Source organism: Pseudomonas sp. RSB 5.4 (assembly GCF_037126175.1).
GTDB lineage: Bacteria > Pseudomonadota > Gammaproteobacteria > Pseudomonadales > Pseudomonadaceae > Aquipseudomonas > Aquipseudomonas fluorescens_H.
In genome coordinates this window covers 5747750-5976930 of record NZ_CP146986.1, presented here as the reverse complement: position 1 = coordinate 5976930, position 229181 = coordinate 5747750, and the positions used below count along the sequence as shown (strand labels likewise).

Sequence of the window (229181 nt, the reverse complement as noted above, 5' to 3'; positions counted from 1 at the left end):
TCGATCCAGGACATGCTGCAAGCCGAACTGGGCTTTTTGAAGTCGCCGGATGGCGCCAACTATGAAGTCAGCAAGCCGGTCGACAGCGAATTGCTGCCAGCCAAAACCGCTGTCGGTATTAAGAAAGGTAACAAAGAGCTGAAGGCGCTTTTAGATAAAGGTATCAAAGCGTTACACGATGACGGCAAATACGCCGAGATTCAAAAGAAACACTTTGGCGATCTGAATCTGTACAGCGGTAAATAATGCCCTGGCGCCCATCACTCGATGGGCGCCTTTTCCATCCGCTCAGGTTGCTGATTTATGTTCGAAAACCTCTTACAAAATCTGGGGCTCTCCGCCTTCAGCCTCAAGGGTTTCGGCCCGTTGCTGTTGGAAGGCACCTGGATGACCATCAAATTGTCGGCGTTGTCGCTGCTGGTGGCCGTGTTGCTCGGCCTCTTGGGCGCCAGTGCCAAACTGTCGAAATCGAAACTGCTGCGCCTGCCTGCCCAGCTCTACACCACGCTGATTCGCGGGGTGCCGGATCTGGTGCTGATGCTGTTGATCTTCTACAGCCTGCAAACCTGGTTGACGGCCCTGACCGACGTCATGGAGTGGGACTACATCGAAATCGACTCTTTCACCGCCGGGGTGATCACCCTGGGCTTCATCTATGGCGCGTATTTCACCGAAACCTTCCGTGGGGCGATCCTCGCCGTACCACGCGGTCAGGTCGAAGCGGCCACCGCCTACGGCCTCAAGCGTGGCCAGCGTTTTCGCTTCGTGGTGTTCCCGCAAATGATGCGCTTCGCCCTGCCGGGCATCGGCAACAACTGGATGGTGATGCTCAAGGCCACCGCGCTGGTGTCGATCATCGGTCTGGCGGATCTGGTCAAAGCCGCGCAGGACGCCGGTAAAAGCACCTATCAACTGTTCTACTTCCTGGTACTCGCCGCCTTGATCTATCTGCTGATCACCAGTGCTTCGAACGTCATCCTGCGCTGGCTCGAGCGCCGTTACGCCGCCGGTGCCCGGGAGGCCGTACGATGATCGAACTCCTGCAGGAATACTGGAAACCCTTCCTTTATACCGACGGCAACAACATCACCGGGCTGGCGATGACGATGTGGCTGCTCAGCGCCTCGATCTTCATTGGCTTTCTGGTGTCGATCCCGTTGTCGATTGCCCGGGTGTCCTCGCACTTCTATGTGCGCTGGCCGGTGCAGTTCTACACCTACCTGTTCCGGGGCACGCCGCTCTACATCCAGTTGCTGATCTGCTACACCGGGATCTACAGCCTGGCCGCCGTGCGCGCGCAGCCGTTGCTCGACAGTTTCTTTCGCGATGCGATGAACTGCACGATCCTCGCGTTCGCCCTGAACACCTGCGCCTACACCACGGAGATTTTCGCCGGAGCGATCCGCAGCATGAACCATGGCGAAGTCGAAGCGGCCAAGGCCTACGGACTGACCGGCTGGAAGCTGTACGCCTACGTGATCATGCCGTCGGCGCTGCGTCGCTCGTTGCCGTATTACAGCAACGAAGTGATCCTGATGCTGCACTCGACCACCGTGGCCTTCACCGCGACTATCCCCGACATCTTGAAAGTTGCGCGGGACGCCAACTCGGCGACCTACCTGACCTTCCAGTCGTTCGGCATCGCCGCGCTGATCTACCTGACCATTACCTTTGCGCTGGTCGGCCTGTTCCGCCTCGCCGAACGCCGATGGCTGGCGTTCCTCGGGCCGACCCACTAGGAAAACCTGTAATGCGACACCAGATCCATGACCTGTTGGCCCCGGTGCCGGGGACCGCACGACAGATCCACAGCTTCCACTTCGGCCCGGAGCAGGCCCAAGGCAAGATCTACATCCAGTCCTCGCTGCATGCCGATGAAATGCCCGGCATGCTCGTCGCCTGGCATCTCAAGCAGCGCTTGGCGGAGTTGGAAGCCGCCGGGCGCCTGCGCAGCCAGATCGTGCTGGTGCCGGTAGCGAACCCGGTCGGCCTTGAACAAGTGCTGATGGACGTGCCGCTGGGCCGCTACGAACTGGAGAGCGGGCAGAACTTCAATCGCTGGTTCGTCGACCTCAGCGAAGAAATCGGCAACGACATCGAGGGCAAGCTGGGCGACGACCCGCAGCGCAACCTTGAGTTGATCCGCACCAGTCTGCGCAACGCCCTTGCCCGCCAGACCGCCGCCACGCAACTGCAGTCCCAGCGCCTGACCCTGCAACGGCTGGCCTGCGATGCCGACATGGTGCTGGACCTGCACTGCGATTTCGAATCGGTGGTTCACCTCTACACCACGCCCGAGGCGTGGCCGCAGGTCGAGCCGCTGGCGCGTTACATCGAAGCCCAGGCCAGTCTGCTGGCCACCGATTCCGGCGGCCAGTCGTTCGACGAATGCTTCACCCTGCTGTGGTGGCAACTGCAGGAACGCTTTGGCGAGCACTTTGCAATTCCGCTGGGCAGCTTTTCGGTGACCGTCGAATTGCGCGGCCAGGGTGACGTCAATCACCCGATGGCCAGCCGCGACTGCCAGGCATTGCTCGACTACCTGGTGCAATTCGGCGCGATTGTCGGCGAACCGGCAGCGCTGCCGCCGCTGCCCTTCGCCGCCACGCCACTGGCGGGTGTCGAACCGGTGGTGACGCCCGTTGGCGGCCTGCTGGTGTACGCCGCACAGGCCGGGCAATACCTCGACGCCGGGCAACAGATTGCCGAAATCATCGACCCGATCACTGATCGGGTGACCTCTATTTGCTGTACCGCTGCCGGCGTGATGTACGCCCGCTCGCTGCGGCGCATGGCCACTGCCGGAATGGTCATCGCCCACGTGGCGGGCGCCGAAGCCTATCGCAGCGGCTACCTACTTTCGCCTTGAGGATGTCTGTCCCATGTACAAATTGACTGTTGAAGGTCTGCACAAAAGCTATGGCGACCATCAGGTACTCAAAGGCGTTTCGCTCAAGGCCAAAACCGGCGACGTGATCAGCCTGATCGGCGCCAGCGGCTCGGGCAAAAGCACCTTTTTGCGCTGCATCAACTTCCTCGAACAACCCAACGATGGCGCCATGAGCCTCGATGGCCAGGCGATCCGCATGGTCACCGACCGCCACGGCATGCACGTCGCCGACCCGAATGAACTGCAACGCCTGCGCACGCGCCTGGCGATGGTGTTCCAGCATTTCAACCTGTGGAGCCACATGACCGTGCTGGAAAACATCACCATGGCCCCGCGCCGGGTGCTGGGTTGCAGCAAGCAGGAAGCCGAAGACCGCGCCCGCCGTTACCTGGACAAGGTCGGCCTGCCCGCACGGGTTGCCGATCAGTACCCGGCGTTTCTCTCCGGCGGCCAGCAACAGCGGGTGGCGATTGCCCGTGCGCTGGCGATGGAACCGGAAGTCATGCTGTTCGACGAACCGACCTCGGCGCTCGACCCGGAGCTGGTGGGTGAGGTGCTGCGAGTGATTCAGGGTCTGGCTGAAGAAGGCCGGACGATGATCATGGTCACCCACGAAATGAGCTTTGCACGCAAGGTATCGAGTCAGGTGCTGTTTCTGCATCAAGGGCTGGTGGAAGAAGAAGGTGCGCCGGAAGACGTGTTGGGCAATCCGAAGAGTGAACGGCTGAAGCAGTTCCTCAGCGGTAACCTCAAGTAACCCCATCCACAGTTCCCCTGTGGGAGCGGGCTTGCTCGCGAAAGCGGTGTGTCAGTCAAAACTGTTCTAACTGGCACACCGCTTTCGCGAGCAAGCCCGCTCCCACAGAGGTATGTGCTCGCACAAAATTAAACTTGTCCCTCAACGGCGCGGTCACTGAAGGAACACCTTCAGAGCGCAAGCCGCCGGTATGCCGACCTCCACCGACTTCGCAAAACTCTGGTTCAGCGCACGCGGCTGGAAGCCGTTCGCCTTTCAGAAAAACGTCTGGGCCGCCGTTAAAAAAGGTCAGTCAGGCCTGCTCCACGCCAGTACCGGCGCCGGTAAAACCTATGCGGTGTGGTTCGCTGCGCTCAACCGCTTCGCCCGTTTGGCCGCGCCCGCAGCCACCACCAGCAAACGCAAACCCCAGAGCGAACCACTGACCGTGCTGTGGATCACGCCGATGCGCGCCCTCGCTGCCGACACCGCCCGCGCGTTGCAAGCGCCGGTCAGCGATCTGCAGATCCCGTGGAGCATCGGCCTGCGCACCGGCGACACCAGCAGCGCCGAACGCGCACGTCAGGGCCGGCGCCTGCCGACCACGCTGATCACCACCCCGGAAAGCCTGACCCTGCTGCTCGCCCGTGCCGACGCCAAAACTGTCTTGTCGAGCCTGCGGATGATCGTCGTCGATGAATGGCACGAGCTGCTCGGCAACAAACGCGGCGTACAGCTGCAACTGGCCCTCGCCCGCCTGCGCCATTGGCAACCCGAGCTGATCGTCTGGGGCGTGTCCGCCACCCTCGGTAATCAAGCCCACGCCGAACAGGTGCTGATCCCACAGGGCGGTGGCATCAGCGTGCAAGGCCAGAGCGAAAAATCACTCACGGTCGACACCTTGATCCCACCCGCCATCGAGCGTTTTCCCTGGGCCGGGCACATCGGCCTGAAGATGCTGCCGCAGGTTGTTGCCGAACTCGACGCCTGCGCCAGCAGCCTGGTGTTCACCAACACCCGCGCGCAGTCGGAGATCTGGTATCAGGCACTGCTCGAAGCGCGGCCGGACTGGGCCGGGTTGATCGCGTTGCACCACAGCTCACTGTCCCGCGAGACCCGCGACTGGGTCGAGCAAGCGTTGAAGGACGGAAAGTTGAAAGCCGTGGTCTGCACCTCGAGCCTGGATCTGGGCGTGGACTTTTTACCGGTGGAACGGGTCCTGCAAATCGGCTCGGCCAAAGGCGTGGCGCGGCTGATGCAACGCGCCGGGCGCTCCGGTCACGCGCCGGGGCGCACCTCGCGAGTGACGCTGGTGCCGACCCACAGCCTGGAACTGATCGAAGCTGCCGCCGCAGGCGACGCGGTGGAGCAACGACACATCGAACCGCGTCTGTCGCCGCACAAACCGCTGGATGTGCTGGTGCAGCATTTGGTCAGCATGGCCCTCGGCGGTGGTTTTATTCCCGAAGAATTGTACGAAGAAGTGCGTGGTGCCTGGGCCTATCGTGACCTGACGCTGGCGGATTGGGCCTGGGCGCTGGCTTTCGTACGGCACGGCGGGCTTTCTCTGACAGCCTATCCGGATTACCGCCGGGTCGAGCCGGACGAACACGGCGTCTGGCGTGTACCCGATGCGCGGTTGGCGCGCCGTCATCGCATGAGCATCGGCACCATCGTCAGCGACGCGAGCATCCATCTGAAATTCTGGAGCAAGGGCGGTGGCGGCAAGCAGTTGGGCAGTGTCGAGGAAGGCTTTATCGCGCGCCTGAAACCGGGTGACGGCTTTCTGTTCGCCGGGCGTTTGCTGGAATTGGTACGCGTGGAAAACATGACCGCGTACGTCAAACGCAGCACCGCGAAAAAAGCCGCCGTGCCGCGCTGGAATGGTGGACGAATGCCGCTTTCCAACGAACTGGCCGCCGCCGTGGTCAGCCGCTTCACGGCGGCAGCACGCGGTGAGTTCGCCGGCCCGGAAATGCAGGCGCTGCAACCATTGCTGCAAACCCAGGCGCGCTGGTCGGGCCTGCCTACCTCCGACAGTCTGTTGGCCGAAGTGCTGAAATCCCGCGAGGGCTGGCACCTTTTCCTCTACCCGTTTGCCGGGCGTCAGGTGCATCTGGGGCTCGCCAGTCTGTTGGCGTGGCGCGTGAGTCAGCGCCAGCCGCTGACGTTTTCGATTGCAGTGAATGATTACGGGCTGGAATTGCTCAGCGCCACGCCGGTTGATTGGTCCGGGCAACTCGATGCGGCGCTGCTCAGCCCCGATCATCTGTTGCGCGACGTGCTGGCCAGCCTCAATGCCGGGGAGCTGGCGTTGCGGCGCTTCCGTGAAATCGCGCGGATCGCCGGGCTGGTGTTCGCCGGTTATCCCGGCGCGCCGAAAAGCACCCGTCAGGTGCAGGCCTCCAGCGGGTTGTTCTTTGAAGTGTTCAAGCAATACGACGCCGACAACCTGCTGCTGGCTCAGGCCGGGGAAGAAGTCCTACGCGAAGAACTGGATATTCGTCGTCTGGAACAGACACTGGAGCGGATCAACCGGATGAAACTGGACATGCACCTGATTAAACGTCCTACACCGCTGGGCTTTCCATTACTGGTCGAGCGCATGCGCGAAAGCATGAGTTCGGAAAAACTCGCCGACCGTATCCGGCGCATGGTCGGCGATCTGGAAAAATCCGCGGACAAGGGTAAAACCTCATGAGCGCAGCTTATCCCGTGCGCCTGGCCGGTGAAGAACTCTGGTTGCTGCCGGAAAAGGCCCTGTACTGGCCGGCGCAGCAAGCGCTGCTGATCGCCGATGTGCATTTCGGCAAGGCTGCGGCCTACCGCAGCCTCGGCCAGCCAGTGCCGCAGGGCACCACGGCGGCCAACATCGAAGTGCTCGACCGCTTGCTGGCGAGACTGCCCTGCCGGCAGCTGATTTTCCTCGGTGACTTTCTGCACGGCCCCGGTTCGCATGCAGCGGGCACCCTGAATGCCTTGGCCGAATGGCGTGCACGTCACGTGGATCTGCCGATGACGCTGATTCGTGGCAATCACGACAAACGCGCCGGCGATCCGCCCCAATCGTTGAACATCAGGGTAGTGCCGGAGCCGCTGCTGCTCGGGCCGTTTGCCTTGCAGCACGAACCCGACCCGCATCCCGAACGCCATGTGCTGGCCGGGCACGTGCATCCGGTCTATCGGCTCAATGGCAAGGGGCGGCAGCGTTTACGGTTGGCATGTTTCCGGCTGGGCGAACGCTTGAGTCTGCTGCCGGCGTTTGGCGCGTTTACCGGCGGCTTTGCGGTGGAGAAGGATGACGCCTGCAGGATTTTTGTCATCGGTGATGACGAAATATGGCCAGTCAGCTGAGGTCTTGGGCAAACCTCAGCTGACTGGCCATTCATGGGGCAGTGGCTCAGGCCACTGGCGCGGGTGGCGGCTCGTCCGGCAGCGTTGGCTCGCCCGGTTCGGTCGGTTGTTCGTTGGGGGTGTCGGGATCAGGCTGGCCGGGAATCCCGCCGGCCATGTTCAGCGGGTGTGCCAGCAGAGACCAGGCCAGTACGCCAACCTGATTGGGCTCAAGCCTTGCCAGTTCGGCGGTGATATGCGGATCGATCTTCATGGAACCCTCCTCGGTGAAGGCCCGCTTTGCCAGAAGCAAAAACGGGCAGTACACCCCATAGAGTGTCTGCCCGCCAAAGAATTCCCGCGAACTGCCGGATGGATCAGGTACGCGGCAGAGTCACGCCACGCTGGCCCTGATATTTACCGCCGCGATCCTTGTACGAAACTTCGCACTGCTCGTCGGATTCGAGGAACAGCATCTGCGCCACGCCTTCGTTGGCGTAGATTTTCGCCGGCAGGTTGGTGGTATTGGAGAATTCCAGCGTCACGTGACCTTCCCACTCAGGCTCGAGCGGAGTGACGTTGACGATGATGCCGCAGCGCGCGTAGGTGCTTTTACCCAGGCAGATGGTCAATACGTTGCGCGGAATGCGGAAGTATTCGACGGTGCTGGCCAGGGCGAAGGAGTTCGGCGGAATGATGCAGACGTCGCTGTGAATGTCGACGAAGCTGCCGGCGTCGAAGTTCTTCGGATCGACGATCGCCGAATTGATGTTGGTGAACACCTTGAAATGGTTGGTGCAGCGCACATCGTAGCCGTAGCTCGACACACCGTAGGAAATCACACGGCTGTCGTCGCTGCCGCGCACCTGGCGCTCGACGAAAGGCTCGATCATGCCGTGTTCCTGCGCCATGCGGCGAATCCACTTGTCCGATTTGATGCTCATGGCGGGTGTCCTGAATAGCGAGGTGGAAAAAATCTGTCCGGCATCTTACCGGGCGCGCCGCCGTGTTCAAAGTCCACACTGAAATTCTCGCCGAACACACTGGAAATACGGGTTCTGGCGACGAACTGTCACACCGCCGATCCCTAAAACAGAGAAACCTTCGCAAGAAACATTGGCACGTTCCGGAAAAAGGGTTAAGGTGGCGCCACTGTGTTGCTTGTGTCACTGAGAATCTCTACACGATATGTTGAATTTCGATCCAACCATCTACAAGAATTTTTCCTGCTCTTTGCACTCAGTCTCGGCCAGGGTTCTTCCTGAGTCGCAGTTATCTTTGTTCAAGGAGTTACACCATGTCTAATCGCCAAACCGGTACCGTTAAGTGGTTCAACGATGAAAAAGGCTTCGGCTTCATCACTCCACAATCCGGTGACGACCTGTTCGTTCACTTCAAAGCTATCCAATCCGACGGCTTCAAAAGCCTGAAAGAAGGCCAACAGGTTTCTTTCATCGCTACCCGCGGTCAGAAAGGCATGCAAGCTGAAGAAGTACAAGTTATCTAACTTGTAGCTTCTTTAGAAAAGAGCCCCGCCCTCAAAGCGGGGCTTTTTTGTGGGCGTGTGTTTTTCCACGCGCAAAAAAAGATCGCAGCCTGCGGCAGCTTCTACAGGATGAACACCATCACCTTGTAGGCGCTGCCGCAGGCTGCGATCTTTTGCTTGTGCTTTACCAGGCCACGCCAAACCCTGCGGTGTAGCGGGTCTTGTTCAAATCCGCGTCCTTGGTGCCACTGATGATGTCGCGTTCAGCCTTGAGGTTGAGCGACGCCCAGTCGGTGACCTTGTAGCGCAGACCCATCTCGGCATCCAGCGCGTAGTTGGCTACGTCAGAGAGTGGCTTGCCCAGTTCGCCATTGGTGAAGAACTCGACTTTCTTGCCGATCAGGTAGCGGTTGTAATCCCACTTCATGGCGACCGAATAGAAGTTGTCCTTGCCGCCATCGCTGTATTCGTAATCGGTGCGGTTGAGCAACGAACCGAGCGAGAACGCGCCCAGTTCGTCGTCCCAGAACTGGTAGCCCGGACCCGTACCAACGACGCGCTGACGCGACAGTTCCTCAATATAGTCACGCTTGTAGTTCAGGCGACCCTGCCAGAACCACTTGTCGGTAAGGAAGCGGTCAAGTGCGTATTCGGCGCGCCAGTTATTGGTAGTAACCTGCTCGTCCTGCACTTCGCGGTTGTATTCGCCCTCGGCGGTGTGCCGCCAGCGGCCATGACGCGCGGTGGTCTTGAAGTCAATGTCGTAGTCGTCGGTATCCTTTTCCGCACGCTGATAATCCAGGGCCAGGCCAACATTACCCTTCCACACCAGATCCTCGACCACCGGTTTCGGCTTGAGAATCTGCTGGATACTCGCCAGCTCCACGGTTTTCGGCGCCTCACCGTTGGCCAAGGTGACCTTGCCGTCATCGGCGGCGGTCAGCGACTTGGCTTTTTCACCGCTGTAGGCATCCTGCTTGACCAGCAGCTCCTGATCGCTTTGCAGGGTCTTGACCTCTTTCCAGTCGATGCTGACCGCCCCCGCATACTGGGTCTGGATCAGCAATTTGCCGCCGTCGAACAAGGAAATCTTACCGCTCAACTTGTCACCGTTCTTTAACCAGACGGTATCGGCAAGCAGCGGCGTGGAGGCACTGAAGACAGCAAGGCACAGCAAGGTTCTGGACAGCATAAGCGGATCGAGGGCTCAAGTTTGCGAAAAAAGGTCGGCATTATCCGTAGGAATAAGACCCTGACAAGGACTGACCGGGCGATTTCCATTGAGTTCATTTCTCATCTGCGCGCCGACGGATTACCCTAGATCCCATCCACCCCCTCTTGTTCAGGAACGGCGCAGGTGAAAGAGCCACCCCATCCCGACGAAAGCCCGGCGCAAATCCGACGCACGGCGCTGTATTCGACACTTGCTCAAGTACCTGAGGGCAAAGTGGTCAGCTATGGTCAGTTGGCTGAACTCGCGGGGTTGGGGCGCGCCGCCCGCTGGGTCGGCCGGACCCTGAGCCAGCTACCCGCCGATACCAGGCTGCCGTGGCACCGGGTACTGGGCGCCGGCGGTCGGATCAGCCTGCCGCCGGGCAGCCCCTCGGGGGACGAACAACGGGCACGATTGCGCTCTGAAGGCGTCACCGTCCTGAACAATCGTGTGGATATTCAGCGCCATGGCTGGCGTCCGATAGAGCACAGCGGTTAGAGTGCGCGCTTTGTTTTCGCAATCTTGAGGCAGACTTCAGCCCATGCCCCGTAAAACCTGGCGCGCCGCGCTCGCCGCCTATGCCAGTCCCTCGACGCTCGTGCTGTTGTTGCTCGGTTTTGCTGCCGGCCTGCCGTACATGCTGGTGTTTTCGACGCTTTCCGTCTGGCTGCGTGAAGCCGGTGTTGCCCGTGAAACCATCGGCTACGCCAGCCTGATCGGCCTGGCCTACGCCTTCAAATGGGTGTGGTCACCGCTGCTCGACCAATGGCGCCTGCCTTTATTGGGCAAGCTTGGCCGCCGCCGTTCGTGGCTGGTGCTCTCGCAGACCCTGGTGATTCTGGGCCTGATCGGCATGGGCTTCTGTGATCCGCAGAAACACCTGTCCTGGCTGATCGCCATTGCCGTCATCGTCGCCTTCGCCTCCGCCACCCAAGACATCGCGGTCGACGCCTATCGCCTGGAAATCGCCGATGACAGCCGCCAGGCCGCGCTGGCTGCCAGTTACATGTCCGGCTACCGCGTCGCCGCCCTGCTCGCCACGGCGGGCGCGCTGTTCTTTGCCGAAGGCTTCGGCTCCACCGGTTTCAACTATCAACACTCGGCCTGGACCGGCACCTACGCCCTGTTCGGGGTATTGATGATCCCTGCCCTGCTGACCTCGCTGCTGATGCGCGAACCGCCAGTGCCACTGCGCACGCAGTTGCAGGCCGGCCGCTACAGTTTCGGACATCAACTGGCCTCGGTATTCGTACTGATCGTGTTGCTGGTGTCGGTTCCGGCGATGTTCACCCAGCTCTACAACACCGATTTCGCCGGCGTGCTGTTCGGCAATATGAGCCCGCTCGACCTGCTGCTCGAAGACCGCGCCTTCCTGCGCGCCATCCTCTACACCCTGCTCACCGGCCTGTGCCTGTCGACCATGGGCCGTCGCGGCCTGGCGCCGGTGCTGACCCCGGTCAACGACTTCATCCTGCGCTACCGCTGGCAGGCATTGCTGTTGCTCGGGCTGATCGCCACCTACCGGATGTCCGACACGGTGATGGGCGTGATGGCCAACGTGTTCTATATCGACCAGGGCTTCACCAAGGATCAGATCGCCAGCGTCAGCAAGATCTTCGGCCTGATCATGACCCTCCTCGGCGCCGGGATGGGCGGCCTGCTGATCGTGCGCTTCGGCATCCTGCCGATCCTGTTCATTGGCGGCGCAGCTTCGGCGGCAACCAATCTGCTGTTCGTGATGCTGGCTGACATGGGCCCGAACCTGCAGATGCTGGTGGTGACCATCTCCCTCGACAACTTCAGTTCGGGGATGGCGACCTCAGCCTTCGTCGCCTACCTGTCGAGTCTGACCAACCTGAAGTTCTCGGCCACCCAGTACGCCCTGCTCAGCTCGATCATGCTCCTGCTGCCGCGCCTGATCGGCGGTTATTCCGGGGTAATGGTCGAGAAGTTCGGCTACCACAACTTCTTCATGATCACGGCGCTGCTCGGCGTGCCGACCCTGGTGCTGATCGCCCTGCACTGGTTTCAGGAAAACCGCCGCGAAGGCCCGACACCAACGCCCGAGCCTGTGCCGACCAGCGTGGTCGAAGAGTCGTAGGACATTTCAGATACGGCGGGAGGATTCCCGCCGTTGAGCCTCACCGCCGAGCGCAATCCTGTACGTCGGCAAATCTCGCCGGTACACTGCTCCGTCATTTCCAGTCATAGCAACCGACAACGGCCAACCATGCGCACCAGTCAATTTTTGCTCGCCACACAGAAAGAAACGCCTTCCGATGCGGTCGTCGTCAGCCATCAGCTGATGCTGCGCGCCGGCATGATCCGCAAACTCGCTTCGGGCCTGTACACCTGGCTGCCGATGGGCTTGCGGGTAATGCGCAAGGTTGAAGCCATCGTTCGCGAAGAAATGAACGCTGCCGGCTCTCTTGAAGTGTTGATGCCGAGCACCCAACCGGCCGAGCTGTGGCAGGAATCGGGGCGCTGGGAAGAATACGGCCCTGAGCTGCTGCGCATCAAAGACCGCCACGGTCGCGACTTCTGCGCGGGCCCGACCCACGAAGAAGTGATCACCGATCTGATGCGCAACGAGTTGAGCAGCTACAAGCAGCTGCCGATCAACCTGTACCAGATCCAGACCAAATTCCGTGACGAAATCCGCCCACGCTTCGGTTTGATGCGCGGTCGCGAATTCATCATGAAGGACGCCTACTCGTTCCACGCCGATCAGGCTTCGCTGCAGGTCACCTACGACCGCATGCATCAGGCGTACTGCAACGTGTTCACCCGTCTGGGCCTGAAATTCCGTCCAGTTGAAGCCGACAACGGCTCGATCGGTGGCGCTGGCTCCCACGAATTCCACGTACTGGCCGAGTCCGGCGAAGACGATATCGTCTTCAGCAACGGTTCCGACTACGCCGCGAACATCGAGAAGGCCGAAGCCGTGCCACGCGAAACCTCGCGTCCAGCACCGACCGAAGAGCTGCGCCTGGTCGACACCCCAGATACCAAGACCATTGCCGCCCTAGTGGAAAAATTCAATCTGCCGATTGAAAAGACCATCAAGACCCTGATCGTCCACGCCGAAGAGCCAGGCAAGCTGATTGCCCTGGTCATCCGTGGCGACCACGAGCTCAACGAAATCAAGGCTGCCAACCAGCCAGGCGTTGCCAGCCCGCTGGTCATGGCTTCCGATGCCGAACTGCGTGACGCCATTGGCGCCGGCGCCGGTTCGCTCGGCCCGCTGAACCTGCCACTGCCGATCATCATCGACCGTTCGGTCGAACTGATGAGCGACTTCGGTATCGGCGCGAACATCGACGACAAGCACTACTTCGGCGTGAACTGGGAGCGCGATCTGCCGGTTCCGACCGTCGCCGACCTGCGTAACGTCGTCGCCGGTGACCCAAGCCCGGACGGCAAAGGCACCCTGGAAATCAAGCGCGGCATCGAAGTCGGGCACATCTTCCAGCTGGGCAACAAGTACAGCAAGGCGATGAAGTGCGAAGTGCTGGGCGAGAACGGCAAGCCGGTGACCCTGGAAATGGGTTGCTACGGTATCGGCGTATCCCGCGTGGTGGCTGCTGCCATCGAGCAGAACAACGACGACAAAGGCATCATCTGGAGCGACACCCTGGCGCCGTTCCAGATCGCCCTGGTACCGCTGCGTTATGAAACCGAGCAGGTGCGCGAAGCCACTGACAAGCTGTACGCAGAACTGACTGCGGCCGGTTTCGAAGTGCTGCTGGACGATCGCGACAAGAAAACCAGCCCGGGCATCAAGTTCGCGGACATGGAGCTGATCGGCATTCCACACCGGATCGTGATCAGCGACCGCGGTCTCGCCGAAGGCAACCTGGAATACAAGAGCCGTACCGAGGCCGAAGCGCAAGCGCTGCCGGTTGCCGATGTGCTGTCCTTCCTTCAGGCCCGTATCCGCCGCTGAATCCAGATAGAGACCTCATGTTCAAGCGAAACACCCTGGGCCTCGGTGGCGCCGCCTTATGCGGCGCCCTGCTGGTCAGCGGCTGCGCCAATCACATGTCACAGCGCAGCGAGCACGAAGAGCGGGTCGAGCGTAAATTGCTCGATCACAGCCTGCAGATCGACGTCGGTGAGCCCAAGGTGCTCGAACTGCCGCAACGCCGCGTGAAGATCAGCGAACAGAAGACCTTCGAGGTCACCGAGTTCGAGGTCACGCGGCATTACGATCGCTATACGCCTTACCAGCCCTGGCGGAAAATCTACGAGATTCCGCTGGGTGCGGTTGCGCTGGTGGGGGGTATCGGCGCCAACGTGGTCAACGTCTTCGCACTCGGCAACCTGCCGGACAGCATGACCAGGGACTGGTTGAGCTACGGTCTGGACGGGCTCAACCCGGCCATGAACATGCAATCCCATGGTCGCGCGCAACAGAACCTGGCCAGTATCGATGAAGTCCAGCGCGACAAGCGCATGGAGTATTCGAGCCTGCCGTGGAGCGAGCGTCCGGTGCAGGTCAAGGCTGGCAAGCAGACATTCGACATGACCACCGACCGCAACGGTGTGCTGCGCCTGAACCTGCTGGACAGTCCGTTCGCCGAAAATGACCTGAATCATATCGGCAAGCTGCAGATCAGCGTTGAAGACGGCAAGGATGACGTGCACAGCGATTCGTCCCTGGCCATCAGCAGCCATTTGCGCAGCAAGTTGCTCGAAGCCCATGGTTTGATTTACGACGACCTGGAAGACGACGAAGTGAGCCAGTGGGTCCACCGGGTCAAGCGTCTGTCGGAGCTGGGTCTGGAAGAGGAAGCCAGCGAGCTGGAGCAAAGCCTGATCGAACTGACGCGTAACGATCCCGAGTTACAGGCCGAGTTTCTCAAGTCGCTGACCAAGGATGCCGGGCGTCTGGTGGCGGATCCGGGACCGAATTAAGCCTGAAAAGCTTCGCGAGCAAGCCCGCTCCCACAGTTGATTGCATTCCACTGAAGGAACTCGATCAAATGTGGGAGCGGGCTTGCTCGCGAAAGCGGCATCAGCAACACCGCAGCAATTAGCGCTCAAACAACTCCATCTGCTCAAACCCACCCCGCAAATCCTCCAGCCTGACCCCCACCCCCAACAACCGCACCGGTTTCCCGCCCCGGTTGAACGCCTGCGTCAGCATCAACTGATAACTGCCCAGATCGCGCCCTGCCCCGGCTTGCTCCAGTGTGGTCTGGGTAAAGTCATGAAACTTCACTTTGACGAACGGCTTGCCCGGGCGATAGCTGCTGTCGATCCGCTCCATGCGGGTTTTCAGGGTTTCCAGCAGCTCCGGCAATTTGTCCAGGCAACTGCGCAGATCGGGCAGATCAACGTCGTAGGTGTTTTCCACGCTGATTGACTGACGACGACTGTCGTTGTGCACCAACCGGTCATCGATCCCACGGGCCAGACTCCACAGTCGCTCACCGAAACTGCCGAATTCGCGCACCAGCGCCAACTTGTCCCACTCACGCAGTTGCAGGCAGTCGACGATGCCGAGCTTGCCCAGCTTGTCGGCGGTAACTTTGCCGACGCCGTGCAACTTGCTCACCGGCAGACCACTGACAAAATCCTCGACCTGATCCGGGGTAATGACGAACAACCCGTTGGGCTTCTTCCAGTCACTGGCGATTTTCGCCAGAAACTTGTTCGGCGCCACGCCCGCAGACACGGTGATGTGCAACTGATTAGAGACCCGGCGACGAATGTCCTGGGCAATTCGCGTGGCGCTGCCGCCAAAATGCGCGCTGTCGGAGACGTCGAGGTAGGCCTCGTCCAGCGACAGCGGTTCGATCAGGTCGGTGTAATCGCGAAAGATCGTATGAATTTCCTTGGAAGCTTCGCGATAGGCGTCCATGCGCGGCTTGACGATGGTCAGGTCGGGGCACAGCTTCAAGGCATGTCCGGATGACATCGCCGAACGCACGCCATACGCCCGTGCTTCATAGTTACAGGTAGCAATCACCCCGCGCCGATCCGCCGACCCGCCCACCGCCAGCGGCTTGCCTGCCAGGTTCGGGTCGTCGCGCATCTCGATGGCGGCGTAGAAACAGTCGCAGTCGACGTGGATGATTTTTCGTTGGGTCATGACAGAAAAGGAAACATGGCGAGCCGGATCCGCAGTATCTCACTGACACCTGTATATAGCACCAGTAGTGCTGAATGTTCTTTTCAGGCTGTAGGAAAACAACCATGAATTTATTTTCTCAATCGAAAATCTCCTGCCGATAGAGCTGAAAGCCTTGCCCCGCCTGCCCTGCGTGCCCTTCGCCTGCCCTGTAAAAAGCGCTAACCGATTGAACAAGAACAGATTTATCTGAATTCAAGGTTGACAGACCGGCGTTCCTCTGTAGAATGCCGACACACAGACGCGGGATGGAGCAGTCTGGTAGCTCGTCGGGCTCATAACCCGAAGGTCGTCGGTTCAAATCCGGCTCCCGCAACCAAACATCAAAAAAGGCTACTCGAAAGAGTGGCCTTTTTTGTGCCTGTCTGTTTTTCAGACCGGCCTCCACATCACGCACATCCGGGCGAACAGGAATTCGTTGCATTTCCGAAACTTACCGCACCCCTGCGACCGTTTGACGCAAATTCACACTTATTTGACCCTTTACGGGATTAGCGGTTGACACCTCGCCGTTCGCCTGTAGAATGCCGCCACACAGACGCGGGATGGAGCAGTCTGGTAGCTCGTCGGGCTCATAACCCGAAGGTCGTCGGTTCAAATCCGGCTCCCGCAACCAAACATCAAAAAAGGCTGCTCGAAAGAGTGGCCTTTTTTGTATCTGTGGAAAAAGTCCTTTCGCAACAATGATCTGTCACGCTGCAGTGAAACACTCAGGATCGTCAGACCCGCCGAGTTGCGACTATGCTTGAGTCGCAGGCAAGACGTCTGCAATCCATGACCCGCCCTCGCCGATACCCGATGAGAGGCGTAGTATTTTGTGATTATTTTTTTCTACAGGGATTGGTAACTTGGCTGGATACCTCCATCCTGTCGCGCACAATCCAAGAGGTGATTGATGCGCGCCAACTCGTCTGATCCACAAGACACCGTCACAGCAGACCATCCGATCAAGCCCGAGCGCCTGCGCTTGCTGGATCGTTTGAGCAAATACCGCCAGCCTATCGGTCTGGCGGTCACGTTGCTGTTGTTTGCCATTGCGCTGATTGCCTGTCGCCATCTGCTGAGCGAACTCGATCTCTACGCGCTGCATGACTCGATCCTGGCCGTGCCGAAACCTGCTCTGCTCGGGGCATTGGGTGCGACGGTGATCGGCTTCATTATATTGCTGGGCTATGAATGGTCAGCCAGCCGCTATGCCGGCGTGACGCTGCCACCGCGCACGCTGGCGCTGGGCGGCTTCACTGCGTTTGCAATTGGCAACGCCATTGGCCTGTCGCTGCTGTCCGGCGGCTCGGTGCGCTACCGTTTATATGCACGTCATGGTCTGGGAGCATCAGAAGTCGCCCACATGACGCTGTTCGCCAGCCTGTCGCTGGGCTGCGCCCTGCCACCGCTGGCGGCTCTCGCGACCCTCAGCGACCTGCCTTCCGCTTCCGCCGCCCTGGGCCTGTCAGAGGGCCTGCTTGGCACGATTGCCATGGTGGTGCTGGGTCTGGGCGCGATTCTGGCGATCGGCATCTACCGCCGGCGCCTGCCGGAGCAACCGTACCGCGATAACCTGTTGGTCAGGGCTGGGCGCCGGACGTTGCGCCTGCCGGGCCGCCGCCTGACCTTCCTGCAATTGATCATCACCGCCCTCGACGTCGCCGCAGCAGCCACCGTGCTTTACCTGCTGCTGCCGGAAGCCCCGCCGTTCGGCGCCTTCCTGCTGGTGTACCTGCTGGCCCTGGCCGCCGGCGTGCTCAGCCATGTGCCGGGGGGTGTCGGGGTCTTCGAGGCGATCCTGCTCGCCGCGTTCGCCGACACACTCGGTGCCGCGCCACTGGCCGCCGCCCTGCTGCTCTACCGCCTGATCTATGTCGTGCTGCCGCTGCTGGTGGCCTGCCTGTTCTTGCTGATCAACGAAGGCCAGCGCCTGTTTCAGACCCAGACCATGCGCGCTGCGTCCGGTCTGGCGGCGCCCATTCTGGCGGTGCTGGTGTTCCTGTCCGGCGTGGTGCTGCTGTTTTCCGGCGCGACCCCGGAGATCGACACCCGTCTCGAACACATCGGTTTTCTGATCCCGCATCGTCTGGTCGACGCCTCGCACTTCGGCGCCAGTCTGATCGGCGTGCTGTGCCTGTTGCTCGCCCAGGGCCTGCGTCGTCGGCTGTCTGCCGCGTGGATGCTGACCACCATTCTGTTGCTGGTCGGCGCCCTGCTCTCGCTGCTCAAAGGCTTCGACTGGGAAGAAGCCACGCTGATGACACTCACCGCTGCGTTGCTGGGGGTGTTCCGCCGTTCGTTCTATCGTCCGAGCCGCCTGACCGAGCTACCGTTCTCGCCGCTGTATCTGGTGGCCAGCCTCTGCGTGCTGGGGGCTTCGACCTGGCTGCTGCTGTTCGCCTATCAGGACGTGCCTTACAGCCATCAACTGTGGTGGCAGTTCACCCTCGACGCTGACGCGCCGCGCGGCCTGCGCTCGCTGCTCGGTGCTGCCGTACTGTTGCTGGTGATCGCCCTGACCTGGCTGCTGCGCACCGCGCGCCCGGTGATTCACCTGCCGACACCGGATGAACTGGAACGCGCCTCGAAGATCCTCATGGCCTCGTCGCAACCCGATGGCGGCCTGGCACTGACCGGTGACAAGGCACTGCTGTTTCACCCCAACGACGAGGCGTTCCTGATGTACGCCCGCCGTGGCCGCAGCCTCGTGGCGCTGTACGACCCGATCGGCCCCGGCCAGCAGCGTGCCGAAATGATCTGGCAGTTCCGCGACCTGTGCGACATCCATCACACCCGTCCGGTGTTCTATCAGGTACGTGCCGAGAACCTGCCGTACTACATGGACATCGGCCTGACCGCGATCAAGCTCGGCGAAGAAGCCCGGGTCGATCTGCATCGCTTTGACCTGGAAGCCAAGGGCAAGGAGATGAAGGACCTGCGCTACACCTGGAACCGTGGGACCCGCGACGGCCTGTCGCTGGAAATCCACGAGCCGGGCCAGGCGCCGATGGACGAGTTGAAAGTGATTTCCGATGCGTGGCTGACCGGCAAGAACGTGCGCGAGAAAGGTTTCTCCCTCGGTCGATTCAGCGACGATTACCTGAAGCATTTCCGCATTGCGGTGATTCGCTTCGAAGGCCGCCCGGTGGCGTTCGCCAACCTGCTCGAAACTTACAGCCATGACCTGGCCAGTCTCGATCTGATGCGCTCGCACCCGGACGCCCCCAAGCTGACCATGGAATTCCTGATGGTCGGTTTGATTCAACACTATAAGAGTCACGGATACGCGCGCTTCAGCCTGGGCATGGTGCCGTTGTCGGGGTTGCAACCCCGGCGTGGCGCACCGCTGACCCAGCGTCTGGGCTCGATGGTCTTCCGCCGTGGTGAGCAGCTGTACAACTTCCAAGGCTTGCGCCGCTTCAAAGACAAGTTCCAGCCTGACTGGGAACCCCGTTATATGGCAGTGCCCGCCGGACTCGATCCGCTGGTGGCGCTGGCCGATACTGCTGCCCTGATCGCGGGCGGCTTGACTGGATTGGTGAAACGCTGATGATTCAACGCTCCCTGAAGTACATCCTGGCCGCACTGATCGTGCTGGCCGTGATTGCCGGCGGCGGTTACTGGTACCTCAAACGCCCGGCACCGCAACCGACTCTGCAACCGCTGACTGCCGCCGACGGCACGGTCATGACCCGCGTCGTTCCCGGCACCCAGCCCAAGGCTCAGGTGCTGGTAGCGGTCAATGACGACCAGAAGCTGACCGACAACCAACTGAGCACCCTGAGCCGCAGCGCCTCGGCGCAAATCGTTCAGGTGATTCTGCCCAAGGACTGCCTGCAACAGAGCCGCGCGCTGCAAACCGGCCTGCGCGAACTGAATGGCCCGGCCACGCTGGTCAGCGGTATCGGCCCGGGCGCCGTACTGGCCTGGCGCTGGTTGTCCGAGCAGAAGGACGACAAGGCCCAGGCCATCTCGGTTGACCTGGCCCTGGAAAAACCCGGCTGCACCCACCTGCTGCCGAAATCCGCGGCCCACGGCCATTGGCTGGTGGCGTGGAACGACAACCCGGACGACACCAGCGCCGGTTTCGTGCGCGATCAACCGAACGCCGAGACCAGCATCAGCGACTACGACATCAACCTGCCGCAAGTGCTGAACAACGAGCTGCGCAAGATCCTCGTCGGCGGCGACAAGGCCAACGGCGGTCTGGCGATCCCGGTGGTTGAAGTGCCGGCCGGTCAGGCCAAGGACACCGTGACCCTGTTCCTTTCCGGTGATGGCGGCTGGCGCGACCTCGACCGCGATGTGGCCGGCGAGATGGCCAAGATTGGCTACCCGGTGGTCGGCATCGACACCCTGCGCTACTACTGGCAGCACAAGAGCCCGGAGCAAAGCGCCCTGGACCTGACCGAACTGATGCAGCACTACCGCCAGAAATGGGGCACCAAGCGCTTCATCCTGACCGGTTACTCGTTCGGTGCCGACGTCCTGCCGGCGATCTACAACCGCCTGCCGGACACCGAGCAGCAGCGCGTAGACGCCATCATCCTGCTGGCCTTCGCCCGCACCGGCAGCTTCGAAATCGAAGTCGAAGGCTGGCTCGGCAACGCCGGCAAAGAAGCCGCCACCGGCCCGGAAATGGCCAAGCTGCCAGCGGCCAAAGTAGTGTGCATCTACGGCGCCGAAGAAACCGACGAAAGCGGCTGCACCGACAAGACGGCAGTCGGCGAAGCGGTGAAACTGCCCGGCGGCCACCACTTCGACGAGAACTACCCGGCGCTGGCCAAGCGTCTGGTGGACCTGATCGAGAAGCGTCAGAGCAAGGATCAGCCGACAGAGTGATCTGAAGCGCTCCAACGAAAAGCCCCCGCAACCTCACGGTTGCGGGGGCTTTTTTACGCAAACTTGCAGCACTTCCTGCCAGTCGAAACTTCTATCGATACCGAGACTAAAGCTGAACATCTATCCACGTGATGTCATCTTCTACATCGATACAGCTGCCATCCGGCGCTGCTAGCAAGTAGCTTTGCTGTAACTCGGTTAGCTCCGCCCAAAAGCCATCGGTTGCAAATACCAGTCGTTCTCTTAGGGTCAATGAATGAAACACAAAGTCAGGGTTCGGTGCGCGACTCGCCTTCAAGCATCGAGTCACCCGGTTTCGAGCCGGATCTTGCGCCAGCTCGGAGTGGGAACGGTCGCGCCTCCAGTTAGCCTTACAGTGGGGCGACGTAATCCATTCGATCGCTCCTGCTGGCGTCACAACACCGCACGAACAATCACCCTCATACGCAAGCGTGAGTTTCCCATGAGCAGCGACACCCACCACATAACAAGTGGCGCCTGTGTGACTTGCAAACAAAACGGGGTGGAGGTCGGCCAGTATAGAAAGCAGTACCTGTTCAACAGCTTCGCACTCAGGAATATCGAGGCCGTGATCAAAGTGTTTTGACCAGACCTCTAAAACATCTTTCACAAAGGACTCAGCCAACTGGCCACTGCCAACCCTCGATGTACCGTCCGTGATAACAAATACGCCGTTTTCTCCATCACAGAGCGCTCCAGCAAAGTCATGGTTGGTTCTCCTGGCTCGCCCTGCTACCGATCTGACGTGGTATTTCATGCGCTGCCCAGTTCTTTCATGCGCCCATGAATGATTTGCCCTCTTCCCGGATTGGCCTGTACCGAGCCCGAGCTTTCAATCACATAGTCAATGCCACTGAGAACCCTGAGTGCTCGAACTCCATTCGTGATGAATTCTTTGAGCTCGGATTCCGCCTGCCGAACCTCTTCTAAAAGCTCTGGACGTCCATCAATCAAGATAATGATGTCTTCGACGTCTTTATGGTATGGATCGCCACCGCCACGACCACTGAAAGCTTCCAGTTTTGTCGCGAGAAAATAGGTCGGTTTGAATATCTGGATGACGGTACCGCTGGGCAACGTAAATTTATTGGCCCGCGCCAGCCCCTCTACAAACCAGCGGTTGGCATATCCGAGAACCTCGGGATCAGAAGGCATCACGTCAACGACGATGTCGTTGAAGCGGAAACGACAGTTCACTTCATCCTCGCCAGTAATCTTGAAATTCCTGGCCGCCAACCGTTCGGTAAGCTGCTGCCAGGCGCCAATGCCTGCTAGCTCGATCACCAGGTCAACATCATCGGTGAAGCGAATGTCGTCCAGCACAACAGCATCAGTTACCAGCATGGCTGTGGTGCAACCTCCGACAAAGGCAACCTCCGCGAGAAACGCCTCTCCCAAACCCTCAGCAACAAACTCTATAAGCTCGTAGTTGTGATCAGCGTTGGATGACATGTTATTTCAGTCCCATCCCTGCTTTTAGAATGTCGACCGCAACACCACACTCTCGCGGACCTCCAAGGCGGATTGCATCAGCAAGCGCAAGATAGTGGTAAAGGGTCCTGTCCCGCTTCACCGCTTCCGGCACTGTCTTGTAGAGCGGCTCTATCGCCTGTCCACGCTCCGCTCCAAGTGCATCTGGCCAAACCGGAATCAGTCCGCCAGCACTTTTGATACTTTTGGACAGTGCCGGTGCTGCAAAACCCGTCGGGATGCCGCGAACCATTGCCCCGGGCTTTACAGGGAAAAAGTATTTCAGAGCGTGCTCGGTGATGTTTAGTAACTGCCGCCGGTTAACTTTTGGAAGTCCGGTGTCATAGTCATTGGTGAGCAGCCCGGACACACGACACCTGGCGATGGAATTTGAAACTTCGCTCTTGCTTAGCCCAAGTGAAGCAGACAACGCACGCAACGAGTAACCTTCACTCCAGCTCGCCAGTGGCGGAACAGCTACCGGCTCCGACCACCCTTCCCACCCCGCCTCATCGTCCAAGGGCGAATCGAAATCCTGTCGGCGGAATACAGTATCTACACCGTCGGTGGAGTAGGTGACCAATGGTTGCCCCACCCGACCGCCCGCCGTCATTTGACTGACCACGTAGGGCTTCAACAACTCCTCGACTCTGTTCGAATTTGACTCCGACTCCATTACCCCAAGGAGGTTTTCCTCCTGAGCGTGAAGGCTGGTCATCTTGAACAAAAGCAAAATGTCTTGACTCTTCATGAAGCTTAAAACTCCACTCGTCCACATTCCATAAAACGTGGACACTTGTCTCATTCAAAATATCCGATCGTCAAGCCCTTTATACGGCCCCCTCCTGTGGCGCCAACTCGAGAATCCACCGCCCCCGAGATTGCTCGCCACCTTAATTCCGGTTACCGGAGTCGCAATATCAGATGACGTCCGCATACCTTGTAGGCAAACTCCTAATCTCGTGTTTGGGCACTTTGCCGCTCTGTTGCGCTTTTTTTCGACGGGATACTCTCCAGAGGTCGCTGACCAATTCAGTGATCGGGTGTGGTAACCCGGCTAAGCAAAGTGCAACAACGCTCCCAACACGACTCAGGTGTTTTTACGTCTGCAATTCCGAGTCATGGCGGCTGTGCGTGGGAGACCTTCGGGTCTGCCGGTTTCTTTGCTCTCCCGGTTTACCACCCTGCGTACAGCTGTCACCCATTCGTGTGGTAACGAATGCGGCAGCTCCTCGTTTTATGGAGCGAAACAATGAGCAAACAAAGTCCTTCATCACCTTCGGACCTCACAACCGTCGGCTTTACCTCTTTCCTCTACAACTCGGATCTGGCGCTATTCAACGTCCGCTCCGGTGTCCCCGTCATTGATGCACTGTCGCAAGCTTCCGATCTGCTATTCCTCGCCAAATCCTCCGCCGAGGACGCTGCCTTCATCAAAGACACCGACCGCCATGCCTGGGCTGCGCATTACCTGACGGTAATGGGCAAAGCCTTGATTGATGACGTGATCCAAGCGCTGATGCCGCGACCTGCGCGGACGAAGACCGAATCTGAAGAAGAATTGCCTGAAAGCCACTGACACCACAGAATCCTTGTGGGAGCGAGCTTGCTCGCGAATGCGGTGGATCAGCCACCACATGTCTCGACTGACACTCGGCCTTCGCGAGCAAGCTCGCTCCCACAGGGGATTTGCAGTGGGTTAGAGGTTTACGAGACAAAAAAAAGGTTCTTCACGGAATCCCGGGAAACACAGAAACAAGAACGCCGATTTGATTGATGATGTTCGTGCGAGCAAACACATCTAACAAACCGGCGTTCTTATGCGCGATATTAATACTTTCCTTCCGTTTTGGGAGGGCTTTTCTGTCGTCAACATCAAGCCTGATGGTGACGCCCTACAGATCGAACTGATTCCCCACGCCACCCGATTTCCTTCCTGTGGCGGCTGCCAGAAACCCTGTTCAACCACACATGAGTATTGCGAACGAACCGTCCGCGATTTACCGATTCTCGGCCGTGCGGTGCGCCTCAGCGTGTTGCTCAGGCGTGTTGTCTGTCGTGACTGTGGTAAACGTATGGAGGCCGTCAGTTGGCTGGACCGCTATGCCCGCATGACGCGGCGTTTGGCCGAGGCGGTCATTCAGGCCTGCGAACGCCTCCCCACACTGCACGTGGCTCAACTGTTCGGGCTGCATTGGGACACCGTACGGTTGCTGGAGCGTCGAGCCTTGCAAGCGGCGTTGAGCATTTTGCCAACGGCACAACCGCGACGTCTGGTGATGGACGAATTCGCCCTGTTCAAAGGTCATCGTTACGCCAGCGTGGTGCTGGATGCGGATACACGCCGCGTGCTGTGGATCGGTGAAGGCCGCAGCCGAGCAGCGGTCAGGCCCTTCTTCGAAGAGCTGGGGCCCGAGGGATGCGCACGCATCGAAGCGGTGGCGATGGACATGAATACCGCTTTTGACCTGGAGGTTCGCCAGCACTGTCCCAACGCGCGAGTGATCTACGACCTCTTCCATGTAGTGGCCAAATATGGCCGAGAGGTGATTGATCGGGTCCGCGTTGACGAGGCTAACCGGTTGCGTCACGACAAGCCGGCCCGCAAGGTCATCAAGCAGGCGCGATGGCTGTTGCTGCGCAATCCGCAGAACTTGAAAACGCCGGAACAACAGGTCCGCCTGGAGGATCTGCTGGCGGCCAATCAAGCGTTGATGACGGTCTACTTGATGAAGGCTGAACTCAAAACACTCTGGACCCCGAGTACTGCCTGGGGTTGGCGATCGGCCTGGAAGCAATGGCTGCGCCATGCGCATGAAAGCGAAATTCCAGCTCTGATCCAGTTCGCCACACGGCTAAAGGGTTACTGGCGGGGCATCGTGAGCCGGGTTCGCTGGCCGATGCACACCGGTCAGTTGGAAGGAATAAACAATCGAATAAAGGTCATCAAGCGGATGGCGTACGGTTACCGGGATAGCGAATTCTTTTTCATGAAGATCAAGAGCGTCTTTCCCGGTAATCCGTGATGAACCAAAAAAAAGCCCCCGCCAGCTACAAGGCTGACGGGGGCTTTTCAGTTGATGCAGGCCTACATTTCCACCTGCGTCCCCAACTCAATCACCCGGTTCAGCGGCAGATTGAAGAAGCGCAAATTGCCGTTGGCATTCTTCAACATGAATGCGAACAGCGCCTCGCGCCAGCGGGCCATGCCTTCGAGTTTCGAGGCGATCACCGTTTCGCGGCTGAGGAAGTAGGTGGTGCGCATCGGGCTGAAGTCCAGATCATCCAGATGGCACAGTTTCAGCGCCTGCGGCACGTCCGGCTCGTCGGTGAAGCCGAAGTGCAGGATCACCCGGAAGAAGCCTTCGCCGTAGGAGTCCACCTCAAAGCGGCGTGCCGGCGGCACGCGCGGGATGTCTTCGTAAACCACGGTCAGCAACACCACTTGCTCGTGCAACACCTGGTTGTGCAGCAGGTTGTGCAACAACGCGTGCGGCACAGCGTCGGAGCGCGCAGTGAGGAACACCGCGGTGCCCTGCACACGGTGCGGTGGTTGCACGCGGATGCTGCTGATGAAGATCGGCAGCGGCAACGCGCCTTCGTCCAGGCGATCGACCAACAGCTCCTTGCCGCGTTTCCAGGTGGTCATCAGGATGAACAGCACGATCCCCGCCAGCACCGGGAAGGCACCGCCCTGAATGATCTTCGGCACGTTGGCCGCGAAGAACATGCCATCGACCAGCAGGAAACCAAGCAGAATCGGCACCGCCAGCAGCGGTGGCCATTTCCACAGCAGCAGGATCACCGCCGCCACCAGAATACTGGTGATCAGCATGGTGCCAGTGACCGCCACGCCGTAGGCAGACGCCAATGCGCCGGAAGACTCGAAACCGATCACCAACAGGATCACGCCGACCATCAGCGCCCAGTTCACTGCACCGATGTAAATCTGCCCCTGTTCAGCACTGGACGTGTGCTGAATGTGCATGCGCGGGATATAACCGAGCTGGATGGCCTGCCGGGTCAACGAGAACGCGCCGGAAATCACCGCTTGCGAAGCAATCACCGTGGCCAGGGTCGCCAGCACCACCAGCGGTACCAGTGCCCAGTTCGGCGCCAGCAGGTAGAACGGGTTACGCGCCGCTTCCGGGTTTTCCAGGAGCAATGCGCCCTGACCGAAGTAGTTCAGCACCAACGCCGGCAGCACCAGTACCAGCCAGGCACGGGCAATCGGCTTGCGCCCGAAGTGGCCCATGTCGGCATACAGGGCTTCAGCACCGGTCAGCGCCAGCACCACCGCACCGAGAATCGCCACACCCATGCCCGGGTGAACCATGAAGAAACGCACGCCCCAGATCGGGTTCAGCGCATTCAAGACTTCAGGGTGCCTGACGATCCCGCTGACACCCAGCCCCCCCAGCACCAGGAACCACACGACCATCACCGGGCCAAACAGCTTGCCGATGCGATCGGTGCCGTGTTTCTGGATCAGGAACAGCGCGACCAGGACCACCAGTGCCATCGGCACCACCCAGCGCTCCAGGCCATCGAACGCCAACTCCAGACCTTCAACCGCGGACAACACGGAGATGGCCGGGGTGATCATGCTGTCGCCGTAAAACAGCGCCGCACCGATCAACCCCAGAATCACCAGCACGGCCTGCAACCTGGGATAGCGGCTGGATGCACGTCGCGCCAGGGCGGTCAGCGCCATGATCCCCCCTCACCCTGGTTGTCGGCCCGCAGGACGAACAACACGTACTTGATCGTGACGACCCAGATCAGCGACCAGAAAATCAACGCCAGAATCCCGAAGACTCCGTCGTGGTTGACCGGCACCCCATAGTGACCGGCAAAAACTTCTTTGAGGGTGTACAACGGGCTCGTGCCGATGTCGCCGTAAACCACCCCGACTGCCGCGACCAGCATGCTCAGCGGTTTTGCAGCCGAATGCTCGGCGCCCGCCGCCTGACTACTTGCCTGACCCATCCAACACTCCTACTTCTCAGAACCGGCTTCTTTGAATGAAGCACTATGCTTTGTGGTGCAGCATGCGCTGTTTTACCTGTTGTTACAGACGTTTTGTTGACTGTAAAAAATTGGTAAAGCTCAACGGCGCGAAGCATAGCGCAGCACTCGTCGTATTTCCCTGCATAAAGCTGGTCAAGTGCGTTGCTCATCGCTAGAATTGCGCACTTTTTGATCAGAGGCGCACTTCAAGCGCCCGTCCGTCAGCTTCCACACCAGGCAAGCGACGTCACAAAACACCGAGGTTAGACATGTCCACCACTCCTGCGCCGGCCAATCCAAAGGTTGGCTTCGTATCTCTGGGTTGCCCGAAAGCACTGGTCGACTCCGAGCGCATCCTGACCCAGCTGCGCATGGAAGGCTATGACGTGGTGTCCACCTATCAGGACGCCGACGTGGTGGTGGTCAACACCTGCGGCTTCATCGACTCGGCCAAGGCTGAGTCGCTGGAAGTGATCGGTGAAGCGATCAAGGAAAACGGCAAGGTGATCGTCACCGGTTGCATGGGCGTGGAAGAAGGCAATATCCGCGACGTACACCCGAGCGTGCTGGCCGTGACCGGTCCGCAGCAATACGAGCAAGTGGTCAACGCCGTGCACGAAGTAGTGCCACCGCGTCAGGATCACAACCCGCTGATCGACCTGGTGCCGCCGCAAGGCATCAAGCTGACTCCGCGTCACTACGCCTACCTGAAGATTTCCGAAGGCTGCAACCACAGCTGCAGCTTCTGCATCATCCCGTCGATGCGCGGCAAACTGGTCAGCCGTCCGGTGGGTGATGTACTCGACGAAGCCCAGCGTCTGGTCAAATCCGGCGTCAAAGAGCTGCTGGTGATCTCGCAAGACACCAGCGCCTACGGCGTCGACGTGAAATACCGCACCGGTTTCTGGAACGGCGCGCCGGTGAAAACCCGCATGACCGAACTCTGCGAAGCGCTGAGTACCTTGGGCGTGTGGGTCCGTCTGCACTACGTTTACCCGTACCCGCACGTCGACGAGCTGATCCCGCTGATGGCCGCCGGCAAGATCCTGCCGTACCTGGACATCCCGTTCCAGCACGCCAGCCCGAAAGTGCTGAAGGCGATGAAACGCCCGGCGTTCGAAGACAAGACCCTGGCGCGGATCAAGAACTGGCGCGAGATCTGCCCGGACCTGATCATCCGTTCGACCTTCATCGTCGGCTTCCCGGGCGAAACCGAGGAAGACTTCCAGTACCTGCTGAACTGGCTGACCGAAGCCCAGCTCGACCGCGTCGGCTGCTTCCAGTATTCGCCGGTCGATGGCGCGCCCGCCAATGACCTGGACCTGGAAGTGGTGCCGGACGACGTCAAACAAGACCGTTGGGAGCGCTTCATGGCGCACCAGCAGGCGATCAGCTCGGCGCGCCTGCAAATGCGCATCGGCCGCGAGATCGAAGTGCTGGTGGACGAAGTCGACGAGCAAGGCGCCGTCGGCCGCTGCTTCTTCGATGCCCCGGAAATCGACGGCAACGTATTCATCGACAACGGCAGCAACCTCAAGCCGGGCGACAAGGTCTGGTGCAAGGTGACTGACGCTGACGAATACGACCTGTGGGCTGAGCAGATCTAAGCACCACAAAATACCTGTGGGAGCGGGCTTGCTCGCGAAGGCGGTTTATCAGGCATTGGATATGTCGACCGATACACTGCTTTCGCGAGCAAGCCCGCTCCCACAGGGGATAGTCGTGTCATCAAAAGCCTCGCTCTTTTTTACGAGATGCGGGGCTTTTTTACGGCTATCGTTTACCGGGGGAAGGACTCCCTTGAAACGAACAAGAGGCCATCGGGCATGCGTCAGCATTCGGTCATTCACACGCCGAAACTCAGCGATTATCAGGAACTGACACGGGTCTGGGAGGCCTCGGTTCGCGCGACCCATGATTTTCTGCCGGACAGCTACATCGAGTTGCTGCGCAATCTGGTGCTCACCCGTTATCTGGACGCGGTGATGCTGATCTGCACCAAGGACCATCAGCAGCGCATCACCGGATTCGCCGGGGTGGCGGCGGGCAAGATCGAAATGCTGTTTATCGATCCCGCGCACCGTGGCCAGGGGCTGGGCAAGCAATTGCTGAACTACGCCATGCAGCATCTGAATGCCGATGAACTGGACGTCAACGAACAGAACCCTCAGGCGCTGGGGTTTTACTTCAAGCAGGGCTTTGAAGTGATCGGCCGATCGGAGGTAGATGGCATGGGCCAGCCGTATCCGCTGCTGCATATGCGCTTGCGGCAGAATCAGCAGCGCTCGAAGCATGCCTGACACACCGTAGAACCCTTGTAGGAGTGGGCCTGCTCGCGATAGCGCCGGACCAGCCGACATCAATGCTGAATGTTAGACGGCAATCGCGAGCAGGCTCACTCCTACAAAAAACCACCTACCGAAATGGAACCGGGCTTAACCGGCGCCAGGCAGGTACAATGCTCACCCCTTTTTTGTTACGGCCCTGTCATGACTGACCCGATTCGCCTCTCCAAACGCCTCATCGAACTGGTCGGTTGCTCCCGCCGGGAGGCCGAGCTGTTCATCGAGGGCGGCTGGGTCACCGTGGACGGCGAAGTGATCGACGAACCGCAATTCAAGGTCGGCGACCAGAAGGTCGAGCTCGACAAGGACGCCCAGGCCACCGCGCCGGAGCCGGTGACCATCCTGCTCAACGTGCCGGCCGGGATGGACGTCGACACCGCCATGCAATCGCTCAGCGCCGACACCCTCAGCGACGAGCACCGCTACGGCAAACGTCCGCTGCGCGGCCACTTCCTGCGCCTGACGGCCAGCGCCGATCTGCAGCCGAAGGCCAGCGGTCTGCTGGTGTTTACCCAAGACTGGAAAGTACTGCGCAAACTGACTGCCGACGCGGCCAAGATCGAGCAGGAATACGTGGTTGAAGTCGAAGGCGACATGGTTGCCCACGGCCTCAATCGCCTGCAGCACGGTCTCACCCACAAGGGCAAGGAGCTGCCGCCGGTCAAGGCCAGCTGGCAGAACGAAAACCGCCTGCGCTTCGCCATGAAGAACCCGCAGCCGGGGATCATCGCCCAGTTCTGTGAAGCGGTTGGCCTGAAGGTCGTCGGCATTCGTCGCATCCGCATCGGCGGCGTCTCGATCGGCAAGGTTCCGCTCGGCCAATGGCGCTACCTGTCCGGCAAAGAGAAGTTCTAAAGCCTCTGTTGCCGCCACACATTCCGGCAGCGTGTCTGCGCGTTGCCCACAACGATTATCAGGATTACCCACATGATTCATAACGACGTATTGCGCAGCGTGCGCTACATGCTCGACATCAGCGACAAGAAAGTCATCGAGATCATCAAGCTCGGCGGCCTGGACGTGGAGCTGAAAGACGTCGTCGCGTACCTCGACAAGAAAGAAGAAGACGAAGAAGGCTTCGTACGCTGCCCGGACGAAGTCATGGCGCATTTCCTCGACGGTCTGGTGGTGTTCAAGCGCGGCAAGGACGAAAGCCGTCCGCCGCAGCCGATCGAAGTGCCGGTGACCAACAACATCATCCTGAAGAAGCTGCGCGTGGCCTTCGAGCTCAAAGAGGACGACATGCACGCGATCCTCAAGGCTGCCGAGTTTCCGGTGTCCAAGCCTGAGCTGAGCGCACTGTTCCGCAAGGTCGGCCACACCAACTACCGCCCGTGCGGCGACCAGTTGCTGCGCAACTTCCTCAAGGGCCTGACCCTGCGCGTTCGCGGCTGATCTGCGCCACAAGCTCTGAATCGGCGGCGCGGCCTTCGCGAGCAAGCCCGCTCCTACAGGGTTTGTGGCTGACACAAAACCGGACTCCACCCGAGATCCCTGTGGGAGCGGGCTTGCTCGCGAAGGCGTCGGCCCGGCCACCTCGGGTTATCATCCCCACCTCGCTCCCACCTTGACTCCAGACCATGACTTACAACGTCTCCCCCATCGGCTTCGTGCGTTCCTGTTTCCAGGAAAAGTTCGCCATCCCGCGCCAGCCGCAATTGGCCCCCGCTGCCCGTGGCGTGCTGGAGCTGGTGGCGCCGTTCGATCAGGGGGACGCCGTGCAAGGGCTGGAGCAGGTCAGCCATGTCTGGCTGTTGTTCCTGTTTCATCAGGCGCTGGAAGAAAAGCCGCGCCTGAAGGTGCGGCCACCGCGTCTGGGCGGTAACAAGTCCATGGGCGTGTTCGCCACCCGTGCGACCCACCGTCCCAATGGCATCGGGCAGTCGGTGGTGAAGCTGGACAAGGTCGAGGCCCATCGGCTGTTCATCTCGGGGATCGATTTGCTCGACGGCACGCCGATTCTCGATATCAAACCCTACGTGCCTTACGCCGATATCATCGCTGACGCCTCCAACAGCATCGCCAGCGCTGCGCCACAGCTGATTGACGTGCAGTGGACGGACGTCGCGCTGCAACAGGCGCACGGCCATGCTCAGCGCCTTGGCGAGCCTCTGGTCGAGTTGATCGAGCAATGCCTGGCGCAGGATCCGCGTCCGGCGTACCAGACGCCGACACCAGAGCGCGAATACGGTGCGCAGTTCTGGGATCTGGACGTGCGCTGGCATTACCCGACGCCGGAGCAGATTTGCGTGCTGGAAGTGATCCCGGCCTCGGCGTAAACCCCGGAAACGAAAAAAGCCCGCGCTGCCTTCTCAGGCAACGCGGGCTTTTCTGTGTAGCACAAAACCATTGTGGGAGCGGGCTTGCTCGCGAAAGCGGTGCGCCATTCAACATTGACGTCGACTGACAGCCCCCCTTCGCGAGCAAGCCCGCTCCCACAGGTATTGCGGGTTACTTCTCGACGAATGCACGCTCGATCAGGTAGTCACCCGGCTCGCGCATCCGCGCCGAGATCTTCAGGCCGAAGCTGTCGAGCACTTCGCTGGTCTCGTCGAGCATGCTCGGGCTGCCGCAGATCATTGCGCGGTCGTCCTGCGGGTTGATCGGTGGCAGACCGATGTCGCTGAACAGCTTGCCGCTACGCATCAGGTCGGTCAGACGGCCCTGGTTTTCGAACGGCTCGCGGGTCACGGTCGGGTAGTAGATCAGCTTGTCACGCAGCGCTTCACCGAAGAACTCGTTCTGCGGCAGGTGCTCGGTGATGAATTCGCGGTAGGCGACTTCGTTGACGTAGCGCACGCCGTGCACCAGGATCACTTTTTCAAAGCGCTCGTAGGTTTCCGGGTCCTGGATCACGCTCATGAACGGCGCCAGACCCGTGCCGGTGCTCAGCAGATACAGGTGCTTGCCCGGGTTCAGGTCGTCCAGCACCAGGGTGCCGGTAGGCTTTTTCGAGATGATGATCTCGTCGCCTTCCTTCAGGTGCTGCAGCTGCGAGGTCAGCGGACCATCAGGCACTTTGATGCTGAAGAACTCGAGATGCTCTTCCCAGTTCGGGCTGGCGATCGAGTAAGCGCGCATAAGCGGGCGGCCGTTTGGCTGTTGCAGGCCGATCATCACGAACTGACCGTTCTCGAAGCGCAGGCCCGGATCGCGGGTGCACTTGAAGCTGAACAGAGTGTCGTTCCAGTGATGAACACTGAGGACACGCTCGTGGTTCATGTTGCTCATGTACGTGGGACTCCTGGATATTGGGTCTGCGCTCGCCTTTGCGGCCGACAGTGCGCAATTGCAACGCATTCTAATAGCGACGACAATATCTGTTAACTGGATTATTAAGATAAGGGTTATCGGTTATATCGATATGCGATTTACTCTTCGTCAACTGCAAGTCTTCGTCGCCGTCGCCCAGCAGGAAAGCGTATCCCGTGCTGCGGGTCTGCTCAACCTCTCGCAATCGGCGGCGAGCACCTCGATCACCGAACTGGAGCGCCAGTCCAGCTGCCAGCTGTTCGACCGCGCCGGCAAACGGCTGAGCCTCAACGCCCTGGGCAAACAGCTGCTGCCGCAAGCGGTGGCCCTGCTCGACCAGTCCAAGGAAATCGAAGACCTGCTCAACGGCAAATCCGGTTTCGGCTCACTGTCGGTGGGCGCCACGCTGACCATCGGCAATTACCTGGCGACCCTGTTGATCGGCGGTTTCATGCAGCGCCATCCGGAAAGCCAGGTGAAGCTGCATGTACAGAACACTGCCAATATCGTGCATCAAGTCGCCCACTACGAAATTGATCTGGGTCTAATCGAGGGCGACTGCAGCCATCCGGACATCGAAGTGCAGAGCTGGGTCGAAGATGAACTGGTAGTGTTTTGCGCACCGCAGCATCCGCTGGCCAAACGCGGCAGCGCGACCATGGAAGAGTTGACGCACGAGGCGTGGATTCTGCGCGAACAGGGTTCCGGCACGCGACTGACCTTCGACCAGGCCATGCGTCATCACCGCAGTGCGCTGAATATCCGTCTGGAGCTGGAACACACCGAAGCGATCAAACGCGCGGTGGAATCAGGGCTGGGGATTGGCTGTATATCGCGGCTGGCGCTGCGCGATGCCTTTCGGCGCGGCAGTCTGGTGGCGGTGGAAACGCCGGATCTGGATCTGTCCCGGCAGTTTTACTTCATCTGGCACAAGCAGAAATACCAGACCTCGGCCATGCGCGAGTTTCTCGAGCTGTGCCGCGCCTTCACCGCCGGGGTGCAGCGCAGCGACGAGATCGTCTTGCCGAGTATCGCTTAAAGCAGAATCACCGCCCACACCAGGGCAATCATGCTCAGGGCCACGAATTGCGCGGCGCTGCCCATGTCCTTGGCGTTCTTCGACAGTGGGTGCAGTTCCAGCGAAATGCGATCAATGGCCGCTTCCACTGCCGAATTCAGCAACTCGACGATCAGCGCCAGCAGGCAAACGGCGATCAGCAGCGCCTGTTCGACGCGACTGACATTCAGGAAGAACGTCAGCGGAATCAGCACCACATTGAGCAGGACCAGTTGGCGAAATGCCGCTTCGCCGGTGAAGGCGGCGCGCAGACCGTCCAGCGAGTAGCCGGATGCGTTGAGGATGCGTTTCAGGCCGGTCTGGCCCTTGAAAGGTGACATAAAGTAAAAACCAACCAGAAAGGAGTGGGAAAGCTAGAGCAACAAAAGTCAAAAAAGCGTGAAGACGCCAGCCTTTATTGGCTCGGAATTGACTCAAGTTGTTGCAGAAGTAATGCAGCCTGTGTCCGGGTGCGCACGTTCAACTTGCGAAAGATCGCGGTGACGTGGGCCTTGATGGTCGCCTCGGACACGTTCAACTCATAGGCAATCTGCTTGTTCAGCAAACCTTCACAGACCATGGTCAGGACGCGGAACTGTTGCGGGGTCAGGCTGGCGAGGCCGTCGCTGGCGGCTTTGGCTTCGGCGGAGACGCTGACCGCCTCGAACGCCTGTGGTGGCCAGAACACGTCGCCATCGAGCACTTTGCGCACGGCTTGCTGAATCACGCTCAGGTCGCTGGACTTGGGGATGAAGCCACTGGCGCCGAACTCGCGGGATTTGACCATCACCGAGGCTTCTTCCTGCGCCGAGACCATTACCACCGGGATCTGCGGGTACTGTCCCCGCAGCAGCACCAGTCCGGAAAATCCATAGGCACCGGGCATGTTCAGGTCCAGCAGGACCAGATCCCAGTCAGCCTTTTCGGTCAGGCGGGTTTCCAGTTCGGCGATGCTCGCCACTTCCACCAGCCTTACATCCGGGCCGAGTCCCAGGGTTACTGCTTGATGCAGCGCGCTACGAAACAGCGGGTGATCATCGGCAATCAGGATTTCGTATGTGGCCATTTTTCAAAATGATCCTGTTTTTGATGGCAGGCCCGGTGTATTCGGGCCTGGCCAAAGCAACTCAAGATGCCGCTACCAAAGCGGTATCCACAAGGGCACGTTCAACGCCAATCACAAGCAAACGGCGTTTCAAACCTTGGCCGCACCCTAATCGGCGCCAAGCATGCCCAGCGCAGCCGGGGTGGTCAAGCAGCACGGCCGGCGCTCTCTGCAGTATGGGCCACTATCGGGCCAACACCGCTTGCGGCTTTCGTATATAAGGCAACAACTCGGCGTGGGCCGGGGTCGCCTCATTGACGTCCAACTGCTGTTTGGCCCCCAGATAATGTTGGCTGAACACATCGAAATAAGCGTCAAGGGCAGAAGCGGCATCACTGTCACCTGCCAGCTCAAGACACAACGCCGCGACCTCGGCGGTGCACAGGTGCTCACTGCGGGTCGAGCGACGCAGGCGATAACGCGAAAGTTTGTCGGGCAGCAGGCTCAGGATCGGCAAGCGGTCGAAATACGGACTCTTGCGGAAGATCTTGCGCGCCTCGGTCCAGGTCGCATCCAGCAGAATGAACAGCGGGCGCTTGCTGCTATCGGGCACGACGGTGTTGGTCACCCGTGACGGCTCAACGTATTCGCCCGGAAACACCAGGTACGGCTGCCATTGCGGGTCATCGAGCAGCGCCAGCATCTGCGGGTCAGGTTCGGTGCGCGACCAGATGAATGCATGGTTGTCGCGCACCACATCGGCGATCAGCCAGCCGGTGTTGCTCGGCTTGAACACTTCCTTGCCGGTCATGATCAGGCATACGCCGGATCGCGTTTCCACCGTCGGACGCCAGGCGCACAGGCAGTGGCTGATGATCACACGACAATCGCGGCAACGCTCGGAACGGAAACCACGGGCCTGGATCGGCTTGATACCTTCATCTTCGCGCTGGTCGCGCAGGCGGGCGACGGCGTTAGGGGCATGATTCATTGCAGGCAGCGCCCGGAGGCAGAAAAACTCGACACGAACAACACTCGGCAAGGCAATAAAGGCTGGCAGTTTATCAGAGCGACGGGGACAAGCCTGTACCGTCCTGACCGGCTCCCCTATAATTCGCCGCCACTGAACGCACAGCCACGGGGCTGGTCGAACCACCAGTCACTGAATCAGGAGAGTTTCATGCTGCGCCTTATCGTTCCTACCGCGGCCATCGCCATGGCGTTGTCCTTCAGCGCACACGCTGCGTCCCTGAGTGAGCAGAATCTGAACCAAGAGCTGCGTCGTGTCGCCGAGCAAAGCAGCGTGGGTACCCCACGGGCGATCAACGAAGACATTCTCGATCAAGGCTACACCGTCGAAGGCACTACGCTGATCAACCACCTGAGTGTGCAGGCCAGCCACGCCGAGAAGATGCGCGCTGACCCAAAAGCCGTGTATTTCCAGCTGGGTGCTTCGGTGTGCAATAACCCGTCGTACCGCAAGCTGATGGCCAAGGGCGCCGTGATGCGCTACGACTTCAGCGAAGTGAAGACCAACCGCGCAATCGGTTCGGCCAGCTATCAAGAGTCGGATTGTCCGAAAGCTGTCCCGGCGAAGAAGTAATCATCGAGAATTGGCGCGCCGTTGTTCATCTTCGGCGCGCAATTCGGCCACCAGAGCCTGTAGATAACGCGAACGGCGTTCCCCGCCTGCCAACCGTCGGCAGCACTCCTCTTCGAGACTCACTTGGTTGGTCTCGGCTGATGCTTTCAACATCCGATACAGCTGCGTATCGATTTCCAGAATCACTCTGGCCATCTATCCCGCCTCCTTGCCACCACGAATCCTTGAAAAGCGCGCACCTTGCATACTCCCGTTGACGCGAAGCTGTCGTGCAGTGCCTGTAGGTTAGTAAATCAGAGCGATTGCTCTACGGTGTACGTTCGGACGAGCGGTGACTGATTACGTGAAGAGGCAATCAGCAGTTGCCAGAAAGGATTCTGCGGGGCAATGATCAAGTCAGCGCAAATCCGTGCAAAGGTCTAGATTCAAAGTGTTCCCGATCACTTGTTCACGGCAGCAAAGGAGCTGCCGATCGTGTGTGTTTTTTGCAGCGCGGCACTGACGCCGCACGTCAGGGCCACCAGCTCTGTGCAGAAGGAGACGTTGAATGCCTTACCAACCGAATGACCTGCTCAGTAGGCATTTTCAGGAACAACTCCCCGACCTCATCAGCAAGGTCGAAGAACAACTCAACCAGATTTCCCCCAACAGCCCGAACCTGCCGATTTACCGCGACATGATCCTGACCGTGCTGCGCATGGCCGAGGAAGATCACAACCGCTGGAACGCCAAGATCACCCTGCAGGCCCTGCGCGAACTGGAGCAGGCGTTCCGGGTTCTCGAGAAGTTCAAGGGACGACGCAAAGTCACGGTGTTCGGTTCGGCACGCACGCCGGTCGAGCATCCGCTGTATGCCATGGCCCGGGAACTCGGCGCGGCTCTGACACGCTCGGACATGATGGTCATCACCGGTGCCGGTGGCGGGATAATGGCCGCCGCGCACGAAGGCGCCGGGCGCGACCACAGTCTCGGGTTCAACATCACTCTGCCCTTCGAGCAACATGCGAACCCGACAGTGGACGGCACAGGCAACTTGCTGCCGTTCCATTTCTTCTTCACCCGCAAACTGTTCTTCGTCAAGGAAGCCGACGCACTGGTGCTGTGCCCTGGCGGGTTCGGCACACTGGACGAGGCACTGGAAGTACTGACACTGATCCAGACCGGCAAAAGTCCATTGGTGCCCGTGGTGCTGCTCGATGTGCCGGGCGGAACGTTCTGGCAAGGCGCACTGGATTTCATTCGCCAGCAGCTCGAAGAGAACCACTACATCCTGCCCACCGACCTGAAACTGATGCGCCTGGTCTACAGCGTCGATGAGGCGGTACAGCAGATCAATCAGTTCTACAGCAACTTCCACTCCAGCCGTTGGCTCAAGCGTCAGTTCGTGATTCGTATGAACCACAAGCTTAGCGATCAGGCCCTGGAACATATGCAAGAGGCTTTCGCTGATCTGTGCCTGAGTGACCAGTTCCATCAACACGCCTACAGCGGCGAGGAACACGACGAAGCGCAGTACAGCCATCTGGTGCGACTGGCCTTCGCGTTCAATGCCCGGAACCATGGCCGACTAAGGGAACTGGTGGACTACATCAACCTCCCGGAAAACTGGGCCCACAGCAAACCGCAGACCACCCAACGTGCGCGTGAGCCATCGAAGGTAATCTGAAGGCAAAAAAAAACGGCCCGCTATTTTCATAGCGGGCCGTTGTTGTTCAACCGTTTTAATCGTCCATCCCTCTACCGCTGAACAAGCGGTTGATCATCTCCATCGAGAAGCCCCGATAGGCAAGGAAGCGGCCCTGTTTGGCGCGCTCCTTGGCATCGATCGGCAAGTGTCCGGAAAACTTGCGTTGCCATGTCTCGCGAAGCTGCTCCTGCCAGTCGATACCGCTTTCACGCAGGGCGAGTTCGATATCGGCGCGTTGCAAACCTCGCTGGCCCAGCTCTTCGCGAATGCGCAAAGGGCCGTAGCCGGAACGGGCACGGTAGGAAACAAAGCTTTCAAGGTAACGGGCTTCGGAAAGCAGCCCCTCTTCCGTCAATCGGTCGAGGGCTGTTTCGATCATTTCCGCCTCGGCGCCGCGCTGACGCAGTTTACGCGTCAGCTCGACTCGACCGTGCTCGCGTCGAGCGAGCAGATCCATGGCGGTTCGCCGCACCGCGACGAGGGTATCGAGTACGGCGGTGGTCATCGCTGTTATCAGATATCAGCGTCGGCCAGATCGTCTTCGGTCTCTTTGACCGCAGAGGCCTTGGAGTCCGCAATCACGGCTGGCGACAGCAGTTTGTCACGCAGCTGCTTCTCGAGCTTGGCAGCGACTTCCGGGTTGTCTGCCAGGAACTTGGCCGAGTTGGCCTTGCCCTGACCGATCTTGGTGCCTTCGTAGGCATACCAGGCGCCGGACTTCTCGACGAAACCGTGCAGCACGCCCAGGTCGATCATCTCGCCGTTGAGGTAGATGCCCTTGCCGTAAAGAATCTGGAACTCGGCCTGACGGAACGGCGAAGCCACCTTGTTCTTCACAACCTTGACGCGGGTTTCGCTGCCGACCACTTCGTCGCCTTCCTTCACCGCGCCGGTACGGCGGATGTCGAGACGAACCGAGGCGTAGAACTTCAGCGCGTTACCACCGGTGGTGGTTTCCGGGCTGCCGAACATCACACCGATCTTCATGCGGATCTGGTTGATGAAGATCACCAGGCAGTTGGCGTTCTTGATGTTACCGGTGATTTTACGCAGCGCCTGGGACATCAGACGGGCTTGCAGGCCCACGTGCATGTCACCCATTTCGCCTTCGATTTCAGCCTTCGGTACCAGTGCCGCCACGGAGTCGACGATGATCACGTCAACCGCGTTGGAACGCACCAGCATGTCGGTGATTTCCAGAGCCTGTTCACCGGTGTCCGGCTGGGAAACCAGCAGGTCGTCGACGTTAACGCCCAGCTTGCCGGCGTACTCAGGGTCAAGGGCGTGTTCGGCGTCGACGAAGGCGCAGGTCGCGCCGGCTTTTTGAGCCTGGGCGATCACGGACAGCGTCAGTGTGGTTTTACCGGAAGATTCAGGACCGTAGATTTCAACAATACGGCCTTTTGGCAGACCGCCGATGCCGAGTGCGATGTCCAGACCCAGAGAGCCGGTGGAGATAGCCGGGATCGCCTGACGGTCCTGATCGCCCATACGCATCACGGCACCCTTGCCGAATTGACGTTCGATCTGACCCAGGGCCGCAGCCAAGGCTTTCTTCTTGTTGTCGTCCATTAAAGTCCTCACGTAATCAATAAGGCCTGACGGCCAACACCTGTATAAGTAGCCAGTATTATTCCACAGCGTTCGCGGATCGCCTACCCCTGATTTTCGATTTCTCGTGCCGCTAGTCGCAGCAGCCCCTCTAGCGCGGCCTTCACCGTTTGTCGGCGCACCTCGTCGCGGTTGCCCGAGAAGTGCTGAACCTCGCTGGAAACCGCATCGCCCACGCCCCAGGCCAGCCACACCGTGCCCACCGGTTTGTTCGGTGTGCCGCCGTCGGGCCCGGCCACGCCGCTGACCGCCACCGCAAACCGCGCCAGGCTGTGCTTCTGCGCGCCACGCACCATCGATTCGACCACCTCGCGACTGACTGCCCCCACGGTGTCGAACAATTCCGCAGGCACATTCAGTTGTCGGGTTTTCTGCCGGTTGGAGTACGTCACATAACCGGCCTCGAACCATGCCGAGCTGCCGGGAATCCGCGTGATCGCTTCAGCAATCCCGCCACCGGTACACGATTCGGCCGTGGTGACGTGGGCGTTGAGCAACTGCAAACGTCGGCCAAGCTCGGCAGCCAGTTGAGTGATCTCTTTCACGGTGCGCTCCGGATCGGGTGGAATGACTACCACCGTACACGACCCGGTTGCGCTTTCAATACACAGACTCATTCAAAATGTTCAGGCGCCAGCGCTCTGACATAGGCCTGACAGGCTTGCAGAGCAATCAGTCCGCGGTCACCGGTGTCGGTGATGGCGATAATTCGTTGAGCATGCGGCGGGTCAAGTCGGGCGCGTACGGCTGCATGATCCACGCCGCCGGGGCCGGTGGCGGCTGGCACCCCGCAGCCTGGGGCAGCATCGCCGGCGTCGATGAGGACTGACAGGCGCAGATCAGCAGTGGCAAGACGATCGCGCAGGCGATCCTGATCACGTTGGGCATCGCTCATGGCTCGATAGTGGGTTTGTTCACTGGCTGCGAGCCGTTGCTCCAGCGCCAGACGCTTGTCCTGCTCGGCCTGCTGTGCGGTGGCGGCGGCCGAAGTCAGTTGATTGAGGGTGTCGGCGTGCAGCCGCGCCTGCTCGGCCAGTTGTCGTCCGTAGCGCCAGTCCTGAAACTGCCAGGCCAGCGCGGCGGCCGACGCAGCCAGCAACAAAACGCCGATCAGGCGCCAGGAGATGGACATAGCACCGCCCTCGCCCGCGCCCAGATATCGAGGCGATCCTGCAAACCGTTCAACCCGCCGTTGATTCGGCGGGTGATGCTGTTGAACTGATCGCGGTCGGCCAGATCGTTCAAGCCGTTCTGTTCCCAGAACCATGCTGCGGATTCGGCCGCCCATTGCGGTTGCTCCAGCAATTCCGGCAGAGACAGCAGACGCTCATCGCCGAACAGGCCGAGACTGCACTCACGATAGTTGTTACGCCCGGTGATCTGGATCAGCCCGCGACCACGGTACTTCTGTCCGTCGCCGTCGGCCTCCGGCGTGTTGCCCAGACGTAACGCCAGCGTGCCGGTGTCGTATTTGCTCAGATACTGGTTGTTGCCCAGTTCGCGCACGTACTGCAACTGCCCCGACTCATGACCGACTTGCGCCAGGAACGCGGCCATGCGTTTTGGCGAGTCGATATGGCGCCGAGTCATTGCGTTATTAAGTGCAGAAACAAAAACGCCCGCTTGGGAGCGGGCGTTGGGCATGATGGTTTTAAGGTTGTCTTCTGTTATTTGCATGATGCGTAATCCTCCCTGGATGCTCCGATTGAATCATGGATAAGAGCGAATGCTTGCCAGCCATTTTTTTCCGGAGTTTTCAGGCAATAGTGCCTTTAATCAGTTGCTACTGTTTCATCCTGCAGCAGCCAACCAACCCGGAGCCACCGGTCGGTGCTCGCTGAACGGAAAGAAAGATCGTTGCGGCCAGTCTCGCAGTGCACGACGATAAGCCTGCAATTGAGCGTACTGCTCGGTGGTCAACGTGGTGCCGTCGCCATCTTCAAGTTCATCCCGGTCGCGCGCCACCAACCAGTCAGAGGCGACCAATTGTGCCGTGCGCCAAGAGCGCTCGGCTGCAGCGGCTTCATCCGACGAGGGCGGCGGCGGGTCAACCAGAATCGGAAAACCATTGTCGGCACGCACACCAATCATTTTTGGAGTGACTGCCAGTTGCTGCAGCAGGGAAATCCAATAGCCCTGAGGAATTTCAATAACGTCGTCAGGGATGTCCGACGAGTTGATACCCGGCACATATGCGCTGCACGTGCTGGCGCTGAACAAAACATTGAAAGTGTTCATTTAATAACCCTTTGCAAAATAGCTCACGGACCAACCCACACTCACTTGACCGGCAGAATTACGGATTTTCAGCGTGCAGCCCTGCTGGCTGAACGCGGTCACTGCGACCATCGCCGCGTCGCCCCCCGAATGGGTTGCCACAACTGAGAAGTAGCCTCGCGGAAACGGGATCGGAAATGTCACATACACATTACCGTCAGCATTCGATACTCCCGAGCCCCACTGATCGATATTCCCACTGGCGTGTTTCTGATACCCAGGGTTACTCACAAGCCCGGAGAACAGCGCGGCATATTTCAGGCTTGCCGTTCCATAAACCGTCCAGATGCCGCTCTCTTTGACAAAGTTGGCACTTTCTCCGCTGTTCATCACAATCGAAGTCAAATAGGAGCCTTGTGGACTGATCTGTGCTCCGGCTTTGCTGGCAACGGTGACCGGGGCACTGTTGCGACAGTGCAGGCCAATCGTCGCGCCATCGGGTACTGAGGCTGCGTCAGGTAAGGTAACGGTATAGGCAATTGTTCCTCCCATTCCGATCGTGCAACCGATATCAGCGACCGACAGTTGCGTTGCGGTGGATATTCCACGTGCACTTGCGTAACTGCCCAATGCCCGTTGAACAAACTCAGCAGTGGCCACTGACCGACCTTTATCAAACTGGGGGGCGGTCAAAAAAAGCGCTGGACTGCGAAGTGCGCCGAGCAGTTGATCATTAGCCGCCTCATCCGGCGTAATACCCGCTGCCTGCACGACACTCAAAATCTCCTGCGTTACTCCATTGCCCCACACGGCGGGAATCAACGAACCCGGCGCTCCGCTTGTAGGGTTTTCATCCACGAACCTGCCGTTGACCAGTCCGATATTGGGCACACTCTTTGGATAATCCATTTTTGTCTCCGGCTATTACTCAGTCGACGCCGAGTCGCGCGCACAGCCTGTCCTGTCCTGTCCCTTGAACGCCTTTGTAATAAGCAAATTTCATTGGCGACTTGCATACAGTTTCCAGACCTGACGCACTCGGCTCCTGCACAAAAGCATTCAATCAGGCTGCGGTGGCCAATCGATCGCACGAGGGAAAGTGGGCTGAGTTTCGACCCTGGAAAGCAGTACCCGGTACTTTCTCCAAAGATCCAGTTGTGCCTGAGTCGTTGGCAATTGCGTGACTTCTGCGTCCGTTGCCATGCCCAGTGCCACCGAATCCTGAAGCGTGTTCACGTCACCCTGCAACTTCGTGATCATCGACGAGGCCAATGCTGAAAGTCCGGAGGATTTCATTCGTACTGCATTTTTCAGTGACTCTTGATCAGGTTCGGCGATGTCGCCGTATTCCAGCGTAATCGCTCGTTCAAACAACTCTCGACCGTGAGTTTCAGGATCTTTCGGGGAAGCCGTAAATGGCACTTCACCCAATGAGTCCCTGGTCTCTTCGAAGGTAACTAACAGGTTTAGCGAGGTATGTTCCACGTCGTTCCAGCAAGGCTGACGTGCACTCAGAATTGTCATCATTTCAATAAACTCTCAGGCATAGAGTGGTGGAGTCCGGACTGGCACCGTCCGCGTTTCGGATAGCGCCCATAATTCGCCAAGTGCCGGCAGGTGCTCCGCCCCAGGCAGTGCCGTCGGTGGCCGTGAACCGGCAATTGACACCGGCAGCGAGCCCCCCCGTGCCTGTAGCGCCACCACCGCCAACGACCAGCAAGGCATAAGAGCCGACCACCCCGGCCTCTGCGGTCGATTGCGCGGCAACCGCTTTGGGATTACCGATGCCATCGGTCCAGATGCTACCCAGATCGGTAGCATCGACCTGTGCGCGCAGAGAAGTACCATCAGCCGCCCAGCCAATCATTACCGTATTGGTCGACTGGAAGTTTCCGCCGCCTTGGCGAACCGGCGTAAACCCCAGACGAGGTTGCAGCAGATAAACACCGTTATCGGAAGTCCGCCGCATATAGGGCTGATTCGGGTCGTTACTGGCAAACCCTGCCCAAGTAATGCCATCACTCAAAACTCGAGCATTGACTTGTCCGGTGATCTCGGCACGGGTCATGCCATCCGTGATGCCATAGCCAGCCAGTGTCGAGGCGGTTTTCGCGAGCATCACAACTTCGTTGTTGTTTTTGTTTCGCATATACGGCGAAGCGGAGCTACCACCTGCAAAACCGGCCACCGAACACGCATCCGAACCGATCTTGGCGTCCAGCAAGGCATTTGTTGCCCCCTTGCTGTAAACGTCCGACACGTTGGCCTTGGTGCCTGGATCAAAGTTGGCCGAACACCACAGGTTGCCAAAACTCGTGGCATCTACCTGGATCAGGATGTTCTTGCCATCCCAGCCAATGGAGACCGAGTTGCCAAGTTGCCCGGCACCAGTGCCTTGTTTTACAAAGGCACTATTGGCAGCCACTTTGGTATAAGCATCCGCAATTCCGTATCCATCAAGCGTGGTCGGATTAGAACCGGCAGTTACCTGCCCGCGTGCATTGACCGTGACCTTGCGGTATTCGCCGGAAGCAACCCCGGTGTAACCCGCCAGTAATTCAAACGTCAGCGCCGTGGTTCCGACCTTGATTGGACCCGGTGTAGTCAGTTGCCAAAGACGGGACTTGTTCACTACGCCGTCATCGGTCGCAATGATAAAACTGCTGGTCACTTGATAGTCTTGCGCCGCATCCACTGCACGCGACCATGAGCCGACAGCCACCACGTAAACACCGTTTTGCGACGCATTGGGCTGATCCTTGACCAGCACTCGATCGGCTACGGCAAGTTGTACTCCGTCGATGTTTTGCAAGCCGCTGAGGGCAATAGCTCCCGTTGTCGCGACCCGCACCGAGTTTTTGAAATCATGCGCAGCAAAACTCTGGATGGCCTCCAGCAACTGCGTTGAAACATCTTCCTGTGGCACCATCCCCGCCGCTTTGATCACGTTCAGGATCTCTTGCGTAACGGCATTGCCCCAGGTCGCCGGGATCAACGACCCCGGTGTTCCCGCCACCGGGTTTTCGTCCACAAACTGTCCATTCACCAGCCCGACACCGGGGGTGTTTCTTGGGTAATCCATACTTCTAACCTCTATTCATAGTTGATGTGCACGTGGGTATGCGCAGGTGCACTTCGGTGGATAAGGCATTCCAGGGCGCTTCCCGGGTTCACGCCAAAGCGCTCGCCCCAGTAACTGGCGCCAAAACGGCGGCCGATGAATTGCCGTCCGCCGGTATTGAGGGTCCACATGAACTGCGCCTGCCAACTGCCAAAGTGCCCGATACCAAAACGTGAGCGCCCCATTCGCGGAGCCCTCAACTCAGTAACACTGGCGTTGGGGTAGCCTTGACTTCGGGCAATTTCAACGAAGTAGCCAATGGTCTGGCTGCCGACTGCGAGCAATCGTCGGCGCACGGCCAGACGACGATCGTCAAACAAAGGTTTCTGTCCCAGGCAGGGGTCAGGCAAATTCATGACCCGCTCCCAGTCCGGTACCAGCTCGCTGACTCCGGCCGGATCCATTTCGTTCTGCAGGTCAACGGCGCGGGCGTCCAGGCGTGACAGCTCCTGAGAAATGCCCTCAAGCACTGCATCCAGTTCTGGTACTCGCTCTGGATCCCAGGCCGGACCACTCGGCATTAAGTTGCGCAACTGGGCCTGATATTGCGCCGGAGTTCTTATGCCTCCCATACGCAGCCCCCGAAGGTCAACAATTGGTTGGCGGTTGGCATGACGTTGCCGACGGGAGCAAACAGTTGGTGGTCGTATTCGCCGGTGGCACTGCTGATTGCTTCGCGGATGTGACTTTGCAGCAAGCTCTCGCCCAGACCGGCTTCCCGGTTGTGCAAGTCGCGTAGCTGCGCTTCCACAGCCGCGCGCACGGCGCTGGTATCCGGGTTCAAGCGCATTTTGTAGGTGACGGAGACTTGCTCCGGTGCCAGCACGTGCAACTCGGCAGTTACCGGACGCAACGGATCGATATAGGCCTGAACTTCGGCCAGTTGTTCATCCCCGGGAATCGGATGGGGATCGTCATCGCGCATGATGAACAGGCTGACAATGCCCAAACCACCATCCCCGCCACGACACCAGGCGCGTGTCACACCCGGCACTTCCAGCGCCCAGGTTTCGTAGTCGCTGGCCGCACCGCCATGGGGGATTACGCGATAAGAACGGATCACCCGCGAGCGCAGCGACTCCAGGCTTTCTCGCGCCACGCCGCCGCTGAGGCCGGGTGCGAGCACCACGAAGCTGTTGCCGACCACGCCGGCGATCGGTTGCACCGGGGTCAGTGCCAGGCCGGCGTCGGCATTGCCCAGGCTGCCGGCGTCGAGCGCGGCGATGGTAGTGCTGTTGCTGCCATTGGTGGTGTTGCGTGAAGCGGTGACTTTATAGGTACGACCATCGCTCGCTTGCAGCAGCGTATCGACGTCGAGCACAGCGCCTGCGGTCGCGGTGAAGCTGACGCTGCCGGTCGCCACTTGTGCAGGTTTGCGTGGCTGGTTCAGGCGCAGTGCGGCGATGCGCTCCAGGGTCGACTCGTCGGCCTTGTCCGGCAGGATCTGCTCGGCAATCCAGTCGAGATAACCGTACAGACCATAAGCCGCGCCACCCAAGGTGCGGGCCAGCACTTGCGCATCGGACTGGCGCAGCGAATCGCCGGCCAGGTCGCTTTGGGTGCGCTTGATCAGCACCGGCAGCGAAGGGGTTTCAAACGGCATAGATCACCTGCCAACTGTTATCGGGGTTGATGTCCAGACGTTCGCCATCGGCCAGGGTCAGAACCGTGCGCAGGTTCAGGCGCTGGGCGTCGAGGCGTTCGCTGATGATGTCGATGGCGCTGCAGTGGCCGTCATCGATCAGCCATTGCAGGGCTTCGCGGGCATAGAACTCGGCGTCCATCTGGGTCTGTCGGGTCAGCTTGACCCGACGCAACAGCCACAGCCGCGAACCGATGCGGTCGTCGGCGACAGTGGGAAAACTGTCGCCCCACCAGCCGAAGCGCTCTTCGTCGTCGAGGGCGTCGTCATCGGCGGCGCGGCGCCAGGTGAACAGGCTGATGAGCACGGCGCGGGTCAATGCGGCGTGGAGGTTCTGGCTGATAAACATCATTTGCCTCCTGCCGGCGCACCGGTCTGGCCGCTGCCGGCCTGCACGCCGACGTGCACGTGTTTGATCTGGCTGATGCCGCCGGCGAGCTGATCGCCGGTGGAGACGATCTTGCCGGTCTGGTTGATTACTGGCGTGTCGAAGTTCACCGCGCTGCTGGCGCGGATGTTCAACGTGGCGGTTTCGATGTCGATGATCCGCCCGCGCTTGAAGTGAATTTTGTCGCCCTCGTCGGTGTAGATCGCGACTTCGCCCGAGGCCAGCGCCTGCAGGCGATAGCGACGGTCGGCGACCACCAGGGCGATAGCGTGGGAACGGTCACCGCCCAGAAAAGTGACGATGCCTTCGGCGCCGGCCAGCGGGTTGCTGGTGAAACCGTAGGGTTCGAAGTGCTCCATGTCGTCGTTCACTTCGCCGGCGGTGAGGCGCATTTGCAGCGATTGCAGCTTGGATGCCGAGTTGGCGAGCACGACAGTGCCGCGCGCCAGCAGGCGTGTCAGTAGGCTCATGAATTGTCCTTAGGGAGCAGACCCGACACGGACAACAGGTGGGAGCGGGCTTGCTCGCGAAAGCGGTGGGTCAGTCAATGGGATGTTGGAGCTGCTGACGCTTTCGCGAGCAAGCCCGCTCCCACAGGGGTTCGGTGTCAGGCTCAGGTTTTTTTCGGAGGCGTGGGATCAGGATCGAAGGTATGCGGCGGCGCCACTTGCAGCGTGGTCACCGAGCCCTGCGCCGACAGTGAATAGGTGACTTTGGAAATCAACATGTCGCCGTCGAAACCGAGCACCGGATCCGTGACCTTGACCAGCGTGTTGTGGCGCCACAGGTCGCCATTGGTCTGGCGCCAGCCCTGTACCTGATAGGTCGTGGTCTGGGCCCGGCCCATGCGGGTGGCGCTTTCCCATTGTGCGCGTTGCTGGGCCAACTCGAACGTCAGTGCGGTGCCCTCGTTGATGATCGTGGTGCGGCGGCGCTTGAAGCTCAGATCAGCCGCGCTGGATTGAACCTCGCTGACGGCCGCCCCGCTCTTCTTGTCCGAGCCTTTCTGCTGACCGATCACCCGGTATTCAGAAAACACCTGGCTCTGATCCATCGGCGCGTTCGCCGACAGAATGTTCTTGCCCAACTCCAGCGCGTCGCTGGCCCGACCACCACTACCGGGCTTGGCCAGAACCAGCCGGCCCTGCTCGTCATCGGTGGAGAACACCCGAAACAGCGAGAGCAATCGGTCGATCGACTGGAACACTGTTTCGCCCGGCACGATGGTGTGTTTGGCGAGCCGCGCGGTCTCGGGAATTTCGTTGACCACGTACAGCGAGTACTCCGCCGCCAGAGCCTGGACGATGCTCAGCAGCGGTTGCTCCTGCCATTGATTCGGCCGGTTGGTGGCTGCGCAATCGACCAGATCCTGAGTCTTGGAACTGCCCTCGATACTCAAGCTGATCTGGCGTCCGTCGTAACTGATCGGGGCCTTGAACACGTAGCCGGTGAGCACCAGATCCTGGCCGATTTTCACTTCGCAAGGGTCACCCGGTTTGATCCGTTGATCTACCGTCTGCCCCGGCCACTGCCAAGTGATGTCGAGTTTGAAGGTGCGGAACTGGCGCTCCAGATCAGCGGTGATTTCCACGCTTTTCCAGCCGCCGTATTCCATGTTGTTAACGGTCAGCGTGACATGGTTATCCATCTCGCTCATGGCTCACTCCCTGGACACTTTCACGTCGTTGGGTGAAAAGCCCGGATGTTTCATCGCGTTGCTCTGCGTCACTTGAGTCACGCGTGTGGCATCGGCAAATTGCTTGTAGGCCACCACCAGCGCCGGCAGGCTTTCCTGGAACGATTTGGTGATCTGTCGCACACCGGATGACGCCACGGCCTTGAGATGCGCCATCAGCGCTTCCTTCACATCGTTGATTGCCTGGTGATGTTTGGGATCGGCCTTATCCAGCATCGGGTCAATTGCCACCCCGACCGCCTTCTGCAGCGCTTTCATTTCGTCGGTCACCGGCACTTCCTGACGGGTCACCGGTTGATCCGCCTGATGCGCCACCGAAGGTGTCGATGACAGCTTCACCGTCGGAGTCGCCACCGGCATCGACGCGACCCACTGCGCCACTTTCACCAGCATGGTGTCCTGCACCAGATCAGCCATGGCTTGCGCCGCCGCGTTGGTGTCCTTGCCGGTGGTGATCTTCGGCGCATCCAACTTGCGGATGGCTTCGAGTTGTTGGGACACGTCGGCAATCACGCCACGGTAGCCCTCCTTCGCGAACGCCTTCAGCTCCTTGATATCGCCGAGCAAGCCCTTGAACTCCGCCGCCACTTCCTTGGGCAATTCCTTCACGGCTTTGACCAGTTCAGTGATTTGCTTGTACTGCTCGATCAGCGGCTTGAGCTGCTCTTTGATCACCTCATAGACGCCGGTCAGGCTGTTGCGCAGATTGGCGATGCCGATCCGCGCAGCCTTGATCAACGTCATCGCCTGCTCGAAGCGCGCCACCGCAGAACCCAGCAGCGTGTCGGCCTTGGCCAACAGGACTTTTTGCGTACTGACCGTGGCAGTCGGAAACGGCAGCGGCCGATCGGGATAGAACTTCAGGCTGAACGTCACCAATCCGCCGTCCTGGCGGGTGTGGGTCATGTCGCATTCGCCAACCTTGACTTGCAGGCGTCCCAGCCACGGATGCACCAGTTCACCACTGCCCGCCTCCAAGGCCTTCAGCAGCTTGTCGCGCTGCTCCAGGCAATCGGCACCGATGATGAACGCCGTGATGTCGTGGGTCTTGGCCTGCTGGCCCAGATCCTCGAAATACGGCAGGTCGCGTTGCGGATACTCGTGCAACTGACCTTTGCGACCGACCGGGGTTTTCGCCTGATCGATCCAGAACCCGACACCGCGAAACGATGCCGGCAACAAACGGTCACGCCAGTTCATTGGAACCTCCTGCCGACAGCGAGCGATAGCCGATGCGCGAAGACAGCGCCAGGCCCGGTTGATTGGTTTGCGGTTGATCGGTGCGCAGCCCGGCCGGCGCATTTTCGAAGCGCACGGTCAGGCCGCCTTCGAGTTGCGTACGGTTATTGGCGGCGCTTTGCTGGATCAGTGCACTGGAGGATTGCGGCAACGTGCTGTTCAGTGCGGCGCCGCCGGCAGGTGCCGCCATGCTGGTACCGGTGAGAGTTGCGAAGATAGCGGTGAAATTGCCACCGAGCAGTTCTTTGACCTGCCCGAAGATGCCTTGCAACTTGCTCCACATCTCACCGAACCAGGTCAGCACTGGCTGCCATTTCTGCTGGATCGACTCCAGCGGCGACTGGCTGAACAGATCGCCAAAGACGCTCTTCACCACCTGCGCATCCGTGGTCAACGACGCCCACAGACCGGAGAAGTACGCGCTCACGCCATTCCACTTCGCCATGACCGCTTCCACAGGCGCGCTGCCAAACAGGTTTTGAAATTCGTCTTTCAACGGCTGGGCTCCAGCCCTGAGTACGTCCCACAGCGCGGAAAAAACCGGCGCCAAGGGTTGCCATGCCGATTCAATCAGCGCCACCGGCGATTGTATGAAGATCGATTTGACCTGTTCCCACTGCGCCGCGGCGTTATCGGCAACACCGCCGACAAGATTGCCGAACACATTGTTCAGCGAACCCCAGGCTCCAGTAATCGTCTGCACTGGCGACCAGCTGAACTGCGCCTTGAGCGCGTCCACACCGGCAGCAGCTTTGGCCTGTGCGCCAGCGAAGAAATCACTGACGACATTGCTCGCGGTAGCAAAAGCCTTGCTCATCACTTCACTCGGCGAGAAATCGAATTTCGCCCTGAGCCTGTCGATACCCGCTTGCGCATCCTCCATGGTGCTGGCGAAGAATTCACTCACAACACTGCTGGCTTTCGCCAGTGCCTTGTTCCACACCTCACGCGGTGAGAAATCGAACTTCGCACTGAGCTTGTCGATCCCTGCTTGCGCATCCGCCATGGTGCTGGCGAAGAAATCACTAACGACACCGCTGGCCTTTGCCAATGCCTTGTTCCACACCTCACGCGGTGAGAAATCGAACTTCGCCCTGAGCTTGTCGATCCCTGCTTGTGCATCCGCCATCGTGCTGGCGAAGAAATCACTGACAACGCTGCTGGCTTTCGCCAACGCCTTGTTCCACAGCTCACGCGGCGAGAAGTCGAAAGCCGCCGCGAGCTTGTCAGTGCCTGCCTGCGCTTTCGATACCAAGCCCTTGTAAATATTGACGACGCTGTCGACGCCGGCAAAAAATTCCGCGCTGATATCTCCCCACGTTTTGCTGATCGATGCGCCCATCGATTCGATTGCCTGCGTGGTCGCCGCAACTCCAGCCTTGAATTTCGTCGAAACGTAGTCCCACATCCCGCCGAAGAATCCGGAAATCGACGCCCAGTTATTGGTAATCAACCGTGCGCCAATCACGATGATGGCCACCGCTGCCGCGATAGCCGCCGCAATCAGCCCGATGGGTGAGGTCAGAATCCCCAGCACCGCGACCAGCCCCATCGCCCCAACCGTGACCACCGTAAACGCCACGGCTGCGGCCGCCAGCCCTTCGACCAGATACGGATTGTTGGCGACAAACTGGCCAATCGAAGTCATCACCGGTGTCAGCGCTGTGACGATGCCGTTAACCGCCGGCAACAACGCCTGACCGATTTTCAGCGAGATGTTATTCAGCGCCTTGTTGAATTTCTCCAGGTTGGCCGAGGTTTCCCCCTGGACCACCTTCGGCACTTTAAGACCCTTGAGTGCCCTGGCTTTCTTCGCCAGCGCATCCTGCGCTTCGATGGCTTTTTTGATGCCGTCCTGAAACGGCTTGAGCAAACCACCTTCGGCAATGAAACCGGCCACGTCCAGCGGCTCAAGGCCGCTGTCTTCCATGCTTTTCTTGAATGCTGCGACCTTGCCGCGCAGCCCCTTCATCTCGGTCTCCATTTTCTCGGCGCCCTTGAGCACCACGAGCATGTTGACCGTGACGGGAAAGTTCTGCGGGATCAGGCTCAAATTTGTATTCGCCATCACTGTACCTGCTGCATCGCATTGATCCGTTGCGCGTGCTCCAGCGATTCGCGGAGCACATCCAGTGGCCTGGCCATCATCTGTTCGGGGTCAACCTTCCAGAACCAGGCCAGGTCATAGGCGACTGCGATCAGGTCGGTGATGGCTCCGACGCCGCACTCATGAAAAAACTCGCAACGGCCCAGCTCAGCGCGTTGAGGTCAGCCAGATCGAGCTGGTTGACCGACGACGGCGGGATGCCGGCGCACACGGCGATGTATTTGGCCGCCACGTCCATGTCGAGGCTGACTTCTTCGCTCTTGTCGATCTTGTACGGCAGCGCCTTGATCGCTCGCACTTCCTGCACCGTCGGACGGCGCAGGACGAGTTCGGTCAGGGGCTCGCCGTGAGCTTCGATCGCAACCTGAAGCTTCACGGCGCCGCTCATTGCCAGGTCCCCTTGATGCCTTCGAATTTCAGTTCGATGGTGGCGTCATCGCCCTTGGAAACCGGCTCTTCGACCAGATAGGCACCGGCCAGCACGTAGACTTTGCCGTTGCTGAATTCGCAGGTGACGGTGATGTCGGTGCCTTCGATCAGCTTCTTCAGCGGAAAGTCGGCGGTGTGCAGCGCGGTCACTTTGAACGACGGCGCGACGTCGGTTTCCTTGTAGAAACCCGGTACGACGGTTTCGCGTTTGACAGCCATCAGCGGGGCTTCGCAGCCGCCATTGATAGTCAGTTGTGCACCGTCGACTTTGACGTAGCAGGTGCCTGCAATCACTTGACCCATGGTGTTACTCCCTTCAAATAAAAAAGCCCACCGAGGTGGGCTGAATGCTTACGGCCAAACGCGGCGATCAGGCCGCGTCGTCGTATTGCAGACGGAATTGGTTGAGCAGTGCGAACACGCGCAGACCGTTGATGTAATCCGGCGGGAACAGCACGTTCACGCGGCTCGGGTCCTGCACGTCGCGCTCGACGATCAGGTGCTCGGCGAACAGCTCGGCGTTCTCCACGTGGCCTTCCAGTTCCAGCTTGGCGTACTGCGCGATCAGCTCGCCGCGAATGGTCGCTGGCGTCACGATCGGCTGACCGGCGCCGAAACGGGTGCCATCGGAGGCCAGTTTGTGACGCCCGTATTTGCTGGTGATCACGCTTTGCAGACGACGCACGATGAACGCCGACTGGTGCATGGTTTCGCTGTCCAGGTAGGAGTTGTCGGCCTGACCGTAAGCGTTCTTCTGGTAGGTGGTGATCGAACGCTGGATGCGCACGTAACCGCCTTCGTAGTACGCGGTGGCGATGCCGTAATTGAGCAGCGACTGACGCTCGGTCAGGGTGAAACGTTCGCTGGCCGGCGCCGGATCAACGCCCGGCAGGCTGCCGCTTTGCGTCGGACGGCTGGCATCGGCGGAGATGAACACCGCGGTGCGCGCAGCCAGTGCGGCAGCTTGTACCCAGAACGGTTGCGGTACGCCCGGCTCCAGCGCCTGAATGGTCATGTGCTGGTCGTTGCGGCCCTGGCCTGCGGCGACCAGAGTGCCAACGGTGCCACGCTTGGCACTGTAGACGTGACCGAACAGTTGCTTGGCCCACGACCAGCGACCGGTGCTGTCATCCATCACCGCTTGCCAGGTGTTGAGGGTCGACAGATCCGACCACGGCAGTGCGATGAACTCGAACGGCTCGTCGCCCAGTGCAGCCACGGCTGCGACCTGGTCAGGCACACCGGCACCACCGGTCATGGCGGTGATCGCGGTGGTCAGGCCGGCCGGGGTTTCTTCGCCATTGCTCTTGCCCAGGCGATTGAACTGCAGGCTGATGTCGTTACCGCTGTCGCCCGTCCACTTGGCGCTCAGGGTCACTACACCTTCGGCAGCGGCAGCGCTGACCGGCAGATCGGCCGTGGCGTTGATTTTCTGTGCCAGTGCGGTGGCTGCCTGAGCAGCGGTGGCACCGTTGACCACGGTGGCCTGCACACGCACACCAGCGACGTACAGGTTGAGTACGCCAGCCTGAGTCGCGGTGCCGGTCAGGGTCAGCACGCCTTTGGCGATCGCGCCTTCAGCGTTGTGCAGCGGCAGGCACCAGATCTCGCCGATCGGGTCGGCCTTGCGGAAGGTCTCGTACATCGAGGCGAGCATCGAGCCCTGACCACCGATGCTTTTCGCCAGCGCAACGCTGGAGACCAGCACCAGTTTGCCGACTTCGCTCGGGGCAATGTTGTCGTTGACCTGAGCGACGATCAGACGACGCAGGGTCGAGCTCGCGCTATTGGCGGCCGAGTTGTCCATTTCGGCATAGAACAGCGGTACACGAATGTCCGCGGGGATGTTGCTGAATCCGATCGCCATTATTTGGCTCCCTGTGCTTTGACTTTTACGGTTTTGATTGTGATATCGCCGTCGGCCAGACGTCGGCGCCACCAGGCGCTGTCCAGCACTTCACGGCCTTCGAGGGGCAGCAGATCGCCCGCTTCCGGGTCAGGCACGGCACGGCCAGCGGCCGGCAGTACGGTGATGCGATTGCTCATGGGGTTACGTCTCCAGAGAAAGTCAGTTCCACGCGCCCGTCAGGGCCGGGGTGTTTCAGGTTGGGGTCGGCCGGGTCGATCGCATCGACCCGCACGGTGGCCCCGGTAAAGGACGACAAACCGTCCAGTTCACGTTCGTGCCAACTCTCCGCAGGCTGACTGGGCAGATTGCGGCCGAGCTGGAACTCGGCAAAAAAGCGCAGCCGATAGAAGGCCCGGCTGCTGTTGATCGAGACCATCTCGCCGCCGTCATAGACGATGGCGCTGTAGTCATTGCCCGGTTTGAACCCCACCAGCGCACGCCACAGTTCGGCGCGCAGGTCGTGCAACAGATCCAGCGCTTTTGTGGCGTCCGTTGCATCAAGCGCGAGGACGATTTCGAAGCGGTCGCGGATCGGTTGGGCGGTGAGGTTTTGCGCGGTGCTGGTGCTGGCGAGATCCGCCAGGGGCAGCACGTGGGCCGAGGGTGTCGGCAGATCGGCGTTGCCTTGCAGCAAGGCCAGATCGACACCCACCGCAATGTGATTGGCAAGCCCAGGGCATTGCCCACGCAGTTGCGTGAGGATCGGGGTGATCTTCATGGGGGATGTTCCAGAGTTGAATGAAAAGCGGTCTGCAGAACACTGCAAAACCTGTGGGAGCTGGCTTGCCAGCGATGGCGGTGGATCAACCGGCATCTCTTTTGAATGGGCTGGCCTCTTCGCGGGCAAGCCCGCTCCCACAGGGATCTTCATCGCAGTGACAAAGCGGGGAATCAGTCTTTGGCGTCCGCCTTGGGATCAAGGCACGCGGCATCGATCACGCAGCGATAGCTGTTCTCGCGATTGCCGCTGGCGGTGACTTTTTCGATCGACCAGCGACCGCGCATGAAGTCCGGCCAGGTCTCATCGAGCAGCACCAGACCTTCGGCCGCCAGCAGTGGATTGCCGGGACAAGTGATTTTCACCTTGTACTTCTGGCGGAGCATCTTGCGCACTTCGCCCTCGCCGACGGCGATTGCATCGGCTTCAGTGGGTTGCTTCTGGCGGAGGGTCTTGAACGGCGCGATTCCTGTTTCAACCCAGCGCAACACACCTGCGGCGCCATCCCAGAAACAGGTCTTGCAGCCCTTGGTCTGCTCGCGGGCAGACTCCTCCAGCGTGGCGCTGACGAACGCGTGATCGCCGGGACGGTTGTTGCTGGTCACCGACAATGTCACGTCCGCCAACACCTGGCCCGACAACGATTTGGTCTGGCCGGGACGGGCCAGCACGTACACGTCGTTGTAGGGTTTGGTCACCGCGTTGTACTTTTTCGCCAGGCGCGTCAGAAAGCTCATATCGGTTTCGTTGGACTGGTCGACGTGCTCGATCCTGATCATCGCCACCTCGGGCGCGACGCGCGGTGAAAAGCCATGGCTCGACACCAGTTCGCGAAACAGCGAACCCAGTGTTGTCGGGCCATGACTGGCCGTGCGGCGTTGCTTGAAGCCCGTCTCATCATCCTTGCTGAACGGCGCCGCCGTGGCCACCAGCGTCAGGCGAAACGGAAACAGCGTCGGCGTCAGGCGCGTCACTTTGAACTGGCCCTTGTCGACCATTCCCGACTCCAGATAACCGACCTCAAGGCCGATTTTTCCACCCAGATTCGGCAGCCCTTCGAGGCCTTCAAGATCAATCGTCAAGGTCAATTGATCGGACTCGAAACCGGCAGCGTCGATGTGCTCCCAACTGATCAGGCGCTGATTTAGCAGATCCGCGTTTGCGCCGTAAATCTTAACGACCGGCGTAAAACCCAGTGTCATGCAACCTCCTTAATCCCAGGCCGTGAGCGGTTTGATCGTGGCCGGTTTCGAATCGAGTTCCGGCAACGTGACCCAAACGCCCGCGGGCAGGATCGGGCCGTGTTCGGCCAGGGTCGGGTTGAGTTTCCACAGAGCTTCTTCGGCGGCGTCATCACTGCGCCCGGTTTCGCGGTAGAGCAGCAGATTCACCGAATCACCGGCCATGCTTCGGACCTTACGCATTGTTGAACTCCGTCAATCCGACCACCCACTTGATCACCATCGCGGTGCCGTCATCGATGACCTCGCTTTGGTTCTCGTCAATGCTGTTGATCCGCCACAGGCCCCAGTTGCGCCCGATACCGTCAATCAACGGCAGCGGCACACGCTGTGCCTGAAGTGCGCGTAATTCATCGAGTCGATCCATAGCCACGGCATACATCGAGGTACCGCTAATGGTCAGCGATTCCGCTTTCTGCCCGGTCTGACTGGACTTGGGTTTGCTGGTCAGGATCTGGATGTCGCTCCAGCCACCGTCGGACTTTCGCGCCAGCGTGCTGTAAGCGAAGTTGCGCGACAGGCCGAAGATGAAACTGCCTAGAGCCATTTGTTGTTTCATCAGTCGACTCCATCGGTCAGGGCTGCGTCACGGCGGGTGGCGAGCGGATTGTTGGTCAACAGCGGCAGGAACTGGCCGTGGAATTGCCCGCTCAGTTGTTGGCCGATGATCGTACGAATCTGCTCGGCAGTATCTGGCGCCGGGCAGGTGACCTGGATCAGTGGGGAGAAGGTGACTTGCTGGTTTTGCGTCTGCGCGGTCGGCAGTTCTTTGGCAACCTCTGCCGGCGGGGCGAGTTGGTTCGGTGCAGGCGTCGCGAGTTTTTCACCCAATGCGCTTCCCCACTGATTGCCATAGTAGGTGCCAGCTGCTCCGCCAACCCCTCCACCGACAAGTGCCCCGGCAGGACCGGCGAAAGCCCCCAGGAAGGCACCAACGCGCGCCCCCAGATAATTTCCAGCAACCCCACCCACCAGGCCGCCCGCTCCTCTAGCTGTTTGTTTGCCATCGGCATCGAGCAAGCCGTTGACCACGTCCATACCTGAGTCGAGCATCATCAACGGCATACTCAGAGGGCCAGCTACACGACCGATACGGGCACCTTGGCTGACCAGACTTCGGCCTGGACCGGATGTCAGGTATTTAGCTCGGTCAAGCGCAACGGATCCCAGAGTCTTGGCATTGTTAAGCCCAGCGGAACCCCAAGTCTTGGCATTGTTCAGCGCAACGCCCCCCCAAGCCTTCGCACCGTTAAGCGCTGCGGAACCCCAGGATATGGCAGTTGTGCCGACGAACTTGAGGTTGTCGATAGTGGTTGTCGTTCCTCTAATGCCCTTGGCCAGCATCGACCCAGCGACCTGCACGCCCTTAATACCGGCAATACTCAAAATCAACGTACGCGCGAGCTCCGGTGATTCTTCAGCCATGCTGCTCAAGCCATCAGTCGCCCAAGCCATCACCCCGGTGAGCCTGTCAAAATCAGCCAGCACAGCAGCGCCAGCGGAGCTAAAGAGACGATCTTTCTGAGCGGTGAAAATGTTCCAGCCCGTTTGCGACGTATCCGACAGCGCCCGCGCAGCCTGATTGACTGCCCCACCCTCCTCGCCTCGCGCCGAAGATGCGTACTGCTGTTTATCTTTGACGAGATCAAATGCACCTCGCACATCAGCGCTGCGCTCGAGCATTTTCACAACCGGCTGGTCGATCGAAAAAAGCGCCATCGCAACGCTGGCTTGCTGCTCGGGGGATTTTGTCTTCAGCGCCTCAAGCACCTTGAGAATCGCGCCGGGGGCGTCCCCTTGCATTTGCGCAGCGAGGGACTTTGGATCGAGGTCGAGTTGAGCGATCACCGCTTTCTGACTAACTGATGCGTTATCGCCCAACGCCAGCGTCGTGGTGATCCTCTCCAGTGCCACCCCGGCGTCAGCCCTGTTGACGTTGACATTGAGCATTGCCGCAGCAAAAGCCGCAGTCTGTTCGGGACTCAGCCCGGCACCTTTTGCTGAAGCGCCGTAGTTGCTGAGGATCGAACCAATGTCAGCCACCGTGGCACTCAATCGGCTTCCCAGCACGCTGGTGGCATCGGCGAGGTCGAGGGTCTTTGCTCGGTCGAGCCCCATTGAGGTGCGCCAGCCGATCAGCAGATCCGCAACATCCGGCGCCTTCATTTCAAAGGCTGTGGCCGTGATGCCAGTGTCTCGAGTGAAATCACTGAGGTCTTTTTGCCGGGCGGCTTCAGTCTTCTGATCGCTACCAACCCCACCCTTGACACCGGCATACATCACGCCTGCCAGATCCAGCACCGTGGTACCGCCGGCTGCCACTTTGCGCTCGGCGGCCATTTTCTCCAACGACACCCGCAACGCATCGCGTTGATCGCCCTCAACGCCTGCAACCCGTCCCAGTGGCGCCATCGCGCTATCAAGGTTGATCGCTGGCTGCAGGTATTTGAAAGGTTGCGTTGCGCCATTGACGCCTGACGGTTTCGACTCAGCTCCCACGGCCGCGCTGCCCGCTTGTGCTGGCCGGTCATTGAGAGACTGTTGCAGCGAGCGCTGTGAAATCAGCACAGCGTGTATCGACCCCAACACATCCCTGAGCTGAACCTGCTCGGCGGTCAGATTTCGCAATTCGCTGGTGGCATCGGCCAGCGCCAGGCTTAGCCCGGCGATCCCACCGTCAAGGTTCGACGCAGGTGCTGCTGCAGACATCGTCGGGACCATTAAGGCGGCTGTCTTGCTGGCCGTGCTCAATTCCCTGGTCTCTTGATTGATCTCAGCGAAGGTCAACGCATAGTTATCATCTGCCATGCCGCTCTACTCCTGTTTCACGCCAAGGCGAGTGATCGCTATGTCGTAGCGGCGCAACGCCTTTTCGGCGTCCCATTCCAGAATCTCCGCCTCACTTACCGGGTAAATGAGCGGGACGATATCGAGGATTACTTCGATGTCGCGTTCCGAAAGTAGGCCGCCGGCTGGTTTAAAAAATCGTCGATGCGCACCTGCAATTGCGTCCAGTCAGGGACGGTTAGCTGGGCCAGATCGGGGATCATCAGACCGGTGCAATGGGCAGTGATGAACTCGGCGCGTTCCTTGGCCGTTTTCAGTTTCTTCATCACTTTGGTGGCGCGCAGTGCCGGCATTTCCAGCGACAGCGAGGTCACGGTGCGACCGGTCACGGCGAGCGGTTGCAGCAGTTGCACTTCGTCAGGATCGTCGGACTTTTCCGCGTCCTCGACCTGCTCCAGAAAGTACGCCGTCGGACGGGTCGACATCTCGTGCACGTACTGGGCGATGCTCACGTAGTCCGGGCGTTTCAGCTGATCGAGTTCCTTGACCGACAGGCCGGTGGCGAGCAGCGCCAGTTCGAAGAACTGATCGTCTTCATCATCGCCGGCGCGTTCCAGCGCTTCTTTCTGTGCGGCGTAGAACAGTGGCTTGAGCTGGATCTGTTCGATCTGCGCGCCGTCGTCACCGCTGATCGGCGACAGCAGGTCATGCTTGGGTGGCATCCACGACATGTATGAATTCCTTGGTGATTCGTTTAGATCCACTGTGGGAGCGAGCTTGCTCGCGAAGGCGTCGGGTCAGTCAACATCAATGTTGAACAACAGACCGCTTTCGCGAGCAAGCTCGCTCCCACAGGGTTTTGTAATTGCCTGTAAGCCGGGGGTTACGGCATCAGCACCGCACGACGCGCATCACCGAGGATGTCGACGCCGTTGAGCACGAATTTCTGGGTGCGCACGTCGATGTCGATCACCGGCACGCCGTTTTCCAGGCGGTTGTAGGTGCGGCAGGACAGCTCCAGGTTGGTCTTGGGCTTCTCGCCCATTTTCACTGCGGTTTCTTCAAGGGATTTCAGCTTGCCGCCGACGGTGTGGTAGGTGAACCAGGTGTTGCCGTCCTGATCCTGACCGGCTTCACGCACGTTCAGCAGGATGTCGTCGCCCAGCTTCACGCCCAGTGCGAGCATGACTTCTGCGCCCATGCCTTGCAGGGTCAGCTTGGCGTTGAGCGCTTTACCGCCCTTGGCCATTTCTTCGACGATGAAGCGGCCGCCACGCATCTCTTCTACATCGAATTCAATCTTCGGCGGAGTGAACTCTTCCACGGTCGCCGACAACGGCAGGCCTTGCAGGGTGGCCGCGATGGCCTGTCTTACGCGGTTGGTAAACATTAGAGAACGTCCTCCAGGAACTGCTCGATGATTTCATCGCGGGCGTTGAGTTGATAAACCATGTGTTCGTTCGGCGCGTAGCGGCCGTAGTCGATGACCACGTACCAGGTGCCGTTCTTGTATTTCTCGACGCTGTTGAGTTCCGGGTGCAGGTACACGCTGCCGCCGGGAATGGTTTCGTCGGCGACCAGGGTTTGCAGCCAGTCGTTGATACGCTTGACCTCCTGATCCATGAACGACTTGGTCAGGTTCTTCGCCATGGCTTTCTGGCCGGCCTTGACCAGCTTGCGGCTGATCGCATCTTCGAGGCCGACGTAGCTGATGAACTTGCCGGTGATCGAGCGGTTACCCAGCAGCGAGAAGCCGCCGAGCACGGTGCGGGCGTAGTAGCTGACACCGTAGCGGTTGAGCAGATCGCCTTCGGTGGAGGTGTCGAGGATGTTGTATTCAACGACCCGGGACACGTCTTCGGCGTAGGTCACCTGGTTGCCCGGGCTTTCCCACTGCTTGACCTTGGCCAGTGCGGCAATCGCCAGACTGGACGGCGCGAGGAACACATTTTTCTTTGCCGCTTTCGAGTACACCGCCGGCATGTTGTGCACCACCAGGCAACGGTCGAAACCGAGGTCGGCGCCACCCAGTTCCTGGCTGTAAGTCACTTGATCAGCGACCGAGGCATCCTTGCCATCCAGCACCACACGGGCCTTGATGCGCTTGCCGAACGAGGCGAACTCGCTGGCTACCGCTTTGGTGCCGGTGAAGCCCGGCGCGCCGATGATGGTCAGGTCTTCCGGGACACTGCCCAGTGCCGCCAGACCGAGCTTGCGGCCGGTGGTTGGATCAACACCGCCGATCACTGCGTTAACGGTGTCGGCCGGAGTCGCGCCCGCTTCGACGATCACCACGTACACCGGCACCTTGACCACTTTGAGGATCTGGTAAACCGCGTGGTACAGCGTGCCCTCTTCAGCGCCGGTCGGATCGAGCAGCGCGTGGGTGGTGAAGCTGTTGATGCGGAACGGTGCGTTGCGCGGAATCAGCGGATCGGCTTTCGGCGCGGTGCCGACCAGACCGATGACGTTGTCACCCAGGCCACCCATGGCCTCGGGGGATTCAGTGGCATTGACGGTAATGCCGTTGTGCTCGAAGTTCAAAACCTCAGCCATGGTTAGTCAGCCTTCTTGGCAGCGGCCTTTTTGGCCTGGGTGGAGGGTGTTTTCAGTTCCAGTCGACCGGCGCTGTGCAGGGCACTGGCCTCGACGTCGAGCAGATCAAGGTCTTGACCGACGCTCGACCAGTGCCCACCGCCGGTGGGGAATGGGACGAGCACGGTGTAGGTTTGGCGAACAGACATTTGCGAGCTTCTCCAGACGCAAAACGCAAAAGCCCATGCAGGGGCTTTGTGCAGACGAAAAAAAACCGCTTTCGCGGTATCGGGTTTACTTGATGAAAGAGGGCATCTCAGGCCAGACCAGTTCAGCTGGTTGCTCCACCGTTTCAGGAATGTCGCGAAGAGCCTTTCGGTAAGCCTTGAGCTGTGCCAGTTGCTCGGCGGTAGCCGGATAATCAGGCAATTGCGTAAAGTCAGTGGCGCGCAGCAACTGATCGCGACGACTGCGAATGGCAGCCCATTCGATCTCTAGCATGGGCACTGCCAGAGGCAGATCGGCCATGATATTTTCTGATTGCTCAGTCATGCTCTCTCCTTAATTGAACAAAACGGTATCGGCCAAGGACAACTTCGTTTTCAAGTCGCCCAGGTTGAACAAACGGCCATTACCCACACGCATAGTATCGATACGAACCGTGGTGAAATAAATATTTGGAATCAGCACTCGCATAACAATATTGCCATTTGCATCCACATAAACAGCAGGCGTCATATTGCCAAAGGTAGAAACATTCTGAAGCGTGCGGGTAGGCTGGTAGCAATAACCAACTATTGTTTCCTCAATGATTTTTGCCGTGCCGTAACTATAGCCTTTTATATTGAACCAGAACATTTCGGAGTTGACATTGATATTCAATGGGATTTTGAAGTGCATGTAGACATTAAGACTGCTCGCCAGATCTGTCGACACAAAATCACCCTGCGCACCCACCCCATGCACGCCCCCCGTGCCGGTGACAAAACCTTGCAATATGTTCCGACGGATCGTACCCAGGGCCGTTGGATCACCTTCAACATCTTTTAAACTTCGCCATTCATTGAACTGATTCAACGCCGTGGCCATGGTGGTATTAATGCTGCCAATTTTCCCGTTCACGACATTGGTCAAATTATTTGCAGCCGTGACCAACGATGCAACAGTGGTTTCTAGACTCACGTTTAAGTTTCCTGTTTGATTAATAAGCCGACACAGCCATTATCGAGAGGCTCGCCTTTATCAGCTGCAACCGCGATGACTTATCTTGTTTCAAGCGCCATTACCCGTAATAGCAGTTGAACATGACGGGACATATTATCGATATCGGCACATGCCAACGCCGTAAACTCTTCACTCAACAATATATTGAGATTTTCCGTCCCTACCGTCACGGTGACGCTGTCCGCCGGCAGCGGAGAGACATCCAGCGTAAACTTCTGCAATACGCGCGCGGCACTTGCCTTGTAGGTCAGCAACTTGCCGGCTACGGAGTAAACCGCCAGGAGCGTGCCACTGGCGAGATAGAAGCCGAATTCCCCGATTTCATATTCATCCGGACCGCTGAACAGCGCTCCCATCCTGAGCTGTCCTGCACCCAGGTCTTCGTAATCGACAATCGCAACGCGCTGTCGCTCATCGCGAAGTGCGGTTTCGGCGCCGGTAGGATCGTAGCGAGCGGTGCCGGCACCGATATGCGTGATCTCGCCTTTCAAACCCTGGTTTTTTGCCTGCAACACTTCACCCAGTCCCACAGAGGTGAAGCGAACCAAGCGCGTAACGTCATCCGTCATAACTGCGCCCTTCAATCATTAATTTTTGATGCGCTGGAATTCCAGCGTTTATTGGCCGCGCTTCGCCCTTCACTCAGGCAGCGCCGAGTGGAGAGACAGCTCGCTGTCTGAGAGCGGCAGCGATGCACCTGCGCCGAACCCCAACAGAGCAGGCAAGTTGATCTGCGGCAGAGCCCCTGCCCGTTCGCTGTCATGAATACTCAGACCGGGGTCCACAGCCAAGGCAGCCTGCAAACCGGCGCGGGTGCTGTGAACGATGGTGATGGTTGCCTCATCACGCTCGCTCTTCGCTGCATTGACACGTCGTATCAGGCGGTTGTGATCGCCGCTCGACCAACGCGTACCAATCAGCGCCTGCACGTCGAAAGAATAGGGCTGACCTGCCGGTCTCTGCTGATACCAGGCCGCTATATTCGGCGTGAAACCCAACGACTCAACGGCATGACTCAGCGCCTGGCGAGTACCCGCCTGGCGTTGTATTTGCCAGGCGAGCGATACCGTCAGACGTTTTTCGGTCTCGCTGGCATCGGCATCCCACTCACTGACGCCGCGATCCGCTGCCAGATACGGCAAAAAATCCACCGGTGTTTCGCTCGGGTTCATCAGTTCGGGGAACGGCGGCGCGATGCGATCAAGCAGTGCGCCGAAGCCCAGATCCAGTCCACGTTCGAGTGCCGAGCTGTTAGCCGGCAACAAACTCGGGCTATGCATTGGCTCACTCATAACGTCAGCACCTCGACCTCGACCGCCGTGCAGTACGGCGCCTGAAACGCCGTGGTGACGATCGGCGCCAGCGGTTCAAGAATCTGCAGTTGCACGGCGCCAGCGCTGTGCAGCGTGTAGTCGATCCAGCTCGGGTCGACCCGCCCTTCCAGGCGATGACAACTGTCGGCGTAGGCCTGCAATTGCTGCTGTGCGGCGACTTTGGTCAGGCCCGAGTCGGGGCCGGAATTGATCTTGGCCACGACACGAATCTTGTAGCGTTGAATGTCCGCAGCCTTGACCGTGACCAGGTCGGTTTCCGGTCGCACATCAGGGCGGGCGAAGTGCTGACGCACGCCATCGAGCAATGCGGCGGATGGCGTGCCATCGCCGTCTCGCGACAACACCGTGACCTGCACTTCGCCCGGCGCAGTGCGCCGACCATTGCCGTCCTTGACCTGTGCCGCCAAGCCGTCCGGGTTGAAGGTGTAGGTGACGTTCACCACACCGGCATCGGTGGATTCGACCTTCACCGTTGGCCGTTCACCGAGGGTGAACACTTCGCGGCGATACTGCATTCGCGAGCCCGCTGCCGGGGCGTGCGGTGCCAGGTAATAGCGCAGCCGGGCGTCGTCGTCGCTTTCGTAAATCGCGGGTACCGGCGGGAAGGCTGCAGGGTCGCCCGCGTCGAGCAACTGCCGCTCCAGGCCCATGTCAGCCAGCCGCGCATCGAGGTTGCTGCCGGTCGCCCACCACGCCAGCATCTGCTTGATGCGAGCGTTGTATTTGCGTTCATGGGTTTGCAGGCGCACGCAGAAGGCTTCCAGCGCCAGGGTCAGCAGCTCGCTTTCGTTGTCGAGGCTGGTCTTGAGTTTTGCCGCGCTGTCCGGCGCTCGGGCGCCGACGTATTCGATGACGAAGGTCTTGAACTCGGCGAGCAGGTCTTCGAAGGCGTCGACGGTGATCAGCGCCGGTTCGGCCAACTGATTCTGGCCGGGGATCAACATGCTCATGTCACTACCTCGAAGGTCTGTTGACGGTTTTTCCAGGTGCCGGCGAAACGCAGCAGCAGACCGGCGCCCTGACGGCTGGCGACGATCACGCTCGGCTGAAAATCGCTGATCCCGTTCTGCGCGTTGTAGAACGCCTGAGCCGCGTGGCTCTGCGCCAGAAGCAGAACGTCGTCACCGAGGTTCTGCCCCAGCAGCGTAGGGATCAGCGAGCCATAAAGGGGCCTTTTTTGCCGGGTGCCCAGCGGCGTGGTCAGGGCTCGTGTCGCGCGCTGCACAAACTGCAGCCAGTCGTCGACCGTGGCCCCGGAGTCTCTATCGATTCCGATCATGGGAAGCTCTTGATTCAGGGGCTGATGACGCGGCCCTGGTGATCCACCAACGGGCCGCTGAAGTGCACGCCCGAGGCGTCGATGCTCAGGCCGACGCCGCCCAGTTGCAGGCTGATCAGCTGTGGCGTCATCGTCAGTTGCGCCGGGCCGATGCTCAGTGCAAGCGATTCGCGAGAACCACTGAATGCGGCCGGGCCGTTCTGCCAGTGCAAGGTGTGCGTGGCGTCGTCGTAGCCGCTTTCGCTGCCGTCGACATGCACCCGGCGCGTCAGCGTCGGTACCGTCGCCGTCGGCGGAAATCGGTCACTGTTGAGGCCGAACAACGCCACGCTTTGCGCGCCGCTTTCACCGCTGCCGTAGTTGAACAACAGGCACTGCTCGCCCACGCTCGGAATTCGTGACTCGCTCTGCGCCCCGGCGCTGGGGTTGAAGAACTTGATCGACGGCGTGAGCAATCCTCCGTGGCTGACTTGGCAAGTGTTGCTCGCAGCATCGACTGCCTGACAGACGCCGATGCGACAAAAACTCTCGGCACGTCGGTGCAGGTCGTCGATTTCCGCTTCCATCTCCGCCAGCCGCTCGATGATCGGCCCCAGTTGCATGCGCAGTAATGCGTCGAACATCGATCAGGCCTCCAGCGCGGTGTATTGGTCGGGGTCGTCGATGTCGCTGACTTCCCAGGTGCGAGCGAATTTCGGTGTGCCGAGCGGGTCGTCGAGCAAGGTCGGGCCGAGATAGAGGGTCTGGGTGAAGGTCAGCGTCCACGCCTTGTATGGCTGGTCGGCGCGGATCAGCACTGACGGCAGACCATCAAGGTTCATCGGCAGATCACATTGAGCACCGGGCAGTCCCCAACGATTGTCGGTGATCAGGTTTTTCAGTACGGCGATCAGATCGCAGGCGGCAAATGCGCTCGCAGAAAGTGCCGGAATGACTTGCAGCGACACCGTCATGACGTGGGCGATACGCCCGTCAGCGGCACGTGCGCCCGGTGCATTACGGTCGAAGTCGATCAACGCCCAGGCCTGAGCGCCGGGTGCCGTGAAGTCGTCGTGATTGCCGACCTGCAGGTTCAGGTCGGCGCTGTTGCGCAAGGTTGTCGCCATCGCCGTGAACAGCTGCGAAGGCTGCTGGATCGGTGCGGGCATGCATTGACCTCCTTTTCAAATGTCCACGCGCAGCCCCGCCGCATCAGTTGCAGCGAGGCAGGAAAGTGAGGTGGGGTTACTGTGGATCGCGCGGCGGGGGAACTTCGCAGACGCCGATGCGCTTGGCGGCCCAGCGTTCGTACAGACCGATGGCCACGTCGGCCCCGGCCATGGCGGTCAGGCAACCGAAAGCACCGGCCGCCCAGATCGACAGCCCGGCGGCGTACAGCAGCATGATCGCCGACACGCCGCAGATCATGCAGGCGCCGGAGCGCAGGGCCAGACGCCGCAGCAATGACCAGCCACGGGCGCCCTCCTTGTCGGCGCGCCACATTTCGCCGGACACCCCGCCCACTACAGCGAGGAGGATGACCAGCCAGATCGGCATGTCCGCCAACGCTTGTTGCTCGTTTGTCATGTCACGCCTCCTGGTTTCAGTTGATGAGTGATGTGTGTTGGGTTCAAGCGATGTCTCTTCAGGTAGGCATTCCGAAAAGCCCGGCGTTGAGGCCGGGCTTTTCAGTAATGCGCTCCAGATTTTGATAACGATGGATTTGAATCAGAAGGGGGCGACTGGCCACACGATAGTTGCGGGATAACCCGGCTGTTTATCGACGTCGCTGACGGCGATGCAATATTGTTTGTACGCCAGCAGCAGGGCTTGCTCTGTTGGAGTGGCAATGCCGGTATCAACTTTGTAATTCAGCGAGTTGAGCAGCAGCCAGCCCGCAGCGAAATTCAGCAACTGCCATTTCTGCTGTTCAGCTTCATTGCGCAGATCTTGCTCGGAGGGCGGCGTGAACGTCCAGACGCCATCGAATGTTGCGCCCCAGCCGACGCGAATCTGCGTATTACCTGTTACATCAACCCAAAACGAAGTTGGCGAAGCAGGTGCTTCCGGGCTGACTTCACTTTCCTTGAGCTGGGTAACTTTGCTGTATTCAACCAGTGCATAGAGATTCATTTAGTCTTCCTTTGTGTAGTGTTAGCGATGAACGTCGTGATGAAACCTGGCAGGCATTCCAAAAAGCCCGGCACTACGCCGGGCTTTTCAGTAATGCGCTCCTTCGCCTTCCTTCAAATCCTGTGTTCGAGAAGGAAGCTGACTTTTCGGCGCTACTGGCGCGGTACGAGTCCATTCAAATTGTTTTTCCGACCGCGGTCCCTGCCCGCCGGATAACTGCTTCTGGTGCTTTACGCTGCACACCCGGGTCAGTTGCCAACCCTCTGAACCGTTGAGGCCGGTTCATCGCTGCCTGTTCTTGTGGAACTAAAGAGCTGTCGTTGCCAGCCGCTTTGTCGAGCGGCTTGGTGGCAAGAATATGCATGGATGCATATACAGTCAATGCATAAATGCATTTATTTATGCGCAAGAAATGCATCGACGCATGAAAGCCGCATAAATCAAGGCGTTGGGGGGTTACTCGGGCGAAAAAAAACCCGCCAGGGGGCGGGTTTTCAGTGAAGGGGAAAGTCTATCGGGCGTACATGCCCCACCAGAAGACATGACCGAGGATGACGATCTGCTCTTCCTGCATGTCCTGGAAGCTATAGTCCTCGTCCGGATGCTCATCACGATTGAAACTGCGCAGACGGATGCCGGTCGGCAGGCGATAGAGCTGCTTCACGCGCAACTGACCGTTGTGATTGATTGCGTACAGGTCGCCATCGATGATGTCGCCAATCCCGCACTTGCCGGCGTTCACGCCGACCGTGGCGCCATCACGCAGCACCGGCATCATGCTGTTACCGCGCACCGTCACGCATTTGGCCTGGTCGAACTGCACACCGTTGTGCCGCAGGCTGCGCTTGCCGAAGCGCAGACTAGAGCGTTCGCTCTCTTCGATGACGAATCTTCCTGATCCAGCAGCCAATTCAACCTCGCGAAGAAAGGGCACCGACACCTCGTCATCATCGACAGGGGTATCGTCGTCCCACAGGCTTATGTCCTTGAGTTCCGCATGCACGTCATCGCGCGCGCCGCCCATCGCTGGTGCGACGTCTGCGCGACCACGCAATTGATCAGTGCTCACATTGAAGTATTCGGCGATCTTCGAAATGTGTTTATCCGAAGGATCGACGATCTTCCCGCTGAGAATCCGCGAGAGCGTTGATTGAGGCACGCCGGTGCGACGGTGGAGCTCCGTAGGGGAGATCCCGTGCTGGTCGAGCAGTGCTCTTAAGACGGAGGATACGTTGCGTTTTTGCATAACGCGCATAGTGCTTGAAGTTTTTTCCGAAGACAAATGCTGATTTGCATAAATCGTGCATATATCACAATTAAACGCAGAAAGTGCCAGCGGACTGTCATGCCTGCGTCAAGCAGACCGCCCATGGTAACCTTGCGCCCATCGCGGAAAAGCCCGGCGGTTGCCCTTGCTTTTGCCCTACATCATTTAACGAGTTACCTGACAATCCGATGAATAAAGCCGTCTCCGACCTGTCCTCCCACACCCCGATGATGCAGCAGTACTGGCGCCTGAAGAACCAGCACCCGGACCAGCTGATGTTCTATCGCATGGGCGACTTCTACGAGATCTTCTATGAAGACGCGAAGAAGGCTGCCAAGTTGCTCGACATCACCCTGACCGCGCGCGGTCAGTCGGCGGGACAGGCGATTCCGATGTGCGGGATTCCTTACCACGCGGCGGAAGGTTATCTGGCGAAACTGGTCAAGCTCGGCGAGTCGGTAGTGATCTGCGAGCAGGTCGGCGATCCCGCCACCAGCAAAGGTCCGGTAGAACGTCAGGTGGTACGGATCATTACCCCGGGCACGGTCAGTGACGAGGCGCTACTTGATGAGCGCCGCGACAATCTGATTGCGGCGGTACTGGGCGACGAGCGTCTGTTCGGTCTGGCTGTGCTGGACATCACCAGTGGCAACTTCACCGTGCTCGAGATCAAGGGCTGGGAGAACCTGCTGGCGGAACTGGAGCGGGTCAACCCGGTGGAACTGCTGATCCCGGACGATTGGCCGAAAGACCTGCCGGCGGAAAAACGCCGTGGCGTGCGTCGTCGCGCGCCGTGGGATTTCGAGCGTGATTCGGCGCTGAAAAGTCTCTGCCAGCAGTTTTCCACGCAAGACCTGAAAGGCTTCGGCTGCGAAACCCTGACCCTGGCCATCGGCGCCGCCGGTTGCTTGCTGGCCTACGCCAAGGAAACCCAGCGCACCGCCCTGCCCCATCTGCGCAGCCTGCGTCATGAGCGCCTGGATGACACTGTGGTGCTCGACGGCGCCAGCCGCCGCAACCTGGAACTCGATACCAACCTGGCCGGCGGTCGCGACAACACCCTGCAGTCGGTGGTCGATCGCTGCCAGACCGCGATGGGCAGCCGCCTGCTTACTCGTTGGCTGAACCGTCCGCTGCGTGATCTGACCGTGCTGCTGGCGCGGCAGACCTCGATCACTTGTCTGCTCGATGGCTACCGCTTCGAAAAACTCCAGCCACAGCTGAAGGAAATCGGCGACATCGAGCGGATTCTGGCGCGGATCGGCCTGCGCAATGCGCGCCCTCGCGACCTTGCTCGACTGCGTGATGCTCTCGGCGCCCTGCCACAACTGCAAGTGGCGATGACCGACCTGGAAGCGCCGCACCTGCAACGCCTGGCAACCACCACCAGCACCTACCCGGAACTGGCAGCGCTGCTGGAAAAAGCCATTATCGACAACCCGCCAGCGGTGATCCGCGACGGCGGCGTGCTGAAAACCGGTTACGACAGCGAACTCGATGAGCTGCAATCGCTGAGCGAGAACGCCGGCCAGTTCCTGATCGATCTCGAAGCCCGGGAAAAGGCGCGCACTGGCCTCGCCAACCTGAAAGTCGGCTACAACCGCATTCACGGCTACTTCATCGAGCTGCCGAGCAAGCAGGCGGAATCCGCGCCGGCCGATTACATCCGTCGCCAGACGCTCAAGGGCGCCGAGCGCTTCATCACGCCGGAGCTGAAAGAGTTCGAAGACAAGGCGCTGTCGGCCAAGAGCCGTGCCCTCGCTCGCGAGAAAATGCTCTACGAAGCGCTGCTGGAAGACCTGATCAGCCAGCTGCCACCACTGCAGGACACCGCCGGCGCACTGGCCGAACTGGATGTGCTGAGCAACCTCGCCGAACGTGCGCTGAACCTTGACCTGAACTGCCCGCGCTTCGTCAGCGAGCCGTGCATGCGCATCACCCAGGGTCGTCACCCGGTGGTCGAGCAAGTGCTGACCACGCCGTTCGTGGCTAACGACCTGAGCCTGGATGACAATACCCGGATGCTGGTGATCACCGGTCCGAACATGGGCGGTAAATCCACCTACATGCGCCAGACCGCATTGATCGTGCTGCTGGCGCATATCGGCAGCTTCGTGCCGGCGGCCAGTTGCGAGTTGTCGCTGGTGGACCGGATCTTCACCCGGATCGGCTCCAGCGATGACTTGGCCGGTGGCCGTTCGACCTTTATGGTCGAGATGAGCGAAACCGCTAACATCCTGCACAACGCTACCGAACGCAGCCTGGTGCTGATGGACGAAGTTGGGCGCGGCACCAGCACCTTCGACGGCCTGTCGTTGGCATGGGCGGCCGCCGAGCGTCTGGCCCATCTGCGTGCCTATACTCTATTTGCCACGCACTATTTCGAGCTCACCGTGTTGCCGGAAGCCGAGCCTTTGGTGGCCAACGTGCATCTGAACGCCACCGAGCACAACGAGCGCATCGTGTTCCTGCACCATGTGTTGCCGGGGCCTGCCAGCCAGAGCTACGGCCTGGCGGTAGCGCAACTGGCCGGCGTGCCGAGTGAAGTGATCGTGCGTGCCCGTGAGCACTTGAGCCGACTGGAAGACACCGCATTGCCGCATGAAGCGCCAAAGCCTGCCGTCAAAGGCAAACCGGCCGCTCCGCAGCAAAGCGATATGTTTGCCAGCCTGCCGCACCCAGTGCTCGATGAGTTGGCCAAAGTGGATCTCGATGACCTGACCCCGCGTCGAGCGCTCGAATTGTTATATGCACTCAAGAACCGGATCTAAGCACTAAAGAACCGGATATAACGCAAACGGCTTCAAGCTGTTAGAATCTCGCGCGGTTTGGGATGCTGCTGGCTAATAGCCTGGCTGGCAGACATCGCTCCCGAACCTGGCGACCCCAACCGTGAAGGGGCAACGCTGCCGCCGCCTGAGGAGAAAATTAGAAATGACCTTCGTCGTCACCGACAACTGCATCAAGTGCAAGTACACCGACTGCGTAGAAGTCTGTCCGGTGGACTGCTTTTACGAAGGCCCGAACTTCCTGGTGATTCACCCGGATGAGTGCATCGACTGCGCCCTGTGCGAACCGGAATGCCCGGCCGTCGCGATTTTCTCCGAGGACGAAGTTCCGGAAGAGATGCAGGAGTTCATTCAACTGAACGTTGAGTTGGCTGAAATCTGGCCAAACATCACCGAGAAGAAAGAATCGCTGCCGGATGCCGAAGAGTGGGATGGCGTCAAAGGCAAGATCAAAGACCTCGAACGCTGATCTGTCGCGCGTTACGAAAAGGCCCTTTGCGGGCCTTTTTGCTTTTGCGGGTTTTACTTTTCTACAGGCAAAAAAAGGGGCGGTTTGACCCGCCCACATTTTTTCCCTATTCCCTGTATTCCTTTTCATCGTCCTGATGAATCGCGTCCTGCGATGTCCATTCCCCTCTTCCTTGAAGGGCGTGTCTGTCCGTCGACACAGTGCTGATACTAAAGAGTTCCCTGCCGAGAGCAATCGGCGTTGCGAGCTGTAAAACGCTGTAATAAGCACTTCACAATAAAAAATAAACTTTTAAATCAACCAGTTAAACTCGATCACTCTGAGCAATCGACGTCTGCCGTCCTGCAAAAATAGGGAACACTTACGAAAGAGTAAGCCAAGGCTTACACCGTGAGACTACAAACGATGGAAATGCTGACCGTATGTCCGGCAATGAACTTTGTGGCGAGGGAGCTTGCTCCCGCTTGAGTGCGCAGCGCTCATGTATCTTGGGGTTGCTGCGCAATCCAGCGGGAGCAAGCGCCCTCGCCAAAGACAGTCATCAGCCAATATCCGAGCAATAAAAAGCCCCGAACCAGTCGGGGCTTTATGGGCGGTCGTTAAAGGCGCTTACTGAAACAGCGACTCGCTCGACAGGCCATTCTTCTCGAGGATTTCGCGAAGGCGCTTGAGGCCCTCCACCTGGATCTGCCGCACCCGTTCCCGGGTCAGGCCGATCTCCAGGCCTACATCTTCCAGCGTGCTGCTCTCATGCCCGCGCAGGCCGAAGCGGCGTACAACCACCTCGCGCTGCTTGTCGGTCAGTTCCGAGAGCCATTGATCGATGCTCTGCGACAGGTCGTCATCCTGCAGCAGTTCGCACGGATCGGTCGGACGGTCATCCGTCAGAGTGTCCAGCAGGGTTTTATCCGAATCCGGACCCAGCGAGACGTCGACCGAAGAAACCCGCTCGTTCAGGCCAAGCATGCGCTTGACCTCGCCCACCGGTTTTTCCAGCAGGTTGGCGATTTCTTCGGGTGAAGGTTCGTGATCGAGCTTTTGCGTCAGTTCCCGTGCCGCCCGCAGGTACACGTTGAGTTCCTTGACCACATGGATCGGCAGCCGGATGGTCCGGGTCTGATTCATGATCGCGCGCTCGATGGTCTGACGAATCCACCAGGTAGCGTAGGTCGAGAAGCGGAAGCCGCGCTCGGGATCGAACTTTTCCACCGCGCGGATCAAGCCGAGGTTGCCCTCTTCGATCAGGTCCAGCAGCGACAGCCCTCGATTGACGTAACGCCGGGCGATCTTCACGACCAGCCGCAGGTTACTTTCAATCATGCGCTTGCGCCCCGCCGGATCGCCACTTTGCGACAGACGCGCGAAGTGAACTTCTTCCTCGGGGGAGAGCAGTGGAGAAAAGCCGATTTCGTTGAGATACAGCTGCGTGGCATCGAGTGCCCGAGTGTAGTCGATGTACTTGTGTTGCTTAAGTGAAGCGGAGTGTTTGGATCTGGAACGAACGGAAGGTGGAGCAGCCCCTTCATCATTCGACATCGAATCCGAATCGATGCCGGTCTCCATAAGGAGAACCTCATCGTCGATGTCAAACTCCGGCACTTCTTTACTGAGAGCCATTGTTATAGTCCTTTGGTGAGTTCGACCCCAAGCTCAAGCGACGCCTTTATCCTTGGCAGCGCTGGAGCCTGTCCCCTCTACGCGACGGAACAGGCTGGCCTCAAATCAACGTTTGGGCAGGAACTGCAGCGGATCTACAGGTTTACCTTGTCGGCGAATCTCAAAATGCAGTTTCACCCGGTCTGTACCCGTTGACCCCATTTCGGCAATTGTCTGTCCGACCTTGACCTGCTGCCCCTCCCGTACCAACAGCCTGCGGTTATGTCCGTAGGCACTGACGTAGGTTTCGCTGTGTTTGATGATGACTAATTCGCCGTAGCCCCTTAAGCCACTCCCGGCGTAAACCACCGTCCCATCAGACGCAGCTAAAACAGGCTGTCCCAAATCTCCGGCGATATCAATTCCTTTATTCAAACTACCGTTTGAAGAGAATTTTCCAATCAGAATGCCATTAGATGGCCATCCCCAGCCGGTCGGGGCCGGACCCGGTGGAGGCAGTGGAGCAGGTGCCGATTTACTGGCGACGGACGGTGCAGCCCCCGCAGAACCAGCACCGGAGCCGGTCACCGTGGTGGTCGTCGTGCCATTCGCCTGGCGCCGGATTACCGTAGTCTTGCTCGACGATGATGGCGCGGAACCACCGTTGCTTACCACCGCCGTCGGCGTTGAACCGGTACGGCCGTCAAAGCGAATTGTCTGACCCGGGTGGATCGTATACGGCGTAGGAATATTGTTCCGGGCAGCGAGGGCTTTGTAGTCCCAGCCGTAGCGAAAAGCGATGGAAAACAGCGTATCGCCCGGACGGACTACATACTGCCCGGTCGTGACTGCCTGTCGCTGGGCCGCCGCATTGTTACGATCGACCACCCGCACGTTACTCGATTTGGTGCTGGAGCAACCGACCAGCAAGGTGCTCAAGACAAGGCCAGTCACCAGGCGCTGAAAGCTCGTGTTACCCATACGCTGCGCAATGACTGTGAGACTCACCCGCCGCTCCCTTTGTGGTGGCTGAAAAAATTTGGAATGCCCATTCAGGCATGAGGTGTCGCAAGTATAACGGGCCGCGCCGTCTTTACCTTTAATGAAGCGAAATCGCTGCACGCACACGTTTGCCGAGAACCGATCGACTGCGTTTAAACGCTCGTCGCCGCTGTAAGACCGAAGCCAACGCCAGGAATTCAGCGCCCGCAAACAAATGCTCAGGCCAGTGGGCCATTGAGCAATGGCACGAAGCGCACCGCCCCCAGAACGTGACGAGAAAAGCCGTGTTCTTCGCGCACGATCAGCATCAGTTGCTGCACTTCCCCCGAGCCGACCGGAATCACCATCCGCCCGCCCGGTGCCAGCTGATCGAGCAACGCCTGCGGCACATCGGTCGCGACCGCGGTGACGATGATGCCGTTGTACGGCGCCAGCGCCGGCCAGCCTTCCCAGCCATCGCCCCAGCGGAACACCACGTTACGCAGGTTCAGTTCGACCAGACGTTCCTTGGCCCGATCCTGCAAGACCTTGATGCGCTCGACCGAGAACACCCGTTCGACCAGTTGCGACAGCACGGCCGTCTGGTAACCCGAACCGGTGCCGATCTCCAGCACCTTGTCCAGCGGCCCCGCCTCCAGCAGCAGCTCGCTCATGCGCGCCACCATATAAGGCTGAGAGATGGTCTGGTTGTGGCCGATCGGCAGTGCGGTGTCTTCGTAGGCACGGTGCGCCAGCGCTTCATCGACAAACAGATGACGCGGCGTACGGCGGATCACTTCCAGCACCTTGGCGTTGGACAGGCCTTCTTCGTAGAGACGCTGAATCAGACGTTCGCGCGTGCGCTGCGACGTCATGCCGATGCCGCTGCGCAGTCTGTCTTCGTGTTCACGAGCCATCAGCGCAGTCCCTCCAGCCAGCCGTCGAGGCTTCTGAAGGCATCGTTGAAGGTGCGATCGAGCTGCAACGGCGTGATCGACACATAGCCCTGCATCACCGCATGAAAATCAGTGCCCGGGCCGCCGTCTTCGGCATCGCCGGCAGCAGCAATCCAGTAACCGGCCTTGCCCCGCGGATCGACCACTTTCATCGGCGCTGCCGCGCGGGCGCGATGGCCCAGACGGGTCAGCTGAATGCCCCGAATATGGTCGATCGGCAGATTGGGAATGTTCACGTTCAGCACCGTACGCGGCGGCAGGTCCAGCCCGGCATGGGCCTCGACCAGTTTGCGCGCGAAATGTGCTGCTGTCGCAAGATTGTCCACCTGTCGCGAACACAGCGAGAACGCAAATGAAGGGCGCTCGAGAAAGCGTCCTTCGAGGGCTGCCGCCACGGTGCCGGAATACAGCACGTCATCACCCAGATTGGCACCGAGGTTGATCCCGGAAACCACCATGTCCGGCTCGCGCTCCAGCAGGCCGTTGAGGCCCAGGTGCACGCAGTCGGTCGGCGTACCGTTGAGGCTGATGAAACCGTTGGCCAGGTATTGCGGGTGCAGCGGACGGTCGAGCGTCAGCGAACTGCTGGCGCCGCTTTTGTCCTGCTCCGGGGCGATAACCACGCACTCGGTGTAATCCGCCAGCGCAGCATAAAGCGCGGCGAGACCGGGTGCGGTTACCCCATCGTCGTTAGAAATCAGAATACGCATGGGCTGTCCGTCTGCCCCACCGGCACCAGATCAACGAGTTCGCGCACCAATACGGTGGCGAAGCATCCGGCCGGGAGGACGAATTCCAGTTGCAGAATGTCAGGCTGGGGATAATGCCACGACAGCCCGCCAATGGGCAGCCGCAGGATGCGACGTTCGTGGCTCATTCCGGCATTGATCAACCAATCGCGCAGATCCGCCTCGCGCTCGGCAATCCCCTGCTCCAGGTCATGGACAGCGCCGGCAGTCGGTGAGTCACCTTCGCCCCACTGCGGGCCGGTCGGGTGCAGGTCGAGAATCGCCAGGCGCGGATCGCTGCATTCGGCCTCACCGGCCGGGAAGAAACTGCGGCTGTCGGTAAACGCCAGCAGGTCGCCGACCTGCGCTTGCTGCCAGGTGCCATCGGCCACCCGGGCGGCCAGCACCTGATTGAACAGAAAACTGCGCGCCGTCGACAGCAGCCGCGAACGCACATTGCGCTGCTCCGGCAGCGCCTTGCGCGCCGCCCAGGCACGCGCATCAACGACGTTGCCGCCGTCATGGCCGAAACGCTGGGCGCCGAAATAATTGGGAATGCCTTGCCTGGCGATCAGTTGCAGACGCTGTTCGATCGCGTCCTTGTCGCCGGCAAACTGGGTCAGGCGCAAGGTGAAGCCGTTGGCCGAATGCGCGCCGCGTTGCAGCTTGCGCTTGTGGCGCGTGGTCTTGAGGATCTTCAGCGTGTCGTTTTCCGCCGCCGACAGATCCGGGTCGGCCTTGCCCGGCAGTTGCACGCTGAACCACTGACGGGTCAGTGCCTGACGATCCTTGAGCCCGGCATAACTGACGGTGCGCAATGGCACGCCGGCGGCCTTGGCAATTCGGCGTGCTGCTTCTTCGGTGTTCAGACCACGCTTTTCGACCCAGATCCACAGGTGCTCACCATCGCCGCTGAACGGGATGTCGAGCACTTCATCGACCTGGAAATCTTCGGCGATGGCTTTCAGTACCGCAGTGCCGAGTGGTTCACCATAGGCCCGCGGGCCGAGCAATTGCAGTTCGTTCATGCGCGCAGCAACAAGGCAACGGAGTGTACGGCGATGCCTTCTTCGCGACCGACAAAGCCGAGTTTTTCGGTGGTGGTAGCTTTCACGTTCACTTGATCCAGCTCAACTTGCAGATCGGCGGCGATCAACGCGCGCATCGCTTCGATATGCGGGGCCATTTTTGGCACCTGAGCGACGATGGTGTTGTCGACGTTGCCGACTTTCCAGCCCTTGGCGTGGATCAGCGCGACCACATGACGCAGCAGCACACGGCTGTCGGCGCCCTTGAATTGCGGGTCGGTGTCCGGAAAGTGCTTGCCGATATCGCCCAGCGCGGCCGCGCCGAGCAACGCATCGCTCAAGGCGTGCAGCAGGACGTCACCGTCGGAATGAGCGAGCAGCCCGAAGCTGTGTGCAATGCGCACGCCGCCCAGAGTAATGAAATCGCCTTCAGCGAAACGGTGAACATCGTAGCCGTGGCCAATACGCATAAAAAAACGCCCCGATTTTTGTCAGGGCGTGATTCTACCTGCATTAGCCGCGCAGAGCGCGTGCGTGATGCTGCAAGTGGTCGTCTATGAAGCTTGAGATGAAGAAATAGCTGTGGTCGTAGCCCGGTTGCAGGCGCAACGTCAGCGGATGACCCGCTTGTTTTGCAGCTTGTTGCAGGGCTTGCGGCTTGAGCTGATTTTCGAGGAAGTCATCGCGATCACCCTGATCGACCAGTAACGGCAGTTTTTCGCTGGCCTCGGCTATCAGTGCACAGGCATCCCATTCTTTCCACTTGGAGCGATCTTCACCCAGGTAACGGGAGAACGCCTTTTGCCCCCACGGGCAATCCATCGGGTTGTTGATCGGCGAAAACGCCGACACCGACTGGTAACGCCCCGGGTTGCGCAGCGCACAAACCAGTGCACCGTGGCCGCCCATGGAATGGCCGCTGATGCTGCGTTTATCCGACGCCGGGAAATGCGCTTCAACCAGTGAAGGCAATTCCTGCACGACATAGTCATGCATCCGATAGTGCCGCGACCACGGTTCCTGCGTGGCATTCAGGTAGAACCCGGCTCCGAGGCCGAAATCCCAGGCGCCATCCGGATCACCCGGTACATCCGGGCCACGCGGACTGGTGTCCGGCGCGACGATGATCAGACCGAGTTCAGCGGCCATGCGCATCGCACCGGCCTTTTGCATGAAGTTCTCGTCGGTGCAGGTCAGGCCGGACAGCCAATACAGCACCGGCAGCTTGCCGCCCTGCTCCGCTTGCGGCGGCAGATACACGGCAAACACCATGTCGCAGCCGAGTACGTCGGAACGGTGGCGATAGCGCTTGTGCCAGCCGCCGAAACTTTTCTGACAGGAGATGTTTTCCAGACTCATGTAAAGACTCCTACGCGGCCCCGGCTACAAACCTTCAAGGTCTGTAGCTGGGGCGTCGCGATTGATCAGAAATGAATGACGGTACGAATGCTCTTGCCTTCATGCATCAAGTCGAAGGCCTTGTTGATGTCTTCCAGACCCATGGTGTGGGTAATGAAAGTATCCAGCGGGATCTCGCCGCTCTGCGCCATGTCGACGTAGCTTGGCAACTCGGTACGACCACGCACGCCGCCGAACGCCGAACCGCGCCAGACGCGACCGGTTACCAGTTGGAACGGACGGGTCGAAATTTCCTGACCGGCACCGGCAACACCGATGATCACCGATTCGCCCCAACCCTTGTGGCAGCATTCCAGCGCGGCACGCATCAGTTGCACGTTGCCGATGCATTCGAAGGAGAAGTCGACGCCGCCATCGGTCATGTCGACGATCACTTCCTGGATCGGACGATCGAAGTCTTTCGGGTTGACGCAATCGGTGGCGCCCAGCTGCTTGGCGATTTCGAACTTGGCCGGGTTGATGTCGATGGCGATGATCCGCGCAGCCTTGGCTTTCACTGCGCCAATGACGGCCGACAGACCGATGCCGCCGAGACCGAAGATCGCCACGGTGTCACCTGGCTTGACCTTCGCAGTGTTGATCACCGCGCCGATACCAGTGGTCACGCCGCAACCGAGCAGGCAGACTTTTTCCAGCGGCGCATCCTTGGCGATTTTCGCCACGGAGATTTCCGGCAGCACGGTGTACTCGGAGAAGGTCGATGTCCCCATGTAGTGGAAAATCGTTTGGCCCTTGTAGGAAAAGCGCGAAGTGCCGTCCGGCATCAGACCTTTGCCCTGAGTAGCGCGAATCGCCTGACACAGGTTGGTCTTGCCCGACTTGCAGAATTTGCACTGACCGCATTCCGGGGTGTACAGCGGAATCACGTGGTCGCCAACCGCAACAGACGTCACGCCCTCGCCGATGGCTTCAACGATCGCACCGCCTTCGTGGCCGAGGATCGACGGGAAGATGCCTTCCGGGTCAGCACCGGACAGGGTGTAGGCGTCGGTGTGGCAAACCCCGGAAGCCACTACGCGCAGCAACACTTCACCGGCCTTGGGCATGGCCACATCGACTTCTACGATTTCCAGCGGCTTCTTGGCCTCGAAGGCAACGGCGGCGCGCGACTTGATCATGCTGACTCTCCAGTGAATCCATTGAATAAAAAAACCAGATTGGCAGTGTAGTACAGCGCGATCTGATGAATAATCCGGACAAAAGCAAAACATTATTGCCATACAGGGATAATCCCGATGTCGGAAAACCGCTGGGAAGGCATCGACGAGTTCGTCGCCGTCGCCGAATGCAGCCAGTTCACCGCCGCAGCAGAACGCCTCGGGGTTTCGTCCTCGCACATCAGCCGACAAATCGTACGACTGGAGGAGCGATTGCAGACGCGTCTGCTCTATCGCAGTACCCGTCGCGTGGCTCTGACCGAAGCCGGACAGACCTTTCTGCAGCATTGTCAGCGCCTGCAGGACGGTCGCGAAGAAGCCCTGCGCGCGGTCGGCGATCTGACCAGCGAACCCAAAGGCATGCTGCGCATGACCTGTGCCGTGGCGTATGGCGAACGGTTTATCGTGCCGCTGGTGACGCGGTTCATGGGGCATTACCCACAACTGCGGATCGATATCGAGCTGACCAACCGCCAGCTCGATCTGGTGCATGAAGGGCTGGATCTGGCGATTCGTCTGGGTCGGCTGCAGGATTCGCGGTTGGTCGCCACCCGCCTGGCGCCGCGTCGGATGTATCTGTGCGCGTCCCCGTCCTACGTTGAACGGTATGGCCGCCCACACAGTTTGTCGGAACTGAGCCGCCACAATTGCCTGATCGGCAGCTCGGATCTGTGGCAACTGGAACAGAACGGTCGGGAATTTTCCCAGCGCGTGCAGGGAAACTGGCGTTGCAACAGTGGGCAGGCGGTGCTGGATGCGGCGCTGCAAGGGGTTGGTTTATGTCAGTTGCCGGACTATTACGTGCTGGAGCATTTGCACAGCGGGGCGCTGATTTCTTTATTGGAGGCGCATCAGCCGCCGAATACGGCGGTGTGGGCGTTGTATCCGCAGCAGCGGCATTTGTCACCGAAGGTGCGCAAGCTGGTGGATTTCTTGAAGGAAGGGTTGGCCGAGCGGCCGGAGTATCGGAGCTGAGTTATGCGGTGCCTGAGCAGCCGTCTTCGCGAGCAAGCTCGCTCCCACAGGGGATCCTCAGTGGATGCAGATTGGGTGTCAGGCGCGAATCAAAGGTGGGAGCGAGCTTGCTCGCGAAGGCGGCAGAACAGGCGCCACAGCATTCAGCGGCGATTGGCCCAACGCTGACGCAACCACTCCAGGTCTTCCGGCCGGGTGACCTTGAGGTTGTCCGCACGCCCTTCGATCAGTCGTGGCGCCAGACCGGCCCACTCCATCGCCGAGGCTTCATCGGTGATAAGCGCATCGGCCACCAGGCTGTCAGCCAGCGCTCGATGCAACGCACCGAGGCGGAACATTTGCGGTGTATACGCCTGCCAGATCACGCTGCGATCAACGGTTTCGAGCACACGACCGTGCTTGTCGACCCGCTTCAGGGTGTCCCGCGCTGGCACGGCCAGTAAACCGCCAACGGCATCATCCGCCAGTTCAACCAGCAACTTGTCGAGATCGTCACGGCTCAGGTTAGGTCGGGCCGCATCGTGGACCAGCACCCAGTCATCGTCATCGGCACCCTGCGCATGCAAATGCAGCAAGGCATTGAGCACCGACCCGGAACGCTCGGAGCCGCCCTCGACACGCTGAATTCGCGAGTCGCTGGCGCAGGCGAGGTTCGGCCAATAGGGATCATCAACAGCAAGACTGACCACCAGCCCTTTGAGGCTCGGGTGATCGAGGAAACAGCCGAGGCTGTGTTCAAGAATCGTGCGCCCGCCCAGTTGCAGGTATTGCTTGGGACGGTCCGCGGCCATTCGGGCACCGACGCCCGCGGCAGGAATCACGGCCCAGAAGGCCGGCAGAGAATCGATCATTGCGCGAGCTGGTAAAGGGTTTCACCGTCCTTGACCATGCCCAGCTCATGGCGAGCCCGCTCTTCAACGGTCTCCATGCCTTTTTTCAGCTCGCTGACCTCAGCGTCCATCACCCGGTTGCGCTCCAGCAGGGCTTCGTTCTCGGCGTGTTGATCAGCAATCTGCTGATTCAGCTCGGCGACCTGCGCCAGACTGCCATTGCCCACCCACAGGCGGTACTGCAGACCGGCCAGCAGCAAGAGCAAAACGAGAAACAACCAGTAAGGACTGCGCATCGAATATCAGGTATCCAGTGAAAAAAGACAGCCACGCGAAAACTTTGAAACGTCTGATAGCACGAAGCCTGGAAGATCCAGGCTTGTGCATATAAGGCATCAGATTAGTGGCAAATCCATCGCTGTCACGACTTTTCCGACACAATCCGGTGTCTTTTTAACATCTACTGCTTAACCGCGGAACTCGGAGCGACCGTTGTACTTGGCTTTGCCATTCAACTGCTCTTCGATACGCAGCAGTTGGTTGTACTTGGAAACGCGGTCGGAACGGCACAGCGAACCGGTCTTGATCTGGCCAGCCGAGGTGCCCACAGCCAGGTCGGCGATGGTCGAATCTTCGGTTTCGCCCGAACGGTGCGAGATCACGGCGGTGTAACCGGCAGCCTTGGCCATCTGGATGGCTTCCAGGGTTTCGGTCAGGGTACCGATCTGGTTGAACTTGATCAGGATCGAGTTGGCGATCTTTTTATCGATGCCTTCTTTCAGGATCTTGGTGTTGGTCACGAACAGGTCGTCACCAACCAGTTGAGTCTTCTCGCCGATCTTGTCGGTGAGGATCTTCCAGCCAGCCCAGTCGGACTCGTCCAGACCGTCTTCGATCGAGATGATCGGATAACGTTCGGTCAGACCTTTCAGGTAGTCGGCGAAACCTTCAGCGGTGAACACCTGACCTTCGCCGGACAGGTTGTACTTGCCGTCTTCGTAGAACTCGCTGGCCGCGCAGTCCAGCGCCAGGGTCACGTCGGTGCCCAGCTTGTAACCGGCGTTGGCCACGGCTTCGGAGATCACTTTCAGCGCGTCTTCGTTGGACGCCAGGTTCGGTGCGAAACCGCCTTCGTCGCCAACGGCGGTGCTCAGGCCGCGGGCCTTCAGCACAGCTTTGAGGTGATGGAAAATCTCGGTGCCCATGCGCAGACCTTCCGAGAAGGTCTTGGCGCCAACCGGCTGCACCATGAATTCCTGGATGTCGACGTTGTTATCGGCGTGTTCGCCACCGTTGATGATGTTCATCATCGGCACCGGCATCGAGTAGACGCCCGGTGTGCCGTTCAGGTTGGCGATGTGTGCGTACAGCGGCAGATCCTGATCCTGTGCAGCCGCCTTGGCCGCAGCCAGGGACACCGCGAGGATGGCGTTGGCGCCCAGGGTTGCCTTGTTTTCGGTACCGTCGAGCTTGATCATCGCGTGGTCGAGGGCTTTCTGGTCGCTTGGGTCAGTGCCCAGCAGCAGATCGCGGATCGGACCGTTGATGTTGGCTACCGCCTTGAGCACGCCCTTGCCCAGGTAACGGCTCTTGTCGCCATCACGCAGCTCGAGCGCTTCACGCGAGCCAGTGGATGCACCGGACGGCGCGCAAGCGCTGCCGATGATGCCGTTGTCGAGAAGCACGTCCGCTTCCACGGTGGGATTGCCACGGGAGTCGAGAACTTCACGACCTTTGATGTCGACGATTTTTGCCATTGTTGTAAACACTCCAAAGTTGACGAAAACGACGCAGCTAGAGGAAATCTTTTGACCGTCGGCAAGTGGTGTGCAGCGGGCAGCTTGCAGACGACAACGCACATGCCCGAGGGCATGTGCGACAAATCGTGCGGTACTTTACCGGAGAAATGAGGTTTACGCGGTTTCTACCGTCGGAAAACTCTTCACCAGTTCGTCCAAGGCTTTGAGCTGGGCCAGAAATGGCTCCAGTTTGTCCAGACGCAAGGCGCAAGGGCCGTCGCATTTGGCGTTGTCCGGATCCGGATGCGCTTCGAGGAACAGACCGGCCAGCGCCTGGCTCATGCCGGCCTTGGCCAGATCCAGAACCTGCGCACGGCGACCGCCGGCGGAGTCGGCACGACCGCCAGGCATTTGCAGCGCGTGGGTCACGTCGAAGAATACCGGGTACTCGAACTGCTTCATGATGCCGAAGCCGAGCATGTCGACCACGAGGTTGTTATAGCCGAAGCTCGAACCACGCTCGCAGAGGATCAATTGATCGTTACCCGCTTCCACGCACTTGTTCAGGATGTGTTTCATTTCCTGAGGCGCGAGGAACTGGGCTTTCTTGATGTTGATCACTGCGTTGGTCTTGGCCATCGCGACGACCAGATCGGTCTGGCGCGACAGAAAGGCCGGCAGCTGGATGATGTCGCAGACTTCAGCGACGACCGCGGCCTGATCAGGCTCGTGGACGTCGGTGATGATCGGCACGCCGAAGGCTTGCTTGATGTCCTGGAAGATGCGCATGCCCTCTTCCAGGCCAGGACCGCGATACGAGGTCACAGAAGATCGGTTGGCCTTGTCGAAACTGGCCTTGAACACGTAAGGGATACCGAGTTTCTCGGTGACCTTCACGTACTCTTCGCAAACCTGCATGGCCATGTCACGGCTTTCCAGCACGTTCATGCCGCCGAACAGCACCATGGGCTTGTCGTTGGCGATCTCGATGTTGCCTACGCGGATGATCTTCTGTGCCATCGGGTTACGCCTTCTTCTGGTGTTGAGCCAACGCAGCTTTCACGAAACCGCTGAACAGCGGGTGACCGTCACGTGGCGTCGAGGTGAACTCCGGGTGGAACTGGCAAGCGACGAACCATGGATGATCCGGTGCTTCAACCACTTCAACCAGCGCGGCATCAGCGGAGCGACCGGAGATTTTCAGGCCGGCTTCGATGATTTGTGGCAGCAGGTTGTTGTTCACTTCGTAGCGGTGACGGTGACGTTCAACGATCACGTCCTTGCCGTAGCAATCGTGCACCTTGGAGCCGGCTTCGAGCAGGCATTCCTGAGCGCCGAGGCGCATGGTACCGCCCAGATCGGACGCTTCGGTGCGTACTTCAACGGCGCCGGTGGCATCTTCCCACTCGGTGATCAGACCCACGACCGGATGGCCGCTGGCGCGATCGAACTCGGTGGAGTTGGCGTCTTTCCAGCCCAGCACGTTACGGGCGAACTCGATGACCGCCACTTGCATGCCCAGGCAGATACCGAGGTATGGAACCTTGTTTTCACGAGCGTACTGAACGGCGGTGATCTTGCCTTCCACGCCGCGCAGACCGAAGCCGCCCGGAACGAGGATCGCGTCGACACCTTCGAGCAGCGCAGTGCCCTGGTTCTCGATGTCTTCGGAATCGATGTAACGCAGGTTGACCTTGGTACGGTTGGTGATGCCGGCGTGACTCATCGCTTCGATCAGCGACTTGTAGGCGTCCAGCAGCTCCATGTACTTGCCGACCATCGCGATGGTGACTTCATGCTCTGGGTTGAGCTTGGCATCGACGACCTTTTCCCACTCGGACAGGTCGGCGCCATTGCATTGCAGGCCGAAACGCTCGACGACGAAATCGTCCAGCCCCTGAGCGTGCAGCACGGCCGGGATCTTGTAGATGGTGTCGACGTCTTCCAGGGAGATCACCGCACGCTCTTCAACGTTGGTGAACAGGGCGATCTTGCGACGCGACGACACATCCACCGGATGGTCGGAGCGGCAGATCAGCACGTCTGGCTGCAGGCCGATCGAACGCAGCTCTTTAACCGAGTGCTGGGTTGGCTTGGTTTTGGTCTCGCCAGCGGTAGCGATGTACGGAACCAGCGTCAGGTGCATCAGCATCGCGCGCTTGGAACCGACTTCCACACGCAGTTGACGGATGGCTTCGAGGAACGGTTGCGACTCGATGTCGCCAACGGTACCGCCGATTTCCACCAGGGCCACGTCGGCATCGCCGGCACCCTTGATGATGCGACGCTTGATTTCGTCGGTGATGTGCGGAATCACCTGGATGGTTGCACCCAGGTAGTCACCACGGCGCTCTTTGCGCAGCACGTGTTCGTAGACACGGCCGGTGGTGAAGTTGTTGTTCTGGGTCATGGTCGTGCGGATGAACCGCTCGTAGTGGCCCAGGTCCAGGTCGGTCTCGGCGCCGTCGTGGGTGACGAACACTTCACCGTGCTGGAACGGGCTCATGGTGCCCGGGTCGACGTTGATGTACGGATCCAGCTTAAGCATGGTGACCTTAAGCCCCCGCGCCTCCAGGATGGCCGCCAATGAAGCCGAGGCAATGCCTTTCCCCAATGAAGAAACAACACCGCCCGTGACGAATATGTAGCGCGTCATGAAAAACCCTAGAAGTCTGCGTTAAAGCGGTACGAGCCGCCGGGGAAAGCGAAGGAAGGCCGAAGCCCCCGATCACCTGCATTAATCACAGTGCACCTTTCAAAAAAACCGCCGCGTTGGGACAGACCGGCAGATGAAACACCGGTACGTTGCTCGCTACACATTTTTTGGAATCGCCCAGCAAAGACTGCTTGGTAATCGGCAACTCCTGCAATTCAGGCGAATCCACAGAAGTTGTATCAAGAAGGGAGCGTAGTCTACCGGAATGCCCCTTTCATCTCAAACCTTGATCTTCGTCTGTTGGCTGCCAATGCAATTTCCAGCCGTCCGGCCTCTGCCCGTCAAGGCCCGGCAGGTTCGCCACGGCGAGCAATTCTGCGCCGCGAAACAGCAGCGGCAATCTGCCACGGAGGAAGCCCGGCACCGCGCGCTCATTGAGCAGGCGCTTGAGATCGCGGTGGCCGCGCTCCGCCAGATGCATCACTTCGCCGCCCTGCCGATAGCCAATGCGCAGTGGCCCGACGGGAGCCTGCCCGCTGAACATGACACGCCCGTTACTCGCCAAGTGTAGGGTTGTCGACGGTTCAGGCCATTCGGCGCCGAGCGCTGGCGCGCGCAGCCAGTCGCCGCTCAGCCACCATAGCCGGCCGGCGCTGCGCTGCAGTTCGCCATCGGCCAGACGCCAGACCGGCGATGCATCACTGGCAGCGCCGCAGAGGTTGTCCCAACCCGACCAATGGTCGGTGTCAGGTAGCCGGGTCAGCGGTTCGAGCCAGTGACTGAGTGCATTGCGTTGACGAGCGGCAGATAAACGCGCCAGCGGCGCCAGTTCCAGCGACGGCAGGCCCAGCCATGCAAACTCGCTCGGCGTGGCGGCTTGTGCCAGATCGAGCTGCGCCAACTCATCGAGCAAACCTTGCGCCTCACGCAGATGCGCCGCACTGCGGGCCATGCTCGCCTGCGCCTGCGGCCAGCGCGCCGTGAGCAACGGCAGCACCTGATGGCGCAGATAGTTGCGCGAGAATTGCCGATCTTCGTTCGACGGGTCTTCGATCCAGCGCAGCTGATGGGCGCGGGCGTAAGCCTCAAGCTCGGAGCGCGTCACGTCGAGCAATGGGCGCAGCAGCGTGCCCTGCCCCAACGGGCGCTGCGCCGGCATCGCCGAAAGTCCGCGAACGCCGGCACCGCGCATCAAGCGAAACAACAGGGTTTCGGCCTGATCATCACGGTGCTGTCCGGTCAGCAGCACCTCATCCGCCTCGGTCAGCGAGGTGAACGCCGCATACCGCGCCTCCCGCGCTGCCCGCTCCAGACTGGCGCCGGGTTGCACCGTCACCCGCACCACTTGCAACGCGACGTCCAGTGCGTCGCAGACCGACTGACAATGCGCCGGCCACGCATCAGCCGCAACCTGAAGACCGTGGTGGATATGGATGGCGCTGAGCGCCGGCAAGGAGTGGCGTTGTGCGAGATGGGCCAGCAGATGCAGAAGGACGGTGGAATCCAGACCGCCGGAGAAAGCCACGCGCCAAGTCTTGGCATTGCGCCAAGCTGCAAGATTGCGCAGAAGCCGGGAAGGCAGATCACTCACGGACTGACCCATATCTTTCTCTTGGCCCAAATCAAATGTGGGAGCGGGCTTGCTCGCGAAGGCGTTTCAACATTCAACACATCTGTCGACTGTTATACCGCTTTCGCGAGCAAGCCCGCTCCCACATTGGGTATTGCGAGATGTCTTAGAGACCGTAGCTCATCAGACGATCGTAACGACGCTTGAGCAGCGCTTCGTTGTCGAACTTCTTCAGCATCGCCAGTTGCGAGCTCAGCTCGGCACGGATCGACGCAGCGGCAGCGGCCGGATCACGATGGGCGCCGCCCAGTGGTTCGCCGATCACCTTGTCGACGATACCCAGACCTTTCAGGCGCTCGGCGGTGATGCCCATGGCTTCAGCGGCATCCGGTGCTTTTTCAGCGGTTTTCCACAGAATCGAAGCACAACCTTCCGGCGAGATCACCGCGTAGGTCGAGTATTGCAGCATGTTCAGCTGATCGCAGACACCGATCGCCAATGCACCGCCGGAACCACCTTCACCGATAACGGTGGCGATGATCGGGGTCTTCAGGCGCGACATCACGCGCAGGTTCCAGGCGATGGCTTCGCTCTGGTTGCGCTCTTCAGCGTCGATCCCAGGGTAAGCACCCGGGGTGTCGATGAAGGTCAGGATCGGCATCTTGAAACGCTCGGCCATTTCCATCAGACGGCAGGCCTTGCGGTAGCCTTCCGGACGCGGCATGCCGAAGTTGCGGCGAACTTTCTCGCGCACTTCGCGGCCCTTCTGGTGGCCGATGATCATCACCGGCTGGTCTTCCAGACGTGCCACGCCGCCCACAATGGCGGCGTCGTCGGAGAAGTGACGGTCGCCGTGCAGTTCGTCGAACTCGGTGAAGATGTGCTCGATGTAGTCGAGGGTGTACGGGCGTTTCGGGTGACGCGCCAGGCGTGCGATCTGCCAGCTGGTCAGCTTGCCGAAGATGTCTTCGGTCAGCGTGCGGCTCTTGTCCTGCAGGCGGGAGATCTCATCGCCGATATTCAGCGAATTGTCATTACCGACCAAGCGCAACTCTTCGATCTTGGCTTGCAGGTCGGCGATCGGCTGTTCGAAATCTAGAAAATTCGGGTTCATAGGCGTCCGTCTTGGGTCGTGTCCCAAATGAGCTTGGGCCGGCCGGTTGTCTATTCGCGCCTACCTTAAGGGAGAGGCGCGCTGAGGTCGAGATTAAAAATTCAGGTTGCGGGCAAGCGCAATGATGGCACTTGCCGGTCAACGGTATTGGAGGAAGACGTTGTCTCGCCCGAACTGGTCACGCAGGGCTTGAATCAACGCATCCGCCGGGTCGATTCGCCAGGTCTCGCCAAACTGCAGCAAGGTCTTCGCATCGGGACTGGTGTACTCCATGGTGATCGGGCACGCCCCGCGGTGACGCTTGAGCAGTTCACCCAACCAGCGTAGCTGATCGCCTTTCAAGTCCTGAGTGTGCAGCTTCAGGCGCAGGCTCTCGGCCAGATTGGTGCGTGCATCTTCCATGCTCATCACCCGCTTGACCCGCAGACGCAAGCCGCCGGAGAAGTCATCGTTGCTGACTTCGCCTTCGACCACCACCATCGCGTCGGTCTGCAACAGCGACTGCGCGGAGTGGAACGCATCGGCGAACAGCGACGCTTCGATCCGTCCCGAACGGTCATCGAGGGTGATGAAGCCCATCTTGTCGCCCTTCTTGTTCTTCATCACCCGCAGGGCAATGATCATCCCGGCCACGGTTTGCGTGTCACGGGCCGGCTTCAGGTCGATGATGCGCTGCCGGGCGAAACGGCGAATCTCGCCCTCGTACTCGTCGATCGGGTGACCGGTGAGGTACAGGCCCAGCGTGTCTTTCTCACCCTTGAGGCGTTCCTTGAGGGTCAGTTCCTTGGCCTTGCGATGGGTCGCGTAAACGTCGGCATCTTCCTCGACGAACAGCCCGCCGAACAGGTCGGCGTGGCCACTGTCGTGGGTGCGTGCGGTCTGTTCGGCAGACTTGATCGCCTCTTCCATCGCCGCCAGCAGCACGGCGCGGTTGCGGTCGATGTTGGCCTGATAAGCCTTTTGCTCATCGTGGAAATAAGGCCCGAGACGATCCAGTGCGCCGCTACGGATCAAGCCGTCCAGCGTACGCTTGTTGATGCGCTTGAGGTCGACCCGGGCGCAGAAGTCGAACAGATCCTTGAACGGGCCGGCCTGACGCGCTTCGGTGATCGCTTCCACCGGGCCTTCGCCGACGCCTTTGATCGCGCCCAGGCCATAGACGATGCGGCCGTCGTCGTTCACCGTGAACTTGAACTCGGAAGTGTTCACGTCCGGCGCGTCGAGGCGCAGCTTCATCGTGCGCACTTCCTCGATCAAGGTCACGACCTTGTCGGTGTTGTGCATATCCGCCGAGAGTACCGCGGCCATGAACGGCGCCGGGTAGTGCGCCTTCAACCATGCGGTCTGGTACGACACCAGGCCATAGGCGGCGGAGTGGGATTTGTTGAAGCCGTAACCGGCGAATTTTTCCACCAGATCGAAAATGTTACCGGCCAGGTCGGCATCGATATTGTTGGTCGCGCAACCCTCAATGAAACCGCCACGTTGCTTGGCCATTTCCTCGGGCTTTTTCTTACCCATGGCTCGCCGCAGCATGTCCGCACCACCGAGGGTGTAACCGGCCATGACCTGAGCGATCTGCATCACCTGTTCCTGATACAGGATGATGCCGTAAGTCGGCGCCAATACCGGCTTGAGGCCTTCGTACTGGTAGTCCGAGTGCGGGTACGCCAGTTCGGCGCGACCGTGCTTACGGTTGATGAAGTCGTCCACCATGCCGGACTGCAGCGGGCCCGGACGGAACAGGGCCACCAGTGCGATCAAGTCTTCCAGGCAGTCGGGCTTGAGCTTTTTGATCAGCTCTTTCATGCCGCGCGATTCAAGCTGGAACACCGCGGTGGTTTCGGCTTTCTGCAACAGGCTGTACGTCGGCTTGTCGTCGAGCGGGATGAACGCGATGTCCAGCGGCTCTTCGCCGACCTTGGCGCGGTCGCGGTTGATCGTTTTCAGTGCCCAGTCGATGATCGTCAGGGTTCGCAGGCCGAGGAAGTCGAACTTCACCAGACCGGCCGCCTCCACGTCGTCCTTGTCGAACTGGGTTACCAGACCGTCACCGGCCTCGTCGCAATAGATCGGCGAGAAGTCAGTCAGCTTGGTCGGGGCGATTACCACACCACCGGCGTGCTTGCCGACGTTACGCACCACGCCCTCGAGCTTGCGCGCCATCTCCCAGATTTCCGCCGCTTCTTCATCGACCTTGATGAAGTCACGCAGGATCTCTTCCTGTTCGTAGGCTTTTTCCAGGGTCATGCCGACTTCGAACGGAATCATCTTCGACAGACGATCCGCCAGACCATAGGACTTGCCCTGCACCCGCGCCACGTCACGCACCACAGCCTTCGCGGCCATGGAACCGAAAGTGATGATCTGACTTACCGCGTTGCGACCGTACTTCTCGGCCACGTAGTCGATCACCCGGTCACGACCGTCCATGCAGAAGTCGACGTCGAAGTCGGGCATCGAGACCCGTTCCGGGTTAAGGAAACGTTCGAACAGCAGGTCGTATTCCAGCGGGTCGAGGTCAGTAATCTTCTGCACGTAAGCCACCAGAGAGCCGGCACCCGACCCCCGGCCAGGACCTACCGGCACGCCGTTGTTCTTGGCCCACTGGATAAAGTCCATCACGATCAGGAAGTAACCGGGGAAGCCCATCTGGATGATGATATCCAGCTCGAAATTCAAGCGATCAACGTAGACCTGACGCTTGGCTTCGTAGTCTTCGGTGGTGTCCTTGGGCAACAGCACCGCGAGGCGTTCTTCGAGACCTTCGAAGGACACCTTGCGGAAATATTCGTCGATGGTCATGCCATCGGGAATCGGGAAGTTGGGCAGGAAGTGCGTGCCCAGTTTCACTTCGATGTTGCAGCGCTTGGCGATTTCGACGGTGTTTTCGATGGCGTCGGGAATGTCGCTGAACAGCTCGGCCATTTCCTCGGCGCTTTTGAGGTATTGCTGATCGCTGTAATTCTTCGAACGCCGCGGATCGTCGAGCGCGCGGCCCTCGCCGATGCACACGCGGGTTTCGTGAGCGGCGAAGTCTTCCTGCTTGATGAAGCGCACATCGTTGGTCGCTACCAGCGGCGCGCCGAGCTTGTCGGCCAGGGCCACCGCACCGTGCAGTTGTTCTTCGTCGTTGGGACGGTTGGTGCGCTGGATTTCCAGATAGAAACGATCCGGGAACACCGCCATCCATTCACGCGCCAGCGCTTCGGCCTCGGCCGGGTTGCCGCCGATCAGCGCCATGCCGATCTCGCCTTCTTTGGCGGCGGACAACATGATCAGGCCTTCGTTGGCCTCGGCGACCCATTCGCGCTCGATGATGATCATGCCGTTACGCTGGCCCTCGATGAAGCCACGCGAGATCAGCTCGGTGAGATTGCGATAGCCCTTGGCGTTCATTACCAACAGGCTGATCCGGCTCAATGGCGCGTCCGGATCCTTGTTCGACAGCCACAGGTCGGCACCGCAGATCGGCTTGATGCCCGCGCCCATGGCGTTTTTATAGAATTTGACCAGGGAACACATGTTGTTCTGATCGGTGACTGCCACCGCCGGCATGTTCATGCCGGTCAGCGCCTTGACCAGTGGCTTGATCCGCACCAGCCCGTCGACCAGGGAGTATTCAGTGTGCAGGCGTAGATGAACGAATGAAGCCGGCATAGTGATCCTGTCCAGTTACATAGAGACAACAAGGCCCGGATTGTACCGGGCCTCGAACAAAACATCAGCCTTGCGCCTAAACCTGCGTCAGACCTTCCAGCGCCTCGTAAGCCTGACGCACCGGGGCGAACGAGCGCCGGTGAATCGGCGTCGGGCCAAGCCGCACCAACGCTTCCAGATGAACGGGCGTCGGATAGCCTTTATGACCGCCGATGCCGTAACCCGGGTAGATCAATTCGAACGCCGACATCTCCCGGTCGCGACTGACTTTGGCCAGAATCGATGCGGCGGCAATCGCCGGCACCTTGCTGTCGCCCTTCACCACCGCTTCGGCGCGCATCGGCAGTTTCGGGCAGCGGTTACCGTCGATCATCGCCAGTTTCGGCTGAATATGCAGCCCGGCCACCGCACGCTGCATGGCGAGCATGGTCGCGTGCAGGATGTTCAGCTCGTCGATTTCTTCGACTTCGGCGCGGGCGATGCACCAGCTCAGGGATTTCTCGATGATCTCGTCGTAAAGCTTCTCGCGCCGGGCTTCGGTGAGTTTCTTCGAGTCGTTGAGACCGAGAATCGGCCGGTTCGGATCGAGAATCACCGCCGCCGTCACCACTGCCCCGCACAACGGGCCGCGACCGACCTCGTCGACACCGGCCACCAGTTCTTCGACTTCGGCGACCAGAGTGAAATCCAGGCCCATCTGCATCGTCTTGCTCATTGTTTCTGACCGATCAGGTTGAGGACGGCATCCGCCGCCTGATTGGAAGCGTCCAGCCGCAAGGTGCGGTGGATCTCGTCGAAGCCACGGGTCTGTTCTTCGCCGCCTTCGATCAGCGGCGCCAGGGTCTGCGCCAATGCCTCGACTGTCGCATCATCCTGCAACAATTCCGGTACAAGCAGACGCTGGGCCAGCAGGTTCGGCAGCGACACGTAGGGGCTCTTGACCATGCGCTTGAGAATCCAGAAGGTCAGCGGCGCCAGGCGATAAGCAACGACCATTGGCCGCTTGTACAGCAAGGCTTCAAGTGTCGCCGTGCCGGAGGCGATCAACACCGCGTTGCACGCCGCCAGGGCCAGATGCGATTTGCCGTCGAGCAGGGTTACCGGCAAGTCGCGGCCAACCAGCAACTCTTCGAGCTGAGCGCGGCGCTCGGCATTCGCGCACGGGATGACGAAGCGCAACTCCGGGCGCATGGCCCGCAGACGCTCGGCCGTATCCAGGAACAGCGCACCGAGACGACCGACTTCACCACCGCGACTGCCGGGCATCAACGCCACCAGCGGTCCGTCGGGCAAGCCGAGTTCGGCACGCGCTGCGGCGCGATCGGCCTGCAGCGGAATGGTATCGGCCAGCGTGTGACCGACGAACCGCACCGGCACGCCTTTCTCTTCGTAGAATTTTGCTTCGAACGGCAACAAGGTGAGCATCAGATCGCAACCTTCGCGAATCTTCAGCACACGCTTCTGGCGCCACGCCCACACCGAAGGGCTGACGTAATGCACGGTCTTGATCCCGGCCTGACGCAGCTTGAGCTCGATGTTGAGGTTGAAATCGGGAGCGTCGATGCCGATGAACACATCCGGTTTCTCGGCAATCAATGTGGCGATCAGGTCCTTGCGGCGCTTGAGCAACTCGCGCAGCCGCCCAAGGACTTCCACCAGCCCCATGACCGACAGACGCTCCATAGGGAAATAAGACGTCAGGCCCTCGGCCTGCATCAACGGACCGCCGACACCGATGAACTCGACTGCCGGGTGTTGAGCCTTGAGGGCGCGCATGAGCCCGGCGCCCAAAATATCACCGGAAGCCTCTCCCGCCACCAGCGCAATACGCAGACTGGCCATGATCAGCGGGTGATGCCGCGAGTCGACGACTGGATCGAGTCACGAAACACCGCGACTTCCGGGAACTGCGCAGCAGGTTCGGCCAACTCGGCCAGCGCTTGCTCCACGGTCAGGCCCTGGCGATACACCGTTTTATAGGCGCGGCGCAGCGCATGAATCGCGTCTTCGCTGAAACCACGGCGGCGCATGCCTTCGAAGTTCATGCTGCGTGCTTCGGCCGGGTTGCCGAACACAGTCACGAACGCCGGAACGTCCTTGCCGATGGCAGTGCCCATGCCGGAAAAGCTGTGAGCGCCGATGTGGCAGTACTGATGCACCAGGGTGAACCCGGAAAGGATCGCCCAATCGTCGACATGTACATGCCCGGCCAAAGCCGTGTTGTTGACCAGAATGCAGTGGTTACCGATGACGCTGTCATGTCCGATGTGGGCATAGGCCATGATCAGGTTGTGATCGCCAAGGGTGGTTTCCGAACGATCCTGAACGGTGCCACGGTGAATCGTCACGCCTTCGCGAATGACGTTGTGATCACCGATCACCAGACGGGTTTCTTCACCCTTGTACTTCAGGTCGGGAGTGTCCTCACCGACCGAGGAAAACTGGTAGATGCGATTGTGCTTGCCGATGCGGGTCGGGCCTTTGAGGACCACGTGCGGCCCGATCACAGTACCCTCGCCGATTTCCACACCTGCGCCGATGATCGACCACGGGCCGACCTCGACGCCGTCAGCCAGAACGGCCGACGGATCGATGATTGCGCGAGGGTCAATCAAACTCATAGCTTGCGTTCCGCACAGATGATTTCAGCCGAGCAGACCGGTTTGCCGTCGACCGAAGCCTGGCATTCGAATTTCCAGATCTGACGCTTGCAGCTGATGAACTTGGCTTCAAGGATCAATTGATCGCCCGGCAGCACTGGCTGACGGAAACGCAGCTTGTCGGAACCGACGAAGTAGTAAAGGGTGCCATCGGCCGGTTTCACGTCGAGCATTTTGAAACCGAGGATCCCGGCAGCCTGGGCCATCGCCTCGATGATCAGCACGCCTGGCATGATTGGATGCGCAGGGAAGTGACCATTGAAGAATGGCTCATTGATGCTGACATTCTTGTAGGCGCGAATGCGCTTGCCTTCAGTGTCCAGTTCCACCACCCGGTCCACCAGCAGGAACGGGTAACGGTGAGGCAGGTATTCGCGAATCTCGTTGATGTCCATCATTTCGGGGGGAAGCCTATGTAAAGATTGGGAGCGCGACTGACGCGCACTCCTCTAGCAAATCAAGGAGGCAGTCTAGAGGCTGTGCACACTTGATATGGAAATGGTATCAGCCATCAGATGAAGCATTACTGCCGGGGGTCACTTCCCCAACGCGCTTTTCCAACTGCTTCAAACGTCGCGCGATGTCATCGAGCTGACGGATGCGGGCCGCGCTTTTGCGCCATTCGGCCGCCGGCTGCATGGCTGTGCCGGAAGAATAGGCGCCTGGCTCGGTAATCGAGTGGGTCACCATGGTCATCCCGGTCAGGAAAACGTTGTCGCAAATATCGATGTGCCCCACCAGGCCGACGCCACCGGCGAGCATGCAGTGCTTGCCGATCTTGGTGCTGCCGGAGATACCGACACACGCGGCCATGGCGGTGTGATCACCGACCTGGACGTTGTGCGCAATCTGGATCTGGTTGTCGAGTTTCACGCCGTTGCCGATCACGGTATCCGCCAGCGCGCCACGGTCGATGGCGGTGTTCACACCGATCTCGACATCGTCACCGATGGTCACGCCGCCGATCTGGGCGATCTTCTGCCAGACACCTTTCTCATTGGCAAAACCGAAGCCTTCACCACCGAGCACGGCGCCGGACTGGATCACCACCCGCTTGCCGATGCGCACGTCGTGGTACAGCGTCACCCGCGGAGCGAGCCAGCCGCCCTCACCGATTTCACTGCGGGCACCAATGACGCAATGGGCGCCCAGGGTGACCTGTGCACCGATGCGCGCACCGGCCTCGATCACCACGAACGGGCCGATGCTGGCGCTTGGATCAACCACCGCATCCGGCGCAATCACCGCCGTGGGATGAACACCCGCGGTGGCTTTCGGTTTGGGATCGAACAGGTGAGAGATACGCGCATAAGCCAGGTAAGGATCCGGCACCACCAGCGCATTGCCGGCAAAACCTTCGACATCGGCTTCCTTGAGCAACAGCGCAGCCGCCTGGGAACTTGCCAGGTATTTGCGATATTGAGGATTTGCCAGAAAGCTCAACTGAGCTGGGCCAGCCTCCTGCAAGGTGGCTAGCCCAGTAATTTGCGTCTCGGGGTCGCCACGCAGGGTGGCGCCGAGGAACTCGGCCAACTGGCCGAGCTTGATAGTCACGGTCATGGGTTACTTCAGCTGATTCATGCGCTCGATAACCTGGCGCGTGATGTCGTACTGCGGTTTGACATCGATGACTGCGCCACGCTCGAACACCAGGTCAAAACCACCTTTCTTGATGACTTCTTCCACTGCGCTATCCAGTTTCGGCTTCAGTTGCTTGAGCATTTCGCGGTCGGCAACTGCCTTGGCTTCGTTCAGCTCCTTGGACTGGAACTGGAAGTCACGGGCCTTTTGCTTGAATTCAAGCTCCAGACGCTCACGCTCGCCCTGCTGCATCTTGTCGCCACCGGCCATCAGGCGATCCTGAATGCCCTTGGCGCTGCTTTCCAGCGTCTTGAGCTTGGTCAGTTGCGGACCGAACTTCTTCTCGGCATCCACGGCGTACTTCTTGGCCGCGTCGGATTCCAGCAGTGCCATCTGATAGTTCAGCACGGCGATTTTCATGTCGGCGAACGCCGGGCCTGCCACCAGTACGGAGGCCAGGAGAACCAATTGAGTCAACTTACGCACGATGCACTCCTACAAAATCCATTGTCGTTGTCTTGGGTCAGACGCTTAGAACGTCTGGCCGAGGGAGAATTGGAACACTTGAGTTTCAGCGTTATCCGGTTTCTTGACCGGCATCGCCAGAGCAAAACTCAGAGGACCCAGTGCGGTGACCCAGGTCACACCCACACCAACGGAACTGGCCATGTTGGTCAGGCTGATGTCATTGCACTTGGTGTTGGACTTCGAACCGTCGGCGTTCACAGTATCTTTGCACTGCGAGTCAAACACGTTACCCACATCCCAGAATACCGAGGTACGCAGGGAGCGCTGATCCTTGACGAATGGCAGCGGGAACAGAACTTCCACACCGCCCTGGATCAGGACGTTACCACCGAACGGCAGCGGATCCTGGTCCGGGTCTGCCAGCGTCCCCGGGTTGGTACCCTTACTCGGAGTACTGCGTGGGCCGAGGGTACTGTCCTTGAAGCCGCGAACCGAGTTGAAACCACCAGCATAGTAGTTTTCATAGAAAGGCAAGCCATCGGTCGAACCGTAACCGTCGCCATAACCCAGTTCGGTGTGCAGACGCAGGGTGTAGTTCTCGGTAATCGGCTGGAACAACTGGCCACGGTAGTCGAGCTTGTAGAACGACAGGTCACTGCCTGGAATGGTGGTTTCCAGGGTCAGGCTCTGCGAGCGACCACGGGTCGGCAACACGCCTTTGTTCAGGGTCGATTCGGACCAGCCGGCCGACGCCTTGAAGTTCAGGTACTGATCGCCTTCCTTTTTAACGAAGTCGAAAATCTCGTCGACGGTGTAGGTACCGGTTTTGATCTTGTCCTGCTGCGCGGACAGACCGAAGGTCAGACGCGAAGTTTCACTGATCGGGTAGCCAACGTTGACGCCTGCACCCAGGCTGTCTACCGCATAGCTCGCTACGTCGACGTCGAGGTCTTTGTAGTCGGTGGTGCGATAGAACGCGTTATAACCCAGGCTCACGCCGTCGGCGGTCCAGTAGGGGTCAACGTAGCCGAAGTTGTAGCGGCTCTGGTATTCGCTGCGGGTCAGGCCCACGCTCACACGGTTACCGGTACCCAGGAAGTTGTTCTGGGTAATCGAGCCGCCGAGGATCAGACCGGCGCTCTGGGCGAAACCGACGCTGGCGGTGATCGAGCCGGAGGCTTGTTCTTCAACGGCGTAGTTCACGTCAACCTGGTCGTCGACACCCGGAACAGCCGGTGTCTCGACGTTCACTTCCTTAAAGAAGCCCAGACGCTCAAGACGGGTCTTGGACTGGTCGATCAGGTAGGTCGAAGCCCAGCCACCTTCCATCTGACGCATTTCGCGACGCAGCACTTCGTCCTCGGACTTGGTGTTGCCACGGAAGTTGATGCGGTTGACGTAGGCGCGCTTGCCCGGATCGACGGCGAACAGGATGTCCACGGTGTGATCGTCGTCATGCGGCTGAGGTATGCCGTTGACGTTGGCGAAGGTGTAACCCTCGTTACCCAGACGGCGCGTGATCAGTTCGGAGGTGGTGGTCATCAGCTTGCGCGAGAACACCTGGCCTTTCTGCACCAGCAACAAGGACTTGACCTGGTCTTCAGGCACCTTCAGGTCACCGCTGAGCTTGACGTCACGAACGGTGTACTTCTCGCCTTCAGTGATGTTGACGGTGATGTAGACGTGTTTCTTGTCCGGGGTGATGGACACCTGGGTCGAAGCGATATCCATGTTGATATAGCCGCGGTCCAGGTAGTAGGAACGCAGACGCTCCAGGTCACCGGAGAGTTTTTCACGGGCGTACTTGTCGTCGTTCTTGAAGAACGACAGCCAGTTGGTGGTTTTCAGCTCGAACAGGTCGATCAGGTCGTCGTCAGGGAAAACCGTGTTGCCCACCACGTTGATGTGCTGGATGGCAGCCACAGTGCCTTCGTTGATCTTCACTTTCAGGGCTACGCGGTTACGCGGCTGCGAGACCACTTCGGTATCAACCGTGGCCGAATAGCGGCCCTGCGCAACGTACTGGCGCTGCAGCTCGTTACGCACACCTTCGAGGGTGGCGCGCTGGAAGATCTCGCCTTCCGAGAGTCCGGACTGCTTGAGGCCTTTCATCAGGTCTTCGGTAGAGATCGCCTTGTTACCTTCGATCTCGATACTCGCGACCGACGGACGTTCGACGACCGTGATCACCAGAACGTTGCCTTCGCGGCCCAGCTGGATATCTTGAAAGAAACCGGTTTTGAACAACGCACGAGTGGATTCCACCAGGCGACGATCATCCGCCTGCTCGCCGACGTTCAACGGCAAGGCACCAAAGACGCTACCCGCGGAGACCCGCTGGAGGCCATTGACGCGAATATCAGAGATAGTGAAGGACTCGGCGTGAACTTCGGCGATCATCAATACGGTGAGAACCGCAGTTAGCAGCAGACGTTTCATGAAGTCCTTTCTTATTCCAACTGGCAATAAACAAACTGCCGCAAAATGCGGCAGATTCGCAATTCAGCGAAGCTTTACAGACGGCCCAGATCATTGACCAGAGCAAGCAACATCACTCCGACCACCAAACTGATACCGATCTGCACCCCCCAACCTTGCACCCGATCCGACAAGGGGCGACCACGCACCCACTCAATCAGATAAAACAACAAATGCCCCCCATCCAGTACAGGGATGGGCAGCAAATTCAGAACTCCCAGGCTAATACTCAGATAAGCAAGGAAATTCAGGAAATCAGCAACGCCCGACTGGGCAGAAGCGCCCGCCACTTTAGCAATGGTTATCGGCCCACTCAAGTTTTTTACCGAGAGCTCGCCAAACAGCATTTTCTTCAGTGAGTCCAGCGTCAGGATGCTCATGGTCCAGGTACGTCGGGCACCCTCGCCAATCGCGGCCAACGGGCCATAACTGACCTCGCGGATCATTTCCGGCGGCCAGTCCACGGCTTTTACGCCGGCCCCGAGATAACCGCTCGGCGCTTTGCTTTCGCCGCGCGCCGCCAGGGTCACCGGGACGTCGATTTGAGCACCGTCACGCTCGACGCGCAGCAAGATTTTGGTATCAGGACGCGTACGAACGGTATCGACCACTTGCTGCCAGTCACCCAGCGCCTGACCATCGAGCGACAGCAGACGGTCGCCGGTTTTCAGACCAGCGGCCTGCGCCGGACCTTTTGGATCGAGCTCGGCCAGCACTGGCGGCAGAGCCGGGCGCCATGGGCGAATCCCCAGCGAGCGAATCGGATCGGGCTCGTCCGCCCCTTTGAGCCAATGATCGAGCGCCAGTTCGCGCGGCGTATCCGCTGTAGAGCCCTGCTCACGCACGAGCAATTGCAGGGCCCCGCTTTCCCCAAGACGACGGACCAACTGCAAATTGACCGCCGCCCAGCCAGAAGTGGGCTCGCCATCAATGGCGACGATTTCCTGACCGGCACTCAAGCCAGCCCTGGCCGCAATGCTCCCGGACTCGACAGCACCGATGACCGGACGGATCTGCTCGCTGCCGAGCATGGCCAGCACCCAGAAAAACACCAGGGCCAACAGGAAGTTGGCGATCGGCCCCGCTGCAACAATAGCGATACGCTGGCGAACCGATTTGCGATTGAAGGATTGATGAAGCTGATCGGCCGGGACTTCGCCCTCACGCTCATCGAGCATTTTGACGTAGCCACCCAGCGGAATCGCGGCGACGACAAACTCGGTACCCTGCTTGTCGTGCCAGCGCAGCAAGGGCATGCCGAAGCCCACGGAGAAACGCAAAACCTTGACGCCACAGCGACGCGCGACCCAGAAATGGCCGAATTCGTGAAAGGTGACCAGCACACCCAAAGCGATCAGGGTGCCGGCAATCATATAGAGCGCGCTCATCTACTTTCTCCGCAATCCTGTTCAGTGCCGCGTGAAGCCATGGTCCTGCAACGGCTATCGGCCGTGACGATCAAGCCATTGTTCGGCCAGAATCCGCGCTTTCGCGTCAGCGGTAAACACCGCGTCCAGATCCTCAAGCGCAACCACTGGCTCGAGATTCAGCACATCCTCGATGATACTCGCGATTTCCAGATAACCAACGCGTCCGTCGAGAAACGCCGCGACCGCCACTTCGTTGGCCGCATTGAGCATGGCCGGCGCGCTGTTGCCAGCCTCTGCCGCCTGTCGCGCCAGGCGCAGGCAAGGGAAGCGCTGCTCGTCCGGTGCTTCGAAATCCAGGCGGGCAATGGCAAACAGATCCAGCGGCGCCACACCCGAGTCGATCCGCTCGGGCCAGGCCAATGCGTTGGCAATCGGCGTGCGCATGTCAGGGTTGCCCAACTGCGCCAATACCGAGCCATCCACATAGTCGACCAGCGAGTGAATCACACTCTGCGGATGAATCACCACCTCGACCTGCGACGGCTTGGCGTCGAACAGCCAGCAAGCCTCGATCAACTCCAGGCCCTTGTTCATCATGCTGGCCGAATCCACCGAGATCTTGCGACCCATGGACCAGTTCGGGTGAGCACATGCCTGATCAGGCGAAACATGCGCCAGTTCGCTCATCGGCGTCTGACGGAAAGGACCGCCCGAAGCCGTCAGCAAAATCCGCCGCACGCCAACAGCGCCCAGACCACGGGAAAAATCCTGCGGCATGCACTGGAAGATCGCGTTGTGTTCGCTGTCGATCGGCAGCAATACCGAACCGCTCTTGTGCACGGCCTGCATGAACAGCGCGCCGGACATCACCAACGCTTCTTTGTTGGCCAGAAGGATTTTCTTCCCGGCCTGCACCGCTGCCAGGGTCGGACGCAGACCCGCGGCGCCAACGATGGCGGCCATCACGGCATCGACTTCGGGCGCGGAGGCGACCTGGCACAGGCCCTCCTCCCCGACCAATACGCGAGTGGATAAACCGGCAGCACGCAGGTCGTCCTGCAAACCACGCGCCGCCGCCACTTCCGGCACGACTGCGAATTGCGGCACATGGCGCACGCACAAGGCCAGCAACTCGCTCAGGCGCGTGAAGCCGCTCAGCGCGAAAACCTGATAACGCTCAGGATGACGAGCGATGACGTCGAGGGTGCTCAGACCGATCGAGCCGGTAGCCCCCAGAACGGTAATCTGTTGAGGGCGGCTCACGGCGCAGCCATCCACAGCAATACAGCGAAAATCGGGATCGCGGCGGTCAGACTGTCGATGCGATCAAGCACACCGCCATGACCGGGCAGCAGGTTGCTGCTGTCCTTGATGCCGGATTGACGTTTGAACATGCTCTCGGTGAGGTCGCCCACCACCGAAATGAATACGATCAACGCAGCGCCGATCAGGCCCTTGAGCAGCTCGCCAACGGTCCAGTCACGCACCAGGCCGACGATCGCGGTAATCACCAGGCTCAGCGCCAGACCACCGTAAACGCCTTCCCAGCTTTTGCCAGGGCTGACTTGCGGCGCCAGTTTGCGCTTGCCAAAGGCACGGCCGGAGAAATAGGCACCGATATCGGCCCCCCAGACCAGCACCATCACCGCCATGATCAACCAGTTACCCAGCGAGTACTGCTTGATCTGCACCAGCCCTTGCCAGGCCGGCAGCAGGATCAGCAAGCCGATCACCAGTTTGGTGGCCGCCGTGGACCAGTACTCGCTCGAACGCGGATAGGTCAGCACCAGATAGGTCGCCACCGCCCACCACAACACCGAGGCGCCCAACACCCAAGGGGCAAGGCCCGGCAGGACATACATGACGAACAGCATCAGCGCGACGACAGCGGCAAAGCCGACACGGAACGACTGCGCGGTAAAGCCAGCCAGACGCGCCCATTCCCAGGCGCCAAGGCTCACGACCAGGCCGATGAACAGCGCAAAACCAGATCCTTCGAGCAGGAAAAACCCGCACAGAGCGATCGGCAGCAGGATCAGCGCAGTGATGATTCGTTGTTTAAGCATTAAACCCGGGCTCCAGCTTCGACCTGTTCGCTCGTTTTACCGAAGCGACGCTGGCGCGAAGCGAAATCGGCCAGCGCGGCGCGCATGGCTTCGTGTTTGAAGTCCGGCCAGAACAGGTCGGAGAAGTACAACTCGGCGTACGCCAGTTGCCACAGCAGGAAGTTGCTGATGCGGTGCTCGCCACCGGTGCGGATGCACAGATCCGGCAACGGCAGGTCGCCGGTGGCCAGACAGGTCTGCAGCAGATCCGGAGTGATATCTTCCGGACGCAGATGCCCGGCCTGGACTTCACGCGCCAGACGCTGCGCCGCTTGGGCAATATCCCACTGACCGCCGTAGTTGGCGGCGATCTGCAGGATAAAGCGGTTGGCACCGGCCGTCATGGCTTCCGCCTCGCGCATCGCCGCCTGAAGCTCAGGATGGAAGCGCGAGCGATCACCGATGATGCGCAAGCTGATGTTGTTGTCGTTGAGGCGCTTGGCCTCACGACGCAACGCCTTGAAGAACAGATCCATCAAGGCACTGACTTCATCGGCCGGGCGCTGCCAGTTTTCACTGGAAAAGGCGAACAGGGTGAGCACTTCGACCTTGGCCTCGGCGCACACCTCGATTACCGCCCGCACAGCATCGACGCCGGCTTTATGCCCGGCAACACCCGGCATAAAGCGTTTTTTCGCCCAGCGATTGTTGCCATCCATGATGATCGCGACATGGCGCGGCACCGCGGACGGCGCAGACTGCTTGGTCTTGTCCATTTAAAACTCGACCCTTATACGGCCATCAGGTCTTTTTCTTTCTCGTCCGTGGCCTTGGTGATCTGGGCCTCGAAGTCTTTGGTCAGCTTGTCGATATCAGCGGTGGCACGACGCTCTTCGTCTTCGCTGATCTCTTTGTCCTTGACCAGCTTTTTCAGATCGCCCAGCGCATCACGACGGATATTGCGCACAGCAACACGCGCATCTTCGGCTGCTGCACGCGCCTGCTTGGTGAAGCCTTTACGGGTTTCTTCGGTCAGGGCAGGCATGGAGATCAGCAGCAGTTCACCCAGGTTGGTCGGGTTCAGGTTCAGACCGGCGCTCTGGATCGCTTTGTCGACGGCCGCCAGCATGTTGCGCTCGAAAGCGACGACTTGCAGGGTGCGGGAGTCTTTTACAGTGATGTTGGCCACTTGAGTGATGGAAGTGTCTGCGCCGTAGTACGGCACCATCACGCTGCCCAGGATGCTTGGGTGAGCCTTGCCGGTACGAATCTGGCCGAATGCATGGGCCAGAGAGTCCAGGGATTTCTGCATGCGCTCTTGAGCGTCTTTCTTGATTTCGTTGATCATTGTTGACCTTCCTCGATCAGAGTGCCTTCAGCGCCGCCATGCACGATGTTCAGCAGGGCGCCGGGCTTGTTCATGTTGAATACGCGCAGCGGCATTTTGTGGTCGCGGCACAGGCAAATCGCTGTCAGATCCATTACACCCAGCTTGCGATCCAGTACTTCATCATAAGTCAGATGATCGAACTTCTCGGCATGCGGGTCTTTGAACGGGTCAGCGGTATAGACGCCATCGACCTTGGTCGCCTTCAGCACGACGTCAGCGTCGATCTCGATGGCGCGCAGGCAGGCTGCCGAATCCGTGGTGAAGAACGGATTACCGGTACCGGCGGCGAAAATCACCACGTCCTTGGAGTTCAGGTGGCGCATGGCTTTGCGGCGATCATAGTGATCGGTCACGCCAACCATGGAAATGGCCGACATCACGATGGCCGAGATATTGGCACGTTCCAGCGCATCACGCATGGCCAGGGCGTTCATCACAGTGGCCAGCATGCCCATGTGGTCGCCTGTCACCCGATCCATGCCAGCCTTGCTCAAGGCCTCGCCACGGAACAGGTTGCCACCGCCGATCACCAGACCGACCTGTACGCCGATGCCGACCAGTTGGCCGACTTCCAGCGCCATCCGATCCAGCACTTTTGGATCGATCCCGAACTCTTCCGAGCCCATCAGGGCCTCGCCGCTAAGCTTGAGTAGAATGCGTTTATAGCGAGCCTGATAACCACTGCCCTGCTGAGCCATTGCGAATCTCTCCTGCGGCGTATTTAAAAAATTCTTTGCAAGCTGTTTTACAGCTGGCGTTCACTCTAGCTTGGCGCTGCTTCAGCGCCATCGGAACCTGGCTTTGTAAGTCAGTTCCCAGTGGAAACCAATAAAAAATTGGTAACCCCATCTGAAAAGAGGCTGCGCGCGTGAGCGGGCAGCCTCTTTCGGGCGACAGTTGAAAAACCGTCTTATTGCTTGGCGGCAGCCAGCTGGGCAGCAACTTCTTCAGCGAAGTTGTCGACCGGCTTCTCGATGCCTTCGCCTACTTTGAAGTAGGTGAAGGAAACGATTTCTGCGCCGCCTTTCTTGGCCAGCTCGCCAACCTTGATTTCAGGGTTCTTGACGAACGCCTGCTCAACCAGGCTCGCTTCTGCCAGGAACTTGCTGATACGGCCTTTGACCATGTTCTCAACAATGTTTTCTGGCTTGCCTTTGATCTTCTCTTCGTTCAGCTGCAGGAACACAGCTTTTTCACGCTCGATCGCTTCAGCCGAAACTTGCGAAGGCAGCAGGAACTCAGGGTTGCTCGCAGCGACGTGCATCGCGATGTCTTTGGCCAGCTCGACGTCACCGCCTTTCAGAGCCACAACAACACCGATCTTGTTGCCGTGCAGGTAAGAACCTACAACGTCACCTTCGATACGGGCCAGACGACGGATGTTGACGTTCTCGCCTACTTTGGCAACCAGTGCTTCGCGAGCAGCTTCTTGCGAAGCGATCAGCGGAGCAGCGTCGGTCAGCTTGTCAGCGAAAGCTTTTTCAACGCTGGCAGCGACGAAGTTTTTGAAGTCGTCTTGCAGAGCCAGGAAGTCGGTCTGCGAGTTCACTTCCAGGATAACGGCAGCTTTACCGTCGTCCTTGATTGCGATTGCGCCTTCAGCGGCAACGTTGCCAGCCTTTTTCGCAGCCTTGATCGCGCCCGAAGCACGCATGTCATCAATGGCTTTTTCGATGTCGCCGTCAGCCTTTTCCAGGGCTTTCTTGCAGTCCATCATGCCTTCGCCGGTACGCTCGCGCAGTTCTTTAACCAACGCTGCAGTAATTGCTGCCATTTTCAAATTCCTCTTGGATAGGTTTTCAACCATTCCACCCGATCGAACGGGCGTTCAATTCTTCCCGAATCACCTTGTACCCGCCGCACGTTACAGATGCAGGGGCTGCGCCACCAGACACGGGCGCCAACAAACGGTTTTCGAGGTGGCAAAAAGGGGGCCAAGCCCCCTTTTTGCTTACTGAGTCAACGCCAGGGCGTCAATTACTCAGCTGCAGCCTGAGTTTCTTCAGCTGCGAACTCAACAGTGCCGCCAGCAACATTGTTGCGACCACGGATCACTGCGTCAGCCATCGAACCCATGTACAGCTGGATAGCGCGGATTGCGTCATCGTTGCCTGGGATGATGTAGTCAACGCCTTCCGGGCTGCTGTTGGTATCGACAACGCCGATGACCGGGATGCCCAGCTTGTTGGCTTCGGTGATCGCGATGCGCTCGTGGTCAACGTCGATCACGAACAGTGCGTCTGGCAGACCGCCCATGTCCTTGATGCCGCCCAGGGAGCGATCCAGCTTTTCCAGGTCACGGGAGCGCATCAGCGCTTCTTTCTTGGTCAGCTTGGCGAAAGTACCGTCTTCGGCTTGAACTTCAAGGTCACGCAGACGCTTGATGGAAGCACGAATGGTTTTGAAGTTGGTCAGCATGCCGCCCAACCAGCGGTGATCGACGTACGGCGAACCGCAACGTGCTGCTTCTTCAGCAACGATCTTGCCAGCGGAACGCTTGGTGCCGACGAACAGAATCTTGTTTTTGCCCTGGGCCAGACGCTCTACGAAAGTCAGAGCTTCGTTGAACATTGGCAGGGTTTTTTCAAGGTTGATGATGTGAATCTTGTTACGCGCGCCGAAAATGTACTTACCCATTTTCGGATTCCAGTAACGGGTTTGGTGACCGAAGTGCACACCGGCCTTCAGCATATCGCGCATGTTGACTTGGGACATGATAGTTCCTTAATAAGTCGGGTTTGGCCTCCACGTATCCCAATGACCAACCAGTGGCATAAAGCCAAAAGCACCCAGGTCATCGTGTCGACACGTGTGTGGATTTAAGCTTTTCGGGGTATCCCCGGAAAGCGGCGCATTTTATACCACAGGGTGCGCAGAAACGGAACCCGGAATCTGTAATCGCACCAAGGACATGGGCGCAGCCCCCTTGGAATCGCCTTCAGGCGCACCATTGTATAGACAGACGCGATGCACGCAGGCGCGGATTTGCTCCTTCCGTCTGATAGAATCGCGTTTTTCAGGGTCGCAAATCCAACACTTGCCACCCTCTCCGTATCAGTAAGCGCCGCCGAGCGCAGAGAGAGCCTGTATGACCGTCAACCTCAAAACCCCCGAGGACATCGCTGGCATGCGAGTCGCCGGCAAACTGGCCGCCGATGTGCTGGAAATGATTGCCGAACATGTCAAACCGGGTGTTACCACCGATCAACTGAACCAGATCTGCCACGACTACATCGTCAACGTGCAGCAGGCCATCCCTGCCCCGCTCAACTACAAGGGTTATCCGAAGTCGATCTGCACCTCGATCAACCACGTGGTCTGCCACGGCATCCCGAATGACAAGCCGCTGAAGAATGGCGACACCCTGAATATCGACGTCACCGTGATCAAGGATGGCTACCACGGCGACACCAGCCGCATGTTCCACGTCGGTGAAGTGCCGGTCTGGGCCGAACGCCTGTCGCAGGTCACCCAGGAATGCATGTACAAGGCGATTGAAATCGTCAAACCTGGCTGCCGCCTCGGCGACATCGGTGAAATCATCCAGAAGCACGCGGAAAAGAACGGCTTCTCGGTGGTTCGCGAATTCTGCGGCCACGGCATCGGCAAGGTGTTCCACGAAGAACCGCAGATCCTGCACTACGGCCGCGCCGGTACCGGCATGGAACTGAAGGCCGGCATGACCTTCACCATCGAGCCGATGATCAACCAGGGCAAGGCCGACACCAAGGTGCTGGGTGACGGCTGGACCGCGATCACCAAAGACCGCAAGCTCTCGGCACAGTGGGAACACACCCTGCTGGTGACCGACACTGGCTACGAGATCTTCACCCTGCGCGCTGACGACACCATCCCGCGCGTCTCGGCCTGATCCCAAGAACGCTCCCAGCCCTATAGAAGGAAAGCCAATCGATGCCGCAGGTGGATCCCGAACTCTTCGACCGCGGCCAGTTCCAGGCTGAACTGGCCCTGAAAGCGAGTCCCATCGCGGCGTTCAAAAAGGCGATCCGCCAGGCTCGCGAGGTCCTCGACACGCGTTTTCGCAGCGGCCGCGACATCCGCCGGCTGATCGAAGACCGTGCCTGGTTCGTCGACAACATCCTGCAAAAGGCCTGGGAGCAGTTCAACTGGAGCGAAGACGCCGACATCGCGCTGGTCGCGGTCGGCGGCTACGGCCGTGGTGAGTTGCACCCCTATTCCGACATCGACCTGCTGATCCTGCTGGACAGCGCCGACCACGAAGTTTTCCGCGATTCCATCGAGCGTTTTCTGACGCTGCTGTGGGACATCGGTCTGGAGGTCGGGCAGAGCGTGCGTTCGGTCGACGAATGCGCCGAAGAGGCCCGCGCCGACCTGACCGTGGTCACCAACCTCATGGAAAGCCGCACCATTTGCGGCCCCGAGCGTCTGCGCCAGCGCATGCTCGATGTCACCAGCACCGCACACATGTGGCCGGCCAAGGAGTTCTTCCTGGCCAAGCGCGCCGAGCAGAAGGCCCGCCACCACAAGTACAACGACACCGAATACAACCTGGAACCCAACGTCAAAGGTTCGCCCGGCGGCCTGCGGGATATCCAGACCATTCTATGGGTGGCCCGCCGTCAGTACGGCACCCTGAACCTGCGCGCGCTCGCCGGCGAGGGTTTTCTGGTCGAGAGCGAAAACGCCCTGTTGGCGTCCTCCCAGGAATTCCTCTGGAAAGTGCGTTACGCCCTGCACATGCTCGCCGGACGCTCCGAAGATCGCCTGCTGTTCGACCATCAACGAACCATCGCCGGCCTGCTGGGCTTTGAAGGTGACGACGCCAAACAGGCCGTCGAAAACTTCATGCAGCAATACTTCCGCGTGGTGATGAGCATCGCCCAGCTCAGCGACCTGATCATCCAGCACTTCGAGGAAGTGATCCTCGCCCCGGAAGACGAAGCACCACCGCAGCCGATCAACTCGCGTTTCCAACTGCACGACGGCTACATCGAAGCGCGCAACGACAACGTGTTCCGCCGCACGCCGTTCGCCATGCTCGAGATCTTCGTGCTGATGGCCCAGCAGCCGGAAATCAAAGGCGTGCGCGCCGACACCATTCGTCTGCTGCGGGAAAACCGGCACCTGATCGACGACAACTTCCGCAACGACATCCGCAATACCAGCCTGTTCATCGAGCTGTTCAAGTGCAAGATCGGCATCCATCGCAACCTGCGGCGGATGAACCGTTACGGCATCCTCGGGCGCTACCTGCCGGAGTTCGGCTTTATCGTCGGGCAGATGCAGCACGACCTGTTCCACATCTATACGGTCGATGCGCACACCCTGAACCTGATCAAGCACCTGCGTAAATTGCAGTACACCCAGGTGTCGGAAAAATTCCCGCTGGCGGCCAAACTCATGGCCAAACTGCCCAAGCCCGAACTCATCTACATGGCCGGTCTGTACCACGACATCGGCAAGGGCCGGCATGGCGATCATTCGGACATCGGCGCGGTCGATGCCGAAGCGTTCTGCCAGCGTCATCAACTGCCGGTGTGGGACAGCCGCCTGATCGTCTGGCTGGTGCAAAACCATCTGGTGATGTCGACCACCGCACAGCGCAAGGATCTGTCCGACCCGCAGGTGATCCACGATTTCGCCCAGATCGTGGGTGACGAAACCCGTCTGGACTATCTGTATGTGCTGACCGTAGCCGACATCAACGCGACCAACCCGACCCTGTGGAACTCCTGGCGCGCCAGCCTGTTGCGCCAGCTCTACACCGAGACCAAACGCGCCCTGCGCCGTGGCCTGGAAAACCCGGTGGATCGCGAAGAGCAGATCCGCCAGACCCAGAGCGCTGCACTGGACATTCTGGTGCGCGGCGGCACCGATCCGGACGACGTCGAGCAGTTGTGGGCGCAGTTGGGCGATGACTATTTCCTCCGTCATACCGCCGGCGACGTGGCCTGGCACAGTGACGCGATCCTGCAGCAGCCGGCCGATGGCGGCCCGCTGGTGCTGATCAAGGAAACCACCCAACGCGAATTCGAGGGTGGCACGCAGATCTTCATCTACGCCCCGGATCAGCACGATTTCTTCGCCGTGACCGTGGCCGCGATGGACCAGCTCAACCTGAACATTCACGACGCCCGGGTCATCACCTCGAGCAGCCAGTTCACCCTCGACACCTACATCGTGCTCGACACCGACGGCGACTCGATCGGCGACAACCCGGCGCGGGTCAAACAGATTCGCGACGGTCTGACTGAAGCCCTGCGCAACCCCGACGACTACCCGACGATCATCCAGCGCCGGGTGCCGCGCCAGCTCAAGCACTTCGCCTTTGCGCCGCAGGTGACGATCCACAACGACGCCCAGCGTCCGGTGACGGTGCTGGAACTCACCGCTCCTGACCGCCCGGGCCTGCTGGCGCGGATCGGCGGGATCTTCCTCGAGTTCGACCTGTCGCTGCAGAACGCCAAGATTGCGACCCTGGGCGAACGCGTGGAAGACGTGTTCTTCATCACCGACGCCCACAACCAGCCGCTCTCCGACCCGCTGCTGTGCAGCCGCTTGCAGGACGCAATCGTCGAGCAACTGAGCGTCAATCAGGAACCGGATATCAAGCTTTCGCGCATCAGTATTTGATCCAGCAACTTCCCCCCTGTGGGAGCGGGCTTGCTCGCGAAAGCGGTGTGTCAGGCAACACATCATTCAATGACACACCGCTTTCGCGAGCAAGCCCGCTCCCACATTGAACGAGGCCCCCATGAACAACGCTCTGAACCAGCTCCAGCCCTACCCGTTCGAAAAGCTCCGCGCCCTGCTTCGCACGGTCACGCCGAACCCGGACAAACGCCCGATCGCCCTGTCGATCGGCGAGCCGAAACACCGCTCGCCAAGCTTTGTCGCCGAAGCGCTGGCGAACAATCTGGATCAGATGGCGGTGTATCCGACCACCCTTGGCATCCCGGCCTTGCGCGAAGCCATCGCCGGCTGGTGCGAACGTCGCTTCGGCGTGCCAAGCGGCTGGATTGATCCGGCGCGCAACGTGCTGCCAGTCAACGGTACCCGCGAAGCGCTGTTCGCCTTCACCCAGACCGTGGTCAACCGTGGCGACGATGCGCTGGTGGTCAGCCCGAACCCGTTCTATCAGATCTACGAAGGCGCAGCGTTCCTCGCCGGGGCCAAGCCGCACTACCTGCCATGCCTGGACGAAAACGGCTTCAACCCGGATTTCGATGCGGTCTCGCCGGACATCTGGAAACGCTGCCAGATCCTGTTCCTGTGCTCGCCGGGCAACCCGACCGGCGCACTGATCCCGGTCGACGTGCTGAAAAAACTCATCGCCCTGGCCGACGAATACGACTTCGTGATCGCCGCCGACGAGTGCTACAGCGAACTGTACTTCGACGAACAGACCCCGCCGCCAGGCCTGCTCAGTGCCTGCGTCGAACTGGGCCGCAAGGACTTCAAGCGTTGCGTGGTGTTCCACAGCCTGTCCAAGCGCTCCAACCTGCCGGGCCTGCGCTCCGGGTTCGTCGCCGGTGATGCCGATATCCTCAAGGGCTTCCTCCTGTACCGCACCTACCACGGTTGTGCGATGCCGGTGCAAACCCAACTGGCCAGCGTTGCCGCGTGGAATGACGAAGTGCATGTACGCGCCAACCGTGCGCTGTACCGCGAGAAGTTCGATGCAGTCCTGGCAATTCTCAGCCCGGTGATGGATGTGCAGCGTCCGGACGGCAGCTTCTACCTGTGGCCGAACGTGGCCGGTGACGATGCCGCATTCTGTCGCGACTTGTTCGAACAGGAACACGTGACCGTGGTGCCAGGCTCGTATCTGTCGCGCGAAGCAGACGGTGTCAATCCAGGCGCAGGCCGAGTGCGGATGGCGCTGGTTGCACCGTTGGCTGAATGTGTTGAAGCAGCAGAACGGATTCGCGACTTCATTACCCGCCAACACTAACTTTCTAATATCCGTGCCAGTCATCTGGCACGGATACATCCCCAAGTTACATTTAAAACCACTTTACGACTATTCCAGACACTGCCCAAAGCTTAATCTTGTGCAGTGATCTTTTGCATGCGCAAAAAACAACTAAAACAAATCAAGGAAGAAAACAAAATATGGATAGCTTTCAATACTGCACACTTCAGGAACCGCCTAAAGAGGCAAAAGCCAAGAGTCTCGGAAACAGCCGAAAAAAACGTGCTTTAGTGCACTACTCCAAAACCTGGCCAAGCCGATCCACCCTGAAAATAGCGTTCATGGACAATCCAACACCGGAACACAAAAAGAAAATCATTGCCGCCGCCGAACGCTGGCTTCCTTATATCAGTTTGAAATTTGAGTTCGTCGAGGGCGTAGAGGGTCACATCCGAATTTCCACAGAGGGCGATGTGAACAGTTCATTTCTGGGCACCGACGCACTGGAGATGTTTCCTGACACGCCAACCATGTGGCTTGGCATCGACCCCGAACACGAAGACTTCGAGACCGTCGTCACGCATGAGTTTGGCCACGCACTGGGCGCAATGCACGAACACCAGCATCCCAAGGCGCAAATCCCCTGGAACAAAGAAAATGTTTACCACTACTACCAAAACAGACCGTTAAATCCCCTATCGCCAGGCCAAGTTGACGACAACATATTTACGCCTTTTAACGATGCCGACGCGCTTTACTTGCCGTACGATCGAAAATCCATCATGCACCATCCGATTTCCAACAATTTGACACTTGGCAATTGGGCAAACCCGATAAACCGCGAAATCAGTGAGAAAGACAAAGAGCTCATGCGCTTGATTTACCCACGTTGAATCGGGACTTTCCGAACCAGTGCTGCTGGCACGTAATCCGTCATAAAAACCTTACACACTATCAATTCACCGACTCAAGCTCTATTACTACCCCACTCAAATGACTTATCGAAAACAGCAACACAACTCGAATAGTCAAACTTCAACATTGAAAACATGGATGTTCAGCTATGTACCTGACACGGCTTCAGCCAAGCAAAAAACCCGAACACGCGCCTAACTCCCGCAACATCAAGTGCACGCGGGAGATTCAATAAAAATGTGGGCTAAAAACAATCCGGCAAAATTCTGGACACCTGGCAGCACACTTCGCATCGCCTTCCTCAACGGCACGCAGGCATTCAAGGATGCGACCATCGCCGCTGCCAGCAACTGGTTGCCGCACATCAACTTGAAGTTCGATTTCGTCGAAGGTGAAGTGGGCGATATCCGCATACTCAGTGAGGAAGGAACGTTTTCCTCTCGGATAGGGACGGATGCTCTGTTATGTGCCGATGAGCCGACCATGACACTCTGGCCCCACCCACCCAGTCAGGCACGCTACTTCGCCGCCAATGTCATGCATGAGTTCGGTCACATGCTGGGCGCGGAGCATGAACAGACCAATCCCACGGCAAACATTCCCTGGGACAAGCCAGCCATCTATGCTCAATTTGGGATCACCCCAAACCCGGAAGATGATGACTCTGAAGGCAGAGAGACGCGTGAAAGACTGCACCAATGGTATCTGGATCGCGCAGATCCCAACGCAAGCATTTATTCGGAGTACGACCGAAAATCGATCATGCACTACGTTATTTATCAGTCCTGGACACAGGGCGACTTCCAGAACCTTTTAAATTTCAGTTTGAGCGATAAGGATAAAGCCTTCATGGCGGAGGCCTATCCCTATCCCGCGGAAACGAGCCAGTAAGGTCATCCGACAGCGAACAGCTATTTGACCTGACCCAGATTCGCCTCGCTCAAATCGAGTTCGCCCAATACTTCACGCAACACGTCGTCGCCGATCTGATGATGGCGGCTGAGGCTATACAACTCCAGGCGCTGCGCGCGCAGTGCCTTCAAACGCAAACGGCGTTCCAGCAGATCCATCTGGAACGCCAGCGCCTGGGCTTCGGCGGAGTCGTTGAAGACGTCGAGCTGATGGCGATACTCGGACATGATTCGCGCCTTGAGTTCCGCCGAGAGCGCGGCCTGCGCAGCATCCTGCGGGCCGACCTCTTCGGTTTCCAGCGCATGGATCGCCGCCTCGGCGGTCTTGCGCCAGGCATCGCGCACTTCCTGGCGACGCTTGTCGTCCGGGCTTTTCTCGATGCCACGCAGCAGCAACGGCAAGGCAATGCAGGCGCAAATCAGCGACAACAGAATCACCCCGGCGGCGATGAAGATCAGCAGATCACGCTCGGGAAACGCCTCAGCCCCCATCAGCATCGGCACCGACATCACACCGGCCAGCGTCACCGCGCCGCGCACACCGCCAACGGTCAGCAACCAGCAGGAGCGCGCCGTGGGTACTTGCGTCAGATCACCCTTGCCGCGCAACCGCCGCAGCAGCACCGACAAACGCCAGATGCTCTGCACCCAGATAAAACGCAGCAGCACCAGCGCGAGGAAAATCGCCACCACGTCGAGGCCGCGATACATCAGGGTCGGCCACAACGTCGGTTCGTGGCTGACCACGGCTTTGATGATGTCCGGCAATTGCAGGCCCAGCAGCAGGAAGATCAAACCGTTGAAGGCGAACTCCAGCAATGACCAGACGCTACGGTTGAGCAGACGGGTGCTGGTCTGCCGTGGCAACAGATCGAGCCAGCTCTGCATCATCCCCGCCGCGACGGCCGAAAGAATCCCCGATGCACCCAGTCGCTCGGCCAGTACATAAGCGGCGAACGGCAACAGCAACATGAACACCACATGGGTGGCCGGATCGTCCCAGCCACGGGCAATCATCCATGCGCGCAAACGCCCGACCAACCAGCTCAGCGCAACACCGACCGCCAGCCCGCCGACCGCCACCAGCACGAAGGTCAGGCTGGCATTGGCCAGCGAGAACACCCCGGTCACTGCCGCGACGAGGGCAAACTTGAACGTCACCAGACCCGACGCGTCGTTCATCAGCGCCTCGCCCTGCAGCATGTGCATCAGCGGCGTCGGCAAACGGTTTTGCGAGATGGCCGAGACGGCCACGGCGTCGGTCGGCGACAGCACGGCGGCCAGAGCAAAGGCTACCGGCAGCGGAATGCTCGGCAGCAGCCAGTGAATGAAGTACCCGGCGCCAACCACGGTGAACAGCACCAGGCCCACCGCCAGCGTCAGGATCGGCCCACGCAAATGCCAGAACTCGCGTTTGGGCATGCGCCAGCCGTCGGAAAACAGCAGCGGCGGCAGGAACAGAAACAGGAACAGTTCCGGATCCAGCGCCACGTGCAGGCCCAGTGTCGGCCAGGCCAGTAAGGCACCGGCGGCGATTTGCACGAGGGGTAGCGGCAGCGGGATGACCCGTCCTACCAGACGCGAAACGCTGACCAGCATCAGCAGGATAAGGACGGTGTAAGCGGTTTGCATAAAGCGGATATCTCAGACAATCGACAGCGTTGAACTGCCATATTAGCCGCTTAGGATGCGTCTGGCGTTTGCACCTATGTCGCAGCCCTGTCGCAACTCCCCTTGTGGGAGCGGGCTTGCTCGCGAATGCGGTGGGTCATTGAGCAATGATTTCGACTGACACGGCCCTTTCGCGAGCAAGCCCGCTCCCACAGGGTAATTTGCAAGCAGATAAACCTCGGCGCCGCGAAACCGTTTGGTCATGGCATAATCCGACACCATTTTTTCCCAGCACCTGTAAAGGGGGCGATTCCTTGACCGTTTCAAGTAAAACGTTGCACCTTTTCGGCATCAAAGCCTGCGACACCATGAAGAAGGCGCGCACCTGGCTCGATGAACACGCTGTCAGCTACGACTTCCACGATTACAAAACCGCCGGTATCGACCGTGAGCACCTGACCCAATGGTGTGACGAGCACGGCTGGCAAACGGTGTTGAACCGTGCAGGCACGACCTTTCGCAAACTCGACGACGAACGTAAAGCCGATCTCGACCAGTCGAAAGCCATCGAACTGATGCTCGCTCAACCCTCGATGATCAAGCGCCCGGTGCTCGATCTCGGTGACCGAACCCTGATTGGCTTCAAGCCAGACATCTACGCGGCCGCACTCAAGTAAGCAGCCCGTCACTTATTGCTAGAGGTATTCACATGTCCAACTCTCTGTTCAGCATCGCCTTTGGTGTCGGCACTCAGAACCGTCAAGGCGCGTGGCTGGAAGTGTTCTACGCTCAGCCACTGCTCAACCCGTCGGCCGAACTGGTCGCCGCCGTGGCGCCGATCCTCGGTTACACCGAAGGCAACCAGGCCATCACCTTCACCACTGCACAGGCTGCGCAACTGGCTGAAGCGGTCAAAGGCATCGACGCCGTTCAAGGCAAGCTGCTGACCCGTCTGGCCGAGAGCCACAAGCCACTGGTCGCCACCCTGCTGGCCGAAGACACACAACTGACCTCGACGCCTGAGGCGTACCTCAAGCTGCACCTGCTGTCGCATCGTCTGGTCAAACCACACGGCGTAAGCCTGGCCGGGATCTTCCCGCTGCTGCCGAACGTGGCCTGGACCAGCCAGGGTGCAATCGACCTGAGCGAACTGGCCGAACTGCAACTGGAAGCGCGTCTGCGCGGCGAGCTGCTGGAGGTGTTCTCGGTGGACAAGTTCCCGAAAATGACCGACTACGTGGTTCCGGCCGGCGTGCGTATCGCTGACGCGGCACGTCTGCGTCTGGGCGCTTACGTGGGCGAAGGCACCACCGTAATGCACGAAGGCTTCATCAACTTCAATGCCGGCACCGAAGGCCCGGGCATGATCGAAGGCCGCGTTTCCGCTGGCGTATTCGTCGGCAAGGGTTCGGACCTGGGCGGCGGCTGCTCGACCATGGGCACCCTGTCGGGCGGCGGCAACATCGTGATCAAGGTGGGTGAAGGCTGCCTGATCGGCGCCAACGCCGGTATCGGTATCCCGTTGGGCGACCGCAACACCGTCGAGTCGGGCCTGTACGTGACCGCCGGCACCAAGGTGGCGCTGCTGGACGAGCACAACAACCTGGTCAAGGTGGTGAAGGCGCGTGAACTGGCCGGTCAGACCGACCTGCTGTTCCGTCGCAACTCGGAAACCGGTGCCGTGGAGTGCAAAACCCACAAATCGGCGATCGAACTGAACGAAGCGCTGCACGCTCACAACTAAGCAGCCACCCAATCCCCTGTGGGAGCGGGCTTGCTCGCGAAAGCGGTGCGTCAGTCACCATTGATTTCGACTGACACGCCGCTTTCGCGAGCAAGCCCGCTCCCACAAGGTTCGGTGTACACCCGCCCAAGTTCACAGGGCTGAACCTATGATGATTCCCTCCCCCTGGCGCGCCGATTTTCCGGCCATCGCCGCCCTGCAACGGCAAGACCAGACCTATCTGGACAATGCCGCCACCACGCAAAAACCCCAGGCCCTGCTCGACGCGCTGGCGCACTACTACGCCAACGGCGCGGCCAATGTGCATCGTGCGCAGCATCTGCCCGGCGCCCACGCGACGCAGGCGTTCGAAGACAGTCGGCTGAAAGTTGCCCAGTGGCTGAATGCCGGTGACAGCGGGCAGATCATCTTCACCCACGGCGCCACCAGCGCGCTGAATCTCCTGGCCTATGGCCTTGAGCATCTTTTCCATCCGGGCGATGAAATTGTCATCAGCGCCCTGGAGCATCACGCCAACCTGCTGCCGTGGCAGCAACTGGCACAGCGTCGCGAGCTGAAACTGGTGATCCTGCCGCTGGACGCCGACGGCGTGATCGACCTCGGCACCGCTGTGCGTCTGATCACCCCGCGCACTCGCTTGCTGGCGGTCAGTCAGCTGTCCAACGTGCTCGGCGCCTGGCAACCGCTTCCGGCGCTGCTGGCGATGGCCAAGGCGCAGAACGCGCTGACCGTGGTCGATGGCGCCCAAGGTGTGGTGCATGGTCGCCACGACGTGCAAGCGCTGGGTTGCGACTTCTACGTGTTTTCCAGCCACAAACTGTACGGCCCCGATGGTCTCGGCGTGCTGTTCGGGCGCAACAAGTCCCTTGAGCAACTGCAGCCGTGGCAGTTCGGCGGCGAAATGGTGCTGGAAGCCAATTATCACGATTCACGCTTCCGCCCTGCCCCGCTGGGTTTCGAGGCGGGCACGCCGCCGATTGCCAGCGTGATCGGCCTCGGCGCGACCCTCGATTATCTGGCCGGCCTGGATCAGGACGCGGTGTCGGCCCACGAAGCGGCGCTGCACGCCTACCTGCTGCAAGGCCTGGCCGCGCGCAACGGCATTCGTCTGCTCGGCAAGCCGCAACTGGCGCTGGCGAGTTTCGTCGTCGAGGGCGTGCATAACGCCGATCTGGCGCACCTGCTCACCGAGCAAGGCATCGCCGTGCGCGCCGGGCATCACTGCGCCATGCCGTTGCTGAAAAGCTTTGAGCTGGCCGGTGCTATTCGTGTGTCGCTGGCGCTGTACAACGACTCCGAGGATCTGGAGCGTTTCTTCGAAGCGCTGGATCAGGCCCTGGAGTTGCTGCGATGAGCCTGCCGCTCGCCGCTGCCGAAGCGCTGCAGACCTTTCAGAATGCTGCCGGTTGGGAACAGCGCGCACGGTTGCTGATGCAGTTTGGCGATCGTCTGCCGCCGCTGGATGACGCGGACAAATGCGAGGCCAACCGCGTGCATGGCTGTGAAAGTCAGATGTGGCTGGTGGGGGAATTGCAGGACGGCCACTGGCAATTCAGCGCTGCCAGCGATGCGCGGATGATTCGCGGGTTGGTGGCGTTGCTGCTGTTGCGGGTCAACGGTTTGAGCGCTGCCGAGTTGCAGCAGGTGGATTTGCCCGACTGGTTCAATCAACTGGGGCTGTCGCGGCAATTGTCGCCGTCGCGCAGTAATGGCTTGAATGCCGTGCTCAAGCGCATGAATGAGTTGGCAGGCTGATCGCCTTCGCGAGCAAGCCCGCTCCCACAGGGGATTTGTGAACGCCACAGATCCAACGTGGGAGCGGGCTTGCTCGCGAAGAGGCCATCACTGACAACCTCAGACCTGAGGTTTGATGCGATCCGCCGGCCGCCGCACACCCGCCACAATCTTGTCCACAGCCTTGGTCGCCGCGACCATGCCGAACGTCGCCGTGACCATCATCACTGCGCCAAACCCGCCGGCGCAGTCGAGCTTCACGCCATCGCCGACAAAACTCTTCTGCAAGCAGATGCTGCCGTCCGGTTTCGGATAGCGCAGCTGTTCAGTGGAGAACACGCACGGCACGCTGTAATGGCGGGTCACGGTGCGCGAGAAGCCGTAGTCGCGGCGCAGGGTCGAGCGCACTTTCGAAGCCAGCGGATCGTTGAAGGTCCGGTTAAGGTCGCAGACCTGAATCAGCGTCGGATCGATCTGCCCACCCGCGCCGCCAGTGGTGATGATCTGGATCTTGCGGCGTTTGCACCAGGCGATCAGTGCAGCCTTGGCGTTGACCGCGTCGATGCAGTCGATCACGCAGTCGATGTTCGGCGTGATGTACTCGGCCATGGTGTCGCGCGTCACGAAGTCCGCCACCGCATGCACCGTACAATCCGGATTGATCCCGCGCAGGCGCTCGGCCATCACTTCGACCTTGGGTTTGCCGACGGTGCTGTCCAGCGCATGCAACTGGCGGTTGGCGTTGCTGACGCAGACGTCGTCGAGGTCGAACAGCGAAATCTCGCCCACGCCACAGCGGGCCATGGCTTCCGCCGCCCAGGAACCGACGCCACCGACGCCGACAATCGCAACATGGGCCGCACGCAGGCGCTCAAGGCCCTCGATGCCATACAAACGGGCGATGCCTGCAAACCGCGGATCTTCTGTACTCATGACCATTACCCCAAAAACCGGCGCGCATTATAGGGCCGTCGGCGGCCAAGAGCATCTTTGACGCTATGAACGGTGCACGCAGCCGTTTTCACACAACCTTTGTGGCGAGGGAGCTTGCTCCCGCTGGGTCGCGAAGCGGCCCTCAAAAAGCGGCCTGCTTCGCAGACCCAGCGGGAGCAAGCTCCCTCGCCACGGGAATTGCTATAACTGAATAACAAAGTTTTCTCTTACAAGCTGTTACTAAAGAACTTAAATCAGGTTGGACTGCCCAATGTCGGGCATTTTCCTGCCCGGTGTACGAGCAGTGAACTGCCGGTGTAGGATTCGCGCCCTTTTGGCGTAAGCCGATCCGTTCCTTCGTTCCACAGCCTTTGGAACCCGAAATAGCTATGTCATCGCGTAAATTTGGTCTCAACCTGGTGGTGGTTCTGGCAATCGCCGCCCTGTTCACCGGTTTCTGGGCGCTGATCAACCGCCCGGTCTCCGCGCCCAACTGGCCGGAACAGATCTCCGGTTTTTCCTATTCGCCATTCCAGCAGGGCCAGTTCCCACAGAAGGATCAGTATCCGACTGACGACGAAATGCGCCGCGACCTGGAGATCATGAGCAAGCTGACGGACAACATCCGCATCTACTCGGTCGACGGTTCGCTGCAGGACATCCCGAAACTGGCGGAAGAGTTCGGTCTGCGCGTGACCCTCGGGATCTGGATCAGCCCCGACCAGGAACGCAACGAGCGGGAAATCCAGCGCGCCATCGAACTGGCCAATACCTCGCGCAGCGTGGTTCGCGTGGTGGTCGGTAACGAGGCGATATTCCGCAAGGAAATCACTGCCGAGCAACTGAGCGTGCTCCTGGATCGGGTGCGCGCGGCGGTGAAAGTGCCGGTGACCACCTCCGAGCAGTGGCACGTCTGGGAAGAACACCCGGAACTGGCCAGGCACGTTGACTTGATCGCTGCGCACGTGCTGCCTTACTGGGAATTCATCCCCGTCGACAAGGCCGGGCAGTTCGTCTTCGACCGTGCCCGTGACCTGAAAAAGCTGTTCCCGAAAAAGCCGCTGCTGCTGTCCGAAGTCGGCTGGCCGAGCAACGGTCGCATGCGCGGTGGCGCCGATGCGTCGCCGGCGGATCAGGCGATCTACCTGCGCACGCTGGTCAACAAGCTCAACCGCCAAGGCTTCAACTACTTCGTGATCGAAGCGTTCGACCAGCCGTGGAAGGCCAGTGACGAAGGTTCGGTGGGCGCCTACTGGGGCGTGTTCAACGCCGCCCGCCAGCAGAAATTCAACTTCGAAGGCCCGGTCGTCGCCATCCCGCAATGGCGCGTGCTGGCCATCGGTTCGGTGGTGCTGGCGCTGCTGTCGCTGACCCTGCTGATGATCGACGGCTCGGCCCTGCGCCAGCGTGGCCGCACCTTCCTGACCTTTATTGCGTTCCTCTGCGGTTCGGTGCTGGTGTGGATCGGTTACGACTACAGCCAGCAATACAGCACGTGGTTCAGCCTGACGGTGGGTTTCCTGCTGGCGCTGGGTGCGCTCGGGGTGTTTATCGTGTTGCTGACCGAGGCGCATGAACTGGCCGAGGCGGTCTGGACCCACAAGCGCCGGCGTGAATTCCTGCCGGTGGTGGGCGACTCGGACTACAGACCGAAAGTCTCGATCCACGTACCGTGCTACAACGAGCCGCCGGAGATGGTCAAACAGACCCTCGACGCCCTGGCCGCCCTCGATTACCCGGACTATGAAGTCCTGATCATCGACAACAACACCAAAGACCCAGCCGTCTGGGAACCGGTGCGCGACTACTGCGCAACCCTCGGCCCGCGTTTCAAGTTCTTCCACGTCTCGCCCCTGGCCGGTTTCAAGGGCGGCGCGCTGAACTACCTGATTCCGCATACCGCCAAGGACGCCGAAGTGATCGCGGTGATCGACTCCGACTACTGCGTGCATCCGAACTGGCTCAAGCACATGGTGCCGCACTTCGCCGATCCGAAAATCGCCGTGGTGCAGTCGCCGCAGGACTATCGCGACCAGAACGAAAGCACCTTCAAGAAGCTCTGCTACGCCGAATACAAAGGTTTCTTCCACATCGGCATGGTCACCCGCAACGACCGCGACGCGATCATCCAGCACGGCACCATGACCATGACCCGCCGTTCGGTTCTGGAAGAGCTGGGCTGGGCCGACTGGTGCATCTGTGAAGACGCCGAGCTGGGTCTGCGCGTGTTCGAGAAAGGCCTGTCGGCGGCGTATTACCACGACAGTTACGGCAAGGGTCTGATGCCGGACACCTTCATCGACTTCAAGAAGCAGCGTTTCCGTTGGGCCTACGGCGCGATCCAGATCATCAAGCGCCACACCGGCAGCCTGCTGCGCGGCAAGGACACCGAGCTGACCCGTGGCCAGCGTTACCACTTCCTCGCGGGCTGGTTGCCTTGGGTCGCGGACGGCATGAACATTTTCTTCACCGTCGGCGCCCTGCTGTGGTCGGCGGCGATGATCATCGTGCCGCAACGGGTCGATCCGCCGCTGCTGATTTTCGCAATCCCGCCACTGGCGCTGTTCGTGTTCAAGGTCGGCAAGATCATCTTCCTCTACCGTCGCGCCGTGGGCGTGAACCTCAAGGATGCGTTCTGCGCCGCACTGGCTGGCCTGGCGTTGTCGCACACCATCGCCAAAGCGGTGCTGTACGGTTTCTTCACCAGCAGCATCCCGTTCTTCCGCACGCCGAAAAACGCCGACAACCATGGTTTCTGGGTGGCGATTTCCGAAGCGCGCGAAGAGCTGTTCATCATGCTGCTGTTGTGGGGCGCGGCGCTGGGGATCTACCTGGTGCAGGGCATTCCGAGCAACGACATGCGCTTCTGGGTCGCAATGCTGCTGGTGCAGTCGCTGCCGTACCTGGCCGCGCTGATCATGGCGTTCCTCTCGTCGCTGCCAAAACCTGCGACAGCGCCTGAACCGGCGCCTGTCGTCTAATTCCTCTTTGATCCACTAAACGGCGGCCAATGGTCGCCGTTTTGCTTTAAGATAACCGCCATTTTGCGGGGCTTGGCGTGATACGCGGTGTAACCGACCGAACCCAATCCCTGTGGGAGCGAGCTTGCTCGCGAAGGCTTTGTAACATTCAACCCTTAAGTTGCCTGATACACCGCTTTCGCGAGCAAGCTCGCTCCCACAGTGGCCCCAGCCCAATTTCAAGCTCCCGGAGTTTTCCATGACGGCCCACGCCGACCTTTCGCCGACCCTCCAACTCGCCATCGACCTGATCCGCCGTCCGTCCGTGACGCCGGTCGACGCCGATTGCCAGAAGCAGATGATGCAGCGCCTGGGCGATGCCGGTTTCACCCTCGAGCCGATGCGCATCGAGGACGTGGACAACTTCTGGGCCACCCACGGCAATGACGACGGCCCGGTGCTGTGCTTCGCCGGCCACACCGACGTGGTGCCGACCGGTCCGGTGACCGCCTGGCAGATCGAACCGTTCAACGCCGTGATCGATGAACACGGCATGCTCTGCGGTCGCGGCGCGGCCGACATGAAAGGCAGCCTGGCGTCGATGACCGTCGCCGCCGAGCGCTTTGTCGCCGACTACCCGAACCACAAGGGCAAGGTCGCGTTCCTGATCACCAGTGACGAAGAAGGCCCGGCGCACCACGGCACCAAGGCGGTGGTGGAACGTCTGGTGGCGCGCAAAGAGCGTCTGGACTGGTGCATCGTCGGCGAACCGTCGAGCACCACGCTGGTCGGTGACGTGGTGAAAAACGGCCGTCGCGGCTCGCTCGGCGCCAAGCTCACCGTGCGCGGCGTGCAGGGCCACGTGGCCTACCCGCATCTGGCGAAGAACCCGATCCACCTCGCCGCACCGGCCTTGGCCGAACTGGCCGCCGAGCACTGGGACCACGGCAACGATTTCTTCCCGCCGACCAGTTTCCAGATTTCCAACCTCAACTCCGGTACCGGCGCGACCAACGTGATCCCGGGTGATCTGGTGGCGGTGTTCAACTTCCGCTTCTCCACCGAATCCACCGTCGAAGGCCTGCAGAAACGCGTGGCCGACATCCTCGACAAACACGATCTGGACTGGGACATCGACTGGGCGCTGTCCGGTCTGCCGTTCCTCACCGAGCCGGGCGCGCTGCTCGACGCGGTGTCGTCGAGCATCAAGGACATCACCGGCCGCGAGACCAAGGCGTCGACCAGCGGCGGCACTTCCGATGGCCGCTTCATCGCGACCATGGGCACGCAGGTTGTTGAACTGGGCCCGGTCAACGCGACCATTCACCAGGTCAACGAGCGTGTGCTGGCGGCCGATCTCGACGTGCTGACCGAGATCTACTACCAGACCCTGATCAAGTTGCTCGCCTGATGCTCGCGTGCCCGATCTGCAGTGAACCGCTGAACAGCGTCGACAACGGCGTGGTCTGCCCCGCCGGCCACCGCTTCGACCGTGCGCGTCAGGGCTACCTGAACCTGTTGCCGGTGCAGCACAAGAACAGCCGTGATCCTGGCGACAATCAGGCGATGGTCGAGGCGCGCCGCGACTTCCTGAACGCCGGGCATTACGCGCCGGTGGCCAAGCGTCTGGCCGAGCTGGCGGCGAGTTATGCACCGGCACGCTGGGTCGATATCGGTTGCGGTGAGGGTTACTACACCGCGCAGATCGCCGAGGCCCTGCCGGAAGCCGATGGCTACGCGCTGGACATCTCGCGCGAGGCGGTGAAACGTGCCTGCAAACGTAATCCGGCGCTTACCTGGTTGATTGCCAGCATGGCCCGCGTGCCGTTGGCGTCGGGCAGTTGCCAGTTTCTCGCCAGCGTTTTCAGTCCGCTGGACTGGGCAGAAGCCAAGCGCCTGCTCAGCGTCGGCGGCGGCCTGATGAAGGTCGGCCCGACCAGCGGCCACCTGATGGAACTGCGCGAACGCCTGTACGACGAAGTGCGCGAATACACCGACGACAAGCATCTGGCCCTGGTGCCGGAAGGCATGGCGCTGGCGCACAGCGAAACCCTGGAATTCAAACTGACGCTGGACAAGCCCGAGGATCGCGCCAACCTGTTGGCGATGACACCCCACGGCTGGCGCGCCAGTGCCGAACGCCGCGCCGCAGTGATCGAACAGCCCGAGCCGTTCGTGACCACCGTGTCGATGCGCTACGATTATTTCGTTCTTCAATAACTTTTGGTCTCGGGCGAGTGCCCGGGGCCGGCTAAATCCGCGAATGGATTTTTCAGACCCGCAGTGAGGACATCCATGCGCCAACCGGATATCGAGATTTACCTGAAAGACGCCGACGTCGACCACAAGGCGATTTCCGCCTGGCTCGGCGCAGCCCTGGGCCCGTGCAGCGACTGGGTACAGAAAGGCCAGACCTACAAATGCAAGGCTGGCAATGTGCCGGTGACCTGGCTGCCGAAAGCCGTGGGCAAGTGGAACAGCCTGTACCTGGAAAGCGATGCGACCCCATGGGACGACGACATCGCCTGCGCCCGCGCAGCCTTTGCTGCGCTGAACGTCGAAGTGCGTTGCGCACCGGGCACGTGGGTCGAGGAAGAAGGCGAGGAGACGGCGGATCGCTGGATTCGCATCAGCGAAGACGGTGAAGAAGAGATCACCTGGAAAACCGCTTAATCGCAGTCAACACAGATCCAAATGTGGGAGCGGGCTTGCTCCGGGCGGCGTTCCGACGAATGCGGTGTATCAGCTACAGATATGCTGAATGACACGACGCATTCGCGAGCAAGCCCGCTCCCACATTTGGTTTTGGGGTGTTTTGGAGCGTTGTATTACAGACCTACCACATCCTCAGCCTGCAACCCCTTCTCCCCCGTCACCACCGCATATTCAACCTGCTGACCTTCAGTCAGCGAGCGATGCCCTTCACCGCGAATCGCGCGGTAGTGCACGAACACGTCCACGCCGTCGTCGCGCTGAATGAAGCCGTAGCCCTTGGCGTCGTTGAACCACTTCACATTGCCGGTTTCACGTGTTGCCATCTGTTCATACTCCTTTTTTATTATTGAACAGGCTTTTCGCAGGAAAGCCTTTGCGGAACGTCAGACTGCGCCCGACGTCCATAAAGGGCCCCGGCGACAGATTGCCGAGTATATGACAGGCGCAAAAAGTCTCAACAGGAGATTACTTCGCCGCTTTTTTGCCGATTTTCGGCGAATACGGCAAACTGTCGACCGCCCGAGCAGTTGCTCGGTTTTATTCACTCACGCAGAAGCCGTATGACCCGTTCCCCGTTCCGCCGTCTTGTGTTTGGCACCTTGCGCCGACTGTTGTATCTCTGGGTTCGCTCGGAGACGATCAACCAGTCGTCGTTCACCCTCAACCTCGACCGCAGTCGTCCGGTGTTCTACGTCCTGCAAAATCCCTCGCTCACCGATCTGGCAGTAGTCGACACCGAGTGCACCAAGGCCGGCCTGCCGCGTCCGGTGCTGCCGGTGTCCGTCGGGCCGTTGATCGAACCGGCAGCGTTTTTCTACCTGACGCCGGACCCGGACTGGCTCGGCCGTCAGGACAAGCGCGGCGCACCGCCGACCCTGACCCGCCTGGTCAGCGCCCTGACCCAGAACGCCGCCGAAGACGCGCAGATCATTCCGGTCAGCGTATTCTGGGGCCAGTCGCCGGACAGCGAAAACAGTCCGTGGAAGCTGCTGTTCGCCGACAGCTGGGCAGTCACCGGGCGTTTGCGCCGGCTGCTGAGCATCATCGTTCTGGGGCGCAAGACTCGCGTGCAGTTCTCCGCGCCGATCCACCTGCGCGAACTGATCGACCACAACAAGGGCCACGAGCGCACCGTGCGCATGGCCCAGCGCATCCTGCGCGTGCATTTCCGCAACCTCAAAGCCGCGGTGATCGGCCCTGACATTTCCCACCGGCGCAATCTGGTCAAGGGCCTGCTCAACCAGCCACTGGTCAAGCAAGCGATCGTTGAAGAGGCCGAGCGCGAGAACATCTCTCTGGAAAAAGCCAAGGCCCAGGCGTTGCGCTACGGCAACGAAATCGCCTCGGACTACACCTACACCGCGATCCGCTTCCTCGAAGTGGTGCTGAGCTGGTTCTGGAACAAGATCTACGACGGGATCAAGGTCAACCACATCGAAGGCGTGCAGAAGGTCGCTCAGGGTCACGAAGTGATCTACGTGCCGTGCCACCGCAGCCACATCGACTACCTGCTGCTCTCGTACCTGCTGTTCCGCAACGGTCTGACCCCGCCGCACATCGCCGCCGGGATCAACCTCAACATGCCGGTGATCGGCAGCCTGCTGCGGCGTGGTGGCGCGTTCTTCATGCGCCGCACGTTCAAGGGCAATCCGCTGTACACCTCGGTGTTCAACGAATACCTGCACACCCTGTTCACCAAAGGCTTCCCGGTCGAATACTTCGTCGAGGGCGGCCGCTCGCGCACCGGGCGCATGCTGCAACCGAAAACCGGGATGCTCGCGATCACGATGCGCAGCTTCCTGCGCTCGTCGCGCATGCCGATTGTCTTCGTGCCGGTGTACATCGGTTACGAGCGCGTGCTTGAAGGTCGTACTTACCTTGGCGAACTGCGTGGCGCGAGCAAGAAGAAAGAGTCGATTTTCGACATCTTCAAAGTCATCGGCGCGCTCAAGCAACGCTTCGGTCAGGTCGCGGTGAACTTCGGCGAGCCGATCAAACTCGCGGAGTTCCTCGACAGCGAACAGCCGGATTGGCGCCAACAGGAACTCGGCCCGCAGTACAAACCGGCGTGGCTCAACGAAGCCACCAATCGCCTCGGCGAGAAAGTCGCACAGCACCTGAACGAAGCGGCGGCGATCAACCCGGTCAATCTGGTGGCGCTGGCGCTGCTCTCGACCACTCGCCTGGCGCTGGACGATCGGGCCATGGCGCGGGTGCTGGATCTGTATCTGGCGCTGCTGCGCAAAGTCCCGTACTCGCCACACACGACCCTGCCGGAAGGCGATGGCCGTGCGCTGATCGAACACGTGAAGGACATGGATCTGCTGTCCGAGCAGAACGATGCGCTGGGCAAGATTCTCTATCTGGACGAGCAGAACGCCGTCCTGATGACCTACTACCGCAACAACGTGCTGCACATCTTCGCCCTGCCGGCGCTGCTGGCGAGCTTCTTCCAGAGCACCTCGCGCATGAGCCGCGAACAGATCCTGCGCTACACCCGCGCGCTGTATCCGTACCTGCAGGCGGAGCTGTTCATTCGCTGGAGCCTGGACGAACTCGACACCGTGGTCGATCAATGGCTGGAAGCCTTCGTCGAGCAAGGCCTGCTGCGCTTCGAGAAGGATGTGTATATGCGTCCGGCGCCAAGTTCGCGGCACTTTGTGCTGCTGACCCTGCTGTCGAAAAGCATCGCGCAGACCTTGCAGCGCTTCTACATGACCGTGTCTCTGCTGCTCAACAGCGGCCAGCACAGCATCAGCGCCGAAGAGCTGGAAGACCTGTGCACGGTCATGGCCCAGCGCCTGTCGATCCTCCACGGCTTGAACGCCCCGGAGTTCTTCGACAAGAGCCTGTTCCGTCACTTCATCCAGACCCTGCTCGACCTCGACGTGCTGCGTCGCGACGAAGCCGGCAAGCTGAGCTACCACGAACTGCTCGGCGAACTGGCCGAAGGCGCGGCCAAACGCGTACTGCCGGCGGAGATTCGTCTGTCGATTCGTCAGGTAGCCCTGCATCGCAGTGAAGATGCCGCCGAAACAGCGGATGCACCGCAAGTCTGAAACTTGCCGACAACTAACGGGGACGCCCTGCAATGGCCCCGTTAGTTGATTCATGAATTAATAGGCGCCATCAACCAATCACGATACGGATATCGAGATGAGCCTGTTCAATCAACACCCCCCCAGCGTCACTTTGAACTTCAGTCTGCCAGCGGACTTTGTTGCCCCACAGGGCGGCATCAGCGAAACGCGGGTCAGCGTCAAACGCCTCAACTCTGCAGCGCCCGTCACGATCAAGGACTGGCGCCATGCTTCGCTCTATGACGCCGGATGGAAGTTTGACTTTCCCCACCCTTACAGCGATGTGGGCGTGAAGTATCAGGTCAATGTCCAGATGCTCCACAACCGCCAACCGTTGCTGATCGAGCTGGACTACTTCGTCACCGTCAACAAGGCGCCGCATCGCCAGACCTTGCACTTGAGCCCGATCGGGCAACTTTATGTCGAAGTACAGGAACCCACGACGGTCCCGGCTGAAGAAGCCGTGACCATCAGATTGCATCAACTCGAGCAGCCGCAAGTTGAACTGGTACGCGTCAACCATGACGAACAGACCGCCACTTCGTTTTATCTGAAATACGATCCGGACAGTGTCATCCCTGGCAAACGTTATGTGCTGAGCGCCGTTGAAAACCGCTACCACCAAGCGGTTCCGGTTTCACCGGGATCGATTGAACTGTCCCCTGTCACACGCGAACAACAGGCGTGGTCATTTCAGGCCCTGATGCATTGGCTGGAAAAACCCTTACGTTTGTTCACTGACGCTGACGCCAAAATCCGCTAGATTTCCTTCGGCGCCGGGATTCTTCCGGCGCAACCGTCTCAGAGGTCCCGATGAAAAAACTCACCCTTCTCGCCGCAGCCACCCTGTTGAGCGCCTGCCAGTCGACCACCCCCGCCGGCAAGGTCGGCCTCGATGGCGAAGTGTTCTACCTGCAACGCATCGCCCTGCCACCGAGCGCGACCCTGAGCGTGAGCCTGCAGGACGTATCGCTGGCCGACGCCCCGGCGGTGGTCCTCGACGAACAGAAAGGCCCGGTCAAAGGCCAGGTGCCGCTGCCGTTCCACTTGAGTTACGATCCGGCCCAGGTCAAACCCGGCCACCGTTACTCGGTCAGCGCGCGCATCGAAGTCAACGGCGAGCTGATGTTCATCACCACCGAGAACCACGCCGTGCAACTGGACGGCAACGATCCGCAGCCGCTGAAAATCCGCGTCGACGCCATTCGCTAATTGTCTTTCAAGGAAGCTGCCATGCTCCGCCCTACCCTTCGCTTCGCCGGCCTGTGCGCGGGCCTGATGATCTCTGCCAGCGCCCTGGCACTGTCGCTCAGCGACCTCTCGCAACAAGACGCCACCGGCGGCCTCAAGGATGCCCTGACCCAAGGCGCGCAAATTGCCGTCAAACAACTCGGCACCCCGGGCGGCTTCAGCAACAACCCGGAAGTGAAAATCGAACTGCCGGGCAAACTCGGTAAAGTCGCCGGCAAGATGAAAGCCTTCGGCATGGGCGCCCAGGTCGACGAACTCGAAACCGCGATGAACAAGGCTGCGGAAACCGCTGTGACCCAGGCCCAGCCGATCCTCGTCGACGCCGTGAAGAAAATGACCGTGGCCGACGCCAAGGGCATCCTCAGCGGCGGCACCGACTCGGCCACCCAATACCTGGACAAAACCAGCCGCGAACAAATCCGCGCCAAGTTCCTGCCAATCGTCAAACAAGCCACCGACAAAGTCGGTGTAGCACAAAAGTACAACGCCTTCGCCGGCCAGGCCGCGACCCTGGGCGTAGTGGATGCGAAAAGCGCCAACGTCGAAAACTACGTCACCGAACAAGCGCTGAACGGCCTGTTCGAAATGATCGGCAAACAGGAAGAAACCATTCGCAAGAATCCCGCCGCTGCAGCGACGGGTCTGGCGAAGAAGGTGTTCGGCACCTTGTAATTTTTGCCGCGGCACGCAAAAGCCCGCTGAACCTGTGAAGGTCGGCGGGCTTTTTATTGTGGGTCAGCCTTGCGGATCGACTTGATCGAGGACGCGGTTAACCGAGAGCTCAGCGAGCGATTTTTAAACAGACCAAAGAGGTTGGGTGGCTGGGCGGGCCTCTTCGCGAGCAAGCCCGCTCCCACAGTGGGATTGGGTGCAGGCAGTTGGAGATTGGTCGGCTCATAGGCCGCCATCGCTGGCAAGCCAGCTCCCACATTTTGGATTGGGTGCAGGTAGTTGGAGATTGGTCGGCTCATAGGCCGCCATCGCTGGCAGGCCAGCTCCCACATTTTGGATTGGGTGCAGGTAGTTGGAGATTGGTCGGCTCATAGGCCGCTGTCGCTGGCAAGCCAGCTCCCACAGTTGGATTGGGTGCAGTGTAGTTGGAGATTGGTCAGCTCATAGGCCGCCATCGCTGGCAAGCCAGCTCCCACATTTTGGGTTGGGTGCAGGCAGTTGGAGATTGGTCGGCTGTCAGGCCGCCATCGCGAGCAGGCTCACTCCTACAGTGGGATTGGGTGCAGGCAGTTGGAGATTGGTCGGCTCGTAGGCCGCCATCGCTGGCAAGCCAGCTCCCACATTTTGGATTGGGTGCAGGTAGTTGGAGATTGGTCGGCTCGTAGGCCGTTATCGCGAGCAGGCTCACTCCTACAGTTGGATTGGGCGCGGTCAGTTGGGGATTGGTCGGCTGTCAGGCCGCCTTCGCGAGCAGGCTCGCTCCTACAGTTGGATTGTGGGCGGTCAGTTGGGGATTGGTCGGCTGTCAGGCCGCCTTCGCGAGCAGGCTCGCTCCTACAGTTGGATTGGGGGCGGTCAGTTGGAGATCGGTCGGCTGTCAGGCCGCCATCGCGAGCAGGCTCGCTCCTACAGAAAAGCAAAAGCCGACCGCACGCTTTTCACCACTCAACAGGATGAGCGCAAGCTCGGCTGCAGCTCTTGATCTTGCCGTGCCGGCCCCATCGGCAGGCTGAGTGGAGGGGTTCATCCGGGGGTGGGAGCGCAGCGACCGTTCGACGAAGTCGAACACATCGAGAGGAGGTGCAGCGAAGCAAACCGGAGGCGATGCCCCCGGATGAACCCCGCAACGAAGGAACCCGAGCCCAAGCGAGGGCCGTACGCCGGGGCCAAGCCTTTTGGTTACTTTTCGGCGTCTGGAAAAGTGACTCGCCGTAAGGGCGAAACCGCCAGCCGCCACACCCCAAAAAACGGATAAACCCCCAAAACCCCAGGAACCTGGTCGGCCCAAAGGCCGCCACGTCCAAAACCATCAAGCGTCGCGACGAACCCTGAACCAAGCCGCATACAAAGCAGGCAAAAACAAAAGCGTCAAAGCCGTAGCCACAATCAACCCCCCCATAATCGCCACCGCCATCGGCCCGAAAAACACACTGCGCGACAACGGAATCATCGCCAACACCGCCGCCAAAGCAGTCAAAACGATCGGCCGAAACCGCCGCACCGTCGCCTCGATAATCGCCTGCCAAGGCTTGAGACCAGAGGCAATATCCTGCTCGATCTGATCCACCAGAATCACCGAGTTACGCATGATCATCCCCGACAGCGCGATCGTCCCCAGCATCGCCACAAACCCGAACGGCTGGCGGAACACCATCAGAAACAACACCACCCCGATCAACCCCAGCGGCGCCGTCAGAAACACCATCGCCGTGCGCGAGAAACTGCGCAGTTGCACCATCAGCAACGTCAGCACCACCACAATGAACATCGGCACCCCGGCATTCACCGACTTCTGCCCACGCTCCGAGTCCTCCACCGTACCGCCAACATCCAGCAGATACCCGTCAGGCAATTCGGCGCGAATCGGATCCAGCGTCGGCTGAATCTGCTGCACCAGCGTCGCCGGTTGCTCCTTGCCGTAAATGTCCGCGCGCACCGTCACCGTTGGCAACCGATTGCGATGCCAGATAACGCCTTCCTCAAACCCATATTCCAGCGTGGCAATCTGCGACAACGCCACACTGCGCCCGTTATCGGTCGGCACCGCCAGGCTCGGCAACAGCGACAACTCGGTGCGCTCATGCACAGTGCCGCGCAGCAGAATCTCGATCAGTTCGTTGTCCTCGCGGTACTGGCTGACACTCGACCCGGTCAGCGAACTCTGGAGGAATTTCGCCAGATTGGCCGTGCTCACACCGAGCGCCCGGGCTCGGTCCTGATCGATGTTCAGGTACACCACCTTGCTCGGTTCTTCCCAATCCAGGTGCACGTTGACCACGTGCGGGTTTTCGCGCACCTTGGCCGCCACTTTGCGCGCCAAGGCGCGGACCTCTTCGATGTGCTCACCGGTGACGCGGAACTGCACCGGATAGCCAACCGGCGGGCCGTTTTCCAGACGCGTGACCCGCGAACGCAAGGCCGGGAATTGCTCGTTCAACGTGTTGATCAACCAGGTACGCAGGTTCTCGCGCTCCTCGATGTTTTTCGCCAACACCACAAACTGGGCGAAGCTCGCCGCCGGCAGTTGTTGATCCAGCGGCAGGTAGAAACGCGGCGAACCGGTGCCGACATACGCCACATAGTTGTCGATGCCGGCGTGATCCTTGAGCATCGCCTCCAACCGTTTGACCTCGGCCGTGGTGTTGGCCAGCGACGCCCCTTCAGCCAGTTTCAGATCGACCATCAATTCGAGCCGGTTGGAGGCCGGGAAGAACTGCTGCGGCACGAAACGGAACAGCATCACCGACGCAATAAACAGCCCCACCGTCAGCACAATCACGGTTTTACGGTGCGCGACGCACCACTCCACCAGACGTCGAACCCGCTGATAGAACGGCGTGCCATACGGGTCGGCCTGACCGTCAGTCGTACCGTGTTTGGCGGCATGAATCTTCGCCAGATCCGGCAAGAGTTTTTCCCCCAGATACGGCACGAACATCACCGCCGCCACCCATGACGCGAGCAACGCGATGGTCACCACCTGGAAGATCGAACGGGTGTATTCGCCGGTGCCGGACTGTGCGGTGGCAATCGGCAGGAAGCCTGCGGCGGTGATCAGCGTGCCGGTGAGCATCGGGAACGCGGTACTGGTCCAGGCGTAACTGGCGGCCTTGATCCGGTCGAAGCCCTGCTCCATTTTGATCGCCATCATTTCCACGGCGATGATCGCGTCGTCCACCAGCAAGCCCAACGCCAGCACCAGCGCGCCGAGGGAGATCTTGTGCAGTCCGATGCCGAGGTAATACATGCAAGCGAAGGTCATCGCCAGCACCAGCGGAATGGTCAGCGCGACGACCATTCCGGTGCGCACACCGAGGGAGAAGAAGCTCACCAGCAACACGATCGCCAGCGCCTCGACCAACACCTGGACGAATTCGCCGACACCGGTTTTCACCGCTGCCGGTTGGTCGGACACCTTGCGCAGCTGCATGCCGGCCGGGAGGTTCTTTTGCAGGCGCGAGAATTCGCTCTCCAGCGCTTTACCCAGCACCAGAATGTCGCCGCCGTCCTTCATCGCTACCGCAAGACCGATGGCGTCTTCGCCCATGAAGCGCATGCGGGGCGCTGGTGGATCGTTGAAACCGCGACGTACGTCGGCGACATCGGAGATGCGGAACGTCCGATCACCGACCCGGATCGGGAAGTTCTTGATCTCGTCGACCGTCTGAAAATTCCCCGAGACCCGTAGCTGCACACGCTCGCTGCCGGTCTCGAAGAAGCCGGCGGTGGACACCGCGTTCTGTTCTTCCAGCGCCTGCTGTACCACCGCCAGTGGCAAGCCAAGGGTGGCGAGTTTGACGTTGGACAGCTCGACCCAGATCTTCTCGTCCTGCAAACCGAGCAGATCGACCTTGCCGACATCCTTGACCCGTTGCAGTTGGATCTGGATACGGTCGGCGTAATCCTTGAGCACCGCGTAGTCAAAACCGTCACCGGTCAGCGCGTAGATATTGCCGAAGGTGGTGCCGAATTCATCGTTGAAAAACGGCCCTTGAATCCCCGGCGGTAAGGTCTGGCGAATGTCGCTGACCTTCTTGCGCACCTGATACCAGAGGTCGGGAATGTCCACCGAATGCATGGAGTCGCGGGCAATAAAGGTGACCTGCGACTCGCCCGGGCGGGAGAACGACACGATGCGCTCGTACTCGCCGGTTTCCATCAGTTTCTTTTCGATGCGTTCAGTGACCTGACGCGAGACTTCCTGCGCGGTCGCCCCCGGCCAACGGGTCTGGATGACCATGGCCTTGAAGGTGAACGGCGGGTCTTCGCTCTGGCCGAGTTTGGTGTAGGACAAGGCGCCGACGATGGCCAGCAAAAGCATCAGGAACAGTACGATCTGGCGATTACGCAACGCCCATTCGGAAAGGTTGAAGCGCATCGGGACTTACTCCTTGTCCGCCAGATTGACCACACGGTTGGAGCGATCCACAGGCCGCACCTGCTGACCTTCGAGCAATACGTGAACGCCGGCGGCAACCACCCAGTCACTGGCGTTGAGGCCTTCGAGCACCGGCACGCTTTTCTCGCCGAACGGGCCGATGCGCACCGGGGTCTTTTTCAGGGTGTTGTTGGCGCTGACGACCCAGACGTAGGTCGCGCCGTTCTCCGCGGTGAGCGCCGAGAGCGGCACCGACAGCGGCACGGCATCCGCCGATTGCACAAACACCCGGGCGCTCTGCCCGAGTTCCGCCGGGACCTTACCACTGGTGAACGAGATGCGTGCAGCGAAGGTACGGGACTTCGGGTCGGCTGCCGGCGACAGTTCACGAATCTGCCCGGCGAAGCGCTGGTTCTGCTGGGTCCACAGTTCAACGGTCACTGGCTGGCCGACTTTGAACCGTCCGAAGCTCTGCTCCGGCAGGCTGATCGACACTTCGCGCTCGCCATCGGTGGCGAGGGTGAACACGGTTTGCCCGGCGGCGACCACTTGCCCGACTTCCACCGAACGCTTGGCCACCACGCCGTCCTGCGGCGCACGCAACACGGCGTAACTGGCCTGGTTGGTCGAGACGTTGAATTCGGCTTTGATCTGCTTGAGACGGGCTTCGCCGGAGCGGTAGAGGTTTTCCGCATTGTCGTAGGCGGAACGACTGACCATCTGCCGCTCCATCAGCGTCTTGTAGCGGTCACGCTCGGCGCGCACCAGATTCAGATTGGCTTCAGCGGCGGCGACCTGTGCGTGGGTGGCTTCCAGCTGCAGGCGCACATCCTGTGGATCGAGTTCAGCCAGTGGCTGATCGGCTTTGACCCGCTGACCTTCTTCGACCAGTCGTCGGCTGACTTTGCCGCCAATGCGGAACGCCAGATCGGGTTCGTAGCGAGCGCGCACTTCGCCCGGATAACTTTCCATCGCCTGCGCCGAAGGCTCTGGCTGCACCACCATGGCCGGTCGAACGCTGGCTTGCGTCGCCTCTTCCTGACCGCACGCGGACAATAAAAAAGCCAGACTGACTGGCACGGCAAACGACAACGCATGGCGGAACATGGTGACGGACCTTTCCCTAATGGTGCTTGGAATATTTATACTGGCCGGTATGGTATTAATAGCAAACTCACCAGTCCAGTATTAAAAGCGAAGAATGTCGAACAATCTTTCAGCTCCAAACGGCCCGGGCCGTCCGAAGGACCCGGCCAAGCGCCGGGCGATCCTCGATGCGGCGAAAACCCTGTTTCTGAGTCACGGCTACGCCAACACCAGCATGGACGCGGTGGCCGCCGAGGCTGGCGTGTCGAAACTGACGGTTTACAGCCATTTCAACGACAAGGAGACGCTGTTCTCCTCCGCCGTGATGGCCAAATGCGAGGAACAGCTACCGCCGCTGTTCTTCGAATTGCCCGCCGGAATCCCCGTGGAAAAAGTGTTGCTGAACATTGCCCGGGGCTTTCATCAGCTGATCAACAGCGACGAGTCGGTGAATCTGCACCGTTTGATGATGGCGCTGGGTACGCAAGATCCGAAGCTGTCGCAGATTTTCTTCGAAGCCGGTCCCGAGCGCATGGTGCAAGGGATGGAGCGGCTGCTGAAACGCATCGACGAAACCGGCGCGCTGCGCATCGATCAGCCGCGTAATGCGGCCGAGCATTTCTTCTGCCTGATCAAGGGCGCGGGGAATTTTCGCTTGCTGTATTGCTGCGGTGAGCCGCTGAGCGAAGAGGCTTCAGAGAGTCATGTGCAGGAAGTGGTGGGGTTGTTCATGCGGGCGTATCGGCCCTGATTCTGCGGTGTTTTTGCGGACGCCTTCGCGAGCAAGCTCGCTCCCACATTGGATTGCATTTCAAATGTGGGAGCGAGCTTGCTCGCGAATGGACGCAACTCGGTCTTAAGGTTTTAACGCTTTCTTCGGGTAAATGTCATACCGACTGGATTTTCCATCCAGCGCATGGCTCGGTTTCGGCCCCTCGATGCACGGCGCCTTGCGCGGACGCTTGACCACCACCCGATGCGTCGCCAGTGCCAATGCCGCTTCGAGCAGCGCCGGTGCATCCGGATCATCCCCGACCAGTGGCCGGAACAGGCGCATTTCCTTCTTCACCAGCGCGGTTTTCTCGCGGTGCGGGAACATCGGGTCGAGGTAGATCACCTGCGGCGGCTCGCCCTCCCAGTTGCGCATGACTTCGATGGAGTTGCCCTTGAGCAGCTTCATCCGCGCGACAATCGGCGCCACGTCGAAATCTTCCGCCGCCCGTGCCAGACCATCCTCCAGCAGCGCACCGATCAGTGGCTGACGCTCGATCAGGCTCATCTCGCAACCCAGACTGGCCAGCACGAACGCATCCTTGCCCAGCCCCGCCGTGGCATCCAGCACCCGTGGGCGCACGCCCTGGGCGATGCCGACCGCCTTGGCGATCATCTGCCCGCTGCCGCCACCGTACAGACGCCGATGCGCCGCGCCCCCCTCGACGAAGTCCACGCGCACCGGCCCCGGGGCATCCGGGCCGAGCTGTTGCAGCTGCAAACCCTGCTCGCCGACCTGCAAGGCAAACTCGCCGTCGTCCACCTGCAGCGGCAGGCCCAGACGCTCGGCCCATTGCTCGGCCTGCGCTTCAAACGTCGGGGCAAGGGCCTGGACATGGATGCGGCAGGCCGCGGGTTGCTCAATCATGAAAACACGCTCAAAAAAGTTAAGGATCGGCAAAAAGTGGCCGATAAAACAATCAACGCGCATTTTGCCAGAGCTGAGCGTCAACCGAAAAAAATGTCAGGCATTCTTCCCACATCGATTGGCTACATTTCGCCCAAGGGCGACTTCAGCCGTCATAACACTCAAGCATTGGGCGGCGTCAGTCACCTGTGGCAGGATTTCTTTGCCCAGGCTCTGGCCGAACAGACGAGTGATGTGGTGCCGGCCTGTGGCACCTTTCCACCGGTTGACCTGAACAGCCCGGAAGAACCGACCCTGGGCAGCGAGCTGCACGCGCACATCGTCGAGCAGCGTCAGTGCGACGTGGTCGACACCGAAGTGCGTCCGCCGGAGCCGCTGTTCCTGCCGATCGCCGAGTTCGAAACCGATCTGCTGGACAAGCCGTTCCCACCGTTCCCGCCAGAAGAACTCAAGGCTCAGCAAGAGCAGCAGGACTTCGACAGCAGTTGGGTCCGTCCAATCGTGATCAACAATGGTCAGCCGCTTCCCGAGCCTGGCCCGGCGCCGCAGAAAAAGCCGCTGTACCTGCCGATTGCCGAATTCGATCTCGATCTGCTGCAAAAACCTTATCCGCCGTTCCCGCCGGAAGAAATTGCCGAGCAACAGAAGGCACTGGACTTCGATAACGGCTGGGCGCGCCCGATCGTCCTGCAGAACCTGCGCCTCGCCGCCTGACACCTCAGCGACACACGCTCCAGCGCCCGACATCGACATGGAAGTGATTGCGATGGGCGGCGTTGTAATCCGGACTCAACACCACACTGAACGCCTCGCAGGCGCCGTCGCGCACCTGCCGCAGAAACCGTGCGTCCTGATTCTGCTTCGGCCAGTCCTTGAGCACGCTGATAGTGCGCCCGTCCGCCAGACGAAAACCGGCAATGTCCAGCGCATCGGCACTGGCATGCCGGCTGAGCGCCCCGCTCTCGCGGTTATAGACATTGCGACAGGCAAAGCTGCCGAGGTGATCAAGCCGCGCCACCCTCTGCCCGTAAACAGATTGCGCGGCGGGTTGCAGGGTATGCCGCTCAAACATCGCGTAAGCCACCGCCAGCGGGCAACTGGCGAGGAAGCTGCTGCTCAGCGCCACCTCGCCGCCCTGCACGCGCACGGCGTCAATCAAAGGACACTTGGCGTCAGGGCTGTCGGCTTGCGCTGTGACGCGCAGACCCGAGCGGCTCAGGACTTGTGCGCATAACTCGGGATTGCCGCGCAGGCGCATCAGCTTGAAACCGGTCAGCCAGTTCGGCGCGGCCGTCACGTCCAGCGGCGCCCACGGATTCCACTCGACCGGTACGTTGAGCCAGCCACGCCAGACGCTGACCACGGCGCCAGCAATCATCAACAGTACCGACAGCGCGATCCAGCGGCCCATGCTCAGCCTTTGAAAAATTGATTGGCCTTGGCGTACGGCATCGATTGCGACGTGAAGCCGAACGTGCCGTGCTGCTGGATTTCTTCTGCCGCGCGGAAGAACTCACCGAACGCCGCCAGGGCCAATGCCGAACCGGTACTGATGCGCCGCACGCCCATTTCTTCGAGCTCCTTCACGGTCAGTTTCAAACCGCCGGACATCAGCACATTGACCGGTTTCGGCGCCACTGCGCGCACCACCGCCAGCACTTCTTCGGCGTTACGCAAACCCGGCGCGTACAGCACGTCGGCGCCGGCCTCGGCGAAGGCTTGCAGGCGGCGAATGGTGTCGTGGATATCGGGATTGCCGTGCAGGTAGTTTTCCGCGCGAGCGGTCAGGGTGAAAGGAAATGGCAGTGTGCGCACGGCGGCGACGGCGGCTTCGATACGTGCCACGGCATGTTCAAAGCAGTAGATCGGTGCGTCGGCACGGCCCGTGGCGTCCTCGATCGAACCGCCCACCGCGCCGGCCTCGGCGGCACGCAGCAAGCTTTTGGCGCACTCGGCCGGGTCATCGGCGAAACCGTTTTCCAGGTCCACCGCCACCGGCAGATCGGTGGCCGCGACAATTGCCCGGACATTGGCCAGAGTGTCATCGAAACTCAAGGCGCCGTCGGCCTTGCCTTGGGAAAATGCGTAACCGGCACTGGTGGTCGCCAACGCCTGATAACCCAGACTGGCGAGCATCTTCGCCGAGCCGGCATCCCACGGGTTGGGAATCACGAAAATCCCCGCACCTTCATGCAGGGCTTTGAAGGCTTGGGCCTTGCGGGCTTGTTCGTTACGGGCGTGGGCGTCCATCGGCAGGCTCCTGAGCAGGGAAAATCCGCCTCAGAGCAAGCCGAGTTGCTCGGCGGCGGGTTCTCTGTATAGCTCAGGCAGGGATGGCAGGCCAGGCAAACGTTGCATCAATTGTGCGTGAAAACGTTGCGCCAGCTTCGCCGCCATGACGTTGTCGGCGGTGTGCAGGAAGATGTAGGGCGTGCGGCCCTCTTCGATCCACTCGGCAATTTTCGCCACCCATGGCACCAGGAACGGGTCGTTGGCCTCAAGCTCGGGGTGGCCGATGAAGCGCACCTGCGGGAACTGGGTGAACGCCGCCGGACGGGTCGGTACCCGGGGCTTTTTCGATTGCGCGTGGATCACCGAAGACTCGGTCGACAGGCAACTGAACAGCGCCCGTGGATCGAGGCAGATGCGTTCTACGCCACGGTCGAGCAGCAAGCGATTGAGCAGGCGTTCGCTCTCACCCTTGGCGAAGAACTGTTCGTGACGCACTTCCACCGCCAGCGGCCGGTCCAGCGCGTCGATGAACGCGGTCAGCTCCGGCAGCCGATGCGGGGTGAAGCTTTTCGACAGTTGCAGCCACAGCGGCGAAACACGTTCGCCGAGCGGGCTGAGCAGGTTTACGAAAGTTTCGGCGGCGGTCAGTTGATCGCGCAGGTCACCGCTGTGGCTGATGTCGCCGGGAAACTTGGCGGTGAAGCGAAAGTGTTCGGGCATGGTCTCGGCCCAGCGCTGCACGGTGGCCGGAGAGGGGCTGGCGTAGAAGGTCGTGTTGCCTTCGACGGCGTTGAACACTTGGGAATAGAGACTGAGGAAGTCCGCGGTCTTGGCGTCTTCGGGGTACAGATACTCGCGCCAGGCGTTTTCACTCCAGGACGGACAACCGAGGTAGTAAGGCAGATCCATCAGATGTACAGGTCGAGGCCCAGCACATCCGCATCCCAATCGACAAAACCGGCGGTGCTCAGGTAGCTGGCGAGGGCCATCGCTACGCTTTTGCTCATGGCGCGGTGATAAATCATGTCTTGCTGACGGGCAGGCAGATTGGCAAGGCGTTGTGCGGAGGCTTTGGCAGCGCGGGCGGCCAGTTGCTCTTCAGTCGGGAATTCCAGCTCGCCGTCGATATCGTCGACGGATTCATCCAGCGCCACATTGCCTTTGCGAGGCTTGCGCTTGATGGGGTAGGACTGAGAGGAGAGGCCGTCTATACGCATAAATTCATGCTCGGTATCGATGATGGCAATTTAGCGGCACTTGACCGACTTAGCAAACTGCCGAGTGATAACTAGAACACATAAAGCGCAAAAGGTTTAAAGCGCGGGGTTGGAAACTGACGATTGGCAGTGACTTTAATTGAACACCGGATCTGTGGGAGCGGGCTTGCTCGCGAAAGCGGTGTGTCAGGCACCTGGATAGAGACTGACATGGCCTCTTCGCGAGCAAGCCCGCTCCCACAGGTTTTGTGGTGAATCAGCGAGCCTTCGGGGTGGCGACTTTGTCGCGCAGATAAACCGGTTGCGCATCATCGGCAGGGATCGACTCACCGCGTTCCCAGGCAAACCGCGCCAGGGTCAGCAGGTCTTCAGCGTGAGGCAGCATGCCGGCGTCCTGACCGGACAGACTGACCGCGATCCGCTCACCATAGCCCCAACCGGTACCGGCACCGAACCACTCACCGCTGGCATCGGCCGGCAATGCCGCGACTTCCGGCGGCAGTACCGCTTCGACACCGACCAGACGCATCTCGCCCGCCGTTTCGCGGTAGCAGCCCCAATACACTTCATCCATCCGCGCATCGATGGCCGCCGCAACCTGGCTCACGCCGTGTTCGCGATACGCACGTTGCGCCAGTACAGCGAGGTTCGATACCGGCAGCACCGGACGATCCAGCGCGAACGCCAGCCCCTGCACCACGCCGATGGCAATCCGCACGCCGGTAAACGCACCCGGCCCGCGACCGAACGCGATGGCGTCCACCGCTTGCAGCGTGGTGCCGGCATCGGCCAGCAGTTGCTGGATCATCGGCAGCAGTTTCTGCGCGTGCAAACGCGGGATCACCTCGTAATGGCTCGTGACCTTGCCGTCATGCAGCAAGGCAACGGAGCAAGCTTCGGTCGCGGTGTCCAGGGCCAGCAAGGTGCTCATCGATGTATCCAAAACAGGTGGTGGAAAAAGTGCGTCAGTATAAACAACTACGGCCCGCAAGCGGGCCGAGGATGATGCAGCCAATCAGCTTTTTCAGCTCAGCGCTTCGAGCACCTTGGCGGTGATCGCTTCCACCGAACCAACGCCCGGGATGTGGCTGTACTTCGGCTTGCCGTTGGCAGCGGAGAGCTTCTGGTAGAAGTCCACCAGCGGCTTGGTCTGCGAATGGTAGACCGACAGGCGATGACGCACGGTTTCTTCGGTGTCGTCCTTGCGCTGCACCAGATCGTCGCCGGTAACGTCGTCTTTGCCAGCCACTTTCGGCGGGTTGTAGACGATGTGGTAAACGCGGCCGCTGGCCTCGTGAACGCGACGACCGGCGATACGCTGAACGATTTCTTCGTCCTCAACAGCGATTTCAACCACGGCGTCCAGCTCGACACCGGCGGTTACCAGTGCTTCGGCCTGTGGAATGGTGCGCGGGAAACCGTCGAACAGAAAGCCGTTGGCGCAGTCTGGTTGAGCGATGCGATCCTGCACCAGCGCGATGATCAGGTCATCCGACACCAGACCGCCGGCATCCATGATGCTCTTGGCTTGAACGCCCAGCGGAGTGCCGGCCTTGACCGCAGCACGCAGCATGTCGCCGGTGGAGATTTGCGGAATGCCGAATTTCTCGGTGATGAACTTAGCCTGAGTACCTTTACCGGCCCCGGGAGCTCCCAGCAGAATGACGCGCATCGATGTGCTCCTCAATTTTTTATATAGAAAACAACAGGATTCGCCTCTTGGGGCGGATCTTAAAAATATGGGTCGTGGCCGCACAAACGGCCAAAGGCTGATCAAGATACACAGCAGGCTGCGCCCACACAAGACGCCAAAAGTCGGAGAAACCGCCGCCTTCCGCGACCTTGCGACCCGGTGAGCCAAGTCGCAACCCCATCACTAACTGTCGCCTGCCCGCACTTGCTCGCCGTATACAAAGCGACACCCGGCCTGTGCACCGGGCGCCTGACACGACAGCAAAAACCTTAGCCGGTATTACGCAAACCGGCGGCGATCCCCGCCACAGACACCAGCAGCGCCTGTTCCACCGGGCTGCCCTGCTCGACATTCTGTTGCCGCGAACGGGCCAACAGTTCGGCCTGCAATAGATGTAGCGGATCGAGATAGGTGTTGCGCAGACGGATGAATTCCAGGGTGTCCGGGCTATGTGCCAGCAGCTGCGACTGGCCGGTCAGGCCGAGTACCACCGCGCACGCCTGCGACAATAGGTCGCGTAACTGCGCGCCCAACGGCAGCAAGTCCGGCTCGACCAGACGCTGATCGTACGACAGCGCGATGTCGGCGTCGGCCTTGGCCAGAACCATTTCCAGCATGTCGATACGGGTGCGAAAGAATGGCCACTGTTCGCGCATCTGCCCGAGCAGTTCGCCCTCGCCACGCGCCAGCGCCTTGCTCAACGCGGTTTCCCAGCCGAGCCAGGCCGGCAGCATCAGACGGGTCTGGGTCCAGCCGAAAATCCACGGAATCGCCCGCAGACTTTCGATGCCGCCGGCACGGCGCTTGGCCGGGCGGCTGCCGAGGGGCAGACGTCCCAACTCCTGCTCCGGCGTCGATTGGCGGAAATACTCGACGAACTGCGGATTTTCCCGCACCACGGCGCGATACGCGGCGACGCCGTCGGCGGCCAGTTCATCCATCAGGTGGCGCCATTCGGGCGTCGGTGGCGGTGGTGGCAACAACGTCGCTTCCAGCACGGCAGCCAGATACAGATTGAGGTTCTGCTCGGCGATGTCCGGCAGGCCGAATTTGAATCGGATCATTTCGCCCTGCTCGGTGGTGCGGAAGCGCCCCGCCACCGACCCCGGCGGCTGCGACAGGATCGCCGCGTGCGCCGGACCGCCGCCACGGCCCACGGTGCCACCGCGACCATGGAACAACAGCAGTTCGACTTGCTGCTCGCGGCAGATCTCCACCAGCCGCTCCTGGGCGCGATATTGCGCCCAGGCCGCAGCGGTGGTGCCGGCATCCTTGGCCGAGTCGGAATAACCGATCATCACTTCCTGCGGGCCTTGCAGCCTGGCGCGGTAGCCCGGCAACAGCAACAGACGTTCCATCACCGGCCCGGCGTTGTCGAGGTCGGCGAGGGTTTCGAACAGCGGCACCACGCGCATCGGCCGCAGCACACCGGACTCTTTGAGCAGCAGTTGCACCGCCAGCACGTCGGAGGCGGCGCCTGCCATCGAGATCACGTAGGAACCCAGCGATGCACTCGGTGCGGCAGCGATTTCCTTGCAGGTGGCGAGCACTTCAGCGGTGTCGGCGGACGGTTTGAAATGCGCCGGGAGCAGTGGCCGACGGTTGCTCAATTCGCGGGTGAGGAAGCTGATGCGCTGCTCTTCGTCCCAGTCTTCGTAGCGACCGAGGCCGAGGTAGTCGGTGATTTCAGTCATCGCCGAACTGTGTCGCGTCGAATCCTGACGCACATCGAGGCGCACCAGGAACAGGCCAAAGGTCACCGCCCGGCGCAGGCAATCGAGCAACGGCCCGTCGGCGATCACGCCCATGCCGCATTCGTGCAACGAGTTGAAACACAGTTCCAGCGGATCAAGCAGGTCGCGATTGTTGTGCAACACGTCGGCCGGTGGTGGCGTTGTTGCGCTGAGCGAGGCGTGCGCCCAGTTGCGCGTGGCGCGCAAGCGTTCGCGCAATTGCTTGAGCACCGCACGGTAAGGTTCGGCGCTGTCGCCGGCCTTGGCCTTGAGCGCGTCGCTGGCCTGCTGCATCGACAGTTCAGCAGCGAGGTGATCGACATCGCGCAGGTACAGATCGGCAGCCATCCAGCGCGCCAGCAACAGCACCTCGCGGGTCACCGCTGCCGTGACGTTCGGGTTGCCGTCACGGTCGCCGCCCATCCACGAAGCAAAGCGGATCGGCGCCGCCTCCAGTGGCAAACGCAGGCCGGTGGCAGCAAACAACGCCTGATCGGCCTTGCGCATGTGGTTGGGAATCGCCTGCCACAGCGAGTGTTCGATCACCGCAAACCCCCACTTGGCCTCGTCGACCGGGGTCGGCCGGGTGCGGCGGATTTCTTCGGTGTGCCAGGCTTCGGCGATCAGCCGTTGCAGGGTGTTCTGGATCTGCTCGCGCTCGGCGCTGGTCAGGTCGCGATGATCCTGTGCGGCCAGTTGTCCGGCAATCGCATCGTATTTCTGGATCAACGTGCGCCGTGCCACTTCAGTGGGGTGCGCGGTCAGCACCAGTTCGATTTCCAGGCGCGCCAGTTGCCGGGCCAGGGATTCGGCGCTGTGGCCTTCATTGCGCAGGCGGGCGAGCAGTTCCGGGAGCACGCGGGATTCGAACGGCGCCGGCTGCGACTCTTCGCGACGATGAATCAATTGATACTGCTCGGCGATGTTCGCCAGGTTGAGAAACTGGTTGAACGCCCGCGCCACCGGCAGCAGTTCGTCTTCGCTCAACTGATTGAGGCTGGCGCTGAGTTCAGCGTCCATCGAGCCACGCCGGTCGGCCTTGGCGCCCTTGCGGATCTGCTCGATCTTGTCGAGAAATCCCTCGCCGTACTGGTCGCGGATGGTATTGCCCAACAGCTCACCCAACAGGTGAACGTCCTCGCGCAAGCGTGCATCAATATCGGTCATCAGCAGTTCTCCAGCGGTAATCGGGACGGCTCAGAAACGAATGCTTTGCCCAGAGAGTGCCGCTCTACGGCGCTTCTTACAAGCAGACGACGAAGGGACTTTAAACCTTGGGGCTTGGAGCTAGTCTCAATAGCAAGCCGTACAACGGCTTGCCGCCGGCCCCGCCGGACACTCACCCAGGCCTGCCACGAGCAGGCACGAAATGAGGTCATCATGAAAATTCGTGAACTCGCCCAGCATTGGGAAGAAAACGCCAAGGGTCGCCTGACCGACACCGGCTACACGATTCATCTGGACGTCGAGGCCGCCGCGCGGCTGGCGGCGATTGCCGAGATGTACCCCAAACGCCACCCGGAAGAACTGCTCGGCGAACTGATCGGCGCCGCGCTCGAAGAATTCGAGGCGAGCCTGCCGTATGTGAAAGGTTCGACCGTGGTCGCCACCGATGAGGAAGGTGATCCGCTGTATGAAGACGTCGGGCCGACACCGCGGTTTCTGGCGCTTTCTCGCCGGCATCTGCAGGATTTATCCGCCGCTGCCGGCAAGCAAAAACACTGACACAACAAAGATCAAACTGTGGGAGCGGGCTTGCTCGCGAATGCGGTATTTCAGCCGACATTGATAGCGACTGATTCACCGCATTCGCGAGCAAGCTCGCTCCCACATTGGCTGCATTGAACTTCAAAAATCCCACACTTTTTACCCCGCGCGTACCTCTCCCCGCCTCCAAAGTTCCCGGTTTAGAGCCTTGTCCGTTTGGTCAAAAAAAAATTTGGCGATAGGCCATCTTTTCTGAACTTTTGAAAAACGCCTCCGGTCGGAAGCTGTAACCACGCCTGGAACGAGCGTTTCAAAAACTCGCTTTACACGACGCTCGCGGCTCCTCGACCAGGATGGATTTTCAGTTTTATCAGGAGTTAAACAATGGAGTTGAAGACCATGAAGACCCAAACCTCGTTCTCCCACCTGCGCGGTCTGAAACTGGCTGCTCTGGCTATCGGTACCAGCTTCGTTCTGGCCGGTTGCGCCGGTAACCCACCGACCGAGCAGTACGCCGTGACCCAATCGGCGGTCAACAGCGCCGTCAGCGCCGGTGGTACCGAGTTTGCTGCGGTGGAAATGAAGCAGGCGCAGGACAAGCTGAAACAAGCCGAAATCGCCATGCACGACAAGAAGTATGAACAAGCTCGCACCCTCGCCGAACAGGCCGAATGGGATGCGCGTGTAGCAGAACGCAAGGCTCAAGCCGCCAAGGCCGAACAGGCTCTGAAGGATTCCCAGAAAGGTGTTCAGGAACTGCGTCAGGAAAGTCAGCGCACCGTGCAGTAAGCGCGCATCCCGAATCGCAAAGCTGAAACTTTTATCGATAGAAAGGACGACAAATTATGCGTAAGCAACTGATGATCCCCGCTCTTCTGGCCGCAAGCGTTGCCCTGGCTGCCTGCTCCACTCCGCCTAACCCGAACCTGGAACAGGCGCGCACCAACTACGCCGGCCTGCAGGCCAACCCACAAGCCAGCAAAGTCGCTGCCCTGGAAACCAAGGACGCCAGCGATTATCTGGACAAGGCTGACAAGGCTTATCTGGACAAGCAAGACGCAGCCAAAGTTGACCAGTTGGCCTACCTGACCAACCAGCGCGTGGAAGTGGCCAAGCAGACCATCGCTCTGCGCACCGCTGAAAACAACCTGAAGAACGCTGCCGCGCAACGTGCCCAGGCCCGTCTGGATGCTCGCGATCAGCAGATCAAACAGCTGCAGAACAGCCTGAACGCCAAGCAGACCGATCGCGGTACCCTGGTGACCTTCGGTGACGTGCTGTTCGCCACCAACAAGGCTGACCTGAAATCCAGCGGTCTGGTGAACATCAACAAACTGGCGCAATTCCTCCAGGAAAACCCTGATCGCAAAGTGATCGTCGAAGGCTACACCGACAGCACCGGCGCGGCGTCTTACAACCAGTCGCTGTCCGAGCGTCGTGCGACCTCGGTTCAAGTCGCACTGATCAAGATGGGCGTAGATCCTTCGCGCATCGTGGTTCAGGGTTATGGCAAGGAATACCCGGTTGCCGACAACGGCAGCGTCTCGGGCCGTGCGATGAACCGTCGTGTGGAAGTGACCATTTCCAACGACAACCAGCCAGTGCTGCCACGTTCGGCCGTCAGCTCGAACTAAGCGTCACGCAGCAACGCAAAAGCCCCGCCTGAGTGATCAGGCGGGGCTTTTTTTTGGTTCTTCACGGAATCCCGGGAAACACAGAAACAAGAACGCCGATTTGATTGATGATGTTCGTGCGAGCAAACACATCTAACAAACCGGCGTTCTTATGCGCGATATTAATACTTTCCTTCCTTTTTGGGAGGGCTTTTCTGTTGTCACGATCAAGCCTGATGGCGACGCGCTTCAGATCGACCTGATTCCCCACGCCACCCGATTCCCTTCCTGTAGCGGCTGCCAAAAAACCTGTTCAACCACGCATGAGTATTGTGAGCGAACCGTCCGCGATTTACCGATTCTCGGCCGTGCGGTGCGCCTCAGCGTGTTGCTCAGGCGTGTTGTCTGTCGTGACTGTGGTAAACGTATGGAGGCCGTCAGTTGGCTGGACCGCTATGCCCGCATGACGCGGCGTTTGGCCGAGGCGGTCATTCAGGCCTGCGAACGCCTCCCCACACTGCACGTGGCTCAACTGTTCGGGCTGCATTGGGACACCGTACGGTTGCTGGAGCGTCGAGCCTTGCAAGCGGCGTTGAGCATTTTGCCAACGGCACAACCGCGACGTCTGGTGATGGACGAATTCGCCCTGTTCAAAGGTCATCGTTACGCCAGCGTGGTGCTGGATGCGGATACACGCCGCGTGCTGTGGATCGGTGAAGGCCGCAGCCGAGCAGCGGTCAGGCCCTTCTTCGAAGAGCTGGGGCCCGAGGGATGCGCACGCATCGAAGCGGTGGCGATGGACATGAACACCGCTTTTGACCTGGAGGTTCGCCAGCACTGTCCCAACGCGCGAGTGATCTACGACCTCTTCCATGTAGTGGCCAAATATGGCCGAGAGGTGATTGATCGGGTCCGCGTTGACGAGGCTAACCGGTTGCGTCACGACAAGCCGGCCCGCAAGGTCATCAAGCAGGCGCGATGGCTGTTGCTGCGCAATCCGCAGAACTTGAAAACGCCGGAACAACAGGTCCGCCTGGAGGATCTGCTGGCGGCCAACCAAGCGTTGATGACGGTCTATTTGATGAAGGCTGAACTCAAAACACTCTGGACTCCGAGTACTGCCTGGGGTTGGCGAGCGGCCTGGAAGCAATGGCTGCGCCATGCGCATGAAAGCGAAATACCGGCTCTGATCCAGTTCGCCAAACGGCTAAAGGGTTACTGGCGGGGCATCGTGAGCCGAGTTCGCTGGCCGATGCACACCGGTCAGTTGGAAGGAATAAACAATCGAATAAAGGTCATCAAGCGGATGGCGTACGGTTACCGGGATAGCGAATTCTTTTTCATGAAGATCAAGAGCGTCTTTCCCGGTAATCCGTGATGAACCTTTTTTTGGCCATACATACTTCCCTGTGGGAGCGGGCTTGCTCGCGAAAGCGGTGGATCAGTCTGAATATAGAGTGACTGACACACCGCTTTCGCGAGCAAGCCCGCTCCCACGGTTTTTGATCGGGTTATTGCTCGAGTTTTTGTGGGGTTTCCTGCCCCATGCAGCGCACGGCTTTTTTCTGCGCGTTGATCAACACACCGGTCAGGCCTTTCTGCTCGGTATCGAACAGCACCAGCACGCCATCGATGCATTGCGCCACTTGCGGCGCCGGGTCCAGCGAGATTTTGTAATCTTCACCCGGCACGGTCTTGAGCATGGTGAATTCGTTGAGCAGCAGCGCATCCTCGGGTTTGGCGAAGTGCAGGTAGCCGTAGTACCACAGCGCCCCAACCGTGCCGAGGATGCTGCAGATACCGGTGATGATCAGCGGGATGGCGTTACGTTCTTCAGTCATTGCGGACTCTCATTTTCAGAATTCGGGGGTTGCGGGTAGTTCGGGATCTCGCCGAGGCGGCGCAGGCCGTTGAAATGCTCGGGGTCTTCCAGATAACGCAGCATCACCTGGCGCCAGACCGGGTCGCCGAAGGTCTGCACGTGGCCGCCGCGGGTCAGTTGCAGCACACGCGGTGGCGGCGCTGCCTGATACAGGCGGATGGCGTTGGACATTGGCACCAGTGGGTCGTCGATGCTGTGAAAGATCAGTTTCGGCACGCCCTTGAGCTGCGGCATCGAGTGGATGGCGCTGTCGCCGTCCGGCACCAGCCACGACAGCGGCACCTGGAACGGCCAGGTCAGCCATGAGGTGCTGAGGGCGTACTGGCCGACGCTGCGGTAACTGGCGGGCACACCATCGAGCACGAAAGCCTTGAGCTGTTTTTGCCGCTCGGGGTGCTGCGCCAGCCAATGCACAGCCATCGAGCCGCCGAGGCTCTGACCGAGCAGGATCAGCGGCTTGCCTTTGACCTCGGGCGCCTGATCCAGCCAGGCGAACGCGGCGTCGATGTCCTGATAGATCGCCGGCAGGCTCGGTTCACCCTCCGACAAGCCATACCCGCGATAGTCCACCAGCAGCACCTGATAGCCGTTTTTCGGCAACCACCAACTGCCGCCGAGGTGCATCGGCAGATTGCCGCCATTGCCGTGCAGGTGCAAAACCGTGCCCTTGACCTCGACCCCGGGTTTGGCCGGCAGCCACCAGGCGTTGAGCTTCAAGCCATCCGCCGTGACCAATGTGACGGTGCGGTATTCGAGCTTGGCTTTTTCCGGGGTGAAGATCTGGCCCGGCTCGGGGTAGAACAACAACGAACTGCAACCACTGAGGGTCAGGAGCAGGCAAAGGATGCCGAGGATTCTCATCCGGTGAAACCTCGCGAAGGAAATTAGCAAAACACATGACCCTGTGGGAGCGAGCTTGCTCGCGAAGGCGGAGTATCAGTCGACATTCAGGCTGAATTGCAGACCGCTTTCGCGAGCAAGCTCGCTCCCACAGGGGTAACTCATCGCCTAGAGGATATTGGAGTAATCCGCCTCGATCCGGTCCAGGCTCAGGTGATTGAGGAAGTTGGAGAAGCACATCCACGCCGACAGCGCGTTCATGTCGCGAAACTGTTCCGGTAAATACTTGGGCGGCACCACCAGACCTTCATCGACCAACTGACGCAGGGTACGCATGTCTTCCAGCGTGGTCTTGCCACAGAACAGCAGCGGCACCTGCTCGAGCTTGCCTTTACGCACGGCCAACTGAATGTAGTTGTAAACCATGATAAAGCCCTTGAGGTAGGACAAGTCTTTGGTGAATGGCAGGCCGGTCGGCGTCGAGCCACGGAAAACACGACTGGCATTGCCGTAGCTTTCGGCCATTTCAAAACCCTGCTCGCGGAAGAACTCGAACACCTGCAAAAAGTCCGCGCCCTCCTCGACCATGTGAATCGCGCGGGTACGGTTGGTCAGCTTGCGCAGGCGACTCGGGTAGGAGGCGAAGGTGATGATTTCCATCAGGATCGCCAGACCTTCCTGGGTCACCGTCGATGAGGGTGGGCCTTTGGACAGGAAGGTGCAGATCGGCTGGTTCAAGCCGTTGAGGGTGGTGCCGACATGCACCAGGCCTTCGTGGACTTCCAGTGCGCGCACGTCGCGGTCGTTGAACAACGCGTCGGTGCGGATCTTGATGTAGTCGGCGCCTGCCGCTGCGTCGGCGACAATCCCGTCGGACTCGAACACGCGGATGGTTTCCTCGGCCTCGCCGAACACCTTGTTCAAACGCGTTTGCAGCAGGTGCACGGCATCCTTGGCGGTGAGGATTTTCGGCTCGTCCTTCAGGTCGCCCCGGCCATCAATGTTGTTCAGGTAGTCGGACATCATCAGGCCGAGGTCGGCCAGGGTCGGGTCGCCGGCGTGAAACGCATCGGAGGCGGCGCCGTACAGCTCTTGCGAGATCAGGCCGAAATCCTCGGTGCCGCGCGCTTCGAGCATACGCACCACCATGCGGTATTCCTTGCACATGCGCCGCATGATCTGCCCGACCGGGTTGAACTGGCCGAGCTGGCGGGTGATGTCGCGCTCGATGTTCTGGAATTCCAGTTTGACCTTGCTCGAATCGAAGGACAGCGGCCGATTGAGGTAATAGTCGCGATCCACCGCCGGCATTTCCTTGCCCTTGGCCTTGAGGAACCCCTTGCGGATGTTCTCGTCCCACTTCACCGCGTCGAGCACGCGGATCGGCGTCTGCGCCAGCACAATGCGATCGGACAGCGTGCGTATCGTCTGCTGGTAATCGTCCACCCGAAACTCCTGTAGAAAACTGAATTATTTGGCGCGGGCCTGGCGCTGATAGCGCGCGGCCTCGACGAATACATCGGAATTGGCCGGATCGTCGAGGTAAGCAAAGACCTTGTCGAGACTGCTGTCGACCTGCACGCCGTCACCATCGTCGGTCGGGAATGCCTGACCGTCGAGGGTTTTCTGTTTGATCGCCTGATTGATCTGTTCGAGGTCGAGGCTGTACACCACCAGCTCGTGTTTGTCGGTGAGCTCGAAACCGGCGATGGTGTATTGGCCACCGTAACGCGCCGGCACTTTCGCCGACAGATACCAGCGACTGCCATGGTGCGACACGGTGAACGGGTACGCCTCGCGTTCGTGGGGTCTGGCCTTGAACCAGGTGATGGCCTGATAGCGATCAGTGCCGACGCGGGTCAGCTCAAGGTTCATCGGCTCGCCCCAGGCATTGGTGCTCGACCACGTGCCCAGCAAACCCTTGGGCGCCGGGGCACTGGCAGGCAGCGGATCCTTGAAGGTCACCAGACAGCCACTGAGCAGCAGGAACGACAAGGCGATCAGCACGCCACGCCAGGCTTTCATTCAACACTCCCTATGAACACGCGTCGCCCTGATGATCCGGCTCAGTCCCCTTGTGGGAGCGGGCTTGCTCGCGAAGGCGATGGGTCAGTCAACTGAAGCGTTGAACGTGATACCGCCTTCGCGAGCAAGCCCGCTCCCACAAGGGATCTCCATCAGCTGTCAGACCGAGGCGAGGACCAGATGCATATACCGCGTCAGAATCCCGAGCATGTCCTGTTCGGCCAAAGGCTCGGCGTCGTTGAGCAGGCCCTGATATTCCATCCGTCCGATAATCGCCGTCAACACCTTGGCATCCTGCTGCGGTTCACGTGAGCCCAGCACCTGGAACAACTGGCAGGTGCCCTGCAGCAGAATCTGCTGATGGGAGCGCACCAGATCCGCCAGCCGCGGGTTGAGCAGCGCTTCCTGGCGGAACGCCTGCTCGGCCATCAGGTGCTCGCGGCGATTGACCAGTTGCCGGTGCACGTAGTCAGCCATCAGCCGCGCGATGTCATCCGCCAGTTTCGAGCGCGACTCGGGGCTGCCGTCGCCACTGACGACCATCTCGCGCAGCAGGCCTTCGTTGTTGATCCACAGCTTGGCCATGTAGGCCGCGCTGCGCTCGACGTATTGAGCGAAGGTATCGGTGAGCAGGTCATCGATATCCTTGAAGTAATAGGTGGTGGCCGACAGCGGCACACCGGCCTCGGCCGCCACGGCGCGGTGACGTACGGCACGCACGCCGTCACGCACGACGATGCGCATCGCCGCGTCGAGAATGTCCTGGCGACGCTGCTCGCTGCCCTGTCGGCTGGCCTTGCGGCCCTGGTACTGAACACTTTCAGCGACCGCAGTGGCGATACCCGCTGCGCCTTCTTGAGCGATTGCAACCATCACGACTGGACTTCCTCTGCTATTTCAAAAGTAACCAATTGATACATTTGTACCAGACAGGCAATAAAAAGCCGCCTGTTTTAGGCGGCTTTTTAACTGAAACGTTTACGCTTGCGGTCGCATGTGCGGGAACAGGATCACATCGCGGATCGACGGCGAGTTGGTCAGCAACATCACCAGACGGTCGATGCCGATACCTTCACCGGCCGTTGGCGGCATGCCGTACTCCAGCGCACGCACGAAGTCGGCGTCGTAGTGCATGGCTTCGTCGTCGCCGGCGTCCTTGTCGGCCACCTGCGCCATGAAGCGCTCGGCCTGGTCTTCCGCGTCGTTCAACTCGGAGTAGGCGTTGGCGATTTCACGGCCGCCGATGAACAGCTCGAAACGGTCGGTGACGTTCGGGTTCTCGTCGTTACGACGGGCCAGCGGCGACACTTCGAACGGGTACTGGGTGATGAAGTGCGGCTGCTCCAGCTTGTGCTCGACCAGCTCTTCGAAAATCATCACCTGCAGCTTGCCCAGACCTTCGAAGCCCAGCACCTTGGCGCCGGCCTTCTTGGCGATGGCGCGGGCCTTGTCGATGTCGTTCAGGTCATCGGCGGTCAGCTCAGGGTTGTACTTGAGGATCGAGTCGAACACCGACAGACGGGCAAACGGCTCGCCGAAGTGGAACACCTTGTCGCCGTACGGCACGTCGGTGCTGCCCAGCACCAGCTGTGCCAGTTCACGGAACAGTTCTTCGGTCAGGTCCATGTTGTCTTCGTAGTCGGCGTAAGCCTGGTAGAACTCCAGCATGGTGAATTCAGGGTTGTGACGCGTCGAAACGCCTTCGTTACGGAAGTTGCGGTTGATCTCGAACACTTTCTCGAAACCGCCAACCACCAGACGCTTGAGGTACAGCTCAGGCGCGATACGCAGGAACATTTCCATGTCCAGCGCGTTGTGGTGGGTTTCGAACGGCTTGGCTGCGGCGCCGCCAGGAATGGTCTGCAGCATCGGCGTTTCGACTTCGAGGAAGTCGCGCTTCATCAGGAAGCTGCGGATGTGCGCGATCACTTGCGAGCGTACGCGGAAGGTCTGGCGCACGTCTTCGTTGACGATCAGGTCAACGTAACGCTGACGGTAGCGTTGTTCGGTGTCGGTCAGGCCGTGGTGCTTGTCCGGCAGCGGGCGCAGCGACTTGGTCAGCAGGCGCACATTGGTCATTTCGACGTACAGGTCGCCCTTGCCGGAACGCGCCAGGGTGCCTTCGGCGGCAATGATGTCGCCCATGTCCCAGGTCTTGACCGCGGCCAGAGTGTCTTCGGACAGGGTTTTACGGTTGACGTAGACCTGGATGCGACCGGTCATGTCCTGGATCACCATGAACGAGCCACGGTTGAGCATGATGCGACCGGCAACCTTGACCGGGATAGCAGCCTCGGCCAGCTCTTCCTTGGTCTTGTCCGCGTACTTCTTCTGCAGATCTTCGCAGTAGTTTTCGCGGCGGAAGTCGTTCGGGAAGGCGTTGCCCTTGGCGCGCTCGGCAGCCAGCTTTTCCTTGCGCAGGGCGATCAGCGAGTTTTCTTCCTGTTGCAGGGCTTGCGGGTCGAGTTGTTGGTCGCTCATGTCTTTAGATATTCCATCAGGTTCGTTGCCCCCGGGCCTGGCGGCCCGGGAATCGCCAGCAGGGCTGGCTCCTACAGGGATCGCGTTGCATCAGCGCCCCTGTGTGCGTCTTTTACAGCCCCGACTTCAGGCTGGCTTCCAGGTATTCGTCGATGTCGCCGTCGAGCACCTTGTCGCAGTCGCTGCGTTCGATGTTGGTGCGCAGATCCTTGATCCGCGACGCGTCGAGCACGTACGAACGGATCTGGTGACCCCAGCCGATGTCCGACTTGGTGTCTTCCAGCGCCTGGGAAGCGGCGTTGCGCTTCTGCATTTCCTGCTCGTACAACTTGGCACGCAGCATTTTCATGGCGGTGTCCTTGTTGGCGTGCTGGGAACGTTCGTTCTGGCAGCTGACCACGGTGTTGGTCGGTACGTGGGTGATCCGTACGGCCGAGTCGGTGGTGTTTACGTGCTGACCACCGGCACCGGAGGAACGATAGGTGTCGATCCGCAGGTCTGCCGGGTTGATTTCGATTTCGACCTTGTCGTCGATCTCTGGCGAGACGAAAACGGCAGAGAACGAGGTGTGGCGACGGTTGCCGGAGTCGAACGGGCTCTTGCGCACCAGACGGTGCACGCCGATCTCGGTGCGCAGCCAGCCAAAGGCGTATTCGCCCTTGATGTGCACGGTCGCACCTTTGATACCGGCGACTTCACCAGCCGACAGTTCCATGATGGTCGCATCGAAACCGCGTTTGTCCGCCCAGCGCAGGTACATGCGCAGCAGGATGTTGGCCCAGTCCTGGGCCTCGGTGCCGCCGGAGCCGGCCTGGATGTCCAGGTAGGCGTTGTTCGGATCCATCTCGTGGCTGAACATGCGACGGAATTCAAGCTTGGCGAGGTTTTCCTCGAGACGGGCCAGTTCGGCGACGACATCGCCCACTGCACCTTCGTCGTTTTCTTCGACGGCCATGTCCAGCAGGTCGCGGCAATCGGCCAGACCGCCGTTCAGTTCGTCGAGGGTATCGACGATCTGCGCCAGCGCCGAGCGCTCGCGGCCCAGCTCCTGGGCGTATTCAGGTTTGTTCCAGACACTCGGATCTTCAAGCTCGCGATTGACCTCGGTCAGACGCTCATGCTTTTGATCGTAGTCAAAGATACCCCCGAATAGTTTCGGAGCGCTCGGACAGGTCCTTGATGGTGTTCAGGATCGGGTTGATTTCCATGACGGGCAGCACTCGTTGGCGAACTTTTGAAAGCCGGCGAGTATAACGTAATCAGGCTGTCACGGCAGCCCGTCTGGCGGCTGTTAAGGCGATTCACTTGACATGGCCTGACGCAGATCCCCTGTGGGAGCGGGCTTGCTCGCGAAGGCGGTGTGTCATTAAGCATCGATGTCGACTGATACTCCGCATTCGCGAGCAAGCCCGCTCCCACAGGGGGATTGCGAACCTATTCGATACCCACCTGATTACGCCCGTTGTTCTTCGCCAGGTACAACCCGCGATCCGCCGCCGAAATCAGCAGCCGGCAATCGCTGCCCGACTGCGGCACCATGGTCGCCAGGCCGATGCTGATGGTCAGGCTCGCCCCGTCGCTCGGGGTATTGTGCGGAATCTTCAGCGCCGCCACGGTCTGGCGCAGTTTCTCCGCCACCAGGCGTGCGCCGCCCGGCGAGGTGTTCGGCAGCACCAGGGCGAACTCCTCACCGCCGTAGCGCGCCGGCAGGTCCGACGGTCGGGCGCTGGCGTCGCGGATCGCCGTGGCGACCTTGCGCAGCGCCTCGTCGCCTTCGACGTGGCCAAAGCTGTCGTTGTAGGACTTGAAGTAATCGACGTCGATCATCAGCAACGACAACTGGCTCTGGTCGCGCAGCGAACGGCGCCATTCCAGCTCCAGGTACTCGTCGAAGTGCCGGCGGTTGGACAGCCCGGTCAGGCCGTCGGAGTTCATCAGCCGTTGCAGCACCAGGTTGGTGTCGAGCAACTGCTGCTGGCTGACGCGCAACGCACGATACGCCGCATCCCGCTGCAGCAGGGTCATGTAGGAGCGCGAGTGGTAACGGATGCGCGCCACCAGTTCGATGGTGTCCGGCAGCTTCACCAGATAATCGTTGGCCCCGGCGGAAAACGCCGCACTCTTGATCAGCGGGTCTTCCTTGGTCGACAGGACGATGATCGGAATGTCCTTGGTCGCCGGGTGATTGCGGTACTCGCGCACCAGGCTCAGGCCGTCGAGGCCGGGCATCACCAGATCCTGGAGGATTACCGTCGGTTTGATCCGTACCGCCTGGGCGATGGCCTGGTGCGGGTCGGAGCAGAAGTGGAAGTCGATGTTCTCTTCATTCGACAGCCCACGGCGCACGGCTTCGCCGATCATCGCCTGATCGTCCACCAACAACACCATGGCGGCGTTTTCGTCGGTTTTAATGTCGTCGATCTGTAAATCATTCATGGGCGGTCACCTGAGTACTGCGGGGGCCAGGATTGCGGAATAGCCTGTTCATTTGGGGAAAACCTCCAGCAACCGTGGCGCTATCTTTTCCAGTGGACGGATTTCGACGGCCGCATCAATGGCCGCTGCGGCCTTGGGCATGCCGTACACCGCACTGCTTTGCTGGTCCTGCGCGATGGTCAGATAACCCTGCTGGCGCATGAGCTTAAGCCCTTGCGCCCCGTCGCGTCCCATTCCGGTCAATAAAACCCCGATCGCATCGCCGTTCCAATAACTGGCGACACTTTCGAAAAACACGTCGATCGAAGGTCGGTAGATCTCATTGACCGGCTCGGCGGTGTAGGCCAGCGTGCCGTTTTTCAATAAGCGAATATGGTGGTTGGTGCCGGCCAGCAGCACCGCGCCAGCCTGCGGCGGCTCGCCTTCGCGGGCCAGGCGTACATCGAGGCCGCTGGCGCTGGCCAGCCATTCGGCCATGCCGGCAGCAAACACCTGATCCACGTGCTGCACCAGCACGATGGCCGCCGAGAAATTGCGCGGCAGGCCCTTGAGCAACACTTCCAGCGCTGCCGGTCCGCCGGCAGAAGAGCCGATCGCCACCAGCCGCTTGCACGACGCCGAACTGCGGTGGGGCGTCGGCACCGGACGCGAGCGCGGGGTTTTCTCGCCGATCAGCCAGCCAATGTTGAGGATCTTGCGCAGCAACGGCGCCGCCGCTTCCTGCGCGTTCCCCGCACCAAGGGCCGGGGTATCGACCACGTCCAGCGCGCCGTGGCCCATGGCTTCGAAGACCCGGTGCACGTTCTGCTGGCGGTCGACCGTGACGATGACGATGGCGCACGGGGTTTCGGCCATGATCCGCCGGGTAGCCTCGACGCCATCCATCACCGGCATGATCAGGTCCATCAGGATCAGATCCGGAGTGTTTTCGGCGCACAGTTGCACCGCCTCGGCGCCATCTCTGGCGACCCAGATCACCTGATGCGCCGGCTCGAAGGCCAGCGCACGGCGCAGTGCCTCCACCGCCAGAGGCATGTCGTTGACGATTGCGATTTTCATGCCCGCGCTCCTCCAATGAGCTCAACCACTGCATCAAGCAGGGCGTCGTCATGAAAACTGGCCTTGGCTAAATAATAGTCGGCGCCGGCATCCAGTCCACGACGCCGGTCCTCTTCACGATCCTTGTACGAGACCACCATCACCGGCAGCGATTGCAGACGGTTGTCGCGGCGCAACAGGGTGACCAGCTCGATGCCGTCCATGCGCGGCATGTCGATGTCGGTGATCAGCAAATCGAAGTCCTCCGAACGCAAGGCGTTCCAGCCGTCCATGCCGTCTACCGCCACCGCCACGTCGTAGCCGCGATTGAGCAGCAGCTTGCGTTGCAGCTCGCGCACGGTCAGCGAGTCGTCGACCACCAGAATCCGCTTGCGCGCCACTTCGGCGGCCTGATTGCCATAGCGGGCGATACGTTCCAGACGCCCGGTATTGAGCAGTTTGTCCACCGACCGCAGCATGTCCTCGACATCGACGATCAGCACCACCGAACCGTCGTCGAGCAACGCCCCGGCGGAAATGTCCTGAACCTTGCCCAGCCGCTCATCCAGCGGCAGCACCACCAACGTGCGCTCGCCGACAAAACGCTCGACCGCCACGCCGTAGACCGCGTCGCGCTCGCGGATCACCACGACCTTGAGGGTTTCGCTGCTGGTCTGACTGGCCGGACGATTCAACAACTGGCTGGCGGCGACCAGTCCGACGTGCCGGCCTTCGTGCCAGAAATGCTGGCGCCCCTCGATCTGCACGATGTCCTGTGGCTGGAGATCGCACATGCGCTCGATATGCGCCAGCGGAAAGGCGTAGGCCTCTTCGCCGACTTCCACCACCAGACTGCGCACCACCGACAGGGTCAGCGGTACTTCCAGATGAAAGCGGCTGCCCTCGCCTGCCGTCTGCTCCAGCACCACCGCGCCGCGCAACTGCCGCACCATGTGCTGCACCGCATCAAGACCGACACCACGTCCGGACACTTCGGTGACCGTGTCGCGCAGGCTGAAGCCCGGCAGAAACAGGAATGTCAGCAGCTCGTCTTCGCTCAACTGCGCCGCCGTTTCGGCGGGCGAAAGCTGACGTTCGACGATGCTGCGGCGGACCTTTTCCAGATCGACACCGTTGCCGTCATCGCTCAACTCCAGCACCAGCAAACCAGCCTGATGCGAGGCACGCAGGCGGATCAGGCCTTCTTCGGACTTGCCTTTGAGCAGGCGTTGTTCCGGGGTTTCGATGCCGTGATCGACCGCGTTACGCAACAAATGAGTCAGCGGCGCTTCGAGCTTTTCCAATACGTCGCGATCGACCTGCGTCTTCTCGCCCTCGATCTCCAGCCGCACCTGTTTGCCAAGGCTGCGCCCCAGATCCCGGACCATGCGCACCTGACCGGTGAGCACATCGGCGAACGGGCGCATGCGGCAGGCCAGCGCGGTGTCGTAGAGCACTTGGGCGCGCTGGCTGGCTTGCCAGGCGAATTCGTCCAGTTCGGCGTTCTTTTCCGCGAGCAATTGCTGAGACTCGGCCAGCAAGCGGCGGGCATCTTCAAGGGCTTCCTGGGCTTCGAGGCTCAGCGCATGTTCCTTGAGATGCACGTTGAGGCTTTCCAGTGCCCGCAAGCCGTTATTCTGCATGCGCTTGAGGCGCTGCATGGTCGCCAGATGCGGTTTGAGGCGCTGGGTTTCGACCAGTGATTTACTCGACAGGTCGAGCAGGCTGTTCAGGCGTTCGGCGGTAACCCGCAGCACCCGCTCGCCACCTTCGGTGGTGCGTTTGCTCTTGCGCGGAGCCGAATCGGACGCTTCCAGCGGTGTATCGATCACTGTCGCTGGAGGCTCAATCGGAGTCGGCGTTGGCGTTGGCGCCTGCATCTGCAACTCGGCCATCGGCGGCGGCGCCACTGCGGGCGGTGCCGAAGGGTCAAGCAGGCGCCCCATCAACGCCACATACGCTTCGATGTCCGGCGCTTGCGGGGCATTGGCGGGCGTGGCGATACGCATCAACAGATCGGTGCCCTGCAACAACGCATCGATGTGTTCGGGGCGCAGCAACAGCCGCCCTTCCTGAGCGCTGACCAGGCAATCTTCCATCACGTGGGCGACGCTGACGCCGCTGTCGATTCCGACGATGCGCGCCGCGCCCTTGAGCGAGTGCGCCGCGCGCATGCACGATTCCAGATAATCGGCCTGGGTCGGATTGCGCTCCAGCGCCAGCAGCCCGCTGCTGAGCACCTGGGTCTGGGCCTCCGCTTCGAGACCGAACAGCTCCAGCAGCGAGGCGTCGCGCATTTGCTCGGGGGTCATGTGAGGCTCCGGGTCACGGCGGACAGCAGCTGTTCTTCATCCAGCCAACGCAGGCTGCGCCCCCGAAATTGCAGGACACCACGGGTGTATCTGGCGCTGGCGGTGCTGTTGTGTTCACCGCCGGCACTCGACGCGGCGTCGAGAATTTTTTCGTCGATGGCGTGGATGCCGTCAACTTCGTCCACCGGCACCACCACCGGCCCGCCGTGGGCGGCGATGATCAGCATGCGCGGCATGATCCGCGCGCCGCTGGCCGGTGCGGCGTTGCCGTCCAGATCGAGCAGTTCGACCAGCGACAGGCAGGCGACCAACGCCCCGCGCACGTTCGCCACGCCGAGCAAGGCCCGCGAACGCTGATGCGGCAACGAGTGAATCGCCTGCAGCGGCGCCACCTCCACCAGAGTGCGGGTGGCCAGTCCCAGCCATTCCTCGCCGAGGCGGAACATCAGCAGCGAACGGGTTTTCACATCGGTTTCAACCGCCACGGCGACCGGATCACGCTCGTCCTGCTGCAACGCATAGCGGTCGAGCAGACGGGTGGCTGCGGCGGAATACACCGCGCAGTTGCGGCAATGAATATGCTCGGCCAGCAACGGGCAGGACTTGTCGCCATGAATGCCGATACGGTTCCAGCAATCATCGATGGCCCGGGCGTCTTCGTGGGTGACGTTCAAGGTGTCGGACGGGATCATCGTTTACGCTCACTGTCGGCGGTGCGGCCGCTGCGGGCGGCGCGTTCCTGCAATCGTCTGGCACCGGCGCTGTCACCCTGGGCCTGCAGTAACGCGGCCAGGTGCATCAACGCTTCGGGGTGTTGCGGTTCAAGGTACAAGGCCTTGCGGTAATACCTCTGGGCTTCGAGGGCGGCGCCGGCAACGTCGCTGAGCAGGCCGAGCCAGTAGAACACCTGGGCTACCGGTTCGTGACTGCGCAGGTACTGCTCACATGCCGCGCGGGCTTCGGCACTCTTGCCTTCGTTGGCCAGCGCAGCGATGTTGGCGAGCAAGGTCGCCGCGTCCGGGTGGGCGCTTTTGCTGGTCACCGGCAACGGTGCAACGCTGGCAAACGGCCGCGGGCGCACCGGCGGCGGTACTGGCGGCGGACTGCGCAGCGGTTGGCGCACCGGCAAAGGGGTCGGGGTCGGCAATGCCACAGGTTCGGGCATGGGTTCAGCGTGTCGACTGAAGGCAAACGACTGCGGGATGCCGATGGAGCGCATGCCCAGGCGCCCGAGCAGACTGCCTTCGGCCGGGCCGATGAACAGCACGCCATCGACATGAGTCAGGCGCTTGAGCACTTCGAATACCTGCTGCTGGGTCGGCTGATCGAAATAGATCAGCAGGTTGCGGCAGAACACGAAGTCGAACGGTGGCTCACCCGCCAGCAGCGTCGGATCCAGCACATTGCCGGCCTGCAGGCGCACCTGCTCGCGCACCGCTTCGTTGACCCGATGCCCCTCCGGCTCGGCGGTGAAATGACGCTCGCGATAGTCCAGATCCTGACCACGAAACGAGTTCTTGCCGTAAAGAGCCCGCCGCGCCTTGTCCACCGATAGCGGGCTGACGTCCATGCCGTCGACCTTGAACTGATGCGGTTTGAGACCGGCATCGAGCAAAGCCATGGCAATCGAATAGGGCTCCTCGCCGGTCGAGCACGGCAAGCTGAGGATGCGCAGCGCGCGCATGTTGTTCAATTCATCCAGACGCTTGCGCGCCAGCTTGCCGAGCGTGGCGAAGGATTCCGGGTAACGGAAAAACCAGGTTTCGGGGACGATCACCGCCTCGATCAACGCTTGCTGCTCGTCACGCGAGCCTTGCAGCAGTTGCCAGTACTCATCGCTGTGCGCCGCTTGCGAAAGCGTGGTGCGCTGACGCACCGCCCGCTCGATGATCGCCGGGCCCACCGAGGTGACATCCAGACCGATGCGTTCCTTGAGGAAATCGAAAAAACGCTGGTCGCTGCTCATGACTGCGCCTCAAGCGGCGCCGGGAACAGCAGGCTGCGCACCGCGTCATCCAGCAAGTCGTTGACCCGCACCCACTGCACCAGCCCTTGGGCATCTTCGCGCACCGGGCCAAGGTACGGCGCCTGGCGATTGTCCAGACCATACGGCTGGAAATCTTCGGGGTTGCAGCGCAGGGTATCGGTCGCCTGCTCAAGGATCAGCCCGAGCCAGCGCGGCGGCTGCCGTTCATCCGGGCGGTAATGCACCAGCACCAGTCGCGTACTGGTGCGCGCCTCGGCAGGCTGGCCGAAGGTCAGCGCACTGAGGTCGAGCGCCGGTACCACCGTACCGCGATAGGCGAACACCCCGGCGACCCAGTCCGGTGCCTGGGCAATCGGCTTCAACGGCAGGCGCGGCAGCACTTCCGCCACCTCGGTGGCGCGCAAGGCGTAACGTTCGTTGCCGATGCGAAACAGCAGGAACAACGCCTGCTTCGCCACTGGCGCAGCGCTGCGTTTGGCGGTGATTTCGCTCATCAGACTTTGAATCGCGAAACGCCGCTGCGCAGCCCGACGGCCACCTGGCTCAGCTCGTCAATGGCGAAACTGGCCTGACGCAACGACTCGACAGTCTGGCTGCTGGCATCGCCCAACTGCACCAGCGCGTGGTTGATCTGCTCGGCACCGGTGGCCTGGGCCTGCATGCCTTCGTTGACCATCAACACCCGCGGCGCCAGCGCCTGCACCTGATGGATGATCTGCGACAGCTGCTCGCCGACCTGCTGCACTTCGGACATGCCACGACGCACTTCTTCGGAGAACTTGTCCATGCCCATCACGCCGGCGGACACCGCCGACTGAATCTCGCGAACCATTTGTTCGATGTCGTAAGTGGCGACGGCGGTCTGATCCGCCAGACGCCGCACTTCGGTGGCGACCACGGCAAAACCGCGACCGTATTCACCGGCCTTCTCGGCCTCGATGGCGGCGTTGAGCGACAGCAGGTTGGTCTGGTCGGCGACTTTTACGATGGTCACCACCACCTGATTGATGTTGCCGGCCTTCTCGTTGAGGATCGCCAGTTTGGCGTTGACCAGATCGGCCGCGCCCATCACCGAGTGCATGGTGTCTTCCATCCGCGCCAGACCTTGCTGGCCGGAACCGGCGAGCACCGAGGCCTGATCGGCGGCGGTGGACACTTCGGTCATGGTGCGCACCAGATCCCGCGAGGTGGCGGCGATCTCCCGCGAGGTCGCGCCGATCTCGGTGGTGGTGGCCGCAGTTTCGGTAGCGGTGGCCTGTTGCTGCTTGGAGGTGGCAGCGATTTCGGTCACCGAGGTGGTCACCTGCACCGAGGAGCGCTGGGCTTGGGACACCAGCGACGTCAGCTCGGTCATCATGTCGTTGAAGCCGGTTTCCACCGCGCCGAACTCGTCCTTGCGGTCGAGGTTCAGACGGCTGCTCAGGTCGCCGGTACGCATGATTTCGAGGATCTTCACGATGCGGTTCATCGGCGCCATGATCGCGCGCATCAGCAGCAGACCGCAGGCACCGGCCGCCAGCACCGCCACCAGCAGCGAGACAAACATGCTGACCTTGGCCGCTGCCACCGCTTCGTCGATGTTGGCCATGGCCTGATCGGCAACCTTCTTGTTCTCGCCGATGATGTCATTGAGTTTCATGCGGCCGGTGTACCACGCCGGGGTCAGTTTCTCGGTGAACAGCTTGACCGCTTCGGCTTCCAGGTTGCGCTTGTGCAAGTCGAGCACCTGATCCTGGATCTGCATGTAGACGTCGTGGTCTTTCTCGAACGCGGCGAACTCGACCCGGTCTTCATCGGTGGTGACGGTGTTGCGGTAGTTGGCCATCTGCTCTTGCAGGCGCGTCTCGAACGCCTTGTAGTCCGCCGCGTCTTCGCTGCTGATGCCCTGCCCTTCCTTGAGGCCCAGCAGTTCCTGAGTCTGCAGATAGCTGTCGACCCAGGCGCCACGAATCATCGAGCTGTAATAGACGCCGGGCACCGCGTCGTCACGCACACTGCTTTCACTGGCTTCGATCTTCAGCAAGCGTGAATACGAAACAACGACCATCAGCAACATGATGGCGATAATCACCGCAAAGCTCGCCAAAATGCGTTGGCGCAACGTCCAGTTCTTCACAGTGAGTCCTCGTGCCTAAGTCGAAATGCGGGGAGTATAGCCGAGGGCGGTGTTTCATTTATAAGACGCTTTTTAACCCTCGGGCCCGCCCGACATGCTTGGTGGGAAGGCTCTGGGGTGGGACTGTCCGACAATCCGGGGCTGGCGTGCCAGCGATGGAATGGCAAAAAGGGGCGATGGATCGGCCATTGCTGTTGTTGTGAGGCTGGAAACGCAATCGCGAGCACGCTCACTCCTACACATTTCGGCGTCCAGTCCAAAACCTTGTAGGAGCTGCGGCACGCTGCGATCTTTTGATTTTTAAGGCCAACATCAAAAGATCGCAGCGTGCCGCAGCTCCTACATGAGTACCGTGTTCAGGTAGTTCTATAGCGACGCCTGTCGTACCTGTTTCTCCAGCTCTACCTTCAAACCCGGCTCCAGCTTCAGTTGCTTCGCCAACTCTTCCAGATAGGCCTTTTCCATAAAGCTTTCCTCATCCACCAGCATCACACTGGCGATGTACATCTCCGCGGCCATTTCCGGGGTGCCGGCGGCGCGGGCGACATCGGCTGGGTCGAGGGGTTTGTTGAGTTCGGCGTGCAGCCAGTGTTGCAGTTCCTGATCGTTGTCGAGTCGGGTGAATTCACCTTCGATCAACTGACGTTCGCGGTCGTCGATGTGGCCGTCAGCTTTGGCCGCTGCAACGAGGGCTTTGAGAATCGCCTGGCTGTGCTGCTCGGCTTGCGCCGGTGGCAGTCGATCCAGCGTCTGCGGTTCGGTTTGTGGGGCGGTGCCTTTCTGGGCGTTCCAGTTGCCATAGGCCTTATAGGCCAGCACACCAAGGGCAGCGAGGCCACCGTAGACCGCAACTTTACCGCCGACCTTGCGCGCTTTTTTGCTGCCGAGCAGCAGGCCCATCGCCCCGGCCGCCAGAGCACCACCGCCTGCCCCCGAGAGCAGGCCACCCAGCGCACCAGCGCCTGAAGTGCCACCGAGCAAACCGCCCAGCCCGCCAGCCGCCGGTTTGTTCTGCGCCCCACCGGCCTTGTTCTGCAACAGATCCTGGCCGGACTTGAGTAGTTGATCGAGCAATCCACGGGTGTTCATGTTCCGCCTCCAAAACAGGGGTTATCCGGATCTATCAGGCCCTCAGCCTAGTTCGAAAGTGCCCCCGAGCGGCCGGCGAGTGTGCTTCCAGATGTTGCTCACTTTCCTGCACAGGCACTGGCAACAGCCCTTCGTGAAAATAGATATACACTCCAGCCAATCTATAAAAACCGCCCACCGGGTACCCTGCTCATGATGACCCTGCGTCAGATCCGTCATTTCATCGCGGTGGCCGAGACCGGCTCCATCTCCGCAGCCGCGCAAACCGCATTCATTTCCCAATCGACGTTGACCCTGGCGATCCAGCAACTGGAGGAGGAAATCGGCGTCAGCCTGTTCAGCCGCCACGCCAAGGGCATGACCCTGACTCACCAGGGCCATCAATTCCTGCGGCAGGCGCACCTGATTCTGGCTACCGTGGACAATGCCAAGCGCAGCCTGCAACAGAGCACCGATCAGGTCGCCGGGCAGTTGATTGTCGGCGTGACCAGTCTGGTCGCCGGTTACTACCTCGCCGATCTGCTCACCCGTTTTCAGCGCGCCTACCCCAATGTCGAAATCCGCGTGATGGAGGACGAGCGCCCCTACATCGAGCACCTGTTGGTCAGCGGCGAGATCGATGTCGGCGTGCTGATCCTCTCCAACCTCGAAGACCGTCACGCCCTGCAGACCGAAGTGCTGACCCACTCGCCGCACCGTCTGTGGCTGCCGGCCCAGCATCCATTGCTGGAACACGACAGCATCAACCTCGCCGACGTCGCTCGCGAACCGCTGATTCAACTGAACGTCGACGAGATGGATCGCAATGCCCAGCGCTTGTGGCGCGGCGCAGGGCTGCAACCGAAGATCACCCTGCGCACGGCCTCCACCGAAGCCGTGCGAAGCCTCGTAGCGGCGGGTCTGGGCGTATCGATTCAACCGGACATGACTTACCGCCCGTGGTCACTGGAGGGCGACATCATCGAAGCGCGGCCGATTGCCGACCTCAACCAGACCCTCGATGTCGGTCTGGCCTGGCGCCGCGGTACTGCACGCCCCGCTTTGGTCGACCCGTTTTTAACCGTGGCCCGCGAGCAGCCGCACGGCGGACGCAAGCCATCTATTTAATCGAATGCCACCTTCAGTATTTAGAATTTGTCGACCTCGGAGCCGCGCACTAGTCTTGCTGCATCTATAAGACGGTCGGCTCCCGGGCACGGGAGCAACAATGACCACACAAGAAAAGAGATCGCGGAAAATGGCTGGCGTGCAGACCCCGATGTGTACCGCGTTGTTGATCGACGGCGAACTGGTCGCCGGGCAAGGTTTTGTCGAACCGATCCTCAACCCGGCCACCGGTGAAATCCTCACCCACATTGCCGAGGCCAGCACCGAGCAGGTCGAAACTGCGATCCTCGCCGCTCACCGCGCCTTCACAGAATGGTCACGCACCACGCCACAGCAACGCTCAAACCTGCTGCTGGAAATCGCCAACGCCGTCGAGAAACACGCCGACTACCTCGCCCGCCTCGAATCCTTGAACTGCGGCAAGCCGCTGCACCTGGCTCGGCAGGACGATCTGACCGCCACCGTCGACGTGTTCCGCTTCTTTGCCGGCGCCGTGCGCTGCCAGACCGGTCAGCTCAGCGGTGAATACCTGCCGGGTTACACCAGCATGGTGCGCCGCGATCCGATTGGCGTGGTGGCGTCGATTGCGCCGTGGAACTACCCGATCATGATGGCCGCGTGGAAAATCGCCCCGGCCCTCGCCGCCGGCAACACCCTGGTGTTCAAGCCATCCGAACACACGCCGCTGTCGATCCTCGCACTGGCGCCAGCGCTCGCCGAGATCCTGCCGCGCGGGGTCATCAACATCATCTGCGGCGGTGGCGAAGGCGTCGGCAGCCATCTGGTCGGTCACGCCAAGGTGCGCATGGTCTCGCTGACCGGCGATATCGTCACCGGGCAGAAGATCCTTCAGGCGGCGGCAAAAACCCTGAAACGCACACACCTTGAACTCGGCGGCAAGGCCCCGGTGATCGTCTGCAACGACGCCGACATTCAAGCGGTGGTCGACGGCGTGCGCACTTACGGTTACTACAACGCCGGGCAGGACTGCACCGCTGCTTGCCGGATCTACGCGCAGGCCGGGATTCACGACAAACTGGTCGCCGAGCTCGGCGCAGCGGTCAGCAGCCTGCGCTTCGCCGGCAAGCGCGATGCCGACAACGAGATCGGCCCGCTGATCAGCACCCGCCAGCGCGACCGCGTCGCCAGTTTCGTCGAGCGCGCCCTCGGCCAGCCGCACATCGAGCGGGTGACCGGCGCGGCGGTGCATTCCGGCGCCGGTTTCTTTTACCAACCGACGCTGCTCGCTGGCTGCAAACAGAGCGATGAAATCGTCCAGCGCGAAGTGTTCGGCCCGGTGGTCACCGTGACCCGCTTCGACGAACTCGCGCAAGCGGTGGACTGGGCCAACGACTCCGAATACGGCCTCGCGTCGTCGGTATGGACGCAGAATCTGGACAAGGCGATGCAGGTCGCCGCCCGTTTGCAGTACGGCTGCACGTGGATCAACAGCCACTTCATGCTGGTCAGCGAAATGCCCCACGGCGGGCTGAAACGTTCGGGTTACGGCAAAGACTTATCCAGTGATTCGTTGCAGGACTACAGCGTGGTGCGGCACATCATGGCCCGCCACGGCCAGCATCTCTGACTACGCTAATAACAAGCCGCAAAACGGCATGGCTTCACCGCGTTCACAACTGCCCCGACCATAATTTAAAGAAGAGGGTTCAACCATGTTCGTGCACAAGACCGCACTGCTCAGTGCAATCACTACAGCCTTGCTGGCCAGCGCCAGCCTGCAAGCGGCCGAGCCGCTGAAGGCTGTCGGCGCCGGCGAAGGTCAGCTGGATATCGTGGCCTGGCCGGGCTACATCGAACGTGGCGAGAGCGACAAGGCTTACGACTGGGTGAGCGGTTTCGAGAAGGAAACCGGCTGCAAGGTCAACGTCAAGACCGCCGCCACCTCCGACGAGATGGTCAGCCTGATGGCCAAGGGCGGTTACGACCTGGTCACCGCTTCGGGCGATGCCTCGTTGCGCTTGATCGTCGGCAAGCGTGTGCAACCGATCAACACCGCGTTGATCCCGAACTGGAAATCCCTCGACCCACGGCTGAAAGATGCGCCGTGGTACGTGGTCAACAACCAGACCTACGGCACCCCGTATCAGTGGGGCCCGAACGTGCTGATGTACAACACCAACGTGTTCAAGACGCCGCCGACCAGCTGGAACGTACTGTTCGAGGCGCAGAATTTCCCCGACGGCAAACCGAACAAAGGCCGCGTGCAGGCGTATGACGGCCCGATCTACATCGCCGACGCGGCACTGTACCTGAAAACCGCCAAGCCTGAATTGGGGATCAAGGATCCGTATCAACTGACCGAAGCGCAGTACAAAGCCGTGCTCGATCTGTTGCGCGCGCAGCAGCCGCTGATCCACCGCTACTGGCATGACACCACCGTTCAGATGAGCGACTTCAAGAACGAAGGTGTGGTGGCGTCAAGTGCCTGGCCGTATCAGGTCAACGGCCTGATCAACGAGAAACAGCCGATCGCTTCGACCATCCCGAAAGAAGGTGCCACCGGTTGGGCCGACACCACCATGCTGCACGCCGAGGCCAAGCACCCGAACTGCGCGTACAAGTGGATGGACTGGTCGTTGCAGCCGAAAGTCCAAGGTGATGTGGCAGCGTGGTTTGGTTCCCTGCCAGCCGTGCCGGCGGCGTGCAAGGAGAGCGAACTGCTCGGCGCCGAGGGCTGCAAGACCAATGGCTTCGACCAGTTCGACAAGATCGCCTTCTGGAAAACCCCGCAGGCTGAGGGCGGCAAGTTCGTGCCTTATAGCCGCTGGACTCAGGACTACATCGCGATCATGGGCGGTCGGTAAGCCCGAGAACAACTTGGTCTAACTCCCTTTCCCCCTCTCCCCCATGGGGGAGAGGGCTGGGGTGAGGGGGTAGCTTTTGGCTTTGCCCTTGATTTCAGAGCAATGGCCAATAAAGCCACCCTCACCCCCCGCCCTCTCCCGGAGGGAGAGGGAGCTAAAAGCAATATCAGCGCCCTGCACACTTCCTGTAGGAGCTGCCGCAGGCTGCGATCTTTTCGACGCCACATACGACTTTTTGAAAGCCCGCTTTACCGGAGCACCGCACCATGACGCTTGCAGTCCAGTTCACCAACGTTTCCCGGCAGTTCGGCGAAGTGAAGGCCGTTGACCGGGTTTCCATCGATATCCAGGACGGCGAGTTCTTTTCCATGCTCGGCCCTTCCGGCTCGGGCAAGACCACCTGCCTGCGCCTGATCGCCGGGTTCGAACAACCGAGTGCCGGCTCGATCCGCATTCACGGCGCCGAAGCCGCCGGTCTGCCGCCGTATCAACGTGATGTAAACACCGTGTTCCAGGATTACGCGCTGTTCCCGCACATGAACGTGCTGGACAACGTCGCCTACGGCTTGAAGGTCAAAGGCGTGAGCAAAACCGAGCGCCACAAACGCGCCGAAGAGGCGTTGGACATGGTCGCCCTCGGTGGCTACGGCGCACGCAAACCGGTGCAGTTGTCCGGCGGTCAGCGCCAGCGTGTCGCCCTCGCCCGCGCCCTGGTCAATCGCCCACGGGTGCTGTTGCTCGATGAACCGTTGGGCGCTCTCGATCTGAAACTGCGCGAGCAAATGCAAAGTGAATTGAAGAAGCTGCAGCGCCAGCTCGGCATCACCTTCATCTTCGTCACCCACGACCAGACCGAAGCGCTGTCGATGTCCGACCGCGTGGCGGTGTTCAACAAGGGCCGCATCGAACAGGTCGACACTCCGCGTAATCTGTACATGAAACCCACCACCACGTTCGTCGCCGAATTCGTTGGTACTTCGAATGTGATTCGTGGCGATCTCGCACGGCAAATCAGCGGTCATCCGCAGCCGTTTTCGATTCGCCCCGAGCACGTGCGTTTTGCCGAAGGCCCGCTCGCCAGCCATGAAATCGAAGTCAGCGGTCTGCTCCACGACATCCAGTATCAGGGCAGCGCCACGCGCTATGAACTGACCCTGGAAAACGGCCAGACCCTGAGCATCAGCCACGCCAACAATCAGTGGATCGACAGCAGCGCGCAGCACCAGACCGGCCAGCGCCTGAGCGCACGCTGGGCGCGGGAAGCGATGATCCCGCTGCATGACACCGTCGCGAGCGGGGTCTGACATGAGCACGCTCGCAATGACCCAGGCACCGCCCTTGCGCCGGTTTTCCAACCTGCTCTATCGCAAGCCGAACCTTTATCTGTCGCTGCTGCTGGTGCCGCCGTTACTGTGGTTCGGCGCGATCTACCTCGGCTCGTTGCTGGTGCTGTTGTGGCAGGGGTTCTACACCTTCGACGACTTCACCATGGCGGTCATCCCTGACCTGACCCTGGCGAATTTTGCCGCGCTGTTCCAGCCGTCGAACTTCGACATCATCCTGCGCACGCTGAGCATGGCCATCGTCGTGTCGATCGCCAGCGCCATCGTCGCGTTCCCGATTGCGTACTACATGGCGCGCTACACCACGGGCAAGACCAAGGCGTTTTTCTACATCGCGGTGATGATGCCGATGTGGGCCAGTTATATCGTCAAGGCCTACGCCTGGACGTTGCTGTTGGCCAAGGGCGGCGTCGCGCAATGGTTCGTGCAACATCTGGGACTGGAGCCAGTGTTGCAGTTCATTCTGGGGATTCCCGGAGTGGGCGGCAGCACCCTGTCGACCTCGCATCTGGGACGGTTCATGGTGTTCGTCTACATCTGGCTGCCGTTCATGATCCTGCCGATTCAGGCCTCGCTGGAGCGCTTGCCGCCGTCGCTGTTGCAGGCTTCCGCCGACCTCGGTGCCAAGCCGCGTCAGACCTTCGTGCAGGTGATCTTGCCGCTGTCGGTGCCCGGAATTGCGGCCGGTTCGATCTTCACTTTTTCCCTGACCCTGGGCGACTTCATCGTGCCGCAACTGGTCGGGCCGCCGGGCTACTTCGTCGGCAGCATGGTGTACGCCCAGCAAGGTGCGATCGGCAACATGCCGATGGCGGCGGCCTTCACGTTGGTGCCGATTGTGCTGATCGCGGTTTACCTGTCCATCGTCAAACGTCTGGGGGCCTTCGATGCACTCTGAAAAGGCTTCTATCGGTCTGCGCATCGCCGCCTGGGGCGGGTTGGTATTTCTGCACTTCCCGATCCTGATCATCTTCCTTTACGCCTTCAACACCGAGGAAGCCGCGTTCAGCTTTCCGCCGAAGGGCTTCACCCTGCACTGGTTCAGCGTGGCGTTTTCGCGGCCGGATGTGCTGGAGGCGATCAAGCTCTCGCTGCAGATTGCCGCCATCGCCACGTTGATTGCGATGGTGCTCGGCACGCTGGCTTCGGCAGCGTTGTACCGTCGCGATTTCTTCGGCAAACAGGGCATTTCGCTGATGCTGATTTTGCCGATTGCTCTGCCGGGGATCATCACCGGGATCGCGCTGCTGGCAACGTTCAAGACGCTGGGGATCGAGCCGGGGATGTTCACCATCATCGTCGGCCACGCGACCTTCTGTGTGGTGATCGTCTACAACAACGTCATCGCCCGCCTGCGCCGCACGTCGCACAGCCTGATCGAAGCCTCGATGGACCTCGGCGCCGACGGCTGGCAGACCTTCCGCTACATCATCCTGCCGAACCTCGGCTCGGCCTTGCTGGCCGGCGGAATGCTGGCGTTTGCGCTGTCGTTCGACGAAATCATCGTCACCACGTTCACCGCCGGGCATGAGCGCACGTTGCCGTTGTGGCTGCTCAACCAGCTCAGCCGCCCACGGGATGTGCCGGTGACCAACGTGGTTGCCATGCTGGTGATGATGGTGACCATGCTGCCGATCCTTGGCGCGTATTACCTGACCCGGGGTGGCGAGAGCGTCGCGGGCAGTGGTGGGAAATAGACATCTATCGGACACCTAGATCCCCTGTGGGAGCGAGCTTGCTCGCGAAGGGGCCATGACATCCAACATTGATGTCGGCTGACACACCGCCTTCGCGAGCAAGCTCGCTCCCACAGGTTTCTCAATTCGGCCAGAACAATAAAAGTGTTAGCGAGGACAATGAAATGCAAACCAGACTCTTGATCAACGGCCACCTGGTCAACGGCGAAGGCCCGGCCCAACCAGTGCTCAACCCGGCGCTCGGCAGCGTACTCGTGGAAATCAATGAAGCCTCCGAGGCCCAGGTCGACGCCGCCGTGCGCGCCGCCGATAACGCCTTCGCCGAGTGGTCGCAAACCACGCCGAAAGACCGTTCGCTGCTGCTGCTCAAACTCGCCGACGCCATCGAAGCCCATGGCGAGGAACTGGCGAAACTCGAATCCGACAACTGCGGTAAACCCTACAGCGCCGCACTGAACGACGAGATCCCGGCGATTGCCGACGTGTTCCGTTTCTTTGCCGGCGCCAGCCGTTGCATGAGCGGTTCGGCCGGTGGCGAATACTTGCCCGGCCATACCTCGATGATCCGCCGCGACCCGGTAGGCGTGATCGCCTCCATCGCGCCGTGGAACTACCCGCTGATGATGGTCGCCTGGAAAATCGCCCCGGCCCTCGCTGCCGGTAATACCGTGGTGCTCAAGCCGTCGGAACAAACCCCGCTGACCGCGTTGCGTCTGGCCGAACTGGCGTCGGAAATCTTCCCGGCAGGCGTGCTCAATCTGGTGTTCGGTCGCGGTCCTACCGTCGGCAGCCCGTTGGTCACGCATCCGAAAGTACGCATGGTCTCGCTGACCGGCTCCATCGCCACTGGCTCGAACATCATTTCCAGCACCGCCGACAGCGTCAAACGCATGCACATGGAGTTGGGCGGCAAGGCCCCGGTGATCATCTTCGACGACGCCGACATCGATGCCGCCGTCGAAGGCATTCGTACGTTCGGTTTCTACAACGCCGGCCAGGACTGCACCGCCGCGTGCCGGATCTACGCGCAGCAAGGCATCTACGACCAGTTCGTCGAGAAGCTTGGCGCTGCGGTCAGCAGCATCAAGTACGGCTTGCAGGATGATCCGTCGACCGAACTGGGGCCGCTGATCACCGCGCAGCATCGCGACCGCGTCGCCGCATTCGTCGAACGTGCCGTAGCGCAGTCGCACATTCGCTTGATCACCGGCGGCAAGGCTGTTGAAGGCAATGGGTTCTTCTTCGAACCGACGGTGCTGGCCGACGCGCAACAGGATGACGAGATCGTTCGCCGCGAAGTGTTCGGGCCGGTGGTGTCGGTGACCAAATTCACCGATGAAGCGCAGGCGCTGGAGTGGGCCAACGATTCCGACTACGGCCTCGCCTCCTCGGTGTGGACGGCGGATGTCGGACGCGCGCATCGCTTGTCCGCACGGTTGCAGTACGGCTGCACCTGGGTCAACACGCACTTCATGCTGGTCAGCGAAATGCCGCATGGCGGTCAGAAATTGTCCGGCTACGGCAAGGACATGTCCATGTACGGGCTGGAGGACTACACCACGGTTCGGCATGTGATGTTCAAGCATTAACAGCAAAAAGATCGCAGCCTGCGGCAGCTCCTACAGGATGGACGCCGTACCCCTGTAGGAGCTGCCGCAGGCTGCGATCTTTTTTCGCGACACACGGATGATGTCGGCGATTCACCACCAGGCTTCACCAAAACCAAAACAATAACGACCGACCCGGGCGGCGCGTACAAAGCCCCGCCACGGCCTCGGCCATCCGAAATCTGCCGATTTCCCGGAGCAAAACACATGAGTGCCTCACCCGAACTCTCGGCCGCCGTTGCCGACAGCGATGCCGAACAACTGCGCAAACTCGGCTACACCTCGAACTTCAACCGCAGCATGAGCCTGTGGGAAAACTTCGCCCTGGGCTTCACCTATCTGTCACCGGTCGTAGGGGTTTATACCCTGTTCGGCCTGTGCCTCGCCGCCGGCGGGCCACCGATGTTCTGGGCCTATCTGCTGGTCGGTTGCGGGCAGTTGCTGGTGTGCCTGGTCTTCGGCGAAGTGGTTTCGCAGTTCCCGATTTCCGGCGGCGTTTATCCGTGGGCGCGGCGTCTGGTCGGCAAGAAATGGGCGTGGATGGTCGGCTGGATCTACTCCATCGCCCTGTGCGTGACCATCGCTGCGGTGGCTGTCGGTGCCGGCCCGTATCTGGCGGCAATGCTCGGGTTTGAACCGAGCAACAACACCAACATCGTCATCGCGCTGGTGCTGACCTTGTTCGCCACACTGGTCAATCTGAGCGGCACCAAAGTGCTGGCGCGCATCGCGATGTTCGGTTTCCTCTGCGAACTGGTCGGCGCGGTGATCGTTGGCGTGTACCTGCTGATTTTCGAACGCCATCAGCCGTTGAGCGTGCTGTTCAACACCTTCGACATCCGCGTCGACGGCTCGTACCTGCCGGCATTCCTCACCGCCTCGCTGGCGGGGATGTTCCTCTACTACGGCTTCGAGGCCTGCGGCGACGTCGCCGAAGAAACCCCGAACCCCAGCGCAAAAATCCCGGTGGCCATGCGCATGACCATCTATATCGGCGGCATCGCGGCAATGTTCGCTTGCCTGGCGCTGATCCTCGCCGTGCCGGACATGCAAGCGGTGATCAACGGCACCGACAAGGACCCGGTCACCACCATCCTCAACAACGCCTTCGGCCCAGCCGGCTCGAAAGTGGTGATGGGCGTGGTGATGATTTCCTTCATCTCCTGCGTCATCAGCCTGCAGGCTGCGGCGAGTCGTCTGCTGTACTCCTACGCTCGCGATGAAATGGTCATCGGCAGCCGACTGCTGAAAAAGATTTCTCCTACCACTCAGGTGCCCGTTGCCGCGCTGTTCGTGTCCGGCGTCCTGCCCGCCCTGATCATCGCCCTTGGTTTCTTCCTGCAAGACGCCGTGGCCACCATCGTCAGCTTCGCCGCCATCGGCATCTACCTCGCGTTCCAGATGATCGTGCTGGCCGCCCTGTACGCCCGCAGCAAAGGCTGGAAACCCAGCGGCAAATTCACCCTCGGCGCGTGGGGCTGGCCGGTGAACATCGGCGCGCTGGTGTACGGCGTCGGCGCGATCATCAACATGGCCTGGCCACGCACGCCGGATGCGGCGTGGTACGTGAACTATGCGATGGTGTTGAGCACGGCGATCGTGATTGGGGTGGGGTTGGTTTACATGTGGATCGGCAAGCCGTATGACCATGGGAAGGCACCGGCTGGGGATGCTTGGAAGGTGAGTCGCTAAATATCAGCAACCGGCCCGCAAAGATGCGGGCCGGTGCAGGGTGCTAGATGAGTTGAGGCTTGGATAATGTCTCGAACTCATCCATCAGCAAATGGATTTCCGTACTGGGATTGGGCTCGCCACTGACGGCGACATCCTCAAGCACTTTCGGCGCAAGCGTTCTCGCCCGCTGGAACGGCTCACCCAGCAACCGGGTGAAATAACTGATGTCTCTGCCCTTCTCATAACCCGCCATATCCGGCTTAGTCCTCAAGCACTTGTTCACCAGATCACCTGGGGAGTTTTTCCCGGCGGCCCGATATGGCTTCCGACTGAAGCCAAAGTGCAAAAGGAGCCAGAACTCGAAGCACGGATACGATGCGATGACGTTGATTTTTGGATGCAATTTGGCCGTCCTCAACGCACGCTCGAAGCACAGATGCGTATCGCGATCCAATACACAAAATACCTTGTCGAAGCGTTTCTGCCGCATCACTGCCCGCTCAACGATACCGCTCGGGTGTGTCACACCGCAGTGGACGATCTCAACCTGAGCCCTGGCCCGAAAGTGAAATGCGGCTTCCTCCAGATAACGCTTTCCCGACTTGCTGTCCTCACAGAGCACAAGCACTTTGGGTTGCGGTTTGAAGCGTGACGCTTTTCGATCAAACGATTTGTTCAAACTCACCATTGTCAGCCCTGCCTGATCAGCGGCAGCCCGCGATAGCGTCCCTCGAAATAACGTTTCTCAACGTCCTCGCTTTCTCGGCCTTCAAAGTCGTGAACGGAAAACAGACTCGTCGCACCGTAAGCATCACGTTCCGTAATCCAGAACTGATCACGCCGCAGAATCTTTTCATTCATCAGGTGCGTGTCGTGAGTGGTGAAAATCAACTGGGTATTCAGCCCGCTGTCCAAATGTTTGCCAATCAAGTCCACGACAATTTCAGGATGCAGACTGCTGTTCAACTCATCGACACAGAGAACGCCGCTGCCACCAGCCTGATTCATCATGAACCAAGGCAACCAGAAGCCGATCAGGCTCCTGGTACCGCATGACTCTTCGGCAAAATCGAATTCGGCTTCGCCTGAGATACTGGAGTGCGTAAGGGGCAATCTGTCTCCTTGCGCAGCCGCAACGAACTCCTTCAATGTCATTTTTCTGTTGGTTGGAGGCGCCACAGAATGCTCCGAACTGAGCTGGATGGCTGATACAGGAATATCCAGAGCACAGAGAAATTCGCGTAGATCGCTGGTATGACTTTCAGCCATCTGAAGAAAGCGAATCGATGCTGAAGACAGGCTGCGCATGTTGCTCTGTTCGACCACCAGCAGGCCTCTTTGAAACCAGCAAAACGGTGCGCGCAACTGGGTCAGCTCTTCGCTGCTATGGATAACGGCTTGCGCGATGAACAGCATCTTGGGACTGGTCAAACGCCCCCAGGCACAATGTACGTCTTTACCGCCTTCAAGAGTTTTGCCAAAGGTGTAATGCTCGCCCTGAGTATCAACTTGACGGTTGTACAGCAAAGTCTCTTTTCCTTTTGGATAGCAGAGCAATTGTTCATGAACAATTCGCTGTGCCGTCAACGCGAGCACAAATCGATAGCGCAGCCCACATTGCACGAAATCGTATTCAAAAATGCTGGGAGACTCTTTGAGCGCTGCGTCAAAGCGAAAGGATGCAACGGGTAACACGTCATCCTGGATGCCTGCTGGCGTCGCCAGCAACCTGCTCACTATCCCCATCGCACGAACTAGTGAGGACTTGCCTGAAGCGTTCGGGCCATAAATGGCAGCGACCTTGAGCAGGTCCGGAAGTTTTTCAGTGGTCGTGGTGACGTTGAAAGTGTTTCGGGTTTTGCTCAAGCGCGGGCTTGCTGCCATGGACAGGGTTTGCCTGTCACGGAACGAGCGATAATTGGAAACCGAAAATTCGATCAGCATGGAGAAAACCTGCAGTTCGTTGCATGGATCTCCATAAATAATTGAAAAAACGCGCCGCAGATGCAGGCCGGCTGCAGACAGCGCAAAAACAGGCATTTCCTACAGATACAGCCTTCGCGAAAAAGTACTGTTTCCTACGCTGTACTTGCACCTGGACTTGGCGCCGCTAGCGCCTGAACGATGGCGTTTATCCCGCTACTGCAGATTCAGAAGTCCGGGGTCAGAGGCTTGAAGTGCTGGAGTTGACGCACGGCCAGAAGCCGTATCCGGTGTTGGCTACTTGTCGCTGATGCTCACCCGAACAACAAACTTGTGGCTAAGGAGCTTGCTCCCTAACCACAAGTGGCTATCCAAACACTAAAACCGCGAAACACTCCTCATCGCATCCACCAGATACCGCATCGCAATCCGGTCACTCTCTGACAACTCGCGATAACGCTCCACCAGCTTCAGCTCTTCAGAACTCAAACGACGCCTTCTGCGTCCGCTGCTCAGGCAGGGGAAGATGCCGAGCATTTCGGCGATGCCTTGTATTTTTGCCATGGACGATGTCCTTCTCTGATACTTCGAAGAATTGCTTGATCACCACATCGCCCTGCCCCTTATAGCAGCGCCTGTGCCCCGCCGGTCGTGCCGGCCATGTTCATAGAATAGAAATTTAATCGGCGCTGAAAAGCGGTTTTTAGAGTAATTAGTCGAAAAAAGCAGAAATGCCATGTAAATCAGAAAGGCTTGTCAGATATTTAACCGACATGTCTTGTTTCATTGACACTCTGTCACTGTGTATCAACGAATTTTGCTCGGCGAGCGAACCGTTTAAGCTAGCCGGCATCTGTTAATAGTCCGTTGCGTTTGGCCGAAGGCTTGTCCGAACCGTTATTTCTGATCCAGCACGTGCCAGGAAAGGCGCGGGATTGCTCACGACAGGTTGTATTTATGCACCGCAGGAATTTGCTCAAAGCGTCGATGGCCATTGCGGCTTACACCGGTCTCTCGGCTTCCGGCCTGCTGGCCGCCCGGGCCTGGGCGGCCAATGGTGGCGCCGCTGATGGTGAGGCACAGGCCTTCGATTTCGAAGCGCTCAAGCGCCAGGCCAAGCAACTGGCCGGTTCGGCCTATCAGGACAGCAAACAGGTGCTGCCGCCAACGCTGGCGACCATGACCCCGCAGAACTTCAACGCGATCCGCTACGACGGCGATCATTCGCTGTGGAAGGAAAACAAGGGTCAGCTCGATGTGCAGTTTTTCCACGTCGGCATGGGTTTCCGTCAGCCGGTGCGCATGTACAGTGTCGATCCGAAGACCCGGACCGCCCGCGAAGTGCATTTCCGCCCGACGCTGTTCAACTACGAGAACACCTCGGTCGATACCCAGCAGCTCAAAGGTGACCTGGGCTTTGCCGGTTTCAAGCTGTTCAAGGCGCCGGAGCTGGATCGCCATGACGTGGTGTCGTTCCTCGGCGCCAGCTATTTCCGCGCGGTGGATGCGACTGGCCAATATGGCCTCTCCGCTCGCGGCCTGGCCGTCGACACTTACGCGAAAAAGCGCGAAGAATTCCCGGATTTCACCAAATTCTGGTTCGAGACCCCGGATCAGAACGCCACTCGCTTCGTGGTCTACGCCCTGCTCGACTCGCCGAGCGCCACCGGTGCGTACCGCTTCGATATCGATTGCCAGGCCGAGCGCGTGGTGATGGAAATCGACGCCCACATCAACGCGCGTACCGCCATCGAACAACTGGGCATCGCACCGATGACCAGCATGTTCAGCTGCGGCACCCACGAACGCCGCATGTGCGACACCATCCACCCGCAGATTCACGACTCCGATCGCCTGGCGATGTGGCGCGGTAACGGCGAGTGGATCTGCCGTCCGCTGAACAACCCGGCGACCCTGCAGTTCAACGCGTTCGCCGACACCGATCCGAAGGGCTTCGGTCTGGTGCAGACCGACCACGAGTTCGCCAACTATCAGGACACCGTCGACTGGTACAGCAAGCGCCCGAGCCTGTGGGTCGAGCCTACAACCGCGTGGGGCGAAGGCTCCATCGATCTGCTGGAAATTCCTACCACCGGCGAAACGCTCGATAACATCGTCGCGTTCTGGACGCCGAAAAAGCCAGTGGCCGCCGGCGATTCGCTGAACTATGGCTACAAGCTCTACTGGAGCGCCCTGCCACCGGTCGGCACGCCGCTGGCGCGAGTGCATGCGACCCGTTCCGGCATGGGTGGCTTCGTCGAAGGCTGGGCACCGGGCGAGCATTACCCGCCGGTCTGGGCGCGACGCTTTGCCGTGGACTTCACCGGCGGCGGCCTCGATCGCCTGCCGCAGGGCACCGGGATCGAACCGGTGGTCACCTGCTCTAACGGCAAGGTGCAGGACTACAGCGTGCTGGTGCTCGATGACATCAAGGGTTACCGGATCCTGTTCGACTGGTACCCGACCAGCGACAGCGTCGATCCGGTGGAACTGCGCCTGTTCATCCGCACCAATGACCGCACGTTGAGCGAGACCTGGCTGTACCAGTACTTCCCGCCGGCACCGGACAAGCGCAAGTATCCTTGACGATTTGAGGCGCCTGCGCGGGCCTCTTCGCGAGCAAGCCCGCTCCCACTCTGGCTCGCGGTCGATCACACAATTTGTGACTGACACGGAACCAGGGTGGGAGCGGGCTTGCTCGCGAAAGCGGCAGAACATTCAACATCAGATATTGAAGAAACTGCGTCAGGTCAGTGGGCAATACAGATGAATGTCTTTGGGTTCTTGATCAAACAGCTCAGGATCCGGTTGATCAACCGACCGGCAGCCCTGACGTTGATAGAACTCCACGGTGCTGCGCGATTCAGTGGCTGACACATACAACGCCTCGGCACCGAATCGCCGGCCCTGCTCGCAGGCCAGCGCAAACAACTTCGCTCCCAGCCCCTGCCCCCGGTAGTCGCGGCTGATGTGCAGAAACTTCAACTGGCGCATGCTCAGTCCCTGATTGTGAATAACCCGGTTATCCACAACCACCGCCGCGACCAGCGCCTGCCCGTCGAAAACCCCGTATAACCAGCCACCTCGCCGCAAGCACTTCGCCAGCGCCCGCGCATTTTCTTCGGCCTCCCCTTCCGGCCATCCGCGCATGTCGAAACGTGCCGGGTAAAGCACCAGCACGCCGTTCTCCAGGCGATAGCACTCTTCCACCAGCTCACTGCGGTCGATCTGCGCCAGCAGCAGCAAGTCGTGTTCGGTCAGTTCTCGTTCGATCAACATGCTCGACTTCCTTGGCAAATGGCAGGCAAGAAAAAACCCGCCGGTTCAATGGCGGGTTTTATAGACGTTACACCGGTTTGAAATCAATGGCGCAGGTCAGACTCGTGGATCGGCTGATCACGATGGGTCGCGCGTTGATACTGCGCCGGCCACACCGCCTGGCGCCCGCCGAGATCATCGTCGGCGTGCAGCGGCCAGTAAGGATCGCGCAGCAACTCGCGGGCGAGGAAGATGATGTCGGCTTGGCAAGTGCGCAGGATATGCTCGGCCTGCGCCGGCTCGGTAATCATGCCCACGGTGCCGGTGGCGATGCCTGACTCCTTGCGCACCCGTTCGGCGAAGCGCGTCTGATAACCCGGCCCCACAGGAATCTCGGCGTTGGCGGCGGTACCACCGGAGGAGACGTCGATCAGATCCGCTCCCAGTGCCTTGAGGCGACGCGCCAGTTCCACGGTTTCATCCGGGTTCCAGCCGTCTTCAACCCAGTCGGTGGCCGACACCCGGACGAACAGCGGCAGCTCTTGCGGCCACACCTCGCGAACGGCCTCGGTGACTTGCAGCACCAGACGAATGCGGTTTTCGAACGAACCACCGTATTGATCGCGGCGTTGATTGCTCAGCGGTGACAGAAACTGATGCAGCAGATAACCGTGGGCGGCATGTACCTCGACCACGCTGAAACCCGCGGTCAACGCGCGTTTGGCGGCGGCAACGAAGGCCTGAATGACCTCTGCGATCTGCCCTTCATCAAGCTGTTTCGGTTGTGTGTGTTGCGGATCGAAAGCAATCGGCGATGGCCCGACCGGGGTCCAGCCGCCATCCTCCGGTTTGACGCTACCGTGTTTGCCGATCCATGGCCGATGGGTGCTGGCCTTGCGCCCGGCGTGGGCCAGTTGAATGCCGGCAACAGCGCCCTGAGCGGTGATGAAGCGGGTGATGCGTTGCAGCGGTTCGATCTGTTCGTCGTTCCACAAACCGAGGTCTTCGGCGGTGATCCGCCCGTCGGCGGTAACCGCCGTGGCTTCAGTGAATATCAGGCCGGCGCCGCCCACCGCGCGGCTGCCCAGGTGCACCAGATGCCAGTCGTTGGCCAGACCGTCGACGCTGGAGTACTGGCACATCGGCGACACGGCGATGCGGTTGGGCAGGATCAGTTGGCGGAGGGTAAAGGGTTCGAGCAGCAGACTCATGGGGCACCTCTCAAATCAGTGGGCAGGCTCCAGGGTTCTGTTTGAAAAGTCGACGAGTGACAGGAAAAGGTGCAGCACCCGCCCCCGCGGGCAAAAAATTCGACAAGACGTCACAAGGCCAATCAAGCAGTGCTTAGAGCCTAGTCGACAACCGGGGATGAGGGAGGGTTCAGAGTGATTCAGTGTGTGAAAGGGTGCTTTCGCGAGCAGGCCCGCTCCCACAAGGGCAACACTGTACCTGTGGGCGCGGGCTTGCTCGCGAATGGCGTCAGCGCGGTTCGATGTGGGCAATCATCAGTTGCACCGTCTCGTTACCACGAAACTCGTTAACGTCGAGCTTATAGGCAAGTTCGACCCACTGAATGGTCGGGTTCGGCCACACATCGCGGTCGATACCGAAGGCAATGCCATCGAGCTTCACCGAACCGCACTCGCTTTTCAGCACCACTTTCAGGTGCCGCTCGCCGACCACCCGCTGCTCGACCAACTGGAACACGCCATGGAACAGCGGCTCCGGAAAATGCTGGCCCCAAGGCCCGGCATGACGTAATGCACGAGCCAGCTCCAAGTGGAACTCCTCGACCGCAAGCGTGCCATCCGACAGCATCCGCCCGGTCAGGTCTTCTTCGCGAAGTTGCCGCCGCACTTCGGCATCGAAAGCCTCGGCGAACAGCGGAAAATTCTCTTGCGGCAAGGTCAGGCCGGCCGCCATCGCGTGACCGCCGTACTTGGCGATCAGGTTCGGATGCTGCGCCGCCACCACGCTCAAAGCATCGCGGATGTGGAAACCCTGCACCGAACGGCCCGAGCCCTTGAGCAAACCATCGCCGGCATCGGCGAAGGCAATGGTCGGGCGGAAATAACGCTCTTTCATCCGCGAGGCGAGAATGCCGATCACGCCCTGGTGCCACTCGGGATCGAACAGGCACAGGCCAAACGGCATCGACTCCACCGGCAAGTCCTTGAGCTGGGCCAGTGCCTCGCGCTGCATGCCCTGCTCGATGGATTTGCGATCCTGGTTCATGCCGTCCAGTTGCGCGGCCATTTCCCGCGCCAGATTAGCATCGGCGGTCAGCAGGCATTCGATGCCCAGGCTCATATCGTCCAGACGCCCCGCCGCGTTCAAACGCGGGCCGACGATGAATCCCAGGTCTGTGGAGGTAATCCGCGCCGCGTCACGCTTGGCGACCTCAAGAATCGCCTTGATCCCCGGACGGGCACGCCCGGCGCGAATCCGCTCGAGGCCCTGATGCACCAGAATGCGGTTGTTGGCGTCCAGCGGCACCACGTCGGCGACGCTGCCCAGCGCCACCAGATCCAGCAGTTCACCGATGTTCGGCTGCGGTTTGCTTTCGTACCAGCCGAGGCTGCGCAGGCGCGCGCGCAAGGCCATCAACACGTAGAAAATCACCCCGACCCCGGCCAGCGCCTTGCTCGGAAACTCACAGCCCGGCTGGTTCGGGTTGACCAGCGCATCGGCCAGCGGCAGTTCATCGCCGGGCAAGTGGTGGTCGGTGATCAAGACTTTCAGCCCTGCGCGCTTGGCGGCGGCCACGCCTTCGACGCTGGAGATGCCGTTGTCGACGGTGATCAGCAACTGCGGCTCGCGCGTCAGGGCGACTTCGACGATTTCCGGGGTCAGGCCATAGCCGTATTCAAAGCGGTTCGGCACCAGATAATCGACATGCGCCGCGCCCAGCAGACGCAAGCCGAGCACGCCGACCGTACTGGCGGTCGCGCCATCGGCGTCGAAGTCACCGACGATCAGAATCCGCTGACGCTGCTCCAGCGCCGTCACCAGCAGATCCACCGCCGCCTCGATGCCCTTGAGCTGCTGGAACGGAATCAACCGCGCCAGACTTTTATCCAGCTCCGCCTCGGACTGCACGCCCCGCGCGGCGTACAAACGCGTCAGCAAAGGTGGCAGGTCACCGAGAAACGGCAGCGTGGCAGGCAACGGTCGAGGATCAATACGCATGGGGTAACGGAAACTTCTCTTGAATACGTGGGATTAATCAGTGAACGACGCAGGATCAGCCGCGTTCACCGGCCAGCCATTCCAGCTGGACTTCGTGCTGGCCACGGTCGTCAGTGACGAAGATCGTGCCTTCGCTGATCATCACGTCCCACTTGATGACGCGCGGCATGTCCTTGGCCAGGGTTTCCAGCACCTCTTGCGGCACGGCGGCGATGTTGACGTTTTTCAGGTTCTTGGCCACCGGTACCACTTTGCCTTCCCACACGCGCAGGCTGCCGTAGGCCAGCAGGCTGGTACGTTCGGTGCGACGCGAGCACCAGGTCAGACGATCGGCGTCCGGCTGGCCAACTTCGATCCAGTGCAGAACGCGGTCATCCAGGCTTTTTTCCCACAGCGCAGGTTCATCCACGTCCGACAGACCACGGCCAAACGACAGCAGCTCGTTGTACCAGAGGGCGTAGGCCAGCAGCCGCACGGTCATGCGCTCTTCGGTTTCCGAAGGGTGACGGGCGATGGTCTGCTTGACGCTCTCGTAGACGTTACGGTCGAGGTCGGTGAGGTTCAGTTCGAATTTGTACGTGGTAGACGGCTGGGCCATGAACGGGCTTCTTGATACGAGGAAAGTCGGCAAGTCTAACCGATGCCGTAGGCAATCATCGAATTGATGGCGATCAACCTGCGGCGTCTGACAGCCGGCTATGTTAAAACGCTGTATCCGCTCAGCCTTGTCCTACAGGATTCAGTATGCCGTTCGCCAACAAACCGCTCAGCGGTGTGAAAGTCATTGAATTGGGTACGTTGATTGCCGGGCCGTTTGCCTCGCGCATTTGCGGCGAGTTCGGCGCCGAAGTGATCAAGATCGAATCGCCCGACGGCGGCGATCCGCTGCGCAAGTGGCGCAAATTGTATGAAGGCACCTCGCTGTGGTGGTTCGTCCAGGCGCGCAATAAAAAGTCGCTGACGCTGAACCTCAAGCACCCCGAGGGTCTGGCGATCCTGAAAAAACTCCTCGGCGAAGCCGACATCCTGATCGAGAACTTTCGCCCCGGCGTGCTGGAAAAACTCGGGCTGAGCTGGGAAACCCTGCACGCGCTGAATCCGAAACTGGTGATGGTGCGCCTCTCCGGTTTCGGCCAGACCGGGCCGATGAAAGATCAACCGGGCTTCGGCGCGGTCGGCGAGTCCATGGGGGGTTTGCGCTACATCACCGGTTTCGAGGACCGGCCACCGGTGCGCACCGGGATTTCCATCGGCGATTCGATTGCCGCGCTGTGGGGCGTGATCGGCGCGCTGATGGCGCTGCGTCATCGCGAGGTCAACGGCGGGCTCGGCCAAGTGGTCGATGTCGCGCTGTACGAGGCGATTTTCGCCATGATGGAAAGCATGGTGCCGGAGTTCGACGTGTTCGGTTTCATCCGCGAGCGTACTGGCAACATCATGCCGGGCATCACGCCGTCATCGATCCACACCAGCGCCGACGGCAAGCACGTGCAGATCGGTGCCAATGGCGACGCGATCTTCAAGCGCTTCATGCTGATCATCGGCCGCGAGGATCTGGCCAACGACCCGACGCTGGCGAGCAACGATGGGCGCGATAATCGTCGCGACGAGTTGTATGGGGTGATCGACCGCTGGGTCAACTCGCTGCCGCTGCAAAATGTGCTCGACCTGCTCAATCAGGCGGATGTACCGGCCAGCCGGATCTTCAGTGCCGAAGACATGTTCAGCGATCCGCAGTACCTCGCTCGGGAAATGTTCCTGCAGGCGAAACTGCCGGACGGCAAGCCTTTCAAGATGCCGGGCATCGTGCCGAAACTCTCTGAGACACCGGGCACTTCCGAATGGGTCGGACCGCAACTCGGTGAACACAATGCGCAGGTACTGCACGATCTTGGCTACGACGAACAGCAGATCGCCCGACTGCGCGCAGACGGAGCCATTTAATCTGAAACATCACTGGACATCGGACGCCAACCGCGCCCACCACTGGTGGACGTGGCGGCTGTTCGGCCTGTTGTTTCTGCTCGCCCTGCCCGCCTGGGCACAGGCGAAACCCACGCTGGTCTGGTTGTTGCGCGATCTGCCGCCCCTGACCATCTTCGAAGGCCCGAAAAAGGGTCAGGGCGTCATCGACCAACTGCTGCCGATGCTGATCGCCGGCATGCCGCAATACGAACACACGCTGATGCGGGTCAATCGCGCCCGCGGCATGCAGATGCTGCACGAGCCGTCCTTCACCTGCGACCCCTCGCTGATCTGGAGCAAGGAGCGCACGCAATGGATCGCTTTTTCTATCCCGGCATTTCGCGCTGTCAGCAATGGTCTGGTGGTGCGGCAGAAAGATCGCGACGTACTGGCACCTTACCTGGTCGATGGCGAAGTCGATCTGACGGAATTTCTGGCCAATGGCGAAATCAAGGTCGGGGTCGTCGCAGAGCGTAGTTACGGCGAATTTCTCGACAATCTGCTCAAGCAGGCACCCGGCGGCGCACTGACGCCGCATTACGGCAACGATGCCCTGAGCAGCCTGCTGTCGATGCAGCGTCTGGGGCGTCTGCAAGTGGTTTTGGGTTACTGGCCGGAGATCCGCTATCAGGCGCAGCAGGCGCAAATTGCCGAAGATGAACTGGTGTTCTACCCGATTCGCGGCACCGGCAAGTATCTGTCTGGCTATGTCGGATGTTCCGATACGCCCCAGGGCCGTCAGGCGATCAGCGAGATCAATCAACTGCTGCGTACCCTGCCCCATGCGCAACTTGACCGGTCGTACGCCGACTGGCTGGATCCCGAGATGCGCACGGATTACCTGCAACAGGCGCGGATGTTTTTCGAGCAGCAGACCGCGCAATAAAATCTGCGGGCAAAAGAAACCCCGAGAAGTGGGGAGACGACTCGGGGTTAAACGTGGTCTACATAAAGACCCGTAGCAGCAAGCGACAAGCACCGGAGCACAATGCTTGATCCTGCTGTTATGGGGTCTGACTGACGGGAGTGCAGGAAGGTTCCCACAAAAAATATTTCATCTTTACAGTGCCGCGCGCTTATCCAGCGCTGCATTGCGCAAAGCCGCGATCACACAGGGCTCCAGTCGACCTTCGGCGATCAGCACATCACGGTGCAAACCGTCGACCACATCGGTCAGCAGGCGCTTGTCGGTCAATTGCGCCTGATTGAATTCGCGCTCCACCACGATGGCCCCGTTGCTGTTCTTCAGCGTCACCAGGCATTCGCCATGGGCGCCACACGGAGTCAACGTGACCTGATACGGGCTCAGAGCCTCACCGAGCAATAGACTGATACTTTCCATCTCGATCTCCACTCAATAGTCCGAAAACATTGTGCCTGGGGCGTGTTCACAATAAATGACCACCCGCCCGAGAAGAAAGTTCTGAATACCGCGCTGCTCCCGGAGCAGTTAGCGGTCTGTCAAAGAATGCACGGTGAAGATGACAGAAACAAAACCGTCGGTTCAGGCATCCGACGGATGGGCTGCCGTTTGCAGGTAGCTGTCCAGCAGCCCGCGCATCAGTACCGCCGAGACCGGCGTCTGCAAGCGCCCCAGCAGCTTCAGGTCCTGAGCGTGCAGCATGCTTTCGAGATCGCTCAGCAGACCCGGTGCCATCCGCCCCAGCAGGATGACGGCGCTGGCCTCCCGTCGGGCCGCCAGATGCCGGATCAGTGCCAGGCCTTCCCCGCCTTCCAGTTGCGGATCGCAGATCGCGATGTCGACCCGGGTACGACGCTCCAGCGAACAGCGCGCCGAAGACAGCGACGGCGCCGTCAGTACGTCATAGATGCCGACCGCGTTGAGCATCTGGTGCAACGCCATCATTCGATAAGGATCAGGTTCTAGAATCAGGACTTTGAGCGAGCGCATGGGCGACCTCGGAAACGGCAATCGCGGATTTGTCCGCAGTTGCCGCCCACTTTAGGGCAGCCTCCTTCAGTCCCCCATCGGAAAAGGAGGCGCGTGACATAGGAAATTTCCCTGTATCACTGCGATGTCATACCGTTGTTGCGTCGCGCTGAGTGATATCCGTCCAGCCGCCGAGCAGGCCTCGCAATTCGCCTTTCGCGCTGTAGAACGGCACGGTCCACTGGTAGATTTCCCGATTGCCATTATTGAATTGCAGGCGGCGTCTACTGAAGCGGGTTCTGCGTGTCCTCAACTGAATCATGAACTCATCATGCAGTATCCCGGCGGTGGCTCGCGGTAGCGCATCGACGTCGATCAAGCGGCATCCTTTCACCTGCTCAAAGCGAATCGACAACGCCTCTTCATAACTTTTGTTGCACAGAATCAGGCGCCCCTCCAGGTCTCGAACGAACACCGGATCAGGCATGGCATCAATCAACGCACGCTGGAACACCAACTGATCGCCGAGTTCGCTTTGCACGTCTCGATGCTGTTTGATCACAGCCGCCATTCGCCGATTCCATAACAGCGACATCACACAAAAGCCCCCGACCAGAACCACGCCCCAGCAGCTCGATCGGAGCCAGTGCTGCCAACCGGCGGCGGCCGGCTTCGGGCCGATGCCGCCCAGCCATTTCAGGCGAATGGCTCGTAGCTCTGAGGCCGGGAATGCTTCCAGAGCCTTGTTCAGAATGCTCAGCAATTGCGGCTGGCCTCTGCGCACCGCCAGAAGATCGGCCTCCCACTTGCCCTCCAGCAGTTCGCCGACCTGCAGCAGGCCCGAAGGGTAGAGTTGCGCGCCGATCTCGTTTTCGATGGTGGCATAGGCTTCGCCGCTCTCGACCAACGCCCGCGCCTCGGCATAGGTTTTGACCGAACGTAATTCGATGGACGGATAATCGCGCCGGATCATCCCCTCCAGCGCGTGCCGGCCAGGTAATACCAGCACCCGTTTGGCCAACTGCTCCAACGATTCCAGACCGGGTTCGCCGGCACGGCCGACGAACACCCAGCCGGCACCACCAAAGGCATGGCTGAAATCCAGACTCAAACGGCGCTCATCATTCATCGCCAGGGTCGTGCTCATGTCCGCTGCACCGGTTTCCAGGCGCTCGAGCATCTGCGCGGTCGAGAAGGATTCCCGGTAGATGAACTGTAATCCGGTCATGGCACTGATGCGTTTGAGCACATCACTGTTAAGGCCACTCCAGTGACCGTGCTCATCCAGGAACAGGTACAACGGGTATTGCTCCGCTGCCACGATCACCGTCGGGTTATCCCGGATCCATTGCAGCTCTTCCTCATCCAGCACCACGGTGCCGATGTTCAACTGCTCTTCATCATGCGCCAGGTGCGCCGCCGCACCCACGCGCCAACCCCACAACAGGCACAACAGAAGTACCCGCTTCAGGGTGTGTTTCCATCCTCTTTCAAACAGCATTGCCACTTCCTTCGTGATCGACTCACCCGTCCTTCATGGGCGAAAACCCGAGCAGTGTGGCAGCAGAAACAAAAAAGCCCGTCAGGAGACGGGCTTCAAAATGTGACAGCTTTTTCGACTTACAGCGGCTTGCCGCGGTTGCCATGCTGGCTGACAAAGGCCTGTACGGCTTTCAGTTCGTTTGGCAAAACGGTGCAGCGCTCGTTTCGCTCAAACAAATCAGAAAGATGTGCAGGCAGTTCGAGAGCTTTTCCTACACCTGCTTTCTCTACGGCATCCGGGAACTTCACCGGATGCGCCGTGCCCAGGATCACCATCGGGATGTCCAGACTGCGACGGCATTCGCGTGCGGCCTTGACGCCGATGGCGGTGTGGGGATCCAGCACTTCGCCGCACTGCGCGTAGACTTCGGCAATGGTTTCGCAGGTTTGCGCATCGTCCACGGCCAGCGAGTCGAACAGCTTGCGGGCTTCAGTCCAGCGCTCTTGCTCGACGCTGAAACCGCCACCCTGCTTGAACGAATCCATCAAACCGGCAATCGCCGCACCGTTGCGACCGTGCAGGTCGAACAGCAGGCGTTCGAAGTTCGACGAGACCATGATGTCCATCGACGGCGACAGCGTGGCGTGCAGGGTTTCCTTGACGTACTGGTTGCCGCTCATGAAGCGGTGCAGGATGTCGTTGCGGTTGGTGGCGACGATCAACTGGTTGATCGGCAGGCCCATGTTGCGTGCCAGGTAACCGGCGAAGATGTCGCCGAAGTTGCCGGTCGGTACCGAGAACGCCACCGAACGTGCCGGGCCGCCCAACTGCAGGGCTGCGTGGAAGTAGTAAACGATCTGGGCCATGATCCGCGCCCAGTTGATCGAGTTCACCGCGACCAGGCGCGTGCCCTTGAGGAAGCTCTGGTCGGCGAAGCTGTTCTTGACCATTTCCTGGCAGTCATCGAAGTTGCCTTCGATGGCGATGTTGTGGATGTTCTCACCGAGGATGGTGGTCATCTGCCGACGCTGCACTTCGGACACACGGTTGTGCGGGTGCAGGATGAAGATGTCGACGTTTTCGCAATGCTTGCAGCCTTCGATGGCGGCCGAACCGGTGTCACCCGAGGTGGCGCCGACGATCACCACGCGCTCGCCGCGCTTTTCCAGCACGTAATCGAGCAGCCGACCGAGCAGTTGCAGGGCGAAGTCCTTGAACGCCAGGGTCGGGCCGTGGAACAGCTCGAGCACCCATTCGTTGCCGTTCAGCTGACGCAGCGGGGCAACGGCGCTGTGCGAGAACACACCGTAGGTTTCTTCGAGGATCTTTTTGAAATCGGCGTCAGGAATGCTGCCGGTGACGAACGGGCGCATGACGCGGAAAGCCAGCTCGTGATACGGCAGTCCGGCCCAGGAGGCAATTTCTTCCTGGGTGAAACGTGGCAGGTTTTCCGGGACGTACAGACCGCCGTCAGTGGCCAGACCGGCCAGCAGGACGTCTTCGAAATTCAGGGCCGGTGCCTGGCCGCGGGTACTGATATAACGCATGTTTTCAAACCTTCGGTTTGAGCTGCGAGCTTCAAGCTTCAAGCTGCAAGCTGAGTGTCACTGGCCTCTAGCTTGCCGCTTGCCGCTCGTAGCTTGCCGCTGCTTAGTTAAGGTGCTCGACGCGGATCCGCACAACCGGACCGTTGACGCCGGCCAAGGCTTCCAGAGCGGCAATCGCATCGTTCATGTGCTGTTCCAGCACGCGGTGGGTCAGCAGGATCATCGGCACCAGACCGTCGTGTTCCTCGACTTCCTTCTGCATGATCGACTCGATGTTGATGCCGCGCTCCGAGAGGATGCTCGCCACCTGAGCCAGTACGCCCGGATGGTCCTTGGCCTGGATGCGCAGGTAGTAGGCGCTTTCGCAGGCTTCGATCGGCAGGATCGGATGCGCCGACAGCGAGTCCGGCTGGAAGGCCAGGTGCGGCACGCGGTTTTCCGGATCGGACGTCATGGCGCGAACCACGTCCACCAGGTCGGCGATCACCGACGAAGCGGTCGGCTCCATGCCCGCACCGGCACCGTAGAACAGCGTCGAACCGGCGGCGTCACCGTTGACCATCACGGCGTTCATCACGCCGTTGACGTTGGCGATCAGACGATCCGCCGGGATCAGCGTCGGGTGTACACGCAACTCGATGCCGGCCGCAGTGCTGCGCGCCACGCCGAGGTGCTTGATGCGGTAGCCCAGCGCTTCGGCGTAGTTCACGTCGGCGGTGGTCAGTTTGGTGATGCCTTCGGTGTAAGCCTTGTCGAATTGCAGCGGAATGCCGAACGCGATCGACGCCAGAATCGTCAGCTTGTGCGCTGCGTCGATGCCTTCGACGTCGAAGGTCGGATCGGCTTCGGCGTAGCCCAGCGCTTGCGCTTCGGCCAGCACGTCTTCGAAGGTGCGACCCTTCTCGCGCATTTCGGTGAGGATGAAGTTGCCGGTGCCGTTGATGATCCCGGCGACCCAGTTGATGCGGTTGGCGGACAGGCCTTCACGGATCGCCTTGATCACCGGAATGCCACCGGCCACGGCCGCTTCAAACGCCACGATCACGCCTTTCTCGCGTGCCTTGGCGAAAATTTCATTACCGTGAACGGCAATCAGTGCCTTGTTCGCGGTGACCACATGCTTGCCATTCTCGATGGCCTTGAGTACCAGCTCGCGGGCAACGGTGTAGCCGCCCATCAGCTCTATGACGATGTCGATCTCAGGGTTCGTGGCCACTTCGAAGACATCGTTGGTAATCGCAATACCGGTCGTCTGGAACTGAGGCTTTGGCGTGCGCGTGGCAATTTGTGCCACTTCGATCCCACGCCCGGCACGACGAGCAATTTCCTCGGCGTTGCGCTGAAGTACGTTGAAGGTACCGCCACCGACGGTCCCTAACCCACAGATGCCTACTTTGACCGGATTCACTGTGAACTCCCCATGAAACGGCCGACGCAAGGTCGGCCGGAAAACAACCGCGTGTTCGCGGCTCTCTATTAATGGCCCGGCGAAGTTACCGCCGGACCATGATCGTCAAAGGCTGACCGTGACGATGCGAATTACTTGGCGCCCAGCGCCAGTTTGGCGACTTGTGGCGCCGGCTGGTAGCCCGGAATGACCTGTCCGTCGGCCAAAACGATGGCCGGTGTACCGTTCACGCCGATCGACTGACCCAAAGCGAATTGCTTGGAAACCGGGTTATCGCACTTGGCGGCCTTGATTTCCTTGCCATCGACCATTTTGTCCATGGCCGCTTTCTTGTCTGCCGAGCACCAGACCGCTTGCAGCTGCTCGTCACCCGGCGAGCCGAGGCCCTGACGCGGGAACGCTACATAACGCACTTCGATGCCGCGCTTGTTCAGCTCAGGCACTTCGGCGTGCAGCTTGTGGCAGTACGGGCAGGTGGTGTCGGTGAACACGGTGATGTGCGATTTGGTCTCGCCCACGGCCGGATACACCACGGTTTCGGCCACCGGAATGGCATTGATCAGTTTGGAAATACCCGCGCGTTCGGCTTTCTCGGTCAGGTTGACCGGTTTGCCGTCCTTGAGCTGGAACAGGTAGCCCTGAACGATGTACTGGCCGTCGGCGCTGGCGTACAGCACGCGGCTGCCCTTGAGCTTGACTTCATACATGCCCGGCAACGGGCTGGCGCTGATGCTTTCTACCGGAACCTCGAGTTCGAGTTTTTCCAGGCTTTGACGAATGGCTTTGTCGGCCGCGTCATCGGCGACGGCAAAGGTGCTGACCAACGCAATGGCGGCGGCGGCGAAAATCTGGGTCAGACGCATGAGAACTCCTGAAGGCGGACAAATGAAACGGTCAGAACGCCCGAGCCGGAACACCGGGTCATAACCGTCCATCGTGCAAACCGGCAAAGCCTACCACATAAGGCTCGCATGGCCGAATGCGCCTGACACAAGACACTCAAGGCTGACTGGCACACATTATTGTGGTGAGGGGATTTATCCCCGATGCAGGCGCTGCGGTCGTAAATGGATACTTTGGTATTTTTATTAAACCCAAAGTTTTTGGGGCTGCTGCGCAGCCCATCGGGGATGAATCCCCTCGCCACAGGAAATTACTCCAACATTGAAGGTTGCATCAGCCTCTTGGGTGATGTTTGGCGTGCAGGTCCTGCAAGCGGGCACGCGCCACATGGGTGTAGATCTGCGTGGTCGACAAATCACTGTGGCCGAGCAGCATCTGCACCACCCGCAGGTCGGCGCCGTGGTTGAGCAGGTGCGTGGCGAACGCATGACGCAGGGTGTGCGGCGACAGCGATTTGCCGATCCCGGCGACCTTGGCCCAATGCTTGATCCGGTGCCAGAAGGTCTGGCGGGTCATCTGCTCGCCGCGCTGGCTGGGGAACAGCACATCGCTGGGGCGCCCGCCGAGCAGCTCGCTGCGGCCATCGCGCATATAGCGGTCGATCCAGACGATCGCCTCTTCGCCCATCGGCACCAGCCGCTCCTTGCTGCCCTTGCCCATCACCCGCAACACGCCCTGACGCAGATTGACCTGCTCCAGGGTCAGGCTCACCAGTTCGGTCACCCGCAAGCCGCAGGCGTACAGCACTTCAAGCATGGCGCGGTCACGCTGGCCGATGGCTTCACTCAGATCCGGCGCTTTGAGCAGCGCTTCGACGTCAGCTTCCGACAACGATTTGGGCAGCGGCCTGCCCAGTTGCGGCATGTCGACGCGCAAGGTCGGATCGACCGTAATCAGTTTTTCCCGCAGCAGATAGCGATAAAAGCCACGCACACCGGAAAGAAATCTGGCGGTGGAACGGGGTTTGTAGTTCTGCTCCAGGCGCCAGGACAGGTGATCGAGGATCAACTCGCGACCGGCATTGATCAGCTCGAGGTTTTTCTCCTGCAGCCAGCCGTTGAACAGCGCCAGATCGCTGCGGTAGGCGCCGCGGGTGTTGTCGGACAGACCTTTTTCCAGCCACAGGGCGTCGAGGAATTGGTCAATCAGTGGATGGTCGATGGCAGGCATGGGCGCTCAAGACACGCAACCTCCAGGGCTGCGCGCAAATGTAGAGTGAACTGTAGGAATGGCCGCTAGTCTTTCATAGCCCGCAATTTCAAGGAACAGGGAGCTTCAATGAACGAGCAGCAAATTCTCTTGGCATTTGGCGGGATCGGCGCCGCGGCGCTGGGTTGCCAGTGGCTGGCGTGGCGCCTGAAGCTGCCGGCGATTCTGTTTCTGTTGCTGACCGGGATTCTCGCAGGCCCGGTACTGGGCTGGCTCGATCCGCAGGAAATGTTCGGCCCGCTGCTGATGCCGCTGGTGTCGCTGGCGGTGGCGTTGATCCTGTTTGAGGGCAGCCTGACCCTGCATCTGTCGGAATGGCGCGAAATCGGCAGCGTCGTGCATCGGCTGGTGACCCTCGGCGCACTCACGACCTGGGTGGTGATTGCCGTCGCGACCCATTTCCTGCTCGGCTTCGACTGGTTGCTGGCGATTCTGTTCGGCAGCCTGACGCTGGTGACCGGGCCGACGGTGATCGTGCCGATGTTGCGGGTGGTGCGGCCGAAAGCCTCGATCGCCAACATCCTGCGCTGGGAAGGCATCGTCATCGACCCGATCGGTGCCCTGCTCGCGGTGGTGGTCTACAGCTTCATCATTGCCCGCTCCGAGGGCAACGGCCTCGAACAGAGTCTGCTGACCTTCGGCGGCGTGATTGTCTGCGGCAGCGTATTCGGGGTGGTCGGCGGCTGGGTGCTGGGCACCGTCATCCGGCGCCAATGGCTGCCGGAATACCTGCATAACCTCGCCTCGCTGGCGGCGGTGTTGGGGATCTTCATTGCGTCCAATCAGGTGATGCACGAGTCCGGCCTGCTCGCGGTGACGCTGATGGGCATGTGGCTGGCGAACATGAAGGGCGTGGATGTGCGGCACATCCTGCACTTCAAGGAAAACCTCAGCGTACTGCTGATTTCCGGGTTGTTCATTCTGCTGGCGGCGCGGCTGGATCTGCATGCCCTGATCGGCCTCGGGCCGTTGGTGCTGATTCTGCTGCTGGTGATTCAACTGATCGCGCGCCCGCTGAACGTGCTGTTGAGCACTGCCGGCTCCAGCCTGAGCTGGCGTGAACGCGCCCTGCTGTGCTGGATCGCCCCGCGCGGGATCGTGGCGGCGGCGGTCTCGGCGATTTTCGCGATTCGTCTGGATCAAGCCGGGCACGAAGGTGCGCTGCTACTGGTGCCGCTGACTTTCGCGGTGATCATCGGCACCGTGGTGCTGCAAAGCGCAACAGCACGCCCCTTGGCGCGCTTGCTGAACGTGGCGGAACCCGCGCCGAGCGGCTTCCTGATCGTTGGAGCAAACGGCCCGGCGCGTCTGTTGGGCAAGTCGTTGCAGCAATTGGGCAGCCGGGTGCTGTTGACCGATTCGAGCTGGGAGAACATTCGTGCGGCGCGCATGGAGGGGTTGCCGACCTATTTTGGTAACCCGGCTTCGCAGCATGCCGATGCGCATCTGGATCTGGTGGGGTTGGGGCACTTGCTGGCGCTGTCGCCTTCAGGCGAGCTGAATACTTTGGCGGCGATGCGCTTTCGCCATGACTTCGGTCATCAGCGTCTATTTGGCCTGGCCAGCGGTCAGGAAAGTCGTCGCAGCGACAAGCACCGGGCGAGTCTCGAGCATCGCGGCAATCAGCTGGGGAGCGAGGCGCTGACCTATGCCAAGCTGGCCAGTCTGATCAGCAATGGCGCCGAGTTGTACAGCACAACGCTGACGGACGGTTTTGGCTGGGAGGACTACCAGGCATTGCATGGCAGTCGGGCGACCCTGCTGTTCATGCGCGATGACAGCGGCTGGGTGCATGTGGTGACGCCGGAGACTGCTTTGAAACCGGGATCAGGGTGGACGCTGTTGGCGTTGATTCAGCCTGAGAGCAGCAGCGCCTGAGCTGACGCCTTCGCGAGCAAGCCCGCTCCCACAATGTCCGTGTCGTACATAAACGTTGTAGACGACACAAAACCTGTGGGAGCGGGCTTGCTCGCGAAGGCCGCGACTCGGTTACAGATCAGGCAGAAAATCCGGGCAGCACCGGCACCGGCCGCTTGTCATCGTCGATGGCCACAAAGCTGAACTGCCCATGGATCGCCTTCTCGCGCCCGTCACAGCTCATGCTCTCGACGAACACTTCCACCTCGACCTTGAGGCTGGTGTTACCCACTTTGATCACCCTGCCCACCAGTTCGACGATGGAGCCGGCCGGGATCGCGTGATTGAAGTCGATGCGGTCGGTGGACACGGTCACCAGCGGCAAACGGCAGAAACGCGTGGCGGTGATGAACGACACTTCGTCCATCCACGCCAGCGCGGTGCCGCCGAACAGGGTGTTGTGGTGGTTGGTGGTCGGCGGGAAGACGGCTTTGGTCACGCGGGTCACCGAGAGTTCGGTGCGGCGTTCGATTTCCTGGTCACGGGTGGTCATGAAGAATGGCTCTGATTTCTGGCTCCCGAAACACAAGCAAGATCAAAAGATCGCAGCCTTCGGCAGCTCCTACAGTGGGGGCAGTTTATTGCAGGCAACAAAAAAGCAGCCCGTAGGCTGCTTTTTTCTGCATCGGAAGCTGGACTTAAGCCAGTTTTTCCTTGATGCGAGCTGCTTTACCCGACAGGTCGCGCAGATAGTACAGCTTGGCTTTACGTACGTCACCGCGACGTTTAACAGCCATGCTGTCGATCTGCGGGGAGTAGGTCTGGAAAGTACGTTCTACGCCAACACCGTTGGAGATTTTACGAACGGTGAACGCACTGTTCACGCCGCGGTTACGCTTGGCGATTACAACGCCTTCGAACGCTTGCAGACGGGAACGATCGCCTTCCTTCACTTTCACCTGAACGACAATGGTGTCGCCTGGGGCAAAGGTAGGGATTTCTTTGGTCATCTGCTCTGCTTCGAGTGCAAGGATGATTTTGTTGGTCATGCTGTGCTCCTAAGGTAAATCAACTGATCTACCATCGATACGTTGTTAACTATCGTCCCGCTCGCGGATGTATTCCTCGAGCAGCTTCTTCTCTTCTCCAGAAAGCGAGCGGCTTTCCAGAAGATCGGCGCGTCGTTCATAGGTCCTACCAAGGGACTGCTGTAAACGCCAACGCCGGATATGCGCGTGATTGCCACTTAGCAACACGTCGGGAACACGCTGATCCGCATACACCTCAGGTCGGGTGTAGTGCGGGCAATCCAGCAGACCATCCGTAAAGGAATCTTCCTCAGCGGAATCCGCATGCCCTAAAGCTCCGGGCAGCAGTCGTGTAACCGCATCGATCATGACCATGGCCGGCAGCTCGCCGCCAGACAGTACATAGTCACCAATCGACCACTCTTCATCGACATGAGCCTCAATAAAGCGCTCGTCAATGCCTTCATAGCGGCCGGCAATCAGGATCAATGCATCCGATTTTGCCAACTCGCGTACCGCCGACTGAGTCAGTTGACGGCCTTGGGGGGACAGGTAAATCACCTTCGCCGCCTCCCCGGCTGCTGCCTTGGCCTGAACCAGAGCATCTTCCAGGGGCTTGATCTTCATCACCATGCCCGGACCACCGCCAAACGGGCGATCGTCCACAGTGTGATGCCGATCCGTCGTGTAATCCCGCGGATTCCAACAGGTCAGCTGCAACAGCCCCTGTTTGACCGCACGACTGGTAATGCCGTACTCACTGATGGCCGAGAACATCTCGGGGAACAGCGTAATGACGTCTACGCGCAGGCTGGCCATTGCTTAGAAGTCCGCGTCCCATTCCACCCGCATCACGCCTGCATCCAGGTCGATGGCCAGCACGCATTGCTCTGTATAGGGCAACAACCGCTCGCGATCATCCAGGCTGCCCGCGCAGGGCTTGACCACCAATACATCGTTCGCGCCGGTCTCCAACAGGTGATCAACCTTGCCGAACAATTGCTCGTCCTGGTTGATGACGCTCAGACCCTGCAACTGGTACCAGTAGTACTCGTCGCCTGTCAGGTTGGGCAAAAGGCTTCGCGAGATGCAGATCTCATAACCGCTCAGAAGACGGGCTTCATCGCGATCGTCGAGGCCTTTGAGCTTGGCAACCAGATCCTTTTGAGTGGATCGGCCGCTGACCAGCTCGACCTGTTTCACCACGCCTTCGCGCCGAAGCGTCCAGTTGCGGTAGTCCAACAGGTTTTCAATCGGATCGGTAAAGGAAAAGACCTTCACCTCGCCGCGAACGCCGTGAACCGAAAAAATCTTGCCGACAACGATCAGGTCATCAGCTTTTTCTGGCGTCGCGCTCATACTGCTCAGGCTGCAGCCTTGGCAGATTCCTTCAGCAACTGAGCAACACGCTCAGAAGGCTGTGCACCAACGCTCAGCCAGTAGGCTACGCGCTCTTGGTTCACGGACAGACGGATTTCCTGACCACGGGCAACAGGGTTGAAGAAGCCAACCTGCTCTTTGTGGGAGCCGTCACGCGGGTTACGCGAGTCGGTTACGGTCAGGTGGTAAAACGGGCGCTTTTTGGAGCCGCCAAGGGCAAGACGGATTGTTAGCATGTGAACATCGTTCCTGTAGTCGGTGCTGCAAATCTAAATGCACAGCGGGCATGGGTGCCCGAAAGGCCGCATATTCTAAGGAATATCCGGACTTTTGCAAATGACTTTTTCCGGCGCCTATGGCATGCCGTGCGGATTTGCATATAGAGCCGTCGATGAAAACGGCCAGTCAGCTCCCGCCGAGTGCGGGTTTGCTGTTGATCCTGCGTCCTTGCAGGGTCTGCGCCGGTGCGACGACCGGCGAAGTCTTAGTGTCCTGAATCACATTTTCGGCATGCCGCCGCCGGGCAACATACCGCCCATGCCGCGCATCATTTTCGCCATTCCGCCTTTGGCGGTGAATTTCTTCATCATCTTCTGCATCTGCTTGTGCTGCTTGATCAAGCGGCCGATGTCCTGCACCTGAGTGCCGGAACCCATGGCGATCCGGCGTTTGCGCGAACCGCTGATCAGCTCAGGGTCGCGGCGCTCGGCCGGGGTCATGGAGTTGATGATGGCTTCCATCTGCTTGAACTGCTTCTCTGCCGCGTTCTGGGCATTGCCCATCTGCGACAGGTTGACGCCGCCAATGCTCGGCAGTTTGTCCATGAGCCCGCCGAGGCCGCCCATGTTCTTCATCTGTTGCAGCTGATCGCGGAAGTCTTCGAGGTCGAAGCCCTTGCCCTTTTTCAGCTTCTTGGCCAGTTTGTCGGCCTTGTCCTTGTCGAGGGTCGCTTCAGCCTGTTCGATCAGGCTGAGCACGTCGCCCATGCCGAGGATCCGCGAAGCGATACGCTCAGGGTGGAACGGATCGAGCGCTTCGCTCTTCTCGCCCATACCGATGAACTTGATCGGCTTGCCGGTGATCGCGCGTACCGACAGCGCGGCACCGCCACGGGCATCGCCGTCGACCTTGGTCAGGATCACACCGGTCAGCGGCAGCGCATCACCGAAGGCCTTGGCCGTGTTGGCCGCGTCCTGACCGGTCATGGCGTCGACCACGAACAGGGTTTCAACCGGGTTGATCGCGGCGTGCAGCGCCTTGATCTCGCCCATCATCTCTTCGTCGATGTGCAGACGACCGGCGGTATCGACGATCACCACGTCGATGAATTTCAGTTTTGCTTCTTTAATAGCAGCGGTCGCGATGTCGACCGGCTTCTGACTCAGGTCGGACGGGAAGAACGTCACGCCGATGTCGTTGGCCAGGGTTTCCAGCTGTTTGATCGCCGCAGGACGGTAGATGTCCGCCGACACGACCATCACCGACTTCTTCTTGCGCTCCTTGAGGAAGCGCGCGAGTTTGCCGGCGGTGGTGGTTTTACCGGCACCCTGCAGACCTGCCATCAGAATGACGGCGGGCGGCACGGCGCTCAGGTTCAAGTCTTCGTTGGCCGCGCCCATCAGGCTTTCGAGTTCGGCCTGGACGATCTTCACGAACGCCTGGCCCGGCGTCAGGCTGCGCGACACCTCGGTGCCGACAGCGCGCTCCTTGACCGAATTGACGAAGTCCTTGACCACCGGCAGGGCGACGTCGGCTTCGAGCAACGCCATGCGCACTTCGCGCAGGGTGTCTTTGATATTGTCTTCAGTCAGCTTCGCCTTGCCGGTGACATGGCGCAGCGTCTGCGAGAGACGGTCGGTTAAGTTTTCAAACATTGCGCGATCCTTTCAGGCCCTGTGTAGACCGGGATAATGGCGGCCCAGACCGGATTCAACATGTGCTCGGCGAGCCTGCGGCGTGGGCAGGTCGCGGATTATAGCGAAGACTGCGTCGGGCGGACACCTCGCACTTTCGTGGTGTGGCGGTTCTATGCCAAACTCAGCGCCTTTCGGGCCTGCCTAACAGGATTTATGCTCCCCTTGTCACCCAGTTTGCTGACCACGCTCGCCGCCGCTCTCCTTTATGCCGCTGCGACCCTTTATCAGGGCACCCGCCTGGCCTCCGGCGCCAAGGCGAACAAGCGCCTGCTGGTTACGCTCGGCATCCTCGCCGTGCTGGCCCACAGTGCCAGCCTGCTCACGCACCTGCTGACGCCGATCGGCCTGGGCCTGGACTTCTTCAGCGCCGCCAGCCTGATTGCCGCGGCCGTCATCGCTCTGACACTGCTGGCCTGCTCGCGGATCCCGGTGGAAAACCTTTTGGTGCTGCTGTTTCCGCTCGGCGCGGCCACGGTGCTGCTGGCCCAGTTCGCGCCGACCGGCACGGTGCAGATCATCGACGAGGAACCGGGCATCCTCGCCCACATCCTGCTGTCGATCCTGGCGTACGGCATGTTCACCATCGCGGTGTTCCAGGCCTTGTTGCTGCTGGTGCAGGATCACCAGCTCAAGCACAAGCACCCGTCGGGCCTGATCAAGAACTTCCCGCCGCTGCAAACCATGGAAAGCCTGTTGTTCGGCTTCCTCTGGGCCGGCTGGACGCTGCTGTCGCTGTCGCTGATCTCCGGCTGGCTGTTCGTCGAGAACCTGTTCGCCCAGCATCTGGTGCACAAGACCTTGCTGGCGTGCCTGGCCTGGATCGTGTTCAGCGTGCTGCTGTGGGGCCGCAATCGCCTCGGCTGGCGCGGCCACAAGGCAATTCGCTGGACCCTCGCCGGTTTCTGCCTGCTGATGTTGGCGTATTTCGGCAGCAAACTGGTTCGTGAATACATCTTGCACATCTGACGGGCGGCATAAATGGACGGTTTGCCCATAGGGCCGATGCTCGCGGTATTTGTCCTGCTGATTTTATGGTCGGGGCTGTTTACTGCCGTCGAAGTCGCTCAGCAGCACCTGTTGGCGCAACGCACGACCTCGCGTGCCAGCGACAAGCCGCTGGCGAAGCTGAGCTTTCCGCTCGACAGCCTGATCCTGTGCAACACCCTGTGCCGCGCGCTCGCGGTGATCATCGCGACACTGCTGGCGATCTTTCTTTGCGAAGAGAACGGCCCTTGGGCTGCCTGCCTGGGCGCCGGCGCCGTGCTGCTGGTGTTTGCCGATTACTTTCCGCGCAGCGTAGCCCAGCGTTATCCCGATGCGGTGCTGTCGTTCGGCAATACCCTGCTGACCGTTCCACTGAAAATCCTTTACCCGCTGGCCTGGCTGCTGAGCAGCCTCAGCGGTTGGCTGCTGCGCCCCTTCGCGCGCAAGCCCCAAGTGGTCCAGCAGAGCGAAGACGAAGATCCCGCTGAGCACAACGACGACCCGGAACACCCGTCTCGCACACACCCGGTTTCGGGGATCCACGCGCTGGACAACATCACGGTCAACGACATTCTGGTGCCGCGCAGCGATGTCGACGGTATCAACCTTGACGACTCGATCGAAGAGATCATCGAACTACTGCGCCAGAACAAGCGCACACGCCTGCCGGTATTCCACAGCGACATCAACCAGGTCGAAGCGGTGCTCAACACCCGGCAGATCCGCCATCTGCTCAACGATGGCAACCTGACCCGCGAAGCGCTGCTGGCCGCCAGCTACGAACCGTATTTCGTCCCGGAAAGCACCCCGCTGCAACTGCAACTGCTGAACTTCCACAAGCAGCAGCGCCGACTAGGCATGGTGGTGGACGAGTACGGCGAAGTGCTGGGCATCGTTACTCTGGAAGACATTCTCGAAGAAATCGTCGGCGAATTCGAAAGCGAGCACAGCCTCGACAACCCGCACATCCACCCACAGCCCGACGGGCGCATGGTGATCGACGGTACCGCGTCGATCCGCGAGTTGAACAAATGCCTGGGCTGGCACTTGCCGAGCGACGGGCCGAAGACCCTTAACGGCCTGGTGACCGAAGCGCTGGAGACCATTCCGGACAGCGCGGTGTGCCTCAAGATCGGCCGCTACCGGCTGGAAATTCTCGAGACCGAAGACAACCGGGTGAGCAAGGTGTTGATCTGGCATACGATCTCGGTGCCCGCCAAGATCTAAGCGCTGTTGTGGCGAGGGAGCTTGCTCCCGCTGGGTTGCGTAGCGCCCCCACCCTCTTGGCGGCCGCTGCGCGCCCGAGCGGGAGCAAGCTCCCTCGGCACAGAAAGCCCAACGGCTGCGACCCTTTGCTCTTGTTTGATTGTTAGCCCCCTTCCTATAATCGAGCCGCTTACCCAAGCGCCGCCGAGCCCTGTGCTTACCCCGCACGCCAACGGTTTCGGTAATTTTCCGCACCACCCCGACGACTGTTCCTACTCGAAACAGCGCTCGCGCCTGATCCCACATCCCTGGGTGTTCGACCATAATAATTCGCTCCAACGGAGCTCATGACTGTCAGGGATCACCGCATGACGACCAGTACCGCTTACAGCGACACCGCGCCTGCCCAACCGACCAACTCCGCCACCCGCGTGGCGACGGCGAGTTTCATCGGCACCGCCATCGAGTTCTACGACTTCTACGTCTACGCCACTGCCGCCGCACTGGTGATCGGGCCGGTGTTCTTTCCGCAGACGTCCGGCACCGCGCAGATGCTTTCGGCGTTTCTCACCTTCGGCATCGCCTTCCTCGCCCGCCCGCTGGGTTCGGCGCTGTTCGGCCATTTCGGTGACCGCATCGGGCGCAAATCGACACTGGTCGCTTCGCTACTTCTGATGGGCGTGTGCACCACGCTGATCGGCGTGCTGCCGGGTTACGACAGCATTGGCGCCTGGGCACCGATTCTGCTGTGCGTGCTGCGTTTCGGTCAGGGGCTGGGACTGGGTGGCGAATGGGGTGGCGCGGCGTTGCTGGCCACGGAGAATGCGCCCAAGGGCAAACGAGCGTGGTTCGGCATGTTTCCGCAGCTTGGCCCGTCGATTGGGTTTCTCGCGGCGAACGGGCTGTTCCTGACCCTGGCCATGACCCTCAACGACGAGCAGTTCCGCAGCTGGGGCTGGCGGATTCCGTTTCTGCTCAGTGCGGTACTGGTGATGGTCGGCCTGTACGTGCGCCTGAAACTCCACGAAACCCCGGTATTCGCCAACGCCATTGCCCGTCAGGAACGAGTGAAAGTGCCACTGGTCGAGCTGTTCAGCCAGTACTGGGCGCCAACCCTGCTCGGCGCGGCGGCTATGGTGGTGTGTTATGCGCTGTTTTACATCTCGACGGTGTTTTCCCTGAGCTACGGCGTATCCACACTGGGTTACAGCCGGGAGACGTTCCTTGGACTGCTGTGTTTTGCCGTGCTGTTCATGGCCGCGGCAACGCCATTGTCCGCCTGGGCCAGCGACCGTTACGGGCGCAAACCGGTGCTGATCGTCGGTGGTGTGCTGGCGATCCTGTCCGGATTCCTGATGGAGCCGCTGCTGACGCAAGGTTCGACCTGGGGCGTGGCGCTGTTCCTGTGCATCGAGCTGTTCTTGATGGGCGTGACGTTTGCCCCGATGGGCGCGCTGTTGCCGGAACTGTTTCCGACGCACGTGCGCTATACCGGCGCATCGGCGGCCTACAACCTGGGCGGCATCGTCGGCGCCTCGGCCGCCCCGTTCTTCGCGCAGAAACTGGTGGCGATGGGGGGTTTGAGTTATGTCGGCGGGTATGTGTCGGCGGCAGCGGGGCTCAGCCTGATTGCTGTGCTGTGCCTGAAGGAAACGCGCAATAACGATCTGAATCAGGTTGCCTGACGGAAGATCAAAAGCTTCGCGAGCAAGCTCGCTCCCACAGTGTCCGTGCAGTACACAAAATTTGTGAACACCGCCGAACCTGTGGGAGCGAGCTTGCTCGCGAATGCCGCGCCTCGGTTTACAGGTCTACAACAACAGCCTGAGCAGCCCGGGTCGCCTTGGCACGCGCAGCTTCGATCGACTCATCCCGCGCCAACGCCACGCCCATCCGGCGCTGACCATTGACTTCAGGCTTGCCGAACAGACGCAACGCCGTATCCGGCTCGCTCAATGCAGCGCCAAGGTTGGCGAATGCGGTCTGGGTCGACTGACCTTCCACCAGAATCACTGCCGAAGCCGAAGGGCCGAACTGACGGATCAGTGGCACCGGCAGACCGAGAATGGCGCGAGCATGCAGCGCGAACTGCGACAGATCCTGGGAAATCAGGGTCACTAGACCGGTGTCATGCGGGCGCGGCGAGACTTCGCTGAACCACACCTGATCGCCCTTGATGAACAGCTCGACGCCGAACAGACCGCGACCGCCCAAAGCCTCGGTCACAGCTTTGGCCACGCGCTCGGACTCAGCCAGGGCAATCGGGCTCATGGCCTGCGGCTGCCAGGACTCCTGATAGTCGCCCTTCTCCTGACGGTGACCGACTGGTGCGCAGAACGTAGTGCCGCCGATGTGGCGCACGGTCAGCAGAGTGATTTCGTAGTCGAAATCGATGAAGCCTTCGATGATCACCCGACCTTTGCCGGCGCGACCGCCCTCTTGTGCGTAATCCCAGGCTTTCTGCACGTCATCAGCGCTGCGCAGCAGGCTCTGGCCTTTGCCCGACGAGCTCATGACCGGTTTGACCACGCACGGGAAACCCAGGTCCTGAACGGCTTTGCTGTAGTCCTCGAAGGTGTCGGCAAAGTGGTACGGCGAGGTCGGCAGGTCCAGCTCTTCAGCAGCCAGACGACGGATGCCTTCGCGGTTCATGGTCAGTTGCGCGGCGCGCGCGGTCGGGATCACAGTGAAGCCTTCGGCTTCCAGTTCGACCAGCGTGGCGGTGGCGATGGCTTCGATTTCCGGCACGATGAAGTGCGGTTTCTCGGCTTCGATGACTGCACGCAGCGCGGCGCCGTCGAGCATGTTGATCACGTGGCTGCGGTGCGCCACCTGCATGGCCGGCGCGTTGGCGTAACGGTCGACGGCAATCACTTCAACGCCCAGGCGTTGCAGCTCGATCACCACTTCCTTGCCCAACTCACCACAGCCACACAGCAATACGCGGGTCGCGGTTGGCGACAATGGAGTTCCGATACGGGTCATCTCAGGTCCTCAAAGAAGCGGATCATCGAGGAAAGCAACGCCAGACGCGCTTTCCATGGGGAGAAAGCGCGGCATTTTACATGAACCGGAGGGTTTGGCTTAGCTGGCGACAGCCTGTTTGCGCTCGCGCCAGGCCATGATCAGCCAGACGGCAGTGACGCCAGCGAACTTCGAGACCAATGCGGTGATGATCACCGGTGGCGTCATCAGGTCGATCATGCCGAAAAAGATGAAGGTATCGAGGGGAATGCTCAGTGCCGAACTGATCCACAAGCGGTCACGCAACGGGCGTTTGGTGACGCTGAACACCAGCCAGTCGATGCACTCGGAGATCGCGAACGCAGTGGCGCTGGCCAGGGCGATCGACGGATCAGAGGTGACGTAGGACAGCACCAGCGCCGCCAGCATCGCCACGATGGCACCGTGGCCGAAACGGGTTTGCACCATGTCGCGCAACACGAACACCAACCCGCCCCAGGCCGACCAGATGATGTCCAGGTGTGGCGCGGTGGAGAAAGCGAAGTTGATCAGCACGACGCTGCTGATGTAGGCGATGAGGAAAATCATGGGGGCGACCTGTCAAATTGGCGCACAGGTTACTTCAGGCTTTGAGTTGGGCCAATAAGAAGTAGCGACTGTTCCGGCCTCTTCGCGAGCAAGCCCGTTCCCACAGTTGATCGAAGGTGAACACAAATCCAATGTGGGAGCGGGCTTGCTCGCGAAGGCGGTTTGTCAGACGCCAGATTTCCCGGGGATCATCCACACCAACCCGCTCGCCTTCGCCCGCTCATGGCACAACCCGAGCACCACCCGCCGCTCGTCGTTGGTCATCCGGCCCCAGCGCGTAATCTCCTCGACCGTGCGCTGGCAGCCGGTGCAAATATCGTCCTCATCCAGGGCGCAGATATTCACGCACGGCGAGGCAACGGGTCTTTCAGGCGTGTTCATTCTTCCTGCTCTACCAGGTCACGCGCGTAGCGCTGCGAGTTGTGCACATAGTGCGCGGCGCTGGCTTCGAGCATTTTCTTCTGCGGCTCGGTGAGTTCACGCACGACCTTGCCCGGCGAACCCATCACCAGCGAGCCATCGGGAATTTCCTTGCCTTCGCCGATCAGCGAATTGGCGCCGATGATGCAGTTCTTGCCGATTTTCGCGCCGTTGAGGATCACCGCGTTGATGCCGATCAGGCTGTAGTCGCCGACGGTGCAGCCATGCAGCATGGCGTTGTGACCGATGGTCACGCCGGTGCCGATGGTCAGCGGATAGCCCATATCGGTGTGCATCACGGTGCCATCCTGAACATTGCTGTTCTTGCCGATCAGGATCAGTTCGTTGTCACCGCGCAGCACGGCGTTGAACCAGACGTTGGCGCCCTCTTCAAGTTTGACCTTGCCCACCAGCACGGCATTGGGCGCTACCCAGCTCTGTGGATGGGTGTCGACGCGGGCGTCGCCCAAGCGGTATTTCATCTTGTTTTCCTCAGGGCTCACGAACGGGCCATTCGAGCGATGGCTTCAGGTATTGATAAAACTTTTGGGCGGGTGATGCAGGCTGATCTGTTCGTCATAGAGCAGATTGATCAGCTCGACGATCATGATAGCCGTCAACCCCCAGATCTTGAACTCGCCGTAGCGATAACTCGGCACGTACCAGCTGCGACCCTGGTAGTCGATACGATGCGTGTGTTCGCGCGGGTCTTTGCGGAAGAACTCCAGCGGCACGTTGAATACTGCGGCAATCTCGGCGTCATTGGCCTGGTATTCGACAAAGTCCGGGATCACCCCGACATACGGCGTGACCTTGATGCCATGCAGGGAGATCAGCGGGCTGAGCGGGCCTATGACCTCGACCAGCCCCGGTGGCAGGCCGATTTCTTCCTCGGCTTCGCGCAGGGCGGTAAAAATCAGGTCGGGGTCTTCCGGGTCACGGCGCCCGCCGGGGAAGGCGACTTCGCCGCCATGGGTCGAAAGGCCGCTGGCGCGCAGGGTCAGTACCAGCTCGGGCTCGTCACTGCGGGTGATCGGCACCAGAACAGCGGCCTCGGGGAAACGTTTATCGGTCTCCAGCGTGCGCGGTGTGTGGTTGCTTACCCTATGCAGTAGCTCGTCCAGCATGAGTGTTCTCGATCTGTGCCTTACCCTGCATCATGCACCAATCATGGCAGCCGCCCAAGCCCCTGACCGGGCCATGTCGCGAAACGACAACTTGCCGACCGGCACCGCTGCACGCCAAGATAGGCGCAGCATTCAGGAACCCCAGCATGAAATTTTGCAGCCAGTGCGGCAACCCGGTGACCCAGCGCATTCCCGAAGGCGATTCGCGGCTGCGATTTGTCTGTGACAGTTGTCAGACCATTCACTATCAAAACCCCAATATCGTCGCCGGTTGCGTTGCGACCTGGGGCAACCAAGTGTTGCTCTGCCGCCGCGCCATCGAGCCCCGTCTCGGCTACTGGACGCTACCCGCCGGTTTCATGGAAAACGGCGAGACCATCGAGCAGGCCGCGATCCGCGAAACCGCCGAGGAAGCCTGCGCCCGGGTGCGCAACCTGAGCATCTATACGCTGATCGATGTGCCACACATCAGCCAGGTGCACGTGTTCTTCCGTGCCGAACTGGCCGATCTGGACTTTGCCGCCGGCCCCGAGAGCCTCGAAGTGCAACTATTCGACGAAGCCGACATCCCGTGGGACGAGCTGGCTTTTCGCACGGTGGGGCGTACCTTAGAATGCTTCTTCGCTGATCGACGGGTCGAGGCGTATCCGGTTCGTTCGGAATCGATTCCACCGTTGGTCCAGCCTGCCATCAGCTGACTCAAAAAAATCAAAGATCAAAAGATCGCAGCCTGCGGCAGCTCCTACACTTAACAATGCGTCACTCTTGGGGAATCGTTTCAATGCGCTGGTTGCTTGCCCTGCTCTGCCTGTCGTTCGTCACCGTGTCCCAAGCGTCATTCGTGACCACCGTGACGCCATCGAATAGCCCCCGGATCGACAAAATACTGGTGTTCAAATCGGCGCATCAACTGCAATTGATCTCCGACGGCAAGCCACTCAAGACCTATCGCATTTCCCTGGGCAAAGGCGCGAAGAAAGGTCCGAAACTGATTGAGGGCGACAAACGCACCCCGGAAGGTCTGTACTGGATCGACTGGCGCAAGGTCAGCGAAAAATTCAACCTGGCGATGCACATTTCCTACCCGAACATCAGCGATTCGGCCCGCGCCCGCCGCGAAGGCGTCGAGCCTGGCGGGATGATCATGATCCACGGCACGCCCGACACCGAGGACACGCCCGAAGACCTGTTCCACACCCTGGACTGGACCGACGGCTGCATCGCCATGCGCAACATGGACATGCGTGAAGTCTGGGGCCTGGTGCCGGACGGCACGATGATCGAAATCCGCCCTTAGGCTGACCGAAAACCTGTGATGAGAGAGCTTGCTCCCTCGCCACAAAGTGCTGATTCAGCCGTTACCGTCGGTCGGCGTTAAAAAATAAATCAAAAGATCGCAGCCTTCGGCAGCGCCTACAGGGTTGATACCACTTCCCACTGTAGGAGCTGCCGCAGGCTGCGATCTTTTGCTTTCTGCATTCCACCTCTAATACCACTTCAATACATCACACCCGAGACCCGCCATTTCATTGGCCTACAGGCCAATTCCCTGCGTTGACATGGTATTCAAGTGGTATTAATTTCCGCCCCACAAGCGAGCAACAACAATCCTACACTCGCGTCGGAAATGACCTACATGAACGACCTCCAGGCCCTACGCCCAGATGACTCTCAGCCGACACCGCTGTACCTGCAGCTGGCGCGTAATCTGGAGTCGGCGATCCATTCCGGGCAGTGGAAGGCCGAGCAGGCGATGCCTTCCGAGCGCAATCTCAGCGAGCAACTGGGTATCTCCCGGGTCACCGCCCGCAAGGCGCTGGAAGTGCTGCTTGATCAAGGTCTGATCCGCCGCCTGCAAGGTTCCGGCACCTTCATCACGCCCCGTCTGGAACAACCACTGTCGCGCCTCTCGGGCTTCAGCGAAATGCTCCGCCTCAAGGGTTTCGTGCCCAGCTCGCAGTGGCTGGAGCGCGAAATCACCCTGCCGACTCACGAAGAACTGATCCGCCTGAGCCTGTCGCCGAACGACAAGGTGGCGCGCATGAAACGCCTGCGCAAGGCCGACGACACCGTGATGGCCATCGAGATGAGCACCCTGCCCGCCTCGATCATGCCCAAGCCGCAATTGGTCGGCGATTCGCTCTACGAATACCTCGACGGCATCGGCAAACCGATCGTCCGCGCCCTGCAGCACATCCAGGCGATCAACGCCTCGGACGAGTTTGCCGCGCTGGTCGGCATCGCCCCCGGTACCGCCATGCTGCTGATGACCCGGGTCGGCTATCTGGAAGACAACACGCCGATCGAAGTCACCGACACCTATTGCCGCAACGACTACTACGACTTTGTTGCAGAGCTGCGCCGCTAACCGGGCGAAGCCGTCAAACAGCGAGAACCGAAATGTCCGAAGACAACATCCTCACCGCTCACGGCTGGGTTCGCGGCCGGCTGATCCACGAACACGGCAAAGTCGTGTCGATCGAAGGCGTGCCCTGCGATCCGGCCGACAATGACCTGCCGTATCTGCTGCCGGGTTTCATCGACCTGCACGTCCACGGCGGTGGCGGCAAAGACATCATGGAAGGCGCCAGCGCCTTCGAGACCATCACCAAAACCCACGTGCGCTTCGGCACCACTTCGCTGCTGGCCACCACCATGACCGCGCCGAGCGCCGAGATCTCCAGCGTGCTGAAAGAGGTCGGCGAGTTCTGCGAACAGCGTCCGCAAGGCGCCGCCCGGGTACTCGGTGTGCATCTCGAAGGCCCGTACATCAATCCCGGCAAACTCGGCGCGCAACCGAACTTCGCCCACACCGCGTTGATGGCCGAAGTCGAGGAATACCTGGCGCTGGCGCCGATCCGGGTGATCACCATCGCCCCGGAAATCGCCGGCCACGACGGGTTGATCCGCGAACTCAGCAGCCGCGGCATCCGCATGCAGATCGGCCACACCCTCGGCAGTTACGAGGAAGGCGTCGCCGCTCTGGAGGCTGGCGCGACCAGTTTCACTCACTTGTACAACGCCATGAGCCCGCTGCATCACCGCGAACCGGGCATCGTCGGCGCCGCGTTGGCCCACGCCAAATTCGCCGAGCTGATCCCGGATCTGCTGCACGTGCACCCCGGCGCGATCCGCGTGGCCCTGCGATCGATCCCATGCCTGTATTGCGTCACCGATTCGACCGCGGCCGCCGGCATGCCCGACGGTGAATACAAGCTCGGCAGCCACACCGTGACCAAATGCCTGGGCGGCGTGCGCCTGCCCGATGGCACGTTGGCCGGCAGCACCCTGACCATGGATCAGGCCCTGCGCAACCTGGTGAAGATCGGTTTGCCGATCAGCGAGGCCTCGCAGCGTCTGTCGCAATTTCCCGCCGACTACCTCGGCATCACTGAACGCGGGCGCCTGCAACCGGGTGCCTGGGCCGACTGCGTGCGGCTGGATCGCTCACTCACACTGACCGCCGTCATGGTCGAAGGAGAAGACATTGACTTCAAAAATGCTTGAAGAGGCGCTGTCCTCGTTCGAGGCCGTGCAAGCCCAACTGCAACAGCTCGACCCGCAAATGATCGAGATCGCCGGGCGCCTGCGCCGCCAGCCGCCGCAAGTGGCGATGACCGTCGCGCGCGGCAGCTCCGACCACGCGGCGAGCTACTTCGCTTACCTGACCATGCAGCAACTGGGTGTGCCGGTGGCGTCGTTGCCGATGTCGGTGGTGACCATGCAACAGGCGCCGCTGAAGGTCAGCGGTCAGGTGGCGTTCGCCTTTTCGCAATCGGGGCAAAGCCCGGATCTGGTCAACAGCCTGCGTCTGCTGCGCAAGCGTGGCGCTCTGAGCGTGTCGATGGTCAACGCTGCCGATTCGCCGTTGGAAGCCGCATGTGAATTCAGCCTGCCGCTGCTCGCCGGCACCGAAAGCAGCGTCGCCGCGACCAAGAGTTTTATCGCCACCCTGAGCGCCAGCGCCCGCCTGATCGCGCACTGGAAAGAAGACAACGAACTGCTGGAAGCGCACAACGCCCTGCCCGAAGGCCTGCGCGACGCGGCGCAGCAGGACTGGAGCGCGGCCATCGACGCGCTGCGCGATTGTGAGCGCCTGATGGTCATCGGCCGTGGTGCCGGTTTTGCCATCGCCCAAGAGGCCGCGCTGAAATTCAAGGAAACCTCGGCGATCCAGGCCGAAGCGTTCAGCAGCGCCGAAGTCCGTCACGGCCCGATGGCACTGATCGACGAGCATTACCCGCTGCTGGTGTTCGCCCCGCGCGGTGCCGAACAGGCCGGTCTGATCAGCCTTGCGGCAGAGATGCGTCAACGCGGCGCCCGTGTGCTGCTGGCGGCGCCGGACGACATCCTCGAACGCGACCTGACCCTGAGCCGCGCCGAACACCCGGCCCTTGATCCGATTCTGGCGATCCAGAGCTTCTACGTGATGGCCGCCAACCTGGCCGTGGCCCGAGGCATGGACCCGGATCAGCCGCGCCACCTGAGCAAAGTGACGCGTACGCACTAAGTCCGAATGACTGCACACCTGATGAGACCGAGCCATGCACAACAACAATAAAGAGCTGACCCTCAGCGCCCCGCTCAGCGGCCCGGTGCTCACGCTCGCCAAAGTCCCGGACGCGGTGTTCGCCAGTGGCGCGATGGGCGACGGCATCGCCATCGATCCGCTGAACGACACCCTGTATTCGCCCTGCGCCGGGGTGATCATCCACGTCGCCCGCACCGGCCACGCACTGACCGTGCGTGCCGACAACGGCGCGGAAATCCTCCTGCACCTGGGCCTCGACACCGTTGAACTGAACGGCGAAGGCTTCTCGATGCTGGTCAAGGAAGGTACGCGGGTCAGCAAGGGCCAACCATTGTTGCGCTACGACCTGGACAAGGTCGGCCAGCAGTGCAAAAGCCTGGTCAGCCTGCTGATCCTGACCAACAGCCAGGACTTCCAGGTGCGCCCGATCACGCTCAAACCGGTAAAGGTCGGCGATCCGTTGCTGCACATCGTTGCGCGCAACAGTTCGGTGGCACATGCTGAAACGCTGGACGGACCCGAGGTTCACGGTCATGTGCTGGTGGCACATCGCGGCGGCTTGCATGCACGCCCGGCCGCACTGATTAGGCAGACCGCACAAGGCTTCAAGAGCCAGTCGCAGCTGCACTTCGCTGGTAAGTCGGCGCCGTGCAACAGCCTGATCGGGCTGATGGGACTGGCGGTTGGCGAGCAGGATGAAGTGCAAGTCAGCTGTCAGGGGCCGGACGCCGAAGCCGCGCTGCAAGCCTTGCTCAATGCATTGGCGACTGCCCTGCCCGACGACCATCACGCCGCTGCACCGGTCAGCGCCGCACCGCGCAAACGTCCGGCCGAAGCCGGTGTGCTGCACGGTGTGTGCGCGGCACCGGGACTGGTCGGCGGGCCGCTGTTTCGCTTGAGCGCGATCAGCCTGCCAGTCGATCCCGGGCATCATGATTCAACCGAACAACGACAACGCCTCGACACCGCCCTCAATCAAGTGCGCAGCGAAATCGACGGCACCCTGGCCGAGGCCAAGAGGCACAAGAATGCCGACGAAGAAGCGATCTTCGCCGCGCACCTGGCACTGCTCGAAGACCCGGCCCTGCTCGATGCTGCGCAGCATGCTATCGACCAAGGCACGGCGGCGACTCACGCCTGGAGCCAGTCGATCGACGTGCAGTGCGAAGTCCTGCAACACACCGGCAGCGCGCTGCTGGCCGAACGCGCCAACGACCTGCGCGATCTCAAGCAGCGCGTCCTGCGCGCCCTGCTCGGTGAAGCCTGGCATTACGACGTGCCGACCGGCGCCATCGTCGCTGCGCATGAACTGACGCCGTCGGATCTGCTGCAACTCAGCGCGCAGGGTGTCGCCGGGTTGTGCATGGCCGAGGGTGGCGCGACGTCGCATGTCGCGATTCTGGCGCGCGGCAAAGGCCTGCCATGCCTGGTGGCGTTGGGTGCCGCTCTGCTCGATCAGCCGCAAGGTCAGTCGGTGGTGCTGGATGCCGATGGCGGACGCCTCGAACTGACGCCGAACGCCGAACGCCTGGCCGAAGTTCAGCAAGCGCAAATCGAGCGTCAGCAACGCCGCGACGCGCAACAAGCCAAAGCCCATCTGCCCGCCGAAACCCGCAATGGCGTGGCGATCGAAGTGGTCGCCAACGTGGCCTCCAGCCATGAAGCGGCGGACGCCTTTGCCAACGGCGCCGATGGCGTCGGCCTGCTGCGCACCGAGTTTCTGTTCGTCGACCGGCAGACCGCGCCGGACATCGAAGAGCAGCGCGCCGCCTATCAAGCTGTGCTCGATGCCATGGGTGAGCACTCGGTGATCATCCGTACCATCGACGTCGGCGGCGACAAGCAACTCGACTATCTGCCGCTGCCCGCCGAAGCCAACCCGGTGCTCGGCCTGCGCGGCATTCGTCTGGCTCAGGCCCGTCCGGAAATCCTCGACCAACAACTGCGCGCATTGCTGCAAGTCAGCCCGCTGCGCCGTTGCCGGATCCTGTTGCCGATGGTCACCGAAGTCGACGAACTGCTGCACATCCGCCAGCGGGTCGATGCGCTGTGCCTGCAACTGGGTATCAGCCAGCACCCGGAAATCGGCGTGATGATCGAAGTCCCCGCCGCCGCATTGCAGGCCGAACAACTGGCCGAGCATGCCGACTTCCTGTCGATCGGCACCAACGATCTGTCGCAATACACCCTGGCGATGGACCGCGACCACGCAGGTTTGGCCGCTCGGGTCGATGCCCTGCACCCGGCGCTGCTGCGACTGATCGCCATGACCTGTGCAGGTGCGGCAGTGCACAAGCGCTGGGTCGGCGTCTGCGGTGCCCTCGCCTCCGACCCGCTGGCGACGCCGGTGTTGATCGGCCTCGGCGTGACCGAGTTGTCGGTGAGCCCGGTGCAGATCGGTGAAATCAAGGATCGCGTGCGCCAGTTGCACGAGGCCGAATGCCAACGCCTCAGCCTCGACCTGTTGAAACTGAACAGCGCTGCTGCGGTTCGTCACGCCTGCCACCAGCATTGGCCTCTGCACTAACAACAAGCTCTCTATAAAGAGCAGGGAGAACCACCATGTACCAACTCTTCATCGAAGGCCTGCAACGCCTCGGCCGTGCGCTGATGCTGCCGATCGCGATCCTGCCGATTGCCGGCCTGCTGCTGCGTCTGGGTGACACCGACCTGCTGAACATCGCGATCATTCACGATGCCGGGCAAGTGATCTTCGCCAACCTGGCCATGATCTTCGCCATCGGCATCGCGGTCGGGTTCGCCAAGGACAACAACGGCACCGCCGGCCTCGCCGGGGTGATCGGTTACCTGGTGATGATCTCCACCCTCAAAGTGCTCGACCCGAGCATCAACATGGGCATGCTCGCCGGGATCGTCAGCGGCCTGATGGCCGGCGCGCTGTACAACCGCTTCAAAGACATCAAGCTGCCGGAGTACCTGGCGTTCTTCGGTGGCCGACGTTTTGTACCGATCGTCACCGGTTTCGCCGCCGTTGCGCTGGGCGTGGTGTTCGGCTACATCTGGCCGCCGATCCAGCACGGCATCAACAGCTTCGGCACCTTGATGATGGAAAGCGGCAGCTTCGGCGCCTTCGTCTTCGGCGTGTTCAACCGCCTGCTGATCGTCACCGGCCTGCACCACATTCTCAACAACATGGCGTGGTTCGTGTTCGGCAACTTCACCGACCCGACTACCGGCGCACTGGTCACCGGCGACCTGTCACGCTACTTCGCTGGCGATCCAAAGGGCGGCCAGTTCATGACCGGCATGTTCCCGATGATGATCTTCGGCCTGCCCGCCGCGTGCCTGGCGATGTACCGCAATGCGCTGCCGGAGCGGCGCAAGGTGATGGGCGGGATTTTCCTGTCGATGGCCCTGACCTCGTTTTTGACCGGCGTGACCGAGCCAATCGAATTCGCCTTCATGTTTTTGGCACCGCTGCTGTATCTGCTGCATGCGCTGCTGACCGGGTTGTCGATGGCGATCACCAATGCGCTGAACATCCACCTCGGCTTCACCTTCTCCGGCGGCTTCATCGACATGGTGCTCGGTTGGGGGCGCTCGACCAATGGCTGGCTGGTGATTCCGGTCGGGCTGGCGTACGCCGTGGTGTATTACGCGGTGTTTGATTTCTGTATCCGCCGCTTCAATTTGAAGACACCGGGGCGTGAGGATGTTGCGGCGGCTGACAAGGCTGTTCTCACCGAGAACGAGCGCGCTGCGGCTTACATCAAGGCACTCGGTGGTGCGGAGAATCTGCTCACCGTCGGTGCCTGCACTACCCGGTTGCGTCTGGAAATGGTTGATCGCAACAAGGCTTCCGATGCTGATTTGAAGGCACTGGGTGCGATGGCCGTGGTACGCCCGGGCAAGGGCGGCAGCTTGCAGGTGGTGGTTGGGCCATTGGCCGACAGCATCGCCGACGAAATCCGCCTCGCCATGCCGACGCTGGGGCGTGCGTTGGTGGCTGCGCCTGCGGTGGTGGTCGAGGAATCGAAAGCCGTATTGGTCACAGCACCGGAAGCCCAGCAATGGCTGACTGCCTTGGGCGGTAGCGAGAATGTGCTGCAACTGGACTGCATCGCCCTGACCCGTATTCGCCTGCAACTGGCCGATGGTAAAGCGCTGTCCGAGGCGCAGTTGAAAGAGTTGGGTTGCCAGGGTGTCAGCCCGTTGGAAGGTGGGGTCTGGCATTTGTTGATTGGCGAGAAAGCGGCGAGTTTGAGTGGGGCGATTGAGGCGTTGGTTAATCGGAGTGAGGTCAGCGCCAAGGTTTGACTCACCGACGTCTGGGCGGCCCTCTTCGCGAGCAAGCCCGCTCCCACATTTGACCGGCGTACACAGGTCAATGTGGGAGCGGGCTTGCTCGCGAAGAACGATAACGCGGTGATCCTGAGAGATCAGGTCTGTGGATCGACTCGGTCCAGCGCCCGGTTTACCGCCAGTTCGGCGAGCATGATGATTTGCTGGATCGCCAGAGCGGTGCTGCGTTGCAGGCCACTGAGTTCGTTGGCGAAGTTGCTGGCCATGGCACTGGCGGAGGCCAACGATTCGTAGGCGTGGGCTAGCAGGGTTTCGGTATCGACGTTGGGGTGGACGAGGAACATCGTGCTGGGTTGTCGGGGTTTGGCGGGTTGCGGGGTGAAGTAGAAATCGACAGCGCGCTTGATGGCTTCACGGTCTTTGGCCAGGTCTTCGACCCGGATGGCGTCGACGGGTGGCGTTGTAGCTTCGTGGGGTGGGTCGGGGATCAGTTTGTCCATCGAACAAGTCCTTTTAAGTGTTGCAGCCACTTGCTCCCGATCTCACTCGGAGAAGAGGTGGCAGCCATGTACGGAGTGAGATTACCGGTAAGGACCCCAAATCCGGCCGGACCGAAGTCCGCCCGTACATAGCCGCCATAAGGAATTGCTGACAGCGAAAGCTGACCGCAATTATGGGGGCACTTGTCTGGGGATCCAAATCGGGTATCTCACCTCCCGGTCGCTGAATTGGCAGCGACAAGCAAAGCCTAGAGACCGGGCGTCCGAGGGACAACCTGAAAACCTTGTGGGAAGGTTCTGGTTATTTGACACAGATTTAAACAGGACCAATCTCCTTGGTGACCGGACTAACCCCATCGCCAGCAGGCTGGCTCCCACAATTTCAACCCGGTTTATTCAGATAGAAATTGGTCGGCTATCAGGCCGCCATCGCTGGCAAGCTAGGCTCCCACAGGGGTTGAGTACATCTGCAATGGATCAGTGAGCTGGCAGGACGCCTTCGCGAGCAATCCCGCTCCCACAATTTCAACCCGGTGTATTCAGGTAGAGATTGGTCGGCTGTCAGGCCGCCATCGCTGGCAAGCCAGGCTCCCACAGGGGTTGAGTACATCTGCAATGGATCAGTGAGCTATCAGGACGCCTTCGCGAGCAAGCCCGCTCCCACAGTTTGAACCCGGTGTATTCAGGTAGAGATTGGTCGGCTGTCAGGCCGCCATCGCTGGCAAGCCAGGCTCCCACAGGGGTTGAGTACATCTGCAATGGATCAGTGAGCTGGCAGGACGCCTTCGCGAGCAAGCCCGCTCCCACAATTTCTACCCGGTTTATTCAGATAGAAATTGGTCGGCTGTCAGGCAGCCATCGCTGGCAAGCCAGGCTCCCACAGGGGTTGAGTACATCTGCAATGGATCAGTGAGCTATCAGGACGCCTTCGCGAGCAAGCCCTCTCCCACAATTTCAACCCGGTGTATTCAGGTAGAGATTGGTCGGCTGTCAGGCCGCCATCGCTGGCAAGCCAGGCTCCCACAGGGGTTGAGTACATCTGCAATGGATCCGTCAGTTGGCAGGACGCCTTCGCGAGCAAGCCCGCTCCCACAGTTTGAACCCGGTGTATTCAGGTAGAGATTGGTCGGCTGTCAGGCCACCATCGCCAGCAGGCTGGCTCCTACAATTTAGCAAGCGCACACCCCATGCGGCGAAGCCGCCCCACTCCAGGATGAGCGCAAGCTCGGCTGTCGCTCTTGATCTTGATCCACGGGCGACGTCGGAAGGCTGAGTGGAGGGATTGATCCGGGGGTGGGAGCGCAGCGACCGTTTGGCGCAGCCAAACACAGCGAGAGGAGGTGCAGCGAAGCAAACCGGAGGCGCTGCGCCCGGATCGATCCCGGAGCGAAGGGACCCCGAGCCTCAGCGAGCGGGCCGAACGCAGGAGCAAGACTTTTTGGTTACTTTTGAGGCGTTTGTCAAAAGTGACTCGCTGTAAGGGCGGAACCCTAAGCAGCCGTGACCGCAGCAATGGATATGTACCCGGTCAGCCAGAACATCATTGCCCGACCCAACGCTTTCGCGAGCAAGCTCGCTCCCACAGTTGAATGAAGTCGCCAACCAAATCGCAGGCAACAAAAAACCCGCAGACAATTGATCATCTGCGGGTCTCTCATTCCAGCGGCAAAAAGATCAGAAATCCTCCAACCGCCACACCTCATAAGCCGGCGTCTCGTAAGGGTGACTCAACTTCAAAGCCGCCACCACATCACGAATCAACGCGTCACAAACGACAAGCTCAACCTTCCATTCCTCAACTTGCTCAACCTGCCCCGCTTGCCCAATAAACGGCTGACTGCCATCCAACGGACGAAACTGGCCCAGACCGAGCACCTGCCAAGCACAGTGGTCATAGTCCCCGATCCGCCCACCACCGGCAGCGAATACAGCGTCCTTGACCACCTCGACATGGCTGTCGGGAACAAAAAACCCGAGCTTGTACACGACGCTTAGTTCACCCAGACACGAGCGTTACGGAACATGCGCATCCAAGGAGCATCCTCGGTCCAGTCTTCCGAACGCCACGAGTTCTGCACCGCGCGGAACACACGCTCCGGGTGCGGCATCATGATCGTCACACGACCGTCGCGGCTGGTGAGACCGGTGATCCCGCGCGGCGAACCGTTCGGGTTGGCCGGGTAGGCTTCGGTGACCTTGCCGTGATTGTCGACGAAACGCATCGCCACGCAACCGGACAGATCGGCCTCCAGCAACGCCTCTTCGCTTTCGAATTCGGCATGGCCTTCACCGTGAGCGATGGCAATCGGCATGCGCGAACCGGCCATGCCCTGCAGGAAGATCGAGTTCGATTCCTGGATCTGCACCATCGCCACGCGCGCTTCGAACTGCTCGGAGCGGTTGCGCACGAAGTGCGGCCAGAACTCGCTGCCCGGGATCAGCTCGTGCAGGTTGGACATCATCTGGCAACCGTTGCACACGCCAAGAGTGAAGCTGTCGTTACGCTCGAAGAACCCTTGGAACGCATCGCGGGCGCGGCTGTTGAACAGTGCGGACTTGGCCCAGCCTTCACCGGCGCCGAGGACGTCGCCGTAGGAGAAACCACCGCAGGCCACCAGACCTTTGAACTCGTTCAGGTCGACACGGCCGGCCAGAATGTCGCTCATGTGCACGTCGATCGCGTTGAAACCGGCGCGGTCGAACGCTGCCGCCATTTCCACCTGACCGTTGACGCCCTGCTCACGCAGCACGGCAACCTGTGGGCGGATGCCTTTCTTGATGTAAGGCGCGGCGATGTCCTGGTTGACGTCGTAGCTCAGCTTGACGCTCAGGCCCGGGTTGTCTTCTTCCAGCAGCGCGTCGAACTCTTGCTCGGCGCAATCGGCGTTGTCGCGCAGACGCTGGATCTGGTAGCTGGTCTCGGCCCACTGACGTTGCAGCAGACGACGCTGGCCTTCGAACACGGTGTCACCGTTGAAGGTGATGTTGATCTGGCCATTGTTGATCGGCTGACCGATCACCGACACGCAGTCACCCAGACCGGCCGCGCTGAACTGCGCGAGGATGTCCGGGGTGGCGTCCTGACGAACCTGGATCACTGCACCCAGTTCTTCGTTGAACAGGATCGCAGCGATTTCGGCCGAGTTTTCGGCAACGCTGTCCAGGTTCAGGCTCAGACCGCAGTGGCCGGCGAACGCCATTTCCACCACGGAGGTCAGCAGACCACCGTCGGAACGGTCGTGGTAAGCCAGCAGGTGACCGTCGGCGTTGAGGCCCTGGATCACCGCGAAGAAGGCTTTCAGGTCTTCGGCGTCATCGACGTCCGGAGCCTGCTTGCCGAGCTTGCCGTGAACCTGAGCAAGGATCGAAGCACCCATACGGTTCTGACCACGACCGAGGTCGATCAGGATCAGGTCGGTGGTGCCCTTGTCCATGCGCAGTTCCGGGGTCAGGGTCTGACGAATGTCAGCCACTGGGGCGAAACCGGTCACGATCAGCGACATCGGCGAGGTCACGGTTTTTTCTTCGCCGTTGTCGTTCCAGCGGGTGGCCATGGACATCGAGTCCTTGCCGACCGGGATGGTGATGCCCAGCTCAGGGCACAGTTCCATGCCGACCGCTTTCACGGTGTCGTACAGACGCGCATCTTCGCCTGGGTGGCCGGCAGCGGACATCCAGTTCGCCGACAGTTTGATGTCGGAGATCTTGTTGATGCGCGAGGCGGCAATGTTGGTCAGGGTTTCGCCGATGGCCATGCGGCCCGACGCCGGAGCGTCCAGCAACGCCAGCGGAGTCCGCTCGCCCATCGCCATCGCTTCACCGGTGTAGACGTCGAAACTGGTGGCGGTAACTGCGACGTCGGCCACCGGAACCTGCCATGGGCCAACCATCTGGTCACGGGCCACAAGGCCAGTGATGGTGCGGTCGCCGATGGTGATCAGGAAGCTTTTGCTCGCCACGGCCGGGTGATGCAGGACGCGCTCGATGGACTCGCTGATGTCGAGGTTCGACGGATCGAAATCATCGCCCAGCTCGGCTTCGCGAACCACCGAACGGTGCATGCGCGGCGCCTTGCCCAGCAACACTTCCAGGGGCATGTCCACCGGGTTGTTACCGAAGTGGCTGTCGGTCACGGTCAGTTGTGGCTCGGCAGTGGCTTCGCCGACCACGGCGAACGGGCAACGCTCGCGTTCGCAGATCGCCTTGAAGCGCTCGAAGTCGGCCGGACCGACCGCCAGAACGTAACGTTCCTGGGATTCGTTGGACCAGATTTCGTGCGGGGCCATGCCCGGCTCGTCGTTGGGAATGTTGCGCAGTTCGAAACGGCCACCGCGGTCGCCGTCGTTGACCAGTTCCGGGAAGGCGTTGGACAGACCGCCCGCGCCCACGTCGTGGATGAAGCTGATCGGGTTCTTGTCGCCCAGTTGCCAGCAACGGTCGATGACTTCCTGGCAGCGACGCTCCATCTCAGGGTTTTCACGCTGTACGGAAGCGAAGTCGAGATCCGCCGAGCTGGTGCCGGTGGCCATCGAGGAAGCGGCACCGCCGCCCAGACCGATGAGCATGGCCGGGCCGCCAAGCACGATCAGCTTGGAGCCGACCAGAATCTCGCCTTTCTTGACGTGTTCTTCACGGATGTTGCCCATGCCGCCGGCGAGCATGATCGGCTTGTGGTAGCCACGAACTTCGTCACCGTGCGGGGTGGTGATCGACTGTTCGAAGGTACGGAAGTAGCCAGTCAGGGCCGGACGACCGAATTCGTTGTTGAACGCGGCGCCGCCCAGCGGGCCTTCGATCATGATGTCCAGCGCGGTAACGATGCGCTCAGGCTTGCCATACGGCACTTCCCACGGCTGTTCGAAGCCCGGGATCTGCAGGTTGGATACGGTGAAACCGGTCAGACCAGCCTTCGGTTTGGCGCCACGACCGGTTGCACCTTCGTCGCGGATCTCGCCACCGGAACCGGTGGACGCGCCCGGGAACGGGGCAATCGCGGTCGGGTGGTTGTGGGTCTCGACCTTCATCAGGATGTGCACCGGCTCCTGCACCGCACCGTACTGGCGGGTTTCCGGATCCGGGAAGAAGCGGCCGGCGACGTTGCCGACGATCACCGAGGCGTTGTCCTTATAAGCGGACAGCACACCTTCGTTGTGCATCTGATAGGTGTTCTTGATCATGCCGAACAGGCTTTTTTCCTGGCTCTCGCCGTCAATATCCCAACTGGCGTTGAAGATCTTGTGGCGGCAGTGCTCGGAGTTGGCCTGGGCGAACATCATCAGTTCGATGTCGTGCGGATTGCGCTTGAGACCGTTGAAGGCGTTGACCAGATAGTCGATCTCGTCTTCGGCCAGGGCCAGACCGAGTTCGGTGTTGGCTTTTTCCAGCGCGGCGCGACCGCCGCCGAGGATGTCGATCGCGGTCAGCGGCTTCGGCTCGGCGTGGCTGAACAGACCGGCGGCCTGTTCCAGGTTGCCCAGAACGATCTGGGTCATGCGGTCATGCAGCACGTCGGCGATTTGCTGGGCTTCGGTGTCGCTGAACTGGCCGGCCACGTAGAACGCGATGCCGCGCTCCAGGCGCTGGATCTTGCTCAGGCCGCAGTTGCGGGCGATGTCGCTGGCCTTGCTCGACCAAGGCGAGATGGTGCCGAAACGCGGCAACACCAGAAACAGACGACCGGTCGGCTCTTGTACCGGAACGCTTGGGCCGTACTTCAGAAGGCGCGCAAGCACCTGCTGTTCGTCGCCGGTCAGGACGCCGGTGACTTCGGCGAAGTGAGCGAATTCAGCATACAGGCCACTGACAGCTGGAACCTTCTGGCTCAGTTGCTCAAGGAGTTTGCTGTGGCGAAAGGCAGAAAGGGCAGGAGCGCCGCGCAGGATCAACATCTTCGGGACAGCCTCGGGAAGGGGTGTGCTTTGAGGCCGTGCATTCTAGCCTAAACCGCCCTCAACATCACCCGAAACGCTACGCACGGTTGCACTCGGATATCAATCTGTGTTTCTGCCTTTGAAGTCAAATTTCGAGGGTGTGCGGGCAGCGCTTATTTTTTCTGTCACAAAATGCCGTTTAGCCCCATTCCTGCTGGGTTTCGTGCGGTTTTGTGATCTCTAGCAGACAAGCCCTTCACTGTCGAGATATGGCGCCCGCAGCCGTTTGCGTATACTGCGCAGATGTTTTTCCCAACGGCTTTGCGTCCGCGGTACGCCAAATGGCTGATCGCAACCGGACTCTTCCTGATGCTCGGTGGCTGTGTTGATAAACCCAACACACTCGAGCGCGTAAAGGAGGATGGTGTGCTGCGGGTGATTACCCGTAACAGCCCCGCCACCTACTTTCAGGATCGCAGCGGTGAAACCGGCTTCGAATACGAGCTGGTGAAGCGCTTCGCCGACGATTTGGGTGTGGAGCTGAAGATCGAGACCGCCGACAACCTCGATGACCTGTTCAACCAGATCGGCAAGCCGAACGGCCCGGTACTGGCCGCGGCCGGCCTGGTCAGCAGCGAGGAGCGCAAGAAACAGGTGCGGTTCTCCCACTCCTACCTCGAAGTGACCCCGCAGATCATCTATCGCAACGGCCAGTCGCGTCCTACCGACCCGGCTGATCTGGTCGGCAAGAAGATCATGGTGCTCAAGGGCAGCACCCACGCCGAACAGCTGGCCGAGCTGAAAAAGAAATTTCCCGGCATCGAATACGAAGAGTCCGACGCCGTTGAAGTGGTCGACCTGTTGCGCATGGTCGATGAAGGCCAGATCGACCTGACGCTGGTCGACTCCAACGAAGTGGCGATGAACCAGGTGTACTTCACCAACATCCGCGTGGCCTTCGACCTCGGCGATGCGCGCAGCCAGAGCTGGGCAGTGGCCGCCGGCGAAGACAACAGCCTGCTCAACGAGATCAATGCCTACCTCGACAAGGTGCAGAAGAACGGCACCCTGCAGCGCCTGAAAGACCGCTATTACGGCCACGTCGATGTCCTCGGCTACATGGGCGCCACCACCTTCGCCCAGCACCTGCAGCAACGCCTGCCCAAGTACGAACAGCACTTCAAGACCTACGCCAAGAAAGAGAAAGTCGACTGGCGCCTGCTCGCGGCCATCGGTTATCAGGAATCGCTGTGGCAACCGGCGGTCACGTCGAAAACCGGTGTGCGCGGCCTGATGATGCTGACCCAGAACACCGCTCAGGCCATGGGCGTGTCGAACCGCCTCGATCCCAAGCAGAGCATCATGGGCGGCGCCAAGTACCTGGCCTACATGAAGGATCAGCTCGACGAGTCGATTCAGGAGCCGGACCGCACCTGGTTCGCGCTGGCGGCGTACAACGTCGGCAGCGGTCACCTCGATGACGCACGCAAACTGGCGTCCCGCGAGGGCCTGAACCCGGACAAGTGGCTGGACGTGAAGAAGATGCTGCCGCGCCTGTCGCAGAAGCAGTGGTACAGCAAGACTCGCTACGGCTACGCCCGGGGCGGCGAACCGGTGCATTTCGTGGCGAACATTCGTCGCTACTACGACATCCTGACCTGGGTGACCCAGCCGCAGCTTGAAGGCGATCAGGTGGCCGAGGGCAATCTGCATGTGCCCGGTATCGACAAGACCAAGCCGGCGCAGGAGCCTGCGCCGCTTTAATCAGCCCCCTGAATCCCCTGTGGGAGCGGGCTTGCTCGCGAATGCGGTGTATCAGTCGACATATTCTTTGACTGATACACCGCATTCGCGAGCAAGCCCGCTCCCACATTGGGTTCTGGGTTGTTGATTAGTGCTTGGCGGCCGCCAGGATCAGCGCCTTCATCTCGGACACTGCGGACTTGAACCCGACGAACAACGCATGCGCCACCAGCGCATGGCCGATGTTCAGTTCGTTGATACCCTTGATCGCCGCCACGGCTTCGACGTTGTGATAATGCAGGCCATGCCCGGCGTTGACGATCAGGCCTTGCGCCAGACCAAACGCCACGCCGTCCGCCACGCGTTTCAACTCTTCAGCCACTTCAGTCGGGGTTTCGGCATCGGCGTAACGCCCGGTGTGCAGCTCGATGGCCGGGGCACCGACGCGCTTGGACGCGGCGATCTGGCGTTCATCGGCATCGATGAACAGCGACACTTCGCTGCCGATCTTCGACAGACGCTCGACCGCTGCCTTGATGCGTTCCTCCTGCCCCGCTACATCCAGACCGCCTTCAGTGGTCAGTTCCTGACGGGTTTCCGGCACCAGGCAGATGTGCGCCGGACGGATGCGCTCGGCGAACGCCATCATTTCTTCGGTGACGCCCATTTCGAAGTTCATGCGGGTCTGCAGCATATCTTTGAGCAACAGCACGTCGCGCTCCTGAATGTGCCGGCGGTCTTCGCGCAGGTGCACGGTGATGCCGTCGGCGCCCGCCTCTTCCGCGTCCAGCGCTGCCTTGACCGGATCCGGGTAGCGTGTGCCACGGGCCTGACGCAGGGTGGCGACGTGGTCGATGTTCACGCCAAGAAGAATGCGATTGCTGGTGGTCACGGATGCGCTCCTGAAGGGAAAGATTCGGCGCACAGCATATCAGGGCTTGCGAAAGAGCTCGCGGCTGACGAGGGGGCGACCGCCCAGATGAACGGCCAATGCCTGACGCATCAGACGCTTGGCTGCCGACAGTGCGCCGGGGGCGGACCAATCGGCTTCAGCCATGGCCAGTAATTCAACGCCGTTGAACAAGCCCGGTTGCAGCAGGTAGACACGCTCAAGCCCGGCATCCACTTGCAGACGATAGAGACCGTCCGGCGCGACCGGTTCGCTGTGGATATCGGTGTTCAGGGAGAAGCCGTAACCGAGATCGTCCAGCAGGCGCCATTCGAAGGAGCGCAACAACGGCTCCAGCGGGCGACCTTCGGCCAGCGCCAACAGCGTGGCAGCATAGTGATCGAACACCGCCGGGTGCGGGTCTTCGGCGGGCAGCAGGCGGATCAGCAGTTCATTGAGATAGAGGCCGCTGAACAGCGCCTCGCCGACCATCCAGGTCGCATTACCGGCACTTTCCATGCGCCCGACATTCTTCAGCTCACCCTTGCCACGAAACTCGACTTCCAGCGGCACGAACGGTCGCGCCAGTGTCCCGGCCTTGCCCCGCGCACTGCGCAGCACCGCCCGCAGCCGACCTTGCGGCGTGAGGAAGTCGACCAGCGCGCTGGTTTCGCGGTAGGCGCGCGAATGCAGGACGTAGGCGAGTTGGGCGGGAGGCGGGGTTTGCGACATGAAGTTCTCGATGAAGAAACGCGGTTTTGCACACAACCCAAAACTACTGTGGGAGCGGGCTTGCTCGCGAATGCGGTGAATCAGTCAAAGTATCTGTCGACTGACACTGCGCATTCGCGAGCAAGCCCGCTCCCACAGGGGGTTCTCTGATGGATCAGAAAACCGCTATTACAGGTCGCCGTAACCCAGCGAACGCAGTGCACGCTCGTCGTCGGACCAGCCGCCCTTCACCTTGACCCACAGGTTGAGCATGATCTTGGAGTCGAACAGCAGCTCCATGTCCTTGCGCGCTTCGGTGCCGATGCGTTTGATGCGCTCGCCCTTGTCGCCAATGATGATCTTCTTCTGGCCGTCACGTTCGACGAGGATCAGCGCATGGATGTGCAGGGTCTTGCCCTGCTGCTTGAACTCTTCGATCTCGACGGTGATCTGGTACGGCAGCTCGGCACCCATCTGGCGCATGATTTTTTCGCGCACCAGTTCGGCGGCGAGGAAACGGCTGCTGCGGTCGGTGATCTGGTCTTCCGGGAAGAAGTGATCGTTCTCCGGCAGATGTTCGGCGATGACCTTTTCCAGCGCGTCGAGGTTGTGCCCGTGCTGCGCGGAAATCGGGATGATCTGCGCGTTCGGCAGCTGTTCCTGCAACCACGACAGGTGCGGCATCAGCTCGGCCTTGTCTTCGATGCGGTCGGTCTTGTTCAGCGCGACGATCAGCGGGCCGGTCACGTACTGCACGCGCTCCAGTACCATCTGGTCTTCTTCGGTCCACTTGGTGCGATCGACCACGAAGATCACCACGTCGACGTCTTTCAATGCTGCCGACGCGGTTTTGTTCATGTAACGGTTCAGAGCCTTTTCGCCACCCTTGTGCATGCCGGGGGTGTCGACGTAGATCGCCTGCACGTCACCCTCGGTCTTGATCCCGAGCATGTTGTGGCGGGTGGTCTGCGGCTTGCGCGAGGTGATCGCCAGCTTCTGGCCGAGGATGTGGTTCAGCAGCGTCGACTTGCCGACGTTGGGACGGCCGACGATGGCAACGTAGCCACAGCGAGTTGCGTTTGTATCAGTCATTGCCATTCTCCACGCCCAGGGCAATCAGTGCTGCGGCGGCCGCTACCTGTTCGGCGATACGACGGCTCACACCCTGACCTCGGCTTTTTTCATTCAATAAGACAACTTCGCACTCGACAAAGAAGGTACGGCAGTGCGGCTCACCCTGGATGTCCACCACTTCGTAGCGTGGCAGTTCGCAACCGCGCGATTGCAGGTGTTCCTGCAGACGGGTCTTGGGATCCTTGTTGGTGTCGACCAGCGTCAGGCCTTCGAACTCGCCGGCCAGCCAGGCCAGTACGCGCTCGCGAGCGACGTCCATGCCGGCATCGAGGTAGATCGCACCGATCAGCGCTTCGAGGGCATCGGCCAGAATCGATTCGCGACGGAAGCCACCGCTTTTCAGTTCGCCCGAACCCAGACGCAGGTAATCGCCCAGGTCGAAACCACGGGCCAGCACGGCCAGTGTCTCACCCTTCACCAGGCGTGCGCGCAAACGCGACAACTGGCCTTCGCGGGCCAGCGGGAAGCGATCGAACAGCGCCTCGCCG

General features: G+C 60.4%; 217 protein-coding genes, 2 tRNA genes and 4 pseudogenes (2 of these 223 running past the window's edge). 78 read left to right on the top strand and 145 right to left on the bottom strand.

From position 1 onward, the window contains the following. From V9L13_RS26935 to pdeM, 7 genes are all read left to right on the top strand, one after another. Positions 1–246: the end of a transporter substrate-binding domain-containing protein gene (locus tag V9L13_RS26935; RefSeq protein WP_103521848.1), read on the top strand. 537 nt of this gene lie to the left of the window's left edge; 246 of the gene's 783 nt are visible here — the last part of the coding sequence; the start codon falls outside the window, past its left edge; it ends in the stop codon at positions 244–246. Positions 247–303: 57 nt separating this feature from the next. Continuing rightward, entirely contained in the window at positions 304–1032 is a 729-nt protein-coding gene (locus V9L13_RS26930) for an ABC transporter permease (protein WP_003222319.1), read from the top strand. Further along, complete coding sequence (locus tag V9L13_RS26925; protein ID WP_003222318.1) at positions 1029–1739, top strand: ABC transporter permease; 711 nt, start codon at positions 1029–1031, stop codon at positions 1737–1739. The genes V9L13_RS26930 and V9L13_RS26925 overlap by 4 nt, the downstream gene beginning before the upstream one ends. An 11-nt stretch (positions 1740–1750) precedes the next feature. Continuing rightward, a complete protein-coding gene (locus tag V9L13_RS26920) occupies positions 1751–2869 on the top strand; it encodes a succinylglutamate desuccinylase/aspartoacylase family protein (RefSeq protein WP_338800962.1) in 1119 nt (372 codons plus the stop codon). 13 nt (positions 2870–2882) lie between these two features. Beyond that, a complete protein-coding gene (locus V9L13_RS26915) occupies positions 2883–3647 on the top strand; it encodes an ATP-binding cassette domain-containing protein (RefSeq protein WP_003222314.1) in 765 nt (254 codons plus the stop codon). A gap of 190 nt (positions 3648–3837) precedes the next feature. Then, entirely contained in the window at positions 3838–6327 is a 2490-nt protein-coding gene (locus V9L13_RS26910; RefSeq protein WP_338800961.1) for a ligase-associated DNA damage response DEXH box helicase, read from the top strand. Further along, positions 6324–6980 (top strand): ligase-associated DNA damage response endonuclease PdeM, encoded by a 657-nt coding sequence (pdeM, locus tag V9L13_RS26905; protein WP_003222310.1) that lies wholly within the window; start codon positions 6324–6326, stop codon positions 6978–6980. Before V9L13_RS26910 ends, pdeM begins: the two co-directional genes overlap by 4 nt. A gap of 46 nt (positions 6981–7026) precedes the next feature. On the opposite strand, the gene V9L13_RS26900 is transcribed toward pdeM, so the two are convergent. Then, entirely contained in the window at positions 7027–7233 is a 207-nt protein-coding gene (locus V9L13_RS26900; RefSeq protein WP_003222309.1) for a hypothetical protein, read from the bottom strand. A 103-nt stretch (positions 7234–7336) separates the two neighbouring features. Beyond that, positions 7337–7903, bottom strand: coding sequence for a dCTP deaminase (gene dcd / locus V9L13_RS26895; RefSeq protein WP_003222308.1), 567 nt, complete (start codon positions 7901–7903; stop codon positions 7337–7339). Positions 7904–8256: 353 nt separating this feature from the next. Between dcd and V9L13_RS26890 the strand changes: the two genes are divergently transcribed. After that, positions 8257–8466, top strand: a complete 210-nt coding sequence (locus tag V9L13_RS26890; RefSeq protein WP_002554837.1) for a cold-shock protein — start codon at positions 8257–8259, stop codon at positions 8464–8466. Positions 8467–8629: 163 nt separating this feature from the next. Here V9L13_RS26890 and V9L13_RS26885 read toward each other — a convergent pair whose 3' ends face one another. Beyond that, a complete protein-coding gene (locus V9L13_RS26885; protein ID WP_003222306.1) occupies positions 8630–9637 on the bottom strand; it encodes a DUF481 domain-containing protein in 1008 nt (335 codons plus the stop codon). Between the two features lie 165 nt (positions 9638–9802). On the opposite strand from V9L13_RS26885, the gene V9L13_RS26880 reads away from it, so the two are divergent. The 4 genes from V9L13_RS26880 to V9L13_RS26865 all read left to right on the top strand — a co-directional run bounded on the left by V9L13_RS26880 (position 9803) and on the right by V9L13_RS26865 (position 14575). Then, positions 9803–10156, top strand: a complete 354-nt coding sequence (locus tag V9L13_RS26880) for an MGMT family protein (protein ID WP_003222304.1) — start codon at positions 9803–9805, stop codon at positions 10154–10156. 43 nt (positions 10157–10199) lie between these two features. After that, positions 10200–11759 carry an AmpG family muropeptide MFS transporter gene (locus tag V9L13_RS26875; protein ID WP_003222302.1) on the top strand — a complete coding sequence of 520 codons (1560 nt, stop codon included), beginning with the start codon at positions 10200–10202 and terminating at the stop codon, positions 11757–11759. A gap of 129 nt (positions 11760–11888) precedes the next feature. Continuing rightward, positions 11889–13604 carry a proline--tRNA ligase gene (locus V9L13_RS26870; RefSeq protein ID WP_338800960.1) on the top strand — a complete coding sequence of 572 codons (1716 nt, stop codon included), beginning with the start codon at positions 11889–11891 and terminating at the stop codon, positions 13602–13604. 17 nt (positions 13605–13621) lie between these two features. Then, on the top strand, positions 13622–14575 hold the full coding sequence (locus tag V9L13_RS26865; RefSeq protein WP_226500495.1) for a hypothetical protein: 954 nt from the start codon (positions 13622–13624) through the stop codon (positions 14573–14575). A gap of 118 nt (positions 14576–14693) precedes the next feature. Here V9L13_RS26865 and dinB read toward each other — a convergent pair whose 3' ends face one another. Next, positions 14694–15755, bottom strand: a complete 1062-nt coding sequence (gene dinB / locus V9L13_RS26860; RefSeq protein ID WP_003222295.1) for a DNA polymerase IV — start codon at positions 15753–15755, stop codon at positions 14694–14696. 281 nt (positions 15756–16036) lie between these two features. Here dinB and V9L13_RS26855 point away from each other — a divergent pair. The 4 genes from V9L13_RS26855 to V9L13_RS26840 all read left to right on the top strand — a co-directional run bounded on the left by V9L13_RS26855 (position 16037) and on the right by V9L13_RS26840 (position 20621). Further along, a tRNA-Met gene (locus V9L13_RS26855) sits at positions 16037–16113 on the top strand. Between the two features lie 220 nt (positions 16114–16333). Then, positions 16334–16410 (top strand) — tRNA-Met (locus V9L13_RS26850). Between the two features lie 279 nt (positions 16411–16689). Beyond that, on the top strand, positions 16690–19329 hold the full coding sequence (gene mprF, locus V9L13_RS26845; RefSeq protein ID WP_003222293.1) for a bifunctional lysylphosphatidylglycerol flippase/synthetase MprF: 2640 nt from the start codon (positions 16690–16692) through the stop codon (positions 19327–19329). Further along, positions 19329–20621, top strand: coding sequence for an AcvB/VirJ family lysyl-phosphatidylglycerol hydrolase (locus V9L13_RS26840; protein WP_003222292.1), 1293 nt, complete (start codon positions 19329–19331; stop codon positions 20619–20621). Before mprF ends, V9L13_RS26840 begins: the two co-directional genes overlap by 1 nt. 106 nt (positions 20622–20727) lie before the next feature. Here the strand turns inward: V9L13_RS26840 and V9L13_RS26835 are convergent, their stop codons facing one another. The 3 genes from V9L13_RS26835 to V9L13_RS26825 are packed head-to-tail and all read right to left on the bottom strand — an operon-like array spanning position 20728 to position 22863. Beyond that, the gene (locus V9L13_RS26835) at positions 20728–21399 is read right to left on the bottom strand and encodes a serine/threonine protein phosphatase (RefSeq protein WP_338800959.1); all 672 of its coding nucleotides are present in this window, start codon (positions 21397–21399) and stop codon (positions 20728–20730) included. Then, positions 21396–22094, bottom strand: a complete 699-nt coding sequence (locus tag V9L13_RS26830; RefSeq protein WP_003222287.1) for a hypothetical protein — start codon at positions 22092–22094, stop codon at positions 21396–21398. Before V9L13_RS26830 ends, V9L13_RS26835 begins: the two co-directional genes overlap by 4 nt. Position 22095: 1 nt before the next feature. Next, positions 22096–22863, bottom strand: coding sequence for a MarR family transcriptional regulator (locus V9L13_RS26825; protein ID WP_338800958.1), 768 nt, complete (start codon positions 22861–22863; stop codon positions 22096–22098). Positions 22864–23364: 501 nt separating this feature from the next. Here V9L13_RS26825 and V9L13_RS26820 point away from each other — a divergent pair. Both V9L13_RS26820 and V9L13_RS26815 read left to right on the top strand, forming a co-directional pair. Next, positions 23365–23691 (top strand): DUF3077 domain-containing protein, encoded by a 327-nt coding sequence (locus tag V9L13_RS26820; protein WP_338800957.1) that lies wholly within the window; start codon positions 23365–23367, stop codon positions 23689–23691. Positions 23692–23932: 241 nt separating this feature from the next. Continuing rightward, complete coding sequence (locus tag V9L13_RS26815) at positions 23933–25138, top strand: ISL3 family transposase (RefSeq protein ID WP_338800301.1); 1206 nt, start codon at positions 23933–23935, stop codon at positions 25136–25138. Positions 25139–25200: 62 nt separating this feature from the next. Here V9L13_RS26815 and V9L13_RS26810 read toward each other — a convergent pair. Next, a pseudogene (locus V9L13_RS26810) lies at positions 25201–27101 on the bottom strand (potassium transporter Kup). A 290-nt stretch (positions 27102–27391) separates the two neighbouring features. Between V9L13_RS26810 and rimO the strand changes: the two are divergent. From rimO to tsaA, 5 genes are all read left to right on the top strand, one after another. Beyond that, a complete protein-coding gene (gene rimO, locus V9L13_RS26805; RefSeq protein WP_003222282.1) occupies positions 27392–28729 on the top strand; it encodes a 30S ribosomal protein S12 methylthiotransferase RimO in 1338 nt (445 codons plus the stop codon). A gap of 219 nt (positions 28730–28948) precedes the next feature. After that, entirely contained in the window at positions 28949–29422 is a 474-nt protein-coding gene (locus tag V9L13_RS26800) for a GNAT family N-acetyltransferase (RefSeq protein ID WP_003222281.1), read from the top strand. A gap of 189 nt (positions 29423–29611) precedes the next feature. Then, positions 29612–30322, top strand: coding sequence for an rRNA pseudouridine synthase (locus tag V9L13_RS26795; RefSeq protein ID WP_003222280.1), 711 nt, complete (start codon positions 29612–29614; stop codon positions 30320–30322). A gap of 72 nt (positions 30323–30394) precedes the next feature. Beyond that, on the top strand, positions 30395–30862 hold the full coding sequence (locus tag V9L13_RS26790; RefSeq protein WP_003222279.1) for a DUF1456 family protein: 468 nt from the start codon (positions 30395–30397) through the stop codon (positions 30860–30862). A gap of 185 nt (positions 30863–31047) precedes the next feature. Next, positions 31048–31746 (top strand): tRNA (N6-threonylcarbamoyladenosine(37)-N6)-methyltransferase TrmO, encoded by a 699-nt coding sequence (gene tsaA / locus V9L13_RS26785; protein WP_338800956.1) that lies wholly within the window; start codon positions 31048–31050, stop codon positions 31744–31746. 172 nt (positions 31747–31918) lie between these two features. Here tsaA and fpr read toward each other — a convergent pair whose 3' ends face one another. Next, entirely contained in the window at positions 31919–32698 is a 780-nt protein-coding gene (fpr, locus tag V9L13_RS26780) for a ferredoxin-NADP reductase (protein ID WP_003222277.1), read from the bottom strand. A 133-nt stretch (positions 32699–32831) separates the two neighbouring features. Here fpr and V9L13_RS26775 point away from each other — a divergent pair, with 133 nt between their 5' ends. Continuing rightward, on the top strand, positions 32832–33758 hold the full coding sequence (locus V9L13_RS26775) for a LysR family transcriptional regulator (protein ID WP_045122319.1): 927 nt from the start codon (positions 32832–32834) through the stop codon (positions 33756–33758). Here the strand turns inward: V9L13_RS26775 and V9L13_RS26770 are convergent. The 3 genes from V9L13_RS26770 to V9L13_RS26760 all read right to left on the bottom strand — a co-directional run bounded on the left by V9L13_RS26770 (position 33755) and on the right by V9L13_RS26760 (position 35812). After that, positions 33755–34117 carry a diacylglycerol kinase gene (locus V9L13_RS26770; protein ID WP_003222276.1) on the bottom strand — a complete coding sequence of 121 codons (363 nt, stop codon included), beginning with the start codon at positions 34115–34117 and terminating at the stop codon, positions 33755–33757. The genes V9L13_RS26775 and V9L13_RS26770 overlap by 4 nt on opposite strands. A 74-nt stretch (positions 34118–34191) precedes the next feature. Then, on the bottom strand, positions 34192–34842 hold the full coding sequence (erdR, locus tag V9L13_RS26765) for a response regulator transcription factor ErdR (protein WP_003222275.1): 651 nt from the start codon (positions 34840–34842) through the stop codon (positions 34192–34194). Positions 34843–35065: 223 nt separating this feature from the next. After that, positions 35066–35812, bottom strand: coding sequence for a tRNA-uridine aminocarboxypropyltransferase (locus V9L13_RS26760; protein ID WP_338800955.1), 747 nt, complete (start codon positions 35810–35812; stop codon positions 35066–35068). A gap of 189 nt (positions 35813–36001) precedes the next feature. Here V9L13_RS26760 and V9L13_RS26755 point away from each other — a divergent pair, with 189 nt between their 5' ends. Next, positions 36002–36424, top strand: a complete 423-nt coding sequence (locus V9L13_RS26755) for a PA3611 family quorum-sensing-regulated virulence factor (protein ID WP_338800954.1) — start codon at positions 36002–36004, stop codon at positions 36422–36424. Here V9L13_RS26755 and V9L13_RS26750 read toward each other — a convergent pair whose 3' ends face one another. Continuing rightward, a complete protein-coding gene (locus tag V9L13_RS26750; RefSeq protein ID WP_003222272.1) occupies positions 36425–36619 on the bottom strand; it encodes a hypothetical protein in 195 nt (64 codons plus the stop codon). A gap of 352 nt (positions 36620–36971) precedes the next feature. Between V9L13_RS26750 and V9L13_RS26745 the strand changes: the two genes are divergently transcribed. Next, on the top strand, positions 36972–38090 hold the full coding sequence (locus V9L13_RS26745; protein WP_338800953.1) for a TIGR00730 family Rossman fold protein: 1119 nt from the start codon (positions 36972–36974) through the stop codon (positions 38088–38090). Positions 38091–38145: 55 nt separating this feature from the next. Here the strand turns inward: V9L13_RS26745 and recX are convergent, their stop codons facing one another. From recX to V9L13_RS26615, 26 genes are all read right to left on the bottom strand, one after another. Continuing rightward, on the bottom strand, positions 38146–38616 hold the full coding sequence (gene recX, locus V9L13_RS26740) for a recombination regulator RecX (protein WP_003222270.1): 471 nt from the start codon (positions 38614–38616) through the stop codon (positions 38146–38148). A gap of 8 nt (positions 38617–38624) precedes the next feature. Further along, on the bottom strand, positions 38625–39683 hold the full coding sequence (gene recA, locus V9L13_RS26735; protein WP_003222269.1) for a recombinase RecA: 1059 nt from the start codon (positions 39681–39683) through the stop codon (positions 38625–38627). Between the two features lie 83 nt (positions 39684–39766). Beyond that, complete coding sequence (locus tag V9L13_RS26730; RefSeq protein WP_103484542.1) at positions 39767–40267, bottom strand: CinA family protein; 501 nt, start codon at positions 40265–40267, stop codon at positions 39767–39769. 68 nt (positions 40268–40335) lie between these two features. Next, positions 40336–40854 (bottom strand): lysis system i-spanin subunit Rz, encoded by a 519-nt coding sequence (locus tag V9L13_RS26725; protein ID WP_338800952.1) that lies wholly within the window; start codon positions 40852–40854, stop codon positions 40336–40338. Further along, positions 40833–41399, bottom strand: a complete 567-nt coding sequence (locus V9L13_RS26720) for a glycoside hydrolase family 19 protein (protein ID WP_338800951.1) — start codon at positions 41397–41399, stop codon at positions 40833–40835. The genes V9L13_RS26725 and V9L13_RS26720 overlap by 22 nt, the downstream gene beginning before the upstream one ends. A gap of 114 nt (positions 41400–41513) precedes the next feature. Then, the gene (locus tag V9L13_RS26715) at positions 41514–41960 is read right to left on the bottom strand and encodes a phage tail assembly chaperone (RefSeq protein ID WP_338800950.1); all 447 of its coding nucleotides are present in this window, start codon (positions 41958–41960) and stop codon (positions 41514–41516) included. Beyond that, positions 41961–42848: a phage tail protein gene (locus V9L13_RS26710; RefSeq protein ID WP_338800949.1), complete on the bottom strand. Its 888-nt coding sequence runs from the start codon at positions 42846–42848 to the stop codon at positions 41961–41963. A 150-nt stretch (positions 42849–42998) separates the two neighbouring features. After that, positions 42999–43466: a tail fiber assembly protein gene (locus V9L13_RS26705; RefSeq protein WP_338800948.1), complete on the bottom strand. Its 468-nt coding sequence runs from the start codon at positions 43464–43466 to the stop codon at positions 42999–43001. Position 43467: 1 nt separating this feature from the next. Further along, entirely contained in the window at positions 43468–45021 is a 1554-nt protein-coding gene (locus V9L13_RS26700) for a phage tail protein (RefSeq protein WP_338800947.1), read from the bottom strand. Between the two features lie 11 nt (positions 45022–45032). Beyond that, positions 45033–45632 (bottom strand): putative phage tail protein, encoded by a 600-nt coding sequence (locus V9L13_RS26695; RefSeq protein WP_123587013.1) that lies wholly within the window; start codon positions 45630–45632, stop codon positions 45033–45035. Then, entirely contained in the window at positions 45620–46663 is a 1044-nt protein-coding gene (locus V9L13_RS26690; protein WP_338800946.1) for a baseplate J/gp47 family protein, read from the bottom strand. The genes V9L13_RS26695 and V9L13_RS26690 overlap by 13 nt, the downstream gene beginning before the upstream one ends. Further along, positions 46653–47051, bottom strand: coding sequence for a phage GP46 family protein (locus V9L13_RS26685; RefSeq protein ID WP_047601236.1), 399 nt, complete (start codon positions 47049–47051; stop codon positions 46653–46655). The genes V9L13_RS26690 and V9L13_RS26685 overlap by 11 nt, the downstream gene beginning before the upstream one ends. Further along, positions 47051–47560 carry a phage baseplate assembly protein V gene (locus V9L13_RS26680; protein WP_338800945.1) on the bottom strand — a complete coding sequence of 170 codons (510 nt, stop codon included), beginning with the start codon at positions 47558–47560 and terminating at the stop codon, positions 47051–47053. Before V9L13_RS26680 ends, V9L13_RS26685 begins: the two co-directional genes overlap by 1 nt. A 143-nt stretch (positions 47561–47703) precedes the next feature. Continuing rightward, positions 47704–48747 (bottom strand): phage baseplate assembly protein, encoded by a 1044-nt coding sequence (locus tag V9L13_RS26675; RefSeq protein ID WP_003222231.1) that lies wholly within the window; start codon positions 48745–48747, stop codon positions 47704–47706. Positions 48748–48750: 3 nt separating this feature from the next. Further along, complete coding sequence (locus tag V9L13_RS26670) at positions 48751–49986, bottom strand: DNA circularization N-terminal domain-containing protein (protein ID WP_338800944.1); 1236 nt, start codon at positions 49984–49986, stop codon at positions 48751–48753. Next, a complete protein-coding gene (locus V9L13_RS26665) occupies positions 49973–52093 on the bottom strand; it encodes a hypothetical protein (protein ID WP_338800943.1) in 2121 nt (706 codons plus the stop codon). Before V9L13_RS26665 ends, V9L13_RS26670 begins: the two co-directional genes overlap by 14 nt. A 130-nt stretch (positions 52094–52223) precedes the next feature. Next, positions 52224–52520 (bottom strand): phage tail assembly protein, encoded by a 297-nt coding sequence (locus V9L13_RS26660; RefSeq protein ID WP_003222226.1) that lies wholly within the window; start codon positions 52518–52520, stop codon positions 52224–52226. Next, positions 52517–52864 carry a phage tail tube protein gene (locus V9L13_RS26655; protein ID WP_007964335.1) on the bottom strand — a complete coding sequence of 116 codons (348 nt, stop codon included), beginning with the start codon at positions 52862–52864 and terminating at the stop codon, positions 52517–52519. Before V9L13_RS26655 ends, V9L13_RS26660 begins: the two co-directional genes overlap by 4 nt. Before the next feature lie 67 nt (positions 52865–52931). Further along, the gene (locus V9L13_RS26650; protein WP_226500517.1) at positions 52932–54428 is read right to left on the bottom strand and encodes a phage tail sheath subtilisin-like domain-containing protein; all 1497 of its coding nucleotides are present in this window, start codon (positions 54426–54428) and stop codon (positions 52932–52934) included. Beyond that, on the bottom strand, positions 54428–54607 hold the full coding sequence (locus V9L13_RS26645; protein ID WP_103484531.1) for a DUF2635 domain-containing protein: 180 nt from the start codon (positions 54605–54607) through the stop codon (positions 54428–54430). Before V9L13_RS26645 ends, V9L13_RS26650 begins: the two co-directional genes overlap by 1 nt. Beyond that, positions 54604–55188 carry a hypothetical protein gene (locus tag V9L13_RS26640; RefSeq protein WP_338800942.1) on the bottom strand — a complete coding sequence of 195 codons (585 nt, stop codon included), beginning with the start codon at positions 55186–55188 and terminating at the stop codon, positions 54604–54606. The genes V9L13_RS26645 and V9L13_RS26640 overlap by 4 nt, the downstream gene beginning before the upstream one ends. A gap of 173 nt (positions 55189–55361) precedes the next feature. Further along, positions 55362–56390 carry a phage late control D family protein gene (locus V9L13_RS26635; RefSeq protein ID WP_338800941.1) on the bottom strand — a complete coding sequence of 343 codons (1029 nt, stop codon included), beginning with the start codon at positions 56388–56390 and terminating at the stop codon, positions 55362–55364. A 9-nt stretch (positions 56391–56399) separates the two neighbouring features. After that, entirely contained in the window at positions 56400–56612 is a 213-nt protein-coding gene (locus V9L13_RS26630; RefSeq protein WP_201135671.1) for a tail protein X, read from the bottom strand. Further along, the gene (locus V9L13_RS26625) at positions 56605–56988 is read right to left on the bottom strand and encodes a phage tail protein (RefSeq protein WP_047601251.1); all 384 of its coding nucleotides are present in this window, start codon (positions 56986–56988) and stop codon (positions 56605–56607) included. Before V9L13_RS26625 ends, V9L13_RS26630 begins: the two co-directional genes overlap by 8 nt. Further along, a complete protein-coding gene (locus tag V9L13_RS26620; protein WP_338800940.1) occupies positions 56988–59237 on the bottom strand; it encodes a phage tail tape measure protein in 2250 nt (749 codons plus the stop codon). Before V9L13_RS26620 ends, V9L13_RS26625 begins: the two co-directional genes overlap by 1 nt. Before the next feature lie 128 nt (positions 59238–59365). After that, a complete protein-coding gene (locus tag V9L13_RS26615; protein ID WP_003222206.1) occupies positions 59366–59947 on the bottom strand; it encodes a phage tail assembly protein in 582 nt (193 codons plus the stop codon). Between V9L13_RS26615 and V9L13_RS26610 the strand changes: the two are divergent. Further along, positions 59946–60071 (top strand): annotated as a pseudogene (locus V9L13_RS26610) (metal ABC transporter ATP-binding protein); the annotation flags it as partial. The gene V9L13_RS26615 and the pseudogene V9L13_RS26610 sit on opposite strands and share 2 nt — an antisense overlap. A 28-nt stretch (positions 60072–60099) precedes the next feature. Here V9L13_RS26610 and V9L13_RS26605 read toward each other — a convergent pair. From V9L13_RS26605 to V9L13_RS26540, 14 genes are all read right to left on the bottom strand, one after another. Next, positions 60100–60606 carry a phage major tail tube protein gene (locus V9L13_RS26605; RefSeq protein ID WP_027611059.1) on the bottom strand — a complete coding sequence of 169 codons (507 nt, stop codon included), beginning with the start codon at positions 60604–60606 and terminating at the stop codon, positions 60100–60102. After that, the gene (locus V9L13_RS26600; protein WP_047291938.1) at positions 60606–61772 is read right to left on the bottom strand and encodes a tail protein; all 1167 of its coding nucleotides are present in this window, start codon (positions 61770–61772) and stop codon (positions 60606–60608) included. The genes V9L13_RS26605 and V9L13_RS26600 overlap by 1 nt, the downstream gene beginning before the upstream one ends. 2 nt (positions 61773–61774) lie before the next feature. Then, positions 61775–61960, bottom strand: a complete 186-nt coding sequence (locus V9L13_RS26595; RefSeq protein ID WP_115988108.1) for a hypothetical protein — start codon at positions 61958–61960, stop codon at positions 61775–61777. Between the two features lie 85 nt (positions 61961–62045). Next, complete coding sequence (locus tag V9L13_RS26590; RefSeq protein ID WP_338800939.1) at positions 62046–62303, bottom strand: tail fiber assembly protein; 258 nt, start codon at positions 62301–62303, stop codon at positions 62046–62048. Positions 62304–62312: 9 nt separating this feature from the next. Continuing rightward, a complete protein-coding gene (locus V9L13_RS26585; protein ID WP_064586208.1) occupies positions 62313–62933 on the bottom strand; it encodes a hypothetical protein in 621 nt (206 codons plus the stop codon). Positions 62934–63013: 80 nt separating this feature from the next. Beyond that, a complete protein-coding gene (locus V9L13_RS26580; protein ID WP_064586207.1) occupies positions 63014–63544 on the bottom strand; it encodes a hypothetical protein in 531 nt (176 codons plus the stop codon). Between the two features lie 69 nt (positions 63545–63613). After that, positions 63614–64267, bottom strand: coding sequence for a phage tail protein I (locus V9L13_RS26575; protein WP_338800937.1), 654 nt, complete (start codon positions 64265–64267; stop codon positions 63614–63616). Then, positions 64264–65259 (bottom strand): baseplate J/gp47 family protein, encoded by a 996-nt coding sequence (locus tag V9L13_RS26570; protein ID WP_338800936.1) that lies wholly within the window; start codon positions 65257–65259, stop codon positions 64264–64266. The genes V9L13_RS26575 and V9L13_RS26570 overlap by 4 nt, the downstream gene beginning before the upstream one ends. After that, on the bottom strand, positions 65256–65588 hold the full coding sequence (locus V9L13_RS26565; protein ID WP_003222189.1) for a phage baseplate protein: 333 nt from the start codon (positions 65586–65588) through the stop codon (positions 65256–65258). Before V9L13_RS26565 ends, V9L13_RS26570 begins: the two co-directional genes overlap by 4 nt. Positions 65589–65602: 14 nt before the next feature. Next, positions 65603–66211, bottom strand: a complete 609-nt coding sequence (locus V9L13_RS26560) for a phage baseplate assembly protein V (RefSeq protein ID WP_003222187.1) — start codon at positions 66209–66211, stop codon at positions 65603–65605. Positions 66212–66214: 3 nt separating this feature from the next. Further along, the gene (locus V9L13_RS26555; RefSeq protein WP_338800935.1) at positions 66215–66736 is read right to left on the bottom strand and encodes a hypothetical protein; all 522 of its coding nucleotides are present in this window, start codon (positions 66734–66736) and stop codon (positions 66215–66217) included. Between the two features lie 76 nt (positions 66737–66812). After that, the gene (locus tag V9L13_RS26550; RefSeq protein WP_003222183.1) at positions 66813–67154 is read right to left on the bottom strand and encodes a phage holin family protein; all 342 of its coding nucleotides are present in this window, start codon (positions 67152–67154) and stop codon (positions 66813–66815) included. Between the two features lie 141 nt (positions 67155–67295). After that, on the bottom strand, positions 67296–67700 hold the full coding sequence (locus V9L13_RS26545; RefSeq protein ID WP_338800934.1) for a tail fiber assembly protein: 405 nt from the start codon (positions 67698–67700) through the stop codon (positions 67296–67298). Between the two features lie 511 nt (positions 67701–68211). Further along, a complete protein-coding gene (locus tag V9L13_RS26540; protein ID WP_262142726.1) occupies positions 68212–68946 on the bottom strand; it encodes an XRE family transcriptional regulator in 735 nt (244 codons plus the stop codon). 209 nt (positions 68947–69155) lie between these two features. Between V9L13_RS26540 and mutS the strand changes: the two genes are divergently transcribed. Together mutS and fdxA are read left to right on the top strand one after the other, a co-directional pair. Continuing rightward, a complete protein-coding gene (gene mutS, locus V9L13_RS26535; protein ID WP_007964305.1) occupies positions 69156–71738 on the top strand; it encodes a DNA mismatch repair protein MutS in 2583 nt (860 codons plus the stop codon). Between the two features lie 163 nt (positions 71739–71901). Then, positions 71902–72225, top strand: coding sequence for a ferredoxin FdxA (gene fdxA, locus V9L13_RS26530; protein ID WP_007908827.1), 324 nt, complete (start codon positions 71902–71904; stop codon positions 72223–72225). A gap of 609 nt (positions 72226–72834) precedes the next feature. On the opposite strand, the gene rpoS is transcribed toward fdxA, so the two are convergent. The 8 genes from rpoS to V9L13_RS26490 form a co-directional block, all read right to left on the bottom strand. Next, positions 72835–73842: an RNA polymerase sigma factor RpoS gene (gene rpoS / locus V9L13_RS26525; protein WP_103486013.1), complete on the bottom strand. Its 1008-nt coding sequence runs from the start codon at positions 73840–73842 to the stop codon at positions 72835–72837. 105 nt (positions 73843–73947) lie between these two features. After that, positions 73948–74829, bottom strand: coding sequence for a peptidoglycan DD-metalloendopeptidase family protein (locus tag V9L13_RS26520; RefSeq protein WP_338802906.1), 882 nt, complete (start codon positions 74827–74829; stop codon positions 73948–73950). 212 nt (positions 74830–75041) lie between these two features. Further along, a complete protein-coding gene (locus V9L13_RS26515) occupies positions 75042–75677 on the bottom strand; it encodes a protein-L-isoaspartate(D-aspartate) O-methyltransferase (protein WP_169841266.1) in 636 nt (211 codons plus the stop codon). A gap of 41 nt (positions 75678–75718) precedes the next feature. Beyond that, a complete protein-coding gene (surE, locus tag V9L13_RS26510) occupies positions 75719–76468 on the bottom strand; it encodes a 5'/3'-nucleotidase SurE (RefSeq protein WP_003222170.1) in 750 nt (249 codons plus the stop codon). After that, a complete protein-coding gene (truD, locus tag V9L13_RS26505; RefSeq protein ID WP_003222168.1) occupies positions 76456–77514 on the bottom strand; it encodes a tRNA pseudouridine(13) synthase TruD in 1059 nt (352 codons plus the stop codon). Before truD ends, surE begins: the two co-directional genes overlap by 13 nt. Continuing rightward, positions 77511–77984, bottom strand: coding sequence for a 2-C-methyl-D-erythritol 2,4-cyclodiphosphate synthase (gene ispF / locus V9L13_RS26500; RefSeq protein WP_338800933.1), 474 nt, complete (start codon positions 77982–77984; stop codon positions 77511–77513). The genes truD and ispF overlap by 4 nt, the downstream gene beginning before the upstream one ends. Positions 77985–78027: 43 nt before the next feature. Beyond that, positions 78028–78873 (bottom strand): S-formylglutathione hydrolase, encoded by an 846-nt coding sequence (gene fghA / locus V9L13_RS26495; RefSeq protein WP_338800932.1) that lies wholly within the window; start codon positions 78871–78873, stop codon positions 78028–78030. A gap of 65 nt (positions 78874–78938) precedes the next feature. Further along, positions 78939–80051: an S-(hydroxymethyl)glutathione dehydrogenase/class III alcohol dehydrogenase gene (locus V9L13_RS26490; protein ID WP_027611042.1), complete on the bottom strand. Its 1113-nt coding sequence runs from the start codon at positions 80049–80051 to the stop codon at positions 78939–78941. A 117-nt stretch (positions 80052–80168) separates the two neighbouring features. Between V9L13_RS26490 and V9L13_RS26485 the strand changes: the two genes are divergently transcribed. Then, a complete protein-coding gene (locus V9L13_RS26485; RefSeq protein ID WP_103486008.1) occupies positions 80169–81065 on the top strand; it encodes a LysR substrate-binding domain-containing protein in 897 nt (298 codons plus the stop codon). Between the two features lie 143 nt (positions 81066–81208). Here V9L13_RS26485 and ispD read toward each other — a convergent pair whose 3' ends face one another. The 23 genes from ispD to rpsB all read right to left on the bottom strand — a co-directional run bounded on the left by ispD (position 81209) and on the right by rpsB (position 107341). Next, complete coding sequence (gene ispD / locus V9L13_RS26480; protein WP_262142721.1) at positions 81209–81916, bottom strand: 2-C-methyl-D-erythritol 4-phosphate cytidylyltransferase; 708 nt, start codon at positions 81914–81916, stop codon at positions 81209–81211. After that, the gene (ftsB, locus tag V9L13_RS26475) at positions 81913–82191 is read right to left on the bottom strand and encodes a cell division protein FtsB (protein WP_003222158.1); all 279 of its coding nucleotides are present in this window, start codon (positions 82189–82191) and stop codon (positions 81913–81915) included. Before ftsB ends, ispD begins: the two co-directional genes overlap by 4 nt. 171 nt (positions 82192–82362) lie before the next feature. After that, a complete protein-coding gene (gene eno / locus V9L13_RS26470) occupies positions 82363–83652 on the bottom strand; it encodes a phosphopyruvate hydratase (RefSeq protein ID WP_003222156.1) in 1290 nt (429 codons plus the stop codon). Between the two features lie 156 nt (positions 83653–83808). Next, on the bottom strand, positions 83809–84654 hold the full coding sequence (gene kdsA / locus V9L13_RS26465) for a 3-deoxy-8-phosphooctulonate synthase (RefSeq protein WP_003222154.1): 846 nt from the start codon (positions 84652–84654) through the stop codon (positions 83809–83811). 4 nt (positions 84655–84658) lie between these two features. Further along, entirely contained in the window at positions 84659–86290 is a 1632-nt protein-coding gene (locus V9L13_RS26460) for a CTP synthase (RefSeq protein WP_003222153.1), read from the bottom strand. A gap of 274 nt (positions 86291–86564) precedes the next feature. Continuing rightward, entirely contained in the window at positions 86565–87893 is a 1329-nt protein-coding gene (tilS, locus tag V9L13_RS26455; protein ID WP_338800931.1) for a tRNA lysidine(34) synthetase TilS, read from the bottom strand. Positions 87894–88026: 133 nt separating this feature from the next. Next, the gene (locus V9L13_RS26450; protein WP_064586192.1) at positions 88027–88974 is read right to left on the bottom strand and encodes an acetyl-CoA carboxylase carboxyltransferase subunit alpha; all 948 of its coding nucleotides are present in this window, start codon (positions 88972–88974) and stop codon (positions 88027–88029) included. A 138-nt stretch (positions 88975–89112) separates the two neighbouring features. Continuing rightward, positions 89113–92634 (bottom strand): DNA polymerase III subunit alpha, encoded by a 3522-nt coding sequence (dnaE, locus tag V9L13_RS26445; protein WP_003222149.1) that lies wholly within the window; start codon positions 92632–92634, stop codon positions 89113–89115. Positions 92635–92710: 76 nt separating this feature from the next. Further along, positions 92711–93337 (bottom strand): ribonuclease HII, encoded by a 627-nt coding sequence (gene rnhB, locus V9L13_RS26440; RefSeq protein WP_003222148.1) that lies wholly within the window; start codon positions 93335–93337, stop codon positions 92711–92713. A gap of 8 nt (positions 93338–93345) precedes the next feature. Beyond that, positions 93346–94479, bottom strand: coding sequence for a lipid-A-disaccharide synthase (lpxB, locus tag V9L13_RS26435; RefSeq protein WP_338802905.1), 1134 nt, complete (start codon positions 94477–94479; stop codon positions 93346–93348). Next, on the bottom strand, positions 94479–95255 hold the full coding sequence (gene lpxA, locus V9L13_RS26430) for an acyl-ACP--UDP-N-acetylglucosamine O-acyltransferase (protein ID WP_103486496.1): 777 nt from the start codon (positions 95253–95255) through the stop codon (positions 94479–94481). Before lpxA ends, lpxB begins: the two co-directional genes overlap by 1 nt. Beyond that, on the bottom strand, positions 95252–95692 hold the full coding sequence (gene fabZ / locus V9L13_RS26425) for a 3-hydroxyacyl-ACP dehydratase FabZ (protein ID WP_003222142.1): 441 nt from the start codon (positions 95690–95692) through the stop codon (positions 95252–95254). Before fabZ ends, lpxA begins: the two co-directional genes overlap by 4 nt. A gap of 106 nt (positions 95693–95798) precedes the next feature. Continuing rightward, positions 95799–96854, bottom strand: a complete 1056-nt coding sequence (gene lpxD, locus V9L13_RS26420) for a UDP-3-O-(3-hydroxymyristoyl)glucosamine N-acyltransferase (RefSeq protein WP_045122314.1) — start codon at positions 96852–96854, stop codon at positions 95799–95801. A 3-nt stretch (positions 96855–96857) separates the two neighbouring features. Continuing rightward, a complete protein-coding gene (locus V9L13_RS26415; RefSeq protein WP_003222140.1) occupies positions 96858–97361 on the bottom strand; it encodes an OmpH family outer membrane protein in 504 nt (167 codons plus the stop codon). A gap of 45 nt (positions 97362–97406) precedes the next feature. Then, on the bottom strand, positions 97407–99782 hold the full coding sequence (bamA, locus tag V9L13_RS26410; protein WP_262142718.1) for an outer membrane protein assembly factor BamA: 2376 nt from the start codon (positions 99780–99782) through the stop codon (positions 97407–97409). A 74-nt stretch (positions 99783–99856) separates the two neighbouring features. Beyond that, on the bottom strand, positions 99857–101209 hold the full coding sequence (gene rseP / locus V9L13_RS26405; protein ID WP_003222134.1) for a sigma E protease regulator RseP: 1353 nt from the start codon (positions 101207–101209) through the stop codon (positions 99857–99859). Positions 101210–101263: 54 nt separating this feature from the next. Beyond that, positions 101264–102454 carry a 1-deoxy-D-xylulose-5-phosphate reductoisomerase gene (gene ispC / locus V9L13_RS26400; RefSeq protein WP_262142717.1) on the bottom strand — a complete coding sequence of 397 codons (1191 nt, stop codon included), beginning with the start codon at positions 102452–102454 and terminating at the stop codon, positions 101264–101266. Further along, positions 102451–103257 carry a phosphatidate cytidylyltransferase gene (locus V9L13_RS26395; RefSeq protein WP_338800930.1) on the bottom strand — a complete coding sequence of 269 codons (807 nt, stop codon included), beginning with the start codon at positions 103255–103257 and terminating at the stop codon, positions 102451–102453. The genes ispC and V9L13_RS26395 overlap by 4 nt, the downstream gene beginning before the upstream one ends. Further along, complete coding sequence (gene uppS / locus V9L13_RS26390) at positions 103257–104012, bottom strand: polyprenyl diphosphate synthase (RefSeq protein WP_338800929.1); 756 nt, start codon at positions 104010–104012, stop codon at positions 103257–103259. Before uppS ends, V9L13_RS26395 begins: the two co-directional genes overlap by 1 nt. A gap of 14 nt (positions 104013–104026) precedes the next feature. Further along, positions 104027–104584 (bottom strand): ribosome recycling factor, encoded by a 558-nt coding sequence (gene frr / locus V9L13_RS26385; RefSeq protein WP_003222127.1) that lies wholly within the window; start codon positions 104582–104584, stop codon positions 104027–104029. Then, positions 104581–105324, bottom strand: coding sequence for a UMP kinase (gene pyrH / locus V9L13_RS26380; protein WP_003222124.1), 744 nt, complete (start codon positions 105322–105324; stop codon positions 104581–104583). Before pyrH ends, frr begins: the two co-directional genes overlap by 4 nt. Positions 105325–105536: 212 nt before the next feature. Next, the gene (gene tsf, locus V9L13_RS26375) at positions 105537–106400 is read right to left on the bottom strand and encodes a translation elongation factor Ts (protein ID WP_027611027.1); all 864 of its coding nucleotides are present in this window, start codon (positions 106398–106400) and stop codon (positions 105537–105539) included. 203 nt (positions 106401–106603) lie between these two features. Continuing rightward, a complete protein-coding gene (gene rpsB, locus V9L13_RS26370) occupies positions 106604–107341 on the bottom strand; it encodes a 30S ribosomal protein S2 (protein WP_003222119.1) in 738 nt (245 codons plus the stop codon). A 373-nt stretch (positions 107342–107714) separates the two neighbouring features. Between rpsB and map the strand changes: the two genes are divergently transcribed. From map to V9L13_RS26345, 5 genes are all read left to right on the top strand, one after another. Continuing rightward, positions 107715–108497: a type I methionyl aminopeptidase gene (gene map / locus V9L13_RS26365; protein WP_007964271.1), complete on the top strand. Its 783-nt coding sequence runs from the start codon at positions 107715–107717 to the stop codon at positions 108495–108497. Between the two features lie 41 nt (positions 108498–108538). Next, the gene (locus tag V9L13_RS26360; RefSeq protein WP_338800928.1) at positions 108539–111241 is read left to right on the top strand and encodes a [protein-PII] uridylyltransferase; all 2703 of its coding nucleotides are present in this window, start codon (positions 108539–108541) and stop codon (positions 111239–111241) included. Between the two features lie 121 nt (positions 111242–111362). Beyond that, a complete protein-coding gene (gene dapC / locus V9L13_RS26355) occupies positions 111363–112562 on the top strand; it encodes a succinyldiaminopimelate transaminase (RefSeq protein ID WP_338800927.1) in 1200 nt (399 codons plus the stop codon). Between the two features lie 161 nt (positions 112563–112723). Beyond that, positions 112724–113416, top strand: a complete 693-nt coding sequence (locus tag V9L13_RS26350) for a M12 family metallopeptidase (RefSeq protein ID WP_338800925.1) — start codon at positions 112724–112726, stop codon at positions 113414–113416. 259 nt (positions 113417–113675) lie between these two features. Beyond that, the gene (locus V9L13_RS26345; protein WP_338800924.1) at positions 113676–114329 is read left to right on the top strand and encodes a hypothetical protein; all 654 of its coding nucleotides are present in this window, start codon (positions 113676–113678) and stop codon (positions 114327–114329) included. Between the two features lie 20 nt (positions 114330–114349). Here the strand turns inward: V9L13_RS26345 and V9L13_RS26340 are convergent, their stop codons facing one another. Beyond that, positions 114350–115981 (bottom strand): Na+/H+ antiporter, encoded by a 1632-nt coding sequence (locus tag V9L13_RS26340; RefSeq protein WP_338800923.1) that lies wholly within the window; start codon positions 115979–115981, stop codon positions 114350–114352. A 293-nt stretch (positions 115982–116274) separates the two neighbouring features. Between V9L13_RS26340 and V9L13_RS26335 the strand changes: the two genes are divergently transcribed. The 5 genes and pseudogenes from V9L13_RS26335 to V9L13_RS26315 all read left to right on the top strand — a co-directional run bounded on the left by V9L13_RS26335 (position 116275) and on the right by V9L13_RS26315 (position 119459). Next, the gene (locus tag V9L13_RS26335; RefSeq protein WP_003222107.1) at positions 116275–116637 is read left to right on the top strand and encodes an ArsC family reductase; all 363 of its coding nucleotides are present in this window, start codon (positions 116275–116277) and stop codon (positions 116635–116637) included. A 32-nt stretch (positions 116638–116669) separates the two neighbouring features. Beyond that, positions 116670–117704 (top strand): 2,3,4,5-tetrahydropyridine-2,6-dicarboxylate N-succinyltransferase, encoded by a 1035-nt coding sequence (dapD, locus tag V9L13_RS26330; RefSeq protein WP_085697324.1) that lies wholly within the window; start codon positions 116670–116672, stop codon positions 117702–117704. 18 nt (positions 117705–117722) lie between these two features. Beyond that, a pseudogene (locus tag V9L13_RS26325) lies at positions 117723–117815 on the top strand (metal ABC transporter ATP-binding protein); the annotation flags it as partial. Positions 117816–117852: 37 nt separating this feature from the next. After that, the gene (locus V9L13_RS26320; RefSeq protein ID WP_338800921.1) at positions 117853–119058 is read left to right on the top strand and encodes a cysteine desulfurase; all 1206 of its coding nucleotides are present in this window, start codon (positions 117853–117855) and stop codon (positions 119056–119058) included. Further along, on the top strand, positions 119055–119459 hold the full coding sequence (locus V9L13_RS26315; protein WP_103486506.1) for a SufE family protein: 405 nt from the start codon (positions 119055–119057) through the stop codon (positions 119457–119459). The genes V9L13_RS26320 and V9L13_RS26315 overlap by 4 nt, the downstream gene beginning before the upstream one ends. A gap of 99 nt (positions 119460–119558) precedes the next feature. Here the strand turns inward: V9L13_RS26315 and tcdA are convergent, their stop codons facing one another. After that, entirely contained in the window at positions 119559–120377 is an 819-nt protein-coding gene (gene tcdA, locus V9L13_RS26310; protein WP_102355646.1) for a tRNA cyclic N6-threonylcarbamoyladenosine(37) synthase TcdA, read from the bottom strand. 383 nt (positions 120378–120760) lie between these two features. Here tcdA and V9L13_RS26305 point away from each other — a divergent pair, with 383 nt between their 5' ends. The 4 genes from V9L13_RS26305 (at position 120761) to V9L13_RS26290 (ending at position 126004) form a co-directional block, all read left to right on the top strand. Continuing rightward, positions 120761–123352, top strand: a complete 2592-nt coding sequence (locus V9L13_RS26305) for a glycosyltransferase (protein WP_338800920.1) — start codon at positions 120761–120763, stop codon at positions 123350–123352. Between the two features lie 238 nt (positions 123353–123590). Further along, positions 123591–124742 carry a succinyl-diaminopimelate desuccinylase gene (dapE, locus tag V9L13_RS26300; RefSeq protein ID WP_338800919.1) on the top strand — a complete coding sequence of 384 codons (1152 nt, stop codon included), beginning with the start codon at positions 123591–123593 and terminating at the stop codon, positions 124740–124742. Further along, positions 124742–125551 (top strand): putative RNA methyltransferase, encoded by an 810-nt coding sequence (locus tag V9L13_RS26295; RefSeq protein ID WP_338800918.1) that lies wholly within the window; start codon positions 124742–124744, stop codon positions 125549–125551. Before dapE ends, V9L13_RS26295 begins: the two co-directional genes overlap by 1 nt. Positions 125552–125626: 75 nt before the next feature. Next, entirely contained in the window at positions 125627–126004 is a 378-nt protein-coding gene (locus tag V9L13_RS26290) for a hypothetical protein (protein ID WP_103486309.1), read from the top strand. 155 nt (positions 126005–126159) lie between these two features. On the opposite strand, the gene V9L13_RS26285 is transcribed toward V9L13_RS26290, so the two are convergent. Beyond that, the gene (locus tag V9L13_RS26285) at positions 126160–126369 is read right to left on the bottom strand and encodes a cold-shock protein (protein ID WP_003222087.1); all 210 of its coding nucleotides are present in this window, start codon (positions 126367–126369) and stop codon (positions 126160–126162) included. Positions 126370–126606: 237 nt separating this feature from the next. Between V9L13_RS26285 and plsB the strand changes: the two genes are divergently transcribed. From plsB to V9L13_RS26265, 4 genes are all read left to right on the top strand, one after another. Then, on the top strand, positions 126607–129105 hold the full coding sequence (plsB, locus tag V9L13_RS26280; protein WP_103520041.1) for a glycerol-3-phosphate 1-O-acyltransferase PlsB: 2499 nt from the start codon (positions 126607–126609) through the stop codon (positions 129103–129105). 97 nt (positions 129106–129202) lie between these two features. Continuing rightward, entirely contained in the window at positions 129203–129889 is a 687-nt protein-coding gene (locus V9L13_RS26275) for a hypothetical protein (RefSeq protein WP_338800917.1), read from the top strand. Positions 129890–129939: 50 nt separating this feature from the next. Next, positions 129940–130338, top strand: coding sequence for a YbaY family lipoprotein (locus V9L13_RS26270; protein ID WP_003222082.1), 399 nt, complete (start codon positions 129940–129942; stop codon positions 130336–130338). A gap of 21 nt (positions 130339–130359) precedes the next feature. Continuing rightward, complete coding sequence (locus V9L13_RS26265) at positions 130360–131049, top strand: DUF4197 domain-containing protein (protein WP_338800916.1); 690 nt, start codon at positions 130360–130362, stop codon at positions 131047–131049. A 1309-nt stretch (positions 131050–132358) separates the two neighbouring features. Here the strand turns inward: V9L13_RS26265 and V9L13_RS26260 are convergent. Together V9L13_RS26260 and V9L13_RS26255 are read right to left on the bottom strand one after the other, a co-directional pair. Further along, positions 132359–135427: an efflux RND transporter permease subunit gene (locus tag V9L13_RS26260; RefSeq protein WP_338800915.1), complete on the bottom strand. Its 3069-nt coding sequence runs from the start codon at positions 135425–135427 to the stop codon at positions 132359–132361. A 6-nt stretch (positions 135428–135433) separates the two neighbouring features. After that, complete coding sequence (locus V9L13_RS26255) at positions 135434–136534, bottom strand: efflux RND transporter periplasmic adaptor subunit (protein ID WP_338800914.1); 1101 nt, start codon at positions 136532–136534, stop codon at positions 135434–135436. Between the two features lie 94 nt (positions 136535–136628). Between V9L13_RS26255 and V9L13_RS26250 the strand changes: the two genes are divergently transcribed. Then, complete coding sequence (locus tag V9L13_RS26250; protein ID WP_045122312.1) at positions 136629–137264, top strand: TetR/AcrR family transcriptional regulator; 636 nt, start codon at positions 136629–136631, stop codon at positions 137262–137264. A 105-nt stretch (positions 137265–137369) separates the two neighbouring features. Here the strand turns inward: V9L13_RS26250 and V9L13_RS26245 are convergent, their stop codons facing one another. After that, positions 137370–138149: a class I SAM-dependent methyltransferase gene (locus tag V9L13_RS26245; RefSeq protein WP_198286807.1), complete on the bottom strand. Its 780-nt coding sequence runs from the start codon at positions 138147–138149 to the stop codon at positions 137370–137372. 96 nt (positions 138150–138245) lie between these two features. On the opposite strand from V9L13_RS26245, the gene V9L13_RS26240 reads away from it, so the two are divergent. Beyond that, positions 138246–138866, top strand: coding sequence for a hypothetical protein (locus tag V9L13_RS26240; protein WP_045122711.1), 621 nt, complete (start codon positions 138246–138248; stop codon positions 138864–138866). Between the two features lie 4 nt (positions 138867–138870). Here V9L13_RS26240 and V9L13_RS26235 read toward each other — a convergent pair whose 3' ends face one another. The 6 genes from V9L13_RS26235 to adk form a co-directional block, all read right to left on the bottom strand. Continuing rightward, positions 138871–139563, bottom strand: coding sequence for an extensin family protein (locus V9L13_RS26235; RefSeq protein ID WP_338800913.1), 693 nt, complete (start codon positions 139561–139563; stop codon positions 138871–138873). A 2-nt stretch (positions 139564–139565) separates the two neighbouring features. Beyond that, positions 139566–140402 (bottom strand): isocitrate lyase/phosphoenolpyruvate mutase family protein, encoded by an 837-nt coding sequence (locus tag V9L13_RS26230; protein ID WP_338800912.1) that lies wholly within the window; start codon positions 140400–140402, stop codon positions 139566–139568. Between the two features lie 30 nt (positions 140403–140432). Further along, positions 140433–141293, bottom strand: a complete 861-nt coding sequence (locus tag V9L13_RS26225; RefSeq protein WP_204894983.1) for a DUF72 domain-containing protein — start codon at positions 141291–141293, stop codon at positions 140433–140435. Next, a complete protein-coding gene (locus V9L13_RS26220; RefSeq protein ID WP_003222071.1) occupies positions 141293–141601 on the bottom strand; it encodes a hypothetical protein in 309 nt (102 codons plus the stop codon). The genes V9L13_RS26225 and V9L13_RS26220 overlap by 1 nt, the downstream gene beginning before the upstream one ends. Positions 141602–141857: 256 nt before the next feature. After that, positions 141858–142532 (bottom strand): tRNA (adenosine(37)-N6)-threonylcarbamoyltransferase complex dimerization subunit type 1 TsaB, encoded by a 675-nt coding sequence (tsaB, locus tag V9L13_RS26215; protein WP_103485391.1) that lies wholly within the window; start codon positions 142530–142532, stop codon positions 141858–141860. 93 nt (positions 142533–142625) lie between these two features. Beyond that, entirely contained in the window at positions 142626–143273 is a 648-nt protein-coding gene (adk, locus tag V9L13_RS26210; protein ID WP_003222067.1) for an adenylate kinase, read from the bottom strand. Here adk and V9L13_RS26205 point away from each other — a divergent pair. Further along, on the top strand, positions 143263–143457 hold the full coding sequence (locus tag V9L13_RS26205; protein ID WP_338800911.1) for a hypothetical protein: 195 nt from the start codon (positions 143263–143265) through the stop codon (positions 143455–143457). The genes adk and V9L13_RS26205 overlap by 11 nt on opposite strands. A gap of 106 nt (positions 143458–143563) precedes the next feature. Here V9L13_RS26205 and ppc read toward each other — a convergent pair whose 3' ends face one another. Beyond that, positions 143564–146194 carry a phosphoenolpyruvate carboxylase gene (ppc, locus tag V9L13_RS26200; protein ID WP_338800910.1) on the bottom strand — a complete coding sequence of 877 codons (2631 nt, stop codon included), beginning with the start codon at positions 146192–146194 and terminating at the stop codon, positions 143564–143566. Between the two features lie 213 nt (positions 146195–146407). Here ppc and V9L13_RS26195 point away from each other — a divergent pair, with 213 nt between their 5' ends. From V9L13_RS26195 to V9L13_RS26180, 4 genes are all read left to right on the top strand, one after another. Further along, positions 146408–146752: a hypothetical protein gene (locus V9L13_RS26195; protein ID WP_003222064.1), complete on the top strand. Its 345-nt coding sequence runs from the start codon at positions 146408–146410 to the stop codon at positions 146750–146752. 366 nt (positions 146753–147118) lie between these two features. Further along, positions 147119–147523 (top strand): DUF4398 domain-containing protein, encoded by a 405-nt coding sequence (locus tag V9L13_RS26190; protein WP_003222062.1) that lies wholly within the window; start codon positions 147119–147121, stop codon positions 147521–147523. Between the two features lie 56 nt (positions 147524–147579). Beyond that, positions 147580–148368: an OmpA family protein gene (locus V9L13_RS26185; RefSeq protein WP_003222060.1), complete on the top strand. Its 789-nt coding sequence runs from the start codon at positions 147580–147582 to the stop codon at positions 148366–148368. A gap of 151 nt (positions 148369–148519) precedes the next feature. Then, the gene (locus tag V9L13_RS26180; RefSeq protein ID WP_338800909.1) at positions 148520–149725 is read left to right on the top strand and encodes an ISL3 family transposase; all 1206 of its coding nucleotides are present in this window, start codon (positions 148520–148522) and stop codon (positions 149723–149725) included. Between the two features lie 133 nt (positions 149726–149858). On the opposite strand, the gene V9L13_RS26175 is transcribed toward V9L13_RS26180, so the two are convergent. The 16 genes and pseudogenes from V9L13_RS26175 to V9L13_RS26100 all read right to left on the bottom strand — a co-directional run bounded on the left by V9L13_RS26175 (position 149859) and on the right by V9L13_RS26100 (position 166553). Next, complete coding sequence (locus V9L13_RS26175) at positions 149859–150188, bottom strand: hypothetical protein (protein ID WP_003222058.1); 330 nt, start codon at positions 150186–150188, stop codon at positions 149859–149861. Further along, positions 150185–151090, bottom strand: coding sequence for an alpha/beta hydrolase (locus tag V9L13_RS26170; RefSeq protein ID WP_338800908.1), 906 nt, complete (start codon positions 151088–151090; stop codon positions 150185–150187). Before V9L13_RS26170 ends, V9L13_RS26175 begins: the two co-directional genes overlap by 4 nt. Before the next feature lie 147 nt (positions 151091–151237). Beyond that, on the bottom strand, positions 151238–152515 hold the full coding sequence (locus tag V9L13_RS26165) for a flavohemoglobin expression-modulating QEGLA motif protein (protein WP_003222055.1): 1278 nt from the start codon (positions 152513–152515) through the stop codon (positions 151238–151240). Positions 152516–152539: 24 nt separating this feature from the next. After that, positions 152540–153094 carry a hypothetical protein gene (locus tag V9L13_RS26160; RefSeq protein ID WP_338800907.1) on the bottom strand — a complete coding sequence of 185 codons (555 nt, stop codon included), beginning with the start codon at positions 153092–153094 and terminating at the stop codon, positions 152540–152542. A 159-nt stretch (positions 153095–153253) separates the two neighbouring features. Then, positions 153254–153967, bottom strand: a complete 714-nt coding sequence (locus V9L13_RS26155; RefSeq protein ID WP_003222051.1) for a TetR family transcriptional regulator — start codon at positions 153965–153967, stop codon at positions 153254–153256. A 105-nt stretch (positions 153968–154072) separates the two neighbouring features. After that, entirely contained in the window at positions 154073–155575 is a 1503-nt protein-coding gene (gene lysS, locus V9L13_RS26150; RefSeq protein ID WP_003222049.1) for a lysine--tRNA ligase, read from the bottom strand. 112 nt (positions 155576–155687) lie between these two features. Then, a protein-coding gene (prfB, locus tag V9L13_RS26145) for a peptide chain release factor 2 (RefSeq protein ID WP_103485386.1) occupies positions 155688–156783 on the bottom strand; the annotation gives its coding sequence in 2 pieces (ribosomal slippage) (positions 155688–156710 and positions 156712–156783; 1095 coding nt in all). A 121-nt stretch (positions 156784–156904) separates the two neighbouring features. Then, a pseudogene (locus V9L13_RS26140) lies at positions 156905–156994 on the bottom strand (metal ABC transporter ATP-binding protein); the annotation flags it as partial. Positions 156995–157009: 15 nt separating this feature from the next. Next, on the bottom strand, positions 157010–158011 hold the full coding sequence (locus V9L13_RS26135) for a PleD family two-component system response regulator (protein ID WP_201135705.1): 1002 nt from the start codon (positions 158009–158011) through the stop codon (positions 157010–157012). A 48-nt stretch (positions 158012–158059) separates the two neighbouring features. Continuing rightward, complete coding sequence (locus V9L13_RS26130) at positions 158060–159070, bottom strand: chemotaxis response regulator protein-glutamate methylesterase (RefSeq protein WP_003222043.1); 1011 nt, start codon at positions 159068–159070, stop codon at positions 158060–158062. After that, positions 159067–161361, bottom strand: a complete 2295-nt coding sequence (locus V9L13_RS26125) for a hybrid sensor histidine kinase/response regulator (protein WP_338800905.1) — start codon at positions 161359–161361, stop codon at positions 159067–159069. The genes V9L13_RS26130 and V9L13_RS26125 overlap by 4 nt, the downstream gene beginning before the upstream one ends. After that, positions 161358–162053 (bottom strand): chemotaxis protein CheW, encoded by a 696-nt coding sequence (locus V9L13_RS26120; protein ID WP_338800904.1) that lies wholly within the window; start codon positions 162051–162053, stop codon positions 161358–161360. Before V9L13_RS26120 ends, V9L13_RS26125 begins: the two co-directional genes overlap by 4 nt. Next, the gene (locus tag V9L13_RS26115) at positions 162050–163327 is read right to left on the bottom strand and encodes a CheR family methyltransferase (RefSeq protein ID WP_338800903.1); all 1278 of its coding nucleotides are present in this window, start codon (positions 163325–163327) and stop codon (positions 162050–162052) included. The genes V9L13_RS26120 and V9L13_RS26115 overlap by 4 nt, the downstream gene beginning before the upstream one ends. Further along, the gene (locus V9L13_RS26110; protein WP_103520591.1) at positions 163324–163842 is read right to left on the bottom strand and encodes a chemotaxis protein CheW; all 519 of its coding nucleotides are present in this window, start codon (positions 163840–163842) and stop codon (positions 163324–163326) included. Before V9L13_RS26110 ends, V9L13_RS26115 begins: the two co-directional genes overlap by 4 nt. Then, positions 163842–165464 (bottom strand): methyl-accepting chemotaxis protein, encoded by a 1623-nt coding sequence (locus tag V9L13_RS26105; protein ID WP_003222034.1) that lies wholly within the window; start codon positions 165462–165464, stop codon positions 163842–163844. The genes V9L13_RS26110 and V9L13_RS26105 overlap by 1 nt, the downstream gene beginning before the upstream one ends. Positions 165465–165830: 366 nt before the next feature. Further along, entirely contained in the window at positions 165831–166553 is a 723-nt protein-coding gene (locus tag V9L13_RS26100; protein ID WP_338800902.1) for a tellurite resistance TerB family protein, read from the bottom strand. Positions 166554–166745: 192 nt separating this feature from the next. On the opposite strand from V9L13_RS26100, the gene V9L13_RS26095 reads away from it, so the two are divergent. The 8 genes from V9L13_RS26095 to V9L13_RS26060 all read left to right on the top strand — a co-directional run bounded on the left by V9L13_RS26095 (position 166746) and on the right by V9L13_RS26060 (position 176824). After that, positions 166746–167660: a LysR family transcriptional regulator gene (locus tag V9L13_RS26095; RefSeq protein ID WP_007967749.1), complete on the top strand. Its 915-nt coding sequence runs from the start codon at positions 166746–166748 to the stop codon at positions 167658–167660. 130 nt (positions 167661–167790) lie between these two features. After that, positions 167791–169248 (top strand): gamma-aminobutyraldehyde dehydrogenase, encoded by a 1458-nt coding sequence (locus tag V9L13_RS26090; RefSeq protein WP_338802904.1) that lies wholly within the window; start codon positions 167791–167793, stop codon positions 169246–169248. An 85-nt stretch (positions 169249–169333) separates the two neighbouring features. Continuing rightward, entirely contained in the window at positions 169334–170485 is a 1152-nt protein-coding gene (gene ydcS, locus V9L13_RS26085) for a putative ABC transporter substrate-binding protein YdcS (RefSeq protein ID WP_338800901.1), read from the top strand. A 266-nt stretch (positions 170486–170751) separates the two neighbouring features. Continuing rightward, on the top strand, positions 170752–171789 hold the full coding sequence (locus V9L13_RS26080) for an ABC transporter ATP-binding protein (protein WP_096795796.1): 1038 nt from the start codon (positions 170752–170754) through the stop codon (positions 171787–171789). A 1-nt stretch (position 171790) separates the two neighbouring features. Continuing rightward, on the top strand, positions 171791–172726 hold the full coding sequence (locus tag V9L13_RS26075) for an ABC transporter permease (RefSeq protein ID WP_338800900.1): 936 nt from the start codon (positions 171791–171793) through the stop codon (positions 172724–172726). Next, positions 172716–173525, top strand: a complete 810-nt coding sequence (locus V9L13_RS26070; protein ID WP_047292776.1) for an ABC transporter permease — start codon at positions 172716–172718, stop codon at positions 173523–173525. Before V9L13_RS26075 ends, V9L13_RS26070 begins: the two co-directional genes overlap by 11 nt. Positions 173526–173689: 164 nt before the next feature. Further along, the gene (locus V9L13_RS26065; RefSeq protein WP_338800899.1) at positions 173690–175114 is read left to right on the top strand and encodes a gamma-aminobutyraldehyde dehydrogenase; all 1425 of its coding nucleotides are present in this window, start codon (positions 173690–173692) and stop codon (positions 175112–175114) included. A gap of 225 nt (positions 175115–175339) precedes the next feature. Continuing rightward, positions 175340–176824 carry an amino acid permease gene (locus V9L13_RS26060; RefSeq protein ID WP_338800898.1) on the top strand — a complete coding sequence of 495 codons (1485 nt, stop codon included), beginning with the start codon at positions 175340–175342 and terminating at the stop codon, positions 176822–176824. Between the two features lie 43 nt (positions 176825–176867). Here the strand turns inward: V9L13_RS26060 and V9L13_RS26055 are convergent, their stop codons facing one another. The 3 genes from V9L13_RS26055 to V9L13_RS26045 all read right to left on the bottom strand — a co-directional run bounded on the left by V9L13_RS26055 (position 176868) and on the right by V9L13_RS26045 (position 179293). After that, positions 176868–177494, bottom strand: a complete 627-nt coding sequence (locus V9L13_RS26055; protein ID WP_003222016.1) for an RloB family protein — start codon at positions 177492–177494, stop codon at positions 176868–176870. Positions 177495–177496: 2 nt separating this feature from the next. Beyond that, complete coding sequence (locus tag V9L13_RS26050) at positions 177497–178750, bottom strand: ATP-binding protein (RefSeq protein ID WP_338800897.1); 1254 nt, start codon at positions 178748–178750, stop codon at positions 177497–177499. A gap of 357 nt (positions 178751–179107) precedes the next feature. Next, entirely contained in the window at positions 179108–179293 is a 186-nt protein-coding gene (locus V9L13_RS26045; RefSeq protein WP_041063212.1) for a hypothetical protein, read from the bottom strand. Positions 179294–179686: 393 nt separating this feature from the next. Between V9L13_RS26045 and V9L13_RS26040 the strand changes: the two genes are divergently transcribed. Continuing rightward, entirely contained in the window at positions 179687–181315 is a 1629-nt protein-coding gene (locus V9L13_RS26040) for a glucan biosynthesis protein D (RefSeq protein WP_338800896.1), read from the top strand. Positions 181316–181474: 159 nt separating this feature from the next. On the opposite strand, the gene V9L13_RS26035 is transcribed toward V9L13_RS26040, so the two are convergent. The 4 genes from V9L13_RS26035 to V9L13_RS26020 form a co-directional block, all read right to left on the bottom strand. Beyond that, positions 181475–182008 carry a GNAT family N-acetyltransferase gene (locus V9L13_RS26035; RefSeq protein ID WP_338800895.1) on the bottom strand — a complete coding sequence of 178 codons (534 nt, stop codon included), beginning with the start codon at positions 182006–182008 and terminating at the stop codon, positions 181475–181477. Positions 182009–182091: 83 nt separating this feature from the next. After that, positions 182092–183198: an NADH:flavin oxidoreductase/NADH oxidase gene (locus V9L13_RS26030; RefSeq protein WP_338800894.1), complete on the bottom strand. Its 1107-nt coding sequence runs from the start codon at positions 183196–183198 to the stop codon at positions 182092–182094. A 268-nt stretch (positions 183199–183466) separates the two neighbouring features. Further along, the gene (gene recJ / locus V9L13_RS26025; protein ID WP_338800893.1) at positions 183467–185176 is read right to left on the bottom strand and encodes a single-stranded-DNA-specific exonuclease RecJ; all 1710 of its coding nucleotides are present in this window, start codon (positions 185174–185176) and stop codon (positions 183467–183469) included. Positions 185177–185231: 55 nt separating this feature from the next. Continuing rightward, positions 185232–185774 (bottom strand): YaeQ family protein, encoded by a 543-nt coding sequence (locus V9L13_RS26020; protein ID WP_025112200.1) that lies wholly within the window; start codon positions 185772–185774, stop codon positions 185232–185234. Positions 185775–185920: 146 nt separating this feature from the next. Between V9L13_RS26020 and V9L13_RS26015 the strand changes: the two genes are divergently transcribed. Together V9L13_RS26015 and V9L13_RS26010 are read left to right on the top strand one after the other, a co-directional pair. Further along, on the top strand, positions 185921–187120 hold the full coding sequence (locus V9L13_RS26015; RefSeq protein ID WP_262141889.1) for a CaiB/BaiF CoA-transferase family protein: 1200 nt from the start codon (positions 185921–185923) through the stop codon (positions 187118–187120). After that, positions 187068–188027 carry a TIGR02285 family protein gene (locus V9L13_RS26010; protein WP_338800892.1) on the top strand — a complete coding sequence of 320 codons (960 nt, stop codon included), beginning with the start codon at positions 187068–187070 and terminating at the stop codon, positions 188025–188027. The genes V9L13_RS26015 and V9L13_RS26010 overlap by 53 nt, the downstream gene beginning before the upstream one ends. A 174-nt stretch (positions 188028–188201) precedes the next feature. On the opposite strand, the gene V9L13_RS26005 is transcribed toward V9L13_RS26010, so the two are convergent. The 7 genes from V9L13_RS26005 to xerD form a co-directional block, all read right to left on the bottom strand. Continuing rightward, a complete protein-coding gene (locus V9L13_RS26005) occupies positions 188202–188483 on the bottom strand; it encodes a DUF3509 domain-containing protein (protein WP_003221998.1) in 282 nt (93 codons plus the stop codon). A 162-nt stretch (positions 188484–188645) separates the two neighbouring features. After that, complete coding sequence (locus V9L13_RS26000; RefSeq protein ID WP_338800891.1) at positions 188646–189053, bottom strand: response regulator; 408 nt, start codon at positions 189051–189053, stop codon at positions 188646–188648. A gap of 127 nt (positions 189054–189180) precedes the next feature. Further along, positions 189181–190533 carry a transporter substrate-binding domain-containing protein gene (locus tag V9L13_RS25995; RefSeq protein ID WP_338800890.1) on the bottom strand — a complete coding sequence of 451 codons (1353 nt, stop codon included), beginning with the start codon at positions 190531–190533 and terminating at the stop codon, positions 189181–189183. Positions 190534–190652: 119 nt separating this feature from the next. After that, positions 190653–192062: a threonine synthase gene (gene thrC, locus V9L13_RS25990; RefSeq protein ID WP_003221994.1), complete on the bottom strand. Its 1410-nt coding sequence runs from the start codon at positions 192060–192062 to the stop codon at positions 190653–190655. Between the two features lie 103 nt (positions 192063–192165). Then, complete coding sequence (locus V9L13_RS25985; protein ID WP_003221992.1) at positions 192166–193470, bottom strand: homoserine dehydrogenase; 1305 nt, start codon at positions 193468–193470, stop codon at positions 192166–192168. Positions 193471–193601: 131 nt separating this feature from the next. Continuing rightward, on the bottom strand, positions 193602–194333 hold the full coding sequence (dsbC, locus tag V9L13_RS25980) for a bifunctional protein-disulfide isomerase/oxidoreductase DsbC (RefSeq protein WP_003221989.1): 732 nt from the start codon (positions 194331–194333) through the stop codon (positions 193602–193604). 313 nt (positions 194334–194646) lie between these two features. After that, positions 194647–195543 carry a site-specific tyrosine recombinase XerD gene (gene xerD, locus V9L13_RS25975; protein WP_338800889.1) on the bottom strand — a complete coding sequence of 299 codons (897 nt, stop codon included), beginning with the start codon at positions 195541–195543 and terminating at the stop codon, positions 194647–194649. Positions 195544–195651: 108 nt separating this feature from the next. Here xerD and V9L13_RS25970 point away from each other — a divergent pair, with 108 nt between their 5' ends. Further along, positions 195652–197460, top strand: coding sequence for a sodium:proton antiporter (locus tag V9L13_RS25970; RefSeq protein ID WP_338800888.1), 1809 nt, complete (start codon positions 195652–195654; stop codon positions 197458–197460). Between the two features lie 118 nt (positions 197461–197578). Here the strand turns inward: V9L13_RS25970 and V9L13_RS25965 are convergent, their stop codons facing one another. The 6 genes from V9L13_RS25965 to ffh all read right to left on the bottom strand — a co-directional run bounded on the left by V9L13_RS25965 (position 197579) and on the right by ffh (position 201721). Further along, a complete protein-coding gene (locus tag V9L13_RS25965) occupies positions 197579–197992 on the bottom strand; it encodes an acyl-CoA thioesterase (RefSeq protein ID WP_338800887.1) in 414 nt (137 codons plus the stop codon). Positions 197993–198137: 145 nt separating this feature from the next. Next, positions 198138–198488: a 50S ribosomal protein L19 gene (gene rplS / locus V9L13_RS25960; protein ID WP_003175895.1), complete on the bottom strand. Its 351-nt coding sequence runs from the start codon at positions 198486–198488 to the stop codon at positions 198138–198140. A gap of 45 nt (positions 198489–198533) precedes the next feature. After that, positions 198534–199286: a tRNA (guanosine(37)-N1)-methyltransferase TrmD gene (gene trmD, locus V9L13_RS25955; protein WP_003221981.1), complete on the bottom strand. Its 753-nt coding sequence runs from the start codon at positions 199284–199286 to the stop codon at positions 198534–198536. Between the two features lie 3 nt (positions 199287–199289). After that, on the bottom strand, positions 199290–199826 hold the full coding sequence (gene rimM / locus V9L13_RS25950) for a ribosome maturation factor RimM (protein WP_003221979.1): 537 nt from the start codon (positions 199824–199826) through the stop codon (positions 199290–199292). A 5-nt stretch (positions 199827–199831) separates the two neighbouring features. Beyond that, on the bottom strand, positions 199832–200083 hold the full coding sequence (gene rpsP / locus V9L13_RS25945; protein ID WP_003185073.1) for a 30S ribosomal protein S16: 252 nt from the start codon (positions 200081–200083) through the stop codon (positions 199832–199834). 261 nt (positions 200084–200344) lie between these two features. Next, positions 200345–201721 (bottom strand): signal recognition particle protein, encoded by a 1377-nt coding sequence (gene ffh, locus V9L13_RS25940; protein WP_003221977.1) that lies wholly within the window; start codon positions 201719–201721, stop codon positions 200345–200347. Between the two features lie 195 nt (positions 201722–201916). Here ffh and ccsA point away from each other — a divergent pair, with 195 nt between their 5' ends. The 3 genes from ccsA to V9L13_RS25925 all read left to right on the top strand — a co-directional run bounded on the left by ccsA (position 201917) and on the right by V9L13_RS25925 (position 205638). Beyond that, on the top strand, positions 201917–202729 hold the full coding sequence (gene ccsA / locus V9L13_RS25935; RefSeq protein ID WP_338800886.1) for a cytochrome c biogenesis protein CcsA: 813 nt from the start codon (positions 201917–201919) through the stop codon (positions 202727–202729). Positions 202730–202741: 12 nt separating this feature from the next. Beyond that, complete coding sequence (locus V9L13_RS25930; RefSeq protein WP_338800885.1) at positions 202742–203974, top strand: transporter associated domain-containing protein; 1233 nt, start codon at positions 202742–202744, stop codon at positions 203972–203974. Between the two features lie 347 nt (positions 203975–204321). Continuing rightward, positions 204322–205638 carry an MFS transporter gene (locus V9L13_RS25925; protein WP_338800884.1) on the top strand — a complete coding sequence of 439 codons (1317 nt, stop codon included), beginning with the start codon at positions 204322–204324 and terminating at the stop codon, positions 205636–205638. Between the two features lie 118 nt (positions 205639–205756). Here the strand turns inward: V9L13_RS25925 and purT are convergent, their stop codons facing one another. The 5 genes from purT to V9L13_RS25900 all read right to left on the bottom strand — a co-directional run bounded on the left by purT (position 205757) and on the right by V9L13_RS25900 (position 209052). Then, positions 205757–206938 (bottom strand): formate-dependent phosphoribosylglycinamide formyltransferase, encoded by a 1182-nt coding sequence (purT, locus tag V9L13_RS25920; protein WP_103521588.1) that lies wholly within the window; start codon positions 206936–206938, stop codon positions 205757–205759. A gap of 99 nt (positions 206939–207037) precedes the next feature. Continuing rightward, a complete protein-coding gene (locus V9L13_RS25915; RefSeq protein WP_003221966.1) occupies positions 207038–207505 on the bottom strand; it encodes a hypothetical protein in 468 nt (155 codons plus the stop codon). 165 nt (positions 207506–207670) lie between these two features. After that, positions 207671–207886 carry a DUF1289 domain-containing protein gene (locus tag V9L13_RS25910; RefSeq protein WP_025112182.1) on the bottom strand — a complete coding sequence of 72 codons (216 nt, stop codon included), beginning with the start codon at positions 207884–207886 and terminating at the stop codon, positions 207671–207673. Next, positions 207883–208407, bottom strand: a complete 525-nt coding sequence (locus V9L13_RS25905) for a gamma carbonic anhydrase family protein (RefSeq protein ID WP_003221962.1) — start codon at positions 208405–208407, stop codon at positions 207883–207885. Before V9L13_RS25905 ends, V9L13_RS25910 begins: the two co-directional genes overlap by 4 nt. A 45-nt stretch (positions 208408–208452) precedes the next feature. Then, the gene (locus V9L13_RS25900; RefSeq protein WP_003221960.1) at positions 208453–209052 is read right to left on the bottom strand and encodes a CoA pyrophosphatase; all 600 of its coding nucleotides are present in this window, start codon (positions 209050–209052) and stop codon (positions 208453–208455) included. 146 nt (positions 209053–209198) lie between these two features. Between V9L13_RS25900 and V9L13_RS25895 the strand changes: the two genes are divergently transcribed. From V9L13_RS25895 to nagE, 7 genes are all read left to right on the top strand, one after another. Then, complete coding sequence (locus V9L13_RS25895) at positions 209199–209750, top strand: NUDIX hydrolase (protein ID WP_338800883.1); 552 nt, start codon at positions 209199–209201, stop codon at positions 209748–209750. A gap of 83 nt (positions 209751–209833) precedes the next feature. Further along, positions 209834–210349, top strand: coding sequence for a L,D-transpeptidase family protein (locus tag V9L13_RS25890; protein WP_003221956.1), 516 nt, complete (start codon positions 209834–209836; stop codon positions 210347–210349). A 330-nt stretch (positions 210350–210679) separates the two neighbouring features. Continuing rightward, entirely contained in the window at positions 210680–211420 is a 741-nt protein-coding gene (locus V9L13_RS25885) for a GntR family transcriptional regulator (RefSeq protein ID WP_166496649.1), read from the top strand. Positions 211421–211452: 32 nt separating this feature from the next. Beyond that, the gene (gene nagA / locus V9L13_RS25880) at positions 211453–212559 is read left to right on the top strand and encodes an N-acetylglucosamine-6-phosphate deacetylase (RefSeq protein WP_003221954.1); all 1107 of its coding nucleotides are present in this window, start codon (positions 211453–211455) and stop codon (positions 212557–212559) included. Beyond that, positions 212540–213562 (top strand): SIS domain-containing protein, encoded by a 1023-nt coding sequence (locus tag V9L13_RS25875; protein ID WP_262141881.1) that lies wholly within the window; start codon positions 212540–212542, stop codon positions 213560–213562. Before nagA ends, V9L13_RS25875 begins: the two co-directional genes overlap by 20 nt. Positions 213563–213596: 34 nt before the next feature. Beyond that, the gene (gene ptsP, locus V9L13_RS25870) at positions 213597–216110 is read left to right on the top strand and encodes a phosphoenolpyruvate--protein phosphotransferase (RefSeq protein ID WP_338800881.1); all 2514 of its coding nucleotides are present in this window, start codon (positions 213597–213599) and stop codon (positions 216108–216110) included. A 35-nt stretch (positions 216111–216145) separates the two neighbouring features. Continuing rightward, on the top strand, positions 216146–217861 hold the full coding sequence (nagE, locus tag V9L13_RS25865) for an N-acetylglucosamine-specific PTS transporter subunit IIBC (RefSeq protein ID WP_262141879.1): 1716 nt from the start codon (positions 216146–216148) through the stop codon (positions 217859–217861). A 122-nt stretch (positions 217862–217983) separates the two neighbouring features. On the opposite strand, the gene V9L13_RS25860 is transcribed toward nagE, so the two are convergent. The 3 genes from V9L13_RS25860 to purL form a co-directional block, all read right to left on the bottom strand. Then, entirely contained in the window at positions 217984–218346 is a 363-nt protein-coding gene (locus V9L13_RS25860; protein WP_210558946.1) for a DUF6124 family protein, read from the bottom strand. 1674 nt (positions 218347–220020) lie between these two features. After that, on the bottom strand, positions 220021–220332 hold the full coding sequence (locus V9L13_RS25855; RefSeq protein WP_338800880.1) for a YqfO family protein: 312 nt from the start codon (positions 220330–220332) through the stop codon (positions 220021–220023). A 5-nt stretch (positions 220333–220337) separates the two neighbouring features. Further along, positions 220338–224234 carry a phosphoribosylformylglycinamidine synthase gene (purL, locus tag V9L13_RS25850; RefSeq protein ID WP_103484913.1) on the bottom strand — a complete coding sequence of 1299 codons (3897 nt, stop codon included), beginning with the start codon at positions 224232–224234 and terminating at the stop codon, positions 220338–220340. Between the two features lie 285 nt (positions 224235–224519). Here purL and mltF point away from each other — a divergent pair, with 285 nt between their 5' ends. After that, complete coding sequence (gene mltF / locus V9L13_RS25845) at positions 224520–225980, top strand: membrane-bound lytic murein transglycosylase MltF (protein ID WP_080593223.1); 1461 nt, start codon at positions 224520–224522, stop codon at positions 225978–225980. A 127-nt stretch (positions 225981–226107) separates the two neighbouring features. On the opposite strand, the gene pdxJ is transcribed toward mltF, so the two are convergent. From pdxJ to rnc, 4 genes are all read right to left on the bottom strand, one after another. Beyond that, positions 226108–226851 (bottom strand): pyridoxine 5'-phosphate synthase, encoded by a 744-nt coding sequence (pdxJ, locus tag V9L13_RS25840; RefSeq protein ID WP_338800879.1) that lies wholly within the window; start codon positions 226849–226851, stop codon positions 226108–226110. A 39-nt stretch (positions 226852–226890) separates the two neighbouring features. Continuing rightward, positions 226891–227580: a DNA repair protein RecO gene (recO, locus tag V9L13_RS25835; protein WP_103484915.1), complete on the bottom strand. Its 690-nt coding sequence runs from the start codon at positions 227578–227580 to the stop codon at positions 226891–226893. A gap of 168 nt (positions 227581–227748) precedes the next feature. Then, positions 227749–228651: a GTPase Era gene (gene era, locus V9L13_RS25830; protein ID WP_285417540.1), complete on the bottom strand. Its 903-nt coding sequence runs from the start codon at positions 228649–228651 to the stop codon at positions 227749–227751. Beyond that, positions 228644–229181: the 3' portion of a ribonuclease III gene (gene rnc, locus V9L13_RS25825; RefSeq protein ID WP_024011703.1), read on the bottom strand. The gene runs 152 nt beyond the window's last position; the window shows 538 of its 690 coding nt (coding positions 153–690); its start codon lies off the right edge, out of view; it ends in the stop codon at positions 228644–228646. Before rnc ends, era begins: the two co-directional genes overlap by 8 nt.

Bases quoted from the DNA above. Each gene is read 5' to 3' on its own strand.
- era (WP_285417540.1), bottom strand. From the start codon at position 228,651: ATGACTGATACAAACGCAACTCGCTGTGGCTACGTTGCCATCGTCGGC.
- V9L13_RS26635 (WP_338800941.1), bottom strand. From the start codon at position 56,390: ATGACACTGGGTTTTACGCCGGTCGTTAAGATTTACGGCGCAAACGCG.
- V9L13_RS26605 (WP_027611059.1), bottom strand. From the start codon at position 60,606: ATGTTTACCAACCGCGTAAGACAGGCCATCGCGGCCACCCTGCAAGGC.
- erdR (WP_003222275.1), bottom strand. From the start codon at position 34,842: ATGGCCACATACGAAATCCTGATTGCCGATGATCACCCGCTGTTTCGT.
- V9L13_RS25970 (WP_338800888.1), top strand. From the start codon at position 195,652: ATGAACGAGCAGCAAATTCTCTTGGCATTTGGCGGGATCGGCGCCGCG.
- V9L13_RS26230 (WP_338800912.1), bottom strand. From the start codon at position 140,402: ATGGACGCCCACGCCCGTAACGAACAAGCCCGCAAGGCCCAAGCCTTC.
- V9L13_RS26000 (WP_338800891.1), bottom strand. From the start codon at position 189,053: ATGCGCTCGCTCAAAGTCCTGATTCTAGAACCTGATCCTTATCGAATG.
- V9L13_RS26485 (WP_103486008.1), top strand. From the start codon at position 80,169: ATGTCGGAAAACCGCTGGGAAGGCATCGACGAGTTCGTCGCCGTCGCC.
- V9L13_RS26125 (WP_338800905.1), bottom strand. From the start codon at position 161,361: ATGACCCCCGAGCAAATGCGCGACGCCTCGCTGCTGGAGCTGTTCGGT.
- recX (WP_003222270.1), bottom strand. From the start codon at position 38,616: ATGACCACCGCCGTACTCGATACCCTCGTCGCGGTGCGGCGAACCGCC.
- V9L13_RS26095 (WP_007967749.1), top strand. From the start codon at position 166,746: ATGATGACCCTGCGTCAGATCCGTCATTTCATCGCGGTGGCCGAGACC.
- V9L13_RS26100 (WP_338800902.1), bottom strand. From the start codon at position 166,553: ATGAACACCCGTGGATTGCTCGATCAACTACTCAAGTCCGGCCAGGAT.
- V9L13_RS26295 (WP_338800918.1), top strand. From the start codon at position 124,742: ATGCTCGCGTGCCCGATCTGCAGTGAACCGCTGAACAGCGTCGACAAC.
- V9L13_RS26830 (WP_003222287.1), bottom strand. From the start codon at position 22,094: ATGTCATCCAACGCTGATCACAACTACGAGCTTATAGAGTTTGTTGCT.
- truD (WP_003222168.1), bottom strand. From the start codon at position 77,514: ATGAACGAACTGCAATTGCTCGGCCCGCGGGCCTATGGTGAACCACTC.
- V9L13_RS25915 (WP_003221966.1), bottom strand. From the start codon at position 207,505: ATGATTTTCCTCATCGCCTACATCAGCAGCGTCGTGCTGATCAACTTC.
- V9L13_RS26770 (WP_003222276.1), bottom strand. From the start codon at position 34,117: ATGTCACCTTTCAAGGGCCAGACCGGCCTGAAACGCATCCTCAACGCA.
- V9L13_RS25885 (WP_166496649.1), top strand. From the start codon at position 210,680: ATGACCTACATGAACGACCTCCAGGCCCTACGCCCAGATGACTCTCAG.
- tsaB (WP_103485391.1), bottom strand. From the start codon at position 142,532: ATGAGCACCTTGCTGGCCCTGGACACCGCGACCGAAGCTTGCTCCGTT.
- V9L13_RS26175 (WP_003222058.1), bottom strand. From the start codon at position 150,188: ATGACTGAAGAACGTAACGCCATCCCGCTGATCATCACCGGTATCTGC.
- V9L13_RS26695 (WP_123587013.1), bottom strand. From the start codon at position 45,632: ATGGGAGGCATAAGAACTCCGGCGCAATATCAGGCCCAGTTGCGCAAC.
- V9L13_RS26885 (WP_003222306.1), bottom strand. From the start codon at position 9,637: ATGCTGTCCAGAACCTTGCTGTGCCTTGCTGTCTTCAGTGCCTCCACG.
- lysS (WP_003222049.1), bottom strand. From the start codon at position 155,575: ATGAGCGACCAACAACTCGACCCGCAAGCCCTGCAACAGGAAGAAAAC.
- uppS (WP_338800929.1), bottom strand. From the start codon at position 104,012: ATGGACAAGACCAAGCAGTCTGCGCCGTCCGCGGTGCCGCGCCATGTC.
- V9L13_RS25890 (WP_003221956.1), top strand. From the start codon at position 209,834: ATGCGCTGGTTGCTTGCCCTGCTCTGCCTGTCGTTCGTCACCGTGTCC.
- V9L13_RS25905 (WP_003221962.1), bottom strand. From the start codon at position 208,407: ATGAAATACCGCTTGGGCGACGCCCGCGTCGACACCCATCCACAGAGC.
- V9L13_RS26255 (WP_338800914.1), bottom strand. From the start codon at position 136,534: ATGTTCCGCCATGCGTTGTCGTTTGCCGTGCCAGTCAGTCTGGCTTTT.
- V9L13_RS26275 (WP_338800917.1), top strand. From the start codon at position 129,203: ATGAGCCTGTTCAATCAACACCCCCCCAGCGTCACTTTGAACTTCAGT.
- V9L13_RS26685 (WP_047601236.1), bottom strand. From the start codon at position 47,051: ATGTTTATCAGCCAGAACCTCCACGCCGCATTGACCCGCGCCGTGCTC.
- V9L13_RS26235 (WP_338800913.1), bottom strand. From the start codon at position 139,563: ATGGGCCGCTGGATCGCGCTGTCGGTACTGTTGATGATTGCTGGCGCC.
- ispF (WP_338800933.1), bottom strand. From the start codon at position 77,984: ATGCGTATTGGCCACGGCTACGATGTTCACCGTTTCGCTGAAGGCGAT.
- V9L13_RS25910 (WP_025112182.1), bottom strand. From the start codon at position 207,886: ATGAACACGCCTGAAAGACCCGTTGCCTCGCCGTGCGTGAATATCTGC.
- mltF (WP_080593223.1), top strand. From the start codon at position 224,520: ATGTTTTTCCCAACGGCTTTGCGTCCGCGGTACGCCAAATGGCTGATC.
- V9L13_RS25995 (WP_338800890.1), bottom strand. From the start codon at position 190,533: ATGCTGTTTGAAAGAGGATGGAAACACACCCTGAAGCGGGTACTTCTG.
- mutS (WP_007964305.1), top strand. From the start codon at position 69,156: ATGAATAAAGCCGTCTCCGACCTGTCCTCCCACACCCCGATGATGCAG.
- V9L13_RS26930 (WP_003222319.1), top strand. From the start codon at position 304: ATGTTCGAAAACCTCTTACAAAATCTGGGGCTCTCCGCCTTCAGCCTC.
- dnaE (WP_003222149.1), bottom strand. From the start codon at position 92,634: ATGCCGGCTTCATTCGTTCATCTACGCCTGCACACTGAATACTCCCTG.
- V9L13_RS26195 (WP_003222064.1), top strand. From the start codon at position 146,408: ATGAAAATTCGTGAACTCGCCCAGCATTGGGAAGAAAACGCCAAGGGT.
- V9L13_RS26725 (WP_338800952.1), bottom strand. From the start codon at position 40,854: ATGTCCATCTCCTGGCGCCTGATCGGCGTTTTGTTGCTGGCTGCGTCG.
- V9L13_RS26825 (WP_338800958.1), bottom strand. From the start codon at position 22,863: ATGAAGAGTCAAGACATTTTGCTTTTGTTCAAGATGACCAGCCTTCAC.
- frr (WP_003222127.1), bottom strand. From the start codon at position 104,584: ATGATCAACGAAATCAAGAAAGACGCTCAAGAGCGCATGCAGAAATCC.
- V9L13_RS26745 (WP_338800953.1), top strand. From the start codon at position 36,972: ATGCCTTACCAACCGAATGACCTGCTCAGTAGGCATTTTCAGGAACAA.
- ccsA (WP_338800886.1), top strand. From the start codon at position 201,917: ATGCTCCCCTTGTCACCCAGTTTGCTGACCACGCTCGCCGCCGCTCTC.
- V9L13_RS26550 (WP_003222183.1), bottom strand. From the start codon at position 67,154: ATGACAAACGAGCAACAAGCGTTGGCGGACATGCCGATCTGGCTGGTC.
- V9L13_RS26030 (WP_338800894.1), bottom strand. From the start codon at position 183,198: ATGAGTCTGCTGCTCGAACCCTTTACCCTCCGCCAACTGATCCTGCCC.
- ptsP (WP_338800881.1), top strand. From the start codon at position 213,597: ATGCACAACAACAATAAAGAGCTGACCCTCAGCGCCCCGCTCAGCGGC.
- V9L13_RS26205 (WP_338800911.1), top strand. From the start codon at position 143,263: ATGACGCGCATCGATGTGCTCCTCAATTTTTTATATAGAAAACAACAG.
- V9L13_RS26660 (WP_003222226.1), bottom strand. From the start codon at position 52,520: ATGAGCGGCGCCGTGAAGCTTCAGGTTGCGATCGAAGCTCACGGCGAG.
- V9L13_RS26240 (WP_045122711.1), top strand. From the start codon at position 138,246: ATGTCAGGCATTCTTCCCACATCGATTGGCTACATTTCGCCCAAGGGC.
- rpsB (WP_003222119.1), bottom strand. From the start codon at position 107,341: ATGTCCCAAGTCAACATGCGCGATATGCTGAAGGCCGGTGTGCACTTC.
- ydcS (WP_338800901.1), top strand. From the start codon at position 169,334: ATGTTCGTGCACAAGACCGCACTGCTCAGTGCAATCACTACAGCCTTG.
- V9L13_RS26080 (WP_096795796.1), top strand. From the start codon at position 170,752: ATGACGCTTGCAGTCCAGTTCACCAACGTTTCCCGGCAGTTCGGCGAA.
- tsaA (WP_338800956.1), top strand. From the start codon at position 31,048: ATGACTTACAACGTCTCCCCCATCGGCTTCGTGCGTTCCTGTTTCCAG.
- rpoS (WP_103486013.1), bottom strand. From the start codon at position 73,842: ATGGCTCTCAGTAAAGAAGTGCCGGAGTTTGACATCGACGATGAGGTT.
- V9L13_RS26925 (WP_003222318.1), top strand. From the start codon at position 1,029: ATGATCGAACTCCTGCAGGAATACTGGAAACCCTTCCTTTATACCGAC.
- V9L13_RS26920 (WP_338800962.1), top strand. From the start codon at position 1,751: ATGCGACACCAGATCCATGACCTGTTGGCCCCGGTGCCGGGGACCGCA.
- adk (WP_003222067.1), bottom strand. From the start codon at position 143,273: ATGCGCGTCATTCTGCTGGGAGCTCCCGGGGCCGGTAAAGGTACTCAG.
- tsf (WP_027611027.1), bottom strand. From the start codon at position 106,400: ATGGCAGCAATTACTGCAGCGTTGGTTAAAGAACTGCGCGAGCGTACC.
- V9L13_RS26700 (WP_338800947.1), bottom strand. From the start codon at position 45,021: ATGGATTACCCAAGAAACACCCCCGGTGTCGGGCTGGTGAATGGACAG.
- purT (WP_103521588.1), bottom strand. From the start codon at position 206,938: ATGACCCGTATCGGAACTCCATTGTCGCCAACCGCGACCCGCGTATTG.
- V9L13_RS26290 (WP_103486309.1), top strand. From the start codon at position 125,627: ATGCGCCAACCGGATATCGAGATTTACCTGAAAGACGCCGACGTCGAC.
- V9L13_RS26065 (WP_338800899.1), top strand. From the start codon at position 173,690: ATGCAAACCAGACTCTTGATCAACGGCCACCTGGTCAACGGCGAAGGC.
- V9L13_RS26285 (WP_003222087.1), bottom strand. From the start codon at position 126,369: ATGGCAACACGTGAAACCGGCAATGTGAAGTGGTTCAACGACGCCAAG.
- ffh (WP_003221977.1), bottom strand. From the start codon at position 201,721: ATGTTTGAAAACTTAACCGACCGTCTCTCGCAGACGCTGCGCCATGTC.
- V9L13_RS26005 (WP_003221998.1), bottom strand. From the start codon at position 188,483: ATGGAAAGTATCAGTCTATTGCTCGGTGAGGCTCTGAGCCCGTATCAG.
- V9L13_RS26600 (WP_047291938.1), bottom strand. From the start codon at position 61,772: ATGGCTGAGGTTTTGAACTTCGAGCACAACGGCATTACCGTCAATGCC.
- V9L13_RS26015 (WP_262141889.1), top strand. From the start codon at position 185,921: ATGCCGTTCGCCAACAAACCGCTCAGCGGTGTGAAAGTCATTGAATTG.
- V9L13_RS26595 (WP_115988108.1), bottom strand. From the start codon at position 61,960: ATGTCTGTTCGCCAAACCTACACCGTGCTCGTCCCATTCCCCACCGGC.
- V9L13_RS26565 (WP_003222189.1), bottom strand. From the start codon at position 65,588: ATGATCGGAATCGATAGAGACTCCGGGGCCACGGTCGACGACTGGCTG.
- map (WP_007964271.1), top strand. From the start codon at position 107,715: ATGACCGTCAACCTCAAAACCCCCGAGGACATCGCTGGCATGCGAGTC.
- V9L13_RS26515 (WP_169841266.1), bottom strand. From the start codon at position 75,677: ATGACGTCGCAGCGCACGCGCGAACGTCTGATTCAGCGTCTCTACGAA.
- V9L13_RS26115 (WP_338800903.1), bottom strand. From the start codon at position 163,327: ATGAGCAGCGACCAGCGTTTTTTCGATTTCCTCAAGGAACGCATCGGT.
- V9L13_RS26160 (WP_338800907.1), bottom strand. From the start codon at position 153,094: ATGAAAGCCTGGCGTGGCGTGCTGATCGCCTTGTCGTTCCTGCTGCTC.
- pdeM (WP_003222310.1), top strand. From the start codon at position 6,324: ATGAGCGCAGCTTATCCCGTGCGCCTGGCCGGTGAAGAACTCTGGTTG.
- xerD (WP_338800889.1), bottom strand. From the start codon at position 195,543: ATGCCTGCCATCGACCATCCACTGATTGACCAATTCCTCGACGCCCTG.
- V9L13_RS26590 (WP_338800939.1), bottom strand. From the start codon at position 62,303: ATGACTGAGCAATCAGAAAATATCATGGCCGATCTGCCTCTGGCAGTG.
- fpr (WP_003222277.1), bottom strand. From the start codon at position 32,698: ATGAGCAACATGAACCACGAGCGTGTCCTCAGTGTTCATCACTGGAAC.
- V9L13_RS26090 (WP_338802904.1), top strand. From the start codon at position 167,791: ATGGCTGGCGTGCAGACCCCGATGTGTACCGCGTTGTTGATCGACGGC.
- nagE (WP_262141879.1), top strand. From the start codon at position 216,146: ATGTACCAACTCTTCATCGAAGGCCTGCAACGCCTCGGCCGTGCGCTG.
- V9L13_RS26875 (WP_003222302.1), top strand. From the start codon at position 10,200: ATGCCCCGTAAAACCTGGCGCGCCGCGCTCGCCGCCTATGCCAGTCCC.
- purL (WP_103484913.1), bottom strand. From the start codon at position 224,234: ATGTTGATCCTGCGCGGCGCTCCTGCCCTTTCTGCCTTTCGCCACAGC.
- dcd (WP_003222308.1), bottom strand. From the start codon at position 7,903: ATGAGCATCAAATCGGACAAGTGGATTCGCCGCATGGCGCAGGAACAC.
- trmD (WP_003221981.1), bottom strand. From the start codon at position 199,286: ATGGCCAGCCTGCGCGTAGACGTCATTACGCTGTTCCCCGAGATGTTC.
- V9L13_RS26690 (WP_338800946.1), bottom strand. From the start codon at position 46,663: ATGCCGTTTGAAACCCCTTCGCTGCCGGTGCTGATCAAGCGCACCCAA.
- V9L13_RS26490 (WP_027611042.1), bottom strand. From the start codon at position 80,051: ATGATCAAGTCGCGCGCCGCCGTTGCCTTCGAGGCCAAGAAGCCGCTG.
- recO (WP_103484915.1), bottom strand. From the start codon at position 227,580: ATGTCGCAAACCCCGCCTCCCGCCCAACTCGCCTACGTCCTGCATTCG.
- V9L13_RS26840 (WP_003222292.1), top strand. From the start codon at position 19,329: ATGATTCAACGCTCCCTGAAGTACATCCTGGCCGCACTGATCGTGCTG.
- V9L13_RS26645 (WP_103484531.1), bottom strand. From the start codon at position 54,607: ATGAGCAATCGCATCACCGTACTGCCGGCCGCTGGCCGTGCCGTGCCT.
- tcdA (WP_102355646.1), bottom strand. From the start codon at position 120,377: ATGGTCATGAGTACAGAAGATCCGCGGTTTGCAGGCATCGCCCGTTTG.
- recJ (WP_338800893.1), bottom strand. From the start codon at position 185,176: ATGCGTATTGATCCTCGACCGTTGCCTGCCACGCTGCCGTTTCTCGGT.
- V9L13_RS26305 (WP_338800920.1), top strand. From the start codon at position 120,761: ATGTCATCGCGTAAATTTGGTCTCAACCTGGTGGTGGTTCTGGCAATC.
- V9L13_RS26790 (WP_003222279.1), top strand. From the start codon at position 30,395: ATGATTCATAACGACGTATTGCGCAGCGTGCGCTACATGCTCGACATC.
- V9L13_RS26555 (WP_338800935.1), bottom strand. From the start codon at position 66,736: ATGCCCGCACCGATCCAGCAGCCTTCGCAGCTGTTCACGGCGATGGCG.
- rseP (WP_003222134.1), bottom strand. From the start codon at position 101,209: ATGAGCGCGCTCTATATGATTGCCGGCACCCTGATCGCTTTGGGTGTG.
- V9L13_RS26650 (WP_226500517.1), bottom strand. From the start codon at position 54,428: ATGGCGATCGGATTCAGCAACATCCCCGCGGACATTCGTGTACCGCTG.
- V9L13_RS26570 (WP_338800936.1), bottom strand. From the start codon at position 65,259: ATGAGCATGTTGATCCCCGGCCAGAATCAGTTGGCCGAACCGGCGCTG.
- V9L13_RS26130 (WP_003222043.1), bottom strand. From the start codon at position 159,070: ATGAAAATCGCAATCGTCAACGACATGCCTCTGGCGGTGGAGGCACTG.
- mprF (WP_003222293.1), top strand. From the start codon at position 16,690: ATGCGCGCCAACTCGTCTGATCCACAAGACACCGTCACAGCAGACCAT.
- rplS (WP_003175895.1), bottom strand. From the start codon at position 198,488: ATGACCAACAAAATCATCCTTGCACTCGAAGCAGAGCAGATGACCAAA.
- dsbC (WP_003221989.1), bottom strand. From the start codon at position 194,333: ATGCGTCTGACCCAGATTTTCGCCGCCGCCGCCATTGCGTTGGTCAGC.
- dapC (WP_338800927.1), top strand. From the start codon at position 111,363: ATGAACAACGCTCTGAACCAGCTCCAGCCCTACCCGTTCGAAAAGCTC.
- V9L13_RS26670 (WP_338800944.1), bottom strand. From the start codon at position 49,986: ATGAACTGGCGTGACCGTTTGTTGCCGGCATCGTTTCGCGGTGTCGGG.
- rnhB (WP_003222148.1), bottom strand. From the start codon at position 93,337: ATGCAGATGGGCCTGGATTTCACTCTGGTCGCCGAAGTCGAAGAACTG.
- V9L13_RS26750 (WP_003222272.1), bottom strand. From the start codon at position 36,619: ATGGCCAGAGTGATTCTGGAAATCGATACGCAGCTGTATCGGATGTTG.
- V9L13_RS26265 (WP_338800916.1), top strand. From the start codon at position 130,360: ATGCTCCGCCCTACCCTTCGCTTCGCCGGCCTGTGCGCGGGCCTGATG.
- V9L13_RS26900 (WP_003222309.1), bottom strand. From the start codon at position 7,233: ATGAAGATCGATCCGCATATCACCGCCGAACTGGCAAGGCTTGAGCCC.
- V9L13_RS26915 (WP_003222314.1), top strand. From the start codon at position 2,883: ATGTACAAATTGACTGTTGAAGGTCTGCACAAAAGCTATGGCGACCAT.
- V9L13_RS26020 (WP_025112200.1), bottom strand. From the start codon at position 185,774: ATGGCCCAGCCGTCTACCACGTACAAATTCGAACTGAACCTCACCGAC.
- V9L13_RS26120 (WP_338800904.1), bottom strand. From the start codon at position 162,053: ATGATCCCGTCCGACACCTTGAACGTCACCCACGAAGACGCCCGGGCC.
- V9L13_RS26220 (WP_003222071.1), bottom strand. From the start codon at position 141,601: ATGCGTATAGACGGCCTCTCCTCTCAGTCCTACCCCATCAAGCGCAAG.
- V9L13_RS26580 (WP_064586207.1), bottom strand. From the start codon at position 63,544: ATGACGGATGACGTTACGCGCTTGGTTCGCTTCACCTCTGTGGGACTG.
- V9L13_RS26270 (WP_003222082.1), top strand. From the start codon at position 129,940: ATGAAAAAACTCACCCTTCTCGCCGCAGCCACCCTGTTGAGCGCCTGC.
- V9L13_RS26620 (WP_338800940.1), bottom strand. From the start codon at position 59,237: ATGGCAGATGATAACTATGCGTTGACCTTCGCTGAGATCAATCAAGAG.
- V9L13_RS25860 (WP_210558946.1), bottom strand. From the start codon at position 218,346: ATGGACAAACTGATCCCCGACCCACCCCACGAAGCTACAACGCCACCC.
- rimO (WP_003222282.1), top strand. From the start codon at position 27,392: ATGTCCACCACTCCTGCGCCGGCCAATCCAAAGGTTGGCTTCGTATCT.
- V9L13_RS26110 (WP_103520591.1), bottom strand. From the start codon at position 163,842: ATGAGCGAAATCACCGCCAAACGCAGCGCTGCGCCAGTGGCGAAGCAG.
- V9L13_RS25900 (WP_003221960.1), bottom strand. From the start codon at position 209,052: ATGCTGGACGAGCTACTGCATAGGGTAAGCAACCACACACCGCGCACG.
- V9L13_RS26710 (WP_338800949.1), bottom strand. From the start codon at position 42,848: ATGGATTATCCAAAGAGTGTGCCCAATATCGGACTGGTCAACGGCAGG.
- V9L13_RS26715 (WP_338800950.1), bottom strand. From the start codon at position 41,960: ATGAACACTTTCAATGTTTTGTTCAGCGCCAGCACGTGCAGCGCATAT.
- V9L13_RS26340 (WP_338800923.1), bottom strand. From the start codon at position 115,981: ATGCAAACCGCTTACACCGTCCTTATCCTGCTGATGCTGGTCAGCGTT.
- nagA (WP_003221954.1), top strand. From the start codon at position 211,453: ATGTCCGAAGACAACATCCTCACCGCTCACGGCTGGGTTCGCGGCCGG.
- V9L13_RS26180 (WP_338800909.1), top strand. From the start codon at position 148,520: ATGCGCGATATTAATACTTTCCTTCCTTTTTGGGAGGGCTTTTCTGTT.
- V9L13_RS26190 (WP_003222062.1), top strand. From the start codon at position 147,119: ATGGAGTTGAAGACCATGAAGACCCAAACCTCGTTCTCCCACCTGCGC.
- ispD (WP_262142721.1), bottom strand. From the start codon at position 81,916: ATGATCGATTCTCTGCCGGCCTTCTGGGCCGTGATTCCTGCCGCGGGC.
- V9L13_RS26705 (WP_338800948.1), bottom strand. From the start codon at position 43,466: ATGATGACAATTCTGAGTGCACGTCAGCCTTGCTGGAACGACGTGGAA.
- V9L13_RS26675 (WP_003222231.1), bottom strand. From the start codon at position 48,747: ATGAGCGAGATGGATAACCATGTCACGCTGACCGTTAACAACATGGAA.
- V9L13_RS25925 (WP_338800884.1), top strand. From the start codon at position 204,322: ATGACGACCAGTACCGCTTACAGCGACACCGCGCCTGCCCAACCGACC.
- V9L13_RS26225 (WP_204894983.1), bottom strand. From the start codon at position 141,293: ATGGATCTGCCTTACTACCTCGGTTGTCCGTCCTGGAGTGAAAACGCC.
- V9L13_RS26170 (WP_338800908.1), bottom strand. From the start codon at position 151,090: ATGAGAATCCTCGGCATCCTTTGCCTGCTCCTGACCCTCAGTGGTTGC.
- V9L13_RS26250 (WP_045122312.1), top strand. From the start codon at position 136,629: ATGTCGAACAATCTTTCAGCTCCAAACGGCCCGGGCCGTCCGAAGGAC.
- V9L13_RS26760 (WP_338800955.1), bottom strand. From the start codon at position 35,812: ATGAATCATGCCCCTAACGCCGTCGCCCGCCTGCGCGACCAGCGCGAA.
- V9L13_RS26870 (WP_338800960.1), top strand. From the start codon at position 11,889: ATGCGCACCAGTCAATTTTTGCTCGCCACACAGAAAGAAACGCCTTCC.
- recA (WP_003222269.1), bottom strand. From the start codon at position 39,683: ATGGACGACAACAAGAAGAAAGCCTTGGCTGCGGCCCTGGGTCAGATC.
- V9L13_RS25930 (WP_338800885.1), top strand. From the start codon at position 202,742: ATGGACGGTTTGCCCATAGGGCCGATGCTCGCGGTATTTGTCCTGCTG.
- V9L13_RS26060 (WP_338800898.1), top strand. From the start codon at position 175,340: ATGAGTGCCTCACCCGAACTCTCGGCCGCCGTTGCCGACAGCGATGCC.
- lpxA (WP_103486496.1), bottom strand. From the start codon at position 95,255: ATGAGTTTGATTGACCCTCGCGCAATCATCGATCCGTCGGCCGTTCTG.
- V9L13_RS26185 (WP_003222060.1), top strand. From the start codon at position 147,580: ATGCGTAAGCAACTGATGATCCCCGCTCTTCTGGCCGCAAGCGTTGCC.
- V9L13_RS26800 (WP_003222281.1), top strand. From the start codon at position 28,949: ATGCGTCAGCATTCGGTCATTCACACGCCGAAACTCAGCGATTATCAG.
- V9L13_RS26775 (WP_045122319.1), top strand. From the start codon at position 32,832: ATGCGATTTACTCTTCGTCAACTGCAAGTCTTCGTCGCCGTCGCCCAG.
- V9L13_RS26075 (WP_338800900.1), top strand. From the start codon at position 171,791: ATGAGCACGCTCGCAATGACCCAGGCACCGCCCTTGCGCCGGTTTTCC.
- V9L13_RS26545 (WP_338800934.1), bottom strand. From the start codon at position 67,700: ATGAATCTCTATGCACTGGTTGAATACAGCAAAGTTACCCAGCTCAAG.
- V9L13_RS26720 (WP_338800951.1), bottom strand. From the start codon at position 41,399: ATGCAAATAACAGAAGACAACCTTAAAACCATCATGCCCAACGCCCGC.
- V9L13_RS26795 (WP_003222280.1), top strand. From the start codon at position 29,612: ATGACTGACCCGATTCGCCTCTCCAAACGCCTCATCGAACTGGTCGGT.
- eno (WP_003222156.1), bottom strand. From the start codon at position 83,652: ATGGCAAAAATCGTCGACATCAAAGGTCGTGAAGTTCTCGACTCCCGT.
- V9L13_RS26655 (WP_007964335.1), bottom strand. From the start codon at position 52,864: ATGGGTCAAGTGATTGCAGGCACCTGCTACGTCAAAGTCGACGGTGCA.
- V9L13_RS26815 (WP_338800301.1), top strand. From the start codon at position 23,933: ATGCGCGATATTAATACTTTCCTTCCGTTTTGGGAGGGCTTTTCTGTC.
- ftsB (WP_003222158.1), bottom strand. From the start codon at position 82,191: ATGCGCAGTCCTTACTGGTTGTTTCTCGTTTTGCTCTTGCTGCTGGCC.
- dinB (WP_003222295.1), bottom strand. From the start codon at position 15,755: ATGACCCAACGAAAAATCATCCACGTCGACTGCGACTGTTTCTACGCC.
- V9L13_RS26835 (WP_338800959.1), bottom strand. From the start codon at position 21,399: ATGAAATACCACGTCAGATCGGTAGCAGGGCGAGCCAGGAGAACCAAC.
- V9L13_RS26040 (WP_338800896.1), top strand. From the start codon at position 179,687: ATGCACCGCAGGAATTTGCTCAAAGCGTCGATGGCCATTGCGGCTTAC.
- bamA (WP_262142718.1), bottom strand. From the start codon at position 99,782: ATGAAACGTCTGCTGCTAACTGCGGTTCTCACCGTATTGATGATCGCC.
- V9L13_RS26560 (WP_003222187.1), bottom strand. From the start codon at position 66,211: ATGTTCGACGCATTACTGCGCATGCAACTGGGGCCGATCATCGAGCGG.
- V9L13_RS26260 (WP_338800915.1), bottom strand. From the start codon at position 135,427: ATGCGCTTCAACCTTTCCGAATGGGCGTTGCGTAATCGCCAGATCGTA.
- V9L13_RS26540 (WP_262142726.1), bottom strand. From the start codon at position 68,946: ATGCAAAAACGCAACGTATCCTCCGTCTTAAGAGCACTGCTCGACCAG.
- rimM (WP_003221979.1), bottom strand. From the start codon at position 199,826: ATGAGCGCGACGCCAGAAAAAGCTGATGACCTGATCGTTGTCGGCAAG.
- V9L13_RS25965 (WP_338800887.1), bottom strand. From the start codon at position 197,992: ATGACCACCCGTGACCAGGAAATCGAACGCCGCACCGAACTCTCGGTG.
- V9L13_RS26155 (WP_003222051.1), bottom strand. From the start codon at position 153,967: ATGGTTGCAATCGCTCAAGAAGGCGCAGCGGGTATCGCCACTGCGGTC.
- V9L13_RS26395 (WP_338800930.1), bottom strand. From the start codon at position 103,257: ATGCTTAAACAACGAATCATCACTGCGCTGATCCTGCTGCCGATCGCT.
- V9L13_RS26070 (WP_047292776.1), top strand. From the start codon at position 172,716: ATGCACTCTGAAAAGGCTTCTATCGGTCTGCGCATCGCCGCCTGGGGC.
- plsB (WP_103520041.1), top strand. From the start codon at position 126,607: ATGACCCGTTCCCCGTTCCGCCGTCTTGTGTTTGGCACCTTGCGCCGA.
- kdsA (WP_003222154.1), bottom strand. From the start codon at position 84,654: ATGGCACAGAAGATCATCCGCGTAGGCAACATCGAGATCGCCAACGAC.
- ppc (WP_338800910.1), bottom strand. From the start codon at position 146,194: ATGACCGATATTGATGCACGCTTGCGCGAGGACGTTCACCTGTTGGGT.
- V9L13_RS26320 (WP_338800921.1), top strand. From the start codon at position 117,853: ATGATGATTCCCTCCCCCTGGCGCGCCGATTTTCCGGCCATCGCCGCC.
- fdxA (WP_007908827.1), top strand. From the start codon at position 71,902: ATGACCTTCGTCGTCACCGACAACTGCATCAAGTGCAAGTACACCGAC.
- pyrH (WP_003222124.1), bottom strand. From the start codon at position 105,324: ATGGCTCAGCAGGGCAGTGGTTATCAGGCTCGCTATAAACGCATTCTA.
- V9L13_RS26665 (WP_338800943.1), bottom strand. From the start codon at position 52,093: ATGGCGAATACAAATTTGAGCCTGATCCCGCAGAACTTTCCCGTCACG.
- V9L13_RS26045 (WP_041063212.1), bottom strand. From the start codon at position 179,293: ATGGCAAAAATACAAGGCATCGCCGAAATGCTCGGCATCTTCCCCTGC.
- V9L13_RS26820 (WP_338800957.1), top strand. From the start codon at position 23,365: ATGAGCAAACAAAGTCCTTCATCACCTTCGGACCTCACAACCGTCGGC.
- tilS (WP_338800931.1), bottom strand. From the start codon at position 87,893: ATGGGTCAGTCCGTGAGTGATCTGCCTTCCCGGCTTCTGCGCAATCTT.
- V9L13_RS26035 (WP_338800895.1), bottom strand. From the start codon at position 182,008: ATGTTGATCGAACGAGAACTGACCGAACACGACTTGCTGCTGCTGGCG.
- dapE (WP_338800919.1), top strand. From the start codon at position 123,591: ATGACGGCCCACGCCGACCTTTCGCCGACCCTCCAACTCGCCATCGAC.
- fabZ (WP_003222142.1), bottom strand. From the start codon at position 95,692: ATGATGGACATCAACGAGATTCGCGAATACCTGCCTCACCGTTACCCG.
- V9L13_RS26640 (WP_338800942.1), bottom strand. From the start codon at position 55,188: ATGAAGATCACCCCGATCCTCACGCAACTGCGTGGGCAATGCCCTGGG.
- V9L13_RS26460 (WP_003222153.1), bottom strand. From the start codon at position 86,290: ATGACGCGCTACATATTCGTCACGGGCGGTGTTGTTTCTTCATTGGGG.
- V9L13_RS26865 (WP_226500495.1), top strand. From the start codon at position 13,622: ATGTTCAAGCGAAACACCCTGGGCCTCGGTGGCGCCGCCTTATGCGGC.
- dapD (WP_085697324.1), top strand. From the start codon at position 116,670: ATGTCCAACTCTCTGTTCAGCATCGCCTTTGGTGTCGGCACTCAGAAC.
- rpsP (WP_003185073.1), bottom strand. From the start codon at position 200,083: ATGCTAACAATCCGTCTTGCCCTTGGCGGCTCCAAAAAGCGCCCGTTT.
- V9L13_RS26360 (WP_338800928.1), top strand. From the start codon at position 108,539: ATGCCGCAGGTGGATCCCGAACTCTTCGACCGCGGCCAGTTCCAGGCT.
- V9L13_RS26350 (WP_338800925.1), top strand. From the start codon at position 112,724: ATGGATAGCTTTCAATACTGCACACTTCAGGAACCGCCTAAAGAGGCA.
- thrC (WP_003221994.1), bottom strand. From the start codon at position 192,062: ATGCGTTATATCAGTACCCGCGGCCAGGCACCGGCCCTGAATTTCGAA.
- V9L13_RS26755 (WP_338800954.1), top strand. From the start codon at position 36,002: ATGCTGCGCCTTATCGTTCCTACCGCGGCCATCGCCATGGCGTTGTCC.
- V9L13_RS26615 (WP_003222206.1), bottom strand. From the start codon at position 59,947: ATGTCGTGGATGCCACCCAAGCATGACCTGCTGTCGCCGATCAGCGGT.
- fghA (WP_338800932.1), bottom strand. From the start codon at position 78,873: ATGAGTCTGGAAAACATCTCCTGTCAGAAAAGTTTCGGCGGCTGGCAC.
- V9L13_RS26050 (WP_338800897.1), bottom strand. From the start codon at position 178,750: ATGCTGATCGAATTTTCGGTTTCCAATTATCGCTCGTTCCGTGACAGG.
- V9L13_RS26135 (WP_201135705.1), bottom strand. From the start codon at position 158,011: ATGAATGATTTACAGATCGACGACATTAAAACCGACGAAAACGCCGCC.
- surE (WP_003222170.1), bottom strand. From the start codon at position 76,468: ATGCGTATTCTGATTTCTAACGACGATGGGGTAACCGCACCCGGTCTC.
- V9L13_RS26910 (WP_338800961.1), top strand. From the start codon at position 3,838: ATGCCGACCTCCACCGACTTCGCAAAACTCTGGTTCAGCGCACGCGGC.
- V9L13_RS26055 (WP_003222016.1), bottom strand. From the start codon at position 177,494: ATGGTGAGTTTGAACAAATCGTTTGATCGAAAAGCGTCACGCTTCAAA.
- V9L13_RS26630 (WP_201135671.1), bottom strand. From the start codon at position 56,612: ATGCGTAAGGTCCGAAGCATGGCCGGTGATTCGGTGAATCTGCTGCTC.
- V9L13_RS26345 (WP_338800924.1), top strand. From the start codon at position 113,676: ATGTGGGCTAAAAACAATCCGGCAAAATTCTGGACACCTGGCAGCACA.
- V9L13_RS26450 (WP_064586192.1), bottom strand. From the start codon at position 88,974: ATGAACCCGAATTTTCTAGATTTCGAACAGCCGATCGCCGACCTGCAA.
- V9L13_RS25895 (WP_338800883.1), top strand. From the start codon at position 209,199: ATGAAATTTTGCAGCCAGTGCGGCAACCCGGTGACCCAGCGCATTCCC.
- lpxD (WP_045122314.1), bottom strand. From the start codon at position 96,854: ATGACCGTGACTATCAAGCTCGGCCAGTTGGCCGAGTTCCTCGGCGCC.
- V9L13_RS26680 (WP_338800945.1), bottom strand. From the start codon at position 47,560: ATGAGCCTACTGACACGCCTGCTGGCGCGCGGCACTGTCGTGCTCGCC.
- V9L13_RS26575 (WP_338800937.1), bottom strand. From the start codon at position 64,267: ATGAGTGAGCCAATGCATAGCCCGAGTTTGTTGCCGGCTAACAGCTCG.
- V9L13_RS26625 (WP_047601251.1), bottom strand. From the start codon at position 56,988: ATGAAACAACAAATGGCTCTAGGCAGTTTCATCTTCGGCCTGTCGCGC.
- V9L13_RS26890 (WP_002554837.1), top strand. From the start codon at position 8,257: ATGTCTAATCGCCAAACCGGTACCGTTAAGTGGTTCAACGATGAAAAA.
- V9L13_RS26315 (WP_103486506.1), top strand. From the start codon at position 119,055: ATGAGCCTGCCGCTCGCCGCTGCCGAAGCGCTGCAGACCTTTCAGAAT.